The sequence below is a fragment of the Devosia oryziradicis genome, assembly GCF_016698645.1.
In the GTDB taxonomy this organism is placed as follows: Bacteria; Pseudomonadota; Alphaproteobacteria; order Rhizobiales; family Devosiaceae; genus Devosia; species Devosia oryziradicis.
Genome location: NZ_CP068047.1, coordinates 965,001 through 1,193,205, shown reverse-complemented (window position 1 = coordinate 1,193,205; position 228,205 = coordinate 965,001). Strand labels below are relative to the sequence as shown.

Below are 228,205 nucleotides of genomic sequence, written 5' to 3'. Positions count from 1 at the left end.
TGGTGCTGCCCGAACTCAAGGGCAAGCTGGACGGTGTCTCGATCCGCGTGCCGACCCCGAACGTCTCCTGCGTTGACTTCAAGTTCATCTCCAGCCGCACCGTGACGGCCGACGAGATCAACGCCGCGGTCAAGAAGTATGCCGATGGCGAACTCAAGGGCATCCTGGGCTACACCACCCAGCCCAACGTCTCGATCGACTTCAACCACGACAGCCACTCCTCGACCATGGCCTTCGACCAGACCAAGGTGATGGACGGCAATTTCGTGTCGGTCCTCTCCTGGTACGACAACGAATGGGGCTTCTCCAACCGCATGGCCGACACGGCCGTCGCGCTGGGCAAGACGCTGTAGTCGCCCGGATCAGGCAGATATTGAAGGGCGTCCCATGGGGCGCCCTTTTTTGTGGGAGGCAGCATGTCCCTTGATCGAACCATTCGCTGGCGTGGCCTCGACCCGGTGACTCTCGAACATTGCCACGTCATATCGACGCCACGCGATACCCGCATTCGCGGCACGGTGATTACGCCCGGCTATGGCCTGTTCTATCGCATCAAGCTCGACGATACCGAGCGCGTGCGTACGGTGCGCGTCGAGCGAACCGACGGCCGGGTGCTCGAACTGTTCTCGGACGGAGCGGGCAATTGGTCGGATGATCGCGCCGAGCCCCTGCCGGCCCTGCGCCACTGCCTCGACATCGACCTCTGGCCGACCCCGCTCACCAATTCGCTGCCCCTGTGGCGCTGCCAGTGGGTCATCGACCAGCCGCAGCGTTTCGCCATGGCATGGATCGACGGCGACGAAATGACCGTGCGGCGCGACGAGCAGATCTATACGCAGATCGACGCCACGCACTTCCGCTTCCAGAACGCCGATGGCTTCGACCGCTTGCTCGAGGTAGATGCCGACCGGCTGGTGGTCGACTATCCCGGTCTGTTCGAACGGGCCGGCTGACAGAGATTTCTCCCGGTTGAGCTTCCCCCGTCCGCCCGGCTCTGCTACGCCACGGCGACGGCCAGATACCCCGGGAGACCTACCATGTCCGCGACAACAAAGACCCTCGACGAGCTCGACCTCAAGAACAAGCGCGTGCTGCTCCGGGCCGATCTCAACGTGCCGGTCGCCGACGGCAAGGTTACCGACGCCACCCGCATCGAACGCCTGGTTCCCACCATTCGCGAGATCGTCAAGCATGACGGCAAGGCGATCCTGCTGAGCCATTTCGGCCGCCCCAAGGGCAAGGTCGATCCGGAATTCTCCCTCGAGCAGGTCTGCGAAGCCGTTGCCAACGAAACCGGTCATCCTGTCGGCTTTGTCGCCACCGACTGGAACGATGTCTCCGCCGCGCAGAAGGCCATCGATTCAGCCCCTGCGGGCTCCGTGCTGATCCTCGAAAACACCCGCTTCCACCCCGGCGAGGAAGCCAATGATGCCGAGCTGGCCAAACGCATGGCCAGCCTGGGCGACGTCTATGTCAACGACGCCTTTTCGGCCGCCCACCGCGCCCATGCCTCGACCGAAGCGCTGGCGCGACTGCTGCCGGCGGCCGCGGGCCTGGCCATGCAGGCTGAACTTGAAGCGCTGGAAGCCGGTCTGGGCAAGCCCAGGAAGCCGGTGATCGCCGTTGTCGGCGGCGCCAAGGTCTCAAGCAAGATCGATCTGCTCGAAAACCTGGTGACGAAGGTCGATGGCCTCGTCATCGGCGGCGGCATGGCCAATACGTTTCTCCATGCCCAGGGTTATGCCGTGGGCAAGTCGCTGGCTGAAAAGGATCTTGCCGAAACCGCCCTGCGCATCATGGACAAGGCTGTCGACAGCGGCTGCGCCATCATCCTGCCCATCGACGCGGTCGTGGCCTGGCACTTCAAGGCCGACACCCCTACGCGCCTCTATGGCGTCGATGCCATCGACAATGACGGCATGATCCTCGATATCGGGCCTTCCTCCATCGAGCGCATCATCGGCGCCATCGACGATGCCCATACCGTCGTCTGGAACGGGCCGCTGGGCGCCTTCGAGATGAACCCTTTCGATGCCGGCACGGTGGCTGTCGCCAAGTACGTCGCCAAGCGCACCCATGATGGCAAGCTGATCTCGGTGGCCGGCGGCGGCGACACCGTCGCCGCCCTTGCCCATGCAGGAGTCAAGGACGCCTTCACCTATGTGTCGACCGCCGGTGGTGCCTTCCTCGAATGGATGGAAGGCAAGCCTCTGCCGGGCGTAGAGGCGTTGAAAAAGTAGCGCAAGGCGCCGCCTCTCAGCGGTTCCATCAACCTTTCGTCGCATAACCACAGGTCTAATCGCAAGGCGAAAAACGAAAGTCTAATCTCGGGGCAGTTCCATTCTCCGAGGTTCGCTCATGACGAAGTCGCTCAATGCCATCGCCCAGAAGCTCATGGAGCCCGGCAAGGGAATCCTGGCCGCCGATGAGTCCGAGGGCACCATTGCCAAGCGCTTCGCCAAGATCAACCTGCCCAATTCGCTCGACTTGCGCCGCGACTATCGCGAGATGCTGTTCCGCTCAACCGAGGCGATGACCAACTACATCTCGGGTGTCATCCTCACTGAGGAGACGCTCGAGCAGCACGCCGCCGACAATACCTCGTTCCGCGCCATCCTCGCCGATGCCGATGTCATCCCCGGCATCAAGGTCGACCGCGGCGCCTTCCCCATGCCGGGCGACAGCGGCGAAAAGATCACCGAGGGCCTTGATGGCCTGCGCCAGCGCCTGACCCGTTACGCCCAGCTCGGCGCCGGCTTCGCGAAGTGGCGCGCCGTCATCACCATCAACGACGTCGCCCCCACCCGCAACAACATCCGCGCCAATGCCCACGCCCTGGCCCGCTACGCCATTCTCTGCCAGGAGGCCGGCATCGTGCCGATCGTCGAACCCGAAGTGGTTGGCGATGGTGACCCGGGCAATCACTCCATGGAACGCAGCGCCAGCGTGACCGGCGAGGTCCTCGAAAACGTGTTCAAGGAACTGCGCCTGGCGGGCGTCGATCTTGGTGGCATGCTGCTCAAGCCCAACATGGTGCTTCCCGGCATCAACTCGCGCGAACGCCCAAGCTACGAGGACGTCGCCAAGCGTACGGTCGCCGTGCTGCGTGAGCACGTCCCCGCCGCCGTACCCGGCATTGCCTTCCTTTCGGGCGGCCAGACCGATGAAGAAGCCACCGCACACCTGTCGGCGATGAACCAGATCGCCAACAAGCCTTGGCCGCTGACCTTCTCCTACGGCCGGGCGCTGCAGAACGTGGCGCTGCGCACCTGGGCCGGCCGCCGCGAGAACTTCCCGCAGGCGCAGGCCGCCTTCACCCACCGAGCCCGCATGAATTCGCTCGCCGCCCTTGGCACCTGGACCGGCGAGCTCGACCGGGCCGCCTAGCCCAGTCCTACCAGTTCTACCGAAGTCCCAACGTCACCCCTGATGCGCGCCCTCCTCCCAGGGGGCGCGCATTTTCTTTGCGCCGGCAGGGGCCTTCGCCTATTGGAAGGGCGTCCTCTTTGTCGCCAAAATGGGCGGTCAAGAAGGCGCCCAAGCGTCGAGTACCCGGAAGCCATGGCCCCCCAGCTCTATCTGATCACCCCACCCAATGCCGAGCCGGATAGCCTGCTTCCCACGCTGATGGCCGTGTTGAGTGCCGCACCGTTCTCGGCCCTGCTGGTGGCGCGGGGCGAACAGGATGACGCCGCCTATGCCCAGCTGGCCTCCGCTGTCGTCAATGTCGGACAGGGCGCGGGCTGCGCCGTGCTGGTTGAGGACGACATCGCCCTGGCCGGGCGCCTGGGGGCCGATGGCGTGCATGTGACCAGCGGACCGGCCGCGCTCAAGGCTGCAATTGCCGCCCTCAAACCCGCAATGATCGTCGGGGCGGGCAACCTCCATTCGCGCCACGACGCCATGACTGCGGGCGAAATGGACGTCGACTATGTGTTTTTTGGCGGCACCGACGGCAAGGTCGACGCGCCTGCCGGTGACCTGGCCGAATGGTGGGCACAGACCTTCGAAGTGCCGTCCGTACTGAGCCAGGTCGATGCCACCGGGCAGACCGCCGATGCACGCGGCGCCGAATTCCTGGCGCTGTCGCAGAGCCTCTGGTCGGCCGCCGAGCCGGCCCGGGCCATGCAGGAAATTGCCGCAAGCCTCGGAGTTGCCCCATGATGCGCCGCATCCTGCTTGCCACCGTGCTGGCGCTGGCGCCAGTTGCTGTCCATGCCCAGGAAGAGGAGGCGCCGACCACCCCGGCCGACGCCATTTCCGATGAAATCTTCGGGCCGCGCGTCCCCACCGACTTTGCCTTCGGCGCCTTCCAGCGCGGCTATTTCCTGACGGCACTCGAACTCGCACTGCCGCGGGCGGAACAGGGCGACGCCGCCGCGCAGACGCTGATCGCCGAGCTCTATGCCAAGGGACTGGGCGTGGCCCAGAACGACCAGCGCGCCGCCGGCTGGTATCAGCTGGCTGCCGATAACGGCGATCGCCTCGCCACCTTCGCCCTGGCCCTGGCCTACCAGGACGGTATCGGCGTGCCCAAGAACCGCGCCCGGGCTGCTGATCTGTTCAAGAAGGCGGCCGATGCCGGCTACATACCGGCCAAGTACAATATGGCGCTGCTGCATGTGGAAGGCATCTATGCCTCTCCCAGCTTGGTGACGGCTGCAAACCTGATGAAGGAAGCCGCCGATGCCGAATTGCCAGAGGCGCAATACGACTATGGCTCCATGCTGCTCGAAGGTGCCGGCGTTGCCCCCAACGCAGCAGAGGCCGCGCGCTATATTGCCCTGGCCGCCGAGCAGAACCTGATTGCGGCCCAGATCGACTATGCCACCCTGCTCTATCTGGGCCAAGGCGTGGAAAAGGACGTCGCGGCAGCCGCTACCTGGTATGCCCGCGCCGCCGAAGCGGGCAACGCGGTGGCCCAGAACCGCTATGCCAAGCTGTTGGCCGTGGGTGAAGGCGTGCCGCTCAGCCTGGAAGACGCTGCCATGTGGCGGGCATTGGCCCGACGCCAGGGGCTTTCCGACCCTGCGCTCGATCGCCTCCTGGTCTCCATTCCCGCGGCCGAGCTGGCCAGCGCAGAGGAACGCGCCCGCTTCTGGCCCTCGACGCCCCCGACGGAAGAAACCATTCTCTCCATCCCCACCGTGACACCGGCGCCCGAGGACCAGGCCCTGCCCGCGCCCACCGACGTGGACGAGGCGCCAGCCACGGCCGAGCCGCAAGACCCTTGAACCTGGGGGCGTTCTGGGGCAATAAGCCCGCCACGCCCGCAAAACTCAATCAACGTCAGGCCAGCCGCATCCGGCGTGCATGGTCCAAGCCGACAATTCGCGCACCCGAAAGCAGCATAATGGCCAAGATCAACGGCAACGAAATCCGCCCCGGCAATGTCGTCAACCACCAGGACCGGCTGTGGGTCGCGGTCAAGGTCGATCACGTCAAGCCCGGCAAGGGCGGCGCCTATGCCCAGGTCGAGCTCAAGGCCATCCTGGGTGGCACCAAGCTCAACGAGCGCTTCCGCTCGGCCGAAACCGTCGAGATCGTCGACCTCGAATTCCGCGACTTCACCTATCTATACGAGCAGGGCGACAGCCTGGTCTTCATGGACCAGGACACCTACGAGCAGGTGGAACTGGCCAAGGACTTTCTGGGCGACCGCGCCGCTTTCCTGCAGGACGGCATGAAGATCACGCTCGAAATGCACGAGGAAACCCCGCTCGGCGTCAAGTTCCCGCCCAATGTGGTCCTGGAGGTCACCGAGGTCGATCCGGTGCAGAAGGGGCAGAGCGTCTCCAGCCAGTTCAAGCCGGCCATTCTCAGCAATGGCCTCAAGGTGATGGTGCCGCCCTTCATCGCCGTGGGTGAGCGCATCGTGGTCGACACGTCGGAAGCCACCTACATGCGCCGGGCCGACTGACCATGGCACGTTCAGCAATCCTCAACGTCATGGTCAATGCCGCCATCAAGGCCGGCAAGTCGCTGACCAAGGACTTCAACGAAGTCGAAAACCTGCAGGTCTCGCGCAAGGGTCCGGCCGACTTCGTCTCCAAGGCCGATCTGCGCGCCGAACAGATCGTCTATGACGAGCTGCACAAGGCGCGTCCCACCTATGCCTTCCTCATGGAAGAAGGCGGCGAGGTCACCGGGACGGACGGCCAGCACCGCTGGCTGATCGACCCGCTCGACGGCACCACCAATTTCCTCCACTCGATTCCGCTCTTCGCCGTGGCCATTGCACTCGAGCGCGCCAACGAGATCGTCGCCTCCGTGATCTACAATCCGGTGCTCGACGAACTCTACACGGCGGAAAAAGGCGGTGGCACCTGGCTCAACGACCGCAAGCGCCTGCGCGTCGCCGGCCGCAAGGCGCTGGCCGATGCCGTTATCTGCACCGGCATCAAGACGCAGGGCACCGCCAACGACACCCTGCAGTTGCGCCAGCTGGCCCATATCAATCCCGCCGTTGCCGGCATCCGCCGTTCGGGCTCCATTTCGATGGACATGGCCTGGCTGGCGGCTGGTCGCTACGACGCCATCTGGGAAGCCGGCCTTGCCCCGTGGGACGTGGCGCCGGGCCTGCTGATGGTCAAGGAAGCCGGGGGCTTCGTCTCCGACTTTGCCGGCAGCCCCGGCTCGGTGTGGAACGGCCAGGTCGTGGCGGGCAATGAGACCCTGCAGGCCGCTTTGCTCAAGCAGCTCAAGGGCATCCAGTAGCGCGCTCGGGCGCGCGATGGGCAACCTCTCCCTGGGTGAGGTTGCCCTCACCCGATCACGGCTCCATCGGCCGTTAACCTTTCCGATTGCCCGACCCGCCTGCGCTGACTACTCTGCCCTTCGTGATTTGCGCGTAAGGGGCAAGGTTCAGGCAAGATGACGCAAGGCTACGATCCCTACCACCTGGCCAGCCCGACCGTTTACCTCGTCAAGATCGTCATATTCCTGGTGCTGGTCGCGCTGGTCGCAGCGATCCTGTTCACCAATATCGTGACCTTCTTCTGGGCCAATCCCTTCATCAATTCGCTGATCTTCCTGTCGCTGTTCATCGGCATCTTCCTCAGCTTCCGCCAGGTGATCCGGCTGTTTCCCGAGGTGAAGTGGGTCAATTCCCTGCAGGATGGCACCAGCACCAACGTTCGTCCGCCCATCCTGCTCGCCCCCGTCGCCGGCATCCTGCGCGAGCGGATCGGGGAGGCGGTGATCACCCCGTCCTCGATGCGCTCCATCCTGGATTCGGTTGGCAACCGGCTCGACGAGGCCAAGGATACCTCGCGCTACCTCACCGGCCTTCTGGTGTTCCTGGGCCTGATGGGCACCTTTTACGGCCTGCTCGAAACGGTGAGTTCGGTGGCCGGCGTGATCAATGCGCTCGACCCGACCACGGGCGATACCGCCTCCCAGTTCGGCACCTTGCAGGAGGGCCTTGCTGCGCCTTTGGGGGGCATGGGCACTGCCTTCTCGTCCTCGCTGTTCGGTCTGGCCGGCTCGCTGGTCCTGGGCTTTCTCGATCTCCAGACCAGCCAGGCACAGAACGCCTTCTATACCGATCTCGAAGACTGGATGACCTCCATGACCGAGCTCGACCACCCGGTCACCGCCATGCAGGCCAATGCCGGCGGTCCGGAAATGCAGGCCATGTTCGACCGGCTGGGCGACAGCATGCAGAGCCGGGATTCCTCGCAGAACGCCATTCGTGCCATGGCCGAGCTGGCGCGCGGCATCGACGGCCTGGTCAAGCATATCCGCACCGAACAGGACGACTTGCGTAAGCATATCACCGAACAGGGCGAGACCAACCGCAAGCTGCGCGAGCTGATCGAGGCCGTGCTCTCACAAGCCGACAACGAGGGGCGGAACTGATCCATGCCGGCAGCCCGTTCACGCCGGCGCGTCGAAGCCAATTACTGGCCGGGCTTTGTCGACGCCCTGTCGAGCCTGCTGCTCGTCATCATCTTCATGCTGAGCCTGTTCATGCTGACCCAGTTCTTCCTGGGCCAGGAGTTGCAGGGGCGCGACACTGCCCTGTCCCGCCTTAATTCGCAGATTGCCGAATTGACCGACCTGTTGCAGCTCGAGCGTGCCAACTCGGACGACCTGACCAACCAGCTGGCGACGCTGACCGCAACCCTGGGCGCGGCGCAGGCTGACAATGCCAGCCTCACCAGCCAGCTTGCCGGGATCGGCGCGGGCCTCGGCGACAAGGATGCCACCATTGCCGGCTTGCAGGATGACCTGCTGAGCGCGCAGGAACTCTCGGACGAGGCCAATGCCCAGGTCGTCCTGCTCAACCAGCAGCTGGCCGCTCTGCGCACCCAGATCGGAGCGCTCGAAGCCGCGCTCGAAGCTTCCGAAGCCCGCGACAGCGAATCGCGCACCCAGATCGCCGATCTGGGCCGCCGTCTCAACCTGGCGCTGGCCCAGCGCGTGCAGGAACTGAGCCGTTATCGTTCGGATTTCTTCGGCCGCCTGCGCGATATCCTCGCCGGCCGCGCCGATGTGCGCATTGTCGGGGACCGTTTCGTCTTCCAGTCCGAAGTGCTGTTCGAGCCCGGCCAGGCCGACATTTCGCCCGAAGGAACGCCCCAGCTCGACGCCCTTGCCGCCGCCATCCTGCAGCTTGAAACCGAAATCCCGCCCGATATCAACTGGGTGCTGCGCATCGATGGCCACACCGACATACGCCCCATTTCCAACGCCCGCTTCCCATCAAACTGGGAACTGTCCGCCGCCCGCGCCATCTCGGTGGCGCAATATCTGGTGACCAAGGGCGTCTCGCCCAACCGCCTGGTGGCGGCCGGCTTCGGCGAGTTCACGCCGCTCGATCCGGGGCAGACCGAGGAAGCCTACCGCAGGAACCGGCGCATCGAGTTCAAGCTGACCGAGGGGTAGTGGCGCTCTTTACCTCTCCCTTTGGGGGAGAGGTCGACTTGCGAAGCAAGGCGGGTGAGGGGGCCTTTTCTTGGCGCCGTGCGAGGAGAAGGCCCCCTCACCCGGCGCTGCGCGCCGACCTCTCCCCCAAGGGAGAGGTGAAGAGTCAGCCGACGTCATCCAGCCGGAACTGCAGCTTTGCCAGTTCGGCATAGCGGCCGCCTTTGGCGACCAGCTGGTCATGCGTCCCTTGGTCGATGACACGGCCGCCATCGAGCACCAGGATATTGTCGGCGTCGCGGATGGTGGCGAGGCGATGGGCGATGACAAGCGTCGTCCGCCCCGCCATCAGGTGTTCCAGAGCCACCTGCACCAGGCGCTCGCTTTGGGCATCGAGCGCACTGGTGGCTTCGTCCAGCAGCAGGATGGGGGCATTCTTGAGGATGGCGCGCGCAATCGCCAGCCGCTGCTTCTGCCCGCCCGACAGCGTAACGCCGCGCTCGCCGACCATCGTGTCGTAGCCGAGCGGCAGGTCCTGGACGAAGTCATGCACCAGCGCTGCGCGCGCGGCGGTCTCCACCTCAGCCTGGCTAGCATCGGGTTTGCCGAAGCGGATGTTATCGGTAATCGTACCGGCGAAGATGGTCGGTTCCTGCTCGACATAGGCGAAGCGCTGCCGCAGGTCGCGCAGGCCCGCATCGCGGATATCGATGCCATCGACGCGGATCACGCCACCGCCGACATCGTAGAAGCGCTGCAACAGCGACAACGTCGTCGATTTGCCCGAGCCCGAGGCGCCCACCAGCGCCACCGTCTCCCCGCGGCCGACCGAGAAATTGAGGTCCGACAGGACCGGCTCCGCACCGTCATACGAAAACGACACGCCCTCGAAGGCCACCGTGCCCAGCGCCGGCGACGGCAGGGCCACCGGCTTGGCGATCTCTCGGATGGTCGGCTGGGTGTCCAGAATTTCGGTCAGCCGTTCGGTGGCGCCTGCCACCGACTGCAACGTCCCCAGCACTTCGCTGACATTGGTCAGCGCACCCGAGGCCATCAGGGCATAGACCAGGAACTGCGCCAGCTGTCCGGCCGTGACGGTGCCCTCAAAGACCGAACGGGCACCCCACCAGACGAGGAATACCAGGGCCGCGGTGCCCAGGAAGATCACCATACCGACCAGCACCGAGCGCGCCAGCAGACGGCGCACCTCGGCGCGGTAACTGGCCTCGCTGCGCTCATCATAATGGGCAGCCTGCACCGGCTCCTGGGTAAAGGACTTCACCGTCCGCGTGGCGCCGAGCATTTCGGTCGCCATGGCGGAAAGATCGGCCAGGGCATCCTGCGTCTTGCGCGACATGCCGCGCAATCGGCGGGCGAAGGTGATAACGGGGAACAGGATGGCGGGCGCCGCAACCACCACGGCCAGGGTCAGGATGGGGCTGGTCAGCAGCATCATGACCAGGGCGCCGATAATGGTGACCATCGAGCGCAGGGCCAGCGAGAAGCTCGACCCCACCGCGCCGCGGATCATCGCCACGTCGCCGTTGAGCCGGCTGGTCAGCTCGCCCACCCGGTGCGTGTCGAAATATTTCGCGTCCAGCCGCAGCAGATGCGCGAACACCGCCTGGCGTAGGTCAGCCAGGACGCGCTCGCCGATGACCGAGATGAAATAGAAGCGCGCGCCGCTCGCAAAGGCCATGACCGCGGCAATGCCGATGATCAACCAGCCATAGCGGCCGACATTTTCCAGGTTCTGCGCTACGAAGCCCTGGTCGATCGCACCGCCCAGAGCCGCCGGAATGGCCAGCGAAGCGACAGTCGAGATCAAGAGGAACGCGATCGTCAGTCCAAGCTGCCAGGGATAGCGCAGCATGAACGGCAGCAGCTTGCGCAGTGGCTGCAGTTTGCGGGGATTGACCACGGGGGTCGAAACCATCTTTTCGGGATCGGCCTGAACCGGGACGGCCTGGTCTGTCATCGCTCGGTCATGCCACGCTGCTTGAGGGCCGGATCGTCCGGGCCGCGCTTGAGGCTCCGATATAGGCCCGGACCGCAGGAGCGGCAACAGCCCGCACCATGCGAAATTGCCGCGCCCGCGCCCTTGCGGAAGGACCGGGCTTTCTGTATGAAGCCGCCAACACCAGTTTTGATGCTCTCCGGGCGCCGCGGCGCCCGTTTGATTTGAGGCGACACCGATGAAGGCAGATACCCATCCGGACTACCACATGATCAACGTGGTGATGACCGACGGCTCCAAGTACCAGACCCGTTCGACCTACGGCAAGGAAGGCGACACCCTTCAGCTGGACATCGACCCCAAGACCCACCCGGCCTGGACCGGCGGCACGGGCCAGCTGCTCGACCGTGGCGGCCGCGTCTCCCGCTTCAAGGAGCGCTTCAAGGGCCTGGGCATCTAAGCCAGTCCGCTATGAATTCAAAAGCCCGGCCATCGTGCCGGGCTTTTTCATGCCCGAGGGAGGCTCCATGTTCGTCCTGACGCTGACCTATACCGCCCCCCTCGAAGAGGTGGACGAGCACGTTCCGGCGCATATCGACTGGATCAAGGCCGGCTATGCCAGCGGTACATTCCTGGCTTCGGGGCGTAAGGTGCCCCGCACCGGCGGCTTCATCCTGGCCAAAGGGGACAGGGCCGAGATCGAAGCGCTGGTCGCCATCGACCCGTTCATGCTGGCCGGCGTCACCACCTACGATGTTACTGAAGTTGCGGTCTCGTTCACGGCCCCAGGCCTGGAACAGCTCAAGGCCTAGCGGCCGAACGCCGCCTTGAGTCGCGCGAGCTGATCGGCAATGCCATTGGCGGTGCCGGGATCGAGTTCGGGCATCTTGCCGCGCTCAAGCGTATCGAACTGCATCACCCGGTCGAACAGCCGGTCGCCCTTGTCGATGTAGAGCCGGAGCGTTTCGGGTAGCTGGTCATATCCCGGGCCACCCCGCTCCGACGGCGTCGCGGAAAACTTCACCTTCTCCTTTTCGGAGCGGGCATTTTCCTTGGAGATCTCGCCCTCGTTGACCGCGCGCTGCAACAGCAGCCATGAGGCCAGTTGCATCAGCCGCGTCGTCAGCCGCATGGATTCGGTGGCATAGAGAAACGAGGCTTCCCGCCCCAGGATACGGCTCTCCTTGCGGCCGTCGCCATCCAGATAGGATGCCACTTCCTCGATGAGCCCCATGCCCTCGCGATAGAGCAGGCCAAATCCACCCGAGGCCACGATGCGCGGGCCGATGGCGATTGCCGAACCTGTTTCGTCGACGTCGGTCAAATGCTGCTCCCTTGCACGCCATGCTAGGCGCAATCGATCCGGGCGTCATCCCTTGTGGATGATCAAGCTGAAAGGAGCTTTAAAAACAGGGCCGTACCATGGCCAACGCCCGCCGGAAAAGAAAAAGAGCGGTAAGAACCGCTCTCGAAGTTAACAGGGAGGCGTCAAACAGAGGGAGAAACCACTCTGCAAAATCCAGAACAATCTGAATAATGCGAGGTTACCCTGCAGAGATTAATTGCAGGTTAACGAGAGTCGATTTCTTAACCCTGCCCGTTGCCGTCCTGTTGACTTAGCTGAGCTGCACTGGCGGCCGCTCCAAGAGCGCCCGGCCGGTCAGCGTGATCAGGTGAGCCCCGCCAACGGTTTCCAGCCACCCCTTCGCCTCGATGCGTGCCAGTTGCTGGGGCGATGCGGTAGCCGAAGAACCGCTGGCCAGCAGTTGCAACTGTTCGAGATCGAGCGGTCGCACGCCCTCCAGCACAACGTCGCGCTCCGTCATCGTCCGCACTCCCTCTGGACCGATCTGATCGCCCAAGGTTAGCCCGCTCGGCGGCGGTCGCAACGTCAACCCTCCGTTAAGCCTAACGGCATGGTGAACGCTTTATGAACGCTCCGTTCCGCCTGCATGCAGCCGAACTGGTGTTTTCTGCTGACAATGGCATTCCGCCAGCGTCGAGAGGCAATCATGACCACAATTTCTGCTGGAGCCGCGGCCGGCCTGCTGGTCGCGCTCATGGTAATGTCCACCACCGATGGCCACACGGCGGAGCTGCCGGTCGCCAGCCAAGCCAAGGGCTTCGCCCATCCGGGCGACACCAAGGGGTTCAACCCGCAGCCCGATCCGCCGCGCGACCTTCGCGCAAATACCGCGGTCGCCGGCGACGGCTCCGTCTAGAATTTGAACGCGGCGTCCGCGGCCTTGCGCGTGGCGCCGCGCGCCTCGATGCCTGCCTTGAGCCGGACAATCTCGGCTTCGAGCAGGCCGATGCGCTCTCGCAACTCGTCCACCGACAGGGTGTCGATCGGCATGCCGACCTCGTGGGCCTTGGGCTTCTTGATTTCTTCGTCGAACATTTCCAGCCTCCTGTGCCAGCGTTGAAGGGCGACCTTAACGCGCCAAGGGCTTGCGGAGCAAATCTGCTTCGCCCAGCATGGCGGCATGACCCCGAAACAGATGCTGGCCATTGCAATAAGCCGCCCCGGCGGCCCCGAAGTCCTCGCTTCGCAAACCGTGCCCGTGCCCCGATGCGGTGCCGGTGAAGTCTTGATCCGTGTCGCCGCCGCCGGCGTCAACGGGCCTGACCTGGCCCAACGCCGTGGCCAGTATGATCCACCGCCAGACGCCTCCCCCCTGCCCGGCCTGGAAGTGGCCGGCGAAATCGTCGCCCGCGGTGACAATGCGAGCGGCTGGCAGGTCGGGGACCGGGTGATGGCCCTGACCAATGGTGGCGGCTATGCCGAATACGCAGCGGTCCCATCGGGGCAGGTTCTGCCGGTTCCCGACGGCTGGAGCCTGGTCGAAGCGGCCGCCCTTCCCGAAACCTGGTTCACCATCACCCAGACGCTGGTGATGCGGGCCGGGCTCACGCCGGGCATGTCCGTCCTGGTGCATGGCGCGGCAGGTGGGATTGGCGGGGCTGCCATCCAGATCGCCACTATACTGGGCGCACGGGCGATCGGCGTGGTGTCATCGCCCGCCAAGGCCGACTATGCCCGCCGCCTGGGGGCGGTCGCGACCATCGATTATTCGACCGAGGATGTCGCTGTCAGGGCCCTCGAGCTGACCGATGGCAAGGGGGTCGACCGGGTGGTCGACATCATCGGCGGCGCCATGGCGGAAAAGAACCTCGCCGCTTGCGCGCGCCTGGGCCACATCGTGCAGGTATCGACGCTGGACGGAGCCAGTGCCAGCCTCTCGCTGCGCACCATCATGGCCAAGCAGCTGACACTGTCGGGTTCGACCCTGCGACCGCAGACTTCAGCCACCAAGGCGGCCATTGCCGACCGCATCCGCACCGACCTTCTGCCGGCCCTCACGAACCCGGGCTTCGCAAAACCGGCTGTCACGACGTTCCCGCTGGACCGGGCTGCCCACGCCCATCGCGCAATGGAGGCGCGCGGCCATGTCGGCAAGATTGTGCTGGTGACGGAGTTCGGGGCCGGGGATTAGGTCCACATCGCCATTGCGGATCGGCCGCTGAACTCATATATTGGGCACTGTTCCCCTCAGCATGAAGCAAAGAGGCGGAGCGGCCCGGAGGAAAACCGGCCGCGCCTGCAGGAGAGATTTATCATGACCACGCCACTGTTGATGCCCAAGGCGACCGCTGTCTGGCTTGTCGACAATACCGCGCTGTCATTCGAGCAGATCGCTGCCTTCTGCACGCTGCATCCCCTCGAAGTTCAGGGCATTGCCGATGGCGACGTCGCCGGCGGCATCATGGGCGTCAACCCGATCCAGAACGGTCAGCTGACCCGCGAAGAGATCGAGAAGGCCGAGGCCGATCCGAACTATCGCATGAAGCTGAGCGAGCCCAAGGTTCGCGTCGCCGCCGCCAAGCGCAAGGGCCCGCGCTACACCCCCATTTCGCGCCGCAACGAGCGCCCCAATGCCATCAAGTGGCTGGTGCGCAACCACCCCGAACTCAAGGACGCTCAGATCATGCGTCTGGTCGGCACGACCAAGTCGACCATCGATTCGGTGCGTGAATCCACCCACTGGAATTCGGCCAATCTTGCGGCCATGGATCCGGTCACGCTTGGCCTGTGCAGCCAGATCGACCTCGACCTCGAAGTCAAGCGCGCCAGCAAGGGTGGCCCGGGCGTGGATGAACTTGCCGAAGGCACCATGCTGATGACCGCCGAGGAAGCGCTGGCCCGCGCCGGCGGCCGTGGCCACGCCGAAGGTGAAGACAACGAGTTTGCCGCCAACGACCATCGCCCCGAGCAGGCGCAGGACGATTTCGACGCCGACTCGGTGTTCGCCAAGCTCAAGTCGCTCAAGAGCGACACCGACAACTAGGATAGTCTGGCCAGCGGAATGGAAAACAACATCCTGCTGGCCATTTTCGTTATCCTCGCGACCAGCGTCGCGATGGTGCCGCTCGCCAAGGCGGCCGGCCTGGGCACGGTGCTGGGCTATCTGGCGGCAGGCGTCCTGATCGGACCCTTCGGCCTGGGCTTGGTGTCCGACAGCGACATTATCCACCAGATCGCCGATTTCGGCATCGTCATGATGCTGTTCCTGATCGGGCTCGAACTGCAGCCCCGGGAACTCTGGCGCATGCGCCACAAGGTTCTGGGCCTGGGCGTCACCCAAATGGTGGCGACCTCCATCGTCATCGCGCTGACGCTGATCCTGGCCGGCTTCGCCGTCAATATCGCGGCCATCATCGCGCTGGCACTGTCGATGTCCTCAACCGCCATTGCCATTCAGTCGGCCCAGCAGCGGGACATCACCCGCACCGATGCCGGCCGCGCCAGCCTGGCCGTGCTGCTGGTGCAGGACGTCTCGGTCATCCCCGTGCTGGCCGCCATTCCGCTGCTGGCCATGTCGACCGGCGCGATCGATCGGGAAGTCACCGAGGCAGTCGAAGCCATTGCCGACCCGCTCGACTGGATCACCCCGCTCATCATCATCGGCGTCTTCATCGTCGCCCTGATTTCAGGGCGCTATCTGGTCCGACCGCTCCTGGGTCTGGTGGCCCGTGCCGGCGTCCGCGAGGCGTTCACCGCCCTCGGCCTCGCCATCGTCTTCGGCGCGGCGCTGCTGGCCCAGGCCAACGGCTTTTCGCCGGCCATGGGTGCCTTTATCGGCGGGGTGCTGCTGGCCGACAGCGAGTACCGGCATGAACTCGAGAGCAACTTGGAGCCCTTCAAGGGCCTGCTGCTCGGCCTGTTCTTCATCTCGGTCGGCATGTCGATCGCCTTCGACGTGCTCTGGTCCCAGCCCATGCGGCTGGCGGCACTCGTTATCGGCTTCGTCGGCATCAAGGTCACTGTCCTGTTCGTGCTGACCAGCATGTTCCGCATGCACCTGGCCGACCGGCTGCTGGTGGCGATCCTGCTCAGCCAGGCCGGCGAATTTGCATTCGTCATCTTCCAGTTCGCCGAGCGCGTCGGCGCGATGGGCGAGGCCGACCATGCCATCCTGGCGGTAGCCGTGGCGCTGTCCATGGCAACGACCCCGCTCCTGCTGCTGGCCTTCGACCGACTCGTCGCACCGCGCCTCGACGCCCGTCGTCGCCGGGAGCGCGCTGACGATCCCATCGACGAGCACGGCAATATCGTCGTCCTGGGCTATGGCCGCTTCGGCCAGATCGTCACCCGCATGCTGCGTGCTCAGGGCTTCGAAACCACGCTGATCGACGACGACGCCGCGCAGATCGAGCTGGTGCGCAAGTTCGGCGTCAAGGTCTTCTACGGTGACGCCTCCCGCCTGGCACTGCTTCATGCCGCAGGGGTGGAACGTGCGGACCTGGTGGTCATCGCCGTCGGGGGCCGCGAACGCATCCTCGGGATTGCCCGCACGCTGCGCCGGCACTTTCCCAATGTCCCCATTGCCTCTCGCGCCATCGATCGCGGCCATGCCCACGAACTGATGGCGCTGGGCGTCGAAATTTTCGAACGCGAGACCTTCCTGTCGGCGATCAGCCTCGGCACCAAGGTGCTGACCCAGCTGGGCGTGGCGCCGATAGACGCCATGCACATGGCCCAGGCGTTCGAGCGTCACGACAACCAGTTGCTGCAGGACAGTTTCGCTGTCCGCCACGACGAGGATGCCTATGTCGGCATGGTGCGCCACTCCATGGGGCTGCTCAACGAGGCCATGCGCAGTGACTCGCCATCTACCATTCCAGTTGACAAGCCCGCGCCGAAGCGTACCGAGTAGTACCACCTTCCCCGGACTAACCCCATGCCCATCTTCGATCCCTATTTCGTCACGGTCGCCGTGATCGCGGTGCTTATTGTCGGCCTGTCCAAAGCCGGGTTGCTCGGCAGCCTGGGCATGGTTGGCGTTCCCCTGCTCAGCCTGGTCATGCCCGCGCGCGATGCGGCCGGCATGATGCTGCCCGTCTTGCTGGCCATGGATGTCATCGCCGTCTGGACCTATCGCAAGGACATCGACTGGCGCATCCTGCGCATTATGCTGCCAGGCGCCGCTGTCGGCACCTTGCTGGGCTGGGCTCTGTGGTCCCTGGTTTCCGACGACGGCGTCCTGCTGTTCGTCGGCGTGGTGACGCTGCTCTTCATCCTCGACGCCATTCTGCCGATCCGCAAGAAGCTCGAGGGCCTCCCGCCGTCCAAGCCATGGGGCACGTTCTGGGGTGGCTTTGCCGGCTTCACCAGCTTCATCAGCCATACCGGCGGCCCGCCGTTCCAGATCTACGTGCTGCCGCAGCGGCTGCCGCCGCCGCTCTATTCCGGCACAAGCTCGGTCTTCTTCGCCATCGTCAATACGGCCAAGCTGATCCCCTATTTCTTCCTGGGGCAACTCAGCCTGCACAATCTCAGCCTATCGGCCTCACTGATCCCGGTGGGGCTTGTGGGAGTCCTTGCCGGCGTGTGGCTGGTCCGGCGCATCTCGATGGTTTGGTTCTACCGCATCGCCTATTGGCTGGTCTTCCTGCTGTCGCTCTACATCATCTGGAAGGGTGCGACCGGCCTCGTCACCGGCGCATGAGGCAATAAAAAAGGGCCGCAGCACATGCTGTGACCCTTCATTCCCCGAGGGGATAAACCTGCGCCGCTTACTGGGTCGTCGTGGTATACTTGTAGAGTTCGTCCTTCACTTCGAGTTTCTTGCGCTTGAGTGCGCTTACCATCAGATCGTCGTGCCGGGTATTCTGCAGTTCGGCCTGGATCTGGCGGTCCAACTCCTGGTGGCGCCTCTCGAGCGCCGCGATATGCCCTTCAGTCGTCATGACAACTCCTTGAAAGCCTCTCTTGGACGAATCGATCGTCACAAATAATTCACGACTTGTCGACTGCCTTCGGAACACCTCTGGAAATCTGGTGCAAAACTCGGCGTGATCAGTTAACCAGAGGTAACGGCGCAGGCGGTAGGGGCACGCGGAAAATCCATGCTTTCGCTCACCAAGGAACAGGAAGCCATCCTGGGTCTGGAACTGGCCACCAAGCGCCAGGAACATAGCGATCTCAATGCAGCGATCGATACGCTGACCGAGTCCAACATTGCCGATCGGATGCTGATTCAGCGCCTCAAGAAGCGCAAGCTGGCGCTCAAGGATCGCATCGTGCAGCTCGAGAATATCCTGCTGCCCGACATCATCGCCTGAGCGCCCTGCCGCCTTGTTTTGTGGCTAAATCTGGGCTAAATGCGCGCTTTGTGGAGCTTGAGGGACCCAAGGCTCTATGCTGACCAAACCACTCGTCGCCATCGTCATGGGCAGCCAGTCCGACTGGCCCACCATGCGCCTCGCCGCCGAGACGCTCGAGGCGCTGGAAGTCGAATACGAGGCGCGGATCGTCTCGGCCCACCGCACCCCCGAACGCCTGGTTGATTTCGCCACCAATGCCCGCGCCGAAGGCTTCAAGGTCGTCATCGCTGGCGCCGGCGGGGCCGCACACCTGCCCGGCATGATCGCCTCGATGACCCCGCTGCCGGTCTTTGGCGTCCCGGTCAAATCCAAGGCTCTTAACGGACAGGATAGCCTCCTTTCCATCGTGCAGATGCCCGGCGGCATCCCGGTGGGCACGCTGGCCATCGGCGAACCCGGCGCGATCAATGCGGCGCTGATCGCCGCGGCCGTGCTGGCGCTGTCGGACGACGACCTGGCCGATCGGCTGGACGCCTTCCGCGCTCGCCAGTCCGCCGCCGTTCCACTCTTTCCCGCAGATACCGAGTAAGCCTTGGCCCAAGACATTTCCACGCTGCCTTCTGGCAGCATGATCGGTATTCTGGGCGGCGGGCAGCTCGGTCGCATGCTGTCGCTGGCGGCCAGCAAGCTCGGCTTTCGTACCCACATCTTCTGCCCCGATCCGCTGAGCCCGGCCTTCGAGGTCACTTCGCACAAGACCGTCGCCGCCTATGACGACGAGGCAGCGCTGGCCGCCTTCGCCGACGCCGTTGACGTCATCACCTACGAGTTCGAGAACGTGCCGGCCGCCACCGCCCAGTTCCTGGCCGCGCGCAAGCCACTGCGGCCCGGTGCCAATGCCCTGGCCGTGTCGCAGGACCGGCTCGCCGAAAAGAGCTTCCTCGCCAGCAAGAACATCCCCGTAGCGCCGCACCGCGCCGTCGAGACACTCGCCGACCTCGAGGCCGCCATCGATGCCCTGGGGCTGCCCGCGGTGCTCAAGACCACGCGGCTGGGTTACGACGGCAAGGGGCAGCGCGTCATCCGCGAGCGCGCCGAAGCTGCTGCGGCCTTTGCCGAACTCATGCCCAAGCCGCTGGTGCTGGAAGCCTTCGTACCGTTCGAAAAAGAAATCTCGGTCGTCGTGGCACGCAATACATCAGGCGAAGTCCGCGCCTTCGACGCTGCCGAGAATGTGCATCGCCACCACATCCTCTTCACCTCGACCGTGCCGGCCGATATCCCGCCCGGGGTAGAAAAGCATGCGGCCATGCTGGCCAAGGTCATCGTCGTGGCACTCGATTATGTCGGCGTGCTCGGCGTCGAGTTCTTCGTCATCCCGGGTGAGCGACCGACATTGATGGTCAACGAAATTGCCCCGCGCGTCCATAATTCCGGTCATTGGACCGAGGCTGTCTGCCTCACCGACCAGTTCGAGCAGCACATTCGCGCCGTTGTCGGCTGGCCGCTTGGGGATCCGGCACGGATGGCCGATGTGGTGATGGAAAATCTGGTCGGCGACGAAGTGCTGGCCATTCCCGCCGCGCTCGACGGCAACACACAGCCCCATCTCTACGGCAAGACCGAAGTCCGCGCTGGCCGGAAGATGGGGCATGTGAATCGCATCACGCGACCGTAGCCTCTACCGCGCTAGCCATTCCTTCATCGCCGCCACCACCGCGTCGGGTTTTTCCATCGTCGGCAGATGCCCGCTACCTGCGAATTGGACCAGCGTTGCGCCCGCGATTCCGGCGGCTATCTCTTTGGCCAGTGCTGGCGGCGTCAATTGGTCGAGTTCCCCTACGCCAACCAGTGCTGGCACCGTGATCTGCGCCAGTGTGGGGCGCGAATCTACCCGGCCCATGATCGCTGCCTGCTGCCGCAGGTAGGCGTCGGGGCCGACTCGTTCGGACATGGCATGCACCTCCTCGGCCAGGGCGCTTTCAAGATGGGCCGGCGCCAGCAGGCCCGGCAGCATGGCGCGCGATACAAGGCCGAATTTGCCCTCCCTTACCGCGGCCATGCCGCTCCTGCGTGTCTGCTTGCGCGCATCATCGTCCGGCCGGGCGGAGGTATCGAGCAACGCCAGGTGTGTCACCCGTTCGGGGGCCCGCCGCATGATCTCGAGCGCCACGTAGCCGCCCATGGAAAGACCTCCCAGAGCGAATCGCGCCGGCGCATTCGCCAGCGTTCGCGCCGCCATCGCTGCTATCGAGTCATCCTGCGTCAGGTCGGCCACCCTGGCCGGCATGCCCAGCCCGGCGGTCACGTCGCGCCACAGGCGGTCATCACAGATCAATCCCGGCAGCAGCAGCAGATCGCTTGTCATCGTCGGCCCCTGAAGGCAAAATCACCGGGCTCGACTGTTCCGCTCAATGCGACCGAGAGCAAGGCTGCGGGGTTCAGATCCGCGGTTTTTCTCATCGGCACAGTGGACAAGCCCAGATAGCTGGGCTATAGAGCGGCCCACGGTGACTGGCTCTGCTGGTCGGCGACGGTGTTTTTTGGCTCCGGCGCTATCATCCAAACCCACATGTCTAAGCTTCGAAAGGGCGGTTGACCTTTGCAAGTAGTCGTTCGCGATAACAACGTTGACCAGGCGCTGCGCGCGCTGAAGAAAAAGCTGCAGCGCGAAGGCGTCTTCCGTGAGATGAAGCTGCGCAACTACTACGAGAAGCCCTCCGAGAAGAAGGCTCGCCAGAAGGCCGAGGCCGTTCGCCGCGCCCGCAAGCTGGCTCGCAAGCGCGCCCAGCGCGAAGGCGGTCTGCCCGCTCCGGCTCCGGCAGCACGTCCCGGCCAGGCCGGCGCAGGTCGTCCGGCATCGGCCGCTCCGCGCAGCTAGGTTTGACACGTTGAATTTGAGAACGCCGTCCTTCGGGGCGGCGTTTTTGTTTTGCCTTGTCCTCGAAGACACCACCGATCAACGGTTTCGCTTGCTCCGGGCTAAATCCAGCAGCGCCACGCCGATCACCATCACCGCCACGACCGGCAATTGGATGACCAGCGCCGTCCGTGCATCTCCGAACAAGGTGCCGGCGGCCAACGAGCCGACAAACCCGCCCCCGACCTGGAAGAAACCGGTCAAGGCGCCAGCCGCCCCGGCAATGGCGCCAAAGCCGGCCATCGCCGCAGCGGTGGCGGCCGGGCTGATGAAGGCCAGACCCAGCATCCAGATGCCGACAGGCGCCATAATGGCGGCAACCGAGTTGGGAAATACCCGTGGCAGGACGCCGAAGGCGAGACCGCTGACGCCGAGCAGACACAGGGCGATGACCAGGAGTTGGTTTCCGCTGATGCGCCGGGAGAGATAGGTCACCACCAGATTGCCGAGGATGAAGGAGGCTGTCTGCACCAGCATGGCCATGGCGAACTGGAACGGGGTCAGTCCCATCCCTTCGATCAGGATGAAGGGCAGGAGCGCGGTGAAGCCGTGGAAGCCAGTAAAGGTCAGCCCTAGCAGCAGCGAGGGAAACATGAAGTCTGGGGCCGCCAGCAACCGACGGTAATTTGCCAGGATCGTCCCCGGCCGGAACGGCACGCGCGCCGCCTCGGGCAAAGTCTCGCGGGCATTGGTGGCCATCAATGCCAGAATGGCGAGGCCGAACCCGGCCATGACGACGAACATGTAGTGCCAGGTTCCCAATTGCAGGATGATGCTGCCAAGGGTCGGCGCCACGGCAGGCGTGACGGTGAGAATGAGGTTGATCAGCGTCAGGATGCGAATGGCCTCGCTGCCCACGAACTGGTCGCGCACCATGGCGCGCGACAGCGCCACGCCGGCCGAGACGCCGAAGCCCTGGACGAACCGCCCGATGAACAGCACTTCCAGAGACGGCGCTGCCACCGCGATCAGGCTGCCCAGGACATAGATGGCAAAAAAGAGGAGGCCCACATTGCGGCGCCCGTATCGGTCCGACAAAGGCCCGCAGATCAGCTGGGCCAGCGCAAAGGCGGCGAAATAGACCGTGAGCGTGAGCTGGATGCCGGTCGTCGTCGCGTCCAGATCCTCCACCAGCGTGGGCAGGGCCGGCTGATAGAGCGTCAGGCTGAGCGGACCGGTGGCCACCATCAAGCCGCCGATCAGGGCGGTGCGGCGGGCGCTCATCGGCGTCGGATGGGAAGAAGTCATGGCAGGGGAAACCGGAGTGATCCCCGCTCTTGCGCCTTCCCCGTTGGCAGGGTCAAGCCCTACTGCGTCATGGCCCGTTCGAAGAAAGGCATGGCGTGGCTCCATATGCCGCGGGCCCACAGGTCACTATGTCCCGCCCCCGGCTCGATCCAGAGTTCGTCCTTGTTCGGCACCAGTGCATAGAGACGCTCACCATTGCTGACCCCGATGGTGACGTCGGCGGTGCCATGCGCCACCAGCACCGGTTCGCTGACGTCTGCTATCCACTCATTGACCGGGAACTGGTCCTGCATGACGAGGCCTACCGGCAGGAAAGGGTAGCGTTCCCACGCCACCGTAACCGCGGACAGGAACGGGGTTTCCAACAGGAGCGCCTTGGCGTCGCGCACGCTGGCCACATAGGTGGATGGACCCGAGCCCAGCGAACGCCCCCAGATCACCAGCGGAAAGCCCTTGGCCGCCGCCCAGTCGAACATGGTGGTGGCATCTTCGAGAATGCCCGCCTGGCTGATGCTGCCCGGCGAGGCGGGAAAGCCGCGATAGTCGAAGGCGACAAAACCATAGCCGTCTGCCACGAACTGCTCGTAGCGCTCGTGTTCCCGGCTGAAGCTGCCAGAATTGCCCTTGTAGTAGACGATGACGGGCATGCCGGCCCGCGGCGCCTGATACCAGCCATGCACTACGCCATCGCCCGAAGGCACCGCAATCTCTTCGGCGCCGACAAGCGCAGTCTGGGCCAACGGCGTCACCTCGCCCTTGGCGTCATACTGCAGCGCCCGCTGATTGACATACATGTAACCAACAGCCGCGGCGTAGAGCACGACGACCAGGACCAGCAGGGAAACGGCGATACGGCGCAGCAGCTTCACGGGATGACCTCACGAGATTCGAGGAAAACCTACACGAACTCCCCAACTTCGTCCCGTCTTCGATCGTCACCCTCGGGCTTGACCCGAGGGCGCTACACTTGCGAAACGCTCAGTCAGTGAAGAGCCCTCGGGTCAAGCCCGAGGGTGACGCGCGGTGGGTCGAGAGGACTCAAAGCTCGCTGATCGTCTGCTGCAGCGCCCGCTCGAACACTTCGTCCGGTTGGGCGCCGGAGAGCGCATATTTCTCGCCGAACACGAAGAAGGGTACGCCGCGGATACCCTGCGCTGCGGCATCGACCGCCAGTTGCTCGGTAATGCCGAGTTCATGCTCGTCATTCATCGCATCGATGGCATCGCCGCGATCAAAGCCATATTCGACCGCGATGTCAGCGAGGACGTTGTCGTCGTTGATCTGCCGGTGTTCAAGGAAGTAGGCATTGGCGATGGCATTGGCCAATTCATGCTGAATGCCCAGAGGCTTGGCCAGCCGGGTGATCGTGTGCGCCTTCTTGGTCGGGTACATGCGCGGCTGCTGGCTGAGATCGAGCTCGACGCCAGCCTTGCGCGCCTCCCCTTCCACGCGCGCCCACATCTCCTTGGGGTCGCGGCCATACTTTTCGCGTAGCATATCGGCCACGACGACCCCTTCGGCCGGTGTATTGGGATCGAGGTAGAACGGATGGTTTTCAACCACCACCTCGATGTCGTCAGGCAGGGCGGCGATGGCCTTGTCCAGCCGCGCGGAGCCGACCAGGCACCAGGGGCACACCACGTCGGTGAATACGTCTATCTTGAGCAGCTTGGTCATGGGGACAATCCTGTTTGTCCCTCAGATGGCGCGGAATCGGGCCGGCGGCAAGGACGCACCCGGAGGTAACTAGGCCCCGCCCTGGCTGTTGGTTACCGCAAAGGGCGGCGACCAGGCGGCAACGAAGCTGAGGCCGACAAACGTGCTGAAGCCGATCCAGACCATCCCCGGCATCATGACAAGTGCCGCCTTCCGGTCCACGGCCGCCGTGCGCGCACTGGCGCCCAGGCCGACGATCAGCAGCGCAAAAGCCACCAGGCTCAGCATCAGGGAATCGAGCGGCGCGACAAGAAACGGAAAGGCGATCATGCCAGCCATCAGTGCCACAAGCCACCAGCCGGCAGTCTGGCCAGTTGCACCACGACGGGCAACCATCCAGCGGGCCGCGCCGAAGAGCGGCAAGGTCCCCAGATGCAGCACCGCACCGGCCCAGCCGGGCAGGCCCATCGGCGAAAAGAACAGCGGCAGCATGCCATTGAGCTCGGCAAGCCCGTTGGCGATGACGAACACTGCCAGCGGCAGCGCCGCGCTGAGCACCAGACCCAGGGCGTTGTGCCGATCCGCATCGAACGCGGCAAAGACTGATTTCGAACCTGTTGCGCTGGCCGCCATTTGTCGGCTCCCGCTCTGCTGTTACCTGGCAAACCAACAGCCGGGGCCGCAAAAGGGTTCCGTATACGTCAATGGCTTCGCATGGCGGCCAACCGCCACAAGCCCCGCTTCATGGTGGCGCGGCACGCAAACCTGGCGCCATCTCCGTTCGTTGAAGTCGCGCGGCGCAACGAGATCGTAAAGCGCCGCATCCTCGTAGAGCTCACTCTAGCGCCTCCCAAGACACGCCATCTGGCGCGATCAAATCGCGATATAGCCGGGCGCGCAGCTGCCATCTGGCATCTGGGCGAACCGACGGGCTTGCGCTAGAAGCGAGCCAAGGAGCCTGCAATGACCGATTTCGTCGAACGCCTCGAAGCGCTCGAAACGCGCATAGCGTTCCAGGACCAGACCATCGAGGACCTCAACGCCACCATCACAGCGCAATGGCGGCAGATCGACCTGCTCACCCGCAAGCTCGAGCAGATGGAAGAGCAGGTGCGCTCGGGGGTGCACATAGCCGACCCGGCGACCGAGCCGCCGCCGCCACATTACTAGCGCGCGGTTGTCAGGGCTACCCAGAGAGCGACCGCCAGCAAGAGAGCGGCAAACACGCCGCCCATGACCCTGCGGCTGCCGGACTGGGTCAGGGCCGGTTGAACTGCGCTGGCCAGGAGAACCACCCCCGCATGGATGGCTGTCGCCACCGCGACGTAGATCGCGGCAAGCAGCACCAACTGTCCCTGCGACTGCGGCGTTGCCTGGAAGCTTGGCATCACGGTGATATAGAACAGCGCAGCCTTGGGGTTGAGCAGGTTGTTGATCAACCCGCGCCGGAACGAGCGCCAGCCTAGCTGGCCGGGATCGAGGGCCTCGACTGGCCGCTGCGCATCGGCCCATGCGTCATACGACAGATAGACCAGGTAGGCGATGCCCGCCCAGCGCAGGCTCTCGTAGAGCCAAGGCCGGCTTCCGATGAACTCGCCGATGCCAAACGCGGCCAAGGCGGCAAGCAGAGCAAGGCCAAGGGCGACGCCAACGACGGCAAACAGCCCCGCAAGGCGGCCTCGCTCAGCACTCAGCACCGCCAGATAGGCCATGTTCGGGCCGGGCGTCAGCTCGATGGCGATGCAGGTTGCGACATAGGAAAGAAGAACGGAGGTCACTTTCGCGCCTCCGTCCTCAATTGATCAGTGCCCCAGCGACTTGACGATGTCCTCGGTCACCTTCTTGGCGTCACCGAACAGCATCATCGTATTGTCGCGGAAGAACAGCTCGTTCTGGACTCCCGCATAGCCGGCTGCCATGCCGCGCTTGATGAACAGCACCGTGCCGGCATCTTCGACATTGAGCACGGGCATGCCGTAGATCGGCGAGCTCTTGTCGGTTTTGGCGGATGGGTTGGTCACGTCATTGGCACCGATGACGAAGGCCACGTCCGACTGGGCGAATTCGGAGTTGATATCCTCCAGTTCGAACACTTCGTCATAGGGCACATTGGCCTCCGCAAGCAGCACGTTCATATGCCCCGGCATGCGGCCCGCCACCGGATGGATGGCGTATTTGACCGTCACGCCCTCCGCCTTGAGCAGGTCGGCCATTTCGCGCAATGCGTGCTGCGCCTGGGCCACGGCCATGCCGTAACCGGGCACGATGATGACCTTACCGGCATTCTTCATGAGGAATGCCGCGTCCTCGGCTGCACCCTGCTTGACCGGGCGATCGTCCTCGGCCGCCCCCGCTGCCGAAGCGCTGTCGCCACCGAAGCCACCCAGGATCACCGAGATGAAACTGCGGTTCATCGCCTTGCACATGATGTAGCTCAGGATCGCGCCCGAGCTGCCCACCAGCGCGCCGGTAATGATCAGCGCCGTATTGCCCAGCGTGAAGCCGATGCCGGCGGCGGCCCAACCCGAATAGGAATTGAGCATGGAGACCACGACCGGCATGTCGGCGCCGCCGATGGGGATGATCATCAGCCCACCCAGCACAAGGGCCAGGATGGTGATGGCCCAGAACAGCCATGGATCGGCCGAAACGGTGAAGGCCCAGATGAGCAGCACGATCGCAACGCCCATCACGATGTGAATGGCGTGGCGCGCCGGCAGGATGATCGGCTTGCCGCTCATATTGCCGTTGAGCTTGGCGAAGGCGATGACCGAGCCGGTGAAGGTGAAGGCGCCAATGGCCACGCCGATCGACATTTCGACCAGCGCCTGGGCGTGGATATCGCCTGGAACCCCGATGCCGAAGGCCTCGGGCGCGTAGAGCGCTGCTGCGGCCACGAACACGGCAGCAAGGCCGACCAGCGAGTGGAATGCCGCCACCAGCTGCGGCATGTCGGTCATCTTTACGGTGCGGGCCATATAGGCGCCGATGCCGCCACCGATGCCGATGCCGCCGATGATCAGCGCCCAGCTGATCCAGTCGGACGGAGCCGCGACGGCCAGCGTGGTGACGATGGCGATGCCCATGCCCACCATGCCGAAAGTGTTGCCCTGGCGCGAGCTCTTGGGGCTCGACAGGCCACGCAGGGCCAGGATGAACAGCACACCCGAGACGAGATAGAGCAGCGCTGCGATATCTGCAGAGATCATCGGCGTTAGCCCTTCTTCTTGTACATTGCCAGCATGCGCTGGGTGACGAGGAACCCGCCGAAAATGTTGACGCTGGCAAAGACCAGCGCGATGAAGCCAAACACCTTGCTGACCCAGTTGGCATCAGCAGCAAGCTGCACGCCCACGGCCAGCAGGGCACCCACCACGATGACCGAGGAGATGGCGTTGGTGACGCTCATCAGCGGCGTATGCAGCGCCGGGGTCACCGACCATACGACGAAATAGCCCACGAAGATCGCCAGGACGAAAATGGCGAGACGGAAGGTGAAAGGGTCGATGGCGCCCCCAACAGCCGCATGCGCAGCTGCCGCAATGACATCGGCGGTCTGTTCTGCCGTGGCTTCCATTTACTTGGCTCCCTTGGGTGCAGCAGGCTTTGCTGCGGGCTTTTTGGCTGCGGCGGGCTTCTTGGCTGCCGCCGGTTTGGCCGCAGCCTCTGACTTGGCAGCAGGCTTCTTGGTCGCGGCCGGCACGGCAGCAGCCGCATCGATCACCGCCGCCGCCTTCTTGGTGGCCGCGCGCTTGGCGGGCGTGGCCGGTGCCTCGGCTGCAGCCGGAATGGACTGCTCCACGCCCGGTGCCGCCTTCTTTGGCGCATCGGCCATTGCCGGCACTTCCACCTTCTTTGCTGCCGGCTTCCTGGAGGGCGCGGTCGAGGTGGCACCGGTCTTGGCCTTAGCAGCCTTGGCTTCGACCGTCTTGGCCGGGGCCTTGGGCGCAGCCTTGGCCACGGCGACGGGCTTGGCCTCCTTTGCCGGGGCAACTGGCGCTGCAAAGTTGGGATGCACCACATTGCCGTCGCGGGTCAGCACAGTCGCCTTGACCAGCTCGTCATCCCAGTTGATGGCCAGTGCCTTGGCCTTGGCATCGATCAGCGTGGTGAGGAAGGCGAGCAGGTTGCGCGCATAGAGCTGGCTGGCCGTGGTCGGGATGCGACCCTGCACGTTGGTGTAGCCGATGATCTTGACGCCGTTATGTTCGATGACCTTGCCGGGCACTGTGAGCTCGACATTGCCGCCGCGCTCCGCCGCGAGGTCGACGATGACGGAGCCGGGAGCCATCGACTCCACCATTGCCTTGGTGATCAGCCGCGGCGCCGGGCGCCCCGGGATCAATGCCGTGGTGATGACGATATCCTGCTTGGCAATGTGGCTGGCGGTCAGCTCGGCCTGCTTGGCCTGGTACTCCGCCGACATCTGCTTGGCATAGCCGCCGGCGGTTTCGGCCTGCTTGAACTCGTCGTCCTCGACGGCAACGAACTTGCCGCCCAGCGACTCCACCTGCTCCTTGGCGGCGGGGCGCACGTCGGTCGCCGACACCACGGCACCCAGGCGTTTGGCCGTCGCAATGGCTTGGAGGCCTGCAACGCCCGCACCCATCACGAAGGCCTTGGCCGGACGCACCGTGCCGGCCGCGGTCATCATCATGGGCAGGGCGCGCTCGAATTCGGCAGCCGCCTCGATGACACCCTGATAACCGGCCAGGTTGGCCTGGCTGGAGAGGATGTCCATCACCTGCGCGCGGGTGATGCGGGGCATGAATTCCATGGAGACGGCGGTGACGCCGGCCCTGGCCAGGTCGGCGACATCCTTGTCATTGCCATAGGGGTCGAGCGCGCCGATCACCAGCGCACCCTTATTGACGCCGGCCAGCGCAGCCGCGCTTGGGCGGCGGACGGTCAGTACCACATCGGCGCCCTTGAGCGCCGCGTCGGCACTGGCCGCGATGGTCGCACCGGCTTCGGCAAAGTCCTTGTCGAGGATGCGCGAACCCAGGCCCGCGCCCTTTTCCACCGAAACGCTAGCGCCCAGCGCAATCAGCTTGCCCACCGTTTCGGGGGTCGCCGCGACGCGGTTCTCTCCCTCGAAACGCTCGCGGACGATCGCAATTTTCATGAAAGTCTCCTGCCCGCCTGCCCGACGGACAGGCTCGATTCAAGTGCCTGTATGCGCGGAAGCGTCAGGGTTTGATAACGAAATACAAGATGATCGTGGTCACCGCGAGCGCCAGGACGGTCCACTTCACCAGCGTGATGAAGCCATTGTAGGTGGCCTCGTGCTGGGCATAGTCCATCGGCGATTCCACCTGCAGCTCGGAGTGGTGTTCGGGGCGGTGCTTAGTGGCCATGTCGTCCTCGTTAGTCCAGTACTCTCAAAGTCCATGCGCCGGAAGTCGGCCTCACGGGGAGGTGGCTTCCAGCTCGTCGATCAGGCCCTCAATCATGCTGAGGCCGAGCGACCAGAATTGGGGATCCTTGGCGTCGAGCCCGAACGGCGCCAGCAGTTCGGAATGATGCTTGCTTCCCCCGGCCTTGAGCAGCTCGAAATAGCGCTCCGCAAAGCCCTCATTGGCTTTCTCATACTGTGCGTAGAGCGAGTTCACAAGGCAGTCGCCGAAGGCATAGGCATAGACATAGAAGGGCGAGTGGATGAAGTGGGGAATATAGGCCCAGAAGATGTCGTAGCCTTCGTTCTGCACGATGGCGTCGCCCAGCGACTCCTTCTGCACGTCGAGCCAGATCTGGTTGATTTCCTCGGTCTTGAGCTCGCCATTGCGGCGCGCGGTGTGGACGCGCCGCTCGAAGGTATAGAACGCGATCTGGCGCACCACGGTATTGAGCATGTCCTCGACCTTGCTCGACAGGAGGGCAAAGCGCTGCTTGGGGTCGGTCGTCTGGTTGAGCAGGTGACGGAAGGTCAGCATCTCGCCGAACACCGATGCCGTCTCGGCCAGGGTCAGCGGCGTATTGCTGAGGATCGGCCCCTGCGCCGCCGCCAGGCGCTGGTGCACGCCATGGCCCAACTCATGCGCCAGCGTCATGATATCGCGCGAGCGGCCGAGATAGTTGAGCATCAGATAGGGATGAGCGCTGGGCACGGTCGGGTGCGCAAACGCGCCCGACAGCTTGCCATCGCCGGTGGGCGCATCGATCCATCCCGAATTGAAGAACGGCGCGGCGACCTCGGCCAGCTGTGGCGAAAACTTGCCATAGGCCTCCATCACCGTTGAAACGGCGGTGTCCCAATCCCAGGTGCGTTCGTCGCTGGTCGGCAGCGGCGCATTGCGATCCCAGGAATTGAGTTGCTCCTTGCCGAACCACTTGGCCTTCATCTTGTAGTAGCGGTGGCTGAGGCGCGGATAAGCTTCCTGCACCGCCTTCTGCAGTGCATCGACCACCTCGCGCTCCACCGAATTGGCCAGGTGCCTGCTGTCGGCAATGTCCTCATAGCCGCGCCAGCGGTCGGAAATTTCCTTGTCCTTGGCCAGAACATTGGTGATGTGGGTGAACAGCCGCCCGTTGGCCGCCAGCGTCTTGCCCAGCGCACGGAACGCGCTTTCGCGCTTCTTCTCGTCCTTTTCGGACAGCAGATGCAGCGTCGATTCCATGTTGAGCGTCTCGCCATCCACCTCGAATTCGAGGCTCGACAGCGTCTCGTCGAACAAGCGGTTCCAGGCGGAATAGGCAGTCACCGACTTGTCGTGGAACAGCTCTTCGAGCTTGTCGTCGAGCTGGTAGCGCTTGGCCTTGCGCAGCTCGGCAAACCAGGTGCGGTAGCGCGCCAGCTCGGCATCGCCGGCAAAGGCTGCTTCCAGGTCCGCATCCTCGATCCGGTTCAGTTCCAGCTCGAAGAACAGCGTTTTGGTCGAAAGGTTGGTCAGCGCCTCGTTGGTGTCGCCCATTAATTTGGCGCGGTCCGGGTCGGTCGACTTCTGCGCATATTGCAGGAATGAATAGGAGCCAATGCGACCGCTCAGATCGCCCAGCGCCTCGCTGTCCTTGATGGCGGAAATCAGCTTCCCGGCCTTCGTCAGCTCGACGAGCTTGCCCTTGTAGTCGGCTTCGAACTTGGCCGCGAGCGACTTGGCCTGCTCCATGGCCGCCTTGAATTCAGGGCTGTCCTTGCCCGGATAGAGGTCCGAGAGGTCCCATACCGGGAGCGCCCCGAGTTCGTTGTGGCCTTTCTGGGCAGCGGCGGTCATGGCGTAAACTCCGGCTTGGTCAATCGCGGCGGACCTTAGCCAGCGGGGGCCGCGCTGTGAAGTGCGACCCCCGTGCAATTATGCGCCAGTAACCCAGTGTTACTGCGCGGTGGCGGGCGCTGCCGCTTCCGTCTGGTTGGCTGCCGGGCTGACGCTGGCATCGCCCATCCGCGCCGAGCCCATCATCGCCAGGCCACCGACGAACAGCGCCCCGATGATCCACAGCGCGCCGGCCAGCAGCGAGAAGCCCTCGATGAATTCCAGTCCCGTATAGCTATCGTGATGCATGGCAATCCTCCTCATGCCTGACTAATTCGCCCGCCCCTCGGCCGGTTGCCTATACGACACCGCCCGCTGCCAATTAGCCATGATTAATCGCCTCTTAAGATACCCCGCGCATCCTCCTCCCAAAACGGCACACGATTCGTGTGGCCAACAAGAAGACGGAGCTTGGATGACGCGCGTACTCGTAGTGGACGATGATCCGGTTCAGTTGCGCCTCACCGCCGAGGTCGCCAACCGTGCCGGCTTCAAGCCGCTGACCGCCACCGGCGGCGAGCAGGCCCTCACCATCCTGCGCGAAGACCGCAATATCGGTGCCATGATTCTCGACCTGGTCATGCCCGATCTCGACGGCATGGGCGTGATGGACGCCATGCGCCGCGAGGGCCTCACCACCCCCGTCATCATCCAGACCGCCAATGCCTCGCTCGAAACGGTCATCTCGGCCATGCGCAACGGCGCGGCCGACTATTTCGTCAAGCCGGTGGCGCCCGAACGCCTCGTCATCTCCCTGCGCAACGCCATGAAGCTCGATGCGCTCGAAGCCGCGATCCGCTCCGAACGCGCCCGCAAGGCCGGCACCTTCACCAGCGCCGACATGATTGCCAAGGCGCCGGCCATGGCTCGTGTGCTCTCGCTCAGCGCCAAGGCCGGAAAATCCACTATTCCCGTGCTGATCGAAGGTGAAACCGGCGTCGGCAAGGAACTGATCGCCCGCATCATCCAGGGTTCGGGCGACCGTGCCGGCAGGCCGTTCGTGACCGTCAACTGCGGCGCCATCCCACCCAATCTGGTGGAATCCGTCCTGTTCGGCCACAAGAAAGGGGCCTTTACGGGCGCCGTCGCCGACCAGCCCGGCAAGTTCGCCGAAGCCCATAACGGCACGCTCTTCCTCGACGAAATCGGCGAACTGCCGCTCGAGATCCAGGTCAAGCTGCTGCGCGCCCTGCAGGAGGGCGAGATCGAGCCGGTGGGCGCCTCCAGGGCTGAGCGCGTCAACGTCAGGATCATTTCGGCCACCAATCGACGGCTGCTGAACCTGGCCAAATCGGGCGAATTCCGTGAGGACCTCTATTACCGCCTCAACGTCTTCCCCATCTACGTCCCGCCCCTGCGCGAACGAATGGAGGACCTGGCCGCCCTTGTCGCCATGTTCATCGCCCGCTTCTCGGCCGAGGCCGGCAAGCGCGTGCTGGGCATTTCGCCCGCCGCGCTCGACATGCTTTCGGCCTATGACTGGCCGGGCAATATCCGCCAGCTGGAAAACGCAGTCTATCGCGCCATCGTGCTGACAGATGGAGCCTTTCTCGAAACGGTCGATTTTCCGCAGATCGTCGCCCAGTCCGCAGGCCGCGACAGCGCCATCAAGGCGATCGAGCAGGTCCCCGTCCCCGCGGCCCCCGTGCATATCGACACCGCGCCGGCCCGCCAGCGCGCCATCATCGAACCACCGCCAGCTCCCGACCGCTTCCTCGACACGTCAGGCGAGATCGCCGCTTTGGCCGAGATCGAGCGCGCCGCCATCGTCTTTGCCATCGAGCATCATGGCGGGCGCATGTCGCGGGTTGCCCGCGCCCTCAAGATCGGCCGCTCGACGCTCTACCGCAAACTGCACGAATACGGCCTCGCCGAAGAGCTGATCAACGACGCCGCCTAGCCATCTGCCTGTCACGACGGACGAATCGCGCTAGTGTTTGGCGCGAGGGAGCCAGCACATGACAGCGTTGATCCAGGCCCGGGGCGTATCCAAGCGCTTCCGGCAGCATAAGCGTTTTCCCGGTTTTTTCGGCGCCCTCAAGACTCTGGTGACGTCCGAATATACCGAAGTCGCGGCCGTCACCGACGTCAGTTTCGATGTCGGGCCAGGCGAGGCGGTGGGCTATCTGGGCCCCAATGGCGCCGGCAAATCAACCATGATCAAGATGATGACCGGCATTCTGGTGCCGTCATCGGGCACCCTCTCGGTGCTCGGCCGCACGCCGCATGAGCAGCGCCTGGCCAATGCGCGCGAAATCGGGGTCGTCTTCGGCCAGCGTAGCCAGCTCTGGTGGGATTTGCCCGTTATCGACAGCTTCACGCTGCACCAGCGCATCTACGACATCCCCGCTGCGCGCTATGCCGACAACCTCAAGCGCTTCAGCGAACTGCTCGACCTGACGCCTTTCCTCGACCGCGCCGTGCGCCAGCTGAGCCTGGGCCAGCGCATGCGTGCCGAGATCGTGATGTCGCTGCTGCACGATCCCAAAATCCTGTTCCTCGACGAACCCACCATCGGGCTGGACGTCGTGGCCAAGGACGCCGTGCGGAAATTCCTCGCCGAGATCAACCGCGAGCGCGGCGTCTCGATCATTCTCACCACCCATGACCTGCAGGATATCGAGACCATCTGCCCACGCCTGGTCATGGTCGACCAGAGCAAGCTGATCTTCGACGGCGAGCTCGGCAACCTGCGCGCTGCGCTCGGCTCGTCGCGCCGCCTCATGCTCGAATTTGCCACCGATCCAGGCCCCCTCGAACTCACCACGGCAAAGCTCACCGCCGACGAAGGCCTGCGCAAGCACTACCTGCTCGACCGCGAAGATGTATCGTTGATCCATGTGCTGGGCGAGATCGGCGGCGATCGTGGCCTCAAGGACATCGCGCTCGAAGAGCCGGGCATCGAAGAGGTCATCCGCACCTTCTATCAGGGCCGCAACGCGGCCCTTGCCGCGCCATGAGCGCCTATCTCGCCTTCGCCCAGAGCGCCTTCCAGACCCAGCTCGCCTATCGCAACGAGGTTTGGGCCAACCTGTTCGGTAAGCTGGTCCAGGTCTTCGCCCGCGTCGCCATCTGGCTGGCCGTCTATGCCGGCGCCTCGACCATCGGCGACGTCACCCTGCAGCAGATGGTGACCTATGCCCTGCTTGGCGGCGTCATCACCGGCGCCATCCGCTACGAACTCATCATCAGCAGCATCGGCAACGCCCTCAAGACCGGCGACGTGGCGGTATGGCTGCTCAAGCCGGTCAGCTTTCCGCTCTATGTGATCGTCAGCGAATTGGGTCGCGCCGTGTTTCGCCTCGTCTTCCTCGTCATGCCGACGGTGGCGGTTGTTGCCCTGGTCTATGGCATGCTACCGCCCGCGTCGCTTTTCGACGGCGCCATGTTCGTGGCCTACCTACTGCTGGGCTACGCCATCACCTGCCTGCTCTCGGCGCTATTCGGGCTGCTTGCGTTCTGGCTTCTCACCTCCTTCTCGCTCGAATGGCTGATGCAGGCCATTCTCAACCTGCTCTCGGGCAGCCTCATTCCCTTCTGGTTCTTCCCGCAGCCCTTCGGCGTCATCGCCGAACACCTGCCCTTCGCCTGGATCGTCTACTACCCAGCCGCAGTGTGGCTCGGACGCTTCGACCCAACCCAGACCCTGCTCTACTTCGGCATCGGCCTGGTTTGGGCCGGCCTGCTTGCCCTCGCGGTCGCCGCACTCTGGCGCCTGGCGTCGACCCGCATCGTCGTGCAGGGAGGCTGAGATGAAGCCGCACTTCTCCGTCCTGCTGCACCTGGTGCTCATGCATATCCGCGCCGAAATGGAATACCGCGCCGCATTCTGGATCGACCGGGTGGCGCAGATCATTACCTATGGCAGCTCCTTCGCCATGATCTGGATCATCGCCGAGCGCTTCGGCGGCATTGCCGGCTGGAACTGGGCCGACCTGGCATTGCTGTTCGCCTTTCACCTGATGGGTTATTCGGCCGGCGCGTCCATGAGCTTTACCCAGATGCGTCAGCTCGAGGAAGCCATTCGCCTTGGCACGCTCGATACCATCCTCACCAAGCCCATCAGCCCATGGGCCTACATGATCTTCTCCGGCTTCAACATCGGCTATGCCGGCCATGCCATCCTGGGTGTAGCGCTGATGATCTTGGCCATCGCCAATGTCGAGATGCAATGGTCCCTGCCCGCCGTCGCCTACTTCGCGGCCAGCCTGGTCAGCGCAGCCATGGTCACTGGAGCGCTTCTCACAGCCATCGGCGCGACAGCGCTGATCTGGACCCGGTCCAACCATCTCTATTCGCTCTATTTCGGCTTCTGGGAACTGTCGCGCTACCCGCTCAATATCTTCCCGGTTGCCATCCAGGGCATGATGCTGACCGTGCTGCCGCTGGGCTTCATGGCGGCGGTGCCCGTCGCCGTGCTCCTGGGCAAGCCCCTGCCGTTCCTGGGTGATTGGGCCGGGCTGGCCGCGCTCCTGGCCGGGCCGGTATTCGTTTCGATCACCGCGCTCTATTGGCGTTACGCCATGAGCAAATATCAGGGCGCGGGCGGCTAGCGGAAAATCCGCATAGATTTTCGGCTTTCTAAGAATTTCGGGCCGCATCTTGCCCGCCAAATCGGCGCCCCATAGCTTCCTTGGCGGAGGAGACTATTCATGACCCGGCAATCCCATTTCGTGGTCGTCGGCGGGGGCACCGCCGGCTGGATCGCGGCTTTCATCATTCAGGACGCGGCACGCCGCAAGGGCATAGACGCCCGCATATCGGTGATCGAGCCCTCCTCCATCCCCACCGTCGGGGTCGGCGAAGCCACAACCGCCGCCTTCCGCGTGCTGCTCAAGCATTTCGGCATCGACGAGTTCGAATTCTTCCGCAAGACCGAGGCGACGTTCAAGCTGGGCATCCGCCATGAGGACTGGCGCCGCAAGGGTTTCACCTATTATGGCCCGATCGACGACCCTCACCAGGTCATCCAGCCGCCACCGGGCGCGCCGTCCGACTACCTCAATGTCTATGCGGTCGCTGCCGGGCGGCCGATCACGGACATGCATCTGTTCGGCCCACTGCTCGAACAGAAGAAGGCCCCCTATGCTCGCAAGGCCGATGGCTCGCTGATCCCCCTCGGCCCCTTCCACCATGCCTACCATTTCGACCAAGCCAAGGTCGGCCGCTTCTTTGCCAGCAAGTCCAAGGGTGTCGAGATCATCGACGCGGTGGTCTCGGGCGTCCATCGCCACCCCGAGAGCGGCGACATCACTGCCCTCGAACTCGACAACGGCCAGAAGCTCGAAGCCGACTTCTTCATCGACGCGACCGGGTTCAGAAAGCAACTCATCGTCAAGGAAATGCAGGCGCCCTGGATTTCCTATGCGCATGAACTGCCGGTCAACCGCGCCTTGCCCTTCTGGCTCGATATCAAGCCCGGCGAGGAAATCGCCAACTATACCCGCGCCTGGGCGCAGGACAGCGGCTGGATGTGGCAGATCCCGACCCAGTTCCGCTATGGCTGCGGCTATGTCTATTCCGACGAGTTCTGCACGCCCGAACAGGCCAAGGCAGAGGTCGAGCGTGTGCTGGGGCGAGAGATCGAGGTGCGCAGCGACATCCGCTTCCAGATCGGCCGTCTGGAAAGGGCCTGGGTCGGCAACGTGCTGGCGGTGGGCCTGAGTTCGAGCTTCCTCGAGCCGCTCGAATCCACCTCCATCCATGGCACCATCGTCCAGATGATGCTGTTTGCCGACCGGCACCTCAAGCATGCCGCCGACATGACCGCTGCCGATCGTGACGACTACAACGGTCGTGTCGGCCGCCAGGTCGACGACTTCCGCACCTTCGTCAACACCCACTACCTGGTCGAGCGCGACGACACCCCGTTCTGGCGCGAAGTCCGCGCCAACCGCATCCATCCCGAAACCAAGCAGCGGCTCGAATACTGGAAACACCACATGCCGCGGCATGAGCATTTCCCCGAGAACCTGTTCGGCCTGCCCCATATCCAGACGCAGTTGCACTATCCGGTACTGGCGGGCCTGGGCTTGCTCGACCAGAACCTGGCGCGCAAGGAAATGGACGCCGATCCCAAGCTGCGCCAGTTCGCCCGCGAGACCTATGACAGCCTGGTCCGGGAATATCGCGCCGCGTCCCGCCAGGCACTCGGCCATGCCGAGTTTCTCCAGGCTGTCCGCGACATGGGCTGATCGCAACGCGATCGGCTCTGGGACGTTTCCGAAGCGCAACCCGCTGAGGAGGACCCGTCATGAACACTGCCAACCTGCAAATCGAGGGGCTGCTCATGGCGGTAGCGGCCGTCAACAAGGCGCTCGTTGCCAAGGGCGTGCTGGCGCCCGAGGAACTGGATCGCGCCCTGGCGATCTGCGAGCAGACTGCCCTCGGCGACGACCGGTTGGTCGAAGAGCTGTCGCCCGCTAACCGCGACGCGGTGCTGTTCCCCATCCGCCTGTTGCGCCTCGCAAACAACATGGCCGGCGATGACGGCCTGCCGCCCTTTGCCGAACTGGCTCGGACCGTGGGCGAAACCAAGCCTCCCTACAATGACCAGCTCTGATGCGGCCGTGGTTAAGCATTTTGTCAGTTTGCGGCCCACTTCCGCTATCGACGATGTTAAGACTTCATTCATCTTGATGAGGACGAGAGGTCCCGATTTTTCATGACGTCTCGCGTCCATTCCATCGCCATTCTCGCAGCCAATCCGGCCTTCAGCTCCATCCTGGCCGACATGCTGCAGGCCGAGCGCGGTCACCGGGTGCCATGCTTCACCGAAGTCGAAGCATTGACCACATTCATGGTCATTTCGCCGGTCGATATCGTGCTGCTCGACGCTGACGCCGAAGGTGGGCGCGAACTCGCGCAGCAGTTGCGCCACCAGCCTCGGCTCGCCAATCCCTTCGTGCAGATCGTCGCCCTGACCCGCGCCAACCCGGCATTCCACCGCCCGTTGCTGGCGGCTGGGGCCGATCTGGTGCTCCCGAAGCCGGTCGCACCAGCCCGCTTGCTCGCGGCCGTCGATGGACTGCTGATCGGCGAACAGCGCTCGGTCGTCAACTGGGTTGGTCCGGCCCTTTCGGCACCGACCGAAACCCGCCCCTTGTCGACCGACAATGTGGTGCAGCTCTTCCCGCGTCGGCAGGACTAATCCAACAACGCCTCGTAACGGTCGGCAATGAGGTCGACGCCGAAGTCCGACGCGCGGGCCCACAACAGCTCGGGTGCGACGGGGTTATCGAGCGTCCGCGCGATGGCAGCTGCCAGCGCATCGACATCGCCGACGGGCGTCAGGACGCCGAACCGGCCATTGTCGAGAATCTCGCGCGGCCCATGCGGTGCATCGGTGGAGACGACCGGAACGCCCTCGGCCATGGCCTCGATCAGCACATTGCCGAAGCCTTCGCTGGTCGAGGACAGCACGAACAGATCCGCCGCCCGATAACAGGCCTGGGGATCGTTGACGTAACCGGGCAGCAGCACACTCTGCCCGACCCCGAGCGCCTCAGCCTGCGCGCGCAGTTCTGCTTCCAGCGGACCCTCGCCGAAAATCACCAGCCGCGCCGGCCGCTGGCTGCGCAGCTTGGCAAACGCGGCAATGAGCGTGCGGTGATCCTTGACCGGAACGAGCCGGCCGGCGGTCGCGACGACCGGGCCGTCGCCCATCGCGGCAATATCGGCCTGCCAGGGATAGCTTGCGGCGACCGGCACGAGTTTTGTCGGCAAGGGGTTGTTGATGACCACGACCTGCGACGAGGGAAAGCCGCGCGCCTCTAGGTCGCGGCCAACACCCTGCGATACGGCAATGGCCCGGCTCGCACGGGACCGCACCAGCCGCGACAGCACAATGGCGAGCTTGGCGCCGACATCGCTGGATGGGAGGCCCGCGGCCGCGTGGAAGCTGGGAAAGAACCGCGCCTTGCTGCCCGATAGCGACAGCGCGATCGCCATGGCGAGATTGGCAAATTCCGGTGCTGCAAACACCGCATCCGGCTTCCGTTCGGCAAAGAACCGGGCACTGCGGGCAATGCCCTTCAATGTCCCCGGCTTGCCATAGCCCTCGCCATGGATCGGCAGCCCCAGGCTGACCAGCTCGACATCGTCTGCCACCAGCTGCGCGTTGGGGCCTTCGGCATTCCAGGTGAACAGCGTCACCGCATGCCCGCGCGCCGCCAAAGCATTGGCCATGAGGGTGAAGACGCGTTCAGCGCCACCACCCCGCAGGCTCGCCGTGTGGAAGACGACGCGTTTACCCACTGCGGCTATCGCGCATCCCGCGGGACGGGCGGCCGGCGCATGTCGCGCCAGATGCCGACGGCAACGGCCACCATCATGCCCAGCGCCAAGCCGGCAAAGGCACCCATGCCGATGACCAGCACCGTCCGCGGTGGCCACGAGCGACCGGCCGGCGGCACGGCCGTCGAAATGACGCGCACATTGGTGGTGTCGATCTGCTCGCGCTCGGTGATCTGGCGTGCCCGCGACAGGAAGCTCTCATAGATTGCGGTCTTGGACGCCGCGTCGCGTTCCAGTTCGCGCAACTGCACCTGCAGGTCATTGTCGGTGAAGACCGCGCTGGTGAGGTTCGCCGTTTGGGCCGTCAGCGCCGCCAGGTTGGCCTGCGCCTCGTCGAGCGCGGTCTTGGCCGCGGCGACAGCCCGGTCCACTTCCGAGGCGATCTGGGTCTGCACGGCGCCCAGTTCGGCGTTGAGGCCGACAATGGTCGGGTGGCGCGGGCCAAGGGTCATCGACTGCGCCAGCAGCTGCTGCTGCAGCGCACCGGCGCGGTCGCGCAGGGCCTGTAGGCTCGTCGTGTTGCCGACCGACGGATTGGCGTCGCTTCCAGCCGCAACCAGTGAATCGTAGTTGGTTTGCGCGGCGATCAACTTGGCCTGGGCGTCGACCACCTGCGTGTTGAGCGCGCTCATGGTCTGCGTGCTGACCAGCTGGCCATCGCTCGATGCCGCCAGGTTGTTCTCGCGGCGGAATTGCTCCACGCGCTCCTCGGCAGCCTGGACATCGGCCTTGAGTTCATCGAGCCGGCTGTCGAGCGAGGCGGCAGCGCGCGACGCGCCATCGGCTTCCGCCTCCGCCAATTCGCCGCGGAACGCCTCGACGATGCCGTCGGAGATGGCGATGGCCTTGCCGGTATCTTCCGCCGAAACCTGAAGGCTCGCGACGAAGGACTTTTCGTCAGCCTTGGTGGAGACCCGCTCGCTGAGCGCACGCAGGGCCGTCACCTCAGGGTCATCCTCGCTTTCGCTCGCCGCCCCGCCGAAGGGCAGGGCGAAGAGCGGCGCCGAGCGGTCGACGAATTCGGGATCGTCGACAAGGTTGAGATCCTGGACCACGCGGGCCAGCACGTTGCGCGACGTCAGGACCCGCAGCTTGCTGCCGGCGATCAACAACTGGCTGTCCACCTGCCCCGGCTGGGAAAACAGGTCACCCTCGACCACCTGCAGGTTGGACGGATCGATCATGATGTCGGTGGTGACGGTGTAGCGCGGCTTGCTGAGCACGGCATAGGCGCCGCCAGCTACCGCGCCCGTGCCCGCCAGCACGGTGGAGAGCAGCAGGCCATTGCGCAGCCAGACGAACAGGCGCCCGAAATCGAGCTCCAGGAAATCGCCGATCTTGTCGAGCGTGACGGTTGTGGGACCGGCGGCCGCCTGGCCGCTGTTGGCCGGCGCCGATGGGGTCCATGCCGGCTCGCTCCCGAGCCGCGCATAGGCGCGGGATCCGGAGCGGTGTGGGTTCGGAGAAGCGATGTCAACCATGGCGTTAACGCCTCATTTTCCAAAGTGGCCTAGTGTTAAGACCTTATACAGCATGCCTGCCGGGTCGCTTCCGGAATGACCTTTCTTGGTTAAACTGCCCGCCGGCACCCGGATTTCAGGTGGAAACGTGAGCTATTCGGCCGTGGGCCCCGACCCCTCCGAGCCTGCCGCAGGCCGCCGGCGGAACGCGCTGACGCTGCTGCTCGTGCTCGGCATGGCTGTGGCCCTGGCCCTGCGTATCATCATCTCGCCCATGATGATGGAACGCGTAGTGGCTTATTCCGCCGAAGGCGGCGCCTTCTACGAGAAGCTGCATTTCGGCACCTATCTCATGTTCGCGATGCTGGCCCTCACCCTCTTCAGCAGGCCGTTCCGGTTGCAGGGTGAAGAGATCGACCGCTTCAAGGCTTTGCTTTGGTTTTGCCTGGCCATGATCGCCTTGGTGGCGGTCTTGTTCGCCCTGGGCCGCCCCGGTGCGTCGGTGTTCCTCATCGACACCTATCTCTGTGCCGGCGCCGCGGGCCTGAGTGTCCTGGCACTAGGCCCCGACGCGCGGCGCGTCCTCGCCGAATTCGTGCTGGCCATCCTGATCCTGAGCGCCGTGATCGGCATCGGTGAGGCGCTGACCGAGACGCGCCTGCTGCCCTATGACCTGGTCGAACTGACATTCCGACCCCTCGGGCTTTCCGAACACCCGCTCGCCCTGGGCGCGCTCTGTGCCACCGCCATCGGCTTTGTCGCGCTGACGCGCTGGCGCATCTGGGTGCGCCTGCTGGCCATCTTCGTCCTTTTTATCGGCTGTGCTGCCTCCGGCGCTCGCTTTGCCCTGCTTTTGTCGGTCGCCGAAATCCTGGTGCTGTTGCTGTTTCTTCCCTGGCCCCGGCTGTCGCGGCGCCACGCGCGGCGGGCCAAGGCCGTGGTGCTGCTGCTGACGCTGGTCGGCGGCACGATCATGGTCGCCCTGCTGGCTGGCGGCGGCCTGTTGAGCCGCTTCAGCGAGACGCTGTTCGACGAGAACTTCTACGCCCGGCTCACCGTCTACCAGGTCTTTTCCATGGTGGGCTGGAAGGAACTGCTGTTGGGCATGCCCCCCGCCGACCTGCTCGCCATGGTCAACAAGGAACTGGGCCTGCCCTTCATCGAAAGCGCCCAGGTGGTGATCGGGCTGACCTTCGGCATCCCGCTGGCGCTGGTTTTCACCTGGGTCTTCGGCTGGATCATGCTGCGGCTGCTGCGCGGCGCGCCGCTCGCGGCCTGGATCGGCACGGCGACCTTCCTGCTCGCCGCCTTGTCCAACAATACGCTGTCGGGCAAGCAGCCGATCATGACGATCGTCTTCGTGCTGCTGCTGGCTTTCGGTACGCCCCGGCAGGCCTTCGGCATGCCGCGACAGAACCGCCAGGCTGATTAGCCGGCGCTGTCCACCACCTCGACTCCACCGGCCCGGTTAAGCGTGTGGATGCCCTTGCGCTTCCATGCCGAGCCGGCGCGGATCGGCGCTGGCGCGGAAAGCATCACCGCCTCATCGTCGACGCGCAGCAACTCGGCCAGCCCCAGCCCACCGCCGTAGCTCCGCGAACCATCCTGCACCGGCAGGAAGGTTCGCCCATCCCGCTCGATGAAGGCGCCGCCAGGCCGGGTGCCGAAGCGATCGATGGCGATGGGGTTGAGCCTGTGCGGCGACCAGGGACCGCGCAGGTCCGGCGCCGAGAACACCACCAGGGTATCGGACGCGCTGCCCGATCCGCGCCGCTCGGTGCCGAACAGCCAGAACCGCCCGTCCCGCTGCAGCAGGGTGGCGTCATTGATGTCGATATCATCGAGCAGCACGGTGTGGACTTCCCACCGGTCGGGAAATGCGGCGGCGCGATAGAGCACCAGCCGCCGCGCCCCACCGCTTTCGGGGAGCATGAACATGGTCCCGTCGTGACTGAACACCTGCGGATAGGAGAGATGGTAGGGCTCTTCCAGCACCACCTTTGGCACGCCGAAGCGGCCATCGGGCCCGAGCCTGGCGACCGAAATCACCCCCTTGGCGGTGGCATAGGGATATTCCTCGACGAAGAGAAAGCACTCCCCGTCGCGCTCGACTACGAACGGGTCTGCGTAAAAGCGCGCGCCGTCATCCTCCAGCACTGCGAACGGCGCGCCGTCCAGCGCGGCGCGTTCGGCGACACCCGCGTCTTCGCCGATGCGGTACGCCGTCTGCCAGTAGAACGGCCGCCCCCTGCTCAACTTGTGCCGAAGCCGATCCAGCAGGCCCGTGGCCAGTTGCGGGAAGTAGTGACGCAGAAACCCTGCCGTGGCCGGCTCCGCCACCGGCGTATCGATAGGCGTCAGCGCGCCCGCAAAGAAGCGGGCGACGCTGTGCTCGACCAGTGAAATCGCACCGGCCAGGACATCGTTGCCAATTCGCGTCAGCCACAGCCTGTCCGAGATCATTGGCCGCGCGATGCCCACGGTGTCGTGGCCCACAACAGTTGTGATGACCGGCAGCGAACCCGTCGCCAGCATATGCCTTAGGCCATTGATAAACTGGCGATGGCCATCAAAGCGCAGCGCGAGCGTCGGGATGTCCCCCTCTTCGGGTTGGCCCGACAGGTCGATCAGCAGGTGCGGCTTGTCCAAGGGCTCCGCCGGCGGTGCATCGACCAGATGGGCGAGACCTTTGCCAAAGCGCCTGGCCTCGATTGCCAACATCCAGTCAGGCCGATGCAGGGGGCGAGCAGAGGTTGCGCGGTGTTGTACTCCGACGCGATAGCCTGCCGCCCGTAGACGCTGCAACAGCTCGACCTGCCACATCCGAACCGCGAGCGGGTCGAAAATGATTACAATTTTATTCAAATTGTTCGAAGTAATCGCGGCCATGCCCGTCAGATGCAGAGTATTTGGACGGTTATCAAGGGGAAGACCGCCAACAGGGTGAACGCCGCAAAAGTTAACTATGTGTTAATAGTTCACACACAACTGGGCCTCGGCGGCGTTATAGAAGGAGCACGGTGATTGCGTCGGTCGCCGTAGCTTTGCGGCAAGGACTACCCCATGAACTTCATTTCGCAACCCTATCGGAACAAGAAGAAGCTCCTGATCGTGTTCGGTACGCGTCCGGAGGCTCTCAAGTGCTTCCCGATTGCGCGTGCCGCTCTCGAGAACCCCCATCTGGTCACGGAAATCTGCGTCACGGCGCAGCACCGGGAAATGGTCGACTCCGTCATCAGCTTGACCGGGATGCCGGTGGACTACGATCTCAACGCCATGCAGCCCGGCCAGACCCTGTTCGACGTGACCTCCAAGGTCCTCACGGGGATGGAAAAGGTGCTCGAACAGTCAAAGCCCGATATCGTCATGGTACAGGGCGACACGACCACGGCCATGACCGCCGCCCTGGCCGCCTTCTACAAGCGCATCCCGGTCGCCCATGTCGAAGCCGGCCTGCGCAGTCACAACATCGACTCCCCTTTCCCCGAGGAACTCAATCGCCGCATCGCCGGCGACATCGCCACCTGGCACTTCGCGCCGACCGCCGAGGCCCGCGATAACCTGCTCGCCGAAGGCAAGGATCCGAGCCGCATCTTCGTCACCGGCAATACGGTGATCGATACCCTGCTCTACTTCTCGGATCGCGTGGATACCGACCTGTCGCTCAACGCCACACTGGCCTCACGCTTCCCCTTCCTCGACGAAGGCAAGAAGCTGCTGCTGGTGACCGGCCATCGCCGCGAGAACCATGGCGACGGCATCGAACGCATCTGCACCGCGCTCAAGGTACTTGCCACCCGCGGCGATGTGCAGATCGTCTATCCGGTTCATCCCAATCCGCAGGTGCGCAGCGTCGTCGAGGCACAGCTGGCCGATGTTCCCAACATCTTCCTGATCGATCCCCAGGACTACCTGCCCTTCCTCTATCTGCAAAAGCACAGCTACCTGGTGTTGACCGATAGTGGCGGTGTGCAGGAGGAAGCGCCTTCCCTGGGCAAGCCCGTGCTGGTGCTGCGCGAGAATACCGAGCGCCCCGAGGGCGTGGCCGGCGGCACTGCGCGCCTGGTCGGCACCGATATCGACCTGATTGTTTCGAACGCAACCCGACTGCTCGACGATCCCACCGCCTATCGCGGCATGGCCGAGCGGCACAACCCATATGGCGACGGCCGGGCCAGTGCCCGTATTCTGAAGGAGCTGCTGCGCGATGTCTGAGATTCGTACCGTTTCCGTGATCGGCATGGGCTATATCGGCCTGCCCACCTGCGCCATCTTTGCCAAGAGCGGCATCGACGTCCTGGGCGTCGACGTCAATGAAGACGTCGTCGCCAAGGTCAATCGTGGCGAGATTCATATCGTGGAGCCCGAGCTCGACGGCCTCATCCAGAAGATGGTCGAGACCGGCAAGCTCACCGCCTATACGACCCCGCAGCCCGCCGATGCCCATATCATCGCCGTGCCGACGCCGTTCATGAGCGAGCACGACCACACGCCGGACCTCAGCTACGTCATGGCCGCCGCACGCAGCTTGGCTCCCGTGCTCAAGCGCGGCGACCTGGTGGTGCTCGAATCCACCTCCCCGGTCGGCACGACCCGCAACATGACGATGCTGCTGGCCGAATTGCGCCCCGATCTGCGCTTCCCGCATCTGCATGGTGAAGACGCCGACGTGCTGGTCGCCTATTCGCCAGAGCGCGTGCTGCCGGGCAAGGTTCTGACCGAACTGGTCGACAACGATCGCTCCATCGGTGGTCTGTCCAAGGCTTCGGCCCAGCGCGCCGTTGCCCTCTACACCACCTTTGTGGCGGGCGATCTTTACATCACCAGCGCCGAAAGCGCCGAACTGGTCAAGTTGACCGAAAACGCCTTTCGCGACGTCAATATCGGTTTTGCCAACGAGCTGGCGGCCGTGTGCCAGCAGTTGGGCCTCAATGCCTGGGAAGTGATCGAGCTTGCCAACAAGCACCCGCGCGTCAACATCTTGAGCCCCGGACCAGGCGTGGGCGGGCATTGCATTGCCGTCGACCCCTATTTCATCATCGAAGCGGCGCCCGACAGCACGCACATCATGAAGGCGGCTCGCCAGATCAACTCGGACCGCCCCTATAGCGTTGTCCGCGATGTCGAAATGCTGCTCGATCCGAACAAGCACCAGACCATTGCCTGCCTGGGCCTAAGCTTCAAGGCCAACATCGACGACATGCGCGAGAGCCCGGCCGTCGACGTGGTGCGCCTGCTGTCCGAATTGCGCGATGTCCGCATTCTTGCGGCCGAGCCGCATGCCAAGGGCCTACCCAAGTCACTGCAGGGTCTCGGCGTGGAATTCACCGACCCGCTGACCGCCATCGACAAGGCCGATATCGTCGTGCTGCTGGTGGATCACCGCCACTTCAACCTGATCGACCCCGACGCGCTCAAGGACAAGAAACTGGTCGATACGCGTGGCCTTTGGACCTGGCGCAAGGCGCGTCGCACCGATGCGCGCATTGAGGGCCGCAACAGCCTGACGCGTCCCCGCCGGCGCAGCACCGACCGGGCGGCCTGATCATGGCCAGCACCGCTTGGGCTGAACACGCCTTGTTGGTGCAGCGCCGCCGGGAATTCCTCGGCGCCCCCATGCACGCACTCAGCATGGCCGAAACCATCGGACTGGCGGATGAGTCCATGCGGACCCGCCAGCCCCTGCTCCACACGGTCGTCAACGTCGCCAAGCTTGTGACGATGCGCAACAACGCCGAGTTGCGCGAGGACGTCGCCACCGCCGATGTCATCAATGTCGATGGCATTGGAGTGCTCTGGGGCGCCCGCCTGCTCGGCGTCGATATCGACGAACGCGTGGCGGGCGTCGACGTGATGACCGAAATCTTTGCGCTCTGCGCCGACAAGGGCTATCGCCCCTTCCTGCTGGGCGCCGAGCAGCATGTCCTCGATGCCATGGTGGTCGAACTGGCCCGGCGCTATCCGCGCCTGGTCGTCGCCGGTACGCAGCACGGCTATTTTGCTCCCGAGCAGGAAGGCGATGTCATCGCTGCAATCAATGCCTCGGGCGCCGATTGCCTGTTCGTGGCTTTGCCCACTCCCCGCAAGGAGCGTTTCCTCAAGCGCTATCGCAACGAGCTCCAGCCCAGCTTCGTGATGGGCGTCGGCGGCAGCTTCGACGTCTTTGCCGGCAAGGTGGCCCGGGCCCCTGCTCTGGTGCAGCGGCTTGGCCTTGAATGGCTGTTCCGCGTGGCACAGGAACCACGCCGCCTGTGGCGTCGCTACTACGACACCAACACCGCCTATGCGGCCCTGCTCTGGCAGGCCTACCGCAGCCGCGGCACGTCACACTAAGGGCAGCGCTCTAGGCGCTGCGCAACCGGTTCCGCAACCGCATCGTCAACGCCCTGGTCTCATTGGGATGGACCAGGGCGTTGAGCGCAAGAAACGCAGCGCCGCCAGCCGCACCACCGGCGATCAGCCCGACCAGAGCCGGCGCTTGTCTCAAGCCTCCACCGGCCAACGCAGCCGCCACGCCCGTTGCAGCCGCAATGCCGAGCGAAACAGCGATATCCCGCCAGGGTACCGGCACCGGCGTCAGCCTTTCACTGATGATTATGCAAGCCGCCAGGCTCGCCAGCGTGCCTCCGGCCAGGGCCAGGGCCGCGCCGGTCTCCGCCATGCTGGGGATCAGCAGCACCGACAAGCCGATCGTGCCGATCGACCCCGCACCATTGGCCAGCACCAGCAGCCAAGGCTTTTTGTGCGCATGCACCACGGCCCCATAGACGAAGCTCGTGAGGTTGGCGCAGAGCACCGAAACCGCGATTATGCCGAAGAGCTGGTCGACATGGCCATGATAGTCAGGCGGCAGGACCACCGCCGTGATATAGGGGCCCAGCGCAACCAGCAGCGCGGCTACCGGCAGGCACAGGCGCAACATCAGCGCCATCAGTCGCGACACGAGCGCCGTCGCCGCGGCCGGCCCCTCGGCGTCGAACTTGCCGACCACTTCTGGGAATGCGCCCATATTGATGGCATTGGCCACCATGTCGATCGGTTGCCGCGCCAGCGCGTATGCCGCCGCAAAGATCGCCACCGCGCCGGCATCGTAATAACCATTGAGGAACAGCCGCTCGGCATTGTTGAGCCCGAAGCCGACCAGCGCCATCACCACCAGCGGCACACCGAAAGCAAAGAATTCGCGCTGGGTGAACCGCGCCGGGCCAACGACCACCTTGCGCCACGCCAGCGCCCCCCCGACCAATCCGGCGATCAGCACGCCGAGGCTCGAGCCCAGCGAGATCGACAGAAACGTGCCCGGCACCAGCAGGATCGCCACCACCGGCAGGACAATCTGCAGGCCGGCCCGCAGGAATTCGAGCATGCTGTAGGTCGAATGGCGCTGCTGCATCTGCAGCACCGTCAGCGCGAACCGCCCCACCGCTCCCGCAACGAGATAGGCGCCGACGGCCAGGGCGAAATCCAGCCAGCGGTCGGGGGCGACCAGGGTGGAAGCGGCGGCCGAGGCCACCAGCGCCACCATGGTCGACAGCACCAGCACCCGGCCCGCCAGCAACAGGCTGCCGCGACTGACCTCGCCCTTGCCACCCAAGCGCAGCAGCGCGATGCGCAGCCAGTTGGTCACGGCGACATCGGTCATTTCGCCTATGGTGACAACCAGGGTCAGCAGGCCATATTCGGTCTGGTCCACCAGTCGGGTGGCAATGGCCAGCAGCAACAGCGCCGACAGGCGCGTCAGCAGGATCGCGGGCGCGTAGATGAGCGTAGATCGTAAAAGCAAGACGCGTTCCGCCATCATTGAATGCCTTGCCATACCGCCCGCGCGCGCGCAGGCCCAGCACTATTCGGGCACAGCGTGAATGCAGACAATTTGAACGAAAAGTCCAGGCGTAAACCCTGTCTTGATCCTTTGCTTTCGCCCGTGACCGGCTTGGGCTAGCAAAGCCGGTATGTTGCAGCGCTCCTCCGCCCTCCAGGTCATGGTCGCCACACCCTCGGCTACCGCCGGACAGGGTGGCGTCGACCGCGTCATGGCCACTCTCAAGCACCAGTTGGAACAGGAGGGGCGCTCAGATATCCAGGCTCGCTTCCTGCCCAGCCGCGGGCCCGGCTCGGTCTGGCTCTCGCCCTTCTACGCCCTCGGTTTCTGCCTGCGCATGATTGCCGCCCGCCTGCGCGGCAAGGTCGACGTAGTCCATATCAACCTCTCGAGCTTCGGCAGCACCTATCGCAAGCTGGTCATTGCCAGTTGCGCCCGCGCGCTCGTCATCCCTTATGTGCTCCACCTGCACGGCGCCGAGTACCAGGCCTTCTGGCATGAGGATGCGGGCCTGTTGGGCATGTGCATCCGCCAGATGTTCGAGCATGCTAACCAGGTGATCGTGCTGGGCCAGGTGTGGCGCGACTTCATCGCCCGCCGCGCCCCCGGCGCCGCCAACAAGATCACCATCATCCCCAACGCGACCGCTGCGCCGACACTGCCGCACCAGGGCGGTGGCAACAGTGTCCATATCCTCTTCCTCGGCCGCATCGGCGATCGCAAGGGCGTGCCGCAGCTGGGTGAAGCCCTGCACCGCATACGCGACATGCCCGGATGGCGGGCCACCATTGCCGGCGATGGCGCCGTTGACGCCGCGCGCGCCAAGGCCGTCGAACTGGGCCTGGCCGACCGCGTATCCATTCCCGGCTGGGTCGGCCCCGACACCGTCGCCCAGCTGATTGCCTCTGCCGATATCCTGGTCCTGCCGTCCTTCGCCGAAAACCTGCCCGTTTCGGTGATCGAAGGCATGGCGGCCGGCCTCGCCGTGGTCGCCACTCCAGTCGGCGCCGTCGAGGACATCATCGTGGATGGCGAGACCGGCCTGCTGGTGCCCCCTGGCGATGTCGATGCCCTTACGCAAGCGTTGACCCGGCTGGTTGAAACGCCAGAATTGCGCAGCCGCCTGGGCAGTAATGCGATGGCCGTGCATCGCGATCGGCTAGACTTGGCGCCGTTCGCCAAGGCAATCCGCGACGTCTGGCTGAGCGCCTCACGTTAAGCCTAAGGCCAATCGTCTATACCCGTCGATTTGCTATCTCTCTATAGTGACGCCATATTTTGTATATCGCGCGTGATTTTTGGAGATTGCCGGGCCGATGACTATTGGTGTTTCTGAGCCGCAGGTCGCAGCAGCGCGGCAGCGCGTTGCGACTTCGGCCGGTGCCATTGCCGTCGTCCCCATTCTCGATCAGGACACGTGGAATGCACTCGTCGACCGAGCCGTCGAGCCCCACCTTCCCCAGAGCTATGCCTATGGCGAGGGCAAGCGTGCCAAGGGCTGGCACGTCGAACGTGTCGCGTTCCAGCGCGGCCTCCGCACCCTGGCTATCGCCACGGTCCTGGTGCGCCGCATCTTGGGCATCCGGGTTCTCGCCCGCATCAACCGCGGCCCGCTTCCGCTCGAGGCGCTTTCGCCATCGGAGCTAACCGATATCTATGCCGCCATCCGCCGTCGCTGGCGCGGTCCGCTGCTGATCGCGCCCGCGCTGCCACACGGACCCGACAGTTCGAGCGTCCTGACTGAGGCCGGCTTTCGGCTGCGCCACGCCCGAGGCTGGATGTCCGGCCGTATCGACCTGGCCCGGACGCAGGAGCAGCTTTGGGCTGGCCTGGGTTCCGGCTTCCGCAACCGCGTGCGGCAGGGCGACAAGGCCAATCCCGACGTGCGTGTCGCCACCGACGCCGTTACCTATGACTGGCTGCTCGATCGCCACGTCGAGAACATGCGCGACAAGGGCTTTTCCGCCGCCGACCCGGTGTTGCTGCGGGCCTTGCGCGAAACGCGGCCCGAGGATGTCCTGGTGTTCCAGCTCATCCACCAGGGCCAGGCGGTGGCCGGCATGTCTGTCGTGCGGTTCGGCAATTGCGCCGAATACCACATCGGCTGGTTCGGCGCTGAAGGGCGCCGGCTCAATGCCGGGAACATCCTGATGTGGGAGGTGATCAAGAACCTCCAGCAACGGGGCGTCAGCCAGTTCGATGTCGGCGGCCTCAAGCCCGGCGATGGCTATACCCAGTTCAAGCGCACCATGCGGCCCATCGAGTTCCGGCTCGCTGGCGAGTGGATGAGCCTCTGATGGCGGTTCGTCGGGGGGAGACATGAGCTGGCTGGACCGCGCCCGCGGCGCCTATGTGCGAAGTCCGTCCTTCGTGCGTCGCACGCTGCGCCCGCTGATCGGCCTCATTCCGTCCAAGCTCAAGTTCGGTCGCAGCTACCAGCGCTGGCGTCGCGACATTGCACGGGCGTCGCAGGACCATGCCTATGCGTCTGAGCGGCACCTGGCATCGCTGCGCGCCCTGCTGGCAAAGGCGCACCATGGCAGTCCCTTCTACCGGAAATTGATCGAAACCGCCTTCGGCGACGGTTTTGACCCCGGCACCTTTTCGCTGGACGACCTGCGCCGCCTGCCCATCCTCGACAAGGCCGCCTTGCGCGCTGCGGGCGAAACCGCGCTCGCCGAACCCAGGGGCCGGCTGGACTGGACCGAGACCAGTGGCTCCAATGCCGAAGCACCCTTCGGCTTCTTTCTCGACAAGGATCGCAGCGCCCGCGAAATGGCCTTTGTCTATGACGTCTGGTCGCGCATCGGCTTTTCCGAGAGCGACGCGCGCGTTTGCCTGCGTGGTTTCGGCCTCGATCCGGAGGGCCTCAATATCCACGACTGGGATCCCGCAATGCGGGAATTGCAACTCTCCGTCTTTCCCATGACCACAAAAGACGCTGCGCTGTATCTCGATCTGATCGACGCGCGCGGCGTCCAGTTCATATACGGCTACGCCTCGGCCATCGAGCTGTTCTGCCGGCAGATGCAAACGCTGGGGCGCATTCCCAAGCGCCCCATCAAGGGCATCATGCCCATCTCCGAACCCATCTACGACCATCAGCGCCAGATGATCGCCGAGACGCTGGGCAATCCGCCCTTTGCCTGCTTCTACGGCCTCAGCGAAAAGGTGTTGTTCGCTGCCGAGGTCGCCGACGCGCCGGGCACCTACGAGTTCGACCCGCTCTATGGTCTGGCCGAACTCGTCGATGCCAAGGGCAATCCCGTTACCGAGATCGGTCGCGAGGGTCGGCTCGTCGGCACGGGGTTCCTGTCAACCGGCATGCCGTTCATCCGCTACGAAACCGGCGACTTTGCCCGCCTGGTGCAATTGCCGACGGCGGAAAACGGCCAGAGAATGCGCGTCTCCGACCTGACGCCACGCCGCAAGCCGAACTTCCTGATCGCCCATGACGGCACGAGGGTCGTGACGACCGACCTGACCCCGGCCGAGGGGCGTGTGCTCAAGGGCATTGCAGAGTTCCAGTTCTACCAGGACCAGCCGGGCGAGGTTGTCCTGCGCTACGTGCTTGCCCCGGATGGCAGCGTGGAGGATGCCAAGCGCATCGCGAGCGAACTGGGGCAGCGCTGCCACAACCGGCTGACCTTTCAGGTGCAGCAGGTCAAGCGCATCGCCGCCGGTCGCAACGGCAAGCGTGCCTTTATCGACCAACGGCTCGATATCGTCCGCTATTGAGCGGGTATGAGCCCCAGCACAGCGAGCAGGTCAGTGTCCGGCACGGCGCGGCCGTCAGGCACGATGACGGACATGCCATATGGGTTTGAATATTCCCAGATCGACCAGGGGAAGCCGAATTTCTCGGCCTCAGCTCTGACAGCCGCCAGATAGCGCAGGCGGTCCGGGTTGAAGGCCCCCATGCGACCATCCGGCGTCATGAGGATGGCGCCGAACTCCCCCATGAACAGGCGCTGGGGAGCGACGTCGTGTGCCTCCGCCCAAGCGACGGCCTCGCCGATGCGGGCCTCGAGCTGGGGCTGACCCCAGTCCTGGGCAAAATACTCCGCTACCACGCCCTGCAGTTCGACGATGGTTCGTGCCTGCCGTCCCATGTCGATCCCGGCGGCATCCATATGCGCCCGCAGGGCAGCGATCGCCTGCTCGGGGCTCCCCTCCGAAGCCGGCCATGGCAGGCCGGAGGCAAAGCCGTCCGGATCGTCGGAGCGCTGATGGGTAAAGCTGTGCGGCTCGTACATGTGAAAGCTGTAGAGCAGGTTCGGATCGTCAAAATCGGGCTTGAGATCGGTCAGCCCGGTAATGCTGCCGCCACAGGCGCCGGTAGCGACCACCGTCAGGTCCGCGCTGACGGCGCGGATATCGGCGACGGTATCGGCCATGATCGTCTGCCAGTCTTCGGTGCCGCTGGCGTCGCAGGGATAATAGGCAGGTTCGTTATAGGGCTCGATTGCCACGTCCCCGACGCCCACTGCGACCAGCATCTGCGCCACCTCGACGACCATGGCCCGATACGCGGCGACGCCGGCGCTGTCGGCGCCGCCATAGATCATGTCCATGCCGTATTGGGGTACCTGGCTGACGCCATGGAGGTTGAACACCACCTTGAGGCCTGCCGCGGTCACCTTGCGGACCGCGGCTTCCAGCACATCGAGCGCCTCCCGGCGCTCGGCGCCCTCGCTTGCCGCCAGAGGACCGGGATCGACACTGAGCCGGATGAAGTCGAACCCCATCGCCCGAATGCGGGTGAACTGATCTCCATCGGGCCAATCCTCGAGCGGACGTGCGCCGGCAAGCCACTCGGCCTCGTCGCGATAGGGCGGCCAGCGATAGCTCCCATCCGCGTTGAGCGGCGACCAGTTGAGCCAATCATGCACGCCGACGCCGCGCCTGAGCGCAATGGGTTCCGCAAAAGCCGCGCTGGTCAATGCGAGACAGGCAGTAGCAACGCAGGCCAGACGCTTCATGGCAATACTCCGATCGACGCCGGCGATGTTAACCCATCGCGCCGAAAACGCAGCGCGATAGGCACGGCATTGTCGGCTTGTAGTGTATGAGGGCTGAAAGAGCTGGGCTTTCGATGAAGCTATCCTGGTACGTCAACCGCCTGCGCAATATGGAACCGGCCGAGATCGCTCATCGGCTGGTCGAAAAAGCGCGAAAGCTCGCCTCCAAAAAGCGCCATCAGGGCTGGTCTGGCGCCGGCAATCCGACACTGCATCCGGTCTTTCCCAACCTGCCGAGCCGGGTGCTTGCCGCTTCGCCAGGCCAACGGCGGGCTGTTGCCGAGGCAGCGGCAGATTTCCTGGCCGGACGCTACGCCGCCCTGGGCCGCCAATGGCCCGAGCGCGACCCCGGCGCCCTGTTTCCGCCCGAGCTATGGCGCCTCGATCCCGTCACCCAGGCGCTGTGGCCGGACTCCGCCACCTATGCCTTCGACATCGATTTCCGTCACGACGGCAGCCGAGGCGACGTCAAATATGTCTGGGAAATCAATCGACTGCAGTTCCTGCCCGTCTTGGCCGCACACCATTTGCTGCAAGACGACGAGGCAAGCCTGGGCACCATCGAGGCTGCCCTGATCAGCTGGCACGACGCCAACCCGCCCTATGGCGGCGTCGCCTGGGCTTCGGGCATCGAAGTGGCCCTGCGCGCGATCAGCATCATGCTGACCCTCGACATGTTGGGCCACCGACTGTCGGACAATTTCCGAAGCAAGGCCGGCGAAATCCTGTCGGCCAGCGCTTTCTGGTTGCCGCGCTTTCCCTCGCGCTTTTCCTCGGCCAACAATCACTTGGTGGCCGAGCTGGCCGGCGAGTATCTGCTCGCAATTTCGCTCGGTCACGACGCCGACCGGCCGTGGCAGGATCTGCTTGCCGAGTTGGACAAGCAGATCCTGCCCGATGGCAGTGGCGCCGAGCAGACGCCCACCTATGCCGCCTTCACCGCCGAACTGGTGCTGCTGTCGGCCATGGCGGCACGCGATGCCGGTACACCCCTGCCACAGCAGGCTGGGCAGCGGCTGGCGGCCTTTGCCGATTTCATCGCCTGGCTCGGGACCGGCGAGTTCGGCGACAATGACGAGGGCCGGGTCGTCACACTCGGCGCGGAGGCCGACTATGCGTCCTCGGTGGCAGCGGCCATCGCAGGTTTCCTGGGCGCACCCAGTCCAGTCGCGGCCCCTGACGATTTCCGCGGCTTGGTCTTCGGCACGCCGTCCGATCCGCTGCCACACCCGTCTGGCCTGCATGGCTTCGCCGACGGCGGCCTCTCGGTGTGGCGCGGGGACATAGCTGGTCGGCAGGTCGCTCTGCGTTTCGACCACGGGCCGTTGGGCTATCTCTCCATCGCCGCGCACGGCCATGCCGATGCGCTGTCGCTCACCCTCGATATCGATGGCGAGCCCATTCTGGTCGACCCTGGCACCTACCTCTACGGCTCCGGCGGCGTCTGGCGGGAGTGGTTCCGGTCGACGCCGGCGCACAATACCCTCAACCTCGGTGGCCAAAGCCAGAGCACTATGTCTGGCGCCTTCAACTGGTCGCACAAGGCCACTGCCCGGCGCCTCGACCATCCCCCGACGCAAGACTGGCTGACGGCGGAGCACGACGGCTACGAGCGCCGCTTCGGCGCGCGCCACCAACGGCAGGTCAGGTGGGATGGCGGCTCCATCACCGTTCACGATCGCCTGATCGGCACCGCCCAGCCCGCCGAGATCGTGTTTCAACTGGCCAGCGGCCTCGATGTCGAGCGGGACGGGAACGTGGTAACGGCCAGCCGCAATGGCATTTCCGTGATGCGCATCACCCTGCCCAGCGATAGTGTGACAATCGCCTCGGGCGGGGAGTTTCCGGGCTCCGGCGGCTGGGTTTCGCCGCGCTTCGGCATCAAGCTGCCGGCGCCCCGCATCGCCTGGCGCGGGCGGGTCGACGCCGCCGGCGTGGCGTCGGTCCTGACCGTGCTCCAGCATTAACTAAGCTTTAGCAATTAAGGGGTTTTGGCCCGGCCGATCTGGCATTTGTAGCAACGCGGCAGGCCTCTTCCAGACCCGCCTGCCCGCCCTTCCCATGCCACCAGGGAGCAGATGCAAATGATCGATGAACTCGTCGCCAAGGTTATGGACAAACTGACCTTCGAGAACATGGCAACGGCCGGCCTGCTGTTCCTGACGGCCTTCGTCAGCGCGTTGATCGCTTACTGGCGGACGGTGGAGAAGAAGTCCTTTGCCGAGTTCTTCGAATTCGCTTTGCCCAAGGAAGTGATCCTGCATGCCTCGGCCCGCGCCGATGCCCTGTTCTGGATCACCAAGCGGCTGCTGATGCCGTTCCTGCTGATCCCCTCGGGCGTGATCTTCGTCTCGGCCGTCGCCTTTGCCACCAATCAGGGCCTGGGCGCGCTGCTCAACATCCACGAACCCCTGATCGCCGGTCCCGCCGGCCCGCTGGTGGTGATCGCTTTCACCATCACCATGCTCCTGGCCTATGATCTTTCCTACTACCTCTACCATGCCGCCCAGCATCGCTTCCCGCTGCTGTGGGAACTGCACAAGGTGCACCACTCGGCCGAGGTCATGGTCGGCATCACCAAGGACCGGGTGCATCCGCTCGACGACCTGCTGAACCGCATGTGGGATGGCGTCATTCCCGGCATCGCCTTCGGCATCTGGACGCTGATCGCGCTCGATCCAGTGGAAGTGACGATTTTCGGCATCAACGTCTACGTCATCCGCAACATCCTGATGATGGACTTCGTCCGCCACACCCATTTCAAGATCTCGTTCGGCCCGCTCAACAACGTCGTGCTCTGCCCCCATTGGCACCAGCTGCACCACAGCGTCGACCCGCGCCACTACGACAAGAATTTCGGCCTGCTGTTCTCGTTCTGGGACCGCATGTTCGGCACCCTGGTGGTTCCCGAGCCCGATGAAGACTTCAAGTTCGGCCTGATGGATCGCGACGCCCACGAATACCAGTCGCTGTTCGGGCTCTATATCCTGCCGCTCAAGAAGATGGGCCTGATCCTGGTTCGGGCGCTGCGCCGCACCCCGGCCGGCAAGCCGGTCGAAAGCACCCAGCCATGAACATGCATGCCTCCGGCGTGACGGTTCGCGCCGACCGGGTGGAGATCGTCACCGACACCGCCCGCCTCGCCGAGATCGGCCCGGCCTGGGACGAACTGTGGTCGCGCACCGATGGCCTCGTCTTCCAGAGCCACGCCTGGATTTCGGCCTGGTGGCGGACGCTTCCCGATCGCGACCGGCAACGCCGGCAGCTGCGCGTCGGCCTGGTGTGGAATGGCGACCGTCTCGATGCGGTCATGCCGCTCAGCATCCACAAGCGCCGCGGCCTGCGCTTCCTGGAATGGGCCGCCAACAGCTATAGCGACTACGAGGACATCATCGCGGTCAGGGACTGCCCGCCCGCAACCCTGCAGCGCCTATGGGCCGAATTGACGGCAATGGGCGGCTTCGACATCGCCCTGCTCAACCGCCTTTGCCCCGGCGCGCGGACCCGCGAGTTGCAAAGCACAGGCACGCGCCCGGCGCTGACGCCAAACCACCGCAGCGAAATCAGCCATAGGGTCAGCGGCGACTGGTCCACCGGCCAGGCCTGGTTCGACAGCCAGTCCAAGAAAACCCGCCAGAACTATCGCCGCAAGCAGGCGACCCTCGCCGAGTCAGGCAAGACACAGTTCCGCCTGGTGGGCCCGGACGAGCCGCTGCGTCCGATCCTCGAGCGGCTATCGGCGCTGAAGCGCCAATGGCTCGATACCCGTGGCCGCACCTCGACGCTGTTCGAGGAAGGCGAAGTGGCGCTCTCGGCCCTGGTGGAAGCCCTCGCCCGTGCCGGCCTGCTCCGCCTCTTCGTGCTCGAAGTGGATGGGCTGATCGTGTCCATCTCGGTCAATTTCGAGCAGCGCGGCACGCTGATGGCCTTCGTCACCAGCTACGACCCCGCCTTCGAGCGCGGCTCGCCCGGCACGCTGCTGATGACCGACTATATCATGTGGGCCTTCGACCGCGGTCTGCACACAGTCGATTTCCTCTGTGGCGCGGAGGCCTTCAAGCGGCGCTTCGGCACCGAGGCGGTAACCCTGGGCACGCTGACGGCGCCCGGCTCGCTCCGCGGTCGCGCTGTCCTCGCGCTCGACCGCGCACGCCACGCCCTGGAACAGCGCCGCCCGCAGAAGCAGCCGGACACCCCTGCCGCCGACTAGCCGCGATAGCCCACGTCGATCACCGCCTTGCCGCTGGCAAAGCGCGAGACGCAGGCGCACATCCGGTTGCCTTCGTGCTTTTCCTCGGCGCTGAAGAACACATCGCGATGATCGATCGCGCCGTCATGCGCGACGATATCGACAGCACAGAGCCCGCATTCGCCGCGCTGGCAATCGTAGATCATGTCGATGCCGGCCCCCAGCAATGCGTCGAGCAAGGTCTGGTCCGGCCGCACCGCCACCGAGCGTCCCAATCCCTGCACTTCGACGCTGAATGGCGCCTCGGCATAGAGCCCGCTGTCGCCGAACACCTCGTAGCGCAGCCGCCCGAGCGGCCGCCCTGCCGCAAGCCAGGCGGCCTTGACCGCATTGAGCATGTCTATCGGCCCGCAGACATAGAGTTCGCCATTGGGCGGCAGCGCTGCAATTTCCGCCTCGACATCGATGCGCCCACCCGCATCGCCGGCATGGACGGCCACTGCGCTCCCCAGCTCGGCTTCCAGCCGATCGACAAAAGCCATCACCGAGCGGGTGCGTCCGCCGTAAGCCAGGCGGAACGGCACGCCGCGGCGTTGCAGGGCGAGTGCCATGCCATAGATCGGGGTGATGCCGATGCCGCCCGCGATCAACAGGTAGTATGGCGCCCGCCACGCCAGTTCGAAACGGTTTTCCGGCAGGGTCAATTCGACTGTCGAACCAACATCGAGCCCCCACATGAAGCGTGAGCCGCCGCGGCTGTTCTCGTGATGCTTGACCGCCACGCTGATATGCCCCGCCGGGGCCGGCAAGCAGCTATAGGTGCGGATCGCCTGTCCCTCGCCCAGAGCAACCTTGAAATTGCTGTGAGAGCCCGGATCGAAGCGCGGCAGCGCCCCTTCGACGGCAAATTCGAGCAGCCGGACATCGTCGGCAATCGTCTCTGCCCGCGTCAGGGTGCCCTGCCGCCATCCCTGCCTGTTGCGCATCAGACGCTCCTATTCGCCGACCAAAGCCAGCGCCCGCACCCGCCGCAACAGGCTCCGGTCCTCGGCCATGACATATTCGAGGTTCTGCCGCGCCAATCGCGCATGCTCGCGCGCCAGCGCCTCGGCCCGTCCGCCCTCGTGCAACTCGATGGCGCTGACGATAGCCTTGTGCTGCGCCTGCCCTACCAGCAGCGATTGCCGGAAGGCCGGCACGTCGGCCTGCTTGTCGAGAAACGCACTGGGCGAAGCAAAGGGCAGCCGCGTCACCCGCTCGATTTCGCGCCGGATGGTCTGGCTGCCGGACAGTCCCGCCAGCGCGTCGTGGAATCCTGCATTGAGTTCGACATAGCGTTCGAAGTCCATGTCCTGCGGCCGGTCGCGGATCGTCTCGTCCAACGCCCGGACGAGGTCCTGGATCGCCTTCATCCGCACGGGCAACACGCCGCGTTCGGCCGCCAGCCGCGCCGCCGTGCCTTCGAGCACGCCGCGAAGCTCGATGGCATCGACCACCTCCTCGCGGGCAAAGCCGCGCACCGCGTACCCGCCCGATGGAATGACCTCGAGCAAACCCTCCTGCTCCAGTCGCGCCAGGGCAGCGCGGATCGGTGTGCGCGAAATGCCCAGCCGTGCCGCGATCGCCACCTCGGACAGCCGTTCGCCGGGCCGGATATGACCATCCAGCACCAGATCGCGCACCCCCATCAGCGCCTTGAGCGACTGCGGCTGCTGCCGCTTTTGCAGCGAAGCACCCATGGCCTACTCCGCCGCCGCACGGTGCGGCTCTTCTTCGGCAATCATCGCTTCGATCAGCTTGCGCGCCCACATCGAGCCCGCGTCGATGTTGAGGTTGTAGATGACGTGGTCCGGATTGTTGTCGATGGCGATCTGCTGGGCCTCCAGAATCCGCTCGTCCTCGCGGAAGATGCCGGCCACGCCTTCGCGCAATTCATGCGTGCGACGCTGCTCGGATGTCTTGTAGTTGCGGGCAAAGGCCCAGAAATAGTGGCAGGTCTTGTCGGTCTCGGGCGTGATGGTGTTAAGCACGAAGCCGTTGACGCCCTGGCTGCGATCGCCTTCGGGCGCACCGGTTCCGGCTAGGGCCACGCCCACATCGATGGCGATGGTGGCCGGCGCCTCGAAATTGATGATCTGCCAGCGGTCGACATTGCCGGGCTTGCCCAGTTGGCCGCGCCAGAAGGGTGGCGCGTCGATATCCTTCATCCACCGCGTGATGGTAGCCGTCCGCTCCGAATGGGTCGCCGTGAACGGCGCCTCCGCCACGGCGCGGTTGCCGATGGACGAGCCATGCACATAGGTCTCGTGGGTCAGGTCCATCAGGTTGTCGATGACCAGCCGGTAGTCGCACTTGGCGTGGATCAGCTTGCCATCCGCTGCCCATTCCGGATCGTCGTTCCAATGCAGGTCGGGGATTCTGGCCGGGTCGGCCAAGGCCGGATCACCCATCCACAGCCAGATGAAGCGGTGCTTCTCGACAATCGGGTAGGACACCACACAGGCTGACGGATTGATGGTGTCCTGCGACGGCATGTATACACAGCGGCCGGAATCGTCGAATTCGAGACCGTGATAGCCGCAGATAACATTGTCGCCATAGAGCTCGCCCATCGACAGTGGCAGCAGCCGATGCCAGCAGGCATCCGCCAGCGCCACCGGGCTTCCGTCCTGCTTTCGGTACATGACCACAGGTTTTCCGCAGATCTTGCGCGGCAATAGCTCGCGCTTGACCTCGGTATCCCAAGCCGCCGCATACCAGGCGTTCATCGGAAATGTCTTGGCGGTCATCGCCGTGCTCCTCTTGCAGCAGGCCGGCTCGGAAGCCGGGAAACGCTGATTGTATACATTTTTGCAGGGCAGACTGCCCTTTTTCAGAAGCCATCGCCGATTCGGCGCAGGCCGGCGGGCAGGCTACCCGCATAACAGGATTGGGCCCGGCGCGCGGCCGGGCCCTGTCGCTCAAGCCTCGGCGATGGCTGCCTTGGCAGCCTCGTGCAGCGCCGCGCCGTCAAGTCCTGCCGCAGTCATATCGGTGTACCACTGGTCGATGGTTGGCTGGGCGGCTTCCTGCCAGCGCGCCGTCTCGGCTTCGTCGAGCTGCACGATATTGTTGCCGGCTTCCACTGCCACCTTGAGCCCGATGGCGTCGCCTTCGTCCATCACGCGGCCGAACTGGCGAGCGGTTTCGACGCCTGAATTCTCGTCGATAATGGCCTTCAGGTCATCCGCCAGGCCGTTGTAACGGTCCAGGTTCATGGTGAAGCCAAAGGTCTGGCTGTAAAGCCCATGCGTCCCCGAGAAGCCGGTATGGTTCTTGACCAGTTCGGCCACCTTGAGCGAAGGCGTGACTTCCCAGGGGATGGTCGTGCCATCGATGACACCGGTCGACAGCGCCTCTGGCACCTGCGGCACCGGCATACCGATCGGTTCGGCACCGAGCCGGCCCAGCATGTCGCTGATGATGCGCGAGCCCCCGCGGATCTTCATGCCCTTGAGGTCTTCGAGCTTGGTGATCGGGTCCTTGGTGTGGAACAGCCCGGGGCCATGGGTATGGACACAGATCAGCTTGACGCCATCGAACTCGTTCATGGCATTGGCTTCGACATATTTATGGAAAGCCACCGAGGTTGGCTCGGCCGTCGTGACCATGAACGGTAGTTCGAACACTTCCGACTTGGGGAAACGGCCCGGCGTATAGCCCAGCACGGTCCAGATCAGATCCACCACGCCATCCTTGGCTTGGTCGTAGAGATCCGGCGGCGCGCCGCCCAGCTGCATGGCGGGATAAAGCTCGAACTTGATCCGGCCGCCTGAGGCTTCCTCGACCCGCTGGGCCCATGGCTCGATCGCCTTGGCGGGAATGGTGGCCTGGGCCGGCAGCATCTGATGGACGCGCAGCGTGGTCGTATCCTGTGCGCGCACAATGGCAGGAGCGGCGAGAGCGACGGTTCCCGCGGCGGTGCCAATCAAAAATTCACGTCTCTTCATAGTCTCCTCCTCCTATGTTGTTTCTCTCTCCCCGCTACCCGCCCAGGGATGCTCAATGCAGCCACTGGACCAAGAACAGGGATATCGACGGAAAGGCCACCAGGATCACCGTGCGAACGAGATCCGATATCAGGAAGGGCGTGACCCCAAGAAAGGTCTGCCCGATGCTGGTGCCTTTGCTCATGGAATTGATGACGAACAGGTTCATGCCCACCGGCGGACTGATGAGCCCCACCTCCACCACGACAAGGGTGAGGATGCCGAACCAGATCGAGAACTCCTCGGGGCTGAGCCCGAAATCGAGCGCCAGCGTCACCGGATAGACGATCGGGATGGTCAGCAGGATCATGGACAGCGAATCCATCGGTCCGCCCAGGATCAGGTACATGATCAGGATCAGCGTCATGACCAGCCACGGGTTGAAGCCCTGCTCGGTAACAAAGGCTGCAGCGGCCTGCGGCAGCTGGCTGAGCGCCAGGAAGTTGTTGAGCGCCGCGGCGCCCAGGATGATCATGAAGATCATGCCGGTGCCGGTTGCCATCTGCACCATGGCCGTGCGGAAGGCCGGCCAGGTCAGGGTGCGGTTGAAAATGGCGATCAGCCCGGTGCCTACCGCACCCACCGCCGCAGCCTCAGTCGGCGTAAAGATACCGGTATAAATGCCGCCAATGACGGCCAGGAAGATCACCGGTGCCGGCCAGATACGGCCCAGCTGGCGGAAGCGTTCGCGATAGGGCAGGCGCGGATAGGCCGTGCCGGCATGCTCGGGCCGCACCCGCGCCACGATGGCGATGGTCAGGCAGTAGCCCACCGCCGCCAGCACCCCCGGAACGATGGCGGCCAGAAACAGCTTGGCGATATTCTGCTCGGTGAGGATGGCATAGATCACCAGGATCCAGGACGGAGGCACCAGGATGCCGATCGTGCCACCAGCGGCCAGGGTGCCGGTTGCCAGCGCACCCGAATAGCCGTGCCGCTTGAGCTCGGGCAAGGCCACCTGCCCCATCGTGGCCGCCGTCGCCAGTGACGACCCGCAGATCGAGCCGAAGGCGGTGCAGGCGCCGATCGAGGCCATGGCAATGCCGCCGCGACGATGGCCGAGCCATGCCGTGGCGGCATCGAACAGCGAGCGGGAAACCCCACTCATCGCCGCAAACTGCCCCATCAGCAGGAACAACGGCACCACGGCGAATGAGTAGCTCGAAAAGGTCGAATAGGTCAGCGACTTGAACAGCGCAAAGCTGGGATTCCAGCTCTTGGTGATGAGATAGTTGCCCACCACGCCCACCACCAGCATGGCCAGGCCGATCGGCATACGCAGGAAGATCAGGACCAGCAGGACCGGAAACGACCACAGGCCCAGTTCGATATTGCTCATCAGAAGAGTCCCGGTTCGGGCTTGTAGGGATTTCGCGAGAACGCGTTGGCGCCGGAGCGGACCACGCAGTAAAGGCTCACCAGCAGCATGCCTATCGCGCCAAGCATGGCCGCCGCATAGGTCAGCCAGACCGGCACGTGGAGGATGAAGGTCATCTCCTTGTTGCCGTACTTGTCCAGCATGCCCACCGCGAAGCGCCAGACGATGAACGCGGTCATCACCAGCATGATGATGTCCATGACCAGTTCGATGATGGCTGCCGCGCGTGCCGGGAAGGCATCGGTCAGCAACGCCACGTCGGCATGGCCCCGCAGGTACTGGGTGAGCGGCATCGAGCAGAAAATGGCGAACAACACGCCAAACTGCACGATCTCCACGTCACCCGGAACGGGCTTCAGGCCCAGTGGAATGAGCGCACGTCCGACCACGCTGGCGGCAGTGATGATGGTGAGGATCACAAGGGCCACGCCCCCGGCAATGGCAATGCCGGTAGCAAGGCCGAAGACAGCGCGGCCCAGCCGCGTATCGTCCATCAGACCAGCTCCCCGCCAGTCCCGAGGCGACTGCGATTGGCATCGCTCGACGCGCGGTCAGTCCCGAAAACCCCCAGCATGGTCCCTCCCGTTTTTCCCGATTAAAGGCCCGGCCACCCAACAAGTAAAATGACAAATTTTGCCGCGCTCATAACCCCAGGATTATCGCATCGAGCGGAATTCTGGCCATTTTGTCAGCAAACGATAATCCAGCCAGAATGCTAGGCGCCCTGGACGAAAAGGCTAACCCGTTCGGCGGCAGCGGCGAGCTTATGGTCCTCCCAAACCATAATGTTATTTTGTATAACTAAATTGTCGGACACGACAAGCGGACCGTGCCAACGCGGCCTGACCGACGGAAATAACGCCTGATGACGAGCGAGCCGCCCATGCCCACTGTCGCCTCACCTTCGCCCGCAGAGGACGCCCTTGAGACTGGAGCCACTGCCAGCATTGTCGGCTATCGCCTGCGCCGGGCCCAGCTCAGCGTGTTCCAGAAATTCCATGCTGTCTTCGAGGAGCTCAAGCTGCGACCGGCAGAATATTCGGTTCTGGTCCTGATCGCCGACAATCCGGGTCGCAAGCAGACCGAGATTGCCGAGGCGCTGGGCATCAAGCGCGCCAATTTCGTGACGCTGGTGCACGGACTTGAAGAGCGGGGGCTGGTGGAACGCGTCCCGTCCGCCAATGACAGGCGCGCCAATGCCCTGCACCTGACGCGCGCGGGCGAGGCCTTCCTTGCCCATGCCCGCGCCGTACACACAGCCATGGAAGACGAGCTGGTGGCCCGCCTGGGTGGCGCTCAGGCGCGCGACCGGCTTCTGGCCCTGCTCGACCGGCTGACCTAGCGGAACACGGGCGGGCGCTTTTCGAGAAACGCCCGCAACCCCTCCTCCGCGTCCGGCCCGGTCTGGCTCAAAGCCGCGGTAAGACTTTCCGCATAGAGTCCCGCTTCGGGCGGCATGGCGGCGATCTGGGCGATGGCCTGGATGATGAAGCCGTTGATCGTGGGCGAGTTCTTCGCGATGCGCTCGGCCAGCTCGAACGCCTTGTCCAATGCCTGCCCCTCGGCCACGACGTGATGCGCCAGCCCAAGGCGCTCGCCGTCGGCGCCGGAATAGGACCGGCCGGTCAGCATCATCTCGGTCAGGCGATCGGGCCCGATGAGCCTGGAAATCCGCACCGAGCCGCCGCCGCCCACGAAGATGCCCCGCATCCCCTCGGGCATCTGGAAGCGCACCGTCTCCTCGGCCACCCGCACGTGGCAGGCCGCGGCGAATTCCAGGCCACCCCCCATCACCGCGCCGCTCATCGCCGCAACAACGGGGATTGGCGAGGTGGCGATCCGCGCCATCACCCGGTGCCAGTTGCGCGAATGAGCCATCACTTCGAGCGGCTCGCGCGCCACATGCTGGGACAGATCGAGGCCCGACGAGAAGTGCCCGCCCGCGCCGCTCACCACGATGGCACGGATATCCGATGGCACCCCCGCAAAGAACGCGTCCAACGCCGCCACCAGATCATCGTTGAGCGCATTGCGCTTGTCGGGGCGGTTGAGCATCAGATGGACGATGGCGCCCCTGTTGGTCACCGTCAGCACGTCGGCCATGTCGTTTCCTTCCAATGCAATCGTCACGAGGCGCTCAAAAGCCGGCGCACGTCTTCGGGCAGCGGCGCCGAGCGGATGTCACCCGCCTCATTGCGCACCACCCAGACTCGTTTCTCATGCGCCTCGATGGCAACCTCGCCGTCGCGGAGCAGCGTGTGCCTGACCGAGAAGCTGGAGCGGCCCAGTTCGGTAATTTCGGATCGGATATCGACCACGTCGCCAAAGCGCGATGGCTTGATGAAGCGGGCGCCGGTATCGACCATCGGGATGCCGGCAATGCCGAAATGCTCCAGCCAATTGCGCTTGTGCATGGCAAAGGCGGCGGACAGCAGGGCCGCCGTGGCATTGTCGAAGAAGCGGAAATAGTTGGGGTAGTAGACGATGCCGGCCGGATCGCAATCGCCGAACTGAATCTCGACCTGGGTGGTACGCGTAAACATGGCCTCTCCCTACTTCGCCTGCATGCGCAGCGCGCCATCGAGGCGGACCACTTCGCCATTGAGATAGTCGTTCTCGACCATGGCCAGCACCAAAGCGGCAAACTCCTCCGGCCTGCCCAAGCGCGCCGGATTGGGGATGGCATTGGCGAGGCTGTCCTGCGCTTCCTGCGGCAGTTCCGCCAATAGCGGCGTCAGGAACAGGCCCGGCGCAATGGCCAGTACGCGGATGCCGAAGCGCGCGAACTCCCGCGCCGCCGGCAAAGTGAGCGCGACAATGCCCCCCTTGGACGCCGCATAGGCCGCTTGGCCGATCTGTCCTTCGAAAGCCGCCACCGATGCGGTCGAGATGATCACCCCGCTCTGGCCATTGCCGTCAGGCGCGCCCAGCGTCATGGCATGGGCGCAGAGCCGGAGCATGTTGAAGCTGCCGACCAGGTTGACATTGACGACCTTCTGGAATGCATCGAGCGGCATCGGCCCATCGCGTCCGACAATCCGCGCCGCGGTGCCGATCCCTGCACAGTTGACCAGCACCGAAGGCGCGCCCAATGCGGCCACCGCTGCATTGACCGCGGCGTCAGCGCTCGCTGCGTCGGCAACATCGACCGCGAAGAACTGGCCCCCCAACTCCTTGGCGACCGCCTCGCCCTTTTCGGCGTTGCGATCTAAGATCGCGACCCGGGCCCCTACCCCGGCCAGCATGCGCGCAGTGGCGGCACCCAGCCCTGAGGCGGCGCCGGTGACAAAGGCGGTCTTGCCCGAAATGTCCATTACACGGCCTCTGGATTCTCGATGAGCAGGGCAATGCCCTGCCCGCCACCGATACAGGCAGAAGCCACGCCGTAGCGGATGCCGGAGCGCCGGAGCTCATTGGCCAGCGTCAGCCCCAGCCGGATGCCGGTGACGCCCAGCGGGTGGCCGATGGCAATGGCGCCGCCATTGACGTTGAGCTTGTCCTCGTCGAGGCCAAGCTCATCGACACAGGCCAGGATCTGCGCGCCGAAGGCCTCGTTGATCTCGATGCGGCCGATCTGGTCGAGCCGTATGCCCGCGACCTCCAGCACAGCGCGGACGGCCGGCGCGGGACCGATGCCCATGATCTGCGGCGGCACGCCGACGGCAGCGCTGGCAACAATCCGCGCCAGCGGCCTGTGCCCGTTTGCCTTGGCATAGGCTGCCGACGCCACCAGCACCGCCCCAGCCCCGTCGACAATGGCCGAACTATTGCCGCCTGTCTGCACGCCGCCGAAGGCCGGCCGCAACTTGGCCAGCACCTCATAGGGCGAGGGGCGGATATGGCTGTCGGTATCAACACTCTCGACCCCGCGGGGCAGCTTGATCGCCCGCTTGTCGATACCCTCGATCGCGAAGCTTTCGCTGACAACCGGCACGATCTCCTCGGCCAGGATACCGGCATCGCGCGCGGCGATGGCCCGGTTGAAGCTGCGCTCGGCGAAGCGGTCCACCCGCTCGCGGGAAATGCCATACTGCTTGGCGAGGTTCTCCGCGGTGTCGCCCATGTTCACGCACCCGGCCGGGTCGTAGAGCGCTTCCCAGAGGAAATCCTTGAACTCCACCTTCCCCATGGTGAAGCCATTGCGGTGGGTATAGGCGGCGATCGGATTGCGGCTCATCGATTCACAACCGGCACCCAGCGCCAGCTCCACCCGGCCGAGCGACACCGAGTCCGCCGCCTGCGCGATCACCTCGAGCCCGGTGCCGCAGATGCGCTGCACCAGATGCGCCGGCGCTTCGATCGGCGCGCCCGCATAAAGCCCGATATGGCGCGGGGTGACATAGGCGTCGAACGAAGCCTGGGCCATCGAACCGGCAATGGTGTGGCCGATATCGGCGGCCTTGACCCCGGTCCGCTCGATGGCTGATCGAGCCGCCTTGATGCCCAGATCGATCGGCGAAATTTCCGACAACGCGCCGCGATAGTCGACGAACGGGGTGCGGGCACCGCCCAGCAGCCAGGCATCGTCGAAGGTGAGCCGAAGGCCTTTGCTCATGTCAGGCGCCTTTGCGGTTGAGGATGAGAATGTCCGGCCCCGGCTCGTCGCGATAGAGCGCTTCGACCAGCTCAGCACGATGGGTACGCACCGCCCGCTGGTTGATCGAGCCCTTATCGGTGATCTCGCCCTTGTCGATATCGGGGAGACCCGCCATGAGCAGCGCACGCGCCACATGGTTGGAACTGCCCGTTGACCGCTCGGCAAGGACTGCCAGGCTCTCCGCAAATTTCTGCCGCACCGAGGGGTGGTCGACGATCGTCCTTGGATCGGTGCCCGGCGGCAAGCCGGCATGGCGGGCACAGGCTTCGAGATCGGGAAAGATCATCGCGCCGATATAGTTGAGGTCGAGGCCCGTCACGACCACGTCGCGGATCAAGGGCGCACAGGCGCCGATAACAGAAGCCCGGACCGCCGAGAAATTGACCCAGGTGCCGGTGGAGAGCTTGAAATCCTCGGTGACGCGGCCATCGAAGATCAGTCCCTTGGACAAGTCATCCGGGTCGGCGAAGCGCACGGCGTCGCCGATCTGGTAGAAGCCTTCTGAGTCGAAGGCCTCGGCCGTTTTATCCGGGTCGCGCCAGTAGCCGGGCGTGACGTTCGGCCCCTTGAGGCGTAATTCGGTCTTGTCGCCATTGGGCACCAGCTTGACCGTCATGCCCGCGGCCGGCAGCCCGATATGTCCCGCCGCTTCCACCGGCCAGGTGGTGGTGAAGGCAAAGGGCGCCGTCTCGGTCGAGCCATAGCCCGTGATGATCAGGATGCGCTCGCCGGTTTCGGCACGAGCTGCGCGGTCGAGCCCGTCGAACACATGCTGGGCCAGCCCCGCCCCGGCATATTGCAGCAGCTTGAGCCGCGCGAACAGGTTGCGCCGCGCCTCGGGATGCTCGTCGAACGCCGCCACCAGGAATTCATAGGCCTTGGGCACATTGGTGAAGAAGGTCGGCTGCACATGGCGCAGGTTTTCGAGGGTCCGGCCGATGCGCGCCGGGGTGGGCTGGCCATCGTCGATGTAAAAACTGCCACCATTGTAGATCGCGATACCGGTATTATGGCTGCCGCCAGCCACGTGGTTCCACGGCATCCAGTCGAGCAGCACCGGAGGTTCATCGCCGAGGAAAGCCAGCGCCGTGCGGATCATCTCCTGGTTGCAGGCCATCATCCGGTTGGTGGTGATGACGCCTTTGGGCAGGCCGGTGGAGCCCGAGGTGAAGAGGACCTTGGCAACGGTGTCGGCCGTGATGGCATCGTGGGCGGCAGCAACCGCAGGCGTCACTGGGGTCTCGAGCAGATCGTCGAACAACCGCACCGGGCGGCCGGCGGGCGGATTGCACCGCACGATCAGCGGGATATCGGGCGCAAAAGTCGCCTCGATCGCCGCGGCGAACCGGGCGCCGTCGCTGGCATAGATCAGGCCCGGCGTCAGCAGCCCGGCAATATGCTTGAGCTTGCCATAGTCGGTCGAGACCAGCGAATAAGCCGGTGAAATCGGTGCATAGGGTATGCCGACCCAAATGGCCGCCATGCCAAGCAGAAAATGCTCGATCTCGTTGCCGGAGAGGATGACGAGCGGGCGCTCGGGCGACAGACCGGCATCGAGCAGCGCCTGCCCCAACGGCCCGATCCGCTCCAGCACCTGGGCAAAGCTCAGCTTGCGCCAGCCCTCCCCTTCGCGGTCGGCGATCAGCACGGTATCGGGGGTCTTGCTTGCCCAGCTCTCCAGCGCGTCGACGATGGAGCGCGGATAGGGCCCCAGGGTTTCCATGGAGCGCAGGATGGTGGTGCCATCGGCGCGATGCTCGGCCGCAGCCGCCATATTGCCCAGTCGCACCTGGCGAATGGGCGTGCCCAGATGGTCCATGACGTCCTCCCTCGCATTTAGTTATGCAGTATAACTATATTGCCCGCAAGTAGCGGCGATCAGGCGCGGTTGCCGTCTTACCGCGTTTTGAGCGGAATGCAGAGCGGGCGGCCATAGGCCGGGTCGGTGATGACCATGGCATCGACGTCGAAGACCCGCGCGATAAGGTCCTCGACCATCAGCTCCTCCGGCTTGCCGCTGGCCGCCACCACGCCGTCGCGCAGGAAGACCAACTGGTCGGCATAGCGTGCCGCCAGGTTAAGGTCGTGCAGCACCAGCACGATGGTGCGGCCGAACTCCGAGTTGAGCTGGCGCACCAGGTCGAGGCAATCGAGCTGGTGCGACATGTCGAGGTGGTTCACTGGCTCGTCGAGGCAGACGATCTCGGTTTCCTGCGCCAGCACCATGGCGATCCACACGCGCTGCAACTGCCCGCCCGACAGCGAACCGAGGTGGCGATGCCGCAGATGCGCGACGCCCGTGCCGTTCATGGCGGTTTCCAGCGCCCGCGTGTCGTCGTGGCTCCAGGGCTGCAGCATGGATTGATGCGGATAGCGGCCCAGCCGCACCAGCTCTTCCACGGTGATGTCCTCCGGCGCCGACGGGCTCTGCGCCAGCAGGCCGACCTGTCGGGCCAGGAGGCGCTCGCCCAGCTTGGCGATGTCAGTGGTTTCGAGCAGGATCCGCCCGGCACTCGGCCTGTGCAGCCGGCGGATCGCCCGCAATAGGGTGGACTTGCCACAGCCATTGGGTCCGGCCAGCACGGTGATCTTGCCGCGGGGAATGGCCAACGACAGCCTGTCGAGGATGGTCGCGCTGCCATAGCCCAGGGTCAGGTCATCGATGGCAATGGCCGGTTGGTCAGTCATGGCGTTGCCTGCTCATCAGGAGAAAGAGGAAATAGGGAGCGCCGATCACCGCCGTCACCGTCCCGGCCGGCACTTCGACCGGGCTGAACAGCACCCGCACGATCAGATCGGCGCCGACAAGCATGATGGCGCCGAGCAGGAAACTGGCCAGCAGGCCTGCATAGACATTGCGGCCAACCACCAGCCGCGCCAGATGCGGCGCCATCAGCCCGATGAAGCCGACGCCGCCGACAAAGGCCACCGACACCGCCGTGAGCCCTGCGGCGAGGGCAAAGACCAGCACCCGGAACACTGGCAGATCAAGGCCCACGCTGCGCGCCGACACCTCGTCCAGCTCCGCCGGCGGCATTTTCCGTGCTGCGAGCACCGCCAGCAGCAGCAGGGGCAGCAGCATCACGATGGTGACCTGGATTTCGCTCCAGTTGATCTCATTGACCGCCCCGGCGATCCAGCGTGCCGCCTGGCTGGTGCGATAGATCGGCCCGATCAGCATCATCACCATGACCAGCGCCTTGAACACGGCGGCAATCGCGATGCCGAACAGCAGCAGGCGCACCGCCGATGCCGCCTGCCGCCCCGCCAAGGCGAAGACCAGTGCGATGCCCAGCGTCGAGCCGACCACGGCCGCGACCGGCTGGTAGGCGATGGACGTCACCAGCGCATTGGATTCGTTGGACAGCGCCGCGAGGAACATAACCACGCCCAAGGCCGCGCCGTCGATAACCCCCAGCACGCCCGGTGAGGCCAGGGCATTGCGGGTGATCTTCTGCAGCAGGAAACCGGCCACGGCCATGCCGCCGCCAGCCAGCGCCGCAATCACCACCCGCGGGAGCCGCAATTGCAGCACGATCAGCTTCTGCGTCTTTTCGCCGGCGCCGAGGATAACTGACGCAACCTGCTCGAGCGGAATCCAGCTCGAACCAAACGCCACGCCGCTCAGGGCCAGCACGACGCCGATGCAGATGAGCACGGTCAATGCAATCGGCGCACGGGCCGCCGACAGCGTCGAGGTCAAGCCGCTCATGCTGCCCTCCGGCGCAAGAGTGTCACCAGCACGACGCCGCCCAGCACCGCGGTGATCGCGCCCACAGGGGCCTCGATCGGAAAGATCACGACGCGCGCCGCCACGTCGGCCAGCGTGGCATAGATCGCCCCGAGCAATGCCGCGGCGAAGATCTGCCTTCCATGCCGCAGGCCCACCAGCCGGCGCGCCGCATGCGGCACGACCAGGCCGACAAAACTCACCGGCCCGGCCATGGCGACCGACGCACCAGTCAACAGCGATATCGACAAAAAGCAGCCGATGCGCACCAGCGTCACCGGCACGCCCAGCCCCGCCGCGGTATCATCATCGGCCTGCATCGCGTCGAGCGGCCGCGCCAGCAGCAGCGCCAGCAGGGCCCCCAGGACGATGAACGGCCCGCCGCTCAGCGCCAGCGTCATCGGCCGATCGACAAACGACCCGGCCAGCCAGAACAAGAGGTTCTGCAACTGCGCCTCATTGTTGGTGAGAATGATCTGGACGATCGATTGCCCCAGCCCGGCAATGGTGACCCCGATCAGCACGATGCGGATCGGCGACAGACCACCCGCCCCTGCCGCGATCGCGAAAACCAGCAAGCTCGTCACCAGCGCACCAAATGCCGCCGTCAGCGACAGGCCGATCAGCGAGCCGACCCCGAATACCGCGCTGGCAACCACCACGGCGAGCGAGGCGCCGGCATTGAGCCCCAGCGTATCGGGCGAAGCGATGCGGTTGCGCGACAGCGTCTGCACCTGCACCCCGGCAATAGCAAGACCAGCACCCACCAGCGGCGCAATGACCGCCCGCGGCAGCCGCAGGCTGGTAATGACGGTTGCTGCTTCCGAGCCGTCAAAGGCAAACAGCGCCGCGATAGCCTGCTGCAGGCTATAGACGCGATAGCCCACCGTGACGCTGAGCACCATTGCCGCCGCCAGGATGACGACCAGGCAGGCGTAAGCCAGCCCGAGCGGCATGGAACGCTGAAGAGGCGCGACGCTGGTGGAAAGCTGGTGCAGAACCATCACCCGAAAAAGCTGAGCAAAGAAGTCAGGTTGACTTCTTGCGCATTCGAAGATCATTTTATGACCTTCAATGTCAAGTTCGAGAGTGGTTATGAAGCTTCTTCGCCGCACGGTCCGGGGCAGTTTTGCGCTGGTCGCCCTGTTCGCCGCCTTGCAGCCCGCCATGGCGCGTGAAATCACCCATGCCATGGGCGTCACCGACGTGCCTGATCATCCGCAGCGCATCGTGGTTCTCACCAATGAGGGCACCGAGGCCCTGCTGGCCGCCGGAATCACCCCTGTCGGCGCCGTGCGCTCCTGGCTGGGCAACCCCTGGTATGCGCACATCGCGGACCAGATGGCCGATGTCACCGTGGTCGGCGAAGAATCGGCCGTCAACCTCGAAGCCATTGCCGCGCTCGAGCCCGACCTGATCATCGGCAACAAGACGCGCCAGGAAAAGATTTACGACCAGCTCTCCGCCATCGCCCCTACCGTCATGTCCGAGCGCCTGCGCGGCGATTGGAAGATCAACATGGCGCTTTATACCGACGCCACCGGCAAGGGCGCCGAGGGCCTTGCCGCGCTGGAAGCCTTCGACGCACGCGCTGCCAAGATCGCCGAGGAGGCCGGCCCGGCCCTCAAGGAGCGCATCTCGCTCGGCCGCTTCATGGCTGCGCTGACCCGCATCTACTACAAGGACACCTTTGCCGGCCTGATCCTCGACCAGATCGGCTTTGCCCGGCCCGCAGTGCAGGACAAGGCCGAGTTCGCCGACGATGTCGGCAAGGAACGCATCCCCGATTTCGACGGCGACCGCCTGTTCTACTTCGTCTACGAAACCGGCGACGGCGCCGCCGCGACCCAGGCCAGCGACTGGACGGCCGATCCGCTGTGGCAGAACCTGCCGGTGGTCAAGGCCGGCAAGGCCTATGCCGTAGACGACGCCATCTGGAACACCGCCGGCGGCATCATCGCAGCCAACCTGCTGCTCGACGATCTCGAAAAGATCTACGAACTGCCCCCCACCCGCTGACCTCCAAGGGCCGCTGCGGCGGCCCCTTCCCCTTTCCGGATTTTCCCAATGACCAACCGCTTGCTTGCCACGGCGCTCGTTGCGCTCGCGCTCATCGCCTCCGCCCAGGCCCGTGAAATCACCCATGCCATGGGCGTCACCGAAGTCCCCGATTCCCCCCAGCGCATCGCCATCCTCACCAATGAGGGCACCGAGGCCCTGCTGCACCTGGGCGTCGTGCCTGTGGGTGCCGCCCAGTCCTGGGAAGGCAATCCCTTCTATCCGCACCTGGCCGACAAGCTCACCGATACCGTATCGCTGGGCACCGAGACGGCCATCAATCTCGAAGTGCTGGCCGCGCTCGAACCCGACCTGATCATCGGCACCATGGTGCGCCAGGAAAAGATCTACGAGCAGCTCTCCGCCATTGCCCCGACCGTCATGTCGACCACCATCGGCTCGGCCTGGCTCGACAATTACCAGTTCTATGGCGATGTGATCGGGCTGGGCGATGAGGCCAAGGCCAATGTCGACGCGCTCAGGGCGCGTGGGGCCGAACTCGGCGCCGCCATCGGCGACGCCGTCAACGAGGAAATCTCGCTGGTCCGGTTCGCCCCCGGCCGCACCCGCATCTATTCCGACCACTCCTTCCCCGGCGTGGTGCTCGATCTGGTCGGCTTCGCGCGCCCGGCCAACCAGCGCAGCGAAGAGACCTTCGTGCAAATCGGCAAGGAACGCATTCCCGAAATGGCCGGTGATCGCATCTTCTATTTCGCGCCCGATGACGACAACGCCGAATCCCTCGCCAACCTGGACGAATGGCTCAACGATCCGCTGTTCATGCAGCTGGAGGCCACCAAGGCCGGCAAGGTCGCCCGCGTCGGCGAACTGGCCTGGAACCTCGGTGGGGGCATCTACAGCGCCTATATGATGCTCGACGACCTGGCCGGGATCTACGGCGTCACCCTGCCGCCGCAAGCCAACTAGCGCTCATGCATTTCTGCACCGACCACGCCATTGCCAGCGGCGAGCCGCTGGCCGGCACCGGCACCCTGGCCGAGCGGCACCTCTTCATTCGCTGGCCCAAGGGCAAGTGGCGGCGGCCGCGCTTCGAGACCGTGGGCCTGGCCGACGACCTGCTCGCCGCCATGAAGGCGGCGACCGGCAACGGCCGCTATGTCGGCTTCGTCGACACCGGCGACGGCCAGTCGCTGGAGCTGCTGTCCTTCCCCGACATGACCAGCGTCATGCCCCGCGACCAGGCCCACGCGGCCGAACTCGTCGCGCTGTGGCGGGACGGCCTGCCCCTTGGCGGCACGCCCTTGCCCCGCCGAGTGATCCTCTGCTGCACCGATGCCAAGACGGATGCCTGCTGCGCCCGATACGGCTTTCCGGTGTTCAAGGCCCTGGCCGCCGCCGCGCCGGTCTTCGAGCTCGACGTGCTGCAATGCACCCATATCGGTGGCTGCCACTTCGCGCCGTCGGTCATCGTCATGCCCGACCGGCAACGCTATGGCCGCCTGACGCCGGCTGCCGTCCCCGAATTCCTCGCCGCCATCGCCCGCGACGACATCTACCTGCCCGGCTACAAGGGCAATCCCGGGTTGGGTGAGCTCGAACAATCCGCCGAAGCCGCCGCGCGCCACTGGGCCGCCGGCCGCCGCCCCGTCGCGCTGTTCGAAGTCGCCGGTGTAGAAATGCTGGGCGAGGACGCGGCTACCATAGCGGTGCGCCTCGACGCCGAGACCCTCACCATCAATGCTCAGCGCCAGCCCTTTCCTGTCTATGGCAATTGCCGCGACATGGATAGCCCGGCACCCATCAAGCACCGGTGGGTCGCCTGGGTGAGCGCCTGAGCGCGGCTCAGCTGCGCCGGGAAATACTGACCCGCGGCATGGCCGATAGCGTCTCGCTCACCACGGGCTGCCCACCGGAGGTCAAACCGGCTGACCAATCGAGCACCAGCTGAGGCTTTCCGGGCACCGACAAAGACAGCTGCGTCGCCTGCGGGTCCAGCTGTAGCTGGCAACCAGCGACATGCGCGACGAACGCATCGAGGTCGGTGGTTTCGCCGACAATGACGGCCCAGCCCTGCTGGCGCCCATGGCACCGATATTCGAGGCCCGCCCCCGGCCCCGTCACGATTGCCTCCAGCGGGCCGGTTGCCTTGTAGGCGACCAGGGCTTCGCCCGATTGCAGGATGAGCGTATCGCCGCGCAGGTGATGCACTATGCCGCTCCGCGCGGCGTAGACGTGGGTGAAGTCCAACCGGGCACTCTCCCCAAGCCGATAGAGCGCCAGCGCCACATTGCCTTCATGCCCCACGCGCGGCAGGCTGCCGTTGCCCGCCCAGTAGGACGGCCGCTGCTGACCCCATGGATCGTCTTCACCCGGATGATTGATCCAGCTGCGCGCCATCGGATGGGCGGCAAAGCGCAAGTCGATCACATGCTGCTGGTGCCCATAGCCCCCGGCCTTGGCGCCGCTATTGCTTGACAGCTGCACGTGGCGGGTCTTGTAGAGGGTCAGCAGGCTCGCCGGACCATAGCCCTGCAGGTATCGCGCCGAAACGACCTCGCCGGCGCGTGGCTCCACATATTGGTCCAGCGCCGCCGGCGGCTGGTAGCGGCCCGCCGCGAACAGCGGCAGCGAGGCGACGCCCGAATTCAGCCAGCCCCTCCCGAACGCAATCGTGGCAAACGGCGCCAATTCGGTCAGGGGGCCGGCGCGCAATTCCTTGTCATAGGCGCGGCCCATCGACCCGGCCGGTACGCCGTTGAGCGTGTGGAGCGCCACCATGGTGAAGATGCGGTCGCACAGCGCCCATGCCCGCTGCGCCAGTGGTTCTGGTGCGAGTTCGGCCAGGGCGAGCAGCCCGATGAAATCGACCGGGTAATAGGCCGATGAATTCCACTCGGCCAAGCCCTCTTCCTCGACGGCGTCGAACCAACGCCCCAGCCGTTCCGTGGCGAGGTCGGCCTGCTCGTGGCCGCTGCGCCCCGAGGCGGTGAACAGCCGGTCCGGCCAGGTCAGCCCCGCCAGCAACTGCGAGACATGGAAACACAAAGCGTGGTTCTCGCTCCAGAACCACATAACGTCATTGCCTTTCTCGTCCACCCAATAGCGGAATTCGAGCAGCGCCGTTTCGACGCGCAGGCGCAGGTCGTCAGGCAGGTCAGCGGCGTGGCGCTGATAGGCCCAGAGCAGCGGCACCGAGATGAAATCGGCGCAGTCCCGCCTTTCCTCGATGGCGACCAGAGTCTCCTCGATGATCGGCCGCAGGCGCGGATCATCGGCGCGGCCGGCCTCCAGCAGGGCAACGGCGGTGCCCATGCGCATCTCGCCGTGCAGCGCGGCATGCTCGAGGGCGACCCGCTTGCGCGCTGCCAGATCCGCCGCCAGGGGCTGCGGAACGACCTCGTGCAGCACCGCGCAGCCAATACTTCGCTCCACCCGCGATTCCCCCGCGATGAGGGTCAGCGGCAGCGTGTGATAGCCGTCGGGCAGCTCATGCCCCATGCAGAGCGGCAACGCGGTCATGCCCGCCTTGAGCGTGAGCTGGCGATCGAGCAACACCGCCTGGGTGTGGGACGTGGCGGTGACCAGCACATGCACATCCACATCGATCGTGGCGGGCGTGTCGAATTCCAGTACGACCTGGCCGTTCCTGTCGACGAGATCGCCCTTGCACCGGGCCTGGCTCGCCAGCGTCTTGAGGGCCTCCACCTGCTGTCCCATCCGGGCACCTGGCAGCGATACGTCGAGCGCCACATCGTCAAGCAATACCAGTTCGAAGAACCACTGCACGTCGCGCTCGGCCATGTCCTCGGTCAGGACGATGATCTCGCTGCCACCCGCCTTGAGCGGCAGGTGCATGATCGTGTCTTCGGTGCTGTTGCGGGTGAAGGGTTCGAACCGTCCGGCCAGTTGGCCATCGACCCAGATATGCACCCCACCGCGGGTCGACAGCCGGAACGAGCAATACCGGTCCGCGGGCGCGCTGACCCAGCTGCGGCACCAGCGCGCCAGGCGCGTGGGTCGGTAGCGGAACTGGGTGAATTCCACGCGCCGATTGCTGCCGGGCAGATAGAGGCCCTCCACCGGCCAGTCCGTCCTGAGCTGCACTTGCCGCGTGGCCACATCGCGCCAGGTGGCGACGCGGCATGGCAGGTCGCCGACATCGACGAAGCCGTTGATGTAGCGATAGTTCTGCGGATCGTGCGCGATTGCCGGCTCACCGGGGAAATACTCTGCCTCCACGGGCGAGAGCTCCCAGGCATTGAGGCTGTCGCCTTTGAAGAGGGTGAGCAGGGGAGCGGACATGGCGATCAACTGGTCAGGAGAATGTGGTCAGGGCGTGGTGCTGCCCGGCGAGCGCGGTGCCGTTACGCCACCGCACCCACCAATGACAGTTCCTCGGCAAAATGGCACCGCACCTGGCGCCCGCCGGCGACCTCGCGCAGGGCCGGCAGTTCGGCAGCGCAGCGCGGCTGCGCATAGGGGCAGCGCGGATGGAAGCTGCAGCCCGAAGGCGGGTTGGCCGCATTAGCAATCTCACCCTTGAGCGGCACCCGCTTGCGCGTGCGATTGCCGCGCGGATCGGGCTGCGGCACGGCGGCCATCAGGGCCTCGGTATAGGGATGGAGCGGCCGCGAGAACAGTGCCTCGGTCGGCGCCACTTCCATCAGCCGGCCCAGATACATCACGCCGACCCGGTCGGCGATATGCTCGACCATGCCCAGATCATGGGTGATGAAGAGGTAAGTGAGGCCAAACTGCTCCTGCAGGTCCTGCAGCAGGTTGATGTTCTGCGCCGCCACCGACACGTCCAGCGCCGACACCGCCTCGTCGGCGGCGATGAAGCTGGGATTGAGCGCCAGGGCGCGGGCAATGCCGATGCGCTGGCGCTGCCCGCCGGAAAAGGCGTGCGGATAGCGGTTGATGAATTCGGGCCGCAGACCCACCACCTTGAGCAGCTCGGCCACCCGGTCGGCGATCTCGCCGCGATTGCCGTTGCCGTGGATGACCATGGGCTCGCCCACCAGCTCCAGCAGCGTCATGCGCGGATTGAGCGAAGAATAGGGATCCTGGAAGATCATCTGCATCTCGGCGCGCAGCGGCCGCATCTCGCGGTCGGAGAGGTTGGAGAGGTCGACGATCTCGTTGCTGGCCCGGCGGAACAGGATCTGCCCATCGGTCAGCTCGTAGGCGCGCAGCATGAGGCGGGCGACGGTGGATTTGCCCGAGCCGCTTTCACCCACCAGGCCCAGCGTTTCGCCTTTCCGGATATCGAGCGACACATCGTCGATCGCCTTGACGTCGCCGACATGCTTCTTGAGCCAGCCGACCTGGATGGGGAAGTATTTCTTGAGCCCGCGCACCGAGAACAGGACATCATCGGGCATGCTGGATTGGTCAAGCCTGGGAAGCTCAGACATGGGCGGCCTCCACGGCAACGAACTTGTCGGCAAAATGGCAGCGCGACATCTGCGCGCCGAAGACTTTCTCCGGCGGTACCTGGACATCGCAGATACCCGCCACCGCATGGGTGCAGCGCGGATTGAACGCGCAGCCCGGCGGCACGCTGAACGGGTCGGGCACCATGCCAGGGATGGTCGGCAGGCGCCGGCCCTGGTCCACCCCGAGGCGCGGAATGGAGCGCAGCAGGGCCTGGGTATAGGGATGCTTGGCCGCGTAGAAGATGTCGTCGACCGAGGCGGTTTCGACGATCTTGCCCAGATACATAACCGAGACGCGGTCGGCGATGTCTGCCACCACCCCGAAATTGTGGGTGATGAAGATGATCGCCATGCCCATCTCGGACTGCAATTCCTTGAGCAGTTCAAGGATCTGCGCCTCGGTGGTCACGTCCAAGGCGGTCGTCGGTTCATCGGCGATCAAGAGACTAGGGTTGCACGAAATGGCCAGCGCGATCATGGCGCGCTGGCGCATGCCGCCCGACAGCTGGTGGGGAAAGGCATCGACCAGTTCGGTCGGGCGCGGCATCTGCACCTTGGCCAGGAGCTCGATGGCGCGGGCGCGGGCGGCCTGGCGGCTGAGGCCCATATGCAGCTGCACGGTACGCATGATCTGCGCGCCGATCGTGTGCACCGGCGACAGGGCCGTCATCGGCTCCTGAAAGATCATGCCGATATGCTGGCCGCGCACCTGGCGGATGGCCCGGCTGTTGCGATCGAGCGCGGAGAGTTCAAACTCCTCGCCACTGCGCGGCCGCAGGCGGATCGTGCCTTCGGCAGCCACGGCGCGCTTGGGCAAAAGGCGCATGATGGCCCGGGCGGTGATGGACTTGCCCGAACCGCTCTCGCCGACAATGCCGAGCACTTCGCCCTTGTTGACATGGTAGGAGACGCCGTTGACGGCCTTCACCAGGCCCTCGCGCAGCGGGAAGTGCACATGGACATTGTCGAGTTCGAGCAGCCGCTCGGCGGGCATGGAGGTCTTGGTCATGGTGTTACTGCCCATAGGGGTCAGCCGCATCGCGCAGGCCGTCGCCAAGGAAGTTGAAGGCCAGCACGGTCACCACCACGGCAAGGCCCGGTGACAGCAGCCACGGCGCCAGCGAGATGGAGCGCAGGTTCTGCGCATCCTGCAGCAGCACGCCCCAGCTCACGACAGGCGGCCGCAGGCCCAGCCCCAGGAAGCTGAGCGCGGTTTCACCCAGGATCATTTCCGGCACGGCCAGCGTCAGCGCCGCGATGATGTAGGACGTCATCGAGGGCAGCATATGCTTGGTGATGATGCGGTATTCGCTGGCGCCGGACAGCCGCGCCGCCAGCACATAGTCTTCGTTGCGTAGCGCCAGGAACTGCCCGCGCACCACACGCGCCAGATACGTCCAGCCGATCAGCGCCAGGATGAAGGTGATAAGCACATAGACGAACAGCGGATCCCAGGCGACGGGCAGCGCCGCGGCCAGGCCCATCCACAGCGGAATGGTGGGAATGGACCGGATAAGCTCCATCAGCCGCTGGATGGTGCCATCGATCCAGCCGCCGAAATAGCCCGAGATCGACCCCAGCGCGAGCCCCAGCACAAAGGCGAAGGCCACGCCGACCAGGCCTGCCGACAGCGACACCCGCGCGCCATGGATGAGGCGCGAGAACACGTCGCGACCCAGATCATCCGTGCCAAAGAGATTGATCTGGTCGCGTCGGCCGCCATCGACATCGAACAGGTGGATGTCGGTATCGAACAGGCCGAAGAAGGAATATTCGCTGCCCGAGGTAAAGAAGCGGATCGGCAGCGGCTTGCTCATGTCCGGCTGGTAGGTGACGCGCGTCGTCTCCGGATCGCGGGTGCGCTCCATGGCATAGACGAAGGGGCCGACGAACTGGCCCTCATGGAAGAGGTTGATCGCCGTGGGCGGCATCATGGTGCGCAGGCGCTCGACCTTGAACGGATCATAGGGCCCCACGAATTCGGCAAAGATGGCGCACAGCGCCAGGATCACCAGGAACCACAGCGAGATGACGGCCAGGACATGCTTGGAGAACCGACGCCAGATCAGCCGCCATGGCTTGGCGGAGTAGAGGTCTTCCTTCTTGGCGTTGACCGGCTCGGCGGCGAGAGTTTGCTCTGTCATGACCCGCACCTCACGCGTAACGGATGCGCGGGTCAAACCACGCCAGGAGAATGTCTGAAAGCAGCGTACCGATGACGGTGAAGACGCTCAGGATGAGGATGAAGCTGCCGGCCAGATACATGTCCTGCATCTTGAGGGCCTGCAGCAGCAGGGGCCCTGTCGTGGGCAGGTTGAGCACGATGGCGGTGATCACGTCGCCCGAAAACAGAGCCGGCAGCGCCCAGCCCACCGTCGAGATGAACGGATTGAGCGCCACGCGTACCGGATAGCCCCACACCACCTGGCGCTCGGACAGGCCCTGCGCATAGGCCGTTTCGACATAGGGCTTGCCCAGTTCGTCCAGCATATTGGCGCGCATCACGCGGATCAGCCCGGCCGCGCCGCCCGTGCCCAGCACGACCAGGGGAATCCACAGGTGCTGCAGCAGGTCGATCACCTTGCCCCAGCTCCAGGGCGCATTCTGATACTGCGTCGAGAACAGCCCGCCGACATCGAGCTGCATGTAGACGAAGGCGATCCACATCAGGATCAGCGCCAGGAGGAAATCCGGCGTGCCCTTGCCCAGGAAGCCGAACACGGTGAACACATAGTCGAGCACCGAATATTGCCGCGTGGCCGAATAGACGCCGACCGGGATGGCGATCAGCCAGGTGATGATGAGGCTGGCCGTCGACAGCGCCAGGGTAATGGCCAGGCGGTCCCAGATCAGGGTCGAGACCGGCGCGTTCCAGTCGAGCGAATAGCCAAAGTCGCCGCGGAAGACGATGGCGGTGATCCAGCGCCAATACTGCACCAGGATCGGGTCGTTGAGCCCCATGCGGTCGCGCATCGCCATTTCCTGCACGGCCGAGATGTATTCCCCGTTCTGGCGCAGCTGCGCGGCATAGGCCGTGACATAGTCGCCCGGCGGGAGCTGGATGATGATGAACGAGATCAGCGAAATGAAGATCAGCATCGGGATCGCCAGCAGCGCCCGGCGAATGATGAAGGCGACCATGACCTGTCTCCAAGAACAGCGCGCGACCTTGGGGATGGAGCGCTGCAGAACCTAGCTTTCGTGTCGAGAGGGCGGAAGGGAATCCGCCCTCTGACGCGTCGTTTCAGACATTGCCCAGGGAAGGGCGCCGGCCGCGGCGGAGGGGCGCGACCGGCATTGGATCCTACTCCTGGTCCAGCCAGTATTGCTGGGTCCGGGAGAGACCAACCTCGCGGAAGATATCGTCCATGATCAGGTCCGGCTGCACGTTGTGCATCTTGTTGGACACGACATTGACCACCGTGCCTTCGCCATGCACGCCGATGACATAGCCGCCTTCGACGAAGGTGCGGATCAGCTCGTTCATCGACTTGTCGGCTTCCTCAACGCTCGGCGCGCTCGAAGCCTTGTCCCAGAGGTCGTAGATCTTCTGGAAGTCGCTGCCTTCGGGCGGAGCGATGCCGCTTTCGCCGTTGGTGCTGTACCAGACATAGGACTGGTTGGCGTAGCTTTCCGAACCCATCATCACGCGCGGATCGGCCGGGACATAGGTCAGGCGGTCGAACACGAGATACTGCACTTCGAAATCATTGTTCGCGCGGTTGGTATCGAACTGGGTCCGATCCATGATGCGCGGCAGGATTTCGATGCCCAGCTCGCCATAGATTTCGGCGATCAGCTCGAGCTGCTTGTCGAGCGCGGCATCGCCGCCCTGGACGACCAGGGTGAAGCGCTTGCCATCTGGGCGCAGGCGGAAACCCTCGCTGTCGCGTTCGGCCAGGCCCGCCTCGTCGAGCAGCTGGTTGGCCAGGTCCGGATCGTATTCGGTCCAGTGGTTCTGGAGGTCTTCCTGGTAATAGGGGGAGCCATTGACCGGCGCCGCCTGGATGGGCTTGGCAAGGCCCGACTGGGTGAGCTCGATGATGAGCTCGCGATCAAGGCCCACCGACAGCGCCTGGCGCACGCGCGCATCGGCAAACAGGGCATGCAGCGTTTCGTCGGTCGTGTTCATGTTGGGGATGAGCGACCAGACGCCTGAGCCCAGCCACGGCACCACCTGGTAGTTTCCGCGCTCTTCGTTCTCCTTGTAGAAGTCGAAGGGCTGGACCATGCCGCGGTCCTGCGCGTCGATCTGGCCCTGGGCGACCATCAGCGCCAGGCTCTGCGGATCCTGGTAGAGGCGGTGGTTGATGGTGTCGATATAGGGCAGCTGGTTGCCTTCCTGGTCGACGGCCCAATAATAGGGGTTGCGCACCATGGTGACGTTTTCGGCCGGAGCCGGCGTCTCGATCTTCCAGGCGGTCAGCACCGGCAGGTCGGGGTTGGACCACCAGGCGGTAACGGCGCCCTTGGAGCCCCAGAGGTCCGTCCAGCTCGCGACGCCGAACTGGGCGGCAGCGGCAGCCAGGTCGGCTTCGGTGGCATACTTGTCGTTGTACTGGCTGAGGTAATGCTTGGGCAGCACGAAGCTGGCGCGATCAAGGCTCGGCTCGCCGGTCGAATCCTTGGCCAGGATCTGCAGGAAGTAGACATAGGGCTGGGCGAACTTGACCGTGAACGTCCGCTCGTCCTTGATCTCGACTTCCATCGGCACGCCGCCCGGCGAGAAGGTCGGATCGATCGTGGGGATGATCTTGGGGTTGAGGAACACGTCCTCGTACCAGAACTTGACGTCTTCGGTGGTGACCGGCGCGCCGTCGGACCACTTGAGGCCTTCAAGCAGCGTGAAGGTGAACTCGGTCGAATTGTCGTTGACCGAATAGCTCTCGATATAGCCGGGGGTGAGCTGGGCGGTGCCATCGGGGCCGGCGGCCCATTTGAGCACGCGCTCCTCCATCAGCTTGGTCGGACCCCAGCGATCGCCCGGACCGCTATAGGCGCGGTGCCAGGTGCCGCCATACTCGCCCACGGAAAGGGCATTGACCACGGTGGGCTTGGTCGGCAGCCGCTCGTCGACCGGGGGAAGCTTCCCCGCTTCGACCATCTCGGTCAGCATGGGGGCTTCCTGGAAAGCCCATGCAGCGCTGGCTAGCGCCGTGGCCGACATGGCCGCGATCGCCAGACGCGCGATCCACTTATTGGCACTCATCGTTTTCGTCCCTCGTGCTTCGGCCGGCCATGCACCCTCGGGTGACATGCGGCATCCTGAACCCGTCAAGGCAGGGCCAATCGCTGATTGAAATATTTTCACGATCGCCTCCGCATTATCCTCTGTTCCAGCGCCTGCTCGTACAATTGGCTTGTCTCATTGGCAGGTTTCGTGCTGTTACAAGGGCAATCTATGCGCCTGTTTCACTGGGGCGCAATACGAAAAAATTTGCATTGCTTCTCTTTTCGACAATGGGCGGGGGCCCCTCGCGGGAAACTTGAATGGAAGACCACCAGTCGAATCAAGGCGATAGCGCCACCCAGAGCCGCGCTAAGCGGCCGCCGCTTTCGGCCCGAAAAAATTCACTATCCGGTTACTTACGTCTCCTCGCAGAGACCATGATGGACGGTGAATCGCTGCAGCGCCCCGCCCTTGCGCAACAGGTGGGGCTCTCAAAACTGGCGGTCTCCGAACTGCTGGCGGACCTGGAAGTTCGCGGCCTCGTCAAGGTGGAGGGCAAGCTGGGAGGCCCGCCTGGTCGCTCCCAGCTTTCCTATGCCCTGCGGGCCGATGCGGCTCTGGCGGTGGGTTTTGATGTCGGCGGCACCAAGATCGCCGGCGCCATTGCCGACCTGCGCGGCCAGATCCTAGCCGAGACCACCGAGCCGACGGTACAGTCGGGCGCCGCCGACCTTGTCGCCCAATTGGCGGGCATGGCGGACGCGCTCTGCCGGCAGGCAGGCGTGCCAAGGTTTCGCCTTCGGGCCGGTGCCGTCGGCATACCCGCTGCGGTGCATCCGCTGACGGCGGACCTCAGTCTGGCCGGCAACCTCCCCGGTCTCGAAGGCGGCAACCTGCGCTCGGCGCTACGGGATGCGCTGGGGGTCAATGTTCTCATCGACAATGACGTCAACCTGGCCCTGCTTGCCGAAGTCGGCCAGGGCACCGGCACGCGCCGCGACAATGCCGCCTTCATAGCACTGGGGACCGGTATAGGCGGCGCCCTGATGATCAACGGACGCCTGTTGCGCGGTGCGCATGGCGGCGCTGGCGAGCTCGGCTACATGCCGCTCTGGCAGATCGGTGCCGCCGGCGTCGCGTCGCTCGAGGATCGGGTCGGCGAGGCCGGTATCCGGCGCGATTATGTCAGCCGGGGCGGCGACGCCGGTCACAGCGTGCGAGATATCTTCGCGGCCGCGTCCGGGGGCGACCCGGCCGCGCGCGACACGCTGGACACCGCCGCCTATCACACGGCCCGGGCCGCCCTCGCCCTGTTCGCCCTGCTGGACCCCGACCTCCTGATTTTTGGCGGCAGCATCGGCGCGCGCCCCGAATTCATCGAGCGTGTCCAGCGCCTGGTATCGGCCGCCTGGCTGCGGCCGGTCCAGATCGTCCGCAGCCGCAGCGGCGGACGCGCCGGCTTGCTTGGGGCGCTCGAACTGGCCCGCACCGACCTGCTCGACGAACTCTTTGGCGCCCTGCCCGCGCGTTGATCAGCCGATCCGGCGGACGCTGCCGCGCACCGTCAGCCGGCAGCCGAGCTCCAGCCGGTGCGCCGGCGGGTTGAGCGCAGCGTTGACGATGCGCTGTTCGAGCAGGTGCAGGGCCGTCGGCCCCATATGCTCGAGCGGCACGCTGACCGTCGTCAGCGGCGGCGCGGTGAACTCGCCGATCGCCACGCCGTCGAAACCGACGATCGACACGTCCTCGGGCATTCTTATGCCGGCCCGGTCGAGCGCCGTCATGACGCCCAGCGCCAGGTTATCGGCTGCGCAGAAGATCGCCGTGATGCCGCCCAGGCCGCCATGCTGGTCGAGCCAGTTTTCGATGGCGCGCGCCCCCAGTTCGGGCAGGTATCCTTCCGCCAGGTGCACATGCGCGGTGTCGAGCGGCAGCCCATTGGCGCGGAAAGCATCGAGGAACCCGTCGCGCCGGCGGCGTATGGTGCTGCGGCCTTCCCAGCTCAGATGCATGATCGAGCGGTGGCCCTGCCCGATCAGCCAGTTGGTGGCATAGCGCGCGGCAAAGCGATTGCCCGGCGTGACGCTGTCGACCTGCATTTCATGGTCTTCGCCATTCATCAGCACCGCCGGAATGCGCGACGCGGCAATTTCCTGCAGCAGCTCTGGCCGATCCTCGTTGAGCAGCAGGATGCCATCGACCTCGGCCGCGCGCGCCACGTCCACAACATGCGACCGGCTCGCCGTCGGCTTGTCCACCTCCATGGGAATGACGCGAATGGCGCGCCGCTCGCATTCCCGGGTCAGGGCGCTGAGCAGGGTCCAGGAATATAGGTTATGTTCGTTATGCGGCAGCGTATCGCTGGGCACGGCCAACAGCACGCTGCGCAGCACGGCGATTGCCGCCTTTTCCCGCCGTCGCGCCAGGTAGCCCAGCGTATTGGCCGCATTGAGCACGCGCTCGCGCACATCGGCCGAAATGGGCGCCGTGCCGTTGAGCACATGCGATACCGTCGAGACCGCCACGTCGGCGGCCTCGGCAATGTCCTTGATACCCACTTTGCGGCTGGGGTCGCGCACGCCTGTCCTGTCCTAGAAGTTCGGATCGTAGTTGAAATAGATCGGGTTGGACAAAGCCACCATGTTGAGGCTCTGCGCCATCGAATTGGGCACTTCCGGATAGGGCGCCTGCGGCCCTTCCACTTCGACGCGATAGTAGGACCGCTCCCCCGGCAATGGCGTGTCGGTGAAGCGCACCGACCGGCTGGCGGCATCGGTCACCATGGTCGCCAACTCGCCCCGGTTCTTGATCACCCGCACCTGGTAGGCTGCCCCGGCAATGCCACCCCCCACCAGCCGCACCTCGAAGGTGACCGGCGCACCGGTTGGCCTGGCATTGTCGCCCATCATCATGTCGAACTGCCCGTTCCCAGCTATGTCGGCATAGAATTCGACGCGCGGATTATAGGGGTTGGAGCTGACCGATGCCCGCCCCGCTTTCAGCGCCGCCAGGATGGCTGGCTTGGTGCGGTCATTGGCGAAAATCCAGGTCGTGGGCGTACCGACATAGTTGGCCGAGCCCTCGATGGTCTGCGGCACGATAAGCGCTGGATCATCCGGGATGCCGTGATGCGCATCGCTGCCGCCGCGGGCGCCGATCATGCGGCCCGACAGCAGCTGATCGTCCCACATGCGGACGCTGATCATGTTCTTGGGCCAGATGCTCGTATTCCAGATCTCGACCGAATCGGCGAGGTCCCACGAGAAGCCATAGTGGTTCTTGTGGTTGGGATGGTTGGCCGACCAATGCACGCCCAGCTCCTGCTTGAGCTCGAGCAGGTGCCAGTCCCGTGCATTGCGCGCATCGAAAATGCGCTGGTGGTTATAGGGCTCGGGCGACAGAATGTTGACGTGCCCGCGGGGCGCTGTCAGTTCGGCGCCATAGAACAGCAGCAGTTTGTCCGAGCGATATTCCGGATCGGCCCAGGTATGCTGCGCCACTGCGCCATGGACATGCACGTCGTGGTCGGTGATCACCAGGTAGTCGAACCCCAGGCGCTCGGCAAAACCGATGATCCGCGATTGCGGATTGTTGGTGGAATCGGTGCTGTGCCGGCAATGCATATGCCAGTCACCCCTTAGCCACATGCCGACGGACCGCTTGGGAAGGGGTGGCAAGGCGTCGGGAATGGCGGGAATCATATGCGGTGGTCCTGGGGATAGCGGAATGGTGCCGGGTTGCCGGCGACAATTCGTGTTCAAACGGTAGGTGACCTCGCCCCCCGCTGCAAGCGGGCGGGCGCGGCGCGTCAGTCGATCACCAAGGTGCGGATCTGGAATGGCCGGAACTGCAGGGTCACGCTGCTTGCGTCCTCCGACAGCACCGACGTCTCCATTTCATGCAGGTCCGCTTCGCTGATGCGGCCCGCTTGAGGCAGGGTGAGCGTCGCCGTCCCCGCTCTGCCCTGCGTCTCCCACAGCCGCAACACGGTTCCCCAGCCCGACCGCGCCGCCTTGACTGTCTCGATGGCGATCTGGTCGGTGTCCAGGGTGGCCACCGGCACGAGGTCGGGCGCGTCCGCTGCTGCGCCTGCCAACAGTTGCAGCGGCAGGTTGAAGGCGCTGGCCGCGTTGTGCACGGTCTGCAGGTCGCCATCATGCACCAGCAGGGCATAGCGGAAACGATGCTCCCCCCGGTCCGCCTCCGGCCACGGGAAGACCGGCGACTTGATCAGCGTCAGCCGCAGCGTGCTGCCCTTGGCATCATAGCCGTACTTGCAGTCATTGAGCGCGGCGACGCCGAAGCCGGCCTCGCTGAGATCGACCCAGCGATGCATCGAGGTCTCGAACCGCGCCCGCTCCCAACTGGTATTGGCATGGGTCGGCCGCGACAGGTGGCCGAACTGCGTCTCGGCCCGGCTGGTATCGGTGCGGATATCGAGCGGGAAGCCGACCTTGAGTAGGGTCTGCCGCTCCTGCCAGTCGACAAACGTATCGAATTCGATCTGCCCCGCATCGGCCTCCAGTGACACCACCTGCACGATACGGGAATTCTCATAGATCCACTCGAACCGGATTGCCGCCCGATAGGGCCCGGTCTCGACCACCTCGGCGCTGACCAGGTTGTCGACCTGCCAGCTGCGATCCTCGAAATAGTCGTCGATGTCCCAGGCATCGAAGTCGATCGGGATGTCCTGGTGGGCGACGAAGGCATTGCCCGCCTTGCCCGCCATGATGGCTTCGCGGCCATTCCGCTTGTCGAACAAGGAGATCAGTTGCCCCTTTTCGTTGAACCGGGCGCGCAGGGCGGCATTCTCCAGCAAAACCGAAGAAACCAGCAAGCTTTCTTGCGGCAAGCTTGCTGCCACGCCGGTCACCACCAACTCGACCGCCCCGAGCCCGGCAACGTCTGTGACGGGCACCACCCGCGCGCGCCCGCCATCCGCAAAAGTCACCGTCTGCGCAGGAGCCGCGACGCCCTCGATATCCGCTGGCAACTGCACCAGCCCCGAACGGTTATGGCTCGCGGCATTCAGCACGAGGTACCCGCCTTCCTGAGCCAACGCCCCGGCCAGCCGCTGCTGCAGCGCCGCGGCCTGCGCGAAGAAGCCGGCATATTCCCGGTCGCTGTCGTCATAGACCGGTCCGATCGACGTTCCCGGCAGGATGTCGTGGAACTGGTTGAGCAGCACCACTTCCCAGAGCTGTTCCAGCTCCGCATGGGGATAGTCCACACCCTGTTGCTGCGCCAGAACACCAAGCAATTCAAGCACATGCAGCGTCTGCTCGGCACGGCGGTTGTTCTGCTTGTTCTTTGCCACCGAGGTCAGCGTGCCGCGGTGATATTCGAGATAGAGTTCGCCCACCCAGCGCGGAAACGCTTCCGGCTCCCGGCGCATGCGCTCTACCAGCCGCTCGAAATAGGGCGCCATCTTTTCGTGGCGGATCTTCGGGCAACCCGGAATGCCGCGCTCCATGCGGCGTACATTTTCCAGCATACCCCGCGTCGGCCCGCCGCCGCCATCGCCATGGCCATAGACCAGGAACAGCTCGTCATGCAGCCCCTGCTGGCTGAAGCGTTTCCAGGTGCCCATCACATGGCTTGGCACGAGATCGGGACAATAGGTCGTGTTGATCCCGTCATATTCGTATCGCTGCGTGGTGAGGAAATAGGTCGGTACCTGCGTGCCGTCCAACCCCTGCCAGAAGAAGATTTCATGCGGCATGCGGTTGGTGTCGTTCCAGCTCATCTTGTGCGTGATGAAGATGTCGAGACCCGACTGCGCCATCAGCTGCGGCAAAGCCGCCGTGTAGCCGAACGTATCGGGGAGCCAGACGATACGCGGCTTCACGCCGAACTTGTCCTGATGATAGCGCGAGCCCTTGACGATATGGCGGACCAGGCTCTCACCCGAGGCGATGACCACGTCGGGCTCCAGCCACAGCGCGCCCTCGATTTCGAAGCGCCCCGCCTTCACCTGCCCGGACAGGCGCTCGAACAGCTCCGGATAGTCCTTGTCGAGATAGTGGAGCAAGACGCCCTGGTTGTACATGAAGCGGTAGTCTTCATATTCGTCCATCAGCGCCAGCGCATTGGCCATGGAGCGGGCCATCTTCTGGCGCGTCTCTCGCACACGCCACAGCCAGGCCACGTCGATATGGGTATGCCCGGTGGCCACGATTTCCGGCATGGCGTCGGCATCGGCTTCCGCATAGATCGCGTCGGCCCGTGTACGGGCCGCCTCGAGGCTGGCGGCAAAGCGCTGTGCATCGCCCGGCCGGAAATCGATCAGGTCGAGCGCCTCGTCGATATGGCGCAGCAGCCGGGCCCGCCGGGCATCGTCGGCCTTGAGCAGGCGGGCGACATCGAGCGGAACCTTGAGGTCGTAGTAGACGATCTCCGCCAACCGATCATGCACAACGAGCTCGACGCCGAATCCGAGCTGGCGCCGATCCTCGATGGTGCCGGCCTCGATCAGGACGTCGAAGACCTGCCCAGCCTCGGCGCCATCGGTCAGCTTGAACTCGCGATGATTGCCATCACCGCCCTGGGCGATCCGTCCATCGAGCCGCACCAGCAATTGCGGGTCGCTGCGGCCCATCACCGAGCCGAACTGCGCATGCACGCGCCCGAACAGTCGTTTGCCCGCCAGCGCCTCTGGCACAGTGACCTGGCCGCCGAACCAATAGTAGCCGTCCGGCTCGCCCCAGATCAGGTCGCGGTCCACCCGGGTCCAGCCTGATCGGTCTTCGTGGGGCACCACACCGCGCTCCACATTGGCGGCGGGACGGTAATGCAACGATGCAAAAACTGCTGACGGGACAAAGATGCGCTCGCGCAATAGGGCGAGCAGACGGTCAAGCTTGGCAATGCGGGGCATGGAACGTTCAACGGTTGGCGACGGGGCCTTCTAGGCCAGATCGCGCCGCCTCACCAGACATCAGGGTCGATAATCAACGGTCAGGCCGGGACCGCTTCCCCTTGTTTCCAGACGAATGGTAGCTATTATTGCAGCATGCTTGACCTTCCGTCCTCCGACCCGACCCCGCCGCTGGCCATGGATGCCCTGAGCGAGGTGCTGCAGGACTTCCGCCTCACCGGCGTCAACTACGGCCGCTGCGAGCTGCGCGCGCCCTGGTGCCTGGATTTTGCCGAACAGAAGCTGCTGCGCTTCCACTTCGTCAGCGAGGGCACCTGCTGGCTGCATACCGAGGCCAACGGCTGGCAGCGATTGCACGAGGGCGATCTCGTCCTGCTGCCACAGGGCATCGCGCATGAACTGGCGGACTGCCCCAATACGCCGGCCGGCACCCTCAAGCGCTGCCAGATCACCGGCTTTGGCGGCAATGTCTGCTCGGTCGTGCAGCCGGGCGAAGGCGCCGTCACCACCTTGTTCAGCGGTTCGATGGAACTGGGCTCGCTCGCTCTCCATCCCCTGCTTGAAGCCATGCCCGAAATCTTGCAGGGCTGCGACGTCGCCTCCCGCGATCCGCTGGTCAAACCCTTGCTGGACACCATGACCGCGGAGGCGGCACAGCCGCGTATGGGTAGCGCCACCATTCTGTCGCGCATGGCCGACCTAGTCACGGCGCGCCTCATTCGCTGCTGGGCCGATTCGACGACCAGCTCCACCACCGGCTGGCTGGCGGCCATTCGCGATCCCAGCATCGGCCGGGCGCTGGCCGCCATTCACCGCGAGCCTGGCGGGAACTGGACGCTCGAGCGCCTGGCCTCCGTGGCCGGACAGTCGCGCTCCGTCTTTGCCGAGCGTTTCAGCGCGCTGATGCACGAGGGACCAGCCCACTATCTGGGTCGCTGGCGCATGCAGCTGGCCCATGCCTGGCTGGCCGGCGACGGATTGGCGGTGGCCGACGTGGCGTTCCGCCTGGGTTATGAATCCGAAGCCTCGTTTTCCCGTGCTTTCAAGCGCATCGTGGGCAAGCCGCCTGGCCTGGTGCGTCGCGAAGGTTCCGGACGAAAAGACATGTCTTTCGGATTTTAGGCAGCATTTCGTCCTGCTCATACCGCCTATATACGGGCTCCAATTTCTTGGAGCTCTCCCATGACTGATGCAACTTTCGATGCCGGGGTGTCGGGCGTCCCCGTCCGCTGGTCGGCAAGCACCTGGATGTCCGTGGTCTCGATGGCCGCGGCCACCTTTGCTCTGGTCTCCGCCGAATTCCTCCCCGCCGGCCTCCTGACCCCCATGGCGGCTGACCTGGGCATCAGCGAAGGCACGGCCGGGCAGGTGGTAACCGCTACCGCCACGGTGGGTGCCATAGCGGCCCTGTTCGCCAACGTTGCCATCGGCCGGCTCAATCGCAAGACGGTGCTGGTGGCGCTTAGTGCGCTGGCCGTCGTCTCTAACCTCGTAGCCGCCTTTGCCACCGACTTTTGGATCTTGCTGCTGGCCCGCGCGGGGCTGGGCATTGCCCTAAGCGGCTTCTGGTCGCTGTCTGCGGCGGTGGTCGCTCGACTGGTCGGCGTCAGCGCCCTTGGCCGGGGCATGTCGATCATCTTCATCGGCGTGTCGCTCGCCACCATCGCCGCTCCTTCCATCGGCGCGCTAATAAGTGACTGGATCGGCTGGCGCGCGGCCATGACGGCGACGGCGGTGGCCGCGGTGCTGGCCATGCTGCTGCAGGCCGTGAGCCTGCCCAGCCTGCCGGCCAGCGAAAGCAACAGCCTGTTCGAGGTCTTCCGCCTCACTGCCCGGCGCGGCGTACAGCTTGGCATGCTGGCCATTCTGCTGGTGGTCACCGGCCACTTCTCGGCCTTCGTCTATGTGCGGGCCTATCTCGAGCAGGTTACCGTGTTGCCGGCCTCCCTGGTCGCCCTGGCGCTGCTCGGCTACGGCGTGGCCAGCGTGGTCGGCAACGTGGTCGGCGGCAAGATGGCCGATACCAACGTCCGTACGGCCCTCATTTTCACGGCCCTGGTGCTGGGTGGGGCCATCCTGGGCCTGATGCTGCTGGGCAGCTCCACCGTCCCGGCCCTGACACTGGTCGCGCTTTGGGGCTTCGGCTTTGGCACCGCGCCCATCGTGCTCCAGACCAAGGTCTCTAAGGAAGCGCTCGACGCCCTCGAAGCTTCGGGGAGCCTGGTCGTCGTCTGCTTCCAGGTTGCCATTGCCCTGGGCGCTGTCATTGGCGGCCAACTCGTGGACGTCCAGGGCGTTGCCAGTGCCCTGCTCTTTGCCGGTATCGTGGCCCTTCTCGCCATTCCGGTTGCGCTGGGTTCCAGGCGCAGCTGAACATTCGGCGCCGCCCATGGGCGGCGTCGCCCCCAAGCGTTGCATTCGCACCACAAAATCCGCTCACAACATTGCGAGCGATTGCTCCCGTTAAGATTCGCAGCGTATTGCTGGAAGCGCGGTCGGCCTGTCAGCTTCCGTTCAGGAAAGGGCGTGTAACCGGTCGCTCCGTCGCCGTGCTGGAGCTCACATGAACAAGACCCTGATCTGCCTTGTCGCCGCCTTTGCCGGCATTGGCGGTGTGCCATCCGTACTGGCGCAGGATGTCGCCAGCCTGGCCTTGAGCCCAGTCATCATCGCTCCACCCCAGACCCCGCTGGCACAGACCATCAAGTCAGGTCTGGGCGCCGTCTACTACGGCTCGGCCAAGGACAGCGCGGCCTATCTCGAGGCACAGAAGCTCTATTTCTTCTATGGCAACCGGCATTTCGAGCCCATCTGGCTGGACGAAGGCGCCAATGGCGAAGTCACCTTCTCCGAACCCGCCCGCAAGATCCTCAAGCTCTTCGAGAGCGCGGCCAGCGAAGGGCTTCGCCCGTCTGACTATCTGACGCCCGATCTTGATCCGGCCGGCGCCAAGGGCGACCCGATCAAGATGGCCGCGCTCGAAACCGCCTTCTCCGGCGCCGCGCTGCGCTATGCCAGCCACATCTATAATGGCCGCATCAAGCCGCAATCGGTCAGCGTGCTGCTCGACATCGCGCCCAAGCCGCTCGATACCACCGCGCTTCTGGTCGAGCTCGCCTCGAGCCCCGATCCGGTTGCCGTTCTGGCTGCGCTCGAGCCGACACACCCCGAATTCCTGGCCCTCAAGGCCGCGCTGGCGACGTTCGACGACGCCAATCTCGATCGCCCAATCCAGGTGGCCGAAGGCCCGACCCTTCGGCCGGGCATGAGCGATCCGCGCGTCCCCGCCCTGCGTGACCGTCTCGGCATTCCCGCGCAGGATGGCCTCGTCTATGACGACGCGCTCGTCGATGCCATGAAGGCCTTCCAGGGTACGCTCGATCTGGACGTCGACGGCATCATGGGGCCCGCGACGCTGGCAGCGCTCAATGGCGGCGTGCCGGTGACGCGCGCCGACATCATTGCCAATATGGAGCGCTGGCGCTGGATGCCGCGCGAGCTGGGCGCCTTCAACGTCGTCGTCAACATTCCCGAATTCCGCCTGGTCATCAACCGCGACGGCGCCGAGGAATATACCACCCGCGTCGTGGTCGGCACGACCAAGAACCAGACGCCGGTCTTCTCGGACAATATCCGCCACATCGTGGTGAACCCCTACTGGAACGTGCCCAGCTCGATCCTGCGCGGCGAAGTGGCGCCGGCCGTGATGCGCAACCCTGGCTATGTCGAAAACCAGAACATGGACCTGCTCTATAACGGCTCCCCGATCAGTCCCTGGCAGGTCGACTGGAGCCAGGTTTCGAGCAGCAATTTCCCGTTCCGCGTGCGCCAGCGCCCGGGGCCGGGCAATGCGCTGGGCCAGATCAAGTTCCTGTTCCCCAACAAGCACGACGTCTATCTGCACGACACGCCGTCCAAGTCGCTGTTCGCCCGCTCCTTCCGCGCCTATAGCCACGGCTGCGTCCGCGTGCAGAACCCGATGGAATTTGCCGATGCGCTGATGGCCAACGAGCCCAACATTTCGCGGGCGTCGCTGGAGGCGATGTTCGGGTCCACCGAGCGCTGGGTCAATCCGGACCATCAGATCCCGGTGCACATCACCTATTTCACCATCCGCGTAGAGGCCGACGGAACGCTGAAGTCCTATGGCGACGTCTACGGCCACAATGCCAAGCTGATCGCCGCCATGGATCTGGTTCAGCCTGAAATCGCCCCCGAAATCGTGGCGGAAGCCGAGCCGGTCGTCGAGCTGTCGCCTTGAGCCCCCCACCTCTGCCCTTGGGCGAGAGGTGGAGGCCCCTTAACACCCCGTTTACAATTTCGCCTTGGTTGCGCCCGCTTTTGCCCTTACTGTTTTATAGGTGAGGGGTCCGGCGCAGCTGGTTCAGATCTCGTTAGCGTTAATCAATTCGATGAGTTTTGACGCTAAAGTCCGATCACAACTGGCAATAAACGGGCAGAGTTTGGCGTGACGGGGACTTCCTATTTGATACGGAACCATATCGTGCGGCTCTTTGCTGCCGCGCTTATGAGCATCACCGTCATCCTGCCGCTGGCTGTCATACCAGCCGCGGCCGCCAGCGAGCGCGCGCTCTACCTCTATTACACCCATACCAAGGAAACGGCCCGCATCGTCTTCAAGCGCAACGGGCAGTATGTGCAATCCGGCCTCAACGAGCTCAACCAGTTCCTGCGGGACTGGCGCCGCAACGAGCCGACCAAGATGGACCCGCGCCTGTTTGACCTGGTCTGGGAAGTCTATCAGGAAGTCGGCGCCAGCCAGCCCATCAACGTCGTCTCCGCCTATCGCTCGCCGGCGACGAACGCCATGCTGGCGGCAAAGTCGTCGGGCGTCGCCGATAACTCCCAGCATATGCGCGGCACGGCGATGGATTTCTTCATCCCCGGCATCCCCTTGGCCAAGCTGCGCGCCACCGCAATGCGCAAGCAGGTTGGCGGCGTCGGCTACTACCCCACTTCCGGCAGCCCCTTCGTGCACCTGGACGTCGGCTCCGTCCGCGCCTGGCCGCGCATGACGCGCGCCCAGCTCAAGGAAATCTTCCCCGACGGCAAGACCATGCACCTGCCCACCGATGGCACGCCGCTGTCGCAGGAAGGCTACCAGGTGGCCATGGCCGAGTGGAAACGCTGCCACGCCTATCCCTGCAACGGCAACACCTCGGGCACGCAGGTGGCCGAGGGTGGCAGCGGCCGTTCGCTGATGGACCTGTTCTTCGGCGGTGGCGACGAGCCGGCTCCGGCCGCGGCAGCAGCCCCCGCACCGGTGCAGGTCGCCGCGGCAGCACCCCAGCCGACGACCCCGCAGGTCGCCCCCGTGCCGGCCATTCGTCCCGCGTCCCTCGGCGGCGCTGCTGCGCCAACCCAGGTCGCCATGGCGGCTGAGCCAGCCATGGGCGCCATCCCCTTTTCCAGCGTCGGCAGCACGCCGCTCGACCCGTCCGAGCTGACCACGCCAAAGCTAGCCCCGATGCCGGTCGTCAAATCCCAGGCATTGCAGGTGGCAACGGCCGCTGCCCTGCCGGCGGGCGATGCCGTCACGGCCCTCGCTGCTCTTACCGCACCGGTGCCCCAGCCGCGCCTGATCATGAGCGAACCGGCCCGGCCCGAGATCATGACGGCCTATCTGCCCACCCCGGCACAGGACCCGGAGGCGCAGCGCGCCCTCGAAATGATCATCCAGCGCGAGACTACTGCCGCTGCCCCCCAGCCGTCGCCCGCGACGCGCCTGCCCGCCCTGCCTCCGCTCACCGCAGCCACCGGCCTGCGCACCGCGTCGCTGGGTGGCCAGCCCGCCAACGCCCTGGCCGGCCTGTTCAGCGGTACTTTTGGTGCCGCCCAGCAGAACGAGCCCGTTGCCGCGGCGCTGGCCGAACATATCGCCAAGCGCCCCGTGCCCGGAGACATGCGCAACCCCGACCTGATCCCGCCCGATCTGGAGCACGTCGCCGAAGTCTTCATGGCGCCCGCAGTGCTCACCTCGTCGCACTTCGCCATCATCTGGGATCACGACGAAGCCGATTTCGACCCGACGGCCGAGATGGGCAACTACGTGACGGTGATGGGCGTCGGCGACTTCCCCGCCGGCCTGCCACACAACCGCTTCGTCGCCGCGCAGCCCGTGGCCCTGGCGTCCAACTAAGGCGTCGCCGCCGCCCTGCCCTAATTCAGGCACCATGCACGCCTAGCACTGCCCCGCAGACCGGGGCAGGCGGGCTGTTGTTGCAAAGGCCTGACCCGCGGCCTAAAGAATTAAGTCAACGCCATCTTGGCAAAGGACTACCCGCTTGGCCGACAAGCTCTCCACGCCGCTTCTCGACACGATCCAGTCGCCCGCCGATCTGCGTGCAATGCCGCGCGAGAACCTGCGCCAGCTGGCCGACGAATTGCGCGCCGAGATGATCGATGCGGTATCGGTAACCGGCGGCCATCTGGGCGCCGGCCTGGGCGTCGTCGAGCTGACGGTGGCGCTGCATGCCGTTTTCGACACGCCCAATGACCGGATCATCTGGGACGTAGGCCACCAAGCCTATCCGCACAAGATTCTGACCGGCCGCCGCGACCGCATTCGCACCCTGCGCCAGAAGGATGGCCTCAGCGGTTTCACCCGCCGTGCCGAGAGCGAATACGATCCCTTCGGCGCAGGTCATTCGTCGACCTCGATCTCGGCCGGCCTGGGCATGGCCGTCGCCAGCGATCTCATGGACAAGCCGCGCAACGTCGTGGCCGTGATCGGCGATGGGGCCATGTCGGCCGGCATGGCCTATGAGGCGATGAACAATGCCGGCGCGATGGACGCGCGGCTGATCGTCGTGCTCAACGACAACGACATGTCGATCGCGCCGCCGACGGGCGCGCTGCGCACCTATCTGGCGCGTCTGGTTTCAGGCCCGGTCTATCGCGGCACCCGCGAGGCGGCCAAGACGGTGGTCAGCAAGCTGCCCAAGTTCATCCACGAACCGGCGCGCAAGACCGAGGAATTCGCACGCTCCTTCTTTACCGGCGGCACGCTGTTCGAGGAACTCGGCTTCTATTATGTGGGGCCCGTCGACGGGCATGACCTGGAAAACCTCCTGCCCATCTTCGAGAATGTGCGAGATGCGGAGGCCGGCCCGATTCTGGTCCACCTGGTGACGCAGAAGGGCAAGGGCTACGCGCCCGCCGAAAGCTCGGCCGACAAGTATCACGGCGTCTCCAAGTTCAATGTCATCACCGGTGCCCAGGCCAAGGCGACGTCCAATGCGCCATCCTACACGTCCGTCTTCGCCGAGAGCCTGATCCAGGAGGCCAATGACGATCCGCGCATCGTCGCGGTGACCGCGGCCATGCCATCGGGCACCGGCCTCGACAAATTCGCCGAGATCCATCCCAGCCGGATTTTCGACGTCGGCATTGCCGAGCAGCATGCGGTGACCTTTGCGGCTGGCATGGCCAGCGAAGGCATGCGCCCGTTCTGCGCCATCTACTCCACCTTCCTGCAGCGCGCCTATGACCAGGTCGTGCATGACGTAGCCATCCAGTACCTGCCGGTACGCTTCGCCATCGACCGCGCCGGCTATGTCGGCGCCGACGGCCCGACCCACGCCGGCAACTACGATGCCGCCTATCTGGGCGCCATCCCTGGTATCGTGCAGATGGCGGCCGCCGACGAAGCAGAACTGCGCCACATGGTGGCGACGGCGGTGGCCTACGACGATGGCCCCATCGCCTTGCGCTATCCCCGCGGCGAGGGCCTGGGCGTCGACATGCCCGAGCGCGGTCAGGCGCTGCCGATCGGCAAAGGCCGCATCGTCCGCCAGGGTGCGACCATCGCCATCCTCAGCTATGGCACGCGCCTGGGCGAAGTGCTCGCCGCCGCCGACAAGCTGGCTGCGCTAGGCCTCAACCCGACCATTGCCGATGCGCGCTTCCTCAAGCCACTCGACGAGGAACTGATCTCCAGGCTGGCGACGACGCATGACGTGCTGCTCACGACCGAGGAAGGCTCTATCGGCGGTTTCGGCAGCCATGTTGCCACCTTCCTCGCGTCGAACGGCCTGCTCGACGGCAAGCTGCGCTTCCGCCCGCTGATGATCCCCGATCGTTTCGTCGAGCACGCCAGCCAGGCCGACATGTATGCCGATGCCGGCCTAGACCGCGCCGGCATCGTGGCCTCAGCGCTCACCACGCTGGGCTATGACGAAGCCGCCATGGCCAAGGCGCTGGGCAATATCAGCTAGCCGTTCCTGACTGCGGTCGAGAGGGCTATATCGGCTTCGAATACGGTGCCGCCCTCGTTGCGGAAGCTGTGCGTGCCGTCCATCTGCGCCACCACGCCCTTGATCAGGCGCATACCCATGCTGCTGCCGGTGATACGGTCTGGCTCGAAGCCGGCACCGCTGTCGCGCACCGTCAACTTCGCCCGGCCGTTGGCGCCCTGGCGCAACGCAACAAGTATGCGACCACCACCATCGGCAACCGCATACTTGCAGGCATTGGTCACCAGTTCGCTGAGCAGCAGTGCCAGCGGCGTAGCGTGATCGCGGTCGACCGGGATGTGGTCCACCTCGTAATCGACCACGGCATCGGAACCGTAAGCCATCATGACTTCATCGACTACCGCCGGGATGAAGTCATGCGCGTCGATATCCTCGTAGCGATCATGCTTGTAGATATGCTCGTGCATCGCCGCCATGGCAGCGAACCGGCTCTGCAAATCGAGCTTTGCGGCCTGAGGCAGATCCTGCATGCGCACTAGCGACTGCACCGATTGGAGGTTGTTCTTCACGCGATGGTGGATTTCCCGGAACAGCATGGTGTTGGCTTCCAGCGAGGCCTGCAATGCTCGAGCCTGCGCCGCGTCGCGATAAAGTAGTCGCACGATCCAGGCGCAGCCCAGCACCAGGCCCAGCACGATCGGGGAAACGATGATGAACACCGCCACGACGGCGCCCTGGAAGTTGGCCCAGGTCTGGTCCGATCCGATCGAGGCGATGGCGATGATATGGGTCCCTGGCACCTGCCGATAGCTGACGACCCGCGCCACCCCGTCGACCGGCGAGCGAGCGGACGTATAGGTGCCCGTGCTCCCCGTCTTGAGGTGCACGGTAAAGAGTGGGGTTTCACTGAGATCGACCGGTCCCTCGGTCGGCGGATAGCGGGCAATCAACTGGCCATCATCGCGAACCAGGCTAATAGTCGAGGTGTCTTCGAAGTCCAGGTTGCGCCACAGCTCTTCCATCAAGGATTCGGGGAAGGACACCATGATGGCGCCGGCAAACTTGCCGTCCCGCTCCACCCGCTTGCTGAACACGAAGATGCGGTCGCCGGTCAGGCGGCTGATCAGCAGCGGCGAGGTGTAAAACGGCGCACCATCGCGCACGGCGATGAAATAATCGCGGTCCGCTACCGAAACCGCCCCGGCGCCGGGGACGGTCGAATAGATGGTCCTGGCCTCCGCATCGATGATATAGACCTCGGTTACAGAAGGCAGGCCCTCGAGCACGGGCCCAAGATCGGCGATACTGCCCGACATGGTTGGGCCTAGGGCGGCGTCGACACGGCGCAAGGTCTGGTGCGCAACTTCGGCGATCCAGAACGCATTGCTGGAGACCACCTGGACCGCCGCACTCGAACGCTCGACCAAGCGCTCCTCGGTCTGCTTGATCCCTATGGCAAGGAAGTAGCCGAATATCGCGGCAAAGACGGCCAGGAACACCAGCATCAGACCGATTGCGGCCGGGATGGCGGACACGGTCCGCCCTGCAATACGTGGCTGCTTCAGTGTTGCCTCCCCCATGGCCGGATAACCGGCCACGCCATTAACGGACAATCGCTCCAACAGTTGCGTGCTAGTCGACGTAATTCGTCGGCACGCCGGTCGCCAGTTTGACTGTCTCCATCGAGATATAGGCCGACATATCGAACAGTTCGACCCGTCCAACCAGACGCCGGTAAATGACGTCGTAATGCTCTACATTGGGTAGCACCAGTTTGAGGACATAGTCGAAATTGCCGGTGAGCCGATGCACCTCAACAATTTCGGGGATGGCGCTGACTGCGGCGTGAAACTGGTCGAGCCACCCGGCTTCGTGCTTGCCGGTGCGCACGATGACGAACACCGTGGTCGGCAGGCCCACCTTCTTGCGGTCCAGCACGGCCATGCTGCGCGTGATATAGCCATCCTCGCGTAGCCGCGCGATCCGCCGCGAACAGGCGGAAGCCGACAGGGCCACGGCATCGGCAATGTCATTGACCGCCATCTCTGCATTGGCCTGCAACAGGTCGAGAATCTTCCGGTCGCGCTCATCAAGCATGCATCACTTCTGCACAATTCTTCTACTCGACGCAATATCGGCGCGCCTAAAAAAGGCTACGCAGTATCGAATTGCGCCCAACCGGCACTGTCACAGCGATTTTGCCGCCCGTTTGCGCGCTGCCTCACGCACACTGGTGGCAACAAGAGGAGACTTCGCTATGAAGACCATTGGCCTGATCGGCGGCATGAGCTGGGAATCCACCGCCGTATACTACCGGTTGATCAACCAGGCGGTACGGCGCCAGCGTGGCGGCCTGCACTCGGCGGAGATCGCCTTGCGGTCGCTGGATTTTACCAGGGTAGTCGAATTGCAGCAGGCCGGCCGTTGGGACGATGCCGGTCGGCTGCTGGGCGAAGCAGGCGCCGGCCTGGCGCGTTCGGGTGCCGCCTGCGTGCTGATCTGCACCAACACCATGCATCTGGTGGCCGACCCCGTGGCGGCGATGAGCGGGGTGCCGCTTATCGACATCATCGACGAAACCGCCTGTGCGCTGCGCGCAGATGGTCACCGCAAGCCCTTGCTGCTGGCGACCCGCTACACCATGGAGCACGGCTTTTATGCCCAGCGCATGGCGCGCCACGGCATCGACGTAGTGGTGCCCGACAATCAGGACCGCGGGGTGGTTCATGACGTGATTTTCAATGAACTCTGCCAGGGACAGGTCCGCGAAGCCTCGCGCGCCCGCTATCTGGCGATCATCGAAGCGGCGCGTGCAAGGGGCATCGACTCCGTCATTCTGGGCTGCACCGAAATCTCGTTGCTGGTTGATCCGGCATCCCTGCCCCTGCCCGGCTACGACTCCACGGCCATCCACGCCGATGCTGCAGTACGTTTCGCTCTATCGGACATCATGGAGCAGGCCGCCTGAGACAGATCGGCAGCCTTTGCATGGCTTTGGATGCGTCGCGCTAAGACAACGTCAAGCACTTGCTGGCTTGGTTGGTGGCACCAGCAAAAGGCGCGTTCATGAGCATTTCCGCAATCAACATCGCCACTGGCGGCATGCAGCGTGCCGCCGACCGCTTCGAGGCCAGCGCCAACCGCGTCGCGCGCTTTGGCACGGGCCTTGGCGGTGAAGTCGATCTCACCACCGAGATGGTCGACGTCATGATGGCGCAAACCGACTTCGAGGCCGCCACCAAGGTCGTCAAGGTCGCCGACAACATGGCCGGCGCGTTGCTCGATATTCTGGCCTAGAGTCTTAACCGGCGCTGGTCGAGAACTCGCGCCGGTAGCGCATCGGCGTTGTTCCCAGCCGCGCAGCAAAGTGCTGGCGCAGCGAAACGGCATTGGCAAAACCCGCCTGCATCGCGACCGCGTCAATGCCGTGATGGGTGGTCTCCAGCAAGCGTCTCGCCAATGTCAGGCGTTCTTCCAGCAACCACTGGCTGAAGCTCGCGCCGGTTGCGGCGTGGAACCGGCGGGTGAAGGTGCGCCGGCTCATCTGTGCCAGCGCCGCGACGCTGTCCAGGTCGTGCGGCGCACTGGCATTGCGCCGTACCGCCTCGATCGCAGCGGCAAGCCTCGCATCGGTCTGGCTCTGTGGCAGCGGTCGCTCGAGAAACTGGGCTTGCCCTCCCTGCCGGTGTGGCGCCACCACCAGCGTGCGTGCCAGCCGCGCGGCGATCTCCGCGCCATAGTCGCGCCGCACGATATGGAGGCAGCAATCAAGTCCCGCCGCGACACCGGCGGAGGTGATAATCCTGCCCTCATCGACATAGAGCACGTTGGGCTGCACGTCGATCCGACTGTAGCGGCTGGCCAGCAGCTCCGTCGCCGCCCAGTGCGTGGTTGCCGATCGTCCATCGAGAACGCCGCTTTCGGCCAGGACAAAGGCGCCAAGGCACAGCCCGATAATGGTGGCGCCCCTTGCCTCGGCCCGCCGAACCGTCTCGACCAGCGCGGGGTCGGGCCGCGTGGCCGCAGCGCGCCAGCTCGGCACCACCAGAATGTCGGCTCGTTCGGCAACCGACAGGTCGTGTTCGAGTAGCACGGATAGCCCGGCGCTGGTGCGGATCGCCCCCTGCTGCTCGCCGCACACGCGAAAGTCGAAGCGGGGTAGCCCCAGCTTGGTCCGATCTTCCCCAAACACCGTGCAGGGTATGGACAGATGAAATGCGCTGATGCCGGGAAAGGCTAGCGTCGCAACCAGCAATGAAGCCATGGCCACCTCCTGCTTCGCAGATTGGCCCATATTCATCGTTCAATGTCAATCGGGCCACTCCCGCCCCCTTTGCAACCGCCTTAGTTTTGCCCTGTACCAACAAGGGGACTGACATGCCTGAACTCATCACCCGGCCGCGCCGCGCGCTCATCGTCGTCGACGTGCAGAACGATTATGACGGCGGCAATCTGCCGATTGAATATCCACCCTTCAGCGAAACGGTGAAGCATGTGGGCCAGGCGATGGACATCGCCACGGCCCACGGTATTCCCGTCGTCGTCATCCGCATGAACCTGCCCGAAACCGCCAAGGTATTCGCAAAGGGCACCCATGGTGCCGAGCTGCATCCGGAAGTTGCCAGCCGGCCGCATGACCATCTCATCGGCAAGACCCAGCCCAGCGCCTTTACCGGCACGGACCTCGAATTGTGGCTGCGCCAGCGCCAGATCGATACGGTCACCGTCGTCGGCTACATGACGCATAATTGCGACCTGTCCACGGTCATCCACGCCATGCATATGGGCTTTGCAGTGGAACTGCTCGACGACGCAACCGGCGCGGTTCCCTATAGCAATGCCGCCGGCTCGGCCACTGCCGAGGAAATCCATCGCGTGTCGCTGGTGATCATGCAGGCCCGCTTTGCAGCAGTCCTTTCCACGGCCGACTGGGGCGCCCACGTGGCGGGCGGTACGTTGCCCCATCGCGACACGCTCTACGAATCCAACCTGCGTGCGCGCCGCGTGGCCTGACCGGGCCGCTCAAAGCAAAGGGGAGCCCCACAGGACTCCCCCAATCATGCGATTTGGATTTCCGGCCCTAGTCTTCCGGCGGCGCTGCGACCATGCCGAGCGCGGCCATGTAGAGCTCCAGAATCGCTTCCTGCTCCATGCGCTCATTGGCATCCTGCTTGCGGATGGCGACGATCTTGCGGAGGATCTTGGTATCGAAGCCGTTGCCCTTGGCCTCGGCGTAGATTTCCTTGATGTCGGCGGCGATGGCCGCCTTTTCTTCTTCCATGCGCTCGATACGCTCGATGAACGCCCGGAGCTGGTCCTGGGCAACGCTGTCTTCGATGGCCATGGCTCTTCCTTTGAGTTTGCTGGCCACGTTCAACCCCACCCGAAGGCCGCGTTCAACCCCTTTGTCCGGCAATCCACACAGCTTGGGTGCCGCATGGCCGCAATTCCGTCAAATCGCCCCTTTTGCCATTGACCAATGCGTCACCATGGGCTCAAAGAAGGCACGTTTTTCCGATGTTTGCTGGCACCAGATTGCATATCCCCCGTCTCGGCATGACCCTGATCGGCGCGATGCTCGCAAGCCTCGCCTTTTTCGCGACGCCGGCGCATGCCGACCTGCGCGTCTGCAATGAAAGCGCCAACCTTGTATCAGTGGCCCTGGGCTATCGCGCCGAGCGCGGCTGGATGAGCGAAGGCTGGTGGCAGACCCCGCCGGGCGATTGCCGCGTGCTCTACCAGGGCGACCTCGAACGGCGCTTCTACTATCTCTTCGCGGTCGACGATATCGGCGGCGGCGCATGGGACGGTTCGGTTTTCATGTGCACGCGTGACGAAACCTTCACGATATTCGGGGTTGAGGATTGCCTCGCTCGCGGCTATGAGCGCACCGGTTTCTTTGAAATCGATACGCAGAACCGGACCGACTGGACCCTGCAGCTCACCGAGAGCGCCACCGGCCCTGCCGTGGTGGGTCCGGAGGGCGGCGATCTCGAAGACCCCACATTCCTTGTCGACCCTGACGACGTCACCACGGACGGCCCGCAGGACGACATAAATACGCAGGAAACGGACACGCAATGAGACGCATGAGACGCGCGAAGATCATCGCCACACTCGGGCCCGCCAGCCACGAAGAAAAGATGATCGAGGAACTGGCCAAGGCCGGCGCGGACGTGTTCCGCATCAATATGAGCCATGCCAGCCACGACCTGCTGCGGCAGACCGTCGAGCGCATCCGCAACGTCGAAAAGCGTCTCAATCACCCGCTGGGCGTCCTGGTCGACCTGCAGGGCCCCAAGCTGCGCGTCTGGAAGTTCGCCGAAGGCTCGGTGAACCTGGTTGCCGGGCAGAAGTTCACACTCGACAGCGAGAAGAACGACAACGGCAACGCCGAGCGCGTCTACCTGCCCCACCCTGAGATCATCGAGAGCGTCTCGGTGGGTGACCGCCTGCTGCTCGACGACGGCAAGCTGGCACTGCGGGCGACCAAGGTCGGCGGCGGCGCCATCGAGACCGAGGTCATCTATGGCGGCAAGCTCAGCGACAAGAAGGGCGTATCCCTGCCCGATACGCTGCTGCCGACCGGTGCGCTGACCGAAAAGGATCATGCCGATCTGCTGGCCGGCCTGGCTGCCGATGCCGACTGGATCGCCCTCTCCTTCGTGCAGCGCCCCGAGGACATCATCGATGTCCGCAAGATCGTCCAGGGCCGTGCCGGCGTCATGGCCAAGATCGAAAAGCCCCAGGCCATCGATCGGCTCGAAGAAATCATCAAACTGTGCGACGCCATCATGGTGGCGCGTGGCGATCTGGGCGTCGAACTGCCGCTCGAAACGGTGCCCGGCCTGCAGAAGCGCATGATCCGCATGGCGCGCCGCTATGGCAAGCCGGTGGTCGTCGCCACCCAGATGCTCGAATCCATGATCACCGCGCCGGTACCGACCCGCGCCGAGGTCTCGGACGTGTCGATTGCTGTGTTCGAAGGTGCCGATGCCGTGATGCTCTCGGCCGAATCCGCGTCCGGCCAGTATCCGGTCGAAGCCGTTTCCACCATGAACAAGGTGGCCGTCGCCGTCGAGACCGATGCCAACTATCGCGGCATCATCCGCGCCGCCCAGACCGAGCCGGAAGCGACGGCTGCGGACGCCATTTCGGCCGCAACGCGCCAGGTCGCCGAGACCCTCGACCTGGCCGCCATCGTGACCTACACGGCATCAGGCTCGACCGGCATCCGCGCCGCTCGCGAGCGTCCCAGCAAGCCCATCATCGTGCTCTCGCCAAACCAACGCACCATCCGCCGCATGTCGGTGGTCTGGGGCGTCCATTGCGTTCAGACCGAGGATGCCGTCTCGCTCGAAGACATGGTCGATCGCGCCTGCGTCATTGCCTACCAGGAGGGCTTTGCCCGCCCCGGCGACCGCATCGCCATCACCGCCGGCATTCCGCTGGGCACGCCGGGCGCCACCAACATGCTGCGCATCGCCTTCGTCCGCCAGGACGGCGCCGGCTCGAGCTGAGCCTGGTCGCAGCGACGAAAACCAAAGGCCCGCGCAAGCGGGCCTTTTTGCATCCGGAGCGCGTTAGACGAGACTTACGCGAGGCCCGCTGTCCGGCGCGGGCTACTTGCCCTCGAGCAGCGTCTTGAGCACCATCAGATCGGACAGCATCCACTCTTCCTCCGAGGCGAACATTTCGTCGGAGACCAGCGGCTGTTGCACCGACGTATGCGTCAAGACCGACCCGGCGCCATTGCGGATGATCCGGACAAAGGCGGCGTGGATCACCTGCGGCCCCACCTGCATGCGATAATCCAGCACCAGGAATGGATTGGGCGCGGTGAAATGCACCAATACCGTGCCTCGGGGGCCATCATAGGCCCAGCTATGTGGCCCTGCCTCGGGATGGGGACGCCCGTTCTGCACCAGGGTCCAGCCGGCCAGGTTGGCGGGGTTGACCAGGAATTGGTAGACATCATCGGGCGGCCGAGCGATCTCGACCGTTAGCGTTCGGGCCTTGAGCAAAGCCTGCACCTCTCACTCAGCGGCGCGCAACGTTGCTCAATTTCCCTGTATTATCAAGCTCTTCCGCCCCGGCTACGCTCGGATGGTTAAGGCCGCTGCGCCGCAGGATGGGCCAAACTGGTCTGCGAGCGCCGCATCCGTTCTGTCTCCGTCAACGCGTGACTAGGAGAAAAACAAAAGCCCGCTTTCGCGGGCTTGAGTCAATGTCGCAGGCGTTAATCGCTTAGCCCTGGCGGGCCTTGTAGCGCTTGTCCACCTTGTTGATGATGTAAACCCGGCCGCGACGGCGGACGAGCTTGTTCGCGCGGTGGCGAGTCATCAGCGCCTTCAGCGAGTTGCGGATCTTCATCGGTCTATCCTCAGTCAAACAAAATGGGCGCCTGCGCGCCCGGAAACTTGGGCGCATACATAGGGAAGTTGACCCGCCCTGTCAACGCAGGAGAACCAGGCTTTTTGACCCGGCGCCGCGCTTTCCCCCACCGCATTGCAAGTCGTCCATTAACGGCTCGTAGGCAAAACCGCACTACTATGCCAAGCACGGAAACTGGCAATACAGCATATCGTCATGGCGACAGAGGAAATCACCAAGCGCGGCGTCCTGGTCGCCGACTCCTCCCAGAATATGGCCTCCCTGGTCACGGTCATGCTGCGCAGCCTTGGCCGCAAGGATATAAGGGAAGCCTATGACGCCAGCCGCGTCATGCTCGAAGTGCGCCGCCGCGCCTTCGACGTCATCATTATCGACGATGCGCTGGAGGGCATGGACGGTGTTGCCTTTACGCGCAAACTGCGGGCCATGACCGACTGCCAGAACCGTCTCACGCCCGTCATCATGATGAGCGCGGCGCCCGACGCCAAACGCATTGCCGACGCCCGCGATGCCGGGGTCACCGAATTCCTGCGCAAGCCCTTCGCCGCCAGCCATCTCCAGACCCGCCTCGTCAGCATCGAGGCCAATCCGCGCGGCTTTATCGAGGCGGCCGCCTATAACGGCCCCGACCGCCGCCGCAGAACGGTTGACGTCGGCAGCAAGGACCGTCGCGAAGGCCAGTCGAAGGCAGGCTAAGTCCCTGTATTGCCCATTTGCGGGAGCAGAAGGGCCCGCCCGAAGCGGGCCTGCTTGCCTCTACACCCCCAGCACCGCATCTTCCGGCACTTCGATTTCGCGCCAGCGGTGGCAGGCTACCAGCCGACCATTCTCGAGCCGCTCGAGCGGCGGGCGCGTCTCGGCACAGAACGGCTTTGCGAAGCGGCAGCGCGTTCGGAAGGTGCAGCCCGATGGCGGGTTGATCGGCGAGGGGATTTCCCCTCGCAGCGCATCGATATTGCGTTGCCGCGCCAGGCGCGGGTCGGGGACCGGCACGGCCGTCAGCAGTGCCCGCGTATAGGGGTGCTTGGGATCTTCATAGATCTCGTCCCCGCTGGCCAGTTCGACAATGCGACCGAGATAGAGCACCAGGATGCGGTCCGACACATGCCGCACCACACTCAGATTGTGCGAGATGAAGATCAGCGTCAGTCCGAACTCGTCCTTGAGCTCGGCCAGAAGATTGAGGATCTGCGCCTGGATGGACACGTCGAGCGCCGAAACCGGCTCGTCACACACGATCAGCTTGGGCTCGGTGATCAGCGCCCGGGCAATGCCGATGCGCTGCGCCTGCCCGCCCGAAAATTCGTGCGGGTAGCGGTTGATCATCTCGGGCAGCAGCCCCACCGCTTCCATGATCTTGAGCACGCGCGCGCGACGCTCGTCCTTGTTCAGTTCCGGCCGCAATGTGCGGAGGGGATCGGCGATGATCTCACCCACCGTCATGCGCGGATTGAGCGAGGCCAGCGGATCCTGGAAGATGATCTGCAGGTCCGCCCGGCGCTTGCGCATCTCCTCGGCCGGCAGCTTGGTCAGATCCTGTCCCAGCCAGAGCACCTTGCCCTCGTCGGGGGCCAGCAATTGCAGGATGCAGCGGCCCAGCGTGGACTTGCCGCAGCCGCTCTCGCCCACGATGCCCAGCGTCTCGCCCTGGCGGATGGTGAAATTGATGTCGCTGAGCGCCGTCAGGGTCAGCCGGCGGCTCAGCAGGCCACCCGAAATCGAGAACGTCTTCTTGAGATCCTTGATCTCGAGCAGGTTGATCGGGGTCTGGTCCATCAGGCGACCTTTCCATAGGCCATGGGGCCTTCATAGTGGCAGGCCTTTTCGCGGCCATTGCCGGTATCGGCCAGCGGCGGCCGCTCGACCAGGCACCGGTCGAAGGCAAAGGCGCAGCGGGGATTGAACGAACAGCCCTTGGGCAGGTGTTCCAGGCTCGGCGGCAGACCCTGGATCGGGTCGAGCCGTTCCGCTCGTTTCGCGATATGCGGCGTCGAATGCAGCAGGCCCAGCGTATACGGGTGGCGCGGATCGTAGAACAGGTCGTCGACACTGCCCTTTTCCACCGCCCGGCCGCCATACATGACCATCATGCGATCGGCGACACCTGCCACCACGCCCAGATCGTGCGTGATCAGCACCAGCGAGGTGCCGAAATCGTCGGTCAACGTCTTGAACAGCTCCAGCATCTGCGCCTGCACCGTAACGTCGAGCGCCGTGGTCGGCTCGTCGGCGATCAGGATCTTGGGCTGGCAGAGCAGCGCCATGGCGATCATCACGCGCTGGCGCATGCCGCCACTCAGTTCATGCGGATAGGCATTGGCGCGCTTGGCAGGCTCGGGGATGCCCACGCGCTCCAGCATCTCGATCGAGGTCCTGAGCGCCGCCTGCTGGTCGAAGCCGCGATGCTTGACCAGCACTTCGCCCAGTTGCGTCTTGATCTTGAGCGTGGGGTTCAACGAGGTCATCGGATCCTGGAAGATCATCGCGATATCCTTCCCGCGATGCCCATCCAACTGCCCCGCCGGCATGCCGATCAGGTTGATGTCGCCCATCATGGCCCGGCCTTCGGCCCGCCCATTCTTGGCCAGCAGGCCCATGATGGCCAGGAACGCCTGGCTCTTGCCAGAACCGGATTCTCCCACAACGGCCAGGGTTTCGCCTTCCGACAGCGAGAAGTTCATGTCGCGCACGGCGTGCACCTCGCTCTGGTGCAGCGCGAAGGTGACCGACATGTCTTCGACTTTGAGGACTTGTTTCATTTCAGCGATCCTTGGGGTCGAGGGCATCGCGCAGGCCGTCGCCGATATAGGTGAGGCAGAGCAGCAGGCTCACCAGCACCACGGCGGGGCCGATCAGCATCCAGGGCAACGTTTCGGCCACCGGCGAGCCGAAGGAAATCAGCGTGCCCAGCGAAGTCTGCGGCTCCTGCACACCCAGGCCCAGATAGGAGAGGAAGCTCTCGGTGAGGATGATCTCGGGGATGGTGAGCGTCGCGTAGATCACCACCGGCCCGGTCAGGTTGGGCACGATATGGCGGAAGATGATGGTCCAGGGCTTGGCGCCGCCGGCCTTGGCTGCCTCGACGAACTCGCGCTCCTTGATCGACATGGTCTGGCCACGCACGATACGCGCCATGGTCAGCCATTCGAGGCACCCGATGCCCACGAAGAGCAGCACCGGATTGCGCCCGAAGATCACCACCAGGATGATCACGAACAGGATGTAGGGCAGCGCATACATGATGTCGACGAAGCGCATCATGACCGCATCGACCTTGCCGCCGAAATAGCCGGCAATGGCGCCGTAGCAGACGCCGATGATGACCGAGACCAACGTGGCCACCGCGGCCACGATCAGGCTCATCTGCGTGCCCTGCATGATGCGGGCCAGCATGTCGCGGCCGTTCTGGTCGGTGCCGGCAAAGTGTCCGGCTTCGAAATTGGGTGGCTTGCGGATGCCGCTCCAGTCGATCTTGTCGTAGCTCCAGGGCAGCAGGTACGGACCCACGAAGGCGAACAGGATGATGAAGCCGACCACGAAGATCGACACCACCGCCGCCTTGTTGCGCGCCAGCCGCCGAATGGCGTCCTGCGTGAGCGAACGGCCCTTGGGGGCGTCCAGCGTTCCGAGCTTGGTGGCATACTCGGTGAGCAATGCATCCTTGCCAGTAATGCCGGCCATCAGCGGTACCTCACCTTGGGATCGAGCCAGGCATAGAGAATGTCGACCACCAGGTTCACCGCCAGGATGATGAACATGTAGAGGATGGTGGTACCCAGCACGAGGCCGTAGTCGCGGTTCAGCGCGGCGCTGATGAAATACTTGCCGATCCCGGGCAGGGCGAACACCTGCTCCACCACCAGCGACCCGGTCAGCAGGTAGCTGAGGCCCGGTCCGAGGTAGGACACCACCGGCAACAGGGCCGGCTTGATCGCATGCCGGGCCAGGATCAGCCGCGTACCCAGGCCCTTGGACCTGGCCGTGCGCACATAGTTGGTGCCCAGCACCTCGATCATCGAACCGCGCATCAGCCGCGCCGTGCGCCCGGCATGGGGCAGCACCAGCACCGTGATCGGCAGCACCAGATGGGGGATCGAGCCGGCTTGCCAGCCACCCGCGGGGAACCAGTCGAGATAGACACCGAAAATCAGCTGCAGGATGGCGGCCATCAGGAAGTTGGGGACCACCAGGCCCACCATTACCAGCAGCACCAGCACATAGTCTGGCCACTTGTTCTGATTGACGGCGCTGAGCGCCCCGGCCACCAGGCCAACGATGGTGCCGATGATGAAGGCCGAAAAACCCAGCATCAGCGTGAAGGGCAGCCCGATCCACAGCATCTCGGCGACGGTGAAGTCGTTGTAGACCATCGACGGGCCGAAATCGCCCTGCAGCAGCCGCCCGACATAGATGAAATATTGCTGGATCAGCGGCAGGTCGAGATTGTAGTGGGCGCGCAGGTTGGCCAGCGTCGTCGGCGGCAGCGCGCGTTCACCGTCGAAGGGACCGCCGGGCGCCAGCCGCAGAATAAAGAAACAGGCTGTAACGGCGATCAGCGCGACCGGAAGGGCCGACAGCACGCGCCGCGTCACATATCCAAACATGGATTTACGACCTTTCACATCCACCGCGCCAAGGTCGGGGCGGCGGGTGGATAAAATAGCGGCGCCGCCCCTCCCAAGGGGCGACGCCGCGCGATTGCAGGAGGCTTACTCGGACTTGGTCAGCCAGCGGGTACGGTGGGTGTCGCGGGCATTGTTGACAAAGCCGGTAACGGTCGGAGCCACGACGTTCTGGGCAATGTACCAGTAGATCGGGATCGCAGCCGTTTCATCCATGGCGATCTCTTCGGCCTGGCCAAGCATCTCGGCGCGCGCTGCCAGGTCGAGTTCGGACGATGCCTTGTCCATCAGGGCATCGAACTCGTCATTGGCGTAGCGACCGTAGTTGTTGCCCCAGTTCATCGTACCGTCCTGCTCCACACCCTGGCGCAGCAGGTCGAGCGTATTGGATGGGTCCGAATAGTCGAGCAGCCAGCCGGCACGGCCGACCTCGAAGTCGCCTGAACGGAGGCTGTCGTAGTGCACGGCGGTTTCCGAGTTGAACAGCTCGGCCTTGACGCCGATCTGCTCCCACATGGCGGCAATCGCCACGGCGATGCGCTGGTGGTTGTCGTTGGTGTTGTACTTGAGCTGCAGCGTCAGGGGCGACGAGGAGGTGTAGCCCAGGCCTTCCATGATCGTCTTGGCTTCGGCAACGCGTTCCTCGTAGGAGAGGCCGATCCAATCGGGTTCGTAGAGATCGACGCCTTCATAGTTGCCGGTGCCCGGCGGCACCCAGCCATAGGCCGGCACTTCGCCGGTGCCCAGCACGTCCGGACCAATCACGTCGCGGTTGATCGCCATGGACAGCGCCTTGCGAACTTCGGCGTTGTCGAAGGGCTCTTTTTCCTGGTTGATCACGTAGTAATAAACGCCCAGGAACGGCGTGAAATAGTCCTGGCCGGGCAGGTTGGTCTTGATCCATTCGGCCTGGTCGGACGGAATGTCGGTCAGGATGTCGTACTCACCGGCGCGGTAACGCGCCAGGGCCGCGGCCAGGTCGTCCTGCACGAAGCGATTCACTTCGTCGATCTGGACATTGGCGGCATCCCAATAGGTCTCGGACTTGGCCAGCTTGATGTAGTTGCCCGGAACCCACTCGACCGGCGTATAGGCGCCGTTGGAAACGATGTTCTCCACCTTGGTCCAGTCATTGCCGACCTTCTCGACGATGTGCTTGGGGACCGGGAAGGCGGTGTAGTGGGTCAGTGCACCCAGGAAGTAGGGCGTCGGGCCTTCAAGGGTGATCTCGAGCGTCTTGTCGTCGATCGCCTTGACGCCCAGTTCGTCGAAGTTGGTTACGCTGCCATCGGCGATTTCCGAACCGTTCTTGATCGGGAACTGGAGGTAGGCATAGTCGGAGGCGGTCTTGGGATCGAACAGGCGCTGGAAGGCGTAGACGAAGTCGCCTGCGGTCACCGGCACGCCGTCGGACCACTGAATGCCATCACGCAGCTTGAACGTGTAGACCAGGCCATCGTCGGAAATCGTGTAGCTCTCGGCCTGGCCAGGAATTGGGTTGGCCTCGGCATCGTCGGTCATCAGACCTTCGAGATAGTCGCCAATGATGCGGTCTTCCCAGTCGCCGGAAGCCTGGTGCGGGTCGATCGAGCCGGGCTCGGAACCGTTCATGACGTTCAGCGTCACGGCCGAAGCCGCGCTGGTCATCAGTGCGGCCATCAGGCCGGCGGTCGCGACCGCGGTCAGGGTTTGCGTGAGTTTCATTGTCGTCCCATCTCCTTGTGGAAGTCCTGAAATCGTCTTGTTCCCGCAGTCATGCCGCTGCGGAGTTCAAAAGGCTCTGTGACCGGCATTTTTGCCTATCCGGTCAAGATTGCTGGACGGTATTACGCTATTCCGTCCACTGACAAGCAAAAGATTGACCTAAACGTCAAGCTCGCTGCAATTATTAACATACTGCCCTGCCCGGTCGGGGCAGAACAGCTTTTCCATGCGATCACGATTGAGAGAATGGCGTGCTAGCCGCCAAGCCAACCAGACTGTTGCACCACGTAAATGGCAACAGCGATGGCGACCAGCGCGGCCCAGGGCACCCAGCCGGGCAGCGGGCCGCGCGGCTTCTTCACCGGCGGCTCCGGTTTCTTTTCGGGGCGGCGGAATTTGACGACGTTCTCGTTCATGCGGCGCTTTCCACCAGGGCCGCGACACCCATGCCGCCAGCCGTACAGACGCTCAGCAGAGCGCGTTTTCCCGGTTCCGTCGAGAGCATCTTGGCCGTGAGCCCCAGTATGCGCGCACCTGTCGCGGCAAACGGATGGCCATAGGCCAGGCTCGACCCCTTGACGTTGATCTTGGTTGGGTCGACCGGCCCCAGCGCCACCTCGCGGCCCAGCACCGTCCTGTTGTATTCACGGTCTTCCCAGGCCTTGAGGGTGCACAGCACCTGCGCGGCAAACGCCTCGTGCAGCTCGAAAAAATCGATATCCGAGAAGCTCAGGCCTTTGCGCGCCAGCATTTCCGAGACGGCGATGGTCGGCGCCATCAGCAGGCCCTCGCCATGGGCGAAGTCATTACCGGCGACGCGGCCTGTGGTGAGATAGGCGAGAATGGGCAGGCCCCGCGCCCTGGCCCAGTCTTCGCTCGCCAGCAAAACCGAGGACGCACCATCGGTCAGCGGCGTCGAATTGCCGGCCGTCAGCGTGCCATGGCCCGAGCTCTTGTCGAAGGCGGGCTTGAGCGTCGCCATCTTTTCCATGTTGGCATCGGCGCGGACATTGTTGTCGCGCACCAGCCCGGCGCACTGAACCAGCAGGTCATCATGGAAACCTTCGTCATAGGCCTTGGCCGCGTTGCGGTGGCTGGCTACGGCCAGCGCATCCTGCGCCTCGCGGGTAATGCCCCATTCGCGCGCCATCAGTTCGCAATGCTGCCCCATCGACATGCCGGTGCGCGGCTCGTTGACCGAGGGCGCCACCGGCGTCAGTTCGCCGAACGAGAATCCCTTGAACGCCTTGAACTTCTCGCCGCCCGTCTTGGCCTTGTTCACATCGAGCAACCGGTGCTGGAACTTGTTGCCGAAGACGATGGGGCTGTCGCTGACCGTATCCGAACCGGCAGCGATACCGCTGTCGATCTCGCCCGAGGCGATCTTTGCCGCCAGCGTCAGCGCCGCCTGCAGGCTGGTGCCGCAGGCGATCTGCATCGTCGTGCCCGGCGTGCGCGGCGAGAAGCCGGCGTCCAGCGTTGCTTCGCGCGCAATATTGAAATCGCGCGAATGCCCGATGACGGCGCCCGCCATCACCTCGTCGATCTTTTCGCCTTTGAGGCCATATTTGTCGGCCAGGCCGCCGAGCACGGTGCCCAGCATGGAAAGGTTGGTTTCCTCGACATAGGCGGTATTGCCGCGGGCAAACGGGATGCGCGCCGACCCGACGATGGCCACTTTACGAAGTTCAGTCATATCAAGCCTTCCCGTCCTTGCGCGCCTTCATCGGACCACCCAGGAACGGTGCAAAACCCGTCCCCATGATCACCCCGATATCCGCCAGCGTGTCATTGGCGACGACGCCTTCGGCCACCACCACCTCGGTCATGTCGACCAAAGGCTTGACCAGTTCGCGGCCCAGCCCGGCCAGATCGGCATGGGCAGGTGTCTCGCCCTTCTGCGCCTTGCCATCGACCCATTTGTAGAAGCCTTCGCCGGTCTTGCGGCCCAGTTTGCCGTCCTTGACCAGCCGGTCGAACTGGCTGCCCTCGGGCACGCCGTGTCTGAGCTCGGTCGCTACCGAGCGACCGACATCGAGCCCGACCGTGTCCATCAACTCGATCGGCCCGATTGGCATGCCAAACGCCACCGCCGCCGCATCGAGCAGTTCCTTGCTCTCGCCCGCTTCGACCCGCTGCACCGCGCCCAGCATGTAGGGCATGAGCACCCGGTTGACGAGGAATCCCGGCGCCGACTTGACCACTACCGGCGACTTGCCGATGGCCAGCGCAAACGCCGCGCCCTTGCCGATTTCGGCATCGGTGTTGAAGGTAGAGCGGATCACCTCGACCAACGGCAGCTGCGCCACTGGGTTGAAGAAGTGCAGCCCGATCAGCCGCGCGGGGTCCTTGAGCGCCTCGGCAATGCGTTCCAGCTCGATCGAAGACGTATTGGTCGCCATGATGGCGCCCGGCTTGAGCTTGCCTTCGAGCCCACTGAAAATGGCCTGCTTGACCTCGAGCTTCTCGACCACCGCTTCGATGATCACATCGGCCCGGGCAACGCCCTTCCCAGCCACATCGGCCTCGAGCCGCATGACGGCTGCATCGACCTCGTGTTTTTTCTTCAGCCGCTTCTTGAACAGCTTCTTGCCGCGGTCCAGCGCCGGCTTGATGCGCTCCATGTCGATATCCTGCAGCGTCACGCTCATGCCGCGCAGCGCACACCAGGCCGCGATATCGCCGCCCATCACGCCTGCGCCGATCACATGCACGCGGGCAAACCTGGCGCCCTTTGTGCCCTGCTTCTTGAGCCCCTCGGAAGCAAAGAACACCCGGCGCAGATTGGTCGCGGTGTCGGACCCCATCAGCGGCACGAAGGCGTCGATCTCGCCGCGGATCATCGCCTGCCAGTCATCACCATGCTTTTCGAACAGGTCGATCAGGGCAAACGGCGCCGGATAATGCTCGGGCCGCGCCTTCTTGCCGGCCTGCTCCTTCATCTTGCCGGCCACATAGGCGCGGAGCGGTCCCATCGCCATGACCTTCTTGGCAAAGCCCGCCTCGGTGGCCTTTTTCTTGCCCAGCACGGCCTTGCGCGCTTCCCAGCGCAACATGTCGCGATGGCGCACCAGCTTGTCGACCAGGTTCATGCCCCGCGCCGCGCCGGCCTTTAGCATGCGCCCGGTCAGCATGATCTGCATGGCATCGACGGGCCCGGCCTGACGGATCGACCGACCCGTGCCGCCGAAGCCGGGGAAGATGCCTAGGTTCACCTCGGGAAAGCCGATACGCGTCTTGTCGTCATTGACCGCCACGCGATAGTGGCAAGCCAAAGCCAGCTCGAGACCGCCGCCCAGGCAGAAGCCATGAATACCGGCGACGACCGGGATCTTGAGATTTTCGATCCGCGCAAACAGCGCATGGGTGCGCCTAAGCGCCTCCGGCAGCACCGAGAAATCACTCATCGCGTCGAATTCGCTGACATCGGCGCCGGCGATGAAGCCGCTATCCTTGCCACTGAGGAGGATGACACCCGCCAGCTCGCCGGTCTGCGCCAGTTCCTCGAACCGGCCGACGAGTTGCTCAAGCTCCATGATCGCTTCGCGGCTGAGCGTGTTCACCGGGGCGCCGGGCGTATCGATGGTCAACCAGCCCAGGTTCTCCACATCGCGGTGGAAACGCCAGTTCTTGGTCTCGGGCATCTGCGGCTGGATCATGCTGTCTCCTCGCTCCTTCGGCTTTCCGCCATTCCCGCCCATCCACCGGACGGCCTCCCTCCCCTTGTGGGGAGGGATTGAGGGTGGGGGTATCCTGGCACCGCGTCTGCGGAGAGAACCCCACCCTTGGTCCCTCCCCACAAGGGGGAGGGAGACGCAGGTCCAACCTGCTGCGTTTACTACTCCGCCGCCACCCGATGCTTGGCGGGTGCAACCAGTTCATCCGGCGCGAAATCATCCACCTTCACCACCCGGTTGGTGGCTTCGTCCGCCGCGCGCATAATGCCGGCTTCGTTGCCGTTGAGCACACCCGCCGCCACCGCGTCGTCGATCGCGTCTCGATCCAGCCGCCGCTCGATCACGCCCTTGCGGGCGGCCTTGACGAACCTGGCCTCGATCTCCTCAGCCTCGGTGACCTTGATGAACGCGTCTTCGAGCACGCCTGTGATGTCGTTGGGATCCATCGACACATAGGCGCCTGTGGTCAGCCGGTCGCGGAATTCACCGGGCCGCAGCACGGCCCGCACGAAGCGATAGTTTACCCGGTCGCTGGCCCGCTTGGCGTGCCGCCCCAGCGGGAAGCACAGTACGCGCATAGCCCGGGCAAACAGCCCATTGGGGAAGTTCGCAAACACCTCGCCAAGGCTCTTTTCGATCGACGCGATGAGGTCTTCCATGATCGCGTCGACCAGCGGCTTGTCCTCGGCAATGCGGCCCTCGTCCTCGAAGCGGCGCAGCACGGCCGACATCAGGTAAAGGTCGGACAGGATATCGGCCATGCGGCCCGAGATCTTCTGCTTGCGCTTGAGCTGGCCGCCTAGGAACACGGTGGTCCAATCGGCGACCAACGCGAAGTCCTGCGAGTACCGATGGAGCCTGCGATACCAGCCCGCCATCGGCCCCTGGTTGGGCGTTGAAGCAAACGCGCCATTGGAAAGGCCGTGCAGGAAGCTCGCCGCAATATTGCGCAGCATGAACTTGGTATGGCCACCAAAGGCGCTGTCGAACTGGTCGAGCCCCGTCTTGCGGTCCTTGTTCTGCGCCGCCTCGATTTCCTTGTAAAGGAAGGGGTGCGCGCGCAGCACGCCCTGCGCAAACGTCATTAGCGTGCGCGTCAGAATATTGGCGCCCTCGACGGTGATGGCGACTGGCAGGGCCATGTAGGCACCGAACAGATAGTTGCTCGGTCCGTCCTGGATGGCGCGGCCGCCATGGATGTCGAAAGCATTGTCCATGCTCTCGCGCATGGCCTCCGTTGTGCGATATTTGAGCAGCGCCGAGATCACCGCCGGCCGCTGCCCTTCATCGACCATCGACGCCGTCAGCCGCCGCGACGCCTCGAAGGTGTAGGCGCGCTTGACCATCTCGCCGAGCGGCTCCGCCACGCCTTCCATGATGCCGACCGGAATGCCGAATTGCCGCCGCACGCGGGCATAGGCCGAGGTCGTGCGGAGTGTCTGCTTGATCGAGATCGAGCCGATGGCCGGCAGCGAAATGGCGCGCCCGGTCGACAGGCATTCCATCAGCATGCGCCAGCCCTGGCCGGCATAGTCGATGCCCCCGATAAGGAAATCCATCGGGATGAAGACGTCCTTGCCGCGCACTGGCCCGTTCATGAACGCCTGGCGCGCCGGGAAATGCCGCCGCCCGATATCGACGCCCGGATGGTCATGCGGCACCAGCGCCAGGGTGATGCCGATATCCTTGCCACGGCCGAGATGATTGTCCGGATCCTCGAGGATGAAGGCCAGACCCACCAGCGTCGCGATCGGCGCCAGCGTAATGTAGCGCTTGTCAAAGCTCAGGCGGACGCCCAGCACTTCCTTGCCCTGGTACATGCCCTTGGTGACCGTGCCATAGTCCCGCATGCCGCCAGCATCCGAGCCGGAATGGACGCCCGTCAGCGCAAAGCAGGGCACTTCGAGGCCCTTGGCCAGGCGCCCGAGATACTTTTCTTTTTGACTCTCCGTGCCGTACTTTTCCAGCAATTCTCCGGGCCCGAGCGAGTTGGGCACCATGACCGTGATGCCTGCTGCGACAGACCGGCTGGCGATCTTGGAGACGATCATTGATTGCGCCTGCGCGCCAAAGCCCAGGCCGCCATGCTCCTTGGCGATCAGCATGCCGAGGAACCCTTTGTCCTTGAGATACTGCCAAACTTCAGGGCTGAGGTCGGCGCGGTTGTTGCGGATGTCCCAGTCGTCGATCATCGAGCAGACCGTCTCGGTCTCGTTGTCGAGGAATGACTGCTCTTCGGCGGTGAGGGTCAGCGGACGGATGGCATTGAGTTTGCTCCAGTCCGGCCGGCCGGAAAACAGTTCGGCATCCCAGCCGACCGTGCCGGCATCGAGCGCTTCCTGTTCGGTCCGGCTCACCTTGGGCAAGATGGATTTGACGGCGCCATAGATGGGCGTGATCAGCAGCGGCTTACGGATTGCCTCGACGCTGAGAACCAGCAGCAGCACACCGATCGCCAGCAGCACCCAGCTGCCCGCACCCAGCCCGTAGCTGATACCGGTCGCCGGAAAATCGAGCCCCGAAAGCAGCCCGATGCCCAGGAACGCCACGCCCCATTGCCAGAGCGGGCTTTCCCGCATGGCGAGCGTGGCGAAGACGATGAGGCTGATCGCGATAAGCGCAAAGGTCACGGCATGCCCTCCATGGTGTCGCGCTCAACGCGCGACCAATCCCTGAACGTCAGACCGATCGCCGAATCGTCCGGCTTGGTCACTGGGCCTGCCGCGCCGGGATCATAGCGCGGAGCACCCTTGTTGTTGAGGCAGTCTAGCAAGGTTTACGTATACGTCAACCAAGCGCCGTTTACGTTCACTGTTAGCCTGCCCCTCACGTCAACTCCGAACCTCTCCCAAAGTTCGGGCATCTATTTGACGCTAACGTAAAGCCATGAAATATTCGTCACCCTGATGGGCGCCAAGCCCACGCGCCGACAAGTGGCGACCGGAGGAAACCATGGCTACGCTAGACACCGACGCGCCGCTTCGTCCCTGGATCGCTTCTTATCCGGACGGCATTGTCTGGGACGTCCAGATCGACACCCGCCCGGTGCATGAACAGGTCCTGGCCGCCTGCGCCCGCAACCCTTCCGCCGTCGCGCTGGATTTCCTGGGACACACCACCAGTTTCGGTGACCTGGCCAAGAAGATCATCGCCTTTGCCGGCGCGCTGCAGCATCAGTTCGGTGTCAAGAAGGGTAGCCGCGTCGCGCTGATGCTGCCCAACACGCCATTCTACCCCATCGCCTATTACGGCGTGCTCCGCGCCGGCGGCACGGTGGTCAACTGCAATCCGCTCTATACGGTCCACGAGCTCAGCCACATCACCGCCAATGCCGGCGCCGATGTGATGATCACGCTTGACCTGCAGCAGATCTACGAAAAGGCCGAGAAGCTGGTCGAGGCCGGCCACGTCAAGTCGCTGGTGGTCTGCCACTTCCCCGACGCGCTGCCGCTGGTCAAGAAGGTGCTGTTCTCGCTCGCCAAGCGCAAGGACCTGGCCAGGCTTAGCGCCTCCCCCATCGCCGACCGCGTCGCCCATTTCAGCGCCATGATCGCCCGCAACGAAACGCCCGACGCCGTGGTGATCGATCCGCACAACGACATCGCGGTGCAGCAGTATACTGGCGGCACCACGGGCGTGCCCAAGGGAGCCCTCCTCAGCCACGCCAATATCGCGGCCAATATGAGCCAGATCGACAAATGGGGTTGTGGCCTGTTCTACCCACCCTCCAAGGTCGTCGCCGTCCTGCCCTTCTTTCACATCTTCGCCATGACGGTCTGCATGAACGTGCCGCTCTGCAACGGCACGCAGGTCGTCATGCTGCCGCGCTTCGAGCTCAAGGCGCTGCTCAACATCTTCGCGCGCACCCGCGCCAATGTCCTGCCCGCCGTGCCGACCCTGCTCAATGCCATTGCCCGCGCCGACAGCGTGGATACCGCACAGCTGGCGAGCCTGGAGGTGGCGATATCAGGCGGCGCCGCCCTTTCCGACGAGATCCGGGCCGATTTCGGCAAGAAGTCCAAGGCCATTCTCGCCGAAGGCTATGGCCTCACCGAGGCGTCCCCGGTGGTCTGCTGCGCCGCCCTGCGCGTGCCAAGCAAGCCCATGTCCATCGGCCTGCCCCTCCCCGGCACCGATATCCGCTTTGTCGATATCGACACCGGCAAGCCGGTCGGCATCGGCGAGAATGGCGAACTCCAGGTCAAGGGGCCGCAGGTCATGTCCGGCTACTACGGCAACGAGGAAGCCAGCCGCGACGCCTTCATGGATGGCTGGCTGCGCACCGGCGACGTCGGGCACATGGACGAGGACGGCTACGTCTTCCTGGTCGATCGCATCAAGGACCTCATCATCTGCTCGGGCTTCAACGTCTATCCCCGCGTCATCGAGGAGGCGCTGATGGCCCATGAGGCCGTCGAGGAAACCAACGTCATCGGCGTGCCGGACGAGTATCGCGGCGAAGCGCCGGTCGCCTTCGTCAAGCTCAAGGCCGGCCACACCATCGGTGAGGAAGCCCTCAAGAAGTATCTCTCCGAGCGCCTCAACAAGATCGAGATGCCCAAGCAGATCATCTTCAAGGACGCCCTTCCCAAAACGCTCATCGGCAAGCTCTCCAAGAAAGAGCTGCGCGAGGAATACGCCCAGACACGAGCCAAAAAGTGAACCGCTCCGTCCCCGAAAACCGCGACCTGTTCGCCATTGCCGATCTCGCCAAGGAGTTCGGCATCTCGACCCGCGCCATCCGCTTCTACGAAGCCAAGGGCCTGCTCGCCCCCGAACGCGTCGGCGCCACCCGCATCTTTCGCCGCCGCGACCGCGCCCGGTTGATCCTCATCCTGCGCGGCAAGCGCCTGGGCTTTTCGCTGCGCGACATCTCCGACTATCTCAGCCTCTACGACGCCAACCGCAGCCAGCAGGTCCAGTTGCTCACCGCCAAGATCGACGAGCGCCTGGTCTCGCTGGAGGCGCAACTCCAGGATCTGCAGACGACCATTTCCGAACTCAAGGAAATCAAGAAGCTGGCCGACGAGCGGCTGGAGAAGGCGGGCTAGCCCTAACGCCCGCCGCGCGGCTTGATATTCTTCGTCATCAAATCCGGCTTCTTCGGCTTGACCCAGCCTTTGGGCGGTTGCCGCACCGGCACCTGCGTGCCCAGCCCCATGGCCCCCGGCGGCGGCTGGCCCACGGTCACCGTATCGGGATCGCCCGGCGCCACCGGCGCCTCGCCCTTGATCCTTGCAATTTCGTTGCGAAGACGCGTCGCTTCCTCGAAGTCCATTGCCTCGGCGGCCGCTTCCATCTGCTTGGCCAGCGCCACCAGCTTCTCGTTGATCGATCGCGATGACATCTAAGTCGCCCCCACAAACACCATCATATCCTCCAGCGTCGCCGCTTCGCTCGCCGGCTTGTCCCAGCGGATGCGGCTGATGCGCGGAAAGCGCAGCGCCACGCCCGACTTGTGCCGCGTCGACTCCTGCGCCGAGTCGAACGCCACCTCGAACACCAGTTCCTTGCGCACCTCGCGCACCGGCCCGAAGGCCTGCAGCGTATTGGCCCGGATCCACTTGTCGAGCTGTTTCAGTTCCTCGTCGGTAAAGCCGAAATAGGCCTTACCGACAGGGACGATCTCGTTCCCCTTCCACACGCCGAACGTATAGTCCGAATAGAACGAACTGCGTTTGCCATGCCCCCGCTGCGCATACATCAGCACGGCGTCGACCACGTTGGGATCGCGCTTCCACTTGAACCAGTACCCCTTGGGCCGCCCCGGCACATAGGGCGAGCTTCTGAGCTTGATCATCACCCCTTCATGCCCATGCTCGTCGGCGCCTTGCCGCCGCTGCGCGGCCAGGTCGTCCCAGTCGCCGAACGGCAGCACCTCGGAAAGGTCGAGCCGTGTCTGCGGATTGGCCGCAAACCAGGCTTCGAGCCGGGCGCGCCGCTCGGTCCAGCTCAACGTGCGGATATCCTCGCGCCCATCGAACAGCATGTCATAGACGCGGATGAAGGCCGGGCTGTCCTTGAGATGCTTGGCCGACGCCACCTTTTTGTTGAGCCGCTGCTGCAGCTCGTTGAAGCTGCCTGGCTCAAAATCCTTGCCGACCAGCAATTCCCCGTCCAGGACCGCCCGCCCATGCACATTCTCGACGATGTCGGGGAAGGAATTGGCGATGTCGTCGCCCGTCCGCGAGAACAGCGACACCGTCCCGCCCCCCAGTACCAGTTGCACGCGAATGCCGTCCCACTTCCACTCGGCCGAGAAATCCTTGGGGTCGAGCTTGGCCAGGTCCTTTTCCTCGTCGATCGGGTTGCTCAGCATCAGCGGATGGAACCGCGCCGACTGGTCGATATCGGGCCGCGGCGCCTTGCCGTCTAGCCAGGCGAAGAGGTCGGTATAGGGCACCTTGAGCCCGTGCCACACTTCCTCGATCTCCTGCACGTCGACGCCGCTCATTTCGCTCAGCGCCGTTTTGGCCAGCCGCGCCGAGACCCCGATGCGCAATGCCCCCGTCGCCAGCTTCACCACCGCCCAGCGCTCGTTGATATCGGCCTGCGTCAGCAAAGCCGCAATCAGCCTGGGCAACTCGTTCTTGCTGGTCGTGTTGAACAGCTCGATGAGGTCGGTGAGAGACGGCAGGTCCCCATCCGCCCCGTGATGCGGCCAGATCAGCGCGATGGTCTCGCCCAGATCGCCGACATAGTCGTAGCTCATGGCGAACAGCGTCGGATCGACCTCGCGCAGCACGATGTCCTTGAGCAGAGCCGGCTTCACATTGCGAAACGTCAGCGCGCCCGTCAGCACCGCCAGCGCATAGCCGCGGTCTGGGTCGGGCACCTCGCGGAAATACTGCGTCAGCGCGCTCAGCTTGCGCGTGCGCGACGGCGTGAGCGCCAGAAGTTCGAGCAATTGGGCGAAGCGCTTCATTCCCCCGCGCCCTCCCCGCCATCGTCTTCGAAGCCATGGATGTTGAGCGGCTCGGCATTGAGCCCCTGCTGGCGGCACCAATAGACCAGCGCATCCTCGCGCCCATGCGTAACCCACACTGTCTCCGCCTGCGTGTCGCGTATGGTCTGCTGCAGTTCGCCCCAGTCGCAATGGTCCGAAATCACCAGCGGCAATTCCACCAATGCCTGCCGCGCCCGCTGCTTGACGCTCATCCAGCCCGAGGCCTGGCACACCACCGGATCGGGAAAACGCCGGCTCCAGCGATCGCGGATCGCCGATGGCGGCGCGATGACGATCTGCCCGGCCATGGCACCCTTGGGCATGCCCGTCGCCGGGATCAGCTCGCCCAGGTCGACACCCAGTTCCTGGTAGAGTTCGCACAGCCGGATCATTGCACCATGGAGGTAAATCGGTTGGTCCCACCCAGCGTCGCGCAGGAGGCCAATCACCCGCTGCGCCTTGCCCAGCGCATAGCACCCCACCATGTGGCAGCGCTCGGGCTGGTCCGCCACCGACTTCAGCAGCCGCGCGATTTCGTGGCGCGGATGGGGGTGCTGGAATACCGGCAGCCCGAACGTCGCCTCGGTGACCAAGAGGTCGCATTCGACCAGCTCATAGGGCTGCGACGTCCGGTCCGGCAGGCGCTTGTAGTCCCCGGTGACGACCACGCGCTGTCCATCCTTCTCCACCAGCACCTGCGCCGAACCGAGCACATGCCCGGCCGGATGGAAGGTGATTGTCACGTCGTCGATCTGGAGCGGCACACCGAAGTCCAGCGGCTCGAACTTGCCGGCGCAATCCTCGCCATAGCGCACCTTCATGATGGCGATGGTGTCCGGCGTCGCCAGCACGGCGCCATGCCCGCTGCGGGCGTGATCAGCATGACCGTGGGTGATGATCGCCCGCGCCCGGGGGATCGCTGGGTCGATATAGGCGTCGATCGCCCTGATATGGAGTTTTCGGTCGAGGATCTGGCTGGCCATGGAGTCTTTCAACGCAACGTGGCAGGTCGCGGTTCACTCTAGCGCACTTGCCGTCAGGACGTGTCAAGCAGACGTGCCGAAGCGCCGCCTCCAATGCGGTTACGGACAAGCGGTGACGGCGAGGCCGCGGCCCCGGATTGGATAGATAAAGAAATGAGGCCAGAGCCTCGCCGTCACGCCGGGACTTTTCGCGGGTTCGGGTCAGGCACGCTGTGTCGCAAGCGTAGCTGCCGGGTTTCCCCCGCGCGGTGAGGGCGACCCCTCATCCCCGACTGCTGCCCCGCTCATCACTCGTCATGACCGCGCTCTGACGGGGCAGTGACACTAGAATAGGCCGGCCAGTGAGCACGGGGATAAGTGGCATGGAACAGCCGATTTCATCAGGCCAGCACCAGCCCAGCCACGCAAAGGACCGCTGCGACCAGCCCGATCCAGACGACCGCCAGCAACCCGTCACGCGCCGTGATGGCCAGGCCATAGGTCGCGACAATCGCGCCCGCCCATGTCGAGGTGAACGGGATGACCTCGAGCACCGGCATGATCATACCCACCAAAACGCAGAGGCCGGCGCCGACGCGCCGCAGCGGCCCATCGATCAGACCCTGCCAGCGCGGCTTGGCCACGGCATCGACCTTCTCGCTGACGGGCTTGAGAAACTTGACCAGCTTGTCGCCATACTTGTCCGGCAGCCGCCGCCGCGACAGCCACTTGGGCAGCCATAGCTGCTCCCGGCCCAGCGCGATCTGCCCGGCAATCAGCACCGTGCTGATGCCCACCAGTGTGGGCACGCCGGGAATGATGCTGGCAGGCGACATCATCACCAGCGCTGGAAACATCAGCATCGGCCCGGCGGCACGCTGGCCCGCAACCTCGCGGATCATGCCCACGGAAATGCACTGACCGTCTTCGACGCGCTGCTCGACCTTGCCGACCAGCTTTCCGAGCGCCCCCTCCTCCGTGTCAGTCATGCCGATCACTCCTCGTGGAACAAGCAACGCGCCCGGCACGGGGCAGTTCCTGCCTGGCATTTTCTGCCTGTGGGCAGCGTCAGCGCCTGGCAGCAGCGGCGCAAGTCCTTGGGGCGATTCAGCTTTGCCAATGGCACGAAACTTGGATGGTTCCGGGCACAGTCAACGAGGCGTCACATGGCTCTATCCGTCATTTCCAGCATGCGGTCTTTCCCGCTCGGCGACCCGCTGAGCAGCAAGGTCGGCAACCCTGCCCCGCTCAAGAAGTCTGCCGAAGAAGAATTCCTCGAAATCGCCCGCAAGTCGCCCCTCGAGCGCCTGCGTGACAAAATTCTGGAAGACATGAAGGTCAGCGAAAGCGACCTCGCCGCAATGAAGCCGGAAGAGCGGCAGGCCGTGGAGGATGAAATCAAGCGCCGGATGATGGAAGCGCTGCAGGGATCGAGCGAAGCAGGGGCGATGGTCGACAAGACGGCTTGAGGTGCCTTTTCCTCTCCCCATCGGGGAGAGGTGGCCCGGCGCAGCCGGGTCGGTGAGGGGGATTCTCCGGGCACCAAAAGCGCCCTGAGCGAACCACAGCGCCCCCTCATCCGGCGCTGCGCGCCGACTTCTCCCCGATGGGGAGAAGAATTCTCCTCACATCACCTTGGTCACCGCAAGCAGGCCTGGCCGCTTGTCGTTGGCGGCCGAGATCGCCGCCTCGCCACCCAGCACCACCACATGCCCATGCCGGGCCACCGCTTCAACCGCCTCGGCCATGCGCCGGAAATCGGCGATCGTGGTTCCCAGGATCTCGTCGCGCCGCTGCTGGCGGATCGCGTCGGTCGTGCCGGTCAGTTGCCGCCACATCGACGAATAGCCCTTGGCGTCGGGGAACTCATAGCCATCCACATCACCGATCACCCCGATGATCGAGCGTGTCAGGTCGCTCTCGCCGATATCGGCCTTGAGCGCCTTGCTGGCCCCGTCATAGGCGTCGATCGTGCCCAGGAGATTGGGGTCGCGATAGCTGAGAAAACTGAAATTGCCCGAGGTCAGGTCGAACCGGCTCGATCCGCCATAGGCCCCGCCCTGCACGCGCACCTTGTCCCAGAGATAGGTGGTGTTGAGGAATTTCAGCACTACCGACGAGGCCCCGGTCATTTCGAAGCCGAGCGAGCGCAGGTTGGCGCCCTTGCCCACATAATTGACCTGCGCCGGAATGATCAGCCCTTCCGATTTGGGCTGGTAGTCGATCGCCCAGTCGGCAAAGGCGAAGTCGCCATTGGGCAGCCGCCCCATAAACCGCTCGATCTCGCTCCTGGCCCGGTCCCACAGCGCGCCATCGGTCGTCACGTTGACGACCATGCGGCCGCGATTGAACAGCGTGTCCCGAATGCGCATGAGCGCCGCTTCGACGCTGGACCAGTCGCTGTCGATCCGCTTCACCAGCTCGCGCAGGAAGCTCAGATAGCTCACTCCACCCAGCTGTTCGGCGATCCAGCTCGCCTCCGTCAGTCCCGATTTAAGCCGCGTATCGACGATCGCATTGCCCGATGGCACGAGCCGCGCCTCGAAACCGGCCTTTTCCTCAAGCGCCATCTGTTTGAAGCGCTCGCGGTTATCCAGCCGCGCATCGAGCAGCACGTCGCCCATGATGGCGAGCATTTCTTCGAGCTTGTCCGGCACCGCCTTGCCCGAAAGGAAGAACCAGGCCGCACTGCCGTCGCTCCCCTGCCGCGCCGACAGGCCGCGATGCTGCGCAATGCCGCCCGTCGACCGGCCGATGCGCTGGGTCAGCGATACGAAATCTTCCTTGCTCGTACCGGTCTGCAGCAGCGCCCGCCCGAACAGCGGCAGATAGGGCAGCAGCGCCTTGTCGAGCACATGCAAATCGAAGCCGAGATCGAGGTAGACGATGCCCAGTGTCGGCAGGTCGTGGTAGAACAGCCGCGCCTCACCCAGATTACCGATCTTGATCGGCACCTTGCGCGTCTCGCGCGGCAGGTCGTCCAGGCCCAGCGTCGGTATCTTGGCCACCAGCGCCGGGTCGTCGACGCTCTCCTGCAAAGCCTTGAGCTTCCCGGTCTCGGCCACCGTGGCTTGCAGCGCGCCGTCGTCCATTCCGGCGCGGACGCCGGCCAGGATTTCGGCCTCCCGGGCCGCCTCACGGGCGCCTTGTTCCGGATCGGCGCTCAGCGTCACCGTCGTACGATGGGTATTGTCAAGGAACAGCCGGCGGATTTCGTTGGCGAAATGCCCCTTGGCGGCCTTGTCCTTGAGTGCGGTCAGCGCGTCTTCGAAGTGCAACTGCGCCAGTGGATCGCCGCCATGCAGCCAGCTGCCCAGCGCATTGAACATGTAGACCATGCCCCGCGGATAGGAGCCGGTATTGTTTTCGCGCAGCGAGAATTCAAACGTATTGGCCGCCGCTTCCAGCTGCTCGGGCGCAAAGCCCTTGTCGGCAATCTCGCCCAGCGTCGACAGGATCAGCGCCTCGATTTTTTCGGCATCGGCGGGGTCGATTCCCTTCATGCCGAAGCTCGCCATCGGCTGACGCAACCCGCTGCCGATGCCACCGCCGGTCATGCCCTCGCCAAGGCCCGATTCTGTCAGCGCCTTGCGCAGCGGCGCCGCCGGGTTGCCGGCCAGCAGGTAGCTGAGCATGCCATGGCTAAGCGCCTCCGTCCGGTCGGCCGGCGGGTCGATCATCCAGTTGACCGACACCATGCCGTCCCGCGACTTGCCCTCGTCCTTGGTTCCCGCATAGGTTGCCACGATCTGCCGCGGCGCATTGAAGCGCGGTTGCAGCTTCACCTCGGCGTCGACAGGCGCCCGCTCGAACTGCGAGAAATAGGCGTCGAGGATATCGAGCCGCGCGCCCGCATCGTCATCGCCCGAGAAGAACGCCCGCGTGTTGGACGGGTGGTAGTAGGTCTGATGAAACGCCTTGAACTGCTGGTAAGTCAGGTCGGGGATGGATTTGGGATCGCCGCCCGAAGTGATGCCATAGGTCGTGTCGGGGTAGAGCGAGCGCTGCGCGATGTCGCGCATCACGGCGTCGGGCGACTGGAACACGCCCTTCATCTCGTTGAACACCACGCCCTTGTAGACCAGCGGCGAGCTCGTATCCTCGAGCTCGTAGTGCCAGCCTTCCTGCCGGAACGTGTCCTCCGTGATCAGCGGGAAGAACACCGCATCCAGATAGACATCGACCAGGTTATAGAAGTCCTTGAGGTTCTGCGACGCCACCGGATAGGCCGTCTTGTCCGGAAAGGTCATGGCATTGAGGAACGTGTTGAGTGATCCCTTGATCAGCTCCACGAACGGCTTTTTGACCGGATATTTCCGCGAACCGCACAGCACGGAATGTTCCAGAATATGCGCGATGCCGGTCGAATCCTCCGGCGGCGTCTTGAAGGTGATGCCGAACACCTTGTTCTCGTCGTCGTTGACGAGACTGAGCACTTCGGCCCCGGTCTTGATGTGCCGGAACAGCTGCGCCTGACTGTTCACCTCCGCGATATGCTCGTCACGGATGAGTTCGAAGGCAGCATGGTGGGACATGATATTCTCGGGGGCCGGTTCTTGTTGTTGACCCACAACGTAGGGATGCCCGCGGGGATGCGCTAGAGGCGTCACGAGTGGTTGAGACGCCCGGCACGCGGCGATCCGCAGATCGTACCCTCGGGCGTACGGTTGCAGCAGGCTACCGTCACACTCCGCCGCGGATCGCCGGCTTCACGTCCTTTTCATACCATTCGCTGAGCCGTCCCATCAGCGCCGGGAACAGGCTCTTCTGCTCGGTGGCCGCGACATTGTCCGCCAGTTGTTCCGGCTTGCTGACGCCGGCGATGACGGTGGAGACCTGCGGGTGATCGAGGATCCAGCGCAAGGCGAACTGGCTCATTGGCATGGCTTCGGGCGCCAGCCCCTTTAGCTCGGCAGCCAGCTCCACCCCGCGCTCGAACGGAATGCCCGAGAAAGTCTCGCCCACCGAGAAAGCCTTGCCATCGGCATTGTAGTTGCGGTGGTCGCTGGGATCGAAACGCGTCGTCTTGTCGAACTTGCCGCTCAACAACCCGCTCGCCAGCGGCAAACGCACGATGATGCCGACATCGCGCTCCGCCGCCTTGGGCAACAGTGCCGTTGCCGCATCCTGCCGGAACAGGTTGAAGATGATCTGCAGCGTCGCGCAGCCCGGCTGCTCGAGGCACAACAGGCCCTCTTCGATGGTTTCGACGCTGGCGCCCCAGTGGCGCACCAGTCCCTCGTCCCGGAGCTCGTCCATCCAGCGGAAGATCGCGCCATCGCGCAGCACGGCCGTGGGCACGCAATGGATCTGCGCCAGGTCGAGCGTCTGGACGCCCAACCGCTGTGCCGATCCCACCAGGCTGGCCCGGATGCCGTCTTTGGAATAATTGTCGGGAAACAGCCCGCTGCCCCGCCCCAGCTTGGTGGCGACATGCACCCCTTCAGCCTTGGCATGCGCGCCGATCCGGCTTTCGCTGAGGCCCCCGCCATAGACGTCGGCCGTATCCCAGAAGGTGACGCCTGCGGCATTGGCGGCGTCCAGAATCGCATTGGCAGTCTCTTCGCCAACCGGCCCGAAATCCCCGCCCAGCTGCCAGCAGCCCAGCCCGATTTCGCTGACCGCATATCCCGTCTTGCCCAAACGCCGCGTCTTCATCGCTTACCCTCCGCCAGACGTCCGAATGCCGGCGCGCCGCCCTGCCCTTTTAGGCAAGTCGGCGCGCCACGTCACCGGGATTGTCGATGGCTCAGGGCGTTATTGCGCCCAGCTTGACGGGGTGGATATTGGGCCGGAACAGGCCTTCGATGACCGCGGGATCGTTTTGGGCCAGCGCCTGGGCCTCGGCTGCATCGGTCACCTTGAAGATGGCGATACCATAGGCGCCGTCCAGCGTTGGACCGGTCAGCATCAGCTTTCCCTCCGCCTGGAGCTTGTCCATATAGGCAAAGTGCCGGCCCAGCGTTTCATATTCGGCCGGTGACACGTCCATGACGAAACTCGGACGCGGCGGCAGCGCCAGGTAGAGATAGTGCGTGGGCTCCATTACTGCGCCTCGGGCATCTTCCAGAGGCCGATGCGGTTGCCTTCCGGGTCGGTGAAGACCGCAAATTCCCCCATGCCGGGAATCTCATAGGGCTCCTGCACCACATTGACGCCCGCTTCCTGGCGCACCCCCGCCAGCATCTGCGCAACGTCGTCCACGGCGACATAGATGGTGGGCCCGGTCGCCAGCCCGCTCATCGTACTGCCGACGGCGAAGTCGATGCCCATACCGGCCCCCGATTGCAGGATCGTATATTCGGCATCCGGATAGTCCTGTTCGCTCCAGCCGAACAGTTTGCCGTAAAAGCCGCGCAGCTTGGCGCGATCCCGCGCAATCACTTCGAAATGCATCACTGGGTTAGCCATGTCGCCCTCCTATTGGTAAGTCACTACTTACCGATATGACGAAATATCACTCCGCGTCAAGCCGGTTCGATTGCCGTTATGGGGCAAAGCCGCTACGCTATGCCCATGAGCCAGGTCGAAACCGTATTGAATGCAATTACCGATCCGACGCGCCGCAGCGTGCTGGAATCGCTGCGAAGCGGCCCGCGTACGGTGGGCGAGATCGCTGCTGGCTATAGCGTCAGCCGCCCCGCCATTTCCCAGCATCTGCGTGTGCTGAGCGAAGCGGGCCTCGTCAGCGCCCGCAAGGTCGGCCGCAACAATTTCTATGCCGTGGACCTCAAGGGGCTGGCTATTCTGCGCACTTATCTGGAAGGCTACTGGGACGACGTGTTCGACGCCTTCCAGCACGCCGCGATCAAGGAACGGGCCAAGGGAGGAAAGCTCAGTTGAGCGAGCCGCTGCGCCGAAACATCGTCGTCCCTCTGCCGCCGGCACTGGCCTTCGATCTCTTTGTCCGCCGTCTGCCCGAATGGTGGCCGCTTGAAACGCGCTCGGTCTGGCTCGAAAAGTCCTTGTCTTGCAGCATCGATCCGCGGCCCGGCGGTCGCATCACCGAACAGGGCCCTGATGGCGCCGAAGCCCATTGGGGCACCATCATCCACCTCGACGAGGCCAGCCGCCTGGTGCTCGATTGGCATCCCGGCCTCACGCCCGCCACCAGCACCGAAGTCGAGGTCACCTTCCACGCCGTGCCCGCCGGCACCGAACTGCGCCTGGAACACCGCAATTGGGAGCGGCTGGGCGAGCGCGGCGATTTCGTGCGCAGTCTCTACGCCAACGGCTGGGGTCCGGTTATGGCGCGCTTCGCAACTCTCGCGGCAGGCGAAAGCGCGCTGCCGGCGGCGGAAGGTCCCGGGTGTATTGGAGCCGAACCTCCACCGGGTTGGCAGCCCGACGATGCCGGGCCGGCATCCAACTGACTATTCGAAATAATCCGGGTAGTCGGCGATCGTCTGGCTCAACAGCAACTCGGCCCGGGCCAGGTGAGCGCGCATGGCCGCTTCTGCTCCGGCCACATCGCTGTTTGCCACTGCGGCCGCGATGATCTTGTGCTCGCCGATCGCCACCTGCGACGATGATACGCCCAGCGTCAGGTAGCGCACGCGGTCGAGCTGCATCTTGTGGTCGTCGATCAGCTGCCACGCATATTCAACGCCGGCCAGCCGGGCCAGCGTGCGGTGGAACAGCTCGTCCAGCGTATGGAAGCGGCGGCTGTCCTTGGCCGCGGAGGCCGTCTCCTGCTCGGCAATGAGTTCCTCGAGCACGCCTGCCGCTTCCGCCCCAGGCTTGGCCGCCACCCGGCGAATGATCTCGACCTCGATACTTTCGCGGATAAAGCGCGATTGCCGCACCCCCTCCGGCGAGATCTTCTTGACCACAGTGGCGCGCTTGGGCCGGATCAGCAGCAGCCCCTGCTGCGCCAGGCGGATGAAAGCCTCGCGCACCGGCTGACGCGACACGCCGTAGCGGCCGGCAATATCGCTCTCGGAAATCACATCGCCCGGCTTGAGCGCCATGGTGACGATGTCGTCGCGCAGCGCGCCGACGACGCGCAGCGCCATGGTCTCTTCACTCGCCTCGAGCACGCTTGCCGCCACCTGTCCTGATTCCCCCGCTGACCTTGTGCCCGAAGCGGGTCCGCCGCGCCCCTTGATTGCTCGGCTTCCACAGAAATCTGCCTGCCGGTCGCCTGCGCCTATCGGAGCGTGCCTGCCGCTCACCCATAAACCTAAAACAACCCCTGCCGCTTCGCAATCTTGTATGGTAGATCATGCCAAAGCCCACCCATGGGCGGACCGCTGCATGAATACTGGAGAAGACGAATGGCCAAGACCTACGCAATCGTGGGGACCGGGGGTCGCGCGCGCATGTTCTACGAGGCCATTTTGGGCCCCCATCGCGAGCATTCGCGGCTCGTCGCCCTCTGCGACACCAACCAGGTGCGCATGGACTACACCAACCGCGTCATCTCGGGCGAACTCAAGGGCCAGGCCGTCCCCACCTACAAGGCTAGCGACTTCGCCACCATGCTGGCGGACACCCGACCCGATACGGTCATCGTCACCTCGATCGACCGCACCCACCACAAATACATCATCGCCGCCATGGAAGCGGGCTGCGACGTCATCACCGAAAAGCCGATGACTACCGATCCCGAAAAATGCCAGGCCATCCTCGACGCCGTCGAGCGCACGGGCAAATCGGTGCGCGTCACCTTCAATTACCGCTATGCGCCCCACAATTCGGCGTTGCGCGAGCTGATCGCCCAGGGCGCCATCGGCACGCCCACTTCGGTGCATTTCGAATGGCTGCTCGATACGCGCCATGGCGCCGATTATTTCCGCCGCTGGCACCGCGACAAGCGCAATTCAGGCGGCCTGATGGTGCACAAGTCCACCCACCATTTCGACCTCGTCAATTTCTGGCTCGGGTCACAGCCCGACACGGTCTTTGCCATGGGCGACCTCAAGTTCTACGGCCGCGCCAATGCCGAAGAGCGTGGCGTCTTCACCCCCTATACCCGCACCACGGGCGTCGATGCCGCCAGGGACGACAAGTTCGCCATCGATCTCACGGCCAACCCGGTGCAGAAGGGGCTTTACTGGGACGCCGAGAAAGAAGACGGCTACCAGCGCGACCAGAACGTATTCGGCGACGGCATCTCCATCGAAGACACGATGAATGTGATGGTCCGCTATCGCAACAAGGCGGTCATGACCTATTCGCTCTATGCCTACGCGCCCTGGGAAGGCTTCAACGTCGCCATCAACGGCACCGGGGGCCGGCTCGAATTGATGGTGCGCGAAACGTCCTACATCAACGCCGGCTCGACCTCGACCGCCGAAGGCGCGGCCAAGGGCGTCGACCTCTACCACTTCCCACTGCATGGGGAGTCACGGGTAGTCCACGTCCCGGCCGGCGAAGGCGGCCATGGTGGCGGCGACAAGATCATGCTCGAGGAAATCTTCGGCAATGCCACGCCCAAGCCCGGCTATGGCGCCAACCACCGGGACGGCGCCCTGTCGATCCTCACTGGTATTGCGGCCAACCAGAGCTTTGCGACCGGCCTGCCGGTGGATGTGCGGACGCTGGTGAAGCTTTGACGGCAAGTCCAGCGGCCACGACGTCATTCCGGCGAAGGCCGGAATCCATGGCCGTGGTCATCCACGACACCCTGCCGTAGGGTGCGGCACGGAAACCTTTTGCCGCCCTCCGCCGTATCTTGCCCGAGATCACGAGCAAGGACCCTCCCATATGGCGCGCGAGACTTTCACCGGAACGGCATGGATCACGGGCGCCGGCACGGGCATCGGGCGAGGCCTTGCCCTGGCCCTCGTCGCCCGCGGCATGACGGTGGCTGCCAGCGCCCGCACGGAGGCCGATCTGGCCCAGCTCGCCGCCGATGCCAAAGGCCCAGGCTCAATCCTCCCGATGCCGCTTGATGTCACCGATGAAGCGGCCGTCCGCGATACGGTGGCCCGCATCGAGGCCGAGGCCGGCCCGATCACGCTCGCCATCCTCAATGCCGGCACCAATAGCGAGGTGACGGCGGAAAAATTCGACACGATCAAGTTCGCCCATGTCGTGGACACCAACCTCATGGGTGCGGTGCACAGTCTGGGCGCGCTGTTGCCCCTGCTGCGAAAGCGCCGCGCCGGCCGCATTGCCATCGTGGCATCCGTTGCCGGCTATCGCGGCCTGCCCACCGCCGCCGCTTATGCCGCCAGCAAGGCGGGCCTGATCGCCATGACTGAATCGCTCAAGCCTGAGCTGGAGGCCGACAATGTCGACCTAACCCTTATTAATCCCGGCTTCGTCGACACGCCGCTGACGCGCAAGAACAAGTTCCCCATGCCCTTTCTGATCGACACAGACGAGGCGGTCGACTCCATCATGAAGGGTCTGGAACGCGGCCGCTTCGAGATCGTCTTCCCCTGGCAGATGACAGCGGCGATGAAACTGCTTGGCGTCCTGCCTTATGGCCTGTTTTTCCCGATCACCCGCCGCATGGTGCGCAGTTTGTGACCCCGTGATCGGGGCGTCGGCGGCCGGGCCTCAGCCGATTGTCGACTGCTTCTTTGGCGTGTGGGGGTAGACCCGCAGGCCCTTGAGCAGCAGCTTGACCGCCTCCCAGTGGATCGCCGCCGTTACCTTGAGGGTCATCAGCGGATGGGCCAGAACGGCGCGCAGCAGCGCAGCGTCGGTCAACTCAGAGCGATCGCCGGCAAACGTCGCGGTCAGCAATGGTCCGGCAGGGTCGGTCTCTAGGATGGCGACGCTGACATCCTGGGCGGGCGGGCTGATGGTGAAATTATAGACGCAGTCCATCGGCATGAACGGCGAGACGAAGAACGTCTTGGCGCAGCTGTGTCGCACAATCCCCTCGCCGGCCGGGAGCACATAGGCGTGGCGCTCCCCATGGGTATTGTGGACCTCGTGGATAACGGCGGACAAGCTGCCGTCCGCCCGGTAGCAGAAATAAACGGTCAGCGGGTTGAAGACATAGCCGAGCATGCGTGGATAGCACAGCATGCGCACCGGCCCGTCCGCCACCATACCGGCCTCGACGAGCCGCGCGGCCACCCATGGCCGCAACGGTCCGCCATCGCCGTGGTCGCGCTCGCGGAAGCTCAGCAGTCCCCAGCGGTTGACCGCAAGCCAGCGCAGCGACAGGCGCGGCAGTTCGTCCAGGTCGAGCAGCAGCGCAAAGACGCGGTAGCGCAGCTTGTGCCGCTTGGGGCGCAGCCGCTTGTGCACCACCATGCCCGTATAGATGGCGCTCGCCGTCATTCCGCCGCCTGGAGTTGAACCGGGGCTTCGGCAATGCGGTTGACAGGGCGGACCCAGGGGCGGGTCACTCCGAAATTCTCCGCGACCGCCAGGCCGGACTGCAGCCCGTCCTCGTGGAAGCCATAGCCGAAATAGCTGCCGCAGAACCAGGTGCCACGCCGGCCCTGCAACTCCCAGAGCCGCTTCTGGGCCGTCAGCGCCGGCTGGTTGAACAGGGGATGCTCATAGTCGTAGCTGCGCAGCACGGCGCTTTTGCGCGGTTCGCGGCTCGGATTGAGGGTCACGAAGATCGGGTGGCGTCGGTCCAGGTTCTGCAGCCGGTTCATCCAGTAAGTGACGCAGAGTGCGTCTGCGCCGGCATCGTCGGGGCCGCCGATATAGTTCCAGCTCGCCCAAACCGCCTTGCGCTGTGGCATCAGGCTCGGATCGTCGTGCAACACGGCACGATTATGCGTGTAGCTGAAAGCGCCGAGCACTTCGCGCTCCAACCCATCGGCATCATCGAGCATCGCCAATGTCTGGTCGGCATGGCTGGCCATGATCACGTCGGTGAACACGTCGCGCCCGCCGTGCACGTCCTCCACCGTTACCAGGCCGGCCTGCCGGCTGATGGCCCGCGCCGCCGGCGCCTGCCGCACCTTGCCGCCGAAGTCGCGCACCATGGCCGCCACATAGCTGCGGCTGCCGCCCTTGACCGTGCGCCACAGGGCGCGCCGGCCCAGCTTGAACAGTTCGTGGCTCGAAAAGAACCGCACGAACGCGCGCATCGGAAAGCCGCGGATAGCGTCGGCCGAACTGGACCAGATCGCCGCGCACATCGGCAGGATGTGCAGGTCGACCAGGTGCGTCGAGTAGCCGTGCTTGTCAAGGAAACCGCCAAGGGTCATGCCTTCGATTTCCGGGCTGTCGATCAGGCTCTCGGCATGGGCGTAAAAGCGCACGATATCGGCCAGCATCTGCCAGTAGCCGGGCCGCGCCAGGTTCCGTTTCTGCCCGATCAGGCCCCGGAAGTCGCTCGAATATTCGAACCGCCCGGCGCCCACCGAGGCGGCAAACGACATGTGCGTCTCGACGCTCGCGACTTCCAGATGCTGCAGCAGCGCCGTGAAATTGGGGTAATTGTCGGTGTTGTAGACGATAAAGCCGGTATCGATGGCCATCCGCCCGCCCGCGGTCTCGACATCGACAGTATGGGCATGCCCGCCCAACCAATCTTCCTTTTCATAGAGCGTCACCTCGTGCTTCCGGCTCAGTAGCCAGGCTGCCGAGAGGCCCGCGACACCGGCGCCGATCACGGCGATGCGGCGATGATGGGAGAGGTCTGGATGATGATCGTGATGCATGAAGCGGGCTAATCCAATGGATGGTCTGAACCAGCTACGAAATCCGCATGCTGCAAGTTTCGTCCCTGGGAGCCATATTTTGCCGCTTTGGCCACAAAGTCCGGTTGGCCGTACGGGCAGCCCGTGCCAGCATTCTGGCAAACCCTGTTTGCCACGGAGCACCCCATGCCCGCACCCGTCATAGCCTATGCCGCATCCGCGGTGGCCTTCTTCGCCCTTGATTTCATCTGGTTGAGCCTGGCCGTTCCGCGGCTCTATAAACCCCTCCTTGGCACATTGCTGCGCGAGAGCCCCAACCTGCCGGTCGCAGGCGCCTTCTACCTGGTCTATGTGGTGGGGCTCGTCGTCTTTGCCGTGCTGCCGGCCGCCTCGGCAGGCTCATGGCTCATGGCGCTCGGTCTGGGCGCGCTGCTGGGCCTGGTTGCTTACGGCACCTATGACTTCACCAACCTGTCCACGGTGAAGGATTGGCCCCTGATGGTCAGCGTGGTCGACCTGGCCTGGGGCATCAGCGTCAGCGCGGTAGCCTCGCTGGTCGGCTATGCCGTCCTGTCCTGGTTCTCGCCCTCGGCCTGAACAGCAAGGAGGCGGTCAGCCCGCTGCCGCCTCCAGGGCCCGCTATTGGCTGAAGGGCACGGAGGCGGTCAGCACCTCGCCGGAATTGTTGAACTCCACCTCGAAGTCCACGGTGATATCGCCATTTGCCAGAAGGATCCGCGAGCCGATGCGTACATCGCTGCCGGCCCGATCCTTTTGCTGCTCCTTGAGGTCGAAGCTGATCTGCCCCTGCCGCTGTTGGCCGATCGCGATGCCGGTAAATCCGGCATTGGAGCTCATGGCCGCTTCATAGCGCTTCGCCGATTCATTGTAGGCGATCGTGCCGCTGATCGAGAGCGTCGCATTCACCAGCGCGCAGCGGCCGGTATAGTTCACCTTGCCCGCATTGCCCTTGGCGACGGACAGCCGGCAGCGGAACGGTTCCGGCTCGTCGCCGCCAACAAGCGCACCCTCGCCCTGCCAGTTCCCCACATAGGCTTCCAGCAAGGCGATCTCGGCCTGTGCCTGCACCAGCGTCACGCCGGCAAACGGCATCAAGGCCAGCGCAACACCAATCCCCAACCACTTATTCATCCGGAAAGCCCCCTCCATCCCTCCGAGACATCAGATTCTGTTTATGTCTGCCAGTGCGGAGATTCCGAAGCCAGCAAAAATCTGACACAGCTGACGATGTTGTTACGAATTCTCTACCGAGTGACAGATACAAGACACCGCCGGACTGTCGCAACTAACGACTTCGGCACTGGGGGAACGGTTCTGGTGACTAAAGCTGACGCGCCGATCATTGCTGCACGCGATGTTGATTACTCTCTCGACGTTGCGGGCAAGCCGCTGCATATCCTCAAGCGCGTTTCCCTGGAGGTAGCCCCATCGGAAGTGGTGGCCATCGTCGGCCCATCGGGCAGCGGCAAGACCTCGCTGCTGATGCTGCTGGCCGGCCTCGAGCGCGCCACTGGCGGTCGGGTCGAGGTCAACGGTGCCGATCTGGGAGCCCTCGACGAAGACGATCTCGCCCGCTTCCGCCGCAGGACGCTGGGCATCGTGTTCCAGAGCTTCCACCTCATTCCCTCGCTGACCGCGCATGACAATGTTGGCCTCGCGCTCGAAATCGCCGCGCCCGAACTGCCGCTGTCGCAAATTCGCGAAAAAGCCGCCGCAGCCCTCGCCGCCGTCGGCCTGGGCAACCGGCTCGATCACCGGCCCTCGGCTCTCTCGGGCGGTGAGCAGCAGCGCGTCGGCCTGGCCCGCGCCATGGTCGCCAATCCGCCGCTGCTGCTGGCCGACGAGCCGACCGGCAATCTCGACCAGAAAACCGGTGCCGTCGTCGTCGACCTGATGTTCGACCTGGCCCGCGAAAAGGGCACCGCGGTGGTGCTGATCACCCACGATCCCCACCTGGCCGCCCGCGCCGACCGGGTGTTCACCATGATGGCCGGGGAACTCACCGAAACCACGGGTCAGCGTTGATGGGATCGGTCTGGAGCGCCATCCGCATCGGCCTGCTCGACATGCGCGGGGACCTGCGCCGTTTCCTGTTGCTGGTCGTTTGTCTTGCCGTGGGCACCGCGTTGATCTCGGGCGTCAACTCGGTCGGCTCGAGCATCACCCGCGCCATCGACGACGGGGCCGCCGAACTGATGGGCGGCGATGTCGAACTGTCCCGCGCCGATCGGCTCGCCACCGATGCCGAACGCGCCAGCATGGACACGTTCGGCACCGTCTCCACCATTGTCGACACCAACCTGCGCGCGGAATCGGCCAGCGGCGACGCCTTCGTCGACCTCACCGCCATCGGCCCCACCTATCCCCTGCTCGGCCAGGTGGTGAGCCCGCAATTGCCTTCAGGTCAATCCGTCCACCAGTTCCTCGCCCCGGTCGAGGATATCCATGGCGCGCTCCTCGACCCGGTGCTGCTCGATCAGCTGGGCCTGGCTATCGGCGACAGCTTCGGCCTGGGCGGCACCGAATTCCAGGTGCGCGGCACCTTGACCAAGCTGCCCGATGGCCCCGTGCGCGGCTTCCGCCTCGGCCTCACCGCCATCGTGACCGATGCCGGCTTCGCCTCCGTTTCCGACCGCACATCGCCCCTGCCGGGTCTGGGCTCCTGGTATCGCTACAAGCTCCTGCTCAATGATCGCGATGCCGAAGCCGGGAAGGCTGCGCTGGAAACCGCCTTTGCCGATAGCGGCTGGACCGTGCGCTCGGCCCGCGATGGCCTCGGGCAGATGGTGCGCTACTACGACCTCTTCATGCGCTTCCTCGTCATTGTCGGCCTGGGCTCGCTGCTCATTGGCGGCGTCAGCGTCTGGACCGGCATGCAGGCCTATATCGCCGAGCGCGCCAGCGTCATCGCCGTGCTGCGCTCCATGGGCGCCAGCCGCGCGCGCATCTTCATCCACTTCTTCGCCCAGGTCGCAGCCCTCGCCGCGGTGGGCGTCGGCATTGGCCTCCTTATCGGCGGTGGAGCCGCTTTTGCCGTCCTGCCCATCATCGGCCGCGCCGTGGGTATCGATCTGGCCGCCACGCTGCATATCCAGCCGCTGCTGGTGGCGGCGGGCGCCGGTTTCGTCACTGCCTTCGCCTTTGCCTACCTGCCGCTGCAGCAGGCCCAGACCATCCGCCCCGTGCTGCTGTTCCGCTCCAAGGGCCTTTCGGCCCCACCCATCGACTGGCGCGCTCTGCTGCTCTCCTGGCAGGTCCTGCCGCTCATCGCCGCTGCCATCGCCTTTTTCGTACTGGCCTGGCTGATGACGGGTGATGCCGTACTGGTAGCCGCCTTCGGCCTCGCCAGCGGCGTTTCGGCCATCCTCTTCCAGCTGTTCATCCGCGTCATCCAGTTCGGCCTGAGCCGGCTGCCCGAACCGCGCGCCCGCATTCCGCGCCACGCCTTGCGCGCCATTTCCGGCTCCGGCCAGAATGCCGCCTCGGTCGTGGTCTCCGCCGGCATGGCCCTGGCCATGCTGATCGTCGTCCTGGTGCTCCAGACCAACCTGCGCCAGGAATTCCTCGGCGCCTCCGCCTTCGACGTCCCGACCCTGGTCGCCTCCGACCTCTTCCCCGATGAAGTGGACGCCCTGGCCGCTGTCGCCGGCCCGGGTACCGATATCCCCCGCTTCGTCGCCACGCCCATGCTGCGTGGCGCCTTGACCGAAATAGCCGGCCAACCCGCTGAAACGGTCCGCACCCGCGGCCCCGAAGCCACCTTCCTCCTCGCCGGCGAAGTGCCACTTACCTATCGTACGCAGCTCCCCGCCTCCTCGCGCATCACCTCGGGCGAGTGGTGGCCTGCCGACTATGCCGGCCCGGCTCTGGTGTCCCTCCACCAGAGCCTGCGTTCAGGCCTCGGCGTCGACCTGGGTGACACGCTCACCTTCACCATTTTCGGCGAACCGATCACCGCCACGATAGCCAGTTTCCGCGATTATTCCTGGCAGGGGGGCATCGACTTCCTCGCCACCTTCTCCCCCGGCGTCATCGATGCCTATCCGACCACGCTGTTTGCGGCTGTCACCGCCCTGCCGGGTCGCGAGGAGGCCGTCGAGCGCCAGCTCGCCGCCGATTTCCCCGATGTCCGCTTTATCGAGATCGGCGATACGCTCAAGCAGATCACCGATGCGCTCGGCCAACTTTCCTTCGCCGCAGTCCTGGTGGGTGGCCTGGCCGTCGGCAACGGGCTGCTCGTTCTGGTCGGCAGCCTCGCCACCGGCCGCCGCCAGCGCGAGGCCGACACGGTGATATCAAAGGTACTGGGTGCCACTCGCCTCGAACTGATGGCCACCGCCTTCATGCAATATCTGGTTCTGGCAACCCTGGCCGCCCTGCCCGCCATCGTGCTGGGCATCGGCCTGGGCTGGCTGATCAGCATGCTCATGCTCAATGTCGACTTCACCCTCAACAGCGACTCCCTGGCCATCGTCCTCCTGGTCGCCATCGCCATCACCGCCTGCCTGGGTGCCATGACCATCCTGCGCGCCGCCTCGGCACGGCCGGCAAGACTGCTGCGGGATTTGTAAAAGCACCCCACCCACAGGGCCCTCCCCACAAGGGGGAGGGTGACGACTGCAACTTCCGCGCCGCCCTTCCCTGTGACTTCCTCCATCGTGATTTCCCCGAATCGCGACGGCCGATGCTAAATCTGTTCCCCAGTTCCAGACTCGCGTGATGCCCGCTTCGACCGGGATCGCCTCCCGGAGACCGAATGAAGGTAGCAATCGACATGGGCATGAGCGGCGGCACCACGCCCGCCACGCTCGACCTCGAGGAATTGCTGGCCACCCGTCTCCTCGTCCAGGGCAATTCCGGCTCCGGCAAATCGCACCTGCTGCGCCGCCTGCTCGAGCAATCCGCCCCTTGGGTGCAGCAATGCATCATCGACCCCGAGGGCGATTTCACCACGCTTGCCGACAAGTTCGGCCATACCGTCGTCGACGCCACGCGCACCGAGGCCGAGCTTACCCGCATCGCCGCCCGCGTCCGCCAGCATCGCGTCTCCGTCGTGCTCAATCTGGAAGGCCTCGATGTCGAGCAGCAGATGCGCGCCGCCGCCGCTTTCCTCGGTGGCATGTTCGATGCCGAGCGCGACCACTGGTATCCCGTGCTCGTCGTCGTCGACGAAGCCCAGCTCTTCGCCCCTGCCGCCGCTGGCGAAGTCAGCGACGAAGCCCGCAAGCTGTCGCTCGGCGCCATGACCAACCTGATGTGCCGCGGCCGCAAGCGGGGTCTCGCCGGCGTCATCGCCACCCAGCGCCTTGCCAAGCTGGCCAAGAACGTCGCAGCCGAGGCGTCCAACTTCCTCATGGGCCGCACCTTCCTCGATATCGACATGGCTCGCGCCGCCGATCTCCTGGGCATGGAAAAGCGCCAGGCCGAGCAATTCCGCGATCTGGCGCGCGGCCACTTCGTCGCCCTGGGCCCCGCCATTTCCCGTCGCCCGCTGCCGGTCACCATCGGCGCCGTCGAAACCTCGGCCCGCTCCACCAGCCCCAAGCTGGTGCCCTTCGAAGCCCCGGTCGACGCGGCTGACCTCATCTTCACGGCCACCGCCGAAGAGCAGGCGCGTCCCGTGGTGCGTCGCCCCGCGCCGCCCCCGCCACCCTCGACCAACGAGCTGCTGGCCCAGCTCTCACGCGCCCGCCCGCAGGTCGAGGAAGCGCCGCAGAGCCTCTTCCCCGAAATCGACGAGGCGGAGCGCGATAAGCAGATCGACGCCATCATGGCTGAGCTTCTGGGCGATCCCGATGCAAGCTTCCGCACCGTCGCCGTGCTCTACCAGGACTTCCTGGTCCGCTGCCGCATCCGCCGCGTCCCCGGCGAGCCACCGGCTCTGCCCGCCTTCAAGCGCCGTCTCGCCGTCGCCCGCGTTGCCCCGGATCGCGAGGTCGCCCAGTCCGATGGCTGGCAGCAGGCGCTGTCCATGTCCGAAACCCTGACGGACGATGTCCAGGGCGTCTTCCTCGTCCTCGCCCAGGCCGCGCTCACATCCGCGCCCTGCCCCTCCGACGCCACCCTGGCCCGCCTCTACGGCACCCATTCCGCCAGCCGCGCCCGGCGCCTGCTGACCTGGTTCGAGGAACGCGGGCTGCTCGTCGTGCGCCTCGACTTCCGCAACAACCGTGTGGTGGCCTTCCCCGATCTGGGCGCCGAGACTGCCCCGGGCGATCCGAATGGCCCTGACGCATTGATGGACGAACGCGGCGCGGCCGAGTAGCCACGCCGCCCTTCCTACCTAACCCACCGGCCGTCACCCTCGGGCTTGACCCGAGGGCTCTTCACTTACCGGCATCATAAAAGCAAACACCCTCGGGTCAGGCCCGAGGGTGACGCATGGTGGGTGTGGGCGGATGCGAGGATCAATCCTCTTCCACGAACACTTCCTTGCGCTTCTTGCGGATGCTCGGCAGCACCGCCACGATGACCGCCAGCAGGGCCAGGCCCAGCAGCGTTGCCGAGATCGGCCTTGTGACGAACACCGTCGGATCGCCGCGCGAGATGATCATCGCCCGCCGCAGATGTTCTTCCAGCAACGGCCCCAGGACGAAGCCGAGCAGCAGCGGCGCGGGCTCGCAGCCGAAGCGGATGAGGATATAGCCGACCACCCCGAAGAAGCCGATGGCATAGACGTCGTAGATGTTCTGGTTGATCGAGAAACAGCCGATGCAGGCGAAGAGTACGATGGCCGGGAACAGCGCCCGATAGGGTATCGAGAGCATCTTCACCCACAGCCCAATCAGCGGCAGGTTGAGCAGGACCAGGAGGATATTGCCGATCCACATCGAGGCGATGATGCCCCAGAACAAGGCCGGCTGGTCGTTGATCACATTAGGGCCGGGCGTGATGCCCTGGAGGATGAATGCCCCCACCATCAGCGCCATGACCGGATGGGCCGGAATGCCCAGCGTCAGCAGCGGGATGAACGATGTCTGCGCCGCGGCATTATTGGCCGATTCCGGCCCGGCCACGCCCTCGATGGCGCCGTGCCCGAACTCTTCCGGGTTCTTGCTCAGGCGCTTCTCGGCCGAATAGGAGGCAAAGGACGAGAGGATATGTCCGCCCCCCGGCAGGATGCCCAGCAGCGATCCCAGACCCGTGCCGCGCAAGACCGGTCCGATGATGCGGCGGAAGTCGTCCTTGGTGAGCCACAGGTTCTTGACCGACTTGACCATCACATCCCGGCCCTTCTCATCCTCGAGATTGCGCAGGATTTCGGCCACGCCAAACACGCCCACCGCCACCGACACGAAATTGAGCCCCGAAAATAGCTCGCGGATACCGAAGGTGAAGCGCGGCGTACCGGTATAGATGTCCTGGCCCACCATGCCCAGCAACAGCCCCAGCACGATCATCGCCAGCGCTTTGAGGATCGAGCCATGCGCCAGCGCGATTGAGACCAAGAGGCCCAGCACGATCAGCGCGAAATATTCCGGCGCCCCGAAATTGAGCGCCGCGCGCGCCAGCGGCGGCGCGAAGAAGGCCAGCAGCAACGTTGCCACCGTGCCCGCAAAGAACGAGCCCAAAGCCGCCGTCGCCAACGCCGGACCCGCCCTGCCCTTCTTTGCCATCTGGTAGCCGTCGATCGCGGTCACCGCCGACGAGCTTTCGCCCGGCAGGTTGATCAGGATCGCCGTGGTCGAGCCGCCATACTGTGCGCCATAATAAATGCCGGCGAGCATGATCAACGCCCCGGCTGGGGACAGCGAAAAGGTGATCGGGAGCAGCATGGCGATGGTCGCCGTCGGCCCGATGCCGGGCAGCACACCCACCAGCGTGCCCAGCAGCACGCCGATGAAGCAGTAGAGAATGTTCATGGGGTCGAGGGCGACCGAAAAGCCCAGGCCCAGCGAGGCAATGATGTCCATCGGCCGCTCCTACTGCCCAAGCCAGGGTCCGACCAGCGGCACGCTCATGCCCAGGCCGACCACGAAGATCACGGTGCACATCACGGTCAGCGCCACCGCCACCAGCGCCGCAAACACCGGTGAGTTGAGCCGGCTGGCCATGGCTGCGCCGAAGGCGCTGACAAACACCACCGGCACGAAGCCCAGGCCGCGAATGGTGGCGCCGAAAAACACCACGACCCCAATGATGAGGGCGATGGCGCGCCAGGACGGCGCCAACGGCTTTTCCCGATCCGGCTTGTTCCAGCCCCCCGCCGCCACGCCCAGCCCGAGCAGCACGAGCACGCTGCCCAGCAGCAGCGGCATGAAGCCGGGCCCCATGCGAAACGCCGTCCCCACCTCGTAATTCAGCGCCTCGATCGCAAAATAGGCCCCGGCCAGGACGAAGATGCCCCCCGACACGAGATCCTTGGTCGAAAAATTGGAAACCACCGCATCCTCCCCGCTTGCTTGTGTCTCGCCCGCCCGCCGCGTCGTGGTTGGCGGGCCGGGTGGAGCCGTTGGCGGCCCCACCCTCCGCGCTATCAGTCCGCGTAGACGCCAGCGGCTTCGATCACCGCGCGCCAGAGCTCGGTCTGGCTGGCGAGGGTCTGGGCCAGCGCATCGGGCGTGGCTTCTTCCGCAGTCACCGGATAGGTGCCCAGTTCGGCGAAGCGGCTGATCACGGTCTCATTGGCCAGCGCCACCTGCAGTGACTTTTCCAGCCGCTCGATGATGGCCGGGTCGGTGCCGGCGGGGGCATAGAGCCCGTGCCACACGCCGATTTCGAGCCCCAACCCACCTTCCTTGGTGGTCGGCACGTCCGGCAGGGCATCGAGGCGGTTCTGCGAGGTCACCGCATAGGCCTTCACTTCGCCGGCCTTGATCTGGCTGGTCGTATTGGTCGTCTGGTCGCAGATCATGTCGATCTGCCCGCCGATAATGTCGGTCATGGCCGGGCCGGCGCCCTGGTAGGGAACCGTGGTCATCTGCGTATCGAGCGCATCCATCAGCAGCATGCCGCAGAGCTGGCTCGCCGAACCGATGCCGGCATGGGCATAGGTGACGTTCTCGCCATTGGCCTTGATGTAGTCCATCAGCTCGGCCAACGTGGTCGGCTCGAAGTCCTTGCGGGCCACCAGCGTCATCGGCACCGAGGTGATCAGTCCGATCGGGGCAAAATCCTTGGCCGGATCATAGGGCAGGCTGCGATAAAGCGTCGGCGCGGTCGACATGCCGATATGGTGCAGCAGCAGCGTATAGCCATCGTTCGGTGCGGTCGCGACCTGTCCGGCCCCCAGCGTGCCGCCGGCGCCACCCACATTCTGCACCACCACCTGCTGGCCCAGATCCTGGCTCATCACTTCGGCAAGCAGGCGCGCCACCGTGTCGGTCGGGCCGCCGGCCGAGAACGGCACCACGACGGTGACCGGCTTGGTCGGATAGCCCTGCGCCAGTGCGGTGCCTGACAGGGCCAGTCCCCCAAGCAGGACAGCGGCAAGGGTAAATACGGTCTTTTTCATTGATGGTCCTCCCGATTTGGTTAGGTGCTGGCTCCCCGCCGCACCCATGCAGCCTCCATTGCAAACCGTGTGCCAAGCTAAAAATGCAAGGCAGATATGCAGATCGATCGGCCTATGCTAGCAAAATTGGCAAGAACTTGCCGAGCGAGCCCTGAGGTTTGGGCAATTTCTTGCCAAAGGAGACTGCGTGGCGACCCGTTTCGGCTTTCGTGACCTGCTGCAGCGTCGACAGATGATCCTGGTCGGCGCGGCGATCGCCATTGTCGTGCTGACCGGCTGGGCCGCATTCGAGATCGCCCTCACCAGCGCCATTGCCAGTGCCGGCCAGCAGGCCGATCGCCGCCTGTCCTTGTTCGACCGCACGTTGGAAGCCATCATCGAGCGGTTTCACTACCTGCCTTCCTCCATTGCCCTGGCCGCCGAAACCCGCGCCGTCCTTGCCGACCCCCAGAATCCGGAACGCCGCGAGGCCGCCAACGGCTTCCTCTCCCGCCTCAACGATACCGCCGGCGCCGGCGAACTCTTCGTCATGGATCCCACGGGCGCCGTCGTCGCCGCCTCCAACTGGTGGGCCTATGACAGCTTCGTTGGCGAAAACCTGGGCTACCGCCCTTATTTCGAGGAGGCGATGCGCGACGGCGATGCCCGCTTCTATGCCGTGGGCACGGTCACCGGTGTCGCAGGCTATTTCCTCGCCCGCCGTATCGATGGCTCCGACGGCCCCCTCGGCGTCGCCGTCACCAAGGTCAATCTCGGCGAAATCGAAGCCAATTGGTGGCGCTCCGGCGAGTTGATCGTCATCGTCGACAGCAACAATGTCGCCATCCTTTCCACCCGCCCCGATTGGCGCTATCGCCCGCTTGCCGTGCTCGAATCCGGCGCCGCCGAGCGCATTGCCGCACAGCGTCGCTATGGCAGCGCCGCCGTGCTCGACACGCCTGTTGCCTCCGATATCTGGCCCTCGCGCGGTACCCAGTTCGCCTGGCTTGCGGGTCCCGACCCCGATGCGTCCGGCATCTTCATCCTGGACGAACTGCGCCTGCCCACCCACCAGTGGCGCATCATCTCCTTCACCTCGGTCGGTCCATTGTTCCGCGCCGCCTGGATTGCTGCGGCGGCGGCCGCGCTCGCCGTTTCCGCCGCGCTGCTGATCGTGCTCCTGCTGGTCCAGCGGCAGCGCATCGTGGCCCAGCGCCTCGCCGAACATGACCGACTTGAACAGCGTGTCGCCGAACGCACCGAGGACCTCCATGTCACCAACCAGGCCCTGCGCGACGAAATCGCCGAGCGCATCCGGGCGGAAAAGGCCGAGCGTGACGCGCAGCATGGCCTGGTGCAGGCGGCCAAGATGGCCAGCCTCGGCCAGGCCCTGGCCGGCGTGGCCCACGAGGTGAGCCAGCCCGTCGCGGCGCTGACCACACACATTGCCAGCGCCAAGCTGGTCGCCGCCCGACATGGCGACGCCGATATCGGCCAGATTCTGGGCACGATGGACAAGGTGGTTGATCGCCTCTCGGCCCTCACCGGGCACCTCAAGACCTTCGCCCGCAAGGAGACCCGCGTCGAAATGGAGGCCGACCTGGGACAGGTCATCGCCAATGCGCTCGACCTGGTCGATCACAAGCTCAAGGCTTTTGGCGTCGATGTCGAATATCGCCGCCATCGCGGCAGGCTCATGGTTTCGGGCAACCCTGTCCATCTCGAACAGGTACTGATCAACCTCATCGCCAATGCCGCCGACGCCATGGAGCACAGCGCCGTCAGGGTGCTGTCCATCGGGCTCAGCCAGACCGCCAGGACGGTAGAAGTCTCCGTCGCCGATACCGGCTCGGGCATTGAAGCCACCGAACTGGCCAATCTCTTCGACCCCTTCTACTCCACCAAGCAGGCCGGCCGCGGCCTGGGCTTGGGCCTCTCCATCTCCTATGGCCTCGTCCGCGACATCGGCGGCGCCATAGTGGTGGAAAGTCGCCCGGGTCAGGGCAGCACATTCACGGTGCGATTGCCGCTCGTTGCCGAGCTGTCGGCTCCAGCGCCTCCCTCCCCCTTGAGGGGAGGGAGCGAGGGTGGGGGTGCTGCGGCTCATGCAAGCTCTGCGTCCGCTTCAAACGCAGCACCCCCACCCCAACCCCTCCCCTCAAGGGGGAGGGGCCGCAGACCCCTACCATCGAGAACTACCCCATGACCCCCACCGTCCTCATCGTCGACGACGAAGAAATGGTGCGCACCGCGCTCGAGCAGTGGCTGCGCCTGTCCGGTTTTGCCACCCATGTCGCCGCGAATGCCGAAGAGGCCCTGGCCGCGCTCGACGACATCAGGCCGCAGGTCATCCTCACCGATGTCCGCATGCCGGGGCTGTCCGGCCTCGATCTCCTGCGGACGGTGCGCGAGCGAGCGCTGGCCTCCGAGGTCATCCTCATCACCGGCCATGGCGACGTGCCGATGGCCGTGGAAGCGATGCGATCAGGCGCCTTCGATTTCCTGCAAAAGCCCTATGTGCCCGACCAGCTGGTCAAAACTCTGCGCCGCGCTGCCGAACAGGCCGGCCTCAAGCGCGAAGTCGCCGAGCTGCGCCGCAAGCTCGATGGCGGCGAGGCCGAACTCTCCACCCGCCTGGTCGGCTCGTCGCGCGTCATGGAAGACCTCCGCCACGCCGTCCGCGAATTGGCGACCATCCCCACCGACGTCATCATTTTCGGCGAAACCGGCACCGGCAAGGAAGTCGTCGCCCGCTGCCTCCATGATTTCTCGCCGCGCGCCAACGGACCCTTTGTGGCCGTCAACTGCGCCGCCATACCCGCCGAACTGATCGAATCCGAGCTCTTCGGCCACGAGGCCGGTGCCTTCACCTCCGCCCGCGACAAACGCATCGGCAAGTTCGAATTCGCCAATGGCGGCACCCTGCTGCTCGACGAGATCGAGTCCATGCCGCTCCTGGCCCAAGCGAAAGTCCTGCGCGTCATCCAGGAGCGCATGGTCGAGCGCGTCGGCTCCAACAGGCAGATTCCGCTCGATGTCCGCATCGTCGCCGCGTCCAAGGTCGATCTCGCAGCCGAAAGCGAGGCCGGACGCTTCCGCGCCGACCTCTACTATCGGCTGAACCTGGCCACTATCCACCTCGCCCCCTTACGCGATCGCGGCGAGGACAGCGTCTTACTGTTCCACCATTTCCTCGGCCTGGCCGCCCAGCGCTTCAACAAGCCCGCGCCGCCCTTGCACCCGGCCGACATCAATGCGCTGCTGGTGCACACCTGGCCCGGCAATGTCCGAGAGCTCAAGGCAGCCGCCGACCGCTTCGCTTTGGGCCTCGACGCCACCGGACGCTCGCTCGACACGATCCTCGGACCGAAATCGGCCAAGCCGATATCGTCCACCGCCAGCCTCGCCGACCGCCTCGCCGCCTATGAGCGCCACGTCATCGAGGCCGAACTCGCCCGCCACGGCGATTCCATCGCCGCAGTGGTAGACGCGCTGCAGGTGCCAAGGCGGACGCTGAGCGAAAAGATGGCCAGGCTGGGCGTGCGGCGCTGAATTCGCAGTCGTCACGCGGGAGATCGGGGCTCCCTACACCCCCTCCCAACCTCCCCCATCAAGGGGGAGGTGCCGTCCGGTGGGTTGCGCTGGATCGTGCCCCCGAGTGCAGAGAAACCTCCCCTTGATGGGGAAGGTAGGAGGGGGTGGGCGACGCTCGCCGACCTTGCGGTCAGCCTCCTACCCGACCAGCTCAGCCTTGAACGAGTACCGTCCGCTCGCCCCAGGCCCGAGAATCTCTACATAGGGCCGCTCATCGAGCGCATCATTCTCGCCCACCTCGGCCGCCGTACCATGCCAGGGCTCCAGACACACGAACGGCGCCCCCGGCTTGGACCAGATGGCCAGGTTCGGCAAATTCTCCCAGGTGAAGTGGATCGCCCGATCCCCCGCCGCATAGGTCAATCCGGCCCCAGCGCCCTCCGGGAACAGCATCGCATCGGCCTCGAACAGATCATGGTTCAGCGTCATCGCCCCGGCCTTGAACGGCGAGGGATGCGCAAAGGGCGCCACCAGGCCACCCGACAGGCGTATCAGCACTGGCGCCCGCCCATTGTCCAGCGTCACCTCGTGCTCCAGCCCTTCGCAGCCGGGCAGCGGCCACACGAAGGCCGGGTGAAACCCGATCCCGTATGGCATGGGCCGATGATCGCGATTGGAAACCTCGGCTGTCACCACCACGGCTCGCCCTTCGAGCCGATGTTCCAGCGTCAGCACGAAATCGAACGGATACATGCCCTTGCTGGCTTCGCTCGCCACCAGCTCGAACCGGCAGAAGTCCGACCCGCTGTCGATCAGCGTGAAAGCGCTACGCCGGGCGAAGCCGTGCTGGTTCATGCCGTAGCGTTGCCCCTCAATGCTGACCTGGTCATTGGGCGACCGGCCCACCATTGGAAACAGCACCGGCGAGCGCCCCCTCCAGAAGGCGGCGTCGCCGTGCCACAGCCAGCTCTGCCCGTCACGGGTCACGATTGACTGCATCTCGGACCCCAGCGGGGAGACTTCGACGGTCAGATGGTCATTGGCGATACGAATGTTGCTCATGCAAGACTCCCAATGGACCCCACCCTAATGCAGCCGGATTGGCCCTGGCACCACCCCGCAACGCAATCTTGGTTCACTTTCCCCTTCCGCGTCCACGCCCTTCCTCTTGCCCAAACCCCGCCGGTCCGCCAAACACCTCCCCATGTCCCTGCCGCCCCTTCCCATCGACGATGCCCTACCGGCCCTGCGCGAAGCCCTCGCTGCCGGCCCCTATGCGGTGCTCGTCGCCCCACCGGGCGCCGGCAAGACCACCCGTGTACCCCTGGCACTGCTCGACGCCCCGTGGCGCCAAGATCGCCGCATCATCATGCTCGAACCCCGGCGCCTCGCCGCCCGGGCCGCCGCTAGCCAGATGGCGCGCCTGCTTGGTGAAGAAGTCGGCCAGACCGTCGGCTATCGTGTGCGCATGGACAGCAAGGTCACCAGCAAGACCCGTATCGAAATTGTCACCGAAGGTGTCTTCACCCGCATGCTGCTCGACGACCCTGAGCTGAGCGAAATCGCCGCGGTCCTCTTCGACGAATTCCACGAGCGCAGCCTCGATGGCGATCTGGGCCTGGCCCTCACCCTCGACGCCTCGGCCCTGCGCCCCGACCTGCGCGTCCTCGTCATGTCGGCGACATTGGACGGCGCCCGCGTCGCCCGCCTCCTCTCCGACGCCCCGGTGATCGAAAGCCTTGGCCGCGCCTTCCCCGTCGAGACCTTCTATCGCGAACCCGATCCGCTGCAGCGCCTCGAAGACCAGGTTACCACCGCGGTCCTTGCCGCCCTGCGCGAACACGAAGGCTCTGCCCTCGTCTTCCTCCCCGGCCAGGGCGAAATAACAAGGGTTGCTGAGCGCCTCGCCACCCGCGTCGCCGCCAACATCGATATCGCCCCGCTCTATGGCCAGCTCACCCCCGCCGAGCAGGATCGTGCCATCCGCCCGGCCGAACCGGGCCGCCGCAAGGTGGTCCTCGCGACCTCCATTGCCGAAACCTCGCTGACCATCGATGGCGTCCGCATCGTGGTCGACAGCGGCTTCCGCCGCGTCCCGGTTTATGAACCCGGCACCGGTCTCACCACGCTCGCCACATCGCGCATTTCCCGCGCCGGCGCCGACCAACGCCGCGGCCGCGCCGGCCGCACGAGCCCAGGCGTCGCCATCAGGCTGTGGAACGAGGGCCAGAACTCGGCGCTTGAGCCCTTCGACACCCCGGAAATCCTGGCGGCCGATCTTGCCGGCTTCGCGCTCGATCTTGCCAATTGGGGCGTTGCCGATCCCGGCACCCTGCCGTTTCTCGATCCCCCGCCAGCCCCCGCTTGGGCGGAGGCGACGAACCTCCTCCGCGCCCTCGATGCGCTGGACGCGCAGGGCCGCATCACCCCGGAGGGCAAAGCCCTCGCCCGCCTTTCGCTCCATCCCCGCCTGGCCCACATGGTGGTCGCCGCCGCAGCCGAAGACGATGCCCTGACGGCGGCGGAACTGGCCGTCCTCGTCACCGAACGCGGCCTGGGCGGCGATGGCACCGACCTGGCCCATCGCCTCGATCGCTTCCGCACCGATCGGTCCAAACGCGCCGACGACGCCCGTGCCCTCGCCCGCCGCTGGGCCGCGCAAGCAAGCAGCAAGAAAACTGCAAGCAATCTTGCAGCAAGCCGCCACCTTGCCCGCGCCTACCCCGATCGCGTCGCCCAGGCCGCTGGCCCCCGCGGCAGGTTCCGCCTCGCCAATGGCCGCCAGGCCAGCCTCGAGGAAACCGACGCCCTGGCCACCCAGCCCTACCTCGTTGTGACCGACATCACCGGCACCGCAGCCACCGCCCGCATCCGCGGCGCCGCCGCCCTGGATCGGACCGATCTCGAAGCCCTCTTTGCCCACCGCATCACCGAAACCACGACGCTGAGCTTCGACGCGGCCTCGTCCAGCGTCCGCGCCAGGCGTCTCCGCCAGCTCGACGCCATCAGGCTCGCCGACGATCCCGTGCCCGTCGACGACCCGGAAGCCGCCGCCCTGCTCCTCGCCGAAGCCGCCGCTCGTCGCGGCATTGAAGCCCTGCCCTGGAGCCGCGAGCAGAAGGCCTGGCGCGCCCGCGCCAATTACCTGCGCGCGACGCTGGGTGATGCGTGGCCCGATCTCTCGGCCGACGCTCTTGCCGCCGACGCCGCCGACTGGCTGGCGCCAGCCCTCTTCGGCCTCACCAAGCTCTCCGACATTTCAGCCGACCACCTGCGCGCTGCGCTCGACCTGCTGCTGCCCTATCCGCGCAGGCAGGAAATCGAAGCGCTGCTGCCCAGCCACTTTGTGGCGCCAACCGGCAATGCCGTCCCCATTGACTACGGGGCAGAGGGCGGCCCGGCGATCGAGATCCGCGTGCAGGAACTGTTCGGCCTTACCCGCCACCCCAGCATTGCCAATGGCCGCATTCCCCTGCTGCTGGTGCTGCTCTCTCCCGCGCACCGGCCAATCCAGACGACCCGCGACCTGCCTGGTTTCTGGGCTGGCTCATGGGCCGACGTCGCCAAGGATCTCAAGGGCCGCTACCCCCGCCACCCCTGGCCCGACGACCCGGCAAAGGCCGCCCCAACGGCGCGGGCAAAGCCGCGGGGAACCTGAACCTCAGGGCTGCTTACGCAGGGCGTGCATCCACCCCAGCCCCTGGCTTGTACCCGCGTTTGGCCGGTATTCCGCGCCGATCCAGCCGCCATAGCCCGACCTCTCCACCGCCGTGAAGACGCCGGCATAGTCCAACCGGCCCGTGCCCGGCTCGTGCCGGCCCGGCATATCGGCGATCTGCACATGCCCGATACGCGGCAGCAGCCGCTCGAAGTTTTCGACCAGTGCCTCGCCCATCATCGCCATGTGGTAGAAATCATATTGCAGCCACAGGTTCTCGGGCCCTGCCGCTGCGAGCACCCGCTCTGCCTGGGCAAGCGAGTTCAGGCCATAACCTGGCATATCGACCGGGTTGATCGGCTCGATCAGCGCTGCAATCCCGGTTTCCGCCAGGCGCGCCGCCGCCCAGCGCAAATTGTCGACCAGGCACGCTTCCGCCGCCGCTGCCGAAACCCCATCCGGCACGATACCCGCCATGATATGCAGCCGCGGGCATCGCATCACTTGCGCATAGTCGATCGCGGTCTCGATCCCCTCGCGGAACACGTCCTCCCGGCCCGGCTGGCAAGCGCTGCCCCGCTCGCCCTTCGCCCAGTCCCCGGTCGGCGAGTTGAAGAGGACGATTTCGATGCCAGCCGCTCGCGCCGCTCCGGCCACCTCGGCCGCTCCGTATTCGTAGGGGGAAACAAACTCGACGCCGCGGAAGCCATCGGCCGCCGCGGCGCCAAACCGCTCGATAAAACCATGCTCTGGGTAGAGCATGGACAGATTGGCCGAAAACCTCACGCCGTGGGCGTGAAGTTCAAGGCAACGCCATTGATGCAGTAGCGCAGGCCGGTCGGCGGGGGGCCATCGGGGAACACATGGCCCAGATGGCTGCCGCAGGTGGCGCAATGCACCTCGGTCCGCACCATGCCGTAGCTGCGGTCCACCGTTTCTTCCACCGAGCCTGGCAGCGGATCGTTGAAGCTCGGCCAGCCCGTGCCGCTCTCGAACTTGAGCTTGGACTCGAACAGCGGCGTGTCGCAGCCGGCGCAGGAGAACGTTCCGGCGCGCTTCTCATAGAGCAACGCACAGGAGCCGGGGCGCTCCGTCCCGTGGTTGCGCATGACCTGATACTGTTCCGGCGTCAGCTTGGCGCGCCATTCGGCGTCGGTCCGGGTCACCTTGAAGGCATGGGTGTCCATGGCATTACTCCTTTGTCGCGCTGTTATTCGCGCCGAATATAGGATCAGTTACATCCCGCCGATAGCGCCCCATGTTCACGTCGGGCTGAACGCCTGCCAAGGTTGATTATGTCCATTGTCACTTCGCTCGAGCAGCTCGAAGCGCTCTACACCCCCGCTCCCGCCGCCGCTTCGACAGTCAAGGTAGCCCACCGGATGACGCCGCATTACCGGCGCCTGATCGAGGCCAGCCCCTTCGCCGCCCTCGCCACCGTCGGCCCCGAAGGCATCGATTGCTCGCCGCGTGGCGACCAACCCGGCTTCGTGCGCGTTCATGATGACGAGACGCTGATGATGCCCGACCGGCGCGGCAACAACCGCATCGATTCGCTGCGCAACATCGTGCGCGATCCGCGCGTCGCGTTCCTGTTCCTCCTGCCCGGCTCGGGCACCACCTTCCGCGCCAATGGCAAGGCTCATCTCAGCATTGATCCCGAGCTGCTGGCCAGTTTTGCGGTCGAGGGCAAGGCGCCGCGTTCTGTCATCGTTATGAAGATCGATGAACTCTATTTCCAGTGCGCCCGCGCCATTGTCCGCTCCGAACTCTGGAATCCGGAGCGCCACGTCGATCCGGCCACCCTGCCCACCCCCGGCCAGATCCTCGCGGGCATGACGGAAAACCAGGTTGGCGGCGACGCCTATGACAAGGCCTGGCCCGAACGCGCCCGACAAACCATGTGGTGAGGTACCCCCGCGCCCGCAAACGCAGGGCTTGCCCGTTCACAGGTCGCCGAAGTCAAACGGAGAAGGGGAATGGTGGGAGTAACAAGGATTGAACTTGTGACCCTTCGCGTGTGAAGCGAATGCTCTCCCGCTGAGCTATACTCCCATCGCCATTGGCGAAAAGTAGAGAGATGGTGGGCGTAACAAGGATCGAACTTGTGACCCCCTCGATGTCAACGAGGTGCTCTCCCGCTGAGCTATACGCCCATCTCTCCGGGATGGAAGAGCCGCAAGGCCCGTCCAGTGGCGCGGATAGACCATAAAACCCCTGAAGGGGTCAAGAGGGCAATCGGCGCTTTGTGGATAGTGGCAGTTATGCCGCCAGCAGTCGCTCGACCTCGTTCACCAGATCCTTGAGATGGAACGGCTTGCTCAGTACCGACGCATCCTTGGGCGCGTCGCTGTCGGGGTTGAGAGCCACCGCGGCAAAGCCGGTGATGAACATCACCTTGAGGTCCGGATCGAGCTCGGTGGCGCGGCGCGCCAGCTCGATCCCGTCCATTTCCGGCATCACGATGTCGCTGAGCAGCAGCGAGAACGGCTCCTCGCGCAGCCGCTCATAGGCCGAAAGCCCGTTGTCGAACGACACGACCTCGTAGCCCGCGTTCTTGAGGGCACGGGTCAGGAACGACCGCATGTCATTGTCGTCTTCTGCGAGCAGAATTCGCTTCATCTAGGGCTCCGGCCGTTCGACTGGCAAGGCCGGAAAGCGCTTCCCGGCCTGGCATGTACGGCGCCAACACGGCGCTCGTGAATCGACTATAGGCCATCATGTTTAAGCGAAGTTTGCCATCGTGCAAACCTCGGTCGGCCGGACCGTGCCATTTGTGGCCATGCGTTTCGGCAATCTGGACAAGCTGGCCGTTAACGGCGAAACTGGCATGCAAATCAGTGTGGCGTCGGCTCAAGACGCCAGGGAGGCGCCTTGCGGTCCGACTATTGGGATCAGCCTGCATTTGAGACCATCCGGCCGCGCCGGCTAGTGGCTCCGCTGGTGTTCAACTCTGCCCATTCCGGCCGCGTCTATCCCGAACGCTTCCTAGCCATGACCCGGCTCGATCATCTTTCGATCCGCCAGTCCGAGGATGCCTGGGTCGATGAACTCTTTGCCCGCGCGCCCCATCTGGGGGCCCTCATGCTGCGCGCGCATTTTCCGCGCGCCTATCTCGACGTGAACCGCGAGCCCTGGGAACTCGATCCCACCATGTTCGTCGAGCCGCTGTCGGATCGCTTCAACACCACCTCGCCGCGCGTCGCTGCCGGCCTGGGCACGCTGGCCCGCGTGGTGGCCGAGAACAAGCCCATCTATCGCGAGCGCCTGACCATCGAAGATGCGCGCATGCGCATCGAGGGCATCTACCATCCCTATCATGCCGCACTGCAGAAGCTTTTGAGCGAAGCCCTCGCCGCCTTTGGCGTGGCGCTGCTGATTGACTGCCACTCCATGCCGCGCATCACCCGCTCCAACGACAGGGCAGCGCCCGATATCGTGCTGGGCGATCGCTATGGCACGACCTGCGCGCCGGGCCTTGTCGATCTGGTCGAAACCGTCTTTACCGGCGCCGGCCTCAAGGTCGCGCGCAACCGCCCCTATGCCGGCGGCTTTGCCACCCGCACCTATGGCCGCCCCCAGCATGGTGTGCATGCCTTGCAGATTGAAATCAGCCGGCATCTCTACATGAACGAGGTGACGCTGGTGAAACACGAGGGCTTCGAGGCCATCCGCGCCCTGGTCGAGCGCCTCACCTTCTCGCTGATCGGCCTCGACCTGGTGTCCCTGGTCGGCAGCCAGCCTGTGATCGACAAGGCCGCGGCGGAATAGGCGCGGAACTCCTCCCAAACTGGATCCTCACCCTCGGGCGTGACCCGAGGGCCTGCACTGCCGCCCGTCCGCAAGTGAAACGCCCTCGGGTCAAGCCCAATGGTGACGATTTGTGATGGCGGAACGCTCGGTGCGTGGCTAAGAAAGCTGCACCCTCAGTAGACCTCATGGTGAGCCCGTCGAACCACGAGGTCGTGGCACCGGACCCGCCCATGACCCTCGATCTCGCCAAAGTCGAAGCTACCCTGCTGGCATCAGCCGAAGCCGCTGCGGCGCACACGCTGCCGCTGTTCCGCACCCCGCTCGATGTCGACAACAAATATGCGGTGGGCTTCGATCCGGTCACCGAAGCCGACCGGGGCGCCGAGACCGTCATCCGCGCCGTCATCGCCGAGCAGTTCCCTGATCACGCCATCATCGGCGAGGAATGGGGCAACAGCGGCGAAAGCCCCTATAGCTGGATCATCGACCCCATCGATGGCACGCGCTCCTTCATCTCGGGCGTGCCTGTCTGGGGCACGCTGATCGGCTTTGCCCACCAGGGCGTGGCGATTGCCGGCATCATGAGCCAGCCCTTCATCGGGGAAACCTTCCTGGCCGTGCCGGGCCGCTCGACCTACCGCCGCGCCGGCGAGACGACTGCCCTGCGCACCAGCGGACAAACCGATCTGGCGCCCGCCCGCGTCTTCACCACCACGCCGAACCTGTTCAAAGGCGAGCATTGGGGCAAGTGGGAGGCCATCGAATCCGCCACGCGCCTTCAGCGCTTCGGCACCGACTGCTACGGCTATGCGCTCCTCGCCGCCGGCCAGGCCGACCTCGTCATCGAGCCGCGCCTCCAGACCTATGACATCGCGGCCCTTGTCCCCATCATCCGCGAGGCCGGCGGCGCCATCGCCTGCTGGGACGGCAGCGAACCCACATCAGGCGGCAACGTCGTCGCCGCCGCCACCCCTGAACTGCTCGAAAAGGCCCTGGCGCTGGTCAATGCCAGCTGAAGCTATTGCCAGGCGATCTTGCCGACAAAGCGAGGCCGGGTGACGGCCTTGTTGTTGTAGACGATGCGGTCAAAGCCGAAGCCGGCGACGAAGGCCTGGTGCGGAATGAAGACCTCCGTCAGGACGACCGAGTCGCCCACGGCTATGTCGGGGATCGTGCCATAGTCGATGGCGTCGATGGCCAGGTTCTGGTCGCCCACCGAATGGGACCAGTCGAGTATCAGGGTGCCGGCAGCGTTGGAAATGCTGGAAACCCGCATGCGGGCCGAACCGTCGAAATTCACCGTCTTCTCGACAAAGGTGAGCATCGAGGTCAGCATCGGCTGCGAAATTGCGGTTTGGCGGGACAGCATGTCGCCCACCGTGAAGGTGCCTTTTTCGGCGGCCTGGGCCGTGCGGAAGGCGTCAAAGATGGTGACCGTGCCCAGCAGCACTGCCAGCAACAAGGGCACGATCAGCGCGAACTCCACCGCCGAAACGCCGCGCTCGTCCCCCCGCAACTGCCTGAGCAATCTCATCATCATGCCGGCTCGTTCACGAAGCCGGATTTGGCGACGATGCGATAGGCCCCGGTTTCGTCCTTGGGCAGTGCCAGGCCCAGCGCCAGGCCCGGGGTCAGCGGCTCGACCACGAAGCAGGCGCGCACGAATACGGTCTGCGACCGGGCACCGGCGTCGAAGCGCAGCACAGGGTTGAGCGCACCCGACCGATCCAGGCAACGAGCCGTGTCGGCCGGATAGCTGGCGGCACTGACGATGGGAATGAATTCGAGCGCCAGCGTCGCTTCGCAATCCGCCAGCACCCTGGCTTCCGCGCAGATCGCCGCGCGCACCGATTGCTGCGTGGGGTTGCTGAGCGAGCCGATACGCAGCGAACGAATGGTTGTATCGAGCGCGCGATCGAGCATTATGGTCTGCACCATTGTCCAGCCCGCTTCGATCGTCCCGAACACCAAGGCGAACAGCATTGGCGCCAGAAGGGCGAATTCCACCGCGGCAACGCCGCGCCGGTCGCGCCTGAAACGGCCCGCGCTCTGTCGCAGCTGGAGGGTCATTCGGTCAGCTTGATCTTCTGGATCGCCGAGGCGATTGACTGGAAGGCGGTGGCGATGTCGATGCCGGTGGAGCTGACGTCGTAGTAGTGGCTGGCGCTCGAGGCGCAGTTGCGCATCTGCGTGCGGCCGCTGCTGCCCAGGTCGAAACCGATGGTGAAGACTGTTACGCCATTGGCCTTGGCCCGGTCGCACACGGCATACATCCGCGTCACGGCATCGCCCGCCGTCTGGACAATGGTCGTGCAGGCGCTGCTCGAGGACCCGTTGGTGGCCGCATTGCAAGCCCGCGGATAGGCATACTGCTTGGGTCGATACTGATCGCTGACATTGCCGTCGGTCATCAGCACGATGAACTTGAGGGTATTGGTATCGCTGAAGGCGGCCGGACGGTTGGCGAAGGCAGCGGGCACATAGCCATTGGCGGCACCCTGGGCGACCAGTGGCTGCGCCGTCGGCTCGAGCAGCATCATGCCCCATTTCATGGCGATAGCCGTGCCGGTACCGTCATGCATCTTGAGGTTGGTGATCCTGGTCTTGAGCGCGGCGGCATCGTTGGACAGATAGGTGATGCTGGTGGCCTCGAGCGGACACCATGACCACTCCAGGCCCGGGTAGGAGACGCCCTGGTGGTTGTAGGTGAAATGCGGGACCTGGGTCCGCTGGGCAAACGGGACCAGGCCGATGGCGTAATCGGTGTTCACGAATTCCATGCAGGACGAATAGCTGTGCTGGCGCGGCACCCCCATGGCGTCCATCACCACCGCGCCCGGATTGACCGAGCCGGCATAGGGCACCAGGCTGACCGAGGTATAGGCCGCGGTGGTGGAGGTGAGGATGGCATCGATGAAGCCGTTGGCCGCCGGCTTCATGCGGGCGAGCCTGTTGGGCGTGCCGCCCTCGCGCATCGAGCCCGAAATGTCCAGGATCAGCGAGATCTCGATATTCTTGCGCCGCTCGACCGCCTTGGCGCTGGCGCCCACGGTGATCGAGTTGATGCCGATCAGCGGCAGGAAGGCGGTCTCCATTTCATAGGCCGCTACAAGCCTGACCTCGCGCAAGGTCGGCGTCTGCGAATGCGTGAATGTCAGCTCGATGTCGTCCGAAAACGACAACGTGCTCAGGTAGTCCCGGGCCGTCTCCTCAATCGGTCGCGTCTGGGTCAGCGATGCCGCGGCCAGCACGGCGCGGTCCACGCCGTCCTGCAGCTGGACGCGATAGGCCTCATGCCGGGCAATGTCGGTCGCGCCGCCCGCAATGACCAGAATAGGCAGAAAGGCCACCGCGCAGATGATGGCCACGTTGCCTCGGTCATCGGCGAAAAACCGCCGGATGGCTCTTCTGAAAAACACCTACTGGTCCCTGCAAACGCCGTTCTGGCGCTGCAGACCATAGAGCTCCCGGGTTACTGCCCGTTTAAGGGACTCGTAGCAAACAGGATTTGCCCTTCAGGACTGCTCGGTAATGAACGCATCGAACGCCGCCAGTACCTGGCCGCGGATCACATCGGTTTCCATGAACAATTCATGCCGCGCCCCGGCGATGACGACATGTCGTCCAGTCCGCATGCGCAGTCCCAGCTGTTCGATCGCCGCGGTCGAAACCACCTCGTCGCGGGCCGCAGCCAACATCAGCAGGGGCACGCGGATGCGCGCCGGAAAGCTGTCGCGTCCGGCTTCGGCCATGGCGCCGAATGCCGCCGCGGCCCAGCGCACCGTCGGCACGCCGATTTCGATTTCGGGCCGCGCCCGGACCGTATCGACCGAGCGCATGTAGCGGATGAGATCGCCCGTCAACGGATTGCCCGGAAAGGTCGCTTCGCTCATGGGTTTGTCGGCCTTGCGCCCGACCGGCATCTGGCCAAGGCCAAGAAAGCTCAGCGTTTCGCCGAACCGTGCCATGCCAGCCATGCTCATCGGCTGACGGTCCAGAGCCAGCATGGGGGCCGACAGGAACACCCGGTCGAACATCATCCGGTCGTTGGCGCCGGCGAGCAGCGAGACCAGCCCGCCCATGGAGTGCCCCACCAGGTAGAATGGCGGCGGGCAATCGGGCAGGAGGATTTCGCCATGGAAGCTGTGCAGGTCCGTCCAATAGTCCTCGAACTTATCGACATAGCCCAGCTTGCGATTGCCGATCAGCCGGTCCGACCCGCCCTGTCCCCGCCAGTCGAACGTCGCCACCGCAAAGCCGCGCTGGCGGAAGTCGGCCACCGTCTCGAAGTACTTCTCGATGAATTCGGTGCGCCCCTGCACCAGGCATATCGTGCCGCGCTGCGGCCCTGCCGACTTCGCCCAGAGCGCATAGCGCAGCTGCACATTGTCGCTGGTCCGGAAAAAACCGACACGCCCACCCTCAGGCATGGGGTTGGAAGGAATATTGACCAGGCTTGGTCCGTTCGGATCGACGACGGCGTTCATGGGTAGGGTCCGCAACTCTTCCGGCCTGTTAGACCAGAGAACTTAAGGAAGGAAAACGGGGTTGGCAGATTTGACCCCATCCCAGCCACCGACCGTCACCCTCGGGCTTGACCCAAGGGCTCTGCACTTAACGAACACTCAGCAAGTTCAACGCCCTCGGGTCAAGCCGGAGGGTGACGATCGAGTATGCGGAAGCAGGAAAAGGAAAACCGGCATCTCCTGTGGAGACACCGGTTCCTCTTGATGCGGCCCATGCGGGGGGCGGGTGATGAACCGCATTGATCCGGTTCTAGCCCAGCCAGCCTGAACTCGAACGGACCAGACCGTTCATATTCGGTTCAGAATTCATTCGCGCACCGGGGTCTTGAACCCCAAAAATCGCCTCCTACATCTCACTCGTTCGCCGGACTTTCCGGGAACCCCGACCTCGGAAACTCATCGCTCGCCTAATGCTGGGAGCCCTGAACGAGACCACCGGGACATCCACGTTGCTTTACGGAGAATGTGACTATGCAGACCATCGATTTTTCCCCCTTCTATCGTTCGACCGTCGGTTTTGACCGCGTCTTCAACCGTCTGGACACGCTTGTCGGGCAGGAAGCCAAGACCTATCCTCCCTACAATATCGAGCGCACCGGCGAAGACGCCTACCGCATCTCGATCGCCGTCGCCGGCTTTGCCAATGGCGACATCGCCATCGAGACCAAGGAAAACAGCCTGGTCGTCAAGGGTGCCAAGCCTGCCGAGACTGCAGACAAGGCCCGTGAATTCCTCCATCGCGGCATTGCCGAACGCGCCTTCGAGCTGCGTTTCCAGCTGGCCGACTATGTCGAGGTTCAGGGCGCCAGCCTCGAGAACGGCTTGCTGCATCTGGAATTGAAGCGCGAACTTCCCGAGAGCAAGAAGCCGCGCACCATCCAGATCAACGCCGCCGGCACCCAGCCCACCATCGAGGACAAGTCGGTAAACTAGTCGCGAAGGCACCAGCTTTCGCCAATAGCGAACGACGACACCTCCCGGTGACGATAGAGGCGCAGCCCGCAAGGGCTGCGCCTTTTCCGTTTACGCGCGTGCATAGGCGCAATCCCCTAGGAAACCTGCCGCGACGCGTTGAATCCGCGATTTCGGCCCCGATTTCCTATCGTTTCCTACACAAAAATTGGCAAAGTCCTATTTTTTGTGACCGAAGCGTGGCAAAGGCGCTTGCCCCCAGTTTGGAATTATGCAAATGTGAACTTGTTAGGGCAGCACTTCTGTCCTATCTGACGCGTCGCCCCGCTCTCCGCGGCCAGCGCGCACGCTGGTCCGGCTGGCCCGCTCTTGGTGAGCGGAAACGGACAGGCGGGGTTGAGAAACGACCCGAATTCGAGTGGCCATTTGGATGCAGCGCCACTCCCCAAGCATGGACGCATTTGCTCTTCCGAGCCGTACTGTTGTAGTACGACCCGCCTGACCGACGCGCCCACCAGAGGACGATAACGCATCCAGCCCGCCGGGAGACCGGCATCATCAGGATGCACACGACATAGCGATACCAGCCCGGCAACGGGCGCGACCCAACGACGAAGGAACATGCCATGGCACACGCGCGGAACGGATCCCAAACTCCCGTCACGACGAAGACCGCCAATCGCAAAACCTTGATCGAGCATGGTCGCCGCGTCGTCACTGGCCGCCCACAGGCCCAGGGTCTCTACGATCCGGCTCATGAACACGATGCCTGCGGCATCGGCATGATCGCCAACATCAAGAACAAGCCCAGCCACGAAGTGGTCGAGAAGGGCCTCGAAATCCTCGAGAACCTCGAACACCGTGGCGCCGTAGGCGCTGACCCGCTGATGGGCGACGGCGCCGGCATTCTGGTGCAGACTCCGCATGCCTTCTTTCAGAAGGTGCTGCCCTTTGCGCTGCCGGAAAAGCACCACTACGCCGTGGCCATGCTGTTCTATCCCAACATAGCCGAGCTGCGCGACCGTTGCGCCGAGGCCGTCCGTGGCGTCTTCGCCAGTGAAGGCCTGACCCTGCTTGGCGAGCGCGTGGTGCCGACCGACAATTCGCCGCTCAGCGAAGGGGTCATCGCGACCCAGCCCATCATCGAGCAGATGGTAATCGCGCGCCCTGAAGGCCTGAGCCTGGACGAGTTCGAGCGCAAGCTGCTGATCGTGCGCAAGGTGATCAGCAACACCGTCTATGCCGCCATCCCCGAAAGCAACGGCGACAACGGCTTTTATGTCGTCTCCATGTCGGCCCGTACGCTGGTCTACAAGGGCATGTTCCTGGCGGCCCAGCTCAAGGCTTTTTACCCCGACCTCTCGGACGAAGCCTTCGAATCGGCCATCGCGCTCGTGCACCAGCGCTTTTCGACCAATACCTTCCCGTCCTGGAAGCTGGCCCATCCCTACCGCATGACCACCCACAATGGTGAGATCAACACCATCCGTGGCAACGTCAACTGGATGGCCGCCCGCCAGGCGTCGGTTTCCTCGCCGCTGTTCGGCGACGACATCACCAAGATCTGGCCGATCTCCTATGAGGGTCAGTCGGACACCGCTTGCTTCGACAACGCGCTCGAATTCCTCGTGCGTGGCGGCTATTCGCTGCCGCATGCGGCCATGATGCTGATCCCGGAAGCCTGGGCCGGCAACCCGCTGATGGATGAGACGCGCCGCGCCTTCTACGAGTATCACGCTGCCCTGATGGAACCGTGGGACGGCCCTGCCGCCATGTCGCTGTCGGACGGTCGCTATGTCGTGGCCACGCTCGACCGCAACGGCCTGCGCCCCGCCCGTTACCTGGTGACACGCGAAGGCCATGTGGTGCTGGCATCGGAATCGGGCGTGCTCGACATTCCCGACGAGGACATCGTCGAACGCTGGCGCCTGCAGCCCGGCCGCATGCTGCTGATCGACCTTGAAGAAGGCCGCATCATCTCCGACGACGAGATCAAGCGCACGCTCGCCACTAAGAACCCCTACGCCGAGTGGCTCGCCCGCTCGCAGATCGTGCTCGAGGATCTGCCCGAGACCGAGCCCAAGGCCCCGGTGACGAGCGAGTCGCTGCTCGATCGCATGCAGGCCTTCGGCTACACCCAGGAAGACATCAAGATCCTGATGGCGCCCATGGCCACGACGGGCCAGGAAGCTGTCGGCTCGATGGGTACGGATACACCGATTTCGGCCCTGAGCCAGAAGTCCAAGCTCCTCTATACCTATTTCAAGCAGAACTTCGCCCAGGTCACCAACCCGCCGATCGATCCGATCCGTGAGGAATCGGTGATGTCGCTCGTCTCCTTTATTGGCCCGCGCCCCAACATCTTCGACCTGGCCGGTGCTTCCAAGGAGAAGCGCCTCGAGGTTCGCCAGCCCATTCTCACCAACGAGGACCTCGAGAAGATCCGCGCCATCGGTGACATGGACACCAACCAGTTCAAGACCAAGACGGTCGACATCACCTACCCTGCCGATATGGGCGCGGTGGGCATGGAACAGGCTTTGGACAGCATCTGCCGCGAGGCCGAGGCCGCCATTGCCGGTGAATACAACATCATCATCCTCTCCGACCGCCTGGTCGCCGCCGACCGCATCGCCATTCCGGCTTTGCTCGCAACGGCCGCGGTGCATCACCACCTGATCCGCAAGGGCCTGCGCACCAGCTCTGGCCTCGTCGTCGAAACCGGCGAAGCCCGCGAAATGCACCATTTCGCCATGCTGGCCGGCTACGGCGCCGAAGCCATCAACCCCTATCTCGCCTTCGAAACGCTCTCGGCGCTGCATGCCGAAGGCGAATTCCCGGCCGAGGTCGATGCTCACGAGGTGGTCTATCGCTACATCAAGAGCGTGGGTAAGGGGCTGCTCAAGGTCATGTCCAAGATGGGCATCTCGACTTACCAGTCCTATTGCGGCGCGCAGATTTTCGACGCGGTGGGTCTCTCGACCGAATTCGTCAAGCGCTTCTTCTTTGGCACCGCCACCACCATCGAAGGTGTCGGCCTCAGCGAAGTCGCCGAGGAAACGGTGCGCCGCCACCGCGACGCCTTTGGCGATGATGTCGTGCTGCGCAAGGCGCTCGATGTGGGCGGCGAATACATGTACCGCATCCGCGGTGAGCGGCATGCCTGGAGCCCGGACGTGGTGTCCGACCTGCAGCACGCCGTGCGCACCAAGGACGAGTCCCCCGAAACCGCGCAGGACCGCTACAACAGCTTTGCCGCCCGCGTGAACTCGGGTGAAAACGGCTACCTGGCCATCCGCAACCTGTTCGACATCAAGCCGCTCGGCGAAGCCGTGCCGCTCGACGAAGTCGAACCGGCCGTGGAGCTGGTCAAGCGCTTCGTCACCGGCGCCATGAGCTTCGGCTCGATCTCGCGCGAAGCCCACACCACGCTGGCCCAGGCAATGAACCGCATTGGCGGCAAGTCCAACACCGGCGAAGGCGGCGAGGAACCCGACCGCTACAAGCCCCTGCCCGATGGCTCGCGCAACCCGCTGCGTTCGGCCATCAAGCAGGTCGCGTCCGGCCGTTTCGGCGTCACCACCGAATATCTGGTCAATGCCGATCAGCTGCAGATCAAGGTCGCGCAGGGCGCCAAGCCCGGCGAAGGCGGTCAGCTGCCCGGCCACAAGGTCGACTGGATCGTCGCCAAGACCCGTCACTCGACGCCCGGCGTGGGCCTCATCTCCCCGCCGCCGCATCACGACATCTATTCGATCGAAGATCTCGCCCAGCTGATCTACGACCTCAAGAACGTCAATGAAGAGGCCGACATCTCGGTCAAGCTGGTGTCCGAAGTCGGCGTCGGCACGGTTGCGGCCGGCGTTGCCAAGGCGCGCGCCGATCACATCACAGTCTCCGGCTACGATGGCGGCACGGGCGCGTCCCCGCTCACCTCGCTCAAGCATGCCGGCGGCCCGTGGGAAATCGGCCTTGCCGAGACTCACCAGACACTGGTGCTCAACCGCCTGCGCTCGCGCGTTGTCCTCCAGGTCGATGGCGGCGTCAAGACCGGCCGTGACGTGCTGATCGGCGCCCTGCTCGGCGCCGACGAGTTCGGCTTCTCGACCGCGCCGCTGATTGCGGCCGGCTGCATCATGATGCGCAAGTGCCACCTCAACACCTGCCCGGTCGGTGTCGCCACCCAGGACCCGGTTTTGCGCAAGCGCTTCAAGGGCACGCCCGAGCACGTGATCAACTACTTCTTCTTCATCGCCGAAGAGCTGCGTGGCCTGATGGCGGCAATGGGTGCCCGCTCTCTGCGCGATCTCATCGGCCGCTCGGACCTACTCGACCAGCGCAAGATGGTTGAATACTGGAAGAGCGAAGGCATCGACTTCGCCAAGCTCTTCTACAAGCCCGAGCCCATCGGCGGCGACACGCTCTACCACTCCGAGTACCAGAACCATCACCTCGAAGCCGTGCTCGACCGCAAGCTGGTCGAACTGGCCGAGCCGGCGCTGGAACGCGGCGAAGCCGTGCAGATCGAGCTGCCCATCCGCAGCCGCGACCGCTCGGCCGGTGCCATGCTGTCGGGCGCCCTGGCCAAGAAGTATGGCCATGAGGGTCTGCCGGACGACACGATTTCGATCAAGCTGACCGGCACCGCCGGCCAGGCTTTCGGCGCCTTCCTCGCCCGCGGCATCTCCATCGACATGGTGGGCGACGCCAACGACTATGTCGGCAAGGGCCTCAGCGGCGGTCGCATCGTGGTGCGCCCATCCGACAAGGTGAGCTTCGAGCCATCCAAGTCGATCATCGTCGGCAACACCGTGCTCTATGGCGCCATTGCGGGCGAATGCTACTTCCGCGGCATTGCCGGCGAGCGCTTCGCCGTCCGTAACTCCGGCGCCATCGCCGTGGTTGAGGGCACGGGCGACCATGGTTGCGAATACATGACCGGCGGTGTTGTCGTCGTTATCGGCCCCACTGGCCGCAACTTCGCGGCCGGCATGTCGGGCGGCGTCGCTTATGTCCTTGACGAGGACGAGACCTTCCGCGACCGCTGTAACCTCGCCATGGTCGATCTCGAACCGGTGCAGGAAGAAGAAGAACTGATGCAGCAGCTCCACCACCATGGTGGGGATCTCGAATGGCATGGCCGCGTCGACATCTCGGGCGACATGACCAAGCATGACGACGAGCGCCTGCACCAGCTGATTTCCAACCACCTGCACTACACGGGTTCGGACCGCGCCAAGTACATCCTCGACCACTGGGTCGAGATGCGTCCGAAATTCGTCAAGGTGATGCCGGTCGAATACCGCCGCGCCATCAAGGAGATGGAAAAGAAGCGGGCTGGCGGCATGGGCATGGCGGCGGCGGAATGATGAACGCATTCCGCCTCGGCGCAGCCGTCATTACTTTCGCCTTTGGGCAGGCCACCATGGTCGTTCCTGCTCTCGCGGAAATCCGGGAGGTTGTCATTGTCGGCACCTTCCGCACGCCCGCGGGCAAGCTGGAAGAACTCGTTTACGAGACCAACGCTCAGTATACGGGGTGCCGGGTGTCACTGCCCGGCCTCAAACTCAACATGCAGCGCCAGATTCAGGGCTATGTTGAAACCCAGGGTTGGATGCTCCAAAGCGCCAGATGTGCTTTCCGCACCAAGGCGGGCGAAATCGAAGAGTTCGATACGCGATGACGCTGCAGGTTTACGGCGACCTTGGGTCGGGCAACTGCCTCAAGGTCAAGTATATCGCCGACGCCACCGGCACGCCCTATGTCTGGCGCGAAGTGCTCGCGCGTTCGGGCGGTACCAGCACGCCCGAGTTTCTGGCGCTCAATCCCGCCGGACAGATGCCCGTGGTGGTGCTTGATGACGGCCGTCCATTGGCCCAGTCCAACGCCATCCTGCGCTACCTGGCGCATGGCTCGCGCTTCATCCCGGCCGATCGCTACGCAGCGGCCAAAGTGGATGAATGGCTGTTCTGGGAACAGTACAGCCATGAGCCTACGGTTGCCGTGGCCCGCGCCCGCGTGGTTTACGATGGCCAGGCCATTGCCGATCTCGATCCGGCCCTGGTGGCCCGTGCCAACAAGGCGCTCGACCGGCTCGAACAGGCGCTGACCAACCAGGCCTTCCTGGTGGGCGACAGCATGACCATCGCCGACATCGCGCTGGTCGCCTATACGCGCCAAGCCGGCGATGCCGGCTTCGACCTCACGGCCCGACCGGCGCTCCGCGCCTGGATCGCCGCCTGTGAACATGAACTTGGTTTGCCATCGCTGCAGGTTGCGGAAGGATGATTGGCATGAACACGAAGCTTCTCTTGCTTCAGACAGCGCTTCTCGCCTGCCTCGCGACCGGGCCTGCCGCTGCTCAGGAAGATCAGTACGACCTAGTACTCACGATCGTCTCGGAGAACGGCAATCAGGCAGAGCTCCCGGGGTTTCTTCTCGATAGCAGCTATTTCGGCTGCCTTGCGGAAAAGGAAAAACAGCTCGTTCCCAGACCGGTCCCCGAAGGCGTGCTGATGAGTCCGGGAGGCGGCTCGCATGCCTGGACGGTTATTTCAGTTGAATGCAAGCGCAAGGCGAGAAGATAATGGGCAAGGTAACAGGCTTTCTCGAGATCGAGCGCGAAGAGCCCCGGTACGAACCGGCCTCCGATCGCATCCGCCATTTTGGCGAATTCACCATCCCGATGAGTGAAGGCCGCATCGTCGACCAGGCAGCGCGCTGCATGGATTGCGGCGTGCCCTTTTGCCACGGCGATACCGGCTGCCCGGTCAACAACCAGATTCCGGACTGGAACGACCTGGTTTACAACGGCGATTGGGAAGAGGCTGCGCGCAACCTCCATTCGACCAACAACTTCCCCGAATTCACCGGCCGCATCTGTCCCGCCCCGTGCGAGGAAGCCTGCACGCTGAACCTGGAAGATACCCCCGTCGCCATCAAGACGGTGGAACAGGCTATTGCCGACCGCGCCATCAGGAGCGGCTGGATCAAGCCGCAGATCAACGGCGAAAAGACGGGCAAGTCGGTCGCTATCGTCGGCTCAGGCCCTGCTGGCATGGCTGCCGCACAGCAGCTCGCCCGCGCCGGCCATGATGTGCATGTCTATGAGCGCGAGCCCAAGGCCGGCGGCCTGATGCGCTATGGCATCCCCGATTTCAAGATGGAGAAGGACCACATCGACTTCCGCGTCGAGCAGATGCAGGCCGAGGGTGTCACCTTCCACTATGGCGTCAATGTCGGCGTCAACACGCCGCTGTCGGACCTCCAGGCCCGCCACGACGCCGTGCTGCTGGCCGGTGGTTCGGAAAAGCCGCGCGATGTCGACAGCGAAGGCACCGACCTCAACGGCGTCCATTTCGCCATGCCGTTCCTCGTGCAGCAGAACCGCCGCCTCGGCGGCGAGGACGTGTCGGGCGAACTGCAGCTGACGGCCGCCGGCAAGCATGTCGTGGTGGTGGGCGGTGGCGATACCGCTTCGGACTGCGTCGGCACCAGCTTCCGCCAGGGCGCCATCGCCGTCACCCAGCTCGACGTGCGCCCCATGCCGCCCGAGATGGAAAACAAGCTGACCAACTGGCCCAACTGGGCGGTCAAGATGCGCACGTCGTCCAGCCAGGCGGAAGGCGCCATCCGCGAATTCGCTGCCGGCACCATGAAGATCATCGGCAATGCCAAGGGCCAGGTCACCGGCGTCGAATGCGCCCGCGTCGATCGCAAGCGCCAGCCCATTCCCGGCACCGAATTCATCATCAAGGCCGACCTGGTGCTGCTGGCCATCGGCTTTGCCCACCCCATCCACGAAGGCATGCTGACCGAACTGGGCGCCCAGCTCGACAAGCGCGGCAACCTGTTTGCCGATACGTTGAGCTACAAGACGTCAGTCCCCAAGGTCTACGCCGCTGGCGACATGCGCCGCGGCCAGTCCCTGGTCGTCTGGGCGATCCGCGAAGGCCGCCAGGCCGCCCGCTCGATCGACTTCGACCTGATGGGCAAGACCAACCTGCCGCGCTGAGAAGCGTGCCTAAGGCAAAATCGCGCCAGTGGCGCGATTTTCGCTGAGCAGGCCATGAGGGCTATGCCCGAATGGCAGGCAGGTCACTCCACGAATATTCCAGCCTCGATCGCCGCTTCCATGAAGGCGAGCCAGGCGGGTTCGGGAGCAGCGCCTTCCATGGCCGCCAGGCAGATGTCGCTGGCGATCTTGTGCTTGTCGCCACGCTCGGCCGGCCAATCCATCAGCAGCACATTGCGCGCCTGTGCGGGCGTGCCGATGACCGTGGCATTGCCGTTGAGCTTGATGGTGATGGGGCGGTCCCAGGCGTGGATCGTGTCGAGCATGCAGATGTCCCTAGATTGGACGTCCCCAACGGCCAGGGCCCTGCGCAGTTCCGTGGTCAAGGGCCGAAGTTTGACAACAATCTGCTGACGCATTCTGCCGATCTGCTACACCTGATCGCAGGTGATGTGACTGGAATCGCGCATGACTACCAAGCCCCATGTCGTCGAAGAACTGATCTCAGCCAAGTCTATCGCAGCCCGCGTGGAAGCCCTGGCCAAGGACATTTCTGCCCATTTCGCCGACACCGACAAGCTCGTCGTCGTGGGCCTCCTGCGCGGCTCCTTCATCTTCATCGCCGATCTGGTGCGCGAACTCGACCTGCCGGTCGAAGTCGATTTCATGGAGGCTTCGTCCTACGGCAATTCCACCGAATCCAGCCGGGAAGTAAGGATCCTCAAGGACTTGCGCGGTGAGATTGCCGGCCGCGACGTGCTCGTCGTCGAGGATATCGTCGACACCGGCTATACCCTCAAGCACGTGCTCGAAATCCTGGGCACCCGCCATCCACGCCGCATGGAAGTCTGCGCGCTGCTCAACAAGCCCAGCCGCCGCGAGACCGATGTCGCGGCCAAGTGGATCGGCTTTGATATTCCTGACAAATTCGTCGTCGGCTACGGCATCGACTACGCCCAGCGCAACCGCAACCTGCCCCATATCGGCGCCGTCCGCTTTACCCAATAGCCTCGCTTTGCTATCAACCACGCCACGGTCTGCAGTTCACCGAGGCGTTGCCGTCCCGCAAGGGAAGCTAAACCTGCTTTGACTTCGACGACATAGACCCCATTCCCATGGGTGCCTTTTCGTAAGCCGGCGACCGACGAGCGTAATTTGCGCATTGGCACCCGATGAGGATTGTCATGTCGAAACTTCACGTCCCCTTCGCCGTAGCCGATATCACCACGCTCGCCCGCTCCCTGCGCGAGCAGCTCGGCAAGCTCGACCATTCCCCCAGTCATGTCGAGATGCTCAACATGCTGGCCCGGGCCAACGGTCACGCCAATTTCCAGCATTTGCGGGCCGACGCGCAGGCGCAATCGCGGCTGAGCACTACGCCGCCTGAAGAGCGGGTCGACCATGCCCGCGTCGAGAAAGTGCTGCGCCACTTCGACGAAGCGGGCACCATGATCCGCTGGCCCAGCAAGACCAATCACCAGACACTCTGCCTTTGGGTCATCTGGTCCCGCATTCCCGCCGACCAGCGCTTCAGCGAGCGCGAGATGAACCAATTCATCAACGAGAGCCATAGCTTCGGCGACCACGCCCTGCTGCGCCGCTCGATGATCGACGCCCACATGCTGACCCGCACCCCCGACGGCCGGCTCTATCGCCGCATCGAGAAAAAACCCGATCCCGACGCCCTGGCCCTGCTCGCCAGCATCGCCCAGCGCGTTTCGGCTTAGGGGCCTCGCCATGTCGATTTCCGATGCTACCGGCGCAGGCGGCTATGCCGTCACGCCCGCCCCGTCACCACGCACACCGCCCTTGGCCCGATCGAACACACCGATAGCGGAACCGGCCGCGCCCTGCTGGCGCTGCATGGCGGCATGGGCGGCTATGACCAATCCTGGCTATTGGCCCGTGCCCTCCTCGGCGACAGGCCCGACTTTCGGACACTTGGTCTCTCGAGGCCCGGCTATCTCGGCACTGCGCAATCGCTCGGCCGCACCCCGCAAGCCCAGGCAGATCTCTATGCCGGCCTGCTCGACACGCTCGGCATCGAGCGAAGCCTGGTTGCCGCCGTCTCGGCCGGCGGCCCCTCGGCCATCCATTTTGCCCTGCGCCATCCTGATCGCTGTGTTGGCCTGATCCTTGTCTCGGCCGCCACCGGCTCGCTCGAAACCGCGGCCGAGTTTCTAGCCCGGCTGCGGATGTTGCGCTGGATCAGCCGCATTCCCGGCGTGCTCCCGCTGCTGCGCCGGCGCGCCCTGCGCGATCCGCTGGTCAATGCGCGGCGCAACATACCCGACCGAGCCCTCGCAGGGCGGACACTTGCCCATCCCCTCGCTGGTCCGCTCCTTCGTGCTGTCCTGGCCAGTACCTTGCACCAGACCGCACGGCGCCTGCCCGGCACGATCACCGATACACGGCACTACCGCGCCATGCCCGAATTGGCCTTCGCGCAACTCACGGTGCCCGTCTTGGTCATGCATGGCGATGCCGATCCCGTCGTGCCGCTAGGCCATGGCCAACGGGCCCTCGCAGCTCCGCGGGCGACGGCACTGATCCTGAGGGGTGGGGGCCATATGGCGCTGTTCAGTCACCTCGACCAGGTCAGGATTGCGGTCGGCAACTTCCTGGCGGGGCTCGACGCGCGCGGTTAGCGACCGCCTTCATTCTCCACTGGCTCCGCCTCCGGATCAAAACCGACCCCGAAGGCATCCACCCGCCCGATGGGCGCCGACATCAGTTGCTCTAGCGTGAAGGGCGGGGTCGCGGCGGCAGGCATGCTGGCCGCCGTCACCAGGTCACTGGCCCGCTGGGGCACGCGGCTGATGGGAATGACGGCTCCGGCTACTTCCAGCAGCCGGATTTGTCCCAGCCCCTGATAGGGTGGCCGCAACATGGCCGCCGCCTCGGTGCCCAGCAGGGGATCGGCGACCGCCATGGTCACACCACCCCCGCGATAGAAGGTCTGGATCGTCTGGCTGAGGTAGAAGGCCAGCTTGTCCGCCCCGGCGCTCGAAAAGTGGATGCCGTCATCCTTGCGCATGCGCGCATTTTGCCCGTTAACATCGGGGCCATGGCTCGAATACTTGCCGTCCTCGCCCAGAAAGCGCTCGTAGATATCGAGGAATTCGGCCCCACCCGAAAAGCTGGCCAGGCGTTGGATATTGCTGATCTGGCTGATGGCCGCCGAGTACTCGGACTTGGACATGGGCGGCAAGCCGACCCAGATGACCGGCTTGCGGGCGGCGCGCAACTTGCCCAGGAAATCGGTGAGGCGGGCCTGGTAGGTCGTCGTCCATTGCGGGGTCAGCGAATTATAGCTTTGCCCGTTGACCTCGATCTGCTGGCGATCGTTGATGCCGATCATGACGATGGCCAGGTCAAAGCTGTCTGCCGCAATCTGCTCTTCTATTGCCGCATTCCAGTCGAAATAGTCCGCCCGTACGAAGCCGGAATTGCTCACACCCTGGTTGATGATCACCAGGTTGGGATCCTCGGCATAGAAGCGCTCCAGCGCCTTGCTCAGATCGATGGCCAGAGAATCGCCAAATACGGCCAGCCGCGTGGCATTGGGCGCCTTTTCGACCTGCGGCTTGGGTGGGGGCAAGGCCGCAGGGGCCGCCTGTTGCTGCTGCTGGGTGCGCCGTGGCGCCTGCTCCTGCTGCACCGGGGCCGGCTCCGGTTCGTCCCCGAACAACAGGTCGAACAGGGTCCGCCGTTTGCCTTCCTGCGCCACGACGATGGTGTCGTGGTTTTGCGCATAGGCAGGCGCCACGTCGATGAAGACGAGCAGGCCGACCAGCAATGCGACAACCCGGCGGAGCATGGCTTTCCTGCGCAACAGACCTAGATCCTCTAGCAAAACCGGCGAGACGGCGCCACCGGCGTCCCCATCATGTTACCGGGTCGCCGCCGCCAGCGCCTCATAGGCGCTCCGGGTGATGAAGCCATCCGCAACCTGCCCCTGCGCGGCCTGGAAGCGCGCATAGGCCTCCTGGCTGATCGGACCCAATCGCCCGTCGACGGCACCAGAGTAAAGACCCAACTGCGTCAGGGCCTGCTGGATTGCCTTGCGCTCCGCGAGGTTGGGAAACACCGTATTGCGCGGCCAGTCATCGACAAAGCCGCCACCGCCCTTGAGCCGGTCCGTCATGTGAGCGACGCTCATGGCGTAGCTGTCCGAGAAATTGTAGCCCTTGAGCACCAGGTAATTCTGCGTCATCAGGAATTTCGGCCCATCTTTGCCTGCGGGGACATAGAGGAAGACCGGCACGTTGCGATCGGCGAATTGCCGCCCTGCCACCCGCGTCACGCCGCGCTCCGCGAAGAACGACACCGGGCGCATCTGGGTGCGAGTTGCGAGCAGATAGTCGAAGCCCTCCGGCACCACCACTTCCATGCCCCAGTCGAGACCTGGCTGGTAGCCGAGCGCTAGGAGGAAACGGGCACTGGTCGCCAGCGCATCGGCCAGTGAATTGTGCAGGTCCACGCGGCCATCGCCGTCGCCATCGGTGCCATGCGCAACCACGTTGGACGGGTTGACCTGCAGATGGCCGATGGCCCCAGCCCAAGAGCCGACCAGTGACTGGGCGTCGAGCGGCCCCCGCTGCACGAGGAGCAGCGCCGCGATCAGGTCCGCCTCATCCTCCACCAGCCGGGTGCGCCGTTGGTGCACCAGCGTGGCCAGCGACCGCACGATGGGACGGATCAACTGCGCATTGCCGAGCACCGCGCCATAGTCGGTTTCCATGCCCCAGATGGCGCCGAGCACGAAGGGGTCGACCCCATAAGCCTGGCCGACCGAGGTAAACAGCGCCTGATTGCGCGCAATCGCCGCCTTGCCCCGTTCGATCCGCCCCGATGTGACGCGGCCCTCGATATAGTCCCACATGGGCGTGGTGAATTCGGGCTGCGCCGTCACCAGGTCCGGCACCCGCGGATCGGGCGTCATCCCGCCCATGGCCGCGTCATAGGTTGCCGCACTTACCCCTGCGGCCAGGGCCTTCGCCCGGAAATTGGCGATGAACGCGTCGAAGCTTTCGACAGGTTGCGCCAGCGCAGGCGCCGAAAGAAGCACGAGTGACAGGACCAGGGCGATGAACCGCATGCTTCCTCCGAACACTGCGAGACCCCGGCTTGTCGCCTACCGGTTCCGCGTCATCAGGTGTCGCTCCCACCAATAGGCGGATTCGACGATTTCGCGCAGGTCGTCATGCTGCGGCACCCAGCCCAGGAGGCTCCGCACCTTTTCGCCGGTCGCGGTGATCGAGGCAGGATCGCCGGGACGCCGCGGGCCTTCCTCGGCGCGGAAGTCGACCCCAGACACTTCGCGCACCGTCTCGACCACCTGGCGTACCGAATAGCCCTGGCCATAGGCGCAGTTGAGCGTGGTGCTCTCCCCGCCCCCGCGCAGATGCTTGAGCAGCAAGGCATGGGCAGCGATCAGGTCCGTGACATGGATATAGTCGCGCACGCAGGTGCCGTCGGGCGTTTCGTAATCGGTGCCGAAAATGTCCATCTTGGCGCGTTGTCCGAGCGCCGTCTGGCAGGCCACCTTGATCAGGTGGGTGGCGAGCGGCGTCGATTGACCGCTGCGCTTGGCCGGATCGGCGCCCGCCACGTTGAAGTAGCGCAGAACGCCGTAGGTCATCGGATGGGCGCCTGCCACATCGGCCAGCATCCACTCGGTCATGAGCTTGGACCGTCCATAGGGCGACATCGGGTTGAGCGGCGTGGTCTCCACCACGGGCGCCAGGCCCGTCATTCCATAGACGGCGGCGGTGGAGGAAAAGATGAAGTGCTTCACGCCGCCCTTGACGGCAGCCTCGATGAGATTGCGCGACGTCGCGGTATTGTTGCCGTAATATTTCAGCGGATCGGCGACCGATTCCGGCACGACGATGGAGCCGGCGAAGTGCACGATCTCGGTGATGCCGTGCTTTTCGATCAGACGCCCGACCAGTTCCATGTCCGCTGCATTGCCGGGCTCGTAGATGGCCCGACCATCGATCGCCCAGTCGAAACCGGTAACCAGGTTGTCCAGCACGACGACATTCTCGCCGGCGTCAGCCAGGTTCAGCACCATATGGCTGCCGATATAGCCAGCACCGCCCGTTACCAGAACCGCCATGAATTAACCCCGTGTTCCAATTGCTTGATTGCCTTGGTGATATTGCACAGACGTTGAGATAGCTTTACGTCGATCCCAGCATGGAGTGAACGATTTGCCTAAGCGCGTCAGAACGGCCGTCTTTCCTGTTGCCGGCCTTGGAACCCGATTCCTGCCTGCCACCAAGGCCCTCCCCAAGGAAATGCTGACCGTGGTCGACCGGCCGCTGATCCAATATGCGGTTGACGAGGCGCGCGAAGCCGGCATCGAGCATTTCGTTTTCGTGACCGGCCGCAACAAGGGCGTCATCGAGGATCACTTCGACCGTCAGTTCGAGCTGGAAACAACGCTCGAGACTCGCGGCAAAAGTGCGGCGCTCGACGAACTGCGCAAGGACCTGCCCTCCGCAGGCCGCACCAGCTTCACCCGCCAGCAGGAGCCCCTGGGCCTTGGCCACGCCGTCTGGTGCGCCCGCGACATCGTTGGCGACAATCCCTTCGCCCTACTGCTGCCCGACATGCTGTTTCGCGGCGTGCCCGGCGTGCTCAAGCAGATGATGGACGCTTACGAGGAAACCGGCGGCAATGTCATTGCCGTCGAGGAAGTGCCCGAGAGCGAAGTCTCCTCCTATGGCGTCATCGCGCGCGGCCCCGGCCCCGACAACGGCTTCAAGGTCACGGCCATGGTTGAAAAGCCCAAGCAGGAAGAGGCGCCGTCCAACCTCATCATTTCGGGTCGATACATTTTGCAGCCCGAGATTTTCAACCTGCTAGCTGACCAGCCGCGCGGCGCCGGCGGCGAAATCCAGCTCACCGATGGCATGCAGACGCTGATGCGCAGCCAGGGCTTTACCGGCGTCAAGTACCAGGGCCAGAGCTTCGATTGCGGCTCCAAGATCGGCTTCCTCAGCGCCAACGTCGTTTACGCGCTGGATCGCGACGATATCCGCCCGGGCTTCCTCAAGGAATTGCGCAAGCTCGATCTCAGCGATCGGCTCTAGCCCTTATCGGCTCAGCGTTATCCCCACGGTGACCCGATGGGCGTCCTGCACGCCGTTGCTGGTGCTGTTGGAATGGTCGAAGTTGTAGTCGGCCGTTACGGCCGTGTGGGCGTTGACCTTGTAGTCGGCGCCCACGCCCAGCCCATAGCCAGTCTCGGTATTGGCACTGCCCACAAAGCGCGCGCTGTTCCAGTCCGCCAAGGCCCGCAGCGCCAGCCACGAATTGACCGTATAAGCGACCTCGGCCTTGGCGGCATACTCCACTCGCGTCGTACCGCCGCCATTGGGGCCGGGCGGTGACACCGTGGTCGAGAAACCTGCCGTCATCCGCCAGGTCGGATCGGGCGTAAAGGTAACGTTGGCGTCGTAGAGTTGGGTCACCACCTCGCCCAGGCTAGCAGCATCGAAGCGCCGCAGTCCGACACCGGCTGAGGCCGTTGCTTCGAGGATCGAACTCCACCGCCCCGTCACGCCGGCCTTGAGTGTTGCGTCGGTTGCATTTGGGTAGGCTGCCAGCGCGGTTGACGGCCGGTCGAAGATGTCCCGGCCAAGCCCGGCCTGCCCGAACACTTCAAATATCGGCGTTGCTTCGAACCCGACGCGCAACCCGCTGTCCAGCGCCCAGTAGTTCTGTTCCGAATTATCGGTCACGACGCCACCAACCAGCGTGGTTGGACCATAGACGTTGCGCTGCAGTGCGCCGGTTACCCCGACATTGAACCGGCCGAACTGCCGGGTTACCCCGACATCGGCTCCGCCCGTGATGGTCTGCGGTGCAATGGCAATATTGGTGGCCAGTCCCGGCGAACCCGCTATGGCCTGCGTCAAGGACAGGTTTGCATTGCCGCTGAGGCGAGTGACGCTGTCGAGATCGTAGCCGGTTTTCAGACCCAGCTGCAGACCCGTGACGTTGATGTTGCCGCCATCGCTCGGACGCACGATTTCGGCGCTGCCGTCCAGGCTGATCGCCGAGCGGGTGCCGATATGTTCCAGGCCGATCGTGGGTACGAGGCGGATATCGAAACGCTCGCCCGACGTGGCCTTGGTATAGCTGCCGCGTAGCGCCACCGACCAGTCGACATCGAAGAATGGGTCATAAGGCTCGCGCAGCCATTCGCCGCTGTCGAGCACCGGTTCGCTCGGATAGACGCCGGGCATCAGCCGCTCATTGTCGGCATCCGAACCATCGCCCAGCGAGTGGTCCGATGCCGCCAGGGCCGGCACGGCAAGGCAGAGAGCGCAAAGCGCCGTAGCCCCCGCATATCGCGCCGTCTGCCGCCACCACCAGGGCAAGATGCTCTCCGCCAACCGAAATCGGCCCGCGGCATGGCGCCACCGGCTCGCGGCGATCCTTCCACCTTATGGTTAACGAAACCTTGCCAAGTCGGGCTTTCAGACCGCCTCGACCTTGAGCACTGCGCCATCATAGCCGACGATGCGCACGCGATGCCCCACCGGCAAATCCGCTCCTGAAACCCGCCACACCGTGTCGCCCAGCGCCACGCGGCCGAAACCCTGCTCGATCGCGTGCTCCAGCACGACTTCCTGACCAATGAACTGCTCGGCCCGCCGGTTGAGATGGGGGCGATCCGTGGCCGTCGGCCGGCTGCGTGTCCAGCGCACCCAGAGGGCAATGCTGACCAGCGACAGCACGCCGAAAATCAACCACTGCAATGGCCAGCCGATAGCCCAGACCAGCACGACAATACCGGTGATGATCCCTGAAATGCCCATCCATAACAGGAACCCGCCCGGAACAACCAGTTCGAGCGCCAGCAATACCAGCCCCGCCACGATCCAGGCCCACGGCCCGTTGCCCGCAATGAAGTCGATCATCTGCATGGCGCGCTCCGGTTAGGGCTGTCCTGCCGAAGGTGGCCGGCTCGGCCGGACCGGTGTCGAGGGCGTCGAGCCGCCAAAAGTCTCGCGCGCAATTTCGGCAATGCCCCCGATGGATCCGATAACGCTTGCGGCTTCGACCGGCAGCATCAGCACCTTCTGGTTGGGCGACGTGGCGATCTTGCCCAGCGCTTCGATATAGTTGTTGGCGACGAAGTAGTTGATGGCCTGCACGTTGCCGGCGGCAATGGCCTCGCTCACCATCTGCGTCGCCTTGGCTTCGGCCTCCGCCGAACGCTCGCGCGCTTCGGCATCGCGGAACGCCGCTTCGCGACGGCCTTCCGCCTCGAGCACCTGCGCCTGCTTGGCGCCCTCGGCCTGCAGGATCGCCGACTGCCGCCGTCCCTCGGCCTCGAGGATGGTGGCACGCTTTTCGCGCTCCGCCTTCATCTGCCTGCCCATCGAATCCACCAGGTCCTTGGGCGGATCGATATCCTTGATCTCGATACGGGTGATCTTGACGCCCCAGGGGGACACCGCCGTGTCGACGACGCGCAGCAGCCGCTCGTTGATCTCGTCACGGTGGCTGAGGAGCTCATCGAGGTCCATCGAGCCCATCACCGTGCGGATGTTGGTCATGGTGAGGTTGAGAATGGCGTTTTCGAGGTTGGACACCTCATAGGCGGCCGCCGCGGCGTCGAGGATCTGGTAGAAGGTCACGCCATTGGCCGTGATCGATGCGTTGTCGCGCGTGATCACCTCCTGGTGGGGCACGTCGAGCACCTGCTCCATGACATTGATCTTCTTGCCGATGCTGTCGATGAACGGCACGATCAGATTGAGACCCGGCTTGAGGGTACGGGTATATTTGCCGAACCGCTCGACGGTGTAATTGTAGCCCTGTGGCACGGTCTTGGCGCCCGCGAACAGCACCAGCAGGGCCAGGATACCCAGGCCGATCAGCGTGATGCTGAGGCCGTCCAGCGGCAGGCCATCAATGACTTCCATCGCCGATTCTCCCTTGTTCTTCATGGGCGCGACCTTATTGGCAGCGGCCCCCGCGCGCAACGGAGGCGGCGGAACAAAGCCCCGGCGCGACCGTTGCAATGGCAGCTTCACTACCGCCAGGAGCCCGCGCCATGCCCGCGTCACGCCCCATATGGAAAGGCCAGTTGCGCCTCTCGCTCGTGTCGATCGCTGTCGAACTCTATACGGCCACCAAATCCAACGCCAAGCCCAGCTTCCGGCAGATCCACGAACCCTCGGGCAAGCCCGTGCACTACGAGAAGGTGGTGGACGGCATCGGTCCCGTCGACAAGGACGAGATCATGAAGGGCTTCGAATATGAGAAGGACGACTATGTCCTGCTGACCGACGACGAGATCGACGCCGTCAAGCTCGAAACGCGCAAAACACTCGATCTCACCCAGTTCGTCTGCAGCAACGAGATCGACCCGCTCTACTTTGACAAGCCCTACTATCTCGTCCCTTCGGACGATCTGGCCGAGGACGCTTTCATTGTCATCCGCGACGCGTTGCGTAAGGCCGACAAGGTAGGCCTGGGCCAACTTGCCCTGCGCGGCAAGGAGTATCTGGTCGCCATTAAACCGGCCGGCAAGGGCATGCTGCTCGAGACGCTCCATTACGAGGCCGAACTACGCAAGGCCGATCCATTTTTCTCCGACATCCCCGCCAAAAAGGCCGATCCCGAGCTGCTCGAGGTTGCCACCGCGCTGATCGACAAGAAGACCGACAAGTTCGATGCCGGGGTGTTCAAGGATCACTACCAAGCCGCACTGCGCGAATTGATTGCCCGCAAGCTCAAGAACAAGGGGCGCAAGATCACTGCCGAGGACGAGCCTCCCGAGAGCAAGCCCACCAAGTCCAACGTGGTGGACCTGATGGCGGCGCTCAAATCGAGTCTCGAGGGGGGCAAGGCGACTGCCAAGAAGCCTGCCCCCAAGACCAAGGCCAAGGCCGCGCCGCGCAAGAAGGCGAGCTGAACCATGGCCAGCAAAGCCGATACCCTGCTCCGTGAGTACAAGGCCAAGCGCGACTTCACCAAGACGCAGGAGCCGTCCGGCGGAAAGTCGAGCGGCAAGGGGTATCGCTTCGTGGTGCAGAAGCACGACGCAACGCGTCTGCATTACGACTTCCGCATCGAACTGGACGGCGTGCTCAAGAGCTGGGCGGTGACCAAGGGCCCGTCCGACAACCCGGAAGACAAGCGCCTGGCGGTTCGCGTCGAGGACCATCCGCTCGACTATGGCAGCTTCGAGGGCACCATCCCGGAAGGCGAATACGGCGGCGGCACGGTGATGCTCTGGGACGAGGGCACCTGGGAACCGCTGGGCGATCCCCACGCATCGCTCGAAGCGGGTGACCTCAAGATGCGCATCCACGGACACCGCATGAAGGGCGAGTGGGTGCTGGTTCACATGAAGGGCCGCGACAGCAAGCGCAAATCCGGGCCGCCACGGGAAAACTGGCTGTTGATCAAGCACCGCGACGACTATGCGAGGGACCACGAGACGCTGACCGAGCGCTTCACCAAGTCGGTCTCCTCCGGTCGCGATCTTGACGGCATCGCCAAAGGGCTGAAGTCGAAGAAGAAGACCGAAACACCGCACGACGCGGTCTGGCATTCCGACAAGCAAAAGGCCGTCGACAACCCCGTGCCGGCCAAGCGCAAGGGCAAGGTTGCTGACCTGCCTGCATTCCGCGAGCCGCAGTTGGCGACACTGGTGACATCGGTTCCGGAGGGGTCGGACTGGGTCTTCGAAATGAAGTATGACGGCTACCGGTGCCTGGCCGCCATATCGGGGGAACAGGTGCAACTCTTCACCCGCACCGGCAAGGACTGGACCACGCAGTTTCAGGCCATCGTGCCGCCGCTCACCCGCATCACCAAGGGCACGGCGCTGATTGACGGCGAACTCTGCGCCTTCAACGATAGCGGCCGCACCGACTTCTCCACCCTCAAGGACCATCTGTCCAATGGCGGCCCGCTGACATTCTTCGCCTTCGACCTACTCGAGCAGGACGGCGAAAACCTCGCGAAGCTTCCCTTGGTGGAACGCAAGGGTCGCCTTGAGACACTGCTCGGCAAGGTCGAGTCCTCCTCGTTGGTGCAGTTTTCCGCCCATGTGACCGGCAATGGGCAGAAGGTGTTCGACACCGTCTGTCGCGAAGGCCACGAAGGAATCATCGCCAAAGAGGCCAACGCACCCTATCGCGGCGAGCGCACCCGCTCCTGGCTGAAGATCAAATGCGGCAAGCGGCAGGAATTCGTCATCGCCGGCTGGTCGCCTTCGTCCAAGAAAAAGACCTTTGCTTCGCTGCTGCTGGGCACCTGGGAAGATGGCAAGCTTGTCTATCGCGGCCGGGTCGGCACGGGCTTCACCATGGAAAGCGCCCACCAGCTACAGCAGCAGCTCGATAGCCGAGCGCGAAAGACCAATCCTTTCGCCAATGTTCCCCGACCCATCGCGCGAAATGCCCGCTGGGTGACGCCTGAACTGGTCGCTGAAATCGGCTACACCGAGTTCACCCCCGATGGCATACTGCGGCATCCTTCCTTCCTCGCCTTGCGGGAGGACAAGCCGGCGGGAGATGTGCGCTTGGACACGCCGGAAGCCACTCCGAAAGTTGCTGCTGCCGCGCTGGATGGCAAGGTCGGGATTGCTGCTGCGGAGGCAGCAGGCATCAAGCTCACCAGCCCCGACCGTGTCGTCTATCCCGGCCAGGGCGTGACCAAGGCCGACCTCGTCGCCTACTACGCTGCCGTTGCCGAACGCATGCTGCCCTATATCGCCAAGCGTCCGCTGAGCCTGCTCCGGTGTCCGCAGGGCCGCGCCAAGTACTGCTTTTTCCAGAAGCATGACACCGGCGCCTTCCCGGACGCGATGAAATCCATGCTGATCGAGGAGAATGACGGCGACAAGGAAAGCTACTTCTACATTGAAGACCTCGCAGGCCTGATCGGTGGCACCCAGATGAACGTGCTCGAATGGCACCTGTGGGGTTCGCGCATCGACGCGGTTGATAAGCCCGAACGCATCATTTTTGACATCGACCCAGACGAGGGGCTGGGCTTCGAGCACGTGCGTGAGGCGGCCAACATCATCCGCGGCGACCTTGAGGCACTCGGCCTTGAGACCTATCCGCTGGTTAGCGGCGGCAAGGGCGTCCACGTCATCGCCCCGCTGCGGCCCAAAATCGAATGGCCCGAAACCAAGCAATTCTGTCGCGGCTTTGCCCAGAGGCTGGCCGAAAAATACCCGGATCGATTCACCGCAAACATCCGCAAGGTCAACCGCAAGGGCAAGCTTTTCGTCGATTACCTGCGCAACGAGCGCGGCTCCACCGCCATTGCACCTTGGTCAAGTCGTTCACGGCAGGGCGCACCCGCCGCCGTGCCTGTCACCTGGGAGGAATTGCAGTCCATCCAGGCCGCCAACCAGTTCACCCTGGCCGACGCTGCGCAACGCGCCCAGCAGCCCGATCCCTGGAAGGGTTATTTCGACACTAAACAGTCCATCACCAAGACGATGCAGGCTGCAGTCGACGACTAGGGCATCGGCACGTTGACGCGACGGTCCACCGTCAGGGTCACGGCGATCACTACAAAAGCGAAGGCCACCATGCCCAGCGCGATGGCATGCGCCTCGCCCCATTGCAGCCGCTCGACGTGATCGTAGAGCGCTATGGCGATGACCTTGGTCTGGCCCGGAATATTGCCGCCGATCATCAGCACCACGCCGAATTCACCCACCGTATGGGCAAAGGTCATCACCGCGCCGGTGATATAGCCCGGCCGCGCCAGCGGCAGGGCGACGCGCCAGAAGCGCTGCCAATCGCTGGCGCCCAGGCTTGACGCCACCTCCAGCGGGTCATCGCCAATTGCGGCAAAGCCATTGCGCAACGGCTGCACCATGAAGGGCAGCGAGTAGAAGAACGAGCCGATGACCAGCCCGGTAAAGGAAAAGGCCAGCGTCCGTCCGCCCCATATCGAGGCGATCCAGCCGCCCGGCCCATTGGGGCCGAGTGCGATCAGTAGGTAAAACCCAAGCACCGTCGGTGGCAGGACGAGCGGCATGGCAACGACCGCGCCGACCAGCTCACGGTAGCCGCTGCGGTTGCGCGCCAGCCACCAGGCGATCGGCGTGCCGAGGATAAGCAGGGTCAGTGTGTTGATCGTTGCCAGGGTTAGCGTCAGGCTGACCGGCGTCCAGATATCGCCTAAACTCATCCGCGATCCGTTTACTCGACCCTGTAGCCGGAGGCCTCAATCACGGCCACAGCGGTCTCGCTTCTGAGGAATTCGACGAACGCCGTCGCCGCCGGATTGGCTTCGCCAGTCTTGAGCAGCACCGCATCCTGCCGGATGGGCTGGTAGAGATCGGCTGGAACCAGCCAGACGCTCGACTTGCCGACGACCTGGCTGGCCGCGACGAAGCCAAGCTCGGCATTGCCGCTTTGGGTGAACTGCAGGGCTTGGGTGATGTTTTCGCCAGTCACGAGCTTGGGCGCAATCGCATCGGTCAGTCCCAGTGCTTCGATGACTTCCTGCGCCGCACAGCCATAGGGCGCGGTCTCCGGGTCGGCGATGGCGATCTTGTCGAAGTCCCCCGCTTCCAGCAACGCCTCTCCGTGGGTCAAATCGAGGGCGGTGCTGTAGAGCGCCAGCGCGCCGATGGCATAGGTAAAGACACTTCCCTCGACGCCAAAACCTTCCGCGACAGCCTGCGCGGGGCGCTTGTCGTCGGCCGACAGGAACACCTCGAACGGCGCCGCCTGTGTGATCTGCGTGTAAAGCTGCCCCGTCGCGCCGAAGCTATAGACCACGTCATGGCCGGTCGCGGCCTTGAACAGCGGCGCGAGGTCCTCGGCCACCTTGGTGAAGTTGGCCGCGACGGCGACATTGACCGTCTCCGCATTGGCGGCGGTAGAAAGCAGGCCGGCAAGCAGGAGGCCGAAGAAGGCACGGGTCATCGGATGCTCCGATATGGTTTGAAGGCCATATCGGTTCTGGCGCGTCGACGCGACAGGTGCAAGCGTTATTTCCGTCCGGACATATCGAATTTACGCCGCAAGGCCGTGACCTCGTCAGCGATTGCCGATCTCGTCTTGTCCTGCATAGCGCGATAGCTCGCGAGCACCAGGCGGCCCGCCGCGCTCAATTGCGCCCCGCCCTGCGTGGCACCGCCCCGGCTCGATTCCACCAGCGCCGTGCCGAACCCTTCATTGAGCGCCTGCACTAGACCCCAGGCCCGCTTGTAGCTCATGCCCATGGCCTTGCCGGCCGCCGAGATCGAGCCGGTCTTGTCGATCAGCTCCAGTAGGTCAGCGCGGCCCGGCCCGATATAAGCCGTGTCGCTCAGGGTGATCCTGAGATGGGTAAGGCCATCCGGGGGGACGCCGGCCACGTCAGGTCAGCCGCGTAGCGCACTCGCTTCGCGCGCCAGCGCCTCGATCCTGGCCCAGTCGCCCGATGCCAGGGCATCTGCCGGCATGATCCAGCTGCCACCGACGCAGATCACGTTCGAAAGACCGAGATAGACCTTGGCCTTGGCAGGGTCGATGCCGCCGGTGGGGCAGAAGGTGATGTCGGGGAGTGGCGAGGCAAACGCCTTGAGCACCGGCGCGCCGCCATTGGCCTCGGCTGGGAAGAATTTGAGGAAGCTGTAGCCGCGCTCGGCCGCCGTCATCGCCTCGCTGGGCGTGGCAATGCCGGGCAGCAGCGGAATGCCGATGTCGTCGGCAGCGTCGAGAATACGCGGCGAAATGCCGGGTGAGACCATGAAGCGGCAGCCGGCATCGACCGACTGCTTCATATGCAGCGGCGTGCGCACGGTGCCCGAGCCGACAATGGCGCCAGTGACCTTGGCCATTTCTTCTATCACCTTGAGCGCATTGGGCGTGCGCAGCGTGACTTCCAGGATCGGCAGCCCGCCGGCGACCAGCGCCTCGGCCAGCGGCCGCGCCTGGCTCACGTCGTCAAGGATGATAACCGGTACGACCGGCGCCAGCGACAGGATGGAGCGGATGGCGGCTGCGTCTTGCGGCATGTTCGACCTCGTCATTGGCGTGTTGGGGAACGGTTAGGACCGCAGCGAAATTCCCGCAACCCCGTTCATTGAAAAGCCGGCAAAAAATCCTTAGGTTCCGCCACGACTTCGGGAGGAGACGCACCATGGTGCAGACGATCAACGCGGTGACGCCCCTCGACGAGGCCCGGGCGATCCTGGGCCAGCATTTCGATCTCAAATTCTCCAAGGCCGTCGAGCGCGCCACTGAAAAGGTCTTCGATCGCGTCCGCGACAAGATCCCCGCCATCGAATGGCCCTTCTATGCCCCGCTGATCTTCGAGATCAACCGGCTCAAGAAGGAGAAGGACGCGGTCATTCTCGCCCACAATTACCAGACGCCGCAGATATATCATGGCGTTGCCGATATCGTGGGGGACAGCCTGCAGCTCGCCATCGAGGCCACCAAGGTCAAGCAGTCGGTGATCGTGCAGTGCGGCGTGCATTTCATGGCCGAAACGTCCAAGCTGCTGAACCCAGAAAAGACGGTGCTCATCCCCGACAGCCGCGCCGGCTGCTCGCTCGCCTCCTCGATCACCGCCGAAGATGTGCTGATGATGAGGGCGAAATATCCGGGCGTGCCGGTCGTCACCTATGTGAACACCTCGGCGGCGGTGAAGGCCGTGACCGACGTCTGCTGCACCTCGTCCAACGCGCTCGACATCGTCAATCGCGTCGAGGGCGACAGCGTCATCATGATCCCCGACCAGTACCTGGCGCAGAACACGGCCAAGAAGACGCAGAAGAAGGTCATCACCTGGGCCGGCGCCTGCGAAGTGCACGAGACCTTCACCGCCGAGGACATCTCGGAACTGCGCCACGCCTATCCGACGGCCAAGATCATCGCCCATCCGGAATGCCCGCCCGAGGTCATCGATGCGGTGGACTTCGCGGGTTCGACCGCGGCCATGATCGACTGGGTCAAGACCACCAAGCCGGCTCGGGTCGTGATGGTCACCGAGTGCTCGATGTCCGACAACGTCGCCAGCGAGACGACCGGCGTCGACTTCCTGCGCGGCTGCAACATCTGCCCGCACATGAAGCGCATCAACCTCGAGAACGTCCTGTGGAGCCTCCACACCATGACCGAGGAAGTCACCGTGCCGGCCGAGATCATCCCCCCGGCGCGCTTGGCGGTCGAGCGCATGATCGAGATGAGCCGGAAAGGCGACTAGCGGCCCAGGGCGTAGCGGCGATGATGCGCCAGCACCGCCGGACGGGGGCGGAACGGCTCCTCGGGCAGGACGAGACTGCTGCGCAGGCCCTCCAGCATGAGCCGGTCGAGCATTTGCGGCTGCGGCACTACGATGCGGTAGTCGTCCTCGATGGTGATGAGGCCATCCTGGAAGACCCGCCGCAGCGAGGCGAGCATCGGCAGGTAGTTGCCGATCGCCAGCGGTCCGCCTTCATCGCGCGGCTGGATCGCGACCACCTCGAGATCTGGATGGAGGGCTCCCACCGCCGGCGCAAAACGGGCGCCCGTCAGCGCACAACGATAGCCGTAGCTGGTCAGCACGAGCCGATAGAGACTGGTGTAGGCGTCGAGGCTCTCGTCGGCGGCAAAGCCGCGCTGACGCTCCTCCTCGAACCCCTCCTTATCGTTGCCGACCACCAGTCTGCTCCCGCTTCCCTCGGGAAAAGACCTTACGTAGAACCACAGAGCTTGCAAGCGGAGCCGCTCCAGCCATGACCATCTTCGAGAATAGCCTCAATGCCGATGGCGCGCTGATCGTCGGCGCTGGCCTGGCTGGTCTCTTCACCGCCCTCAAGCTGGCGCCCCGTCCGGTCACCGTCCTCTCCCCCAAGCCGCTCGGCTTTGGCGCCTCATCGGCCTGGGCCCAGGGCGGCGTAGCGGCGGCAGTGGGCCAGGGGGACAGCAGCCACGCCCATGCCGTCGATACCGAAATGGCCGGCGCCGGCATTGTCGATCACGGCACCGCCGAAAGCGTAACGGCCGAGGCCGCCGCCCGCATCGAGGATCTGGCGCGCTGGGGCACGCCCTTCGACCGCGACGACTTCGGCAATTACGAGCTGGGCAAGGAAGCCGCACACTCCGCCAACCGCATCGTCAAGGTCGAAGGCGACCGTGCGGGCTGGGCCATCATGCAGGCGATCATCGCCGAAGTGCGCCGCACGCCCTCGATCCGCGTGGTCGAAGGCATCACCGCCTTGAGCCTTGCTCGGGACAATGGCCGCATCGTCGGCGTGTTCTGCCGTCGGCTGGGTGACCGCTATTCCGAACCCGTCTTTATCCGTGCCCGCGCCACCGTACTGGCTGCCGGCGGGTTGGGAGGGCTCTACGCGGTCACCACCAATCCCCCTGGCGTGCGCGGCCATGCCATGGGCATGGCGGCCCGCTCCGGCGCCTTGATCGCCGACGCCGAATTCGTGCAGTTCCACCCGACCGCCATCGCCACCGGCGCGGATCCGGCGCCCCTCGCCACCGAGGCCCTGCGCGGCGAGGGCGCCATCCTCATCAATGACCTGGGTGAGCGCTTCATGCCGGCAATCCACCCCGACGCCGAACTGGCGCCGCGCGATGTGGTGGCCCGCGCAAATTTCCGCCAGATCCAGGCCGGCCGGAAGGTGTTCCTCGACACGCGGCAGGTACTGGGCAAGGACATCCTCACCCGTTTTCCGACCGTGTCGAAATACTGCCTCGATGCCGGCATCGATCCGGTGACAAACCCCATTCCGGTTACGCCGGCTGCCCATTTCCATATGGGCGGGGTCAAGGTCGACGAGCGCGGCCGCTCGTCACTGCCCGGCCTTTGGGTCTGTGGCGAGGCGAGTTGCACCGGCCTGCACGGGGCCAATCGCCTGGCATCCAACTCGCTGCTCGAAGCCACCGTCTATGGCGCACGCATCGCCGAGGATATCGGCGGCCTCGAACCGGCACGCGAGCTGGCGCCTTTCAAGGGCATCGAGTGGAACGAGGCGGAAGGCGAGAAAGCCGAAGATGTGCTGCGCGGCACCGTCGCGGTGCAGGATCTGCGCCGCATAATGACCGACCTCGTCGGCGTCGAACGCAATGCCGAAGGCCTGCGGCAGGCACTGCGCGGTATCGCGAGCCTCGAGGCCAATGCCGAGCAGGTGACCAGCGCCTATCTCAACATGACGACATCGGCCACGCTGGTGGCCGCGGCGGCGCTCAAGCGCACCGAGAGCCGCGGCGGGCATTTCCGCACCGACTATCCCCTGACCGACGATGCCAACTGGGAGCACCACACCACCATGACGCTGGAAGAGGCTCTCGCCATCCGCGCCCAGGCCTGATCACTCCGCCAGGAGGAACTCGGCAATCGCGGCGCGGTCGGCCTCCGTCCATTGCGAGGTCGAATCGGCGATGACCTCGCCCATCGGCCCGCCCAGCACGTCAAACCCGGGGGTGAAGCCGTCCAGCAACGTCTGCGCCAGCGTCGGCTGGTCATAGCCATCTACGATCAGCGCATCGCGGGTGATAGGCGGCGCCTTGCCACCGGTGCCACCGGGTGAGCCGGTAAAGGCCTTGTCCCATTCCAGCGCTCCCAGCGCGTTGCGCGGCGTGTGACAGGCGACGCAATGGGCCGGCCCATAGGCAAGATACTTGCCCCGGTTATAGGCCTCGGACTTACCCTCCTCGGGCACGAACCGCGCCGGAGCAAAGAACAGGTTCTTCCAGCCCGCCATGGCGAGCCGGACATTGAACGGGAACGGGATCTGGCTGGCCGCCGCAGGCTCGCTGACCGGCGCGGTAGCCATCAGCGCCGCGTAGAGATCGGCAATCTCCTGATCGCTCATCAGCGTGTAGTTTTCATAGGGGAAGGCCGGGTAGAGATGGCCCTGCGGCCCCATGCCATTGCTCATGGCGTCCGAGAATTGCGCGATGGTCCACCCGCCGATGCCCGCTTGAGGGTCGGAGGTAATGTTGGGTGGAACGAATGTGCCGAAGGGCGTCTCGAGCCCTGCGCCGCCCGAAAGGAATGCCCGCCCCGCTTTCGCGTCGGTGTGACAGGCCACGCACCCCCCCAGCCGGATCAGGTAGTTGCCGCGCTCGACGTCACCGACCAGGGTCAGGTCACGGGCGGGGCCGGTAACAGGTTTCAGGAAATAGACCGCAGCACTCAGGCCAACGACCACGAGAACGCCCAAAACCACCAGCCAACGACGCATCAGCTATCCCTCGTCAAACCCTGACGCAGCAGAGCAGAGGCCGGGGCGGCTGGCAACTGACGGAAATTTTAATGGCTCGGCCGGGATTATTTCCCGAGCACGGCATCCACTTCCGCCCGCGTCGGCGGTTGGCAACCTTTGCGGCCGCAGTTGATGCCAGCCACGACAGCGCCAAAGCGCAGGACGTCTTCGAGATCTGCGACACCAAGAGCGCCGAGCGTACCGGGGCGCAAGGCCTGCTTTTCCGAGAGTGCCGTCAGCACACCGGCCATGAGGCTGTCACCGGCGCCGACTGTGTCGACAAAGACCGGTGGCGCGTAGATCGGCGCCCTGGCCGTGGCGCCGCTGGTGAAAGCCAGCGAACCGGCCTCGCCCAGCGTGATCACCACCAGCTCGCAGTTGGGCCGGGCGAGGAGGCGCCGCGCATGCTCTTCGAGGCTCATGCCGGGTTCGAGCCATTCGTGATCTTCGTCCGACAGCTTGATCACGTGCGCCAGGTCCAGCAGTTGCGACAGCTGACGGCGATAGGTGGCCTCGTCATTGACCAGCAGCGGTCGGACATTGATGTCCATGCTCATCGTGGCACCACCGGCAATGGCCTGGTTGGCCACGGCAAGCCATGCGGCGGCATCATCAGGCTCGATCGGCACGAAGCCGCCGAGCTGGAGCAGCGAAACCCCGCCAGGCAGGGCGGAGACCAGGCCATCGCGGGTAAAGGCCCGCTCGGCGCCGCGCTCGAACTCGTAGCTGGCCTGCATCTTCTCGTTGAACGTGACGATGGCCTTGGTCGTAGGGGCATCGACCCGGTTTTCGATCAGGACCTTGACGCCAGCCGCAGCGAGCGGCGCCAGCAGCATGTCGCCAAAGTCGTCGGTGCTGATAGGGCAGAGAAAGCCGGTCTGGTTGCCAAGCTTTGCCAAAGCGATGGCACAGTTGAACGGGGACCCGCCGGCTACAGGCTGGCGCTCGGCGGCCGGTCCTGGCTTGGCCGGAACGAGATCAACCAGGCTTTCCCCACCAACGACGAACATGCAGTTGCCTCCCAGCATAGTTGGCAGCCACATACCATCTTTGGCGGGCCTGTCACCAGCCGCGTGAGCAAATGCTCAAGCCGCTGGCTGGGGGTATCGCGCCGCCCACCAATCCTGCCACCGCCGCTCCAATGCGCCGAACGCGGCATCGTCGAGCCCATAGGTCGTCAGCAGCACCGAACCGCCGCCATGCGGGCGCTTGGGCGACACGCCCATGTCGGTGACGACAAGCAGACCGTCGCCCCACTGCTCCACGGTCAGTGCTGTCTGGAAGTGCGTTTGGTACCAGACCGTGCCCGAAGCGGTGTCGCCCGGCGCCAGCCGCGCAGCATAGGCGTTGCCCTGTGCCAGATTGGCCGCCTCGCCGAGACCCAGCGTGGCGCTTGGCTCGCCGATCCCCGCCTTGCCGGGCCCGGAGAGATAAATCGTGCGGCGCTGCTCGCCCGGATGCTGTTCGAGCGCGAGCCGCAACTGCTGGAAGAAGTTGACCCAGCCCTGGCTGATGTCTTCGTAGACCCCCGTCCAGTCGATCGGCGCGCCACCGGCCCGCACCAGCCGCAGCCGCGTGGCGTTACCCTCCGCAGTGAGTTCGATCGCATCGGACGCCCCTTCCCATTCGCCAAACTGCACGACGTGTCGCGCCTCGTTTGCCTCCGCGCCATCGATGAAGATGAACTTGATTTCCTCGGCCAGCCCCGGCGCATCCCAGCCGAACCAGTTGGCAATCTGTGCTGGATCGCGCAGGGCGGCCCAGACCGTCTCGAGGGGAGCGGCGATGGTGATGTCGACAACCACCTGCTTGTCGTGTTGCGTCACGGTTCTGTTCCTCAGTTTATCGGTTTGGGCGGGCGACCAGCTACCGCTGGATGCGCGCCGATCATCACGTGATAGGCTCGCCGGTCTGGGCCGGGTGCGTAGCGCGCCGCCAGTTCGCGAACGGCCTTGGCCAGCGCGTCGGAAAAATCCTCGAAATCCTGCGGTTGGGCGAATGCCACATCCGCCTCGATGGTAAAGGTCAGCAACCGCTGCCCCGCGGCTTCTGCAGCGCCGCGCATGCGGGTGACGTCGCGCACCACGGAGCCTGCCGCCTCGACCAGATAGGCTGCCGCATGGCGGTCCTGCGCATCGACGGATGAAGCCGAGCCCAGCATCGCCGGATCGAGCACAAAGGCATCAGCCGCCGCGACGAGCACCCGTTCGACGAAGCCGCGCCGCTTGCGCTCCTCGACCAGCCTGACCAGCCCTGCCCCTTCCAGGGCGCGGAGGTGATAGCCGAGCTGCTGGCGTGGCAGGGCCAGTTGCTTGGCAAGGCTGGCGGCCGATCCCGGCTCGCGCAACGCCGTCAGCAAGCGCCGCTTGATGGGGTCGAGCGCCATCAGCGCCTTGTCGGCATCATCAATCAAGCTTGCCTGAGACGGTCCCTGCATGGCCGGAAGCTAGATTAGACAAATTTATTTGTCAATTAGGTAGTCCGCCCGTGCGTCGCCTAAGGACTTGCCGCACCACAGCTTTACTCCGCCTGTGCCCAGTGTATTGTCCATGCAAGGCCGGAACGGGAGGGTGACGGCCGCAACATGGAGGATTGCAGTTGGATCGTCGTAAGTTCTTCACCAAGGCGGGCGCTGTCGGTGCCGGTGCCGTCGCAGCCACCACGGGCCTGGCCATGCCGGCCATTGCCCAGGCCAACCCCAAGGTTACCTGGCGTCTGGCTTCGTCTTTTCCGCCGGGCCTCGACACCATCTATGGCGGCGCCGAGACACTGTCCAAATATGTGAGCGAAGCCACCGACGGCAACTTCACTATCGACGTATTCGCCGCCGGCGAACTGGTTCCGCCACTCGAAGTGGTCGATCCAGTCTCCGAAGGCACGATCGAAATGGCCCATACCGTGGGCTACTACTTCTCGGGCAAGGATGTCGCCTGGGCGGCCATGGCGGCCATTCCCTTCTCGCTCAATGCCCGCGGCATGAGCGCCTGGTATTATCATGGCGGCGGCCTCGACATCACCAACGAGTTCCTGGCCGGCTACAACATCGTCGGTTTCCCCTGCGGCAACACTGCCGCCCAGATGGGCGGCTGGTTCCGCAAGGAGATCAACACCGTCGCCGACCTGCAGGGCCTCAAGATGCGCGTCGGCTTTGCCGGCAACATCCTGACCAAGCTCGGCGTCATCCCCACGCCGATGCCCGGCGGCGAAATCTACAATGCCCTTGAGAAGGGTACGATCGACGCTGCCGAATGGGTCGGCCCCTATGACGACGAGAAGCTCGGCTTCCAGAAGGTGGCGCCCTATTACTACTATCCGGGTTGGTGGGAAGGCGGCCCGACCGTCCATGCCCTGATCAACAAGGGCAAGTTCGAAGAACTGCCGCCCGCCTATCAGTCCCTGTTGCAGACGGCATGCCAGGCGACCAGTGCCGACATGCTGGCCAAATATGACTACGTGAACCCCACCGCGCTCAAGAAGCTGGTGGCAGCCGGCGCGCAGCTGCGTCCCTTCAGCCCGGAAATCATGGAAGCCAGCTTCGAGGCCGCCAACGAGACCTATACCGAGCTTTCGGCCTCGAGCCCGGCCTTCAAGACCATCTGGGATTCGATCACGGCATTCCGCAAGGATCACTACCTGTGGAACCAGGTTGCCGAACTCAACTTCGACTCCTTCATGCAAAACCAGCAGCGCGCTGGGAAGTTGTAAGACAATATGCCCAGTCAGGACTCCTCCCCCGTTCACGGGGGAGGGGGACCGCCGTCAGGCGGTGGAGGGGGGTGCCGCTTGCGCGATGGCAGCCAGGACCACGGCAGACCGAGTCTCGACCTCTTCAACGGAAAACCGCAGAACACGCACACCTTCTCGACCAAGCCAGGCTGTCCTCCGCTGATCGTACTCGGCACGCTCGGTATGCGAAGGCCCATCCAACTCGATGCAAAGCTTGGCCGTCGCGCAGTAGAAATCCAGCACGAACGGACCGATCGGATGCTGCCGCCGAAAGTGTAGCCCCATGCGGTTGCGCCTCAGCAGCGCCCATAGCGTCCGCTCTGGCTGAGTCATGGCGCGTCGGAGCGTCTTTGCCCTCTCACGAATGAAGTCCGGTGACCGCATTCCCAAGCTCCGCGCTTGTTGCACCCCTCTCCACCACGCTACGCGTGGTCCCCCTCTCCCGTAAACGGGAGAGGAGTCCCGACTGCACCGTCAGAACACCGGTGCCGGAGGCGGTGTATAGGCCGGAGCCGGTTCCCCGAAATTGGGCGGCGGCGTGGCTGTAAAGCCGGGCGCCGTCTCGCCACCGCCCGCTGGCGGCAACACGATTTCGATGGTGTTCAGGTCGACATCCACTTCCTTGCTGAGGAAGAAGGTCACCAGCTCAGGGAAAGCGATCAGCAGGCCGACCAGGATCAGCTGCAAAACCAGCCACGGGATTGCTCCCAGGTAGATATCACGTGTCTTGACCTTGTCGCGGGGCACGATGCCGCGCAGGTAGAACAGGGCAAAGCCGAACGGGGGATGCATGAAGCTGGTCTGCATGTTGGCGCAGATCATGACGCCGAACCACACCAGGTCGATGCCCATCGAGTCCGCCACCGGCGCCAGCAGCGGAATGACGATGAAGGCGATTTCGAAGAAATCGAGGAAGAACGCCAGCACGAAAATGAAGATGTTGACGAAGATCAGGAAGCCAACCACGCCGCCAGGCAGGTTACTCAGCATGTCCTCGATCCAGTGACCGCCGCCCACGCCCTGGAACACGAGGCTGAAGACGCGCGCGCCCAATAGGATGAACACCACCATGGCGGTGAGCCGCATGGTCGAAACCATGCCTTCCCACGTGATCGACCATTTGAGCCGGCCATTGAACCAGGCGAGGAGCATGGCGCCGACCACGCCCATGGCGCCGGCTTCGGTAGGGGTCACAAGACCGAGCAGGATCGTGCCGAGCACGATGAAGATCAGCGCCAGGCTGGGCACGGTGCCCCGGATGATCTTGGCCCAGAGCGGCCAACCGCGCAGCACCCGCGCCTCTGGCGGCAGTGCCGGCACATCCTGCGGCCGGAAGATGGAAAGGATGAACACCCAGCCCATGAACAGCAGGACTTGGACGATCGAGGCGCCGGTGGCCCCGATATACATCTCGCCCGGCGATTTCTGCAGCTGGTCCGCCAGCACGATGAGCACGAGCGACGGCGGGATCAGCTGGGTAATGGTGCCCGATGCGGCGATGACGCCAGTGGCGTGGCGCACATTGTAGCCGTAGCGCATCATGACCGGCAGCGAGATCAGCCCCATGGCGATCACCGAGGCGGCGACCGTGCCGGTGATGGCACCCAGGATGGCGCCAACGATGATCACCGCATAAGACAGCCCGCCCCGCACGCTGCCGAATAACTGACCGAAGCCATCCAGTAGATCCTCGGCCAGCCCGCTCTTTTCCAGGATCACCCCCATGAAGGTGAAGAAGGGGATGGCCAGCAGCAGCTCGTTGCTGAGCACGCCGTAGAGTTGATAGGTCAGGTTGCCGAAGAATAGCGGCGTGATCAGGCCCAGCTCGATGGCCGCCAGGCCACCGAACAGACCTACCGCGGCCAGCGAAAATGCCGCGGGATACCCAATGATGAGGAAGACGACCAGTCCCCCGAACAGGATCGGCGCCATGTTCTCGCGGATGAGGTCGATCATTGTATGGGTTTCTCGTAGGCGAATTCGCGGTGATAGTTGGTGGTCAGGGCCAGGATGCACTTAATGATCTCGGCAATGCCTTGCAGCATGAGCACGCCGAAGCCCAGCGGCAGCATCAGGCGCACCGGCCAGCGCGGCAAACCGCCCGCCGCGTTCGATGTGACATTCTGCACCCAGGCCTGCACGAACCAGGGCCAGGTGAAATAGATCAGCATGATGCAGAGCGGCATGAGGAAGAACAACCCGCCCAGCAGGTCGATCCAGGTGCGGGCCCGCTCGCTGATCGCACCGTAGAGCAGGTCGACGCGCACATGCTCGTTCATCTTGAGCGTCCAGGCTCCGCCCAGCATCACCATGCCGCCGAACATGTACCAGACCGCTTCTGACAACCCGCTTGAATAGTTGGTGTAGAGCGCCACCATTCCGCCGAAAAAGCCGCCGCCAATGCTGCGCTCGATGGAGATCATCGCCCCGATCGAATAGCGGAAAAGGGCGTTGAACGCGCTCAGCAGCGCTGACAGCAGCACCAGCCATACGGCCACCAGGCCGACGCGGCGGCTGATTTCATCGATAATGCGCGTAATGGTCAGGGCTACCGACACCCGCGACCTCCCCGTCGTTTGCATCGCCAACCTTCATGGCATGTCACGAAAGCTTTGCAAATCAACGATTGGACTTGCCCCCACCCTGCTGGTGCAGATGCCTCGACGAAATTCTTTCATTGCCCGCGGAATAAAGCCCTCCGCCCGGTGTTGACGCTTCCGAGGGCCGCAGCGGCGGTCCCGCAACATGGAGGAAATATCCCATGCAGTTTCGTTCGCTTCTCGCCGGTGCGGCTGCCCTGGCGCTTCTCGCGATGCCGGCCTTTGCCACCGACTTTCTCGGCGGCGCCGTCAAGTCCACCGATATCGGCGGCAAGATGGTGCTGACCGATGCCAATGGCATGTCACTCTATACCTTCGACAAGGATACCAAGGGCGACGGCAAGAGCGTCTGCAACGGCGATTGCGCCGTCAAGTGGCCGCCGCTGATGGCCGACGCCGGTGCCGCTGCCGATGGCGACTTCACCCTCGTCACCCGCGACGACGGCTCGACCATGTGGGCCTATAAGGGCTGGCCGCTCTATTACTGGTATGAAGACACCGCTGCCGGCGACACCAAGGGTGACGGCGTCGGTGGCGTCTGGCATCTTGCAGTAGAATAATCTTTCCTGGGCATCCGTGGACAGTTTCCTCGATCAGCTCGAAGCCTGTGTGCCGGCCCTGAGGCGCTATGCCCGGGCGCTGACCCGCAATGTCGACCTGGCCGATGACCTGGTCCAGGACTGCCTGGAACGCGCCATTTCCAGGCGCGGCCTGTTTCGCCCTTCGGGGCCGGTCCGCGCCTGGCTGTTCACGATGCTGCTCAACCTGCATCGCAATGCCCTGCGGGCATCGCGCCGGCGCGGCGAAAGCGTCGACTTCCATACCATTCCCGAGCCATCGATCCCAGCGCCGCAGCCGGGACACATCGCGCTGGCGGAAATGGCGCGCGCCATCGACTTGCTGCCACTGGAGCAAAAGGAAGCCTTGCTGCTCGTTACCCTTGAGGGGCTCGCCTATGGCGAGGCTGCCGAAATCCTGAAGATCCCGCAAGGCACGCTGATGAGCCGGCTGGGCCGGGCCCGCGCCGCGCTGCGCACCCTGACTGGCACCCCGGCCGAACCGCATTTGAGGACAGTCAAATGAGCCAGATCAGTCGCGATCAGCTCATGGCCTATGCCGATGGGCAATTGTCACCGGACGAGCGGACCGCCGTCGAAGCCTATCTTGTCGCCAATGCCGATGCGGCTGCGGAAGTTGCCTTGCTGCAGCGCCAGAACGACGCCATCCGCACCCTGTTCGCCCCTGCGGGAGCCGAGAATGTTCCCGTCCGCCTCAAGCCGCAACGGCTGTCGGCCGAGATTGGCCGTCGTCGCGGTCAGCCCTGGGGCTGGGCGGCGGCCGCCGTCGTGCTGCTCGGCTTGGGCCTTGGCGCAGGCTGGTTCGCCCGCCCGCTCCTTGATCCAAATCCGGCCAGCGCGACCCTGATTGCCGACGCCGTCAACGCCCATGCCGTCTACGTCGCCGAGAACCGCCATGCCGTCGAGGTGGGCAGCGACGACAGCGAACATCTGAGCACCTGGCTCTCCAACCGGCTCGATACGACGCTGGGCATGCCTGATCTGACCGCCCAGGGTTTCAGCCTGGTCGGCGGACGGCTGCTGCCGGGCGAACCCGATGCGGGCGGCCGGGCGGCACAGTTGATGTATGAAGATGCGAGCCAGCAGCGCGTCACCATCTATGTGACCGCGGCCCTGCCGGATGGGAAGCCTGCCTACCAATTCGCCAGCCAGGACGGTGCCGAAGCCTTTTATTGGGCCAATGCCCGTATAACCTGCACGGTGGTCGGCACGCTGCCCGAAGCCCAGATGAAGGCCGTTGCCGGCGCTGTCTATTCGCAGTTGACCGAGGGCGACGTGAGCTCAAGACCGCCCTATCGGGGATAGGCCGGCGCATTCCGCGGCGGAATGTCGTTCGAATAAATGTTGTGCAGTCCGAAGTTGAGGATGTCGCGCTCGCCGCACAGGGCCATCGTGGTGTCGAGCTCCTTGCGGATGATGTCGAGCACGCGCGTCACGCCTGCTTCCCCGCCTGCCCCCAGGCCGTAGAGCATCGGCCGTCCAATGAAGGTGCCCCTGGCGCCAAAGGCCATGGCCTTGAGCACATCCTGCCCCGAGCGGATGCCGCTATCGAGATAGACCTCGGTCTTGTGGCCAACGCGATCGACGATCTCGGGAAGGACGCGAATGGTGGACGGCGCGCCGTCGAGCTGTCGGCCGCCATGGTTGGATACCACGATCGCGTCGGCACCATTGTCGATCGCCGCCTGTGCGTCGTCGGGGTCGAGCACACCCTTGACGATGACGGGACCGCCGAACCGCTCCTTGACCCAGCGGACATCCGCCCAATCGAGCGCCGGATCGAACTGGCTGGCCGTCCAGGACGAGAGCGAAGCCAGGTCATGGCCGCCACTCACATGGCCGACGATATTGCGGAAGGTGTGTCGCCTGGTCCCAAGCATACGCATGCACCAAACCGGATGCTGCATCATCTGCCAGAGCGAATGGGCATTGAGCTTGGGCGGCGTGGCGAGGCCATTCTTGATGTCCTTGTGCCGCTGCCCCAGGATCTGCAGGTCCATGGTCAGCACCAGCGCCGAGCATTTGGCCGCCTTGGCGCGGTCAATCAGCCGCTCGATGAAACCCCGGTCGCGCATCACATAGAGCTGAAACCAGAATGGCGCCGAGGTGTTCTCGGCAACGTCCTCGATCGAGCAGACGCTCATGGTCGAGAGCGTGAAGGGGATGCCGTATTTCTCGGCAGCGCGCGCCGCCTTGATCTCACCATCGGCGATCTGCATGCCCCCGGTCGCTGCCGGCGCGATGGCCACCGGCATGGTGATTTCCTGGCCCAGCATCCGTGTCTTGAGGTTGCGGTTTTTCAGATTGACCGCGACCTTCTGCTTGAGGCTGATCTTGCCGAAATCGCTTTCATTGTCGCGATAGGTGCCTTCGGTATAGCTGCCGCTGTCGGCATAATCGAAGAACATCTTGGGCACGCTTCGGCGCGCTTTCTGCTTCATCTCGTCGACCGTCAGTATCTTGTCGAGACTGGGCATTCAGAGGCACTCCGGCATCGGTTCGGCCTGCCTAGCAACTAACATGTTAGTCGTCAATGCGACCTGTTGTTAGGCTCTTGCCACCTGCCAACCCATGCCGTCAAATGCGGCCAAACGGGAGAGACGGCATGGCGATCGGCGGGGACGCGCTCGAATTCATCGACAAGAAATTCTACGACCTGGCGATCGGCATTGCGGCGCTTGAAGTGCTCTATGACGGCTGCCGCTGGGCCGAGGGGCCAGTGTGGTTTGCCGATGGCAACTTCCTGGTATGGAGCGACATTCCCAACAACCGCATGCTCAAATGGGTGCCGGAGCTGGGGGTGACCACCTTCCGCACGCCTTCCAACTACGTGAACGGCAATACCCGGGACCGCCAGGGCCGGCTCATTTCCTGCTCGCATGGCGCAAGGGCGGTCCTCCGCACCGAGCCCGATGGCACGGTGACTACCTTGGTCGACCGCTATCGGGGCAAGCGGCTCAATTCGCCCAATGACGTCGTCGTCAAATCCGACGGCACGATCTGGTTCACCGACCCGCCCTACGGCATCCTCAGCGACTACGAAGGCTACAAGTCCGACCAGGAACAGGCTGGCTGCTTCGTCTATCGCTTCGACCCCTCGGACGGCTCGCTGACCGTGGTGGCCGACGATTTCGCCAAGCCCAATGGCCTCGCCTTCTCGCCCGACGAATCCGTCCTCTATGTCTCCGATACCGGCCAGAGCCACGACCCGGATTGGCCGGCCCATATCCGGCAGTTCGATGTCAATGGCAGTGTGCTGACCAACGCGAAGGTCTTCGCCGACGTCGATTCCGGCCTGCCCGACGGCTTCCGCCTCGATACCGAAGGCAATGTCTGGACCAGCGCGGGTCTGGGCGTGAACGTCTATAACCCGGCAGGGGCGCTGCTCGGCCGCATCAAGACCGGTGCCAAGACCTCCAACGTGGTCTTCGGCGGCCCCCGGCGCAATCGGCTGTTCATTACCTGCAGCCAGTACGTGATGGCCACCTATGTGAGCGCAACGGGCCTGCAGACGCCTTGAAGCCTGCCGACTTCATCAGGCAGAACCTCCGGCTCGACCCCGTGCCGTCGCTGCCTGATATCGTGCTCTACACCGCCCATCCCGGCAGCCGGCTGTCGCGGCTGTCGGCGCCTGATGGTGATGCTCCCTACTGGGCCTATCAATGGGCGGGTGGGCTGGCACTGGCACACCACTTCGCGGTGCATCCGGACTTGGCAGGAGGCAAGCGCCTGCTGGACCTCGGAGCCGGTTCGGGCCTGGTGGGCATCGCTGCGGCCAAGGCTGGAGCGATCGTAAGCGCCGCGGAGATCGACCCCAACGGCCGCGCCGCCATCGCGCTCAACGCTGCGGCCAACGGCGTCGTGATAGAGGTGATCGACGTCGACATCGCGAGCGCCGCACCCGAGGGCTTTGATCTGATCGCCGCCGGCGACGTGTTCTACAATCCCGAAGTCGGCCAGCGCATGCTGCCATTCCTCCAGCGCTGCATGGACGCTGGAATGGACGTGCTGATCGGCGATCCGGAACGACGGGACTTGCCAGTGGATCAACTGGAGCGCGTGGCGTCTTACGCAGTGGGGGACGTGGGCGATGCACGAGCGAGCGCTGAACGAGTGGGGTCGGTTTATCGGCTGAAGGGCCCACCCAACTCCGAGTAGACCTCATCCTGAGCCCGTCGAAGGACGAGGTCGTGGCATAAGAGGTCTCCACTCGCTCGACCTCGTGGTTCGACTGGCTCACCATGAGGTCTCATAGAGATTAGGCCGTGCCGCGTATCTCAAATCCCGATGGCACTTCGTCCGTCTCTGCTACCGTCACCGCGGTGACGCCAGCCATCTCAGGGCCGTCCCAACACGCCTCCAGCATGCCGGCGACAGCGTCATTCTCCCCGAAAAACACCGCTTCCACCGACCCGTCGCGCCGATTGCGCACCCAGCCGCCAAGGCCGCGCGAGACCGCCTCCACCTGGACCCAGTAGCGAAAGCCGACGCCCTGAACGCGGCCTGCAATGACCACATGGGCGCCGCGCATCCCATCACCCCTTCGCCTTTTTCGCCTTCGGCGCCGGCAGCGCGTCCGCGGTTGCCTTGACCAGCCCCGCCAGCCAATCGGCATCGTCCCAGCGATCGCCAGCGACCAGGAAATACATCTTCGACCCCGGATAGGCCTCGGCCTCGGTGACCTCGCCCAGATAGGCGCGGCCCGCCTCGGTGGGCTTGATGAACAACTGGTCGTCGCAGATGAAGGCCATGACCTTGCCGTCGCAATACATGCCGTATTCGCCGAACATTTTCCTGGCCGTCATCGTGCCGGCGCCGGCTGACTGCTCGAGGATGTAGTCGACCGTTTTCTGCTACGTGCTCACATCGTCGCCCCGACCTGCCACGGGACGAATTCGTTGTCGCCATAACCCAGTTCTTCGGACTTGGTGGGCTGCCCTGAGGCGATCTTGAGCAGCATGTCGAAGATCTCCTGGCCCTTGTCCTCGATCGAGACACCCTCGACGATATCGCCGCAGTTGATATCCATGTCGTCGGTCATGCGTGCATACATGTCCGAGTTGGTGGCAAGCTTCATCGAAGGCACCGGCTTGCAGCCATAGGCCGAGCCGCGGCCGGTGGTGAAGGCGAGGATGTTGGCGCCACCGGCAACCTGCCCGGTCGCCGATACCGGGTCGAAGCCGGGCGTGTCCATGAACACGAAGCCCTTCTCGGTCACCGGCTCGGCATATTCATAGACGGCCGTGAGTGGGGTCGTACCACCCTTGGCCGCGGCGCCCAGCGACTTTTCGAGGATGGTGGTAAGGCCGCCCAGCTTGTTGCCCGGCGAAGGATTGTTGTTCATTTCGCCATGGTTGCGGCGGGTATAGTCCTCCCACCAATGGATGCGGCTGATGAGCTTTTCGCCCACTTCCCGGTTGATCGCGCGTCGGGTCAGCAGGTGCTCGGCGCCGTAGATTTCCGGCGTTTCGCTGAGGATGGCCGTACCGCCATTGCGCACCAGGATATCGGCCGCATAGCCCAGGGCCGGATTGGCGGTAATGCCCGAATAGCCGTCCGAACCACCGCATTGCAGCGCCAGCGTCAGGTGGCTGGCATCCACCGTCTCGCGCCGCGCCGCAGCAGCGATGGGCAGCATTTCCTTGACCTTCTCGACACCCCACTCGATCATCTTCTTGGTGCCGCCACGCTCCTGGATGGTCATGGTCTGGAAGGTCTCCCCCTCCTCGATGCCATACATTTCCTTCATGCGGCCGATCTGGAACACCTCGCAGCCCAGCCCCACCAGCAGCGCGGCCCCCAGGTTGGGATTGGACGTATAGCCCCACTGCGTGCGCTTGAGGATGTCGAAGCCCTCGCCCCGCGATTCCATGCCGCAGCCCGTGCCGTGCACGAACGGCACCACACCATCGATTTCGGGATAGTCGAGCAAGATGTCCGAACGATTGATCGCATCGGCGACGAACTTGGCCACCGTGGCCGAGCAATTCACCGAGGTGAGGATGCCGATATAGTTGCGCGTGCCCACCTTGCCATTGGCACGGCGATAACCCTCGAAGGTGGCGCGCTGGTGGAGCGGGACCATGTCGGGGGCGACGACGCCCTGGCTAAAGGCATAGTCATGGGTCAGCGTGCCGTCGGCACCACCCATGCCGCAATTGTGCTCATGCACCCAGTCGCCCGGAACGATGGCTTCCTTGGCAAAACCGATGATCTGGCCAAACTTGATCACCGCCTCGCCCGCCGCGATCGTACGGCTGGCGAATTTATGCCCCTTGGGCACGCGGCGCACGATGCGGACCCCCTGCGGCGTATCGCTGCCGACATCGAGATTGGCAAGCGCCACGGCGACATTGTCGGCGGCATTGAGCACCAGCGTCCTGGGCTGCGGGCGGGTCATCGTTTCAGACATGGATCGGGAACTTTCGCGGGGTCGGGTCTCAACTGCGCTTTACGCCGGACCCGTTTGCCGCCAGATTGCGCCCGCAACCGGCAGCGACGGGCATTGTAAAGCACCACGGCACTAACTAACATGTTAGCATGAGATCGGCAGCAAGTCCCTACTCTTTTCTGGCCCGACCCACCGCGCTCACGCGCGGCAATGTCACCGCCGATGTCACCAATGCGCTGCGGCACGCCATTGTCACGCTGGCCATGCCACCTGGCAGCGTGATCGACAAATCCATGGTCTGCGCCGAACTGGGCGTCTCGCGCTTTCCGGTGAGCGAGGCCCTGGCGCGGCTGCAGGCCGAGGGGCTGGTCGATATCGCCCCGCAGCGTGGTTCGACCGTATCGCTGGTGCGCATCGCCGATGTCCGCGAATACATGCTCATTCGCAAGGCGCTCGAATCGGAGGCGTTGCGCGTGCTGATCGGCGCGCATGACGCCGAACTGATCGAGGCGCTCCATGCCAATATGGCGGCGCAGCGCGAGGCCGCTGAACGCGACGATGCCGAAGCCTTCCACCAGATCGACATCGATTTTCACGACATCATCTTCCGCTCGATGCGCTTCACCAAGATCAAGGGCATCATCGATTCGGCCCGCGCCAACCTTGACCGCGCCCGCCGCCTGATCATCACGCCGCGCCGGCTGGCGCTGACCATTGCCGAGCATCAGGCGATCTTCGACGGCATCCTCGCCGCCAGCCAGGACCAGGCTACCAGGGCCATCCGCGCCCATATCGACGCGGTTATGGTCGAACTCTTCGCCTTTGCCCGCGAGCACCCAGCCGTTTTTGCCGATGGCGACACGCTGGGCAGTGACAGCGACTCTTTCCCCTTCGGATAGCGACGGCCCGGGAGGCCCATAATGCTCAAGAACATTCCGCCCATTCTCGGACCCGAACTGCTCTCGACCCTGCGCGCCATGGGGCATGGCGACGAGATCGTCCTGGCCGACGCCAATTTTCCCGCCGAGTTCCTGGGGCCGATGACGATCCGTGCCGATGGCCTTTCCGTCACCGACATGCTCGACGCCGTCCTGACGCTGCTGCCGCTCGACCAATATGTCGAGGAGACCGCCATCGGCATGCAGGTCGTCGGCGACCCGGCAGCCCGCCAGCCGATCGACGACGAATTCGAAGCCATCATCGCGCGTCACGAGCCCGACAAGCGCTATTCCAAGATCGAGCGCTTCGCCTTCTACGACCGGGCCAAGACGGCCGCCGCCATCATCCAGACCGGTGAGGCCCGGCTTTATGGCAATATCATCCTCAAGAAGGGCGTCATCCGTCCCGGCGCCTGATTTTGACGCCAACCGAACGGATTGAACCAAGGTCGGCCTCGACTGGCTAACATGTCAGCTTTATGGCCAAGCGCAACGCAAAGGGACCACTCGCATGAAACTGCTCCGCATTGGCGCCAAGGGCGCGGAAAAGCCTGCCATCCTGGCCGAAGACGGCACCATCCGTGACCTGAGCGGCGTTGTTGGCGACATTGCCGGCCAGGCGCTGACGCCCGAGGGGCTGGCGAGGATCCGCGCCACCGATATCGGCGTGCTGCCCAAGCTCGATGCCAACCAGCGCATCGGCGCCTGTGTCGGCAGTGTGGGCAAGTTCATCTGCATCGGCCTCAACTATGCCGACCATGCCGCCGAGACCGGCGCACCGATCCCGGCCGAGCCCATCATCTTCATGAAGGCCACCAGCGCCATCGTGGGCCCCAACGACGACGTGATCATCCCCAAGAACGCCATCAAGCCCGATTGGGAAGTCGAACTGGGCGTCGTTATCGGCAAGGAAGCCCGTTACGTCGACGAGGCCGACGCCATGGACCACGTCGCCGGCTATTGCGTCATCAACGACGTCTCCGAGCGCCATTTCCAGACCGAGCGCGGCGGCACCTGGGACAAGGGCAAGGGTTGCGATACCTTCGGGCCCACCGGGCCCTGGCTGGTGACGCGCGACGAGGTCGCCGATCCGCAAAACCTCAAGATGTGGCTCGAGGTCGACGGCAAGCGCTACCAGAACGGCTCGACCACCACGATGATCTTCGGGGTTGCCAAGGTCGTGTCCTATGTCAGCCAGTTCATGAGCCTGCAGCCTGGCGATATCATCTCGACCGGCACCCCGCCCGGCGTCGGCATGGGCATCAAGCCCGAACCGGTCTGGCTCAAGCCAGGCAACGTCATGCGCCTGGGCATCGAGGGCCTCGGCGAGCAGCAGCAGAACGTGAAGGCCTATTCGGCTTAAGCCTCTCTGCCTCTCCGGCGGGGAGAGGCAAGAAGGCGCTACGGTCGCTTCACCACCAAGTCGATCTCGACCAGCGCACCCACGGCCAGCGCGGTAACCCCGATGGTGGTCCGCGCGGGCAGCTTGCCCTCGGCAAAAAAGCTGGGCCACAGCGCGTTGAGCTCGGCATAATCGCGCTCGAACTGGGTCAGGTAGATGCGGGCCATGGTGACGTGCTCGAGCCCCAGGCCGATCCCTCCCAGCACGACCTTGAGGTTATCGATCACCCTCCTGGTCTGCGCCGCGATGCCGTCGGGAAGCGGTGCGTCGGGCGCCGCGGGGTCGGTCGGCATCTGCCCGGTGACGAACACCCAGCCGTCGGCCTCGACGGCGTGGGAGAAGGGCGCGACCGGCCGCGGGCCGCTGGCGATCATGTGATGAACAAGGGTCATGAGTTGGCTCTAAAGTGATAGTACTTGAGCCTCAGCGCCTCAGCGGCCATAAGTCAACGGTCGGTGAGCACTGCGCACCGCTCTACCGTCCCCGCGAGACCGCCTGATGTTCGATATCTTCCATACCGTCTCAGCCTATCTCGAGAATTTTCTCGATGCCATTTCGGGCAATTTCTGGCTGACCTTCTGGTTCATCTTCGCGGTAGCCATCGGCGAAGCGGTGTTCATCCTTGGGCTTTTCGTGCCGTCGACGCCGGTGTTGCTCATGGCGGGCGGCATTATCGCCGAGGGCCGCCTGCCCTTCTGGGAAGTCTATTTTGCCGCGGTGATCGGCGCCATTATCGGCGACGCCATCTCCTACACCATCGGTCACTTCCTCAAAGACTCCATCAAGGAAGTCTGGCCCTTCAAAAATCACAAGCCACTGATTGCCCGCGGCGAAGTGTTCTTCGCCAAGCATGGCGGCAAGGCGGTGTTCATCGGCCGGTTCATCCCCGGCGTGAAGGCGGTGATACCCGGCGTCGCCGGTATCATGGGCATGCGATACGGGCACTTCACCGTCATCAACGTCACCTCCGCCTTTGCCTGGGCGGCCGCACATATCCTGCCGGGCATGTTGCTGACCGCCTGGCTCAAGTCCATCGGGCTGTCGCTGGAGCTGGTGATCGTGGTCGGCACGCTGATCCTGGCCGCCCTTTTCATCCTCATCCACTACCACCGCCGCATCCTGTTGTTCTTCGCGCCCTGGCTGGGCGGCTTCGGCCGCTCCATCAAGGCCCGCTGGAGCGTCGAGGACGCCGCGCACTGATCACGAACTGCTGTCTTGCCGACGCACTGTAAGAGGATCACTCTTGCGTCATCATGCGCCGTTGGCTTGACCACATCAGCGTCGTCCTCGCCCTTCTGGGGCCATTGGCTGTCGTTGCTTCAATAGTGCCAGCCAAGGCGCAAACCCAGCGGGAAACCGCCGCACTCGATGCTCTTTTCGAAGAGTTGCGCACAGCCCCGGACCCGGCGACCGCGCAGGGCATAACCGACCAGATCTGGATTTACTGGACCACCCCGTCCGATCCGATGCTTGCCGCGCGCATGCAGGATGTCCTGGCCTTGCGCATCAAAGCGGATTTTCCGGCCGTCATTGCCCTGCTCGATGAAATCGTCGCCGACTATCCCAGCTACGCCGAAGGCTGGAACCAGCGGGCCACCATTCACTACCTGCTGCGCAATTTCGAGCAGTCCCTGGCCGACATCGAGAAAGTGCTGGCATTGGAGCCGCGCCACTTCGGCGCGCTGGTCGGTCGCGCGATGATGTACAAGGAGCAGGGCAAGGACGACCTGGCGCTCAAAGACATGCTTGCCGCCATGGCCATCCATCCATTCCTGGTCGAACGCGCCATGTTTCCCGAACTGTTGGAAGACGCCATCAAGATCTAGCCTTGCAGCGCCTCGGCCGCCGCCCCACATTGGGGATCAGCAAGGAAACGCACATGACCGATACCGAACTGACCGTCGTCCGCGAGGACGGCCCCACAAGCGGCCGCTACGTCATCCATCTGGCGCCCGGATTTGAAGCTGAAATGACCTTCCACAAGGCGGCCAACGGCACCATCACCATCGACCATACCGGGGTGCCGCGCGAATATGAGGGGCGCGGCATTGCCGCAAAGCTGGTGAACCGCGCTATATCGGATGCGCGAGAGCAGGGCTTCAAGATCACCCCGCTCTGCTCCTATGTCGTGGCCCAGTTCCGCCGCCACCCTGAATGGGCGGACCTCCGCGCCTGATCAATAGCCCCAGCGCACCTGGTCCTGCGTCTCAGCCTTGATGGCATCGAGTTTTTCCCAGGGAATGGTCACCGTCGGGGCGCCATAGGCATAGGCTGACACCTCATACGGCTGGAACTGGATGACCAGGCCATAGTCGTTGGACAGATCCCAGCGGCTGGGATTGACGACCAGTTCGGCTATGTCGTCCGGCGACTCCACCTGGAGCCACTCGCTGTGCTCCGTCTGGAGCTGCGCCCAGGCTGCGTCACGCAAGACGACCTGCCAGTCATCGCCGGCAAATACATCCTCCGCGCGCAGACCGCGCTCTTCCTTGGTGAGGTAATGAAGGTAGCTGATGCTCCAATTGCCATGCGCCGCGCCATGGCCATACCAGTAGGTGCCGACTTCGAGCGTGATGCGACTGGTACCCCCGAGTTCCTTGACCTCGATATTGAGGCTGTTGTCCGAACTCGCATCGAGATCAGCGATATTGCCGGCGCCGATCATTGAAATGGTCTCGGTGTTGCGAGCCGCCTCGTCCAGCACAAAGCGATTGAAGCCTTTGGCCCATGCATCGTCGGCATCGAGCTGCGGCAGCACCGCCTCGTAGCTCGCCACCTTCCAGTACGAGTCGGGGTTATCGACCTCGTTGGGGTCAGGCAGCGCGGCGTAGAATGTCTTGATGAAGAACCGGTGCCCATCGATCATGCGGCTTTGTTCGAGGGCGCTGCTGCGTGCATTGAACTTTTCCACCAGGCACGAGCCGCCCGCTTCCGGATAACTGCCCCGGGTCAGCGGCTCCGCGTCGTCCGTGCAGGCGCGTTGCGCGTAGTCGAGCCAGGCGCGCTGGTCGCCCCGCATCAGCACCACCGACTCCTTGGTCAACCCGCCGGTCGCAGTGGCGAACGACTTGGCAAGGCGCTCATCGGCCGCGGAAAGCTCACCCACATCGCAGATCGCATGCTCGAAAGGCGTATTGGCTGCGGCACAATCAAAGCTTGCGGCAGCGACAGGCAGGGATGTTGCCGAACCCAGCAACAAGGCGGCAGCGAACAGGATACGATTGGCGGACATGGACGGACCTTCGGCTGAAACTGGGCAGACGCTGGCAGGCGGCTGCCCCCGCGTCAACTGCCTGACGTTGGCCTGGGTCCGGGAATGGAGATCAGCCCTCGTTTAGCGCGCTGCGCCGAGGAAGGCCTGCGCCTCACGCAGTTCCTCCTGGCGGATTTCGTGACCGCCGGCATGCCAGAAGAGCCGCGCTGCTGCGCCGTTTGCCTCGAAATAGTCGTTCAACTGCTGCGTCGCTGCCGCCGGTGCGATCGGATCGCGCTGGCCCGCGGTAATCAGCACGCGTTTGCCCGCAAAGTCCGCTTCATTCGGGGTAAAGGGTATCAAGGGATGCATCAGCACGCTGGCGTCGAACAGGTGGGGCGCGGCGAACTGCACCGCTGCCAGGATATTGGCGCCGTTGGAATAGCCCAGCCCCAACACCTGTCGCGCTGTTCCCTCTGCCCGGCGTGCCTCGACAAAGGCGATCATCTGGCCAACCCGCAGACGCAGATCGTCCATGTCATAAACGCCCTCGCCGGTGCGGCGGAAATAGCGAAGAGCGCCACCCTCGCTCAAATCGCCACGCGGCGCGACGACACGCGCACCCGGCAGCAGCTGGCCCGCCAGGTCGAAGAACTGGTTCTCGTCGCCGCCGGTGCCGTGAAACACCAGGAACAGGGGTGCCTGTCCGTCGGTGCCCTGTGCTTCGCGATAGTGATAGTCGGCCATGGCGGTCTCCCGGTTCGTGTTGCTCGACATATCGGCCACCCGAACGACCGGCGCAATCGGCCTCTGGGCCACGCACCGTTGCCGTTTGCGAAACAATGCGCGCAGCCAGTTGATTGCTGCCTGGCCGCTTTCATGCACAATGGGGCCCATGTTTCTGTCCATCTTCGACGTCTTCAAGATTGGTATCGGCCCTTCGAGCTCCCACACCATGGGGCCGATGACCGCTGCCCGCCGCTTCCTTGACGAGCTCAAGACCAGCAACTGGCCGCGCGCCGCCAATGCGCGTCCGGCGGCGTTGACGGCGAGCCTGCACGGCTCGCTGGCCTTTACCGGAATCGGCCACGGCAGCGGCCGCGCCGTTATCCTGGGTCTCTGTGGCGAGGATCCGCGCACGGTCGACCCCGATGCAATGGACACCATCATCGCCGCGGTCGAAGCCAGTGGCCATGTGCACCCTCCGGGCCACATGCAATACCGCTTCCGGCCCGCGGTCGATCTGGTTTTTGACAAGCGCAACGCCTTGCCCGGTCACCCCAACGGCCTGCAGTTTGCCGCCTATGACGCCGATGGCCAATTGCTCCTGCGGCGGGCCTACTACTCCATCGGTGGCGGCTTCGTGGTCAGCGCCGACGAACTCGATGCCCTCAAGGACGCCTCGCCCGACCAGGCCGATGTGCCCTACCCCTTTGCCGGCGCCAAGGACATGCTCGCCATGGCAGCCGCTTCGGGCCTCTCCATATCAGGCATGAAGCGGGCCAATGAGGAAGTGACCCGCAGCCGCGCGGCGCTCGACCGCGGCATCGACGAAATCTGGACCGTCATGAGCAACTGCATCGATCGCGGCATGGCTCAGGAAGGCATCATGCCCGGCGGCCTCAACGTCAAGCGTCGCGCGCGTGGCATCTTCCTCCAGCTCGACGCGCAGTGGCAGCGCAATGAACTGACCCCGCTCATGGCCAATGACTGGCTGAGCCTTTATGCAATGGCGGTCAACGAGGAAAACGCGGCCGGCGGCCGGGTCGTCACCGCCCCCACCAATGGCGCGGCCGGCGTCATTCCCGCCGTGATGAAATACTTCCTCAAGTTCAACGCCGCTGCGGGTGCGCAGTCGGTGCGCGACTACCTGCTGACGGCCGCGGCCATCGGCGGCATCATCAAGCACAATGCCTCCATCTCGGGAGCTGAAGTCGGCTGCCAGGGTGAAGTCGGCTCCGCCTCGGCCATGGCCGCGGCAGGACTTTGCGCCATCATGGGCGGCACGCCGGCGCAGGTGGAGAACGCCGCCGAAATCGCCCTCGAACATCACCTGGGCATGACCTGCGACCCGGTCGGCGGTCTCGTGCAAATCCCCTGCATCGAGCGCAATGCCTTTGGCGCCGTCAAGGCCGTCACTGCTGCCTCGCTGGCGCTCAAAGGCGACGGCACCCATGCCGTACCGCTCGATGCCTGCATCGAAACCATGCGCCAGACCGGACTGGACATGAGCGACCGCTATAAGGAAACCAGCCTGGCCGGTCTTGCCGTCAACGTCGTCGCCTGCTGACGCGTCAGGTCAGGCGAAACGCTGCCACGAACGCTCGATGTGCTCGCGCATCGCGGCTTCGGCCCGATCACCATCCCGCGCCTGGATCGCCGTAACCAGCGCTGCATGCTCCTGGTTGGCATCGTCCGGCACGCCGGCCCTTGCCTGGAGGCGGAACAGATGGACATGGGCATGCAGCCGTCCAAGCGCCTCCGCAACGAGTGGGTTGCCGGCGCTGACCGCGATCTGGTCGTGAAACGCCATGTCGAGCTGGGCGAACTGGGCATAGGCTTCCACGCCACCACTCTTCAGGCCAGCCATCTCAAGGATCAACGCCTCGAGCTGCTCGATTACCGCCTCGGGCATCAGCGCGGCGCATTTGCGCGCCGCGAAGGGCTCGAGCTGCAGACGAATCTCATAGAGATGGGTGATTTCGTCCGCACTCAGCCGCGCCGTCGCGCTATAGCCGACCAGCGGTGTCTTTTGCACCAGGCCCTCGTCCTCGAGCCGTGTCAGTGCCTCGCGGATCGGCGTCTGCGACACGCCAAGCTCGCGTGCCACCGCATCGACCGAGATCCGCTCGCCCGGCGTAATTTCCAGCGCCATGATGCGCTCGAAGATAGCGGCATAGACGGCATCGCCCAGCCTTGCCGGACGCCGCAACAACCCCGCCACCGCACTGGGAACCGCCATCTCACCCGCCCCTTCGTCCCATCGCCTCCGCCACAAAGGAAAAGCCCAGCAAACTCGATGAGTTCGCTGGGCTTTTTTGGTTGCGGGAGCAGGATTTGAACCTGCGACCTTCAGGTTATGAGCCTGACGAGCTACCGGGCTGCTCCATCCCGCGTCAAGGGCGTCAGACGGTGCCGGTACGATCACCATCCATGCGACCGTGGCCGCGACGTGAGGGGTATATAGGGGGTCGGCACGGATAGCTCAACCCTAAAAGGGCAATGCATGACGCTTTTTTGACGAGGCGAATTTGTTGGGGCCAAGCCTGTCAATTTCCCTGACATCGGCTAGTGTGTGCGCCGTTCTTCCATACCAGTTTTCGAGATTTTCCGATGAAATTGAAGCCACTTGGCCGCACCGACCTCCGGGTTACCGAGATTTGCCTGGGCACCATGACCTGGGGCAGCCAGAACACGGAAGCCGAGGGCCATGCCCAGATTGACATGGCGCTCGATGCCGGCCTCAATTTCATGGATACGGCCGAGCTCTATGCCGTGCCGCGCAGCCCGCAGACCTCGGGCCGCACCGAGGAAATCATCGGCAGCTGGTTCAAGCGATCGGGCAAGCGCGACAAGTGGATCCTGGCGTCCAAGGTCGCCGGCGGCCCCGTGGACTTTCTCCGCGACGGCACCCGGACCTCGGGCAAGACCTTGCGCGAGGCCTTCGAAGCCAGCCTCCGACGCCTGGGCACCGACTATATCGACCTATACCAGATCCACTGGGCAGGACGGGGCAGCTACAATTTCGACGGCTCCTGGACCTATGAGCCGCACAAGCAGGACACCGCGGACGTCCTGGGCAATATCGAGGACATGCTGGTCACGCTGGGTGAACTGATCGCCGAGGGCAAACTCCGCCACGCCGGCGTGTCCAACGAAACCACCTGGGGCATCGGGCAATGGCTGCGCATTGCCGAGGCCAAGGGCTTGCCGCGGCTGGTATCGGTGCAGAACGAATACAACCTCCTTCGTCGCCATTTCGACCTGGACCTGGCTGAACTCAGCCACCACGAGCAGGTGGGCCTGCTGGCATACTCGCCGCTGGCCGGCGGCCTGCTCACTGGCAAGTACAATGACGGCCAGGTGCCCCCTGGCAGCCGGCTCGATTACCAGAAGGGCTTCTGGCGGCTCAACGACCAGTCCGAAGCGGCCGTCAAGCAATACCAGGCGCTCGCAGCACGCCATGGCCTCGATCCGGCCCAGATGGCCATCGCCTTCACCTTGACGCGCCCGTTCATGACCTCAGTCATCATCGGAGCCACCAGCACCGAACAACTCGCCAATGCCATCGGCGCAGCCGACATCACGCTCTCCCCGGAAGTTCTGACCGAGATCGACGCCATCCACCGCCGCTATCCCCGCACGATCTAGCAGGCGCTTCTGAGACCTGGTCGCTGCGCGTCATGACCGGGTGGTGGCGCGCAGTTGCAGGGTTCCAGTTCAGAATCCCGCTTCCGTCGCCACGACCGGCTGCGCTAAGAGAATCGCCGTGCATACCGGGAGCGCGTGTGGAGTGCCTGCCTTGTCGACGACCCTGATCTCCACCCTGTGCCCGCTGATCTGCTACTTCGCCTACAACATCGTCGTGCCCCTGGTGGAGCGGCTGCGGCCGTCGCTGTCGACCATCATGAACATGCAGCGGCGCCGCTGGGTGGCCAATGCTGCGGTGCGCGACAACCCGTTCGACGCTATCCTCTCGGGCAATATCATGGGATCTGTCAGCTTCCTCGCCTCCACGGCCGTGCTGCTAATCCTCGCCATTCTGGCGCTTTTCGGGCAGGTGTCGACCTTGATGGATGCGCTCGGCTCCCTGTCGCTGGGCCGCACCTACACCACGCTCGAAGTGCAACTGCACCTGTTCGTGATGCTCGTGATGTTCGTGCTGGCCTTTTTCGCCTTCACGCTGTCTCTGCGCCAGTTCAATCATTTTTGCATCATGCTGGGCGCCATCGATCACGCCGTCCCCATTTCGGAGGAGGAGATCGATGCCATCACCGCCATGAATGCCCTTGGCGCCCGCAACTTCAACAGCGGCATCCGCGCCTACTATTTCTCGGTCGCCACCGTTGCCTGGTTCGTGTCGGAGTGGCTGCCGATCGCTGCCTGCATCGCCACCATCGCCATCCTGGCGCACCGCGAATTCTTCTCGACGGCGCACCGCACGGCGGCGACGGCGGCGGTTTTCGCCGCCCGCAGGCACGCCGAACGGCAGAAATAACCTATTTGGTCTTGGTCTTGCCCGTGCTCGGGGTGGATGGACCGGTCAACCGCGCCAGGTTGTCCGCTGCCAGCTGGTAGCCCTGGTCGGCTGCCCGCTGGTAATAGGAGATTGCCGTCTGGCGATTGGCGGTCACACCCAGCCCGTTCTCGTAGATGTGGCCGAGATTGTTGAGCGCGATGGGCTGGTCGCTGTCGGCGGCCAGCTGGGTCCATTTGATCGCCTCGTCATAGTCGACCTCGGTGCCAAGGCCCTCGAGATACAGCAGCCCCAGATTGACCGCCGCCCGCATCTCCCCGCCTTCGGCCGCCTGTCGATAGAGCTCGATCGCGCGCTTGTAGTCCTGCCGGACGCCGCGGCCATCTTCGTAGAGCAAAGCCAGGTTGTGCTGGGCCAGCGCCAGGCCCTGGTCGGCGGCCTGCTGGTAGAGCTCAGCTGCGGCCTCGACATCAGCCTCGACGCCGATGCCGTTTTCAAGCAGGAAGCCCAGATTGTTCTGCCCATACATGTCGCCCTGATCGGCTGCCAGGCGATAGAGTTCGGCGGCGCGGGCCGGGTCGGCGGGCTGCCCGGTACCGTCTTGCAGCAGCTTGCCCAGATTGACCTGGCCGGAGGCGTCACCCTGCGCCACCGCCCGTTCGAACCATGCTGCGGCCGCGACATAGTCCCGCGGCACACCCAACCCCTCCTGATACATCAGCCCAAGATTGGACTGAGCCTTGCTCATCCCCTGCTCGGCCGCCGCGCGATACCAGCGCGCTGCCTGGGTATAGTCCTGTGCCAGACCCTCACCGAAATCGTAGCTGAGGCCTAGGCTGTTCTGTGCCGGCGCGAAGCCGGCCTCGGCGCCCTTGGTCAGCAGTTGCGCACCGCGTTCCATGTCCACCTCGACGCCGTCGCCGGTGGTCAGCATGTCCCCGTAGATCGCCAGCGCCACGACATTGCCCGCGGCAGCGGCTTCCTCAAACAGCGGCACCGCCTTGTCCCTGTCCCCCGCCGCGAAATAGGCGCGCGCCAGCCATCCCTTGACCTGCGCCGAGTTGGGTTCGGCCTCCAGCGCCGCCATGCAGGCGGCAATGGCTGTGTCGGTGTCGATTTCCCAGGTATCGCGGCCGATATCCTCAAAGCCGGTCTCGAACTGACTCGCTGCCGCCGCCGCACAGGCGTCGAATGGCCGCTCCTCCGCCGCCACCGCCCCAATGGCCGGCATGGCCAGCGAAATGACCAGCAATCCACGCCGCAGCCGCTTCCATCCAGCCATCAACCTTATCTCCTCACAGCCCCAGCTGCCTCTGCACTTTATCCAAGCGCAGCCGCCGAGCAAGGCTAGGGACGCAGATGTCGGCCGAGGAACGCCTCCACATCCGCCAGAACCGGCGCCAGGCCGCGGGCGGGCCGGCTCAACGCCAACAGCGGCTCGGCGTGCCCCAGCCTGGGATAACGGACGTGCTCCACGCCGACCCCCGCCTGGCGCAGACGCGCCGCCAGAGCCACGCTGTTGCGCGGATGGACCAGTTGGTCCCGCTCGCCATGGCCAAGCAGCATTGGCGGTGCTGCCGCGGTCACGTGGTTGATCGGCTGGGTCATGCGCGGCTCGGGCACCGCACCAAACGTCCGCAGGCTGATTGGTCCATCGAAGGGAAAGAAGTCATACGGCCCCGAAAGCCCCACCACGCAGCGCACCCGGTCGATCGACCCGTTTCGCCGCAGATAGGCTGGGTCGAGCGCCAGCATGGCCGCATTGTAAGCCCCCGCCGAATGTCCCATCAGCGCCATGCGCCGGGCATCCCCACCATACTGCGCAACATGGCGGGTCACCCAGTCAAATGCCATGACCCCATCGTGGAGGAAGCCGGGATATTCCACCTCGGGCACCAGCCGATAGTCGGCAATCACCGTTACATAGCCGAGCGCCGCCAGCGCCCGGCCGGCGAAGCCGTAATTGTGCCGGTCCCCATCCATCCACGACCCGCCATAGACGAAAAAAACCACGGGCACCGGCCCATCGGCATGTCGCGGCGCATAGACATCAAGTCTGTGCCGCTCCCCCGGACCATAGGCGACATCCCGCGCCACCAGGCGCGAACCGCGGTCCTTTGGACTGAGCGTATTGAAAACACTGAGGAGGGAGAGCGCCATGAAAGTTCCGCGTTCGCCCTAGTTACGCGCGAACCCACACAAATGTTTCGCTTCCCGGCACCGGGTCAAGCCCACCGGGACGCGATCTATTGGAACTACAAGCGCGGTCAGCGGGGCACGCTTGACCGCAAGCGCGGCAAAGCCGCAGCGCGGCCAGGGGATGGCGCATCACGTTAGTGATGCGACATTACTTGACCTTGACATTCAGCTAATCGGGTCGCTTTATGCGCCCGCAAACTCCACCTGCCTCTCGTGCCACCATGCTCGTCTGCCAGTGCAACATGATCACCTCAAAGGAGATCGAGGATATCGTCCTCGACCTGCTCCGTGCTGATCCGTGGCAGCTCGTGGTCCCGGCCAAGGTTTATTCCGAGCTCAATCGTCGCGCCAAATGCAGCGGCTGCGTGCCGAATGTGGTGGACATTATCGTCCGCGTCACCGAAAACTACCACGCGCAGCAAGCCCAACAGTCTGGCGACGTCGTTTCGCTTCCGACCGGGCTCGAAAAGCTCAAGCAGCAACGGAGTGGAGTACGTCGTGAAAGGCGAAGCACAGGTCATCGAGCGGCTTAACGAGGCCCTCTTCCTCGAACTGGGTGCGGTCAACCAGTATTGGGTCCATTATCGTCTTCTCGACGACTGGGGCTACAAGAAGCTGGCCTCCAAGGAACGCGCCGAATCCATTGAAGAAATGCATCATGCCGACCGGCTGATCGAGCGCATCATCTTCCTGGAAGGCCACCCGAACCTGCAGCGCGTCGCGCCGCTGCGAATCGGCCAGACCATCAAGGAAGTGCTCGAAGCCGACCTTGCCGGCGAATACGACGCCCGCGCGGCCTATAAGGCCAGCCGCGAACTGTGCGAAGAGCTGGGCGACTACGTTTCCAAGAACCTGTTCGAGGCCCTGCTGACCGACGAGGAAGGTCACATCGACTTCCTTGAAACCCAGCTCGATCTGCTCGCCAAGATCGGCGAAGAAAAATACGGCCAGCTCAATTCGGCCTCGGCCGACGAAGCCGAATAAGCCAATATCCAATTGCCTTGAACCGCCCGGTCATCGACCGGGCGATTCGGTTTTTGCGCTAGAGGTTGGCGGCGACCTCGATGAGAAAGCCACCCGGCGTCATGCAGTAAAAGCCGACGCTGCCGGTCGTGCCGCGCTTGTAGAACTGGATGCCCCCGGCTTCGACGCCGGCAGCGATCAGTTCAGCATGCTTGTCGCGCACCGCCGCCTCGTCGGCGACGAAAAAGCCCAGGTGAAAGTTGCGGGAATAGGCGATGACCTCGCCCTTGGCCGGAACCACCAGGTTGAAGACGAAGCCGTGGCCGTCATCGAGGACAGCGAAGGCATCGTTGCGATTGGTGAGGACGGTGAAGCCAAGAAAGCGCTCGAAGAACGCAATGGTGGCGCCGACATCGACCACTGCCAGGTTGGCGTGATTGAGTTTCATGTTGTGTCTCGGTTGAGTTTTCTGGTGTGATGACAAGCGCAAGGGCACCCTGGCGGTGCGCGCGCACGATTTTCACCAATGGAAGAGCGGGACATCGGGACCTCGACAAGCAAGACCATCCCGGAAACATTCCAGGACGAACTTGCCGTGGGTCCTTCGCGTCTACGACGCGGGACAGATCCCGATGGGATCGGTAGACACCGGACTTACCATACCGGCTTTGCTTTTCGGCTAGCGCGCGCTTCCTACACGGCGCGCGCCGGCCAATCAAGGGAGACGCAGCGGGGCTGCGCGACAACATGACCTGGCACACTGGCCGCCTCATCGACCACATCCATCTGCGGGCGCGCAATTTCAGTGCGACGCGCTATTTCTATGAAAAGGTGCTGGCGGCGCTGGACGTGCGCATCGAGCAGCAGGGGCAGGGTTGGTTCCAGGTCGACGAACTGTTCGTCGATGCAGCCGATGCCCGCACCACCCCCACTCATGTCCACCTGGCTTTCCAGGCCAGGGACCGGGACATGGTCGACGCTTTCCACAAGGCAGCCGTCGCCGCGGGCGGTACCGATAACGGCAAGCCGGGGGAACGCGACTATCATCCCGGCTATTACGGCGCCTTCGTGCTTGATCCGGATGGCAACAATGTCGAGGCGGTCTTTCACGGCCCGGCGCGGCGGTCGGCGGATTCGGTCAGGATCGACCCGATCTAGCCATCACCAGGGCACGATCGTTACTTCCGGCCAGACCGACTTGATGCGTGCGCCCTTGATCTCATGCGTCTGCCTGTTGTCGGCAACCGGATTGGGCGTAACCCGGAAGGCGAACAGGTCTTCAAGGCCAAAGGGCGCGTCGATCGTCATTGTATCGTCGCGCTCAAGCCGTGCCGCCACCGCATGGGTCTTGGACGCGTAGCGCAGCAGGCTTTCGCGCGCCGATGCGAGTGGAGCGAATGGAAAGCCGAACTTCTGCTCAAACCACAAATGTACGCGCGCCTGGTTGCGCGCCTGCACCGGAACCGGCATCGTGCCCAGGGCCTCGTGGAGGGTTTTGATGATGCGATCTTCCGCTTCCCACGACAAATCCGGGTCGAAATAGATCACATCGATATCGTTGACGCCGTGCAGCGCCGGCCGCTCGGTCAGGCTGTTCCACACGCAATTATAGATCGCGCCGGATACCAGCCAGGCGTCGGGAAGTTCGAGGTCCCTGATCGTGGTCAGCAGGCGCACCAGCGTCGGTTCCGCCAGGATGATGGCTTCGAGCGCCGCGCGCTGGGCCGCGCCGGCGGCGCCGGAGAATCGGAGGTGGTCGGTCATCGGTTTCCCAGTAGCCCTCATGGTGAGCTTGTCGAACCACGAGGCGTGCCGCGATGTGCCACGACCTCGTCCTTCGACAAGCTCAGGATGAGGTCTACTGATCGATTCTGCGATAGCCGCCTAATTCTCGATCGGCTGGAACATCGCGTTCATCTGTTGGACGATCTGGTCCATCGGCGCCACTGCGTCAGGCAACTGCTCCGGCGGCTCCGGCGCTACCGCGACATATGGCACTCCGCTCGGAAACGCCCCGAACATCTGGAAAAAGGCCACCATGTCGTCGAGCACGGGCATGCGCCAGCGCCAGAGGGCGCCGATCGCCAGCACCGGCTCCATGTGACCAAAGCCTTCGTAGTAGCGCGTCGTCACCCAGACACCGCTATCCTTGAGCTTCTGGGCAAACCGCTCGGTGTTCTGCATGCGTACGATCGGGTCGGTCGTGCCGGTCGCCAGGTACATGGGCGGCGCTTCGCTCGTCACCAGGGAAATCGGCTGCGTGCCTTCCGGATTGGGTGCCTTGCCGAACACGTCGCGCACTTCGTTATATTCGAACGGGTAGAAGTCGAACGGCCCCGAGAGGGCAGCAACGCCATGGATGGGCATGGTGACGCCGAATTCGCGCAGGAACGACGGGTCGAGCGCCAGCATCACCGCATTATAGGCGCCGGCCGAGTGGCCAGCCAGAAACAGCCGGTTGGGGTCGCCGCCATAGGTCGCGATATTGTCCTGCACCCAGCCCAGCGCAGCCGCACTGTCATAGAGGAAGTCTGGGTAGGACACTTCGGGATAGAGCCGATAGTCCGCAATGACGACGATGAAGCCGCGCGACGCAAGCGCCTGCCCGACGAATTGATATTCGTACTTCTCGCCTCGGCTCCAGCCGCCGCCATAGATGAAGAACACCACGGGCGCCAGCGCGCCGATCTCGGTGGGGGCATAGACGTCGAGCTTGTGCCGCGGCCCGTCGCCATAGGCGGCGTCGGTGACCACCTTGGCCGTGCCACCATCCATCGCTGCCGGCAGATTGAACGGATCCATGATGGATACCGCGTGGGCTGCCGTTCCCGGCAGGACCACGCTGGCAAGCAGGCCCGCTATGACGGCGCGGCGGGAGGGCGTGAAGGAAGAGGGCATGGGCATGGACAATTCAAAGGGGAAAGGCCGCTTGTTAGCGGCCAAAGCAGGGGATTTTGTGGCTGGTGCCGGGTGGCGGAATGGGCGAGGGCAGGCGCCTCACAATGGTTGGAGACAGGCCTGCCCTCTACTTAAGCCCGATAAAACTGCTCCCAAACCGTTAACGACGGGTTAACGCTTGAGCGCCTCGAGCAGGCGTCCGGAAATGTATCCGTCCGCCGGGAGGCCAGCTTGGTTCTGGTAAGCCAGCACCGCCGCGCGGGTCTTGGGCCCGACAACGCCGTCGGGCGAGCCCACGTCATATCCGGCCCGCGCGAGCAGCGTCTGCAATTCCGCCCGTTGCGCCTTGTTGAGCGCATAGTCGCCAGCCGGCCATGGCGTCGCAAAACTGCCGCCACCAATGATGCGGTCGGCCAGGTGCCCGACCGCCAGCGCATAGCTGTCCGAATTGTTGTAGCGCTTGATCACATCAAAGTTAGGCAGCAGCAGGAAGGCGGGACCATTGGCTCCTGCCGGCATATAGAGCCGCGCCATGTCGGTCGGCCGCGGGAACGGCTTGCCGGATACGCGCTGGATGCCCATGGCCTGCCACTGGCTGAGCGGTGCGCGCTCGAGCTGGCGGGCCGCAGCGAAATTGAAGCCTGAAGGCAGCTTGATCTCGTAGCCCCAGGTTTCGCCGGGGCGCCAGCCGAAATTGTTGAGATAGTTCGCCGTCGAGCCCAGCGCATCCTGCACCGAGTTCCAGATATCCTTGCGGCCATCGCCATTATAGTCGACCGCATAACGCATGAAGCTCGATGGCATGAATTGGGTATGACCCATGGCGCCGGCCCAGGACCCGGTCATGTTGCCGGCGCTGACATGCCCATCCGAAACGATCCGCAGGGCCGTCAGCAGCTCCTCGCGGAAAAAGTCTGGGCGATAGCCGCCCTCGGTGAGGGTGGCGAGCGCATGGATGGTGTTCTCGCCGCCCATGAAGCCGCCGAAATTGGTTTCCATGCCCCAGATGGCCAGCACGAATTCGGGCTGCACGCCCCAGCGCTGCTGCGATCCGGTCAGGGTCTGGTTCCATTCCGCGCGCATGGCCTGGCCCTTCTGGGCCTGCGCCGCCGTCACCCGCTTGTCGAGATATTGCTGCACCGTCTGCGAGAATTCGGGCTGCTTGCGGGTCAGCTCCATTACCTTGGGGATGTAGTTGTAGCCCGAAAACGCCGCCTCGAATGCGGCGCGACTGACGCCGCGTGCCTCGGCCTGCGGCCAAAGCCCCCGGACGAAATCGGCGCTGTTGGCCAGGCTCGGAGCGACCATAGAACAACTCAGCGCGGCAGCAGTCGCCAGCGCCAGGAGGTGACGGAGTGGGGCAATAGTCCTGCCGTTCGAATGCAACATGACGGGCCTCGTGATACGCAAACAACAGAAGTCACGGCGCGCCGGCTGTGCCGCAACGGGCGCGTATCACTATTTTAACCCACCAAATTAAGATCGACTTAAGGCAAACACCCGCCACGATCACGAAACGGTCAGGCCGGCTCCTCGCCCGCAGCCGGCAACAGGTTGCCGCCCTTGCCCGGCACATAGCTCACCCGGGGCGTGGGCGTCTGGATGCCGCGCTCGTCGAACAGCCGCATCACCAGCTCGCTATAAAGCCGCCCCGCACCCCACTGCTTGCCGGCCAGCGTCTTGATGCGCGCGCGCAGGCTCATGGAAGCCGGCGTGATGGCGATCAGCCCCTGCAGGTCCAGGTCATCGAGAATGACGTCCCGGTGTTCGGAGATTGCCATGACCTGCGCGAAGGCATCGCGCATGGTCTGCTTGACCGTCTCGATGTCGCTGTCTCGCGCCACTTCGAACTCGGCCACGTAGAACGAGAAGCCGCGGACCATGTTGCTGACCTGGTCGACCGACGAGAAGGGGATCAGGTGCACCGTGCCGCTCATGTCCCGGATTGTGACCGACCGGATGGTGAGCTTCTCTACCACGCCCGAGCGCCCGGCCGCTTCCACGACATCACCCTCGTTCATGATGTTTTCGAACTGGATGAAGATGCCGGTGATGATGTCCTGCACCAGCTTCTGCGCGCCGAAACCGATGGCAAGACCGATCACCCCTGCACCGGCCAGGAGCGGTGCGATATTCACCCCGATCTGGGCCAGCGCCAGCATCAGCCCGAACACCACCAGGGCGATGGTAAAGGCGTTCTTGAACAGGTTGAGCAACGTCTTCTCGCGCGCCGTCGGCGTCTTGCCGATGCTGGTATTGAGCCGATACTCGACCCAGCTGGCGACCACGACATGCAGCACCATGCAGACCATGATGATCAGGGCAGCCGAAATGACCGAGCCCGCCACCTGCTGTCCCCTTGCGCTGCCGATCCAACCGACGAAATCGAACAGAGCCCAGGCCTGGGCAATGGCAGCCAGTACGCCCGCAATCACCACCCAGCGCACCACCTGCATCACGGTCGGCACGAACGCTTGCAGTCGTGCCTCGAGCAAGGGCAGCCGCGCCTTGACGTCCTCGGGCAGCCGCAACCCAGCGCTGACGAAACGAGAGATGAAGCCCACGATGACGATGCCGACAAGGATGGCGATGACCGACTGAACGGTCGCCCCCAGCATGAAAGGCAGCGCCTGCTCGGGATTGGCAAACCAGACCACCAGGAGGGTGATCAGGTAGACGATGGCCACTACGTGCCAATATTGTCCCAGCACTACCAGCAGCTGGCCCGTTCCGTCATGGCCGCGTCGCTCGGCAATGCCGCTCAACCAGATCCGCACGTCGGTCTTGTTCTGCAGCACGATGACGATGCCAATGGTGACGGCCGTCGCCATGACCAGCACTTGCGCGGCAGAGGCAGCGCCGACCGACAGGTTTGCGGCCAGCAGGGGCGCCACGAACAGGAACGTGTAGCCGATCAGCGAGATGATCCGGCCAAGCCAGAAATACCAGTAGGCCGCATTGCCGTCCCCCACCGGCACCAGTCTGACCGCTTCGAAACGCGGGGAGAGGATGGATCGCATGGCCAGCTTGCTGAGCTCGACCAGGAGAAAGGCGTTGAGCAGCAGAGACTGATTGATGCCCATCCGCCCGGTTGCCCCCACCAGGAGCGCCACGACATTGCCGACGGCCCACGCCAGCAGCACTGACCCCAGGTCCACAAGCGCCGCGGCCATGGCCGCAAGGAGACGCGGGATCCAGCCGCGTCCTGCCGCACGACGGGCGATTACCCCCTGCGCCCACAAGACGATGATGCGAAAGGCAAGAAAACTGCCGAAGAGGCCGGCCGCCGTCAGCACGACGCCGATCGCGGCGTCTCGCAGGGCGTCGAGATCGGCGTCCATTGTTCCACTCAACCCCTGCTGCAGATCGACGAACATCTGGCCCAGCGCTTTCAGGGTCGCTGAGGTTCCCTCGGCTGCCGCTCGCGTATATTCGGCCAGTTGCCTGACAATGCTGAGGTCGGGCGGCGCATCGGCGGGCACGCCAGTCTCCTGGTTGGCGCGCTTCAGTCGGTCGATCAGGGCGGCGCGCGTCTGCTCGTTTTCGATGATGCGGATCAGCTCATCGAGGCTCGCCTCGCTGCTGGCGCTTTCGGCAGATGCCGGCTCTGCCGCAACGCCAGACGCTTGCGCGATGGCGAGGTTCGGAAACACCAGCAGAAGCAGCAAGAATAGAAAACGCATTGGCAAAGACCTGGCGAACGTCAGGGAGAGGGTGAACGGAGGACGATACCTGCCTGTCGAATGTGGATACGCTGAGGCGACAAGGAGGTTCAAGCGCCGCGGCGCCTGCGGACAACCCTCCTCCGGACTACCAGTCGCATCAGACAGCGCTTGAAACGACAAAACCCCCCACCGTTTCCGGTGAGGGGTTTTGAATTTCATTCGACATCTAAAGAGATCATACGTTTTTGGCAGACCTTGCAGCGACCTACTCTCCCAAGCCTTGAGACTTAGTACCATTGGCGCAGAGGAATTTGACGGTCGAGTTCGGGATGGGATCGGGTCTTGGGCTCCTCGCAAAAACCACAAGGTCAGCGAAAAACGTATGAGTGAATTCTGGTTGTTAGGACAACGCTTTCCCATGCAAGAAGCGTTATCTGGTGTCTTCTGAACCGATCACCACAACCTATGCGGACATAGATTAATGAGAACGATCAAGCCAATCGAGCTATTAGTACCGGTAAGCTTCACACATTGCTGCGCTTCCACACCCGGCCTATCGACGTGGTGGTCTTCCACGGCTCTCAAGGGAATACTAGTTTTGAAGGAGGCTTCCTGCTTAGATGCTTTCAGCAGTTATCCCGTCCGAACTTAGCTACCCTGCAATGCGGCTGGCGCCACAACAGGTCCACCAGAGGTTCGTCCAACCCGGTCCTCTCGTACTAGGGTCAGCTCTTCTCAATATTCCTACACCCACGGCAGATAGGGACCGAACTGTCTCACGACGTTCTAAACCCAGCTCACGTACCACTTTAAATGGCGAACAGCCATACCCTTGGGACCTGCTCCAGCCCCAGGATGTGATGAGCCGACATCGAGGTGCCAAACAATGCCGTCGATATGGACTCTTGGGCATTATCAGCCTGTTATCCCCAGCGTACCTTTTATTCGTTGAGCGATGGCCCTTCCACGCGGGACCACCGGATCACTATGACCGACTTTCGTCTCTGCTCGACTTGTCAGTCTCGCAGTCAGGCAGGCTTATGCCATTGCACTCAGCGGACGATTTCCGACCGTCCTGAGCCCACCATCGCGCGCCTCCGTTACTCTTTGGGAGGCGACCGCCCCAGTCAAACTACCCACCATACGCTGTCCCGGACACTGTTATGCCGCGGTTAGACATCTATGACGATAAGGGTGGTATCTCATCTTGCGGCTCCACAGAAACTGGCGTCCCTGCTTCAAAGCCTACCACCTATCCTGCACATGCCGACACAAATGCCAGCGTAAAGCTATAGTAAAGGTGCATGGGGTCTTTCCGTCTGACCGCAGGAACCCCGCATCTTCACGGGGAATTCAATTTCGCTGAGTCTATACTGGAGACAGTGGGGAAGTCGTTACGCCATTCGTGCAGGTCGGAACTTACCCGACAAGGAATTTCGCTACCTTAGGACCGTTATAGTTACGGCCGCCGTTTACCGGGGCTTCATTTCAGGGCGTTAACCCCTCCATTTAACCTTCCGGCACCGGGCAGGCGTCAGACCCTATACGTCGATTTGCATCTTCGCAGAGCCCTGTGTTTTTAGTAAACAGTCGCCACCCCCTCTTTTGTGCCACTCCTACCTGGTTGCCCAAGTAGAAGTCATGCTTATCCCGAAGTTACGCATGCAATTTGCCGAGTTCCTTCAGTATAGTTCTCTCAAGCGCCTTGGTATACTCTACCAGTCCACCTGTGTCGGTTTCGGGTACGGTCAATGTTGGTGGAGCTATTTCCAGGAACCGG

General features: G+C 64.3%; 220 protein-coding genes, 3 tRNA genes, 2 rRNA genes and 1 pseudogene (2 of these 226 only partly in view). 104 read left to right on the top strand and 122 right to left on the bottom strand.

Annotation, left to right across the window (positions count from 1 at the left end; all coding sequences use genetic code 11):
• The 10 genes from gap to JI749_RS05955 all read left to right on the top strand — a co-directional run.
• Positions 1-353, top strand: the end of a protein-coding gene (gene gap / locus JI749_RS06000; protein WP_201660747.1) for a type I glyceraldehyde-3-phosphate dehydrogenase. Its footprint begins 655 nt before the window's first position; only the last 353 of its 1,008 coding nucleotides appear in the window; its start codon lies beyond the left edge, outside the window; its stop codon occupies positions 351-353.
• A 63-nt stretch (positions 354-416) separates the two neighbouring features.
• Positions 417-953, top strand: a complete 537-nt coding sequence (locus tag JI749_RS05995; RefSeq protein WP_201660728.1) for a putative glycolipid-binding domain-containing protein — start codon at positions 417-419, stop codon at positions 951-953.
• Between the two features lie 84 nt (positions 954-1,037).
• Positions 1,038-2,240, top strand: coding sequence for a phosphoglycerate kinase (locus JI749_RS05990; protein WP_201660725.1), 1,203 nt, complete (start codon positions 1,038-1,040; stop codon positions 2,238-2,240).
• 118 nt (positions 2,241-2,358) lie between these two features.
• Entirely contained in the window at positions 2,359-3,387 is a 1,029-nt protein-coding gene (locus JI749_RS05985; protein ID WP_201660722.1) for a class I fructose-bisphosphate aldolase, read from the top strand.
• A 174-nt stretch (positions 3,388-3,561) separates the two neighbouring features.
• Positions 3,562-4,164, top strand: coding sequence for a thiamine phosphate synthase (locus JI749_RS05980; protein WP_201660719.1), 603 nt, complete (start codon positions 3,562-3,564; stop codon positions 4,162-4,164).
• Entirely contained in the window at positions 4,161-5,234 is a 1,074-nt protein-coding gene (locus JI749_RS05975) for a tetratricopeptide repeat protein (RefSeq protein ID WP_201660716.1), read from the top strand. The genes JI749_RS05980 and JI749_RS05975 overlap by 4 nt, the downstream gene beginning before the upstream one ends.
• Before the next feature lie 119 nt (positions 5,235-5,353).
• Complete coding sequence (efp, locus tag JI749_RS05970; protein WP_201660713.1) at positions 5,354-5,920, top strand: elongation factor P; 567 nt, start codon at positions 5,354-5,356, stop codon at positions 5,918-5,920.
• Positions 5,921-5,922: 2 nt separating this feature from the next.
• Positions 5,923-6,717: an inositol monophosphatase family protein gene (locus JI749_RS05965; protein ID WP_201660709.1), complete on the top strand. Its 795-nt coding sequence runs from the start codon at positions 5,923-5,925 to the stop codon at positions 6,715-6,717.
• A 156-nt stretch (positions 6,718-6,873) separates the two neighbouring features.
• Entirely contained in the window at positions 6,874-7,860 is a 987-nt protein-coding gene (locus tag JI749_RS05960; protein WP_201660706.1) for a flagellar motor protein MotA, read from the top strand.
• A gap of 3 nt (positions 7,861-7,863) precedes the next feature.
• The gene (locus JI749_RS05955) at positions 7,864-8,889 is read left to right on the top strand and encodes a peptidoglycan -binding protein (protein WP_201660703.1); all 1,026 of its coding nucleotides are present in this window, start codon (positions 7,864-7,866) and stop codon (positions 8,887-8,889) included.
• A gap of 145 nt (positions 8,890-9,034) precedes the next feature.
• On the opposite strand, the gene JI749_RS05950 is transcribed toward JI749_RS05955, so the two are convergent.
• Complete coding sequence (locus JI749_RS05950) at positions 9,035-10,846, bottom strand: ABC transporter ATP-binding protein (RefSeq protein WP_233280885.1); 1,812 nt, start codon at positions 10,844-10,846, stop codon at positions 9,035-9,037.
• Between the two features lie 217 nt (positions 10,847-11,063).
• Here JI749_RS05950 and rpmE point away from each other — a divergent pair, with 217 nt between their 5' ends.
• Both rpmE and JI749_RS05940 read left to right on the top strand, forming a co-directional pair.
• Entirely contained in the window at positions 11,064-11,285 is a 222-nt protein-coding gene (gene rpmE, locus JI749_RS05945) for a 50S ribosomal protein L31 (protein WP_201660700.1), read from the top strand.
• A gap of 67 nt (positions 11,286-11,352) precedes the next feature.
• Positions 11,353-11,637, top strand: coding sequence for a YciI family protein (locus JI749_RS05940; RefSeq protein WP_201660697.1), 285 nt, complete (start codon positions 11,353-11,355; stop codon positions 11,635-11,637).
• Here JI749_RS05940 and rcdA read toward each other — a convergent pair.
• The gene (gene rcdA / locus JI749_RS05935; protein ID WP_233280884.1) at positions 11,634-12,149 is read right to left on the bottom strand and encodes a protease adaptor protein RcdA; all 516 of its coding nucleotides are present in this window, start codon (positions 12,147-12,149) and stop codon (positions 11,634-11,636) included. The two genes, JI749_RS05940 and rcdA, sit on opposite strands and share 4 nt — an antisense overlap.
• 292 nt (positions 12,150-12,441) lie before the next feature.
• Positions 12,442-12,651, bottom strand: coding sequence for a hypothetical protein (locus JI749_RS05930; protein ID WP_201660694.1), 210 nt, complete (start codon positions 12,649-12,651; stop codon positions 12,442-12,444).
• A 186-nt stretch (positions 12,652-12,837) separates the two neighbouring features.
• Here JI749_RS05930 and JI749_RS05925 point away from each other — a divergent pair, with 186 nt between their 5' ends.
• Complete coding sequence (locus tag JI749_RS05925; RefSeq protein WP_201660691.1) at positions 12,838-13,047, top strand: hypothetical protein; 210 nt, start codon at positions 12,838-12,840, stop codon at positions 13,045-13,047.
• Here the strand turns inward: JI749_RS05925 and JI749_RS05920 are convergent.
• Entirely contained in the window at positions 13,044-13,226 is a 183-nt protein-coding gene (locus tag JI749_RS05920) for a DUF1192 domain-containing protein (RefSeq protein ID WP_325166762.1), read from the bottom strand. The genes JI749_RS05925 and JI749_RS05920 overlap by 4 nt on opposite strands.
• An 85-nt stretch (positions 13,227-13,311) precedes the next feature.
• On the opposite strand from JI749_RS05920, the gene JI749_RS05915 reads away from it, so the two are divergent.
• The 4 genes from JI749_RS05915 to JI749_RS05900 all read left to right on the top strand — a co-directional run bounded on the left by JI749_RS05915 (position 13,312) and on the right by JI749_RS05900 (position 17,835).
• A complete protein-coding gene (locus JI749_RS05915; RefSeq protein ID WP_233280883.1) occupies positions 13,312-14,322 on the top strand; it encodes an NAD(P)H-quinone oxidoreductase in 1,011 nt (336 codons plus the stop codon).
• A 123-nt stretch (positions 14,323-14,445) separates the two neighbouring features.
• Positions 14,446-15,174, top strand: coding sequence for a DUF1013 domain-containing protein (locus JI749_RS05910; RefSeq protein WP_201660688.1), 729 nt, complete (start codon positions 14,446-14,448; stop codon positions 15,172-15,174).
• An 18-nt stretch (positions 15,175-15,192) separates the two neighbouring features.
• Positions 15,193-17,043, top strand: coding sequence for a monovalent cation:proton antiporter-2 (CPA2) family protein (locus tag JI749_RS05905; protein WP_201660685.1), 1,851 nt, complete (start codon positions 15,193-15,195; stop codon positions 17,041-17,043).
• A 24-nt stretch (positions 17,044-17,067) separates the two neighbouring features.
• Positions 17,068-17,835 (top strand): sulfite exporter TauE/SafE family protein, encoded by a 768-nt coding sequence (locus JI749_RS05900; protein ID WP_201660682.1) that lies wholly within the window; start codon positions 17,068-17,070, stop codon positions 17,833-17,835.
• A gap of 67 nt (positions 17,836-17,902) precedes the next feature.
• Here the strand turns inward: JI749_RS05900 and JI749_RS05895 are convergent, their stop codons facing one another.
• Positions 17,903-18,076 (bottom strand): YdcH family protein, encoded by a 174-nt coding sequence (locus JI749_RS05895; protein ID WP_201660679.1) that lies wholly within the window; start codon positions 18,074-18,076, stop codon positions 17,903-17,905.
• 159 nt (positions 18,077-18,235) lie between these two features.
• On the opposite strand from JI749_RS05895, the gene JI749_RS05890 reads away from it, so the two are divergent.
• The 3 genes from JI749_RS05890 (at position 18,236) to JI749_RS05880 (ending at position 20,111) form a co-directional block, all read left to right on the top strand.
• On the top strand, positions 18,236-18,451 hold the full coding sequence (locus JI749_RS05890; protein WP_201660676.1) for a YdcH family protein: 216 nt from the start codon (positions 18,236-18,238) through the stop codon (positions 18,449-18,451).
• Positions 18,452-18,527: 76 nt separating this feature from the next.
• Positions 18,528-19,022, top strand: a complete 495-nt coding sequence (purE, locus tag JI749_RS05885) for a 5-(carboxyamino)imidazole ribonucleotide mutase (protein WP_201660673.1) — start codon at positions 18,528-18,530, stop codon at positions 19,020-19,022.
• 3 nt (positions 19,023-19,025) lie between these two features.
• Positions 19,026-20,111 (top strand): 5-(carboxyamino)imidazole ribonucleotide synthase, encoded by a 1,086-nt coding sequence (locus tag JI749_RS05880; protein WP_267911662.1) that lies wholly within the window; start codon positions 19,026-19,028, stop codon positions 20,109-20,111.
• Between the two features lie 3 nt (positions 20,112-20,114).
• On the opposite strand, the gene JI749_RS05875 is transcribed toward JI749_RS05880, so the two are convergent.
• Positions 20,115-20,801, bottom strand: coding sequence for an alpha/beta fold hydrolase (locus tag JI749_RS05875; protein ID WP_201660670.1), 687 nt, complete (start codon positions 20,799-20,801; stop codon positions 20,115-20,117).
• 234 nt (positions 20,802-21,035) lie between these two features.
• Here JI749_RS05875 and rpsU point away from each other — a divergent pair, with 234 nt between their 5' ends.
• The gene (gene rpsU / locus JI749_RS05870) at positions 21,036-21,314 is read left to right on the top strand and encodes a 30S ribosomal protein S21 (RefSeq protein WP_201660667.1); all 279 of its coding nucleotides are present in this window, start codon (positions 21,036-21,038) and stop codon (positions 21,312-21,314) included.
• Between the two features lie 78 nt (positions 21,315-21,392).
• On the opposite strand, the gene JI749_RS05865 is transcribed toward rpsU, so the two are convergent.
• The 4 genes from JI749_RS05865 to JI749_RS05850 form a co-directional block, all read right to left on the bottom strand.
• A complete protein-coding gene (locus JI749_RS05865; protein ID WP_201660649.1) occupies positions 21,393-22,601 on the bottom strand; it encodes a multidrug effflux MFS transporter in 1,209 nt (402 codons plus the stop codon).
• 59 nt (positions 22,602-22,660) lie between these two features.
• Positions 22,661-23,470: an alpha/beta hydrolase gene (locus JI749_RS05860; RefSeq protein WP_201660646.1), complete on the bottom strand. Its 810-nt coding sequence runs from the start codon at positions 23,468-23,470 to the stop codon at positions 22,661-22,663.
• Positions 23,471-23,639: 169 nt separating this feature from the next.
• Entirely contained in the window at positions 23,640-24,278 is a 639-nt protein-coding gene (locus JI749_RS05855; RefSeq protein ID WP_201660643.1) for a DsbA family oxidoreductase, read from the bottom strand.
• Between the two features lie 69 nt (positions 24,279-24,347).
• Positions 24,348-24,890, bottom strand: a complete 543-nt coding sequence (locus tag JI749_RS05850) for a tryptophan-rich sensory protein (RefSeq protein ID WP_201660640.1) — start codon at positions 24,888-24,890, stop codon at positions 24,348-24,350.
• 330 nt (positions 24,891-25,220) lie between these two features.
• Between JI749_RS05850 and JI749_RS05845 the strand changes: the two genes are divergently transcribed.
• Positions 25,221-25,427, top strand: a complete 207-nt coding sequence (locus tag JI749_RS05845) for a SlyX family protein (RefSeq protein ID WP_201660636.1) — start codon at positions 25,221-25,223, stop codon at positions 25,425-25,427.
• Here the strand turns inward: JI749_RS05845 and JI749_RS05840 are convergent.
• The 7 genes and pseudogenes from JI749_RS05840 to JI749_RS05810 all read right to left on the bottom strand — a co-directional run bounded on the left by JI749_RS05840 (position 25,424) and on the right by JI749_RS05810 (position 31,756).
• Positions 25,424-26,035 (bottom strand): LysE family translocator, encoded by a 612-nt coding sequence (locus JI749_RS05840; protein WP_201660633.1) that lies wholly within the window; start codon positions 26,033-26,035, stop codon positions 25,424-25,426. The two genes, JI749_RS05845 and JI749_RS05840, sit on opposite strands and share 4 nt — an antisense overlap.
• Positions 26,036-26,059: 24 nt before the next feature.
• Positions 26,060-27,463: an NAD(P)(+) transhydrogenase (Re/Si-specific) subunit beta gene (locus tag JI749_RS05835; RefSeq protein ID WP_201662593.1), complete on the bottom strand. Its 1,404-nt coding sequence runs from the start codon at positions 27,461-27,463 to the stop codon at positions 26,060-26,062.
• A gap of 8 nt (positions 27,464-27,471) precedes the next feature.
• The gene (locus JI749_RS05830) at positions 27,472-27,834 is read right to left on the bottom strand and encodes a proton-translocating transhydrogenase family protein (RefSeq protein WP_201660630.1); all 363 of its coding nucleotides are present in this window, start codon (positions 27,832-27,834) and stop codon (positions 27,472-27,474) included.
• A gap of 264 nt (positions 27,835-28,098) precedes the next feature.
• Positions 28,099-29,382 (bottom strand): annotated as a pseudogene (locus JI749_RS05825) (Re/Si-specific NAD(P)(+) transhydrogenase subunit alpha); the annotation flags it as partial.
• A 64-nt stretch (positions 29,383-29,446) separates the two neighbouring features.
• Positions 29,447-29,614 carry an aa3-type cytochrome c oxidase subunit IV gene (locus tag JI749_RS05820; RefSeq protein ID WP_201660621.1) on the bottom strand — a complete coding sequence of 56 codons (168 nt, stop codon included), beginning with the start codon at positions 29,612-29,614 and terminating at the stop codon, positions 29,447-29,449.
• A gap of 51 nt (positions 29,615-29,665) precedes the next feature.
• Positions 29,666-31,468, bottom strand: a complete 1,803-nt coding sequence (locus tag JI749_RS05815; protein ID WP_201660618.1) for a M3 family oligoendopeptidase — start codon at positions 31,466-31,468, stop codon at positions 29,666-29,668.
• A gap of 99 nt (positions 31,469-31,567) precedes the next feature.
• The gene (locus JI749_RS05810) at positions 31,568-31,756 is read right to left on the bottom strand and encodes a hypothetical protein (protein ID WP_201660615.1); all 189 of its coding nucleotides are present in this window, start codon (positions 31,754-31,756) and stop codon (positions 31,568-31,570) included.
• Positions 31,757-31,922: 166 nt separating this feature from the next.
• Between JI749_RS05810 and JI749_RS05805 the strand changes: the two genes are divergently transcribed.
• The 7 genes from JI749_RS05805 (at position 31,923) to JI749_RS05775 (ending at position 38,657) form a co-directional block, all read left to right on the top strand.
• Positions 31,923-33,407, top strand: coding sequence for a sigma-54-dependent transcriptional regulator (locus JI749_RS05805; RefSeq protein ID WP_201660612.1), 1,485 nt, complete (start codon positions 31,923-31,925; stop codon positions 33,405-33,407).
• 58 nt (positions 33,408-33,465) lie between these two features.
• A complete protein-coding gene (locus tag JI749_RS05800) occupies positions 33,466-34,467 on the top strand; it encodes an ABC transporter ATP-binding protein (protein ID WP_201660609.1) in 1,002 nt (333 codons plus the stop codon).
• Complete coding sequence (locus JI749_RS05795) at positions 34,464-35,258, top strand: ABC transporter permease (RefSeq protein WP_201660605.1); 795 nt, start codon at positions 34,464-34,466, stop codon at positions 35,256-35,258. Before JI749_RS05800 ends, JI749_RS05795 begins: the two co-directional genes overlap by 4 nt.
• A 1-nt stretch (position 35,259) precedes the next feature.
• On the top strand, positions 35,260-36,060 hold the full coding sequence (locus JI749_RS05790) for an ABC transporter permease (protein WP_201660602.1): 801 nt from the start codon (positions 35,260-35,262) through the stop codon (positions 36,058-36,060).
• Between the two features lie 99 nt (positions 36,061-36,159).
• Positions 36,160-37,701 carry a tryptophan halogenase family protein gene (locus JI749_RS05785; protein WP_201660599.1) on the top strand — a complete coding sequence of 514 codons (1,542 nt, stop codon included), beginning with the start codon at positions 36,160-36,162 and terminating at the stop codon, positions 37,699-37,701.
• 59 nt (positions 37,702-37,760) lie between these two features.
• Positions 37,761-38,069, top strand: a complete 309-nt coding sequence (locus JI749_RS05780; RefSeq protein WP_201660596.1) for a hypothetical protein — start codon at positions 37,761-37,763, stop codon at positions 38,067-38,069.
• Between the two features lie 102 nt (positions 38,070-38,171).
• Positions 38,172-38,657, top strand: a complete 486-nt coding sequence (locus tag JI749_RS05775) for a response regulator transcription factor (RefSeq protein WP_201660593.1) — start codon at positions 38,172-38,174, stop codon at positions 38,655-38,657.
• On the opposite strand, the gene JI749_RS05770 is transcribed toward JI749_RS05775, so the two are convergent.
• Positions 38,654-39,763 (bottom strand): glycosyltransferase, encoded by a 1,110-nt coding sequence (locus JI749_RS05770; RefSeq protein WP_201660590.1) that lies wholly within the window; start codon positions 39,761-39,763, stop codon positions 38,654-38,656. The genes JI749_RS05775 and JI749_RS05770 overlap by 4 nt on opposite strands.
• A 5-nt stretch (positions 39,764-39,768) precedes the next feature.
• The gene (locus JI749_RS05765; protein ID WP_201660586.1) at positions 39,769-41,283 is read right to left on the bottom strand and encodes a GumC family protein; all 1,515 of its coding nucleotides are present in this window, start codon (positions 41,281-41,283) and stop codon (positions 39,769-39,771) included.
• A 127-nt stretch (positions 41,284-41,410) separates the two neighbouring features.
• On the opposite strand from JI749_RS05765, the gene JI749_RS05760 reads away from it, so the two are divergent.
• The gene (locus JI749_RS05760; RefSeq protein ID WP_233280882.1) at positions 41,411-42,694 is read left to right on the top strand and encodes a VpsF family polysaccharide biosynthesis protein; all 1,284 of its coding nucleotides are present in this window, start codon (positions 41,411-41,413) and stop codon (positions 42,692-42,694) included.
• Here JI749_RS05760 and JI749_RS05755 read toward each other — a convergent pair.
• Positions 42,691-43,911, bottom strand: a complete 1,221-nt coding sequence (locus tag JI749_RS05755) for a glucosamine inositolphosphorylceramide transferase family protein (protein WP_201660582.1) — start codon at positions 43,909-43,911, stop codon at positions 42,691-42,693. The genes JI749_RS05760 and JI749_RS05755 overlap by 4 nt on opposite strands.
• A gap of 414 nt (positions 43,912-44,325) precedes the next feature.
• Between JI749_RS05755 and wecB the strand changes: the two genes are divergently transcribed.
• Genes wecB through JI749_RS05740 form a run of 3 tightly spaced genes read left to right on the top strand, consistent with a single transcriptional unit; the run spans position 44,326 to position 47,595 of the window.
• Complete coding sequence (wecB, locus tag JI749_RS05750; RefSeq protein ID WP_201660579.1) at positions 44,326-45,477, top strand: non-hydrolyzing UDP-N-acetylglucosamine 2-epimerase; 1,152 nt, start codon at positions 44,326-44,328, stop codon at positions 45,475-45,477.
• Positions 45,470-46,807 carry a UDP-N-acetyl-D-mannosamine dehydrogenase gene (gene wecC / locus JI749_RS05745; RefSeq protein ID WP_201660575.1) on the top strand — a complete coding sequence of 446 codons (1,338 nt, stop codon included), beginning with the start codon at positions 45,470-45,472 and terminating at the stop codon, positions 46,805-46,807. Before wecB ends, wecC begins: the two co-directional genes overlap by 8 nt.
• Before the next feature lie 2 nt (positions 46,808-46,809).
• A complete protein-coding gene (locus tag JI749_RS05740; protein WP_201660572.1) occupies positions 46,810-47,595 on the top strand; it encodes a WecB/TagA/CpsF family glycosyltransferase in 786 nt (261 codons plus the stop codon).
• 10 nt (positions 47,596-47,605) lie between these two features.
• Here the strand turns inward: JI749_RS05740 and JI749_RS05735 are convergent, their stop codons facing one another.
• Positions 47,606-49,045 (bottom strand): lipopolysaccharide biosynthesis protein, encoded by a 1,440-nt coding sequence (locus tag JI749_RS05735; RefSeq protein ID WP_201660569.1) that lies wholly within the window; start codon positions 49,043-49,045, stop codon positions 47,606-47,608.
• Positions 49,046-49,214: 169 nt separating this feature from the next.
• Here JI749_RS05735 and JI749_RS05730 point away from each other — a divergent pair, with 169 nt between their 5' ends.
• The 3 genes from JI749_RS05730 to JI749_RS05720 all read left to right on the top strand — a co-directional run bounded on the left by JI749_RS05730 (position 49,215) and on the right by JI749_RS05720 (position 52,822).
• The gene (locus JI749_RS05730) at positions 49,215-50,303 is read left to right on the top strand and encodes a glycosyltransferase family 4 protein (RefSeq protein WP_201660566.1); all 1,089 of its coding nucleotides are present in this window, start codon (positions 49,215-49,217) and stop codon (positions 50,301-50,303) included.
• Between the two features lie 97 nt (positions 50,304-50,400).
• Positions 50,401-51,381 carry a lipid II:glycine glycyltransferase FemX gene (locus JI749_RS05725; RefSeq protein ID WP_201660564.1) on the top strand — a complete coding sequence of 327 codons (981 nt, stop codon included), beginning with the start codon at positions 50,401-50,403 and terminating at the stop codon, positions 51,379-51,381.
• Between the two features lie 22 nt (positions 51,382-51,403).
• Complete coding sequence (locus tag JI749_RS05720) at positions 51,404-52,822, top strand: phenylacetate--CoA ligase family protein (protein WP_201660561.1); 1,419 nt, start codon at positions 51,404-51,406, stop codon at positions 52,820-52,822.
• Here the strand turns inward: JI749_RS05720 and JI749_RS05715 are convergent.
• Positions 52,816-54,066 (bottom strand): glycoside hydrolase family 5 protein, encoded by a 1,251-nt coding sequence (locus tag JI749_RS05715; protein WP_201660557.1) that lies wholly within the window; start codon positions 54,064-54,066, stop codon positions 52,816-52,818. The genes JI749_RS05720 and JI749_RS05715 overlap by 7 nt on opposite strands.
• 113 nt (positions 54,067-54,179) lie before the next feature.
• Here JI749_RS05715 and JI749_RS05710 point away from each other — a divergent pair, with 113 nt between their 5' ends.
• The 3 genes from JI749_RS05710 to JI749_RS05700 all read left to right on the top strand — a co-directional run bounded on the left by JI749_RS05710 (position 54,180) and on the right by JI749_RS05700 (position 58,315).
• Positions 54,180-56,072 (top strand): heparinase II/III family protein, encoded by a 1,893-nt coding sequence (locus tag JI749_RS05710; protein WP_201660553.1) that lies wholly within the window; start codon positions 54,180-54,182, stop codon positions 56,070-56,072.
• Positions 56,073-56,189: 117 nt separating this feature from the next.
• The gene (locus JI749_RS05705) at positions 56,190-57,179 is read left to right on the top strand and encodes a sterol desaturase family protein (RefSeq protein WP_201660551.1); all 990 of its coding nucleotides are present in this window, start codon (positions 56,190-56,192) and stop codon (positions 57,177-57,179) included.
• Positions 57,176-58,315, top strand: coding sequence for a GNAT family N-acetyltransferase (locus JI749_RS05700; RefSeq protein ID WP_201660548.1), 1,140 nt, complete (start codon positions 57,176-57,178; stop codon positions 58,313-58,315). Before JI749_RS05705 ends, JI749_RS05700 begins: the two co-directional genes overlap by 4 nt.
• Here the strand turns inward: JI749_RS05700 and JI749_RS05695 are convergent.
• The 6 genes from JI749_RS05695 to JI749_RS05670 all read right to left on the bottom strand — a co-directional run bounded on the left by JI749_RS05695 (position 58,312) and on the right by JI749_RS05670 (position 64,194).
• Positions 58,312-59,280 carry a PDR/VanB family oxidoreductase gene (locus tag JI749_RS05695; RefSeq protein ID WP_201660545.1) on the bottom strand — a complete coding sequence of 323 codons (969 nt, stop codon included), beginning with the start codon at positions 59,278-59,280 and terminating at the stop codon, positions 58,312-58,314. The genes JI749_RS05700 and JI749_RS05695 overlap by 4 nt on opposite strands.
• 9 nt (positions 59,281-59,289) lie before the next feature.
• Positions 59,290-60,033, bottom strand: a complete 744-nt coding sequence (locus JI749_RS05690; protein WP_201660541.1) for a GntR family transcriptional regulator — start codon at positions 60,031-60,033, stop codon at positions 59,290-59,292.
• A 3-nt stretch (positions 60,034-60,036) separates the two neighbouring features.
• Positions 60,037-61,083, bottom strand: a complete 1,047-nt coding sequence (locus JI749_RS05685) for an aromatic ring-hydroxylating dioxygenase subunit alpha (RefSeq protein ID WP_233280881.1) — start codon at positions 61,081-61,083, stop codon at positions 60,037-60,039.
• 171 nt (positions 61,084-61,254) lie between these two features.
• Entirely contained in the window at positions 61,255-62,283 is a 1,029-nt protein-coding gene (locus JI749_RS05680; protein WP_201660536.1) for a TRAP transporter substrate-binding protein, read from the bottom strand.
• Between the two features lie 52 nt (positions 62,284-62,335).
• Positions 62,336-63,661: a TRAP transporter large permease gene (locus tag JI749_RS05675; RefSeq protein WP_201660532.1), complete on the bottom strand. Its 1,326-nt coding sequence runs from the start codon at positions 63,659-63,661 to the stop codon at positions 62,336-62,338.
• Positions 63,661-64,194: a TRAP transporter small permease gene (locus JI749_RS05670; protein WP_201660531.1), complete on the bottom strand. Its 534-nt coding sequence runs from the start codon at positions 64,192-64,194 to the stop codon at positions 63,661-63,663. The genes JI749_RS05675 and JI749_RS05670 overlap by 1 nt, the downstream gene beginning before the upstream one ends.
• A 389-nt stretch (positions 64,195-64,583) precedes the next feature.
• Here JI749_RS05670 and JI749_RS05665 point away from each other — a divergent pair, with 389 nt between their 5' ends.
• Complete coding sequence (locus JI749_RS05665) at positions 64,584-65,042, top strand: MarR family winged helix-turn-helix transcriptional regulator (RefSeq protein ID WP_201660527.1); 459 nt, start codon at positions 64,584-64,586, stop codon at positions 65,040-65,042.
• Here JI749_RS05665 and JI749_RS05660 read toward each other — a convergent pair.
• The 8 genes from JI749_RS05660 to JI749_RS05625 all read right to left on the bottom strand — a co-directional run bounded on the left by JI749_RS05660 (position 65,039) and on the right by JI749_RS05625 (position 73,088).
• Positions 65,039-65,803, bottom strand: a complete 765-nt coding sequence (locus tag JI749_RS05660; RefSeq protein WP_201660523.1) for a crotonase/enoyl-CoA hydratase family protein — start codon at positions 65,801-65,803, stop codon at positions 65,039-65,041. The genes JI749_RS05665 and JI749_RS05660 overlap by 4 nt on opposite strands.
• Before the next feature lie 23 nt (positions 65,804-65,826).
• Entirely contained in the window at positions 65,827-66,243 is a 417-nt protein-coding gene (locus JI749_RS05655) for an acyl-CoA thioesterase (RefSeq protein ID WP_201660519.1), read from the bottom strand.
• Positions 66,244-66,252: 9 nt separating this feature from the next.
• Positions 66,253-67,014, bottom strand: a complete 762-nt coding sequence (locus JI749_RS05650) for an SDR family NAD(P)-dependent oxidoreductase (RefSeq protein WP_201660515.1) — start codon at positions 67,012-67,014, stop codon at positions 66,253-66,255.
• Positions 67,014-68,255, bottom strand: a complete 1,242-nt coding sequence (locus JI749_RS05645; protein ID WP_201660512.1) for a thiolase family protein — start codon at positions 68,253-68,255, stop codon at positions 67,014-67,016. Before JI749_RS05645 ends, JI749_RS05650 begins: the two co-directional genes overlap by 1 nt.
• 1 nt (position 68,256) lies before the next feature.
• Entirely contained in the window at positions 68,257-70,116 is a 1,860-nt protein-coding gene (locus tag JI749_RS05640; RefSeq protein WP_201660509.1) for a feruloyl-CoA synthase, read from the bottom strand.
• 77 nt (positions 70,117-70,193) lie between these two features.
• Entirely contained in the window at positions 70,194-70,985 is a 792-nt protein-coding gene (locus tag JI749_RS05635; protein WP_201660506.1) for an ABC transporter ATP-binding protein, read from the bottom strand.
• On the bottom strand, positions 70,978-72,009 hold the full coding sequence (locus tag JI749_RS05630) for a FecCD family ABC transporter permease (protein ID WP_201660501.1): 1,032 nt from the start codon (positions 72,007-72,009) through the stop codon (positions 70,978-70,980). Before JI749_RS05630 ends, JI749_RS05635 begins: the two co-directional genes overlap by 8 nt.
• Positions 72,006-73,088, bottom strand: a complete 1,083-nt coding sequence (locus JI749_RS05625; RefSeq protein WP_233280880.1) for a FecCD family ABC transporter permease — start codon at positions 73,086-73,088, stop codon at positions 72,006-72,008. The genes JI749_RS05630 and JI749_RS05625 overlap by 4 nt, the downstream gene beginning before the upstream one ends.
• A 34-nt stretch (positions 73,089-73,122) precedes the next feature.
• Here JI749_RS05625 and JI749_RS05620 point away from each other — a divergent pair, with 34 nt between their 5' ends.
• The 3 genes from JI749_RS05620 to JI749_RS05610 are packed head-to-tail and all read left to right on the top strand — an operon-like array spanning position 73,123 to position 75,881.
• Positions 73,123-74,046: an ABC transporter substrate-binding protein gene (locus JI749_RS05620; RefSeq protein WP_201660498.1), complete on the top strand. Its 924-nt coding sequence runs from the start codon at positions 73,123-73,125 to the stop codon at positions 74,044-74,046.
• 48 nt (positions 74,047-74,094) lie between these two features.
• Entirely contained in the window at positions 74,095-75,012 is a 918-nt protein-coding gene (locus JI749_RS05615) for an ABC transporter substrate-binding protein (protein ID WP_201660495.1), read from the top strand.
• Positions 75,013-75,017: 5 nt separating this feature from the next.
• Positions 75,018-75,881: a sucrase ferredoxin gene (locus JI749_RS05610; RefSeq protein WP_201660492.1), complete on the top strand. Its 864-nt coding sequence runs from the start codon at positions 75,018-75,020 to the stop codon at positions 75,879-75,881.
• A 7-nt stretch (positions 75,882-75,888) separates the two neighbouring features.
• Here JI749_RS05610 and JI749_RS05605 read toward each other — a convergent pair whose 3' ends face one another.
• From JI749_RS05605 to JI749_RS05580, 6 genes are all read right to left on the bottom strand, one after another.
• Positions 75,889-78,348, bottom strand: a complete 2,460-nt coding sequence (locus JI749_RS05605) for a hypothetical protein (RefSeq protein ID WP_201660489.1) — start codon at positions 78,346-78,348, stop codon at positions 75,889-75,891.
• A 62-nt stretch (positions 78,349-78,410) separates the two neighbouring features.
• The gene (locus JI749_RS05600; protein WP_407644900.1) at positions 78,411-79,463 is read right to left on the bottom strand and encodes an ABC transporter ATP-binding protein; all 1,053 of its coding nucleotides are present in this window, start codon (positions 79,461-79,463) and stop codon (positions 78,411-78,413) included.
• Entirely contained in the window at positions 79,456-80,493 is a 1,038-nt protein-coding gene (locus tag JI749_RS05595) for an ABC transporter ATP-binding protein (protein ID WP_201660486.1), read from the bottom strand. The genes JI749_RS05600 and JI749_RS05595 overlap by 8 nt, the downstream gene beginning before the upstream one ends.
• A gap of 4 nt (positions 80,494-80,497) precedes the next feature.
• Complete coding sequence (locus tag JI749_RS05590; RefSeq protein ID WP_201660482.1) at positions 80,498-81,628, bottom strand: ABC transporter permease; 1,131 nt, start codon at positions 81,626-81,628, stop codon at positions 80,498-80,500.
• A 10-nt stretch (positions 81,629-81,638) separates the two neighbouring features.
• On the bottom strand, positions 81,639-82,625 hold the full coding sequence (locus tag JI749_RS05585) for an ABC transporter permease (RefSeq protein WP_201660478.1): 987 nt from the start codon (positions 82,623-82,625) through the stop codon (positions 81,639-81,641).
• A gap of 163 nt (positions 82,626-82,788) precedes the next feature.
• Entirely contained in the window at positions 82,789-84,693 is a 1,905-nt protein-coding gene (locus JI749_RS05580) for an ABC transporter substrate-binding protein (RefSeq protein WP_233280879.1), read from the bottom strand.
• Between the two features lie 401 nt (positions 84,694-85,094).
• Between JI749_RS05580 and JI749_RS05575 the strand changes: the two genes are divergently transcribed.
• A complete protein-coding gene (locus tag JI749_RS05575; RefSeq protein WP_201660472.1) occupies positions 85,095-86,186 on the top strand; it encodes an ROK family protein in 1,092 nt (363 codons plus the stop codon).
• Here JI749_RS05575 and JI749_RS05570 read toward each other — a convergent pair whose 3' ends face one another.
• The 3 genes from JI749_RS05570 to JI749_RS05560 all read right to left on the bottom strand — a co-directional run bounded on the left by JI749_RS05570 (position 86,187) and on the right by JI749_RS05560 (position 91,534).
• Positions 86,187-87,233, bottom strand: coding sequence for a LacI family DNA-binding transcriptional regulator (locus JI749_RS05570; RefSeq protein ID WP_201660469.1), 1,047 nt, complete (start codon positions 87,231-87,233; stop codon positions 86,187-86,189).
• A gap of 12 nt (positions 87,234-87,245) precedes the next feature.
• Positions 87,246-88,355 (bottom strand): CehA/McbA family metallohydrolase, encoded by a 1,110-nt coding sequence (locus JI749_RS05565; RefSeq protein WP_201660465.1) that lies wholly within the window; start codon positions 88,353-88,355, stop codon positions 87,246-87,248.
• Between the two features lie 107 nt (positions 88,356-88,462).
• Complete coding sequence (locus tag JI749_RS05560) at positions 88,463-91,534, bottom strand: alpha-mannosidase (RefSeq protein WP_201660460.1); 3,072 nt, start codon at positions 91,532-91,534, stop codon at positions 88,463-88,465.
• Positions 91,535-91,669: 135 nt separating this feature from the next.
• Between JI749_RS05560 and JI749_RS05555 the strand changes: the two genes are divergently transcribed.
• The 5 genes from JI749_RS05555 (at position 91,670) to dxs (ending at position 99,771) form a co-directional block, all read left to right on the top strand.
• Positions 91,670-92,656, top strand: a complete 987-nt coding sequence (locus tag JI749_RS05555; RefSeq protein ID WP_201660457.1) for an AraC family transcriptional regulator — start codon at positions 91,670-91,672, stop codon at positions 92,654-92,656.
• Positions 92,657-92,716: 60 nt separating this feature from the next.
• Entirely contained in the window at positions 92,717-93,907 is a 1,191-nt protein-coding gene (locus JI749_RS05550; RefSeq protein WP_201660454.1) for an MFS transporter, read from the top strand.
• A 190-nt stretch (positions 93,908-94,097) separates the two neighbouring features.
• Positions 94,098-95,795 (top strand): L,D-transpeptidase family protein, encoded by a 1,698-nt coding sequence (locus JI749_RS05545; protein ID WP_201660451.1) that lies wholly within the window; start codon positions 94,098-94,100, stop codon positions 95,793-95,795.
• A 243-nt stretch (positions 95,796-96,038) separates the two neighbouring features.
• The gene (locus tag JI749_RS05540) at positions 96,039-97,694 is read left to right on the top strand and encodes a DUF882 domain-containing protein (protein WP_407644899.1); all 1,656 of its coding nucleotides are present in this window, start codon (positions 96,039-96,041) and stop codon (positions 97,692-97,694) included.
• A 145-nt stretch (positions 97,695-97,839) separates the two neighbouring features.
• The gene (dxs, locus tag JI749_RS05535; RefSeq protein ID WP_201660448.1) at positions 97,840-99,771 is read left to right on the top strand and encodes a 1-deoxy-D-xylulose-5-phosphate synthase; all 1,932 of its coding nucleotides are present in this window, start codon (positions 97,840-97,842) and stop codon (positions 99,769-99,771) included.
• On the opposite strand, the gene JI749_RS05530 is transcribed toward dxs, so the two are convergent.
• Both JI749_RS05530 and JI749_RS05525 read right to left on the bottom strand, forming a co-directional pair.
• Positions 99,768-101,285, bottom strand: a complete 1,518-nt coding sequence (locus tag JI749_RS05530) for a sensor histidine kinase (protein ID WP_201660444.1) — start codon at positions 101,283-101,285, stop codon at positions 99,768-99,770. The two genes, dxs and JI749_RS05530, sit on opposite strands and share 4 nt — an antisense overlap.
• A gap of 97 nt (positions 101,286-101,382) precedes the next feature.
• Positions 101,383-101,847: an Lrp/AsnC family transcriptional regulator gene (locus JI749_RS05525; protein WP_201660441.1), complete on the bottom strand. Its 465-nt coding sequence runs from the start codon at positions 101,845-101,847 to the stop codon at positions 101,383-101,385.
• Between the two features lie 160 nt (positions 101,848-102,007).
• Here JI749_RS05525 and JI749_RS05520 point away from each other — a divergent pair, with 160 nt between their 5' ends.
• Both JI749_RS05520 and JI749_RS05515 read left to right on the top strand, forming a co-directional pair.
• Positions 102,008-102,718, top strand: a complete 711-nt coding sequence (locus tag JI749_RS05520) for an aspartate/glutamate racemase family protein (RefSeq protein WP_201660438.1) — start codon at positions 102,008-102,010, stop codon at positions 102,716-102,718.
• Positions 102,719-102,816: 98 nt separating this feature from the next.
• The gene (locus JI749_RS05515; protein ID WP_201660434.1) at positions 102,817-103,047 is read left to right on the top strand and encodes a flagellar basal body rod C-terminal domain-containing protein; all 231 of its coding nucleotides are present in this window, start codon (positions 102,817-102,819) and stop codon (positions 103,045-103,047) included.
• A 4-nt stretch (positions 103,048-103,051) separates the two neighbouring features.
• Here the strand turns inward: JI749_RS05515 and JI749_RS05510 are convergent, their stop codons facing one another.
• Positions 103,052-104,014, bottom strand: coding sequence for a GlxA family transcriptional regulator (locus JI749_RS05510; protein WP_201660431.1), 963 nt, complete (start codon positions 104,012-104,014; stop codon positions 103,052-103,054).
• A 113-nt stretch (positions 104,015-104,127) separates the two neighbouring features.
• Between JI749_RS05510 and JI749_RS05505 the strand changes: the two genes are divergently transcribed.
• Positions 104,128-104,763 (top strand): cysteine hydrolase family protein, encoded by a 636-nt coding sequence (locus tag JI749_RS05505; protein ID WP_201660428.1) that lies wholly within the window; start codon positions 104,128-104,130, stop codon positions 104,761-104,763.
• A 67-nt stretch (positions 104,764-104,830) separates the two neighbouring features.
• Here JI749_RS05505 and JI749_RS05500 read toward each other — a convergent pair whose 3' ends face one another.
• The gene (locus JI749_RS05500; protein ID WP_201660425.1) at positions 104,831-105,094 is read right to left on the bottom strand and encodes a DUF2312 domain-containing protein; all 264 of its coding nucleotides are present in this window, start codon (positions 105,092-105,094) and stop codon (positions 104,831-104,833) included.
• A gap of 191 nt (positions 105,095-105,285) precedes the next feature.
• Here JI749_RS05500 and JI749_RS05495 point away from each other — a divergent pair, with 191 nt between their 5' ends.
• Positions 105,286-105,834, top strand: a complete 549-nt coding sequence (locus tag JI749_RS05495; protein ID WP_233280878.1) for a DUF1036 domain-containing protein — start codon at positions 105,286-105,288, stop codon at positions 105,832-105,834.
• Entirely contained in the window at positions 105,831-107,270 is a 1,440-nt protein-coding gene (gene pyk / locus JI749_RS05490; RefSeq protein ID WP_201660422.1) for a pyruvate kinase, read from the top strand. The genes JI749_RS05495 and pyk overlap by 4 nt, the downstream gene beginning before the upstream one ends.
• A gap of 102 nt (positions 107,271-107,372) precedes the next feature.
• Here pyk and JI749_RS05485 read toward each other — a convergent pair whose 3' ends face one another.
• Positions 107,373-107,774 (bottom strand): SRPBCC family protein, encoded by a 402-nt coding sequence (locus JI749_RS05485; protein WP_201660419.1) that lies wholly within the window; start codon positions 107,772-107,774, stop codon positions 107,373-107,375.
• Positions 107,775-107,997: 223 nt separating this feature from the next.
• Entirely contained in the window at positions 107,998-108,123 is a 126-nt protein-coding gene (gene ykgO / locus JI749_RS05480; protein WP_035098668.1) for a type B 50S ribosomal protein L36, read from the bottom strand.
• A gap of 216 nt (positions 108,124-108,339) precedes the next feature.
• On the opposite strand from ykgO, the gene JI749_RS05475 reads away from it, so the two are divergent.
• Positions 108,340-108,840, top strand: a complete 501-nt coding sequence (locus tag JI749_RS05475; protein ID WP_201660416.1) for a response regulator — start codon at positions 108,340-108,342, stop codon at positions 108,838-108,840.
• Positions 108,841-108,900: 60 nt separating this feature from the next.
• Here JI749_RS05475 and JI749_RS05470 read toward each other — a convergent pair whose 3' ends face one another.
• The 9 genes from JI749_RS05470 to JI749_RS05430 form a co-directional block, all read right to left on the bottom strand.
• Complete coding sequence (locus JI749_RS05470; RefSeq protein ID WP_201660411.1) at positions 108,901-109,920, bottom strand: ABC transporter ATP-binding protein; 1,020 nt, start codon at positions 109,918-109,920, stop codon at positions 108,901-108,903.
• Complete coding sequence (locus tag JI749_RS05465) at positions 109,920-110,903, bottom strand: ABC transporter ATP-binding protein (protein WP_233280877.1); 984 nt, start codon at positions 110,901-110,903, stop codon at positions 109,920-109,922. The genes JI749_RS05470 and JI749_RS05465 overlap by 1 nt, the downstream gene beginning before the upstream one ends.
• Before the next feature lies 1 nt (position 110,904).
• A complete protein-coding gene (locus tag JI749_RS05460) occupies positions 110,905-111,825 on the bottom strand; it encodes an ABC transporter permease (protein ID WP_201660404.1) in 921 nt (306 codons plus the stop codon).
• Positions 111,825-112,748, bottom strand: coding sequence for an ABC transporter permease (locus JI749_RS05455; protein WP_201660400.1), 924 nt, complete (start codon positions 112,746-112,748; stop codon positions 111,825-111,827). The genes JI749_RS05460 and JI749_RS05455 overlap by 1 nt, the downstream gene beginning before the upstream one ends.
• A gap of 105 nt (positions 112,749-112,853) precedes the next feature.
• A complete protein-coding gene (locus JI749_RS05450; protein WP_201660397.1) occupies positions 112,854-114,470 on the bottom strand; it encodes a peptide ABC transporter substrate-binding protein in 1,617 nt (538 codons plus the stop codon).
• Between the two features lie 254 nt (positions 114,471-114,724).
• Entirely contained in the window at positions 114,725-114,886 is a 162-nt protein-coding gene (locus JI749_RS05445; protein WP_201660394.1) for a hypothetical protein, read from the bottom strand.
• The gene (locus tag JI749_RS05440; protein WP_201660390.1) at positions 114,883-116,166 is read right to left on the bottom strand and encodes an acetyl-CoA C-acetyltransferase; all 1,284 of its coding nucleotides are present in this window, start codon (positions 116,164-116,166) and stop codon (positions 114,883-114,885) included. Before JI749_RS05440 ends, JI749_RS05445 begins: the two co-directional genes overlap by 4 nt.
• A 1-nt stretch (position 116,167) precedes the next feature.
• Positions 116,168-118,129, bottom strand: a complete 1,962-nt coding sequence (locus tag JI749_RS05435) for a 3-hydroxyacyl-CoA dehydrogenase NAD-binding domain-containing protein (RefSeq protein WP_201660387.1) — start codon at positions 118,127-118,129, stop codon at positions 116,168-116,170.
• 179 nt (positions 118,130-118,308) lie between these two features.
• Positions 118,309-120,777, bottom strand: a complete 2,469-nt coding sequence (locus JI749_RS05430; RefSeq protein WP_201660384.1) for an acyl-CoA dehydrogenase — start codon at positions 120,775-120,777, stop codon at positions 118,309-118,311.
• Positions 120,778-121,099: 322 nt separating this feature from the next.
• Between JI749_RS05430 and JI749_RS05425 the strand changes: the two genes are divergently transcribed.
• Positions 121,100-122,809: a long-chain-fatty-acid--CoA ligase gene (locus tag JI749_RS05425; protein WP_201660381.1), complete on the top strand. Its 1,710-nt coding sequence runs from the start codon at positions 121,100-121,102 to the stop codon at positions 122,807-122,809.
• Entirely contained in the window at positions 122,806-123,198 is a 393-nt protein-coding gene (locus tag JI749_RS05420; RefSeq protein WP_201660378.1) for a MerR family DNA-binding protein, read from the top strand. Before JI749_RS05425 ends, JI749_RS05420 begins: the two co-directional genes overlap by 4 nt.
• Positions 123,199-123,200: 2 nt before the next feature.
• Here the strand turns inward: JI749_RS05420 and JI749_RS05415 are convergent, their stop codons facing one another.
• From JI749_RS05415 to JI749_RS05400, 4 genes are all read right to left on the bottom strand, one after another.
• On the bottom strand, positions 123,201-123,494 hold the full coding sequence (locus JI749_RS05415) for a UvrB/UvrC motif-containing protein (protein ID WP_201660375.1): 294 nt from the start codon (positions 123,492-123,494) through the stop codon (positions 123,201-123,203).
• Positions 123,495-125,072 (bottom strand): cisplatin damage response ATP-dependent DNA ligase, encoded by a 1,578-nt coding sequence (locus JI749_RS05410; protein ID WP_201660372.1) that lies wholly within the window; start codon positions 125,070-125,072, stop codon positions 123,495-123,497.
• The gene (locus JI749_RS05405) at positions 125,069-126,076 is read right to left on the bottom strand and encodes a ligase-associated DNA damage response exonuclease (protein WP_201660369.1); all 1,008 of its coding nucleotides are present in this window, start codon (positions 126,074-126,076) and stop codon (positions 125,069-125,071) included. The genes JI749_RS05410 and JI749_RS05405 overlap by 4 nt, the downstream gene beginning before the upstream one ends.
• Before the next feature lie 380 nt (positions 126,077-126,456).
• Complete coding sequence (locus JI749_RS05400) at positions 126,457-127,044, bottom strand: exopolysaccharide biosynthesis protein (protein WP_201660366.1); 588 nt, start codon at positions 127,042-127,044, stop codon at positions 126,457-126,459.
• 177 nt (positions 127,045-127,221) lie between these two features.
• Here JI749_RS05400 and JI749_RS05395 point away from each other — a divergent pair, with 177 nt between their 5' ends.
• The gene (locus JI749_RS05395; RefSeq protein WP_201660361.1) at positions 127,222-127,524 is read left to right on the top strand and encodes a hypothetical protein; all 303 of its coding nucleotides are present in this window, start codon (positions 127,222-127,224) and stop codon (positions 127,522-127,524) included.
• A gap of 156 nt (positions 127,525-127,680) precedes the next feature.
• Here JI749_RS05395 and JI749_RS05390 read toward each other — a convergent pair whose 3' ends face one another.
• The 4 genes from JI749_RS05390 to JI749_RS05375 all read right to left on the bottom strand — a co-directional run bounded on the left by JI749_RS05390 (position 127,681) and on the right by JI749_RS05375 (position 132,466).
• On the bottom strand, positions 127,681-130,590 hold the full coding sequence (locus JI749_RS05390; protein ID WP_201660358.1) for an insulinase family protein: 2,910 nt from the start codon (positions 130,588-130,590) through the stop codon (positions 127,681-127,683).
• 148 nt (positions 130,591-130,738) lie between these two features.
• A complete protein-coding gene (locus tag JI749_RS05385) occupies positions 130,739-131,713 on the bottom strand; it encodes an aldo/keto reductase (protein WP_201660355.1) in 975 nt (324 codons plus the stop codon).
• Positions 131,714-131,804: 91 nt separating this feature from the next.
• Positions 131,805-132,101 carry a YciI family protein gene (locus tag JI749_RS05380; protein ID WP_201660352.1) on the bottom strand — a complete coding sequence of 99 codons (297 nt, stop codon included), beginning with the start codon at positions 132,099-132,101 and terminating at the stop codon, positions 131,805-131,807.
• A complete protein-coding gene (locus JI749_RS05375) occupies positions 132,101-132,466 on the bottom strand; it encodes a VOC family protein (protein WP_201660349.1) in 366 nt (121 codons plus the stop codon). The genes JI749_RS05380 and JI749_RS05375 overlap by 1 nt, the downstream gene beginning before the upstream one ends.
• A gap of 105 nt (positions 132,467-132,571) precedes the next feature.
• Between JI749_RS05375 and JI749_RS05370 the strand changes: the two genes are divergently transcribed.
• Both JI749_RS05370 and JI749_RS05365 read left to right on the top strand, forming a co-directional pair.
• Positions 132,572-132,898, top strand: coding sequence for an ArsR/SmtB family transcription factor (locus tag JI749_RS05370; RefSeq protein WP_201660346.1), 327 nt, complete (start codon positions 132,572-132,574; stop codon positions 132,896-132,898).
• Positions 132,895-133,428, top strand: a complete 534-nt coding sequence (locus JI749_RS05365; protein ID WP_201660343.1) for an SRPBCC domain-containing protein — start codon at positions 132,895-132,897, stop codon at positions 133,426-133,428. Before JI749_RS05370 ends, JI749_RS05365 begins: the two co-directional genes overlap by 4 nt.
• On the opposite strand, the gene JI749_RS05360 is transcribed toward JI749_RS05365, so the two are convergent.
• Positions 133,429-134,070 carry a GntR family transcriptional regulator gene (locus JI749_RS05360; RefSeq protein ID WP_201660328.1) on the bottom strand — a complete coding sequence of 214 codons (642 nt, stop codon included), beginning with the start codon at positions 134,068-134,070 and terminating at the stop codon, positions 133,429-133,431.
• 261 nt (positions 134,071-134,331) lie between these two features.
• Between JI749_RS05360 and JI749_RS05355 the strand changes: the two genes are divergently transcribed.
• Positions 134,332-135,612 (top strand): Gfo/Idh/MocA family oxidoreductase, encoded by a 1,281-nt coding sequence (locus JI749_RS05355; protein WP_201660325.1) that lies wholly within the window; start codon positions 134,332-134,334, stop codon positions 135,610-135,612.
• A gap of 151 nt (positions 135,613-135,763) precedes the next feature.
• Entirely contained in the window at positions 135,764-136,534 is a 771-nt protein-coding gene (locus JI749_RS05350) for an SDR family NAD(P)-dependent oxidoreductase (RefSeq protein WP_201660322.1), read from the top strand.
• A gap of 30 nt (positions 136,535-136,564) precedes the next feature.
• On the opposite strand, the gene JI749_RS05345 is transcribed toward JI749_RS05350, so the two are convergent.
• Both JI749_RS05345 and JI749_RS05340 read right to left on the bottom strand, forming a co-directional pair.
• Positions 136,565-137,299: a DUF1365 domain-containing protein gene (locus JI749_RS05345; RefSeq protein ID WP_201660319.1), complete on the bottom strand. Its 735-nt coding sequence runs from the start codon at positions 137,297-137,299 to the stop codon at positions 136,565-136,567.
• Complete coding sequence (locus JI749_RS05340; RefSeq protein WP_201660315.1) at positions 137,296-138,642, bottom strand: NAD(P)/FAD-dependent oxidoreductase; 1,347 nt, start codon at positions 138,640-138,642, stop codon at positions 137,296-137,298. Before JI749_RS05340 ends, JI749_RS05345 begins: the two co-directional genes overlap by 4 nt.
• A 165-nt stretch (positions 138,643-138,807) precedes the next feature.
• Here JI749_RS05340 and JI749_RS05335 point away from each other — a divergent pair, with 165 nt between their 5' ends.
• Positions 138,808-139,218, top strand: coding sequence for a DUF2177 family protein (locus JI749_RS05335; RefSeq protein ID WP_201660312.1), 411 nt, complete (start codon positions 138,808-138,810; stop codon positions 139,216-139,218).
• Positions 139,219-139,260: 42 nt separating this feature from the next.
• Here JI749_RS05335 and JI749_RS05330 read toward each other — a convergent pair whose 3' ends face one another.
• The gene (locus JI749_RS05330; RefSeq protein WP_201660308.1) at positions 139,261-139,773 is read right to left on the bottom strand and encodes a heme-binding beta-barrel domain-containing protein; all 513 of its coding nucleotides are present in this window, start codon (positions 139,771-139,773) and stop codon (positions 139,261-139,263) included.
• 186 nt (positions 139,774-139,959) lie between these two features.
• On the opposite strand from JI749_RS05330, the gene JI749_RS05325 reads away from it, so the two are divergent.
• The 3 genes from JI749_RS05325 (at position 139,960) to JI749_RS05315 (ending at position 144,907) form a co-directional block, all read left to right on the top strand.
• On the top strand, positions 139,960-140,667 hold the full coding sequence (locus JI749_RS05325) for an ABC transporter ATP-binding protein (protein ID WP_233280876.1): 708 nt from the start codon (positions 139,960-139,962) through the stop codon (positions 140,665-140,667).
• Positions 140,667-143,213, top strand: a complete 2,547-nt coding sequence (locus JI749_RS05320; protein WP_201660302.1) for an ABC transporter permease — start codon at positions 140,667-140,669, stop codon at positions 143,211-143,213. Before JI749_RS05325 ends, JI749_RS05320 begins: the two co-directional genes overlap by 1 nt.
• Positions 143,214-143,398: 185 nt before the next feature.
• Positions 143,399-144,907: an ATP-binding protein gene (locus JI749_RS05315; protein ID WP_201660299.1), complete on the top strand. Its 1,509-nt coding sequence runs from the start codon at positions 143,399-143,401 to the stop codon at positions 144,905-144,907.
• A 142-nt stretch (positions 144,908-145,049) separates the two neighbouring features.
• Here the strand turns inward: JI749_RS05315 and JI749_RS05310 are convergent, their stop codons facing one another.
• The 3 genes from JI749_RS05310 to JI749_RS05300 form a co-directional block, all read right to left on the bottom strand.
• Positions 145,050-146,555: a tripartite tricarboxylate transporter permease gene (locus tag JI749_RS05310; RefSeq protein ID WP_201660296.1), complete on the bottom strand. Its 1,506-nt coding sequence runs from the start codon at positions 146,553-146,555 to the stop codon at positions 145,050-145,052.
• Between the two features lie 9 nt (positions 146,556-146,564).
• Entirely contained in the window at positions 146,565-147,026 is a 462-nt protein-coding gene (locus JI749_RS05305; RefSeq protein WP_201660291.1) for a tripartite tricarboxylate transporter TctB family protein, read from the bottom strand.
• Between the two features lie 92 nt (positions 147,027-147,118).
• Positions 147,119-148,096, bottom strand: a complete 978-nt coding sequence (locus JI749_RS05300) for a tripartite tricarboxylate transporter substrate-binding protein (RefSeq protein ID WP_201660288.1) — start codon at positions 148,094-148,096, stop codon at positions 147,119-147,121.
• 187 nt (positions 148,097-148,283) lie between these two features.
• Between JI749_RS05300 and JI749_RS05295 the strand changes: the two genes are divergently transcribed.
• Positions 148,284-150,281: a sensor histidine kinase gene (locus JI749_RS05295; RefSeq protein ID WP_201660284.1), complete on the top strand. Its 1,998-nt coding sequence runs from the start codon at positions 148,284-148,286 to the stop codon at positions 150,279-150,281.
• Entirely contained in the window at positions 150,278-151,627 is a 1,350-nt protein-coding gene (locus JI749_RS05290) for a sigma-54-dependent transcriptional regulator (protein WP_201660281.1), read from the top strand. The genes JI749_RS05295 and JI749_RS05290 overlap by 4 nt, the downstream gene beginning before the upstream one ends.
• Before the next feature lie 180 nt (positions 151,628-151,807).
• Here JI749_RS05290 and JI749_RS05285 read toward each other — a convergent pair whose 3' ends face one another.
• A complete protein-coding gene (locus tag JI749_RS05285; protein ID WP_201660278.1) occupies positions 151,808-152,671 on the bottom strand; it encodes an aldose 1-epimerase family protein in 864 nt (287 codons plus the stop codon).
• Positions 152,672-152,813: 142 nt separating this feature from the next.
• Between JI749_RS05285 and hrpB the strand changes: the two genes are divergently transcribed.
• Positions 152,814-155,267 (top strand): ATP-dependent helicase HrpB, encoded by a 2,454-nt coding sequence (gene hrpB, locus JI749_RS05280; protein WP_201660274.1) that lies wholly within the window; start codon positions 152,814-152,816, stop codon positions 155,265-155,267.
• Positions 155,268-155,270: 3 nt separating this feature from the next.
• Here hrpB and JI749_RS05275 read toward each other — a convergent pair whose 3' ends face one another.
• Entirely contained in the window at positions 155,271-156,029 is a 759-nt protein-coding gene (locus JI749_RS05275; protein WP_201660271.1) for a hydroxypyruvate isomerase family protein, read from the bottom strand.
• Between the two features lie 20 nt (positions 156,030-156,049).
• On the bottom strand, positions 156,050-156,454 hold the full coding sequence (gene msrB / locus JI749_RS05270; RefSeq protein WP_201660267.1) for a peptide-methionine (R)-S-oxide reductase MsrB: 405 nt from the start codon (positions 156,452-156,454) through the stop codon (positions 156,050-156,052).
• A 108-nt stretch (positions 156,455-156,562) separates the two neighbouring features.
• Here msrB and JI749_RS05265 point away from each other — a divergent pair, with 108 nt between their 5' ends.
• On the top strand, positions 156,563-157,177 hold the full coding sequence (locus JI749_RS05265; RefSeq protein ID WP_201660263.1) for a pyridoxamine 5'-phosphate oxidase family protein: 615 nt from the start codon (positions 156,563-156,565) through the stop codon (positions 157,175-157,177).
• A 70-nt stretch (positions 157,178-157,247) separates the two neighbouring features.
• On the opposite strand, the gene JI749_RS05260 is transcribed toward JI749_RS05265, so the two are convergent.
• From JI749_RS05260 to cpdR, 3 genes are all read right to left on the bottom strand, one after another.
• A tRNA-Val gene (locus JI749_RS05260) sits at positions 157,248-157,322 on the bottom strand.
• Positions 157,323-157,348: 26 nt separating this feature from the next.
• Positions 157,349-157,423 (bottom strand) — tRNA-Val (locus JI749_RS05255).
• Positions 157,424-157,529: 106 nt separating this feature from the next.
• Complete coding sequence (cpdR, locus tag JI749_RS05250; protein ID WP_046139960.1) at positions 157,530-157,889, bottom strand: cell cycle two-component system response regulator CpdR; 360 nt, start codon at positions 157,887-157,889, stop codon at positions 157,530-157,532.
• A 252-nt stretch (positions 157,890-158,141) separates the two neighbouring features.
• Here cpdR and JI749_RS05245 point away from each other — a divergent pair, with 252 nt between their 5' ends.
• Together JI749_RS05245 and hisN are read left to right on the top strand one after the other, a co-directional pair.
• Positions 158,142-159,038 carry an N-formylglutamate amidohydrolase gene (locus JI749_RS05245; protein WP_201660259.1) on the top strand — a complete coding sequence of 299 codons (897 nt, stop codon included), beginning with the start codon at positions 158,142-158,144 and terminating at the stop codon, positions 159,036-159,038.
• A gap of 212 nt (positions 159,039-159,250) precedes the next feature.
• Complete coding sequence (gene hisN, locus JI749_RS05240) at positions 159,251-160,036, top strand: histidinol-phosphatase (protein ID WP_201660256.1); 786 nt, start codon at positions 159,251-159,253, stop codon at positions 160,034-160,036.
• Between the two features lie 2 nt (positions 160,037-160,038).
• On the opposite strand, the gene JI749_RS05235 is transcribed toward hisN, so the two are convergent.
• From JI749_RS05235 to JI749_RS05220, 4 genes are all read right to left on the bottom strand, one after another.
• Entirely contained in the window at positions 160,039-160,557 is a 519-nt protein-coding gene (locus tag JI749_RS05235; protein ID WP_201660252.1) for a TadE/TadG family type IV pilus assembly protein, read from the bottom strand.
• Positions 160,557-161,090, bottom strand: coding sequence for a TadE/TadG family type IV pilus assembly protein (locus JI749_RS05230; RefSeq protein ID WP_201660248.1), 534 nt, complete (start codon positions 161,088-161,090; stop codon positions 160,557-160,559). Before JI749_RS05230 ends, JI749_RS05235 begins: the two co-directional genes overlap by 1 nt.
• The gene (locus tag JI749_RS05225; protein ID WP_201660244.1) at positions 161,087-162,439 is read right to left on the bottom strand and encodes a TadE/TadG family type IV pilus assembly protein; all 1,353 of its coding nucleotides are present in this window, start codon (positions 162,437-162,439) and stop codon (positions 161,087-161,089) included. Before JI749_RS05225 ends, JI749_RS05230 begins: the two co-directional genes overlap by 4 nt.
• A gap of 96 nt (positions 162,440-162,535) precedes the next feature.
• Positions 162,536-163,507, bottom strand: a complete 972-nt coding sequence (locus JI749_RS05220; protein WP_201660241.1) for an alpha/beta hydrolase — start codon at positions 163,505-163,507, stop codon at positions 162,536-162,538.
• Positions 163,508-164,017: 510 nt separating this feature from the next.
• Between JI749_RS05220 and JI749_RS05215 the strand changes: the two genes are divergently transcribed.
• The 6 genes from JI749_RS05215 to JI749_RS05190 all read left to right on the top strand — a co-directional run bounded on the left by JI749_RS05215 (position 164,018) and on the right by JI749_RS05190 (position 172,472).
• The gene (locus tag JI749_RS05215; protein ID WP_201660238.1) at positions 164,018-164,479 is read left to right on the top strand and encodes an Hsp20 family protein; all 462 of its coding nucleotides are present in this window, start codon (positions 164,018-164,020) and stop codon (positions 164,477-164,479) included.
• A gap of 605 nt (positions 164,480-165,084) precedes the next feature.
• Positions 165,085-169,827: a glutamate synthase large subunit gene (gene gltB, locus JI749_RS05210; RefSeq protein WP_201660235.1), complete on the top strand. Its 4,743-nt coding sequence runs from the start codon at positions 165,085-165,087 to the stop codon at positions 169,825-169,827.
• Complete coding sequence (locus JI749_RS05205; protein ID WP_201660232.1) at positions 169,827-170,141, top strand: hypothetical protein; 315 nt, start codon at positions 169,827-169,829, stop codon at positions 170,139-170,141. Before gltB ends, JI749_RS05205 begins: the two co-directional genes overlap by 1 nt.
• A 2-nt stretch (positions 170,142-170,143) precedes the next feature.
• Positions 170,144-170,746, top strand: coding sequence for a glutathione S-transferase family protein (locus JI749_RS05200; RefSeq protein ID WP_201662574.1), 603 nt, complete (start codon positions 170,144-170,146; stop codon positions 170,744-170,746).
• A 5-nt stretch (positions 170,747-170,751) separates the two neighbouring features.
• Positions 170,752-171,045 carry a hypothetical protein gene (locus JI749_RS05195; RefSeq protein WP_201660229.1) on the top strand — a complete coding sequence of 98 codons (294 nt, stop codon included), beginning with the start codon at positions 170,752-170,754 and terminating at the stop codon, positions 171,043-171,045.
• A complete protein-coding gene (locus JI749_RS05190; protein WP_201660226.1) occupies positions 171,045-172,472 on the top strand; it encodes a glutamate synthase subunit beta in 1,428 nt (475 codons plus the stop codon). Before JI749_RS05195 ends, JI749_RS05190 begins: the two co-directional genes overlap by 1 nt.
• An 83-nt stretch (positions 172,473-172,555) precedes the next feature.
• On the opposite strand, the gene JI749_RS05185 is transcribed toward JI749_RS05190, so the two are convergent.
• A complete protein-coding gene (locus tag JI749_RS05185; protein ID WP_201660221.1) occupies positions 172,556-172,798 on the bottom strand; it encodes a DUF982 domain-containing protein in 243 nt (80 codons plus the stop codon).
• Between the two features lie 142 nt (positions 172,799-172,940).
• Between JI749_RS05185 and hpt the strand changes: the two genes are divergently transcribed.
• The 3 genes from hpt (at position 172,941) to JI749_RS05170 (ending at position 175,120) form a co-directional block, all read left to right on the top strand.
• Positions 172,941-173,480, top strand: coding sequence for a hypoxanthine phosphoribosyltransferase (hpt, locus tag JI749_RS05180; protein ID WP_201660218.1), 540 nt, complete (start codon positions 172,941-172,943; stop codon positions 173,478-173,480).
• Between the two features lie 176 nt (positions 173,481-173,656).
• A complete protein-coding gene (locus JI749_RS05175; protein WP_201660213.1) occupies positions 173,657-174,199 on the top strand; it encodes a DUF2087 domain-containing protein in 543 nt (180 codons plus the stop codon).
• Positions 174,200-174,289: 90 nt separating this feature from the next.
• The gene (locus tag JI749_RS05170; protein WP_325166771.1) at positions 174,290-175,120 is read left to right on the top strand and encodes an alpha/beta fold hydrolase; all 831 of its coding nucleotides are present in this window, start codon (positions 174,290-174,292) and stop codon (positions 175,118-175,120) included.
• On the opposite strand, the gene JI749_RS05165 is transcribed toward JI749_RS05170, so the two are convergent.
• From JI749_RS05165 to galE, 3 genes are all read right to left on the bottom strand, one after another.
• The gene (locus JI749_RS05165; RefSeq protein ID WP_201660206.1) at positions 175,117-176,292 is read right to left on the bottom strand and encodes an SGNH/GDSL hydrolase family protein; all 1,176 of its coding nucleotides are present in this window, start codon (positions 176,290-176,292) and stop codon (positions 175,117-175,119) included. The genes JI749_RS05170 and JI749_RS05165 overlap by 4 nt on opposite strands.
• A gap of 72 nt (positions 176,293-176,364) precedes the next feature.
• Positions 176,365-177,573, bottom strand: a complete 1,209-nt coding sequence (locus JI749_RS05160; RefSeq protein ID WP_201660203.1) for a lytic murein transglycosylase — start codon at positions 177,571-177,573, stop codon at positions 176,365-176,367.
• A 36-nt stretch (positions 177,574-177,609) separates the two neighbouring features.
• Positions 177,610-178,596, bottom strand: coding sequence for a UDP-glucose 4-epimerase GalE (gene galE / locus JI749_RS05155; RefSeq protein ID WP_201660199.1), 987 nt, complete (start codon positions 178,594-178,596; stop codon positions 177,610-177,612).
• A 94-nt stretch (positions 178,597-178,690) separates the two neighbouring features.
• Here galE and galU point away from each other — a divergent pair, with 94 nt between their 5' ends.
• Positions 178,691-179,575, top strand: a complete 885-nt coding sequence (gene galU, locus JI749_RS05150) for a UTP--glucose-1-phosphate uridylyltransferase GalU (RefSeq protein WP_201660196.1) — start codon at positions 178,691-178,693, stop codon at positions 179,573-179,575.
• A 3-nt stretch (positions 179,576-179,578) separates the two neighbouring features.
• Here galU and JI749_RS05145 read toward each other — a convergent pair whose 3' ends face one another.
• The 3 genes from JI749_RS05145 to JI749_RS05135 form a co-directional block, all read right to left on the bottom strand.
• Positions 179,579-180,868, bottom strand: coding sequence for an outer membrane beta-barrel protein (locus JI749_RS05145; RefSeq protein ID WP_201660193.1), 1,290 nt, complete (start codon positions 180,866-180,868; stop codon positions 179,579-179,581).
• A gap of 99 nt (positions 180,869-180,967) precedes the next feature.
• The gene (locus tag JI749_RS05140; RefSeq protein ID WP_233280875.1) at positions 180,968-181,417 is read right to left on the bottom strand and encodes an NfeD family protein; all 450 of its coding nucleotides are present in this window, start codon (positions 181,415-181,417) and stop codon (positions 180,968-180,970) included.
• Positions 181,418-181,429: 12 nt separating this feature from the next.
• A complete protein-coding gene (locus JI749_RS05135) occupies positions 181,430-182,404 on the bottom strand; it encodes an SPFH domain-containing protein (RefSeq protein WP_407644904.1) in 975 nt (324 codons plus the stop codon).
• A 149-nt stretch (positions 182,405-182,553) separates the two neighbouring features.
• On the opposite strand from JI749_RS05135, the gene ku reads away from it, so the two are divergent.
• Positions 182,554-183,417, top strand: coding sequence for a non-homologous end joining protein Ku (ku, locus tag JI749_RS05130; protein ID WP_201660186.1), 864 nt, complete (start codon positions 182,554-182,556; stop codon positions 183,415-183,417).
• Positions 183,418-183,420: 3 nt separating this feature from the next.
• Positions 183,421-185,988: a DNA ligase D gene (gene ligD / locus JI749_RS05125; protein WP_201660182.1), complete on the top strand. Its 2,568-nt coding sequence runs from the start codon at positions 183,421-183,423 to the stop codon at positions 185,986-185,988.
• Here the strand turns inward: ligD and modB are convergent.
• The 4 genes from modB to eda form a co-directional block, all read right to left on the bottom strand.
• Positions 185,985-186,665: a molybdate ABC transporter permease subunit gene (gene modB / locus JI749_RS05120; RefSeq protein ID WP_201660177.1), complete on the bottom strand. Its 681-nt coding sequence runs from the start codon at positions 186,663-186,665 to the stop codon at positions 185,985-185,987. The two genes, ligD and modB, sit on opposite strands and share 4 nt — an antisense overlap.
• An 11-nt stretch (positions 186,666-186,676) precedes the next feature.
• Entirely contained in the window at positions 186,677-187,408 is a 732-nt protein-coding gene (gene modA, locus JI749_RS05115) for a molybdate ABC transporter substrate-binding protein (protein ID WP_201660158.1), read from the bottom strand.
• Positions 187,409-187,473: 65 nt separating this feature from the next.
• On the bottom strand, positions 187,474-187,842 hold the full coding sequence (locus tag JI749_RS05110; protein WP_201660154.1) for a winged helix-turn-helix domain-containing protein: 369 nt from the start codon (positions 187,840-187,842) through the stop codon (positions 187,474-187,476).
• A 6-nt stretch (positions 187,843-187,848) separates the two neighbouring features.
• Entirely contained in the window at positions 187,849-188,484 is a 636-nt protein-coding gene (gene eda, locus JI749_RS05105) for a bifunctional 4-hydroxy-2-oxoglutarate aldolase/2-dehydro-3-deoxy-phosphogluconate aldolase (RefSeq protein WP_201660151.1), read from the bottom strand.
• A gap of 125 nt (positions 188,485-188,609) precedes the next feature.
• On the opposite strand from eda, the gene nadA reads away from it, so the two are divergent.
• Complete coding sequence (nadA, locus tag JI749_RS05100; RefSeq protein ID WP_201660148.1) at positions 188,610-189,677, top strand: quinolinate synthase NadA; 1,068 nt, start codon at positions 188,610-188,612, stop codon at positions 189,675-189,677.
• Here nadA and JI749_RS05095 read toward each other — a convergent pair.
• Positions 189,674-190,114, bottom strand: a complete 441-nt coding sequence (locus tag JI749_RS05095) for a hypothetical protein (protein WP_201660145.1) — start codon at positions 190,112-190,114, stop codon at positions 189,674-189,676. The two genes, nadA and JI749_RS05095, sit on opposite strands and share 4 nt — an antisense overlap.
• Before the next feature lie 74 nt (positions 190,115-190,188).
• Here JI749_RS05095 and JI749_RS05090 point away from each other — a divergent pair, with 74 nt between their 5' ends.
• The gene (locus JI749_RS05090) at positions 190,189-191,778 is read left to right on the top strand and encodes an L-aspartate oxidase (protein ID WP_201660142.1); all 1,590 of its coding nucleotides are present in this window, start codon (positions 190,189-190,191) and stop codon (positions 191,776-191,778) included.
• Here the strand turns inward: JI749_RS05090 and JI749_RS05085 are convergent, their stop codons facing one another.
• The 4 genes from JI749_RS05085 to JI749_RS05070 all read right to left on the bottom strand — a co-directional run bounded on the left by JI749_RS05085 (position 191,779) and on the right by JI749_RS05070 (position 195,088).
• The gene (locus JI749_RS05085) at positions 191,779-192,654 is read right to left on the bottom strand and encodes a c-type cytochrome (protein ID WP_201660139.1); all 876 of its coding nucleotides are present in this window, start codon (positions 192,652-192,654) and stop codon (positions 191,779-191,781) included. It lies immediately after the preceding gene.
• Positions 192,655-192,740: 86 nt separating this feature from the next.
• The gene (locus JI749_RS05080; RefSeq protein WP_201660136.1) at positions 192,741-193,685 is read right to left on the bottom strand and encodes a carbohydrate kinase family protein; all 945 of its coding nucleotides are present in this window, start codon (positions 193,683-193,685) and stop codon (positions 192,741-192,743) included.
• Between the two features lie 75 nt (positions 193,686-193,760).
• The gene (locus JI749_RS05075) at positions 193,761-194,501 is read right to left on the bottom strand and encodes an SRPBCC family protein (protein ID WP_201660133.1); all 741 of its coding nucleotides are present in this window, start codon (positions 194,499-194,501) and stop codon (positions 193,761-193,763) included.
• Between the two features lie 11 nt (positions 194,502-194,512).
• Positions 194,513-195,088: an ArsR/SmtB family transcription factor gene (locus JI749_RS05070; RefSeq protein WP_201660131.1), complete on the bottom strand. Its 576-nt coding sequence runs from the start codon at positions 195,086-195,088 to the stop codon at positions 194,513-194,515.
• Between the two features lie 185 nt (positions 195,089-195,273).
• Between JI749_RS05070 and JI749_RS05065 the strand changes: the two genes are divergently transcribed.
• Positions 195,274-196,380, top strand: coding sequence for a TRAP transporter substrate-binding protein (locus JI749_RS05065; RefSeq protein WP_233280874.1), 1,107 nt, complete (start codon positions 195,274-195,276; stop codon positions 196,378-196,380).
• Between the two features lie 54 nt (positions 196,381-196,434).
• On the opposite strand, the gene JI749_RS05060 is transcribed toward JI749_RS05065, so the two are convergent.
• The 3 genes from JI749_RS05060 to JI749_RS05050 form a co-directional block, all read right to left on the bottom strand.
• Entirely contained in the window at positions 196,435-196,734 is a 300-nt protein-coding gene (locus tag JI749_RS05060) for an endonuclease domain-containing protein (protein ID WP_233280911.1), read from the bottom strand.
• 141 nt (positions 196,735-196,875) lie between these two features.
• Complete coding sequence (locus JI749_RS05055) at positions 196,876-198,357, bottom strand: TRAP transporter large permease (protein WP_201660124.1); 1,482 nt, start codon at positions 198,355-198,357, stop codon at positions 196,876-196,878.
• Entirely contained in the window at positions 198,354-198,959 is a 606-nt protein-coding gene (locus JI749_RS05050; RefSeq protein WP_233280873.1) for a TRAP transporter small permease subunit, read from the bottom strand. Before JI749_RS05050 ends, JI749_RS05055 begins: the two co-directional genes overlap by 4 nt.
• Before the next feature lie 203 nt (positions 198,960-199,162).
• Here JI749_RS05050 and JI749_RS05045 point away from each other — a divergent pair, with 203 nt between their 5' ends.
• The 3 genes from JI749_RS05045 to JI749_RS05035 are packed head-to-tail and all read left to right on the top strand — an operon-like array spanning position 199,163 to position 200,884.
• Positions 199,163-199,561 carry a COG4315 family predicted lipoprotein gene (locus JI749_RS05045; RefSeq protein WP_201660118.1) on the top strand — a complete coding sequence of 133 codons (399 nt, stop codon included), beginning with the start codon at positions 199,163-199,165 and terminating at the stop codon, positions 199,559-199,561.
• A 16-nt stretch (positions 199,562-199,577) separates the two neighbouring features.
• The gene (locus tag JI749_RS05040; RefSeq protein ID WP_201660114.1) at positions 199,578-200,084 is read left to right on the top strand and encodes a sigma-70 family RNA polymerase sigma factor; all 507 of its coding nucleotides are present in this window, start codon (positions 199,578-199,580) and stop codon (positions 200,082-200,084) included.
• On the top strand, positions 200,081-200,884 hold the full coding sequence (locus JI749_RS05035; RefSeq protein ID WP_201660111.1) for an anti-sigma factor family protein: 804 nt from the start codon (positions 200,081-200,083) through the stop codon (positions 200,882-200,884). The genes JI749_RS05040 and JI749_RS05035 overlap by 4 nt, the downstream gene beginning before the upstream one ends.
• Here JI749_RS05035 and JI749_RS05030 read toward each other — a convergent pair.
• Positions 200,872-202,056, bottom strand: a complete 1,185-nt coding sequence (locus tag JI749_RS05030) for an alpha-hydroxy acid oxidase (protein ID WP_201660108.1) — start codon at positions 202,054-202,056, stop codon at positions 200,872-200,874. The genes JI749_RS05035 and JI749_RS05030 overlap by 13 nt on opposite strands.
• Before the next feature lie 128 nt (positions 202,057-202,184).
• On the opposite strand from JI749_RS05030, the gene JI749_RS05025 reads away from it, so the two are divergent.
• The gene (locus JI749_RS05025) at positions 202,185-203,099 is read left to right on the top strand and encodes an SMP-30/gluconolactonase/LRE family protein (protein WP_201660105.1); all 915 of its coding nucleotides are present in this window, start codon (positions 202,185-202,187) and stop codon (positions 203,097-203,099) included.
• A complete protein-coding gene (locus tag JI749_RS05020; RefSeq protein ID WP_233280872.1) occupies positions 203,096-203,737 on the top strand; it encodes a class I SAM-dependent methyltransferase in 642 nt (213 codons plus the stop codon). Before JI749_RS05025 ends, JI749_RS05020 begins: the two co-directional genes overlap by 4 nt.
• 100 nt (positions 203,738-203,837) lie before the next feature.
• Here JI749_RS05020 and JI749_RS05015 read toward each other — a convergent pair whose 3' ends face one another.
• Genes JI749_RS05015 through JI749_RS05005 form a run of 3 tightly spaced genes read right to left on the bottom strand, consistent with a single transcriptional unit; the run spans position 203,838 to position 205,991 of the window.
• Positions 203,838-204,110: an acylphosphatase gene (locus JI749_RS05015; protein WP_201660102.1), complete on the bottom strand. Its 273-nt coding sequence runs from the start codon at positions 204,108-204,110 to the stop codon at positions 203,838-203,840.
• A gap of 4 nt (positions 204,111-204,114) precedes the next feature.
• A complete protein-coding gene (locus JI749_RS05010) occupies positions 204,115-204,414 on the bottom strand; it encodes a TfoX/Sxy family protein (RefSeq protein WP_267911666.1) in 300 nt (99 codons plus the stop codon).
• Positions 204,415-204,440: 26 nt separating this feature from the next.
• Positions 204,441-205,991 carry a UxaA family hydrolase gene (locus tag JI749_RS05005; protein WP_201660096.1) on the bottom strand — a complete coding sequence of 517 codons (1,551 nt, stop codon included), beginning with the start codon at positions 205,989-205,991 and terminating at the stop codon, positions 204,441-204,443.
• A 128-nt stretch (positions 205,992-206,119) separates the two neighbouring features.
• On the opposite strand from JI749_RS05005, the gene JI749_RS05000 reads away from it, so the two are divergent.
• The 3 genes from JI749_RS05000 to JI749_RS04990 all read left to right on the top strand — a co-directional run bounded on the left by JI749_RS05000 (position 206,120) and on the right by JI749_RS04990 (position 208,271).
• Positions 206,120-206,869, top strand: coding sequence for a GntR family transcriptional regulator (locus JI749_RS05000; protein ID WP_201660093.1), 750 nt, complete (start codon positions 206,120-206,122; stop codon positions 206,867-206,869).
• A gap of 21 nt (positions 206,870-206,890) precedes the next feature.
• Positions 206,891-207,325: an RbsD/FucU family protein gene (locus JI749_RS04995; protein WP_201660090.1), complete on the top strand. Its 435-nt coding sequence runs from the start codon at positions 206,891-206,893 to the stop codon at positions 207,323-207,325.
• A gap of 94 nt (positions 207,326-207,419) precedes the next feature.
• Positions 207,420-208,271, top strand: a complete 852-nt coding sequence (locus tag JI749_RS04990) for a fumarylacetoacetate hydrolase family protein (RefSeq protein WP_201660085.1) — start codon at positions 207,420-207,422, stop codon at positions 208,269-208,271.
• A 38-nt stretch (positions 208,272-208,309) separates the two neighbouring features.
• Here the strand turns inward: JI749_RS04990 and JI749_RS04985 are convergent, their stop codons facing one another.
• A complete protein-coding gene (locus JI749_RS04985) occupies positions 208,310-208,702 on the bottom strand; it encodes a RidA family protein (RefSeq protein ID WP_233280871.1) in 393 nt (130 codons plus the stop codon).
• 106 nt (positions 208,703-208,808) lie between these two features.
• Here JI749_RS04985 and JI749_RS04980 point away from each other — a divergent pair, with 106 nt between their 5' ends.
• From JI749_RS04980 to JI749_RS04970, 3 genes are read left to right on the top strand one after another with little or no spacing between them, the layout of a single operon-like run.
• Positions 208,809-209,510 (top strand): DedA family protein, encoded by a 702-nt coding sequence (locus JI749_RS04980; protein ID WP_201660081.1) that lies wholly within the window; start codon positions 208,809-208,811, stop codon positions 209,508-209,510.
• Between the two features lie 53 nt (positions 209,511-209,563).
• The gene (locus JI749_RS04975) at positions 209,564-210,136 is read left to right on the top strand and encodes a tetratricopeptide repeat protein (RefSeq protein WP_201660078.1); all 573 of its coding nucleotides are present in this window, start codon (positions 209,564-209,566) and stop codon (positions 210,134-210,136) included.
• A 53-nt stretch (positions 210,137-210,189) separates the two neighbouring features.
• Positions 210,190-210,486, top strand: coding sequence for a GNAT family N-acetyltransferase (locus tag JI749_RS04970; RefSeq protein ID WP_201660075.1), 297 nt, complete (start codon positions 210,190-210,192; stop codon positions 210,484-210,486).
• Here JI749_RS04970 and JI749_RS04965 read toward each other — a convergent pair whose 3' ends face one another.
• Positions 210,487-211,542: a DUF3298 domain-containing protein gene (locus tag JI749_RS04965; RefSeq protein WP_201660072.1), complete on the bottom strand. Its 1,056-nt coding sequence runs from the start codon at positions 211,540-211,542 to the stop codon at positions 210,487-210,489.
• 102 nt (positions 211,543-211,644) lie between these two features.
• The gene (locus JI749_RS04960) at positions 211,645-212,250 is read right to left on the bottom strand and encodes an alpha/beta hydrolase (RefSeq protein WP_201660068.1); all 606 of its coding nucleotides are present in this window, start codon (positions 212,248-212,250) and stop codon (positions 211,645-211,647) included.
• A 148-nt stretch (positions 212,251-212,398) separates the two neighbouring features.
• Here JI749_RS04960 and JI749_RS04955 point away from each other — a divergent pair, with 148 nt between their 5' ends.
• The gene (locus JI749_RS04955; RefSeq protein ID WP_201660063.1) at positions 212,399-213,793 is read left to right on the top strand and encodes an L-serine ammonia-lyase; all 1,395 of its coding nucleotides are present in this window, start codon (positions 212,399-212,401) and stop codon (positions 213,791-213,793) included.
• A 9-nt stretch (positions 213,794-213,802) separates the two neighbouring features.
• Here the strand turns inward: JI749_RS04955 and JI749_RS04950 are convergent, their stop codons facing one another.
• Positions 213,803-214,465 (bottom strand): GntR family transcriptional regulator, encoded by a 663-nt coding sequence (locus JI749_RS04950; protein WP_201660060.1) that lies wholly within the window; start codon positions 214,463-214,465, stop codon positions 213,803-213,805.
• 77 nt (positions 214,466-214,542) lie between these two features.
• Positions 214,543-214,619: transfer RNA gene (locus JI749_RS04945), tRNA-Met, on the bottom strand.
• A 217-nt stretch (positions 214,620-214,836) separates the two neighbouring features.
• Here JI749_RS04945 and JI749_RS04940 point away from each other — a divergent pair.
• Both JI749_RS04940 and JI749_RS04935 read left to right on the top strand, forming a co-directional pair.
• Entirely contained in the window at positions 214,837-215,874 is a 1,038-nt protein-coding gene (locus JI749_RS04940) for an aldo/keto reductase (protein ID WP_201660057.1), read from the top strand.
• A 151-nt stretch (positions 215,875-216,025) separates the two neighbouring features.
• Positions 216,026-216,721: a DUF599 domain-containing protein gene (locus JI749_RS04935; RefSeq protein ID WP_233280870.1), complete on the top strand. Its 696-nt coding sequence runs from the start codon at positions 216,026-216,028 to the stop codon at positions 216,719-216,721.
• Between the two features lies 1 nt (position 216,722).
• Here the strand turns inward: JI749_RS04935 and JI749_RS04930 are convergent, their stop codons facing one another.
• Together JI749_RS04930 and JI749_RS04925 are read right to left on the bottom strand one after the other, a co-directional pair.
• The gene (locus tag JI749_RS04930) at positions 216,723-217,982 is read right to left on the bottom strand and encodes an SEL1-like repeat protein (RefSeq protein WP_201660050.1); all 1,260 of its coding nucleotides are present in this window, start codon (positions 217,980-217,982) and stop codon (positions 216,723-216,725) included.
• 65 nt (positions 217,983-218,047) lie between these two features.
• Positions 218,048-218,860 carry an alpha/beta hydrolase gene (locus JI749_RS04925; RefSeq protein ID WP_201660047.1) on the bottom strand — a complete coding sequence of 271 codons (813 nt, stop codon included), beginning with the start codon at positions 218,858-218,860 and terminating at the stop codon, positions 218,048-218,050.
• A 260-nt stretch (positions 218,861-219,120) separates the two neighbouring features.
• Here JI749_RS04925 and JI749_RS04920 point away from each other — a divergent pair, with 260 nt between their 5' ends.
• Positions 219,121-219,432: a (2Fe-2S)-binding protein gene (locus JI749_RS04920; protein ID WP_201662561.1), complete on the top strand. Its 312-nt coding sequence runs from the start codon at positions 219,121-219,123 to the stop codon at positions 219,430-219,432.
• Positions 219,398-219,883 (top strand): bacterioferritin, encoded by a 486-nt coding sequence (gene bfr, locus JI749_RS04915; protein WP_201660044.1) that lies wholly within the window; start codon positions 219,398-219,400, stop codon positions 219,881-219,883. Before JI749_RS04920 ends, bfr begins: the two co-directional genes overlap by 35 nt.
• A gap of 58 nt (positions 219,884-219,941) precedes the next feature.
• Here bfr and JI749_RS04910 read toward each other — a convergent pair whose 3' ends face one another.
• The gene (locus JI749_RS04910) at positions 219,942-220,310 is read right to left on the bottom strand and encodes a VOC family protein (protein WP_201660041.1); all 369 of its coding nucleotides are present in this window, start codon (positions 220,308-220,310) and stop codon (positions 219,942-219,944) included.
• A gap of 299 nt (positions 220,311-220,609) precedes the next feature.
• On the opposite strand from JI749_RS04910, the gene JI749_RS04905 reads away from it, so the two are divergent.
• Positions 220,610-221,020: a VOC family protein gene (locus tag JI749_RS04905; protein WP_201660038.1), complete on the top strand. Its 411-nt coding sequence runs from the start codon at positions 220,610-220,612 to the stop codon at positions 221,018-221,020.
• Between the two features lie 3 nt (positions 221,021-221,023).
• Here the strand turns inward: JI749_RS04905 and JI749_RS04900 are convergent, their stop codons facing one another.
• The 6 genes from JI749_RS04900 to JI749_RS04875 all read right to left on the bottom strand — a co-directional run.
• Positions 221,024-221,626, bottom strand: a complete 603-nt coding sequence (locus JI749_RS04900; protein WP_201660034.1) for a nucleotidyltransferase family protein — start codon at positions 221,624-221,626, stop codon at positions 221,024-221,026.
• Between the two features lie 120 nt (positions 221,627-221,746).
• Positions 221,747-222,766, bottom strand: coding sequence for an alpha/beta hydrolase (locus JI749_RS04895; protein WP_233280869.1), 1,020 nt, complete (start codon positions 222,764-222,766; stop codon positions 221,747-221,749).
• 165 nt (positions 222,767-222,931) lie between these two features.
• Positions 222,932-224,068, bottom strand: coding sequence for a lytic murein transglycosylase (locus tag JI749_RS04890; RefSeq protein WP_233280868.1), 1,137 nt, complete (start codon positions 224,066-224,068; stop codon positions 222,932-222,934).
• A 212-nt stretch (positions 224,069-224,280) separates the two neighbouring features.
• The gene (locus tag JI749_RS04885) at positions 224,281-226,443 is read right to left on the bottom strand and encodes a mechanosensitive ion channel domain-containing protein (protein ID WP_201660028.1); all 2,163 of its coding nucleotides are present in this window, start codon (positions 226,441-226,443) and stop codon (positions 224,281-224,283) included.
• Between the two features lie 234 nt (positions 226,444-226,677).
• A 5S ribosomal RNA gene (gene rrf / locus JI749_RS04880) occupies positions 226,678-226,793 on the bottom strand.
• A gap of 119 nt (positions 226,794-226,912) precedes the next feature.
• Positions 226,913-228,205 (bottom strand): 23S ribosomal RNA (locus JI749_RS04875); it runs 1,430 nt beyond the window's last position.

Coding starts and splice junctions, on each gene's coding strand:
- JI749_RS05995 (WP_201660728.1), top strand. CDS start 417: ATGTCCCTTGATCGAACCATTCGCTGGCGTGGCCTCGACCCGGTGACT.
- JI749_RS05990 (WP_201660725.1), top strand. CDS start 1,038: ATGTCCGCGACAACAAAGACCCTCGACGAGCTCGACCTCAAGAACAAG.
- JI749_RS05985 (WP_201660722.1), top strand. CDS start 2,359: ATGACGAAGTCGCTCAATGCCATCGCCCAGAAGCTCATGGAGCCCGGC.
- JI749_RS05980 (WP_201660719.1), top strand. CDS start 3,562: ATGGCCCCCCAGCTCTATCTGATCACCCCACCCAATGCCGAGCCGGAT.
- JI749_RS05975 (WP_201660716.1), top strand. CDS start 4,161: ATGATGCGCCGCATCCTGCTTGCCACCGTGCTGGCGCTGGCGCCAGTT.
- efp (WP_201660713.1), top strand. CDS start 5,354: ATGGCCAAGATCAACGGCAACGAAATCCGCCCCGGCAATGTCGTCAAC.
- JI749_RS05965 (WP_201660709.1), top strand. CDS start 5,923: ATGGCACGTTCAGCAATCCTCAACGTCATGGTCAATGCCGCCATCAAG.
- JI749_RS05960 (WP_201660706.1), top strand. CDS start 6,874: ATGACGCAAGGCTACGATCCCTACCACCTGGCCAGCCCGACCGTTTAC.
- JI749_RS05955 (WP_201660703.1), top strand. CDS start 7,864: ATGCCGGCAGCCCGTTCACGCCGGCGCGTCGAAGCCAATTACTGGCCG.
- JI749_RS05950 (WP_233280885.1), bottom strand. CDS start 10,846: ATGACAGACCAGGCCGTCCCGGTTCAGGCCGATCCCGAAAAGATGGTT.
- rpmE (WP_201660700.1), top strand. CDS start 11,064: ATGAAGGCAGATACCCATCCGGACTACCACATGATCAACGTGGTGATG.
- JI749_RS05940 (WP_201660697.1), top strand. CDS start 11,353: ATGTTCGTCCTGACGCTGACCTATACCGCCCCCCTCGAAGAGGTGGAC.
- JI749_RS05930 (WP_201660694.1), bottom strand. CDS start 12,651: ATGACGGAGCGCGACGTTGTGCTGGAGGGCGTGCGACCGCTCGATCTC.
- JI749_RS05925 (WP_201660691.1), top strand. CDS start 12,838: ATGACCACAATTTCTGCTGGAGCCGCGGCCGGCCTGCTGGTCGCGCTC.
- JI749_RS05920 (WP_325166762.1), bottom strand. CDS start 13,226: ATGTTCGACGAAGAAATCAAGAAGCCCAAGGCCCACGAGGTCGGCATG.
- JI749_RS05915 (WP_233280883.1), top strand. CDS start 13,312: ATGACCCCGAAACAGATGCTGGCCATTGCAATAAGCCGCCCCGGCGGC.
- JI749_RS05910 (WP_201660688.1), top strand. CDS start 14,446: ATGACCACGCCACTGTTGATGCCCAAGGCGACCGCTGTCTGGCTTGTC.
- JI749_RS05905 (WP_201660685.1), top strand. CDS start 15,193: ATGGAAAACAACATCCTGCTGGCCATTTTCGTTATCCTCGCGACCAGC.
- JI749_RS05900 (WP_201660682.1), top strand. CDS start 17,068: ATGCCCATCTTCGATCCCTATTTCGTCACGGTCGCCGTGATCGCGGTG.
- JI749_RS05895 (WP_201660679.1), bottom strand. CDS start 18,076: ATGACGACTGAAGGGCATATCGCGGCGCTCGAGAGGCGCCACCAGGAG.
- JI749_RS05890 (WP_201660676.1), top strand. CDS start 18,236: ATGCTTTCGCTCACCAAGGAACAGGAAGCCATCCTGGGTCTGGAACTG.
- purE (WP_201660673.1), top strand. CDS start 18,528: ATGCTGACCAAACCACTCGTCGCCATCGTCATGGGCAGCCAGTCCGAC.
- JI749_RS05875 (WP_201660670.1), bottom strand. CDS start 20,801: ATGACAAGCGATCTGCTGCTGCTGCCGGGATTGATCTGTGATGACCGC.
- JI749_RS05865 (WP_201660649.1), bottom strand. CDS start 22,601: ATGACTTCTTCCCATCCGACGCCGATGAGCGCCCGCCGCACCGCCCTG.
- JI749_RS05855 (WP_201660643.1), bottom strand. CDS start 24,278: ATGACCAAGCTGCTCAAGATAGACGTATTCACCGACGTGGTGTGCCCC.
- JI749_RS05850 (WP_201660640.1), bottom strand. CDS start 24,890: ATGGCGGCCAGCGCAACAGGTTCGAAATCAGTCTTTGCCGCGTTCGAT.
- JI749_RS05845 (WP_201660636.1), top strand. CDS start 25,221: ATGACCGATTTCGTCGAACGCCTCGAAGCGCTCGAAACGCGCATAGCG.
- JI749_RS05830 (WP_201660630.1), bottom strand. CDS start 27,834: ATGGAAGCCACGGCAGAACAGACCGCCGATGTCATTGCGGCAGCTGCG.
- JI749_RS05820 (WP_201660621.1), bottom strand. CDS start 29,614: ATGGCCACTAAGCACCGCCCCGAACACCACTCCGAGCTGCAGGTGGAA.
- JI749_RS05815 (WP_201660618.1), bottom strand. CDS start 31,468: ATGACCGCCGCTGCCCAGAAAGGCCACAACGAACTCGGGGCGCTCCCG.
- JI749_RS05810 (WP_201660615.1), bottom strand. CDS start 31,756: ATGCATCACGATAGCTATACGGGACTGGAATTCATCGAGGGCTTCTCG.
- JI749_RS05805 (WP_201660612.1), top strand. CDS start 31,923: ATGACGCGCGTACTCGTAGTGGACGATGATCCGGTTCAGTTGCGCCTC.
- JI749_RS05800 (WP_201660609.1), top strand. CDS start 33,466: ATGACAGCGTTGATCCAGGCCCGGGGCGTATCCAAGCGCTTCCGGCAG.
- JI749_RS05795 (WP_201660605.1), top strand. CDS start 34,464: ATGAGCGCCTATCTCGCCTTCGCCCAGAGCGCCTTCCAGACCCAGCTC.
- JI749_RS05790 (WP_201660602.1), top strand. CDS start 35,260: ATGAAGCCGCACTTCTCCGTCCTGCTGCACCTGGTGCTCATGCATATC.
- JI749_RS05785 (WP_201660599.1), top strand. CDS start 36,160: ATGACCCGGCAATCCCATTTCGTGGTCGTCGGCGGGGGCACCGCCGGC.
- JI749_RS05780 (WP_201660596.1), top strand. CDS start 37,761: ATGAACACTGCCAACCTGCAAATCGAGGGGCTGCTCATGGCGGTAGCG.
- JI749_RS05775 (WP_201660593.1), top strand. CDS start 38,172: ATGACGTCTCGCGTCCATTCCATCGCCATTCTCGCAGCCAATCCGGCC.
- JI749_RS05765 (WP_201660586.1), bottom strand. CDS start 41,283: ATGGTTGACATCGCTTCTCCGAACCCACACCGCTCCGGATCCCGCGCC.
- wecB (WP_201660579.1), top strand. CDS start 44,326: ATGAACTTCATTTCGCAACCCTATCGGAACAAGAAGAAGCTCCTGATC.
- wecC (WP_201660575.1), top strand. CDS start 45,470: ATGTCTGAGATTCGTACCGTTTCCGTGATCGGCATGGGCTATATCGGC.
- JI749_RS05740 (WP_201660572.1), top strand. CDS start 46,810: ATGGCCAGCACCGCTTGGGCTGAACACGCCTTGTTGGTGCAGCGCCGC.
- JI749_RS05730 (WP_201660566.1), top strand. CDS start 49,215: ATGTTGCAGCGCTCCTCCGCCCTCCAGGTCATGGTCGCCACACCCTCG.
- JI749_RS05725 (WP_201660564.1), top strand. CDS start 50,401: ATGACTATTGGTGTTTCTGAGCCGCAGGTCGCAGCAGCGCGGCAGCGC.
- JI749_RS05720 (WP_201660561.1), top strand. CDS start 51,404: ATGAGCTGGCTGGACCGCGCCCGCGGCGCCTATGTGCGAAGTCCGTCC.
- JI749_RS05715 (WP_201660557.1), bottom strand. CDS start 54,066: ATGAAGCGTCTGGCCTGCGTTGCTACTGCCTGTCTCGCATTGACCAGC.
- JI749_RS05710 (WP_201660553.1), top strand. CDS start 54,180: ATGAAGCTATCCTGGTACGTCAACCGCCTGCGCAATATGGAACCGGCC.
- JI749_RS05705 (WP_201660551.1), top strand. CDS start 56,190: ATGATCGATGAACTCGTCGCCAAGGTTATGGACAAACTGACCTTCGAG.
- JI749_RS05700 (WP_201660548.1), top strand. CDS start 57,176: ATGAACATGCATGCCTCCGGCGTGACGGTTCGCGCCGACCGGGTGGAG.
- JI749_RS05695 (WP_201660545.1), bottom strand. CDS start 59,280: ATGCGCAACAGGCAGGGATGGCGGCAGGGCACCCTGACGCGGGCAGAG.
- JI749_RS05690 (WP_201660541.1), bottom strand. CDS start 60,033: ATGGGTGCTTCGCTGCAAAAGCGGCAGCAGCCGCAGTCGCTCAAGGCG.
- JI749_RS05685 (WP_233280881.1), bottom strand. CDS start 61,083: ATGACCGCCAAGACATTTCCGATGAACGCCTGGTATGCGGCGGCTTGG.
- JI749_RS05680 (WP_201660536.1), bottom strand. CDS start 62,283: ATGAAGAGACGTGAATTTTTGATTGGCACCGCCGCGGGAACCGTCGCT.
- JI749_RS05675 (WP_201660532.1), bottom strand. CDS start 63,661: ATGAGCAATATCGAACTGGGCCTGTGGTCGTTTCCGGTCCTGCTGGTC.
- JI749_RS05670 (WP_201660531.1), bottom strand. CDS start 64,194: ATGGACGATACGCGGCTGGGCCGCGCTGTCTTCGGCCTTGCTACCGGC.
- JI749_RS05665 (WP_201660527.1), top strand. CDS start 64,584: ATGCCCACTGTCGCCTCACCTTCGCCCGCAGAGGACGCCCTTGAGACT.
- JI749_RS05660 (WP_201660523.1), bottom strand. CDS start 65,803: ATGGCCGACGTGCTGACGGTGACCAACAGGGGCGCCATCGTCCATCTG.
- JI749_RS05655 (WP_201660519.1), bottom strand. CDS start 66,243: ATGTTTACGCGTACCACCCAGGTCGAGATTCAGTTCGGCGATTGCGAT.
- JI749_RS05650 (WP_201660515.1), bottom strand. CDS start 67,014: ATGGACATTTCGGGCAAGACCGCCTTTGTCACCGGCGCCGCCTCAGGG.
- JI749_RS05645 (WP_201660512.1), bottom strand. CDS start 68,255: ATGAGCAAAGGCCTTCGGCTCACCTTCGACGATGCCTGGCTGCTGGGC.
- JI749_RS05640 (WP_201660509.1), bottom strand. CDS start 70,116: ATGGACCATCTGGGCACGCCCATTCGCCAGGTGCGACTGGGCAATATG.
- JI749_RS05635 (WP_201660506.1), bottom strand. CDS start 70,985: ATGACTGACCAACCGGCCATTGCCATCGATGACCTGACCCTGGGCTAT.
- JI749_RS05630 (WP_201660501.1), bottom strand. CDS start 72,009: ATGAGCGGCTTGACCTCGACGCTGTCGGCGGCCCGTGCGCCGATTGCA.
- JI749_RS05625 (WP_233280880.1), bottom strand. CDS start 73,088: ATGATCTTCGAATGCGCAAGAAGTCAACCTGACTTCTTTGCTCAGCTT.
- JI749_RS05620 (WP_201660498.1), top strand. CDS start 73,123: ATGAAGCTTCTTCGCCGCACGGTCCGGGGCAGTTTTGCGCTGGTCGCC.
- JI749_RS05615 (WP_201660495.1), top strand. CDS start 74,095: ATGACCAACCGCTTGCTTGCCACGGCGCTCGTTGCGCTCGCGCTCATC.
- JI749_RS05610 (WP_201660492.1), top strand. CDS start 75,018: ATGCATTTCTGCACCGACCACGCCATTGCCAGCGGCGAGCCGCTGGCC.
- JI749_RS05605 (WP_201660489.1), bottom strand. CDS start 78,348: ATGTCCGCTCCCCTGCTCACCCTCTTCAAAGGCGACAGCCTCAATGCC.
- JI749_RS05600 (WP_407644900.1), bottom strand. CDS start 79,463: ATGTCTGAGCTTCCCAGGCTTGACCAATCCAGCATGCCCGATGATGTC.
- JI749_RS05595 (WP_201660486.1), bottom strand. CDS start 80,493: ATGACCAAGACCTCCATGCCCGCCGAGCGGCTGCTCGAACTCGACAAT.
- JI749_RS05590 (WP_201660482.1), bottom strand. CDS start 81,628: ATGACAGAGCAAACTCTCGCCGCCGAGCCGGTCAACGCCAAGAAGGAA.
- JI749_RS05585 (WP_201660478.1), bottom strand. CDS start 82,625: ATGGTCGCCTTCATCATTCGCCGGGCGCTGCTGGCGATCCCGATGCTG.
- JI749_RS05580 (WP_233280879.1), bottom strand. CDS start 84,693: ATGAGTGCCAATAAGTGGATCGCGCGTCTGGCGATCGCGGCCATGTCG.
- JI749_RS05575 (WP_201660472.1), top strand. CDS start 85,095: ATGGACGGTGAATCGCTGCAGCGCCCCGCCCTTGCGCAACAGGTGGGG.
- JI749_RS05565 (WP_201660465.1), bottom strand. CDS start 88,355: ATGATTCCCGCCATTCCCGACGCCTTGCCACCCCTTCCCAAGCGGTCC.
- JI749_RS05560 (WP_201660460.1), bottom strand. CDS start 91,534: ATGCCCCGCATTGCCAAGCTTGACCGTCTGCTCGCCCTATTGCGCGAG.
- JI749_RS05555 (WP_201660457.1), top strand. CDS start 91,670: ATGCTTGACCTTCCGTCCTCCGACCCGACCCCGCCGCTGGCCATGGAT.
- JI749_RS05550 (WP_201660454.1), top strand. CDS start 92,717: ATGACTGATGCAACTTTCGATGCCGGGGTGTCGGGCGTCCCCGTCCGC.
- JI749_RS05545 (WP_201660451.1), top strand. CDS start 94,098: ATGAACAAGACCCTGATCTGCCTTGTCGCCGCCTTTGCCGGCATTGGC.
- JI749_RS05525 (WP_201660441.1), bottom strand. CDS start 101,847: ATGCTTGATGAGCGCGACCGGAAGATTCTCGACCTGTTGCAGGCCAAT.
- JI749_RS05520 (WP_201660438.1), top strand. CDS start 102,008: ATGAAGACCATTGGCCTGATCGGCGGCATGAGCTGGGAATCCACCGCC.
- JI749_RS05515 (WP_201660434.1), top strand. CDS start 102,817: ATGAGCATTTCCGCAATCAACATCGCCACTGGCGGCATGCAGCGTGCC.
- JI749_RS05510 (WP_201660431.1), bottom strand. CDS start 104,014: ATGGCTTCATTGCTGGTTGCGACGCTAGCCTTTCCCGGCATCAGCGCA.
- JI749_RS05505 (WP_201660428.1), top strand. CDS start 104,128: ATGCCTGAACTCATCACCCGGCCGCGCCGCGCGCTCATCGTCGTCGAC.
- JI749_RS05500 (WP_201660425.1), bottom strand. CDS start 105,094: ATGGCCATCGAAGACAGCGTTGCCCAGGACCAGCTCCGGGCGTTCATC.
- pyk (WP_201660422.1), top strand. CDS start 105,831: ATGAGACGCATGAGACGCGCGAAGATCATCGCCACACTCGGGCCCGCC.
- ykgO (WP_035098668.1), bottom strand. CDS start 108,123: ATGAAGATCCGCAACTCGCTGAAGGCGCTGATGACTCGCCACCGCGCG.
- JI749_RS05475 (WP_201660416.1), top strand. CDS start 108,340: ATGGCGACAGAGGAAATCACCAAGCGCGGCGTCCTGGTCGCCGACTCC.
- JI749_RS05470 (WP_201660411.1), bottom strand. CDS start 109,920: ATGGACCAGACCCCGATCAACCTGCTCGAGATCAAGGATCTCAAGAAG.
- JI749_RS05465 (WP_233280877.1), bottom strand. CDS start 110,903: ATGAAACAAGTCCTCAAAGTCGAAGACATGTCGGTCACCTTCGCGCTG.
- JI749_RS05460 (WP_201660404.1), bottom strand. CDS start 111,825: ATGGCCGGCATTACTGGCAAGGATGCATTGCTCACCGAGTATGCCACC.
- JI749_RS05455 (WP_201660400.1), bottom strand. CDS start 112,748: ATGTTTGGATATGTGACGCGGCGCGTGCTGTCGGCCCTTCCGGTCGCG.
- JI749_RS05450 (WP_201660397.1), bottom strand. CDS start 114,470: ATGAAACTCACGCAAACCCTGACCGCGGTCGCGACCGCCGGCCTGATG.
- JI749_RS05445 (WP_201660394.1), bottom strand. CDS start 114,886: ATGAACGAGAACGTCGTCAAATTCCGCCGCCCCGAAAAGAAACCGGAG.
- JI749_RS05440 (WP_201660390.1), bottom strand. CDS start 116,166: ATGACTGAACTTCGTAAAGTGGCCATCGTCGGGTCGGCGCGCATCCCG.
- JI749_RS05435 (WP_201660387.1), bottom strand. CDS start 118,129: ATGATCCAGCCGCAGATGCCCGAGACCAAGAACTGGCGTTTCCACCGC.
- JI749_RS05425 (WP_201660381.1), top strand. CDS start 121,100: ATGGCTACGCTAGACACCGACGCGCCGCTTCGTCCCTGGATCGCTTCT.
- JI749_RS05415 (WP_201660375.1), bottom strand. CDS start 123,494: ATGTCATCGCGATCGATCAACGAGAAGCTGGTGGCGCTGGCCAAGCAG.
- JI749_RS05410 (WP_201660372.1), bottom strand. CDS start 125,072: ATGAAGCGCTTCGCCCAATTGCTCGAACTTCTGGCGCTCACGCCGTCG.
- JI749_RS05405 (WP_201660369.1), bottom strand. CDS start 126,076: ATGGCCAGCCAGATCCTCGACCGAAAACTCCATATCAGGGCGATCGAC.
- JI749_RS05400 (WP_201660366.1), bottom strand. CDS start 127,044: ATGACTGACACGGAGGAGGGGGCGCTCGGAAAGCTGGTCGGCAAGGTC.
- JI749_RS05395 (WP_201660361.1), top strand. CDS start 127,222: ATGGCTCTATCCGTCATTTCCAGCATGCGGTCTTTCCCGCTCGGCGAC.
- JI749_RS05390 (WP_201660358.1), bottom strand. CDS start 130,590: ATGTCCCACCATGCTGCCTTCGAACTCATCCGTGACGAGCATATCGCG.
- JI749_RS05385 (WP_201660355.1), bottom strand. CDS start 131,713: ATGAAGACGCGGCGTTTGGGCAAGACGGGATATGCGGTCAGCGAAATC.
- JI749_RS05380 (WP_201660352.1), bottom strand. CDS start 132,101: ATGGAGCCCACGCACTATCTCTACCTGGCGCTGCCGCCGCGTCCGAGT.
- JI749_RS05375 (WP_201660349.1), bottom strand. CDS start 132,466: ATGGCTAACCCAGTGATGCATTTCGAAGTGATTGCGCGGGATCGCGCC.
- JI749_RS05370 (WP_201660346.1), top strand. CDS start 132,572: ATGAGCCAGGTCGAAACCGTATTGAATGCAATTACCGATCCGACGCGC.
- JI749_RS05360 (WP_201660328.1), bottom strand. CDS start 134,070: ATGGCGCTGCGCGTCGTCGGCGCGCTGCGCGACGACATCGTCACCATG.
- JI749_RS05355 (WP_201660325.1), top strand. CDS start 134,332: ATGGCCAAGACCTACGCAATCGTGGGGACCGGGGGTCGCGCGCGCATG.
- JI749_RS05350 (WP_201660322.1), top strand. CDS start 135,764: ATGGCGCGCGAGACTTTCACCGGAACGGCATGGATCACGGGCGCCGGC.
- JI749_RS05345 (WP_201660319.1), bottom strand. CDS start 137,299: ATGACGGCGAGCGCCATCTATACGGGCATGGTGGTGCACAAGCGGCTG.
- JI749_RS05340 (WP_201660315.1), bottom strand. CDS start 138,642: ATGCATCACGATCATCATCCAGACCTCTCCCATCATCGCCGCATCGCC.
- JI749_RS05335 (WP_201660312.1), top strand. CDS start 138,808: ATGCCCGCACCCGTCATAGCCTATGCCGCATCCGCGGTGGCCTTCTTC.
- JI749_RS05330 (WP_201660308.1), bottom strand. CDS start 139,773: ATGAATAAGTGGTTGGGGATTGGTGTTGCGCTGGCCTTGATGCCGTTT.
- JI749_RS05320 (WP_201660302.1), top strand. CDS start 140,667: ATGGGATCGGTCTGGAGCGCCATCCGCATCGGCCTGCTCGACATGCGC.
- JI749_RS05315 (WP_201660299.1), top strand. CDS start 143,399: ATGAAGGTAGCAATCGACATGGGCATGAGCGGCGGCACCACGCCCGCC.
- JI749_RS05310 (WP_201660296.1), bottom strand. CDS start 146,555: ATGGACATCATTGCCTCGCTGGGCCTGGGCTTTTCGGTCGCCCTCGAC.
- JI749_RS05300 (WP_201660288.1), bottom strand. CDS start 148,096: ATGAAAAAGACCGTATTTACCCTTGCCGCTGTCCTGCTTGGGGGACTG.
- JI749_RS05290 (WP_201660281.1), top strand. CDS start 150,278: ATGACCCCCACCGTCCTCATCGTCGACGACGAAGAAATGGTGCGCACC.
- JI749_RS05285 (WP_201660278.1), bottom strand. CDS start 152,671: ATGAGCAACATTCGTATCGCCAATGACCATCTGACCGTCGAAGTCTCC.
- hrpB (WP_201660274.1), top strand. CDS start 152,814: ATGTCCCTGCCGCCCCTTCCCATCGACGATGCCCTACCGGCCCTGCGC.
- JI749_RS05275 (WP_201660271.1), bottom strand. CDS start 156,029: ATGCTCTACCCAGAGCATGGTTTTATCGAGCGGTTTGGCGCCGCGGCG.
- msrB (WP_201660267.1), bottom strand. CDS start 156,454: ATGGACACCCATGCCTTCAAGGTGACCCGGACCGACGCCGAATGGCGC.
- JI749_RS05265 (WP_201660263.1), top strand. CDS start 156,563: ATGTCCATTGTCACTTCGCTCGAGCAGCTCGAAGCGCTCTACACCCCC.
- cpdR (WP_046139960.1), bottom strand. CDS start 157,889: ATGAAGCGAATTCTGCTCGCAGAAGACGACAATGACATGCGGTCGTTC.
- hisN (WP_201660256.1), top strand. CDS start 159,251: ATGACCCTCGATCTCGCCAAAGTCGAAGCTACCCTGCTGGCATCAGCC.
- JI749_RS05235 (WP_201660252.1), bottom strand. CDS start 160,557: ATGATGAGATTGCTCAGGCAGTTGCGGGGGGACGAGCGCGGCGTTTCG.
- JI749_RS05230 (WP_201660248.1), bottom strand. CDS start 161,090: ATGACCCTCCAGCTGCGACAGAGCGCGGGCCGTTTCAGGCGCGACCGG.
- JI749_RS05220 (WP_201660241.1), bottom strand. CDS start 163,507: ATGAACGCCGTCGTCGATCCGAACGGACCAAGCCTGGTCAATATTCCT.
- JI749_RS05215 (WP_201660238.1), top strand. CDS start 164,018: ATGCAGACCATCGATTTTTCCCCCTTCTATCGTTCGACCGTCGGTTTT.
- gltB (WP_201660235.1), top strand. CDS start 165,085: ATGGCACACGCGCGGAACGGATCCCAAACTCCCGTCACGACGAAGACC.
- JI749_RS05205 (WP_201660232.1), top strand. CDS start 169,827: ATGAACGCATTCCGCCTCGGCGCAGCCGTCATTACTTTCGCCTTTGGG.
- JI749_RS05195 (WP_201660229.1), top strand. CDS start 170,752: ATGAACACGAAGCTTCTCTTGCTTCAGACAGCGCTTCTCGCCTGCCTC.
- JI749_RS05190 (WP_201660226.1), top strand. CDS start 171,045: ATGGGCAAGGTAACAGGCTTTCTCGAGATCGAGCGCGAAGAGCCCCGG.
- JI749_RS05185 (WP_201660221.1), bottom strand. CDS start 172,798: ATGCTCGACACGATCCACGCCTGGGACCGCCCCATCACCATCAAGCTC.
- hpt (WP_201660218.1), top strand. CDS start 172,941: ATGACTACCAAGCCCCATGTCGTCGAAGAACTGATCTCAGCCAAGTCT.
- JI749_RS05175 (WP_201660213.1), top strand. CDS start 173,657: ATGTCGAAACTTCACGTCCCCTTCGCCGTAGCCGATATCACCACGCTC.
- JI749_RS05165 (WP_201660206.1), bottom strand. CDS start 176,292: ATGCTCCGCCGGGTTGTCGCATTGCTGGTCGGCCTGCTCGTCTTCATC.
- JI749_RS05160 (WP_201660203.1), bottom strand. CDS start 177,573: ATGCGGTTCATCGCCCTGGTCCTGTCACTCGTGCTTCTTTCGGCGCCT.
- galE (WP_201660199.1), bottom strand. CDS start 178,596: ATGGCGGTTCTGGTAACGGGCGGTGCTGGCTATATCGGCAGCCATATG.
- JI749_RS05140 (WP_233280875.1), bottom strand. CDS start 181,417: ATGCAGATGATCGACTTCATTGCGGGCAACGGGCCGTGGGCCTGGATC.
- ku (WP_201660186.1), top strand. CDS start 182,554: ATGCCCGCGTCACGCCCCATATGGAAAGGCCAGTTGCGCCTCTCGCTC.
- ligD (WP_201660182.1), top strand. CDS start 183,421: ATGGCCAGCAAAGCCGATACCCTGCTCCGTGAGTACAAGGCCAAGCGC.
- modB (WP_201660177.1), bottom strand. CDS start 186,665: ATGAGTTTAGGCGATATCTGGACGCCGGTCAGCCTGACGCTAACCCTG.
- modA (WP_201660158.1), bottom strand. CDS start 187,408: ATGACCCGTGCCTTCTTCGGCCTCCTGCTTGCCGGCCTGCTTTCTACC.
- eda (WP_201660151.1), bottom strand. CDS start 188,484: ATGCCGCAAGACGCAGCCGCCATCCGCTCCATCCTGTCGCTGGCGCCG.
- nadA (WP_201660148.1), top strand. CDS start 188,610: ATGGTGCAGACGATCAACGCGGTGACGCCCCTCGACGAGGCCCGGGCG.
- JI749_RS05090 (WP_201660142.1), top strand. CDS start 190,189: ATGACCATCTTCGAGAATAGCCTCAATGCCGATGGCGCGCTGATCGTC.
- JI749_RS05085 (WP_201660139.1), bottom strand. CDS start 192,654: ATGCGTCGTTGGCTGGTGGTTTTGGGCGTTCTCGTGGTCGTTGGCCTG.
- JI749_RS05080 (WP_201660136.1), bottom strand. CDS start 193,685: ATGTTCGTCGTTGGTGGGGAAAGCCTGGTTGATCTCGTTCCGGCCAAG.
- JI749_RS05060 (WP_233280911.1), bottom strand. CDS start 196,734: ATGACTCAGCCAGAGCGGACGCTATGGGCGCTGCTGAGGCGCAACCGC.
- JI749_RS05055 (WP_201660124.1), bottom strand. CDS start 198,357: ATGATCGACCTCATCCGCGAGAACATGGCGCCGATCCTGTTCGGGGGA.
- JI749_RS05045 (WP_201660118.1), top strand. CDS start 199,163: ATGCAGTTTCGTTCGCTTCTCGCCGGTGCGGCTGCCCTGGCGCTTCTC.
- JI749_RS05035 (WP_201660111.1), top strand. CDS start 200,081: ATGAGCCAGATCAGTCGCGATCAGCTCATGGCCTATGCCGATGGGCAA.
- JI749_RS05030 (WP_201660108.1), bottom strand. CDS start 202,056: ATGCCCAGTCTCGACAAGATACTGACGGTCGACGAGATGAAGCAGAAA.
- JI749_RS05025 (WP_201660105.1), top strand. CDS start 202,185: ATGGCGATCGGCGGGGACGCGCTCGAATTCATCGACAAGAAATTCTAC.
- JI749_RS05015 (WP_201660102.1), bottom strand. CDS start 204,110: ATGCGCGGCGCCCATGTGGTCATTGCAGGCCGCGTTCAGGGCGTCGGC.
- JI749_RS05005 (WP_201660096.1), bottom strand. CDS start 205,991: ATGTCTGAAACGATGACCCGCCCGCAGCCCAGGACGCTGGTGCTCAAT.
- JI749_RS05000 (WP_201660093.1), top strand. CDS start 206,120: ATGAGATCGGCAGCAAGTCCCTACTCTTTTCTGGCCCGACCCACCGCG.
- JI749_RS04995 (WP_201660090.1), top strand. CDS start 206,891: ATGCTCAAGAACATTCCGCCCATTCTCGGACCCGAACTGCTCTCGACC.
- JI749_RS04990 (WP_201660085.1), top strand. CDS start 207,420: ATGAAACTGCTCCGCATTGGCGCCAAGGGCGCGGAAAAGCCTGCCATC.
- JI749_RS04985 (WP_233280871.1), bottom strand. CDS start 208,702: ATGACCCTTGTTCATCACATGATCGCCAGCGGCCCGCGGCCGGTCGCG.
- JI749_RS04980 (WP_201660081.1), top strand. CDS start 208,809: ATGTTCGATATCTTCCATACCGTCTCAGCCTATCTCGAGAATTTTCTC.
- JI749_RS04975 (WP_201660078.1), top strand. CDS start 209,564: ATGCGCCGTTGGCTTGACCACATCAGCGTCGTCCTCGCCCTTCTGGGG.
- JI749_RS04970 (WP_201660075.1), top strand. CDS start 210,190: ATGACCGATACCGAACTGACCGTCGTCCGCGAGGACGGCCCCACAAGC.
- JI749_RS04965 (WP_201660072.1), bottom strand. CDS start 211,542: ATGTCCGCCAATCGTATCCTGTTCGCTGCCGCCTTGTTGCTGGGTTCG.
- JI749_RS04960 (WP_201660068.1), bottom strand. CDS start 212,250: ATGGCCGACTATCACTATCGCGAAGCACAGGGCACCGACGGACAGGCA.
- JI749_RS04955 (WP_201660063.1), top strand. CDS start 212,399: ATGTTTCTGTCCATCTTCGACGTCTTCAAGATTGGTATCGGCCCTTCG.
- JI749_RS04950 (WP_201660060.1), bottom strand. CDS start 214,465: ATGGCGGTTCCCAGTGCGGTGGCGGGGTTGTTGCGGCGTCCGGCAAGG.
- JI749_RS04940 (WP_201660057.1), top strand. CDS start 214,837: ATGAAATTGAAGCCACTTGGCCGCACCGACCTCCGGGTTACCGAGATT.
- JI749_RS04930 (WP_201660050.1), bottom strand. CDS start 217,982: ATGGCTGGATGGAAGCGGCTGCGGCGTGGATTGCTGGTCATTTCGCTG.
- JI749_RS04925 (WP_201660047.1), bottom strand. CDS start 218,860: ATGGCGCTCTCCCTCCTCAGTGTTTTCAATACGCTCAGTCCAAAGGAC.
- JI749_RS04920 (WP_201662561.1), top strand. CDS start 219,121: ATGCTCGTCTGCCAGTGCAACATGATCACCTCAAAGGAGATCGAGGAT.
- JI749_RS04910 (WP_201660041.1), bottom strand. CDS start 220,310: ATGAAACTCAATCACGCCAACCTGGCAGTGGTCGATGTCGGCGCCACC.
- JI749_RS04905 (WP_201660038.1), top strand. CDS start 220,610: ATGACCTGGCACACTGGCCGCCTCATCGACCACATCCATCTGCGGGCG.
- JI749_RS04900 (WP_201660034.1), bottom strand. CDS start 221,626: ATGACCGACCACCTCCGATTCTCCGGCGCCGCCGGCGCGGCCCAGCGC.
- JI749_RS04895 (WP_233280869.1), bottom strand. CDS start 222,766: ATGCCCATGCCCTCTTCCTTCACGCCCTCCCGCCGCGCCGTCATAGCG.
- JI749_RS04890 (WP_233280868.1), bottom strand. CDS start 224,068: ATGGTCGCTCCGAGCCTGGCCAACAGCGCCGATTTCGTCCGGGGGCTT.
- JI749_RS04885 (WP_201660028.1), bottom strand. CDS start 226,443: ATGCGTTTTCTATTCTTGCTGCTTCTGCTGGTGTTTCCGAACCTCGCC.